At 66.5% G+C, this 229964-nt stretch carries 220 protein-coding genes, 3 tRNA genes and 1 other RNA gene (2 of these 224 running past the window's edge); 145 read left to right on the top strand and 79 right to left on the bottom strand.

What is annotated here, in order from left to right; all coding sequences use genetic code 11:
- Positions 1–582: the 3' portion of an ATP-dependent Clp protease proteolytic subunit gene (locus tag M5J20_RS01650; RefSeq protein WP_253575703.1), read on the top strand. 9 nt of this gene lie to the left of the window's left edge; 582 of the gene's 591 nt are visible here — the last part of the coding sequence; the start codon falls outside the window, past its left edge; its stop codon occupies positions 580–582.
- 23 nt (positions 583–605) lie between these two features.
- Positions 606–1226 (top strand): ATP-dependent Clp protease proteolytic subunit, encoded by a 621-nt coding sequence (locus M5J20_RS01645; RefSeq protein WP_253575702.1) that lies wholly within the window; start codon positions 606–608, stop codon positions 1224–1226.
- A 3-nt stretch (positions 1227–1229) separates the two neighbouring features.
- On the opposite strand, the gene M5J20_RS01640 is transcribed toward M5J20_RS01645, so the two are convergent.
- Together M5J20_RS01640 and M5J20_RS01635 are read right to left on the bottom strand one after the other, a co-directional pair.
- Positions 1230–1817, bottom strand: coding sequence for a hypothetical protein (locus M5J20_RS01640; RefSeq protein ID WP_253575701.1), 588 nt, complete (start codon positions 1815–1817; stop codon positions 1230–1232).
- A gap of 56 nt (positions 1818–1873) precedes the next feature.
- Positions 1874–2644, bottom strand: coding sequence for an alpha/beta fold hydrolase (locus M5J20_RS01635; RefSeq protein ID WP_253575700.1), 771 nt, complete (start codon positions 2642–2644; stop codon positions 1874–1876).
- 130 nt (positions 2645–2774) lie between these two features.
- On the opposite strand from M5J20_RS01635, the gene clpX reads away from it, so the two are divergent.
- On the top strand, positions 2775–4049 hold the full coding sequence (gene clpX, locus M5J20_RS01630; protein ID WP_253575699.1) for an ATP-dependent Clp protease ATP-binding subunit ClpX: 1275 nt from the start codon (positions 2775–2777) through the stop codon (positions 4047–4049).
- Positions 4050–4058: 9 nt separating this feature from the next.
- Here clpX and M5J20_RS01625 read toward each other — a convergent pair whose 3' ends face one another.
- Positions 4059–4736, bottom strand: a complete 678-nt coding sequence (locus tag M5J20_RS01625; protein WP_253575698.1) for a TetR/AcrR family transcriptional regulator — start codon at positions 4734–4736, stop codon at positions 4059–4061.
- A gap of 165 nt (positions 4737–4901) precedes the next feature.
- Here M5J20_RS01625 and M5J20_RS01620 point away from each other — a divergent pair, with 165 nt between their 5' ends.
- From M5J20_RS01620 to holA, 21 genes are all read left to right on the top strand, one after another.
- The gene (locus tag M5J20_RS01620) at positions 4902–5909 is read left to right on the top strand and encodes a malate dehydrogenase (RefSeq protein WP_253575697.1); all 1008 of its coding nucleotides are present in this window, start codon (positions 4902–4904) and stop codon (positions 5907–5909) included.
- Between the two features lie 46 nt (positions 5910–5955).
- Entirely contained in the window at positions 5956–8670 is a 2715-nt protein-coding gene (locus M5J20_RS01615) for a valine--tRNA ligase (RefSeq protein WP_253575695.1), read from the top strand.
- Entirely contained in the window at positions 8671–10140 is a 1470-nt protein-coding gene (gene folC / locus M5J20_RS01610; protein ID WP_367614837.1) for a bifunctional tetrahydrofolate synthase/dihydrofolate synthase, read from the top strand.
- Positions 10137–10577: a DUF4233 domain-containing protein gene (locus M5J20_RS01605; protein WP_253575693.1), complete on the top strand. Its 441-nt coding sequence runs from the start codon at positions 10137–10139 to the stop codon at positions 10575–10577. The genes folC and M5J20_RS01605 overlap by 4 nt, the downstream gene beginning before the upstream one ends.
- Before the next feature lie 16 nt (positions 10578–10593).
- On the top strand, positions 10594–10899 hold the full coding sequence (locus tag M5J20_RS01600) for a hypothetical protein (protein ID WP_253575691.1): 306 nt from the start codon (positions 10594–10596) through the stop codon (positions 10897–10899).
- A 14-nt stretch (positions 10900–10913) separates the two neighbouring features.
- Positions 10914–11324, top strand: coding sequence for a nucleoside-diphosphate kinase (gene ndk, locus M5J20_RS01595; protein WP_253575689.1), 411 nt, complete (start codon positions 10914–10916; stop codon positions 11322–11324).
- Between the two features lie 281 nt (positions 11325–11605).
- Entirely contained in the window at positions 11606–14242 is a 2637-nt protein-coding gene (locus M5J20_RS01590; protein WP_253575875.1) for a translation initiation factor IF-2 N-terminal domain-containing protein, read from the top strand.
- Positions 14243–14436: 194 nt separating this feature from the next.
- Positions 14437–14742 (top strand): 50S ribosomal protein L21, encoded by a 306-nt coding sequence (gene rplU / locus M5J20_RS01585; RefSeq protein ID WP_253575688.1) that lies wholly within the window; start codon positions 14437–14439, stop codon positions 14740–14742.
- Between the two features lie 28 nt (positions 14743–14770).
- Positions 14771–15115, top strand: coding sequence for a 50S ribosomal protein L27 (gene rpmA / locus M5J20_RS01580; RefSeq protein WP_253575686.1), 345 nt, complete (start codon positions 14771–14773; stop codon positions 15113–15115).
- 103 nt (positions 15116–15218) lie between these two features.
- On the top strand, positions 15219–16721 hold the full coding sequence (gene obgE, locus M5J20_RS01575; RefSeq protein WP_253575684.1) for a GTPase ObgE: 1503 nt from the start codon (positions 15219–15221) through the stop codon (positions 16719–16721).
- A 2-nt stretch (positions 16722–16723) separates the two neighbouring features.
- A complete protein-coding gene (gene proB / locus M5J20_RS01570; protein WP_253575683.1) occupies positions 16724–17851 on the top strand; it encodes a glutamate 5-kinase in 1128 nt (375 codons plus the stop codon).
- 11 nt (positions 17852–17862) lie between these two features.
- A complete protein-coding gene (locus M5J20_RS01565) occupies positions 17863–18774 on the top strand; it encodes a D-isomer specific 2-hydroxyacid dehydrogenase family protein (RefSeq protein WP_253575681.1) in 912 nt (303 codons plus the stop codon).
- A 10-nt stretch (positions 18775–18784) separates the two neighbouring features.
- Positions 18785–20071, top strand: coding sequence for a glutamate-5-semialdehyde dehydrogenase (locus M5J20_RS01560; protein WP_253575679.1), 1287 nt, complete (start codon positions 18785–18787; stop codon positions 20069–20071).
- Positions 20072–20085: 14 nt separating this feature from the next.
- Positions 20086–20655 (top strand): nicotinate-nucleotide adenylyltransferase, encoded by a 570-nt coding sequence (gene nadD, locus M5J20_RS01555; RefSeq protein WP_253575873.1) that lies wholly within the window; start codon positions 20086–20088, stop codon positions 20653–20655.
- A gap of 60 nt (positions 20656–20715) precedes the next feature.
- A complete protein-coding gene (rsfS, locus tag M5J20_RS01550) occupies positions 20716–21177 on the top strand; it encodes a ribosome silencing factor (protein ID WP_253575677.1) in 462 nt (153 codons plus the stop codon).
- Positions 21178–21180: 3 nt separating this feature from the next.
- Positions 21181–21849, top strand: coding sequence for a histidine phosphatase family protein (locus M5J20_RS01545; protein WP_253575675.1), 669 nt, complete (start codon positions 21181–21183; stop codon positions 21847–21849).
- Positions 21849–22652, top strand: a complete 804-nt coding sequence (locus M5J20_RS01540) for a DegV family protein (protein WP_253575673.1) — start codon at positions 21849–21851, stop codon at positions 22650–22652. Before M5J20_RS01545 ends, M5J20_RS01540 begins: the two co-directional genes overlap by 1 nt.
- Positions 22653–22694: 42 nt before the next feature.
- Positions 22695–23630: a hypothetical protein gene (locus M5J20_RS01535; RefSeq protein WP_253575671.1), complete on the top strand. Its 936-nt coding sequence runs from the start codon at positions 22695–22697 to the stop codon at positions 23628–23630.
- Positions 23631–23739: 109 nt separating this feature from the next.
- Positions 23740–24372: a ComEA family DNA-binding protein gene (locus M5J20_RS01530; RefSeq protein WP_253575670.1), complete on the top strand. Its 633-nt coding sequence runs from the start codon at positions 23740–23742 to the stop codon at positions 24370–24372.
- A gap of 2 nt (positions 24373–24374) precedes the next feature.
- A complete protein-coding gene (locus tag M5J20_RS01525; protein ID WP_253575669.1) occupies positions 24375–25958 on the top strand; it encodes a ComEC/Rec2 family competence protein in 1584 nt (527 codons plus the stop codon).
- 1 nt (position 25959) lies between these two features.
- Positions 25960–26895 carry a DNA polymerase III subunit delta gene (gene holA, locus M5J20_RS01520; RefSeq protein ID WP_253575667.1) on the top strand — a complete coding sequence of 312 codons (936 nt, stop codon included), beginning with the start codon at positions 25960–25962 and terminating at the stop codon, positions 26893–26895.
- A 36-nt stretch (positions 26896–26931) separates the two neighbouring features.
- Here the strand turns inward: holA and rpsT are convergent, their stop codons facing one another.
- Entirely contained in the window at positions 26932–27195 is a 264-nt protein-coding gene (rpsT, locus tag M5J20_RS01515; RefSeq protein ID WP_253575665.1) for a 30S ribosomal protein S20, read from the bottom strand.
- Positions 27196–27342: 147 nt separating this feature from the next.
- Complete coding sequence (locus M5J20_RS01510) at positions 27343–27840, bottom strand: type II toxin-antitoxin system PemK/MazF family toxin (RefSeq protein ID WP_253575663.1); 498 nt, start codon at positions 27838–27840, stop codon at positions 27343–27345.
- Between the two features lie 66 nt (positions 27841–27906).
- Here M5J20_RS01510 and lepA point away from each other — a divergent pair, with 66 nt between their 5' ends.
- Positions 27907–29766 carry a translation elongation factor 4 gene (gene lepA, locus M5J20_RS01505; protein ID WP_253575661.1) on the top strand — a complete coding sequence of 620 codons (1860 nt, stop codon included), beginning with the start codon at positions 27907–27909 and terminating at the stop codon, positions 29764–29766.
- On the opposite strand, the gene M5J20_RS01500 is transcribed toward lepA, so the two are convergent.
- On the bottom strand, positions 29747–31636 hold the full coding sequence (locus M5J20_RS01500) for a hypothetical protein (protein WP_253575659.1): 1890 nt from the start codon (positions 31634–31636) through the stop codon (positions 29747–29749). The two genes, lepA and M5J20_RS01500, sit on opposite strands and share 20 nt — an antisense overlap.
- A gap of 15 nt (positions 31637–31651) precedes the next feature.
- Between M5J20_RS01500 and M5J20_RS01495 the strand changes: the two genes are divergently transcribed.
- Both M5J20_RS01495 and M5J20_RS01490 read left to right on the top strand, forming a co-directional pair.
- The gene (locus M5J20_RS01495; RefSeq protein WP_253575658.1) at positions 31652–32878 is read left to right on the top strand and encodes an alpha/beta fold hydrolase; all 1227 of its coding nucleotides are present in this window, start codon (positions 31652–31654) and stop codon (positions 32876–32878) included.
- 24 nt (positions 32879–32902) lie between these two features.
- A complete protein-coding gene (locus tag M5J20_RS01490; protein ID WP_253575657.1) occupies positions 32903–34138 on the top strand; it encodes an acid phosphatase in 1236 nt (411 codons plus the stop codon).
- Here the strand turns inward: M5J20_RS01490 and M5J20_RS01485 are convergent.
- A complete protein-coding gene (locus M5J20_RS01485) occupies positions 34077–34778 on the bottom strand; it encodes a CPBP family intramembrane glutamic endopeptidase (protein ID WP_253575656.1) in 702 nt (233 codons plus the stop codon). The two genes, M5J20_RS01490 and M5J20_RS01485, sit on opposite strands and share 62 nt — an antisense overlap.
- An 87-nt stretch (positions 34779–34865) precedes the next feature.
- Positions 34866–36335: an HNH endonuclease signature motif containing protein gene (locus M5J20_RS01480; protein WP_253575655.1), complete on the bottom strand. Its 1470-nt coding sequence runs from the start codon at positions 36333–36335 to the stop codon at positions 34866–34868.
- 195 nt (positions 36336–36530) lie between these two features.
- Between M5J20_RS01480 and M5J20_RS01475 the strand changes: the two genes are divergently transcribed.
- Entirely contained in the window at positions 36531–36668 is a 138-nt protein-coding gene (locus M5J20_RS01475) for a hypothetical protein (RefSeq protein WP_253575654.1), read from the top strand.
- On the opposite strand, the gene M5J20_RS01470 is transcribed toward M5J20_RS01475, so the two are convergent.
- The 10 genes from M5J20_RS01470 to M5J20_RS01425 all read right to left on the bottom strand — a co-directional run bounded on the left by M5J20_RS01470 (position 36645) and on the right by M5J20_RS01425 (position 48330).
- Positions 36645–37541 carry a ribokinase gene (locus M5J20_RS01470; protein ID WP_253575653.1) on the bottom strand — a complete coding sequence of 299 codons (897 nt, stop codon included), beginning with the start codon at positions 37539–37541 and terminating at the stop codon, positions 36645–36647. The genes M5J20_RS01475 and M5J20_RS01470 overlap by 24 nt on opposite strands.
- A complete protein-coding gene (locus M5J20_RS01465) occupies positions 37538–38869 on the bottom strand; it encodes an ATP-binding cassette domain-containing protein (RefSeq protein ID WP_253575652.1) in 1332 nt (443 codons plus the stop codon). The genes M5J20_RS01470 and M5J20_RS01465 overlap by 4 nt, the downstream gene beginning before the upstream one ends.
- Positions 38853–39626 (bottom strand): ABC transporter permease, encoded by a 774-nt coding sequence (locus tag M5J20_RS01460; RefSeq protein WP_253575651.1) that lies wholly within the window; start codon positions 39624–39626, stop codon positions 38853–38855. The genes M5J20_RS01465 and M5J20_RS01460 overlap by 17 nt, the downstream gene beginning before the upstream one ends.
- Complete coding sequence (locus M5J20_RS01455) at positions 39623–40525, bottom strand: ABC transporter permease (protein ID WP_253575649.1); 903 nt, start codon at positions 40523–40525, stop codon at positions 39623–39625. The genes M5J20_RS01460 and M5J20_RS01455 overlap by 4 nt, the downstream gene beginning before the upstream one ends.
- Positions 40522–41952 (bottom strand): ABC transporter substrate-binding protein, encoded by a 1431-nt coding sequence (locus M5J20_RS01450; protein ID WP_253575647.1) that lies wholly within the window; start codon positions 41950–41952, stop codon positions 40522–40524. The genes M5J20_RS01455 and M5J20_RS01450 overlap by 4 nt, the downstream gene beginning before the upstream one ends.
- A gap of 10 nt (positions 41953–41962) precedes the next feature.
- The gene (locus M5J20_RS01445; RefSeq protein WP_253575645.1) at positions 41963–42940 is read right to left on the bottom strand and encodes an LLM class flavin-dependent oxidoreductase; all 978 of its coding nucleotides are present in this window, start codon (positions 42938–42940) and stop codon (positions 41963–41965) included.
- Positions 42941–42959: 19 nt separating this feature from the next.
- Positions 42960–44327: a branched-chain amino acid transport system II carrier protein gene (gene brnQ / locus M5J20_RS01440; protein WP_253575644.1), complete on the bottom strand. Its 1368-nt coding sequence runs from the start codon at positions 44325–44327 to the stop codon at positions 42960–42962.
- Positions 44328–44429: 102 nt separating this feature from the next.
- Positions 44430–45497 (bottom strand): trehalose synthase, encoded by a 1068-nt coding sequence (locus M5J20_RS01435; protein WP_253575643.1) that lies wholly within the window; start codon positions 45495–45497, stop codon positions 44430–44432.
- 10 nt (positions 45498–45507) lie between these two features.
- Positions 45508–47202, bottom strand: coding sequence for a maltose alpha-D-glucosyltransferase (gene treS / locus M5J20_RS01430; protein ID WP_253575642.1), 1695 nt, complete (start codon positions 47200–47202; stop codon positions 45508–45510).
- A 6-nt stretch (positions 47203–47208) separates the two neighbouring features.
- Entirely contained in the window at positions 47209–48330 is a 1122-nt protein-coding gene (locus tag M5J20_RS01425) for a MalY/PatB family protein (RefSeq protein WP_253575641.1), read from the bottom strand.
- Positions 48331–48366: 36 nt separating this feature from the next.
- Here M5J20_RS01425 and M5J20_RS01420 point away from each other — a divergent pair, with 36 nt between their 5' ends.
- Both M5J20_RS01420 and idi read left to right on the top strand, forming a co-directional pair.
- A complete protein-coding gene (locus M5J20_RS01420; RefSeq protein ID WP_253575640.1) occupies positions 48367–48924 on the top strand; it encodes a hypothetical protein in 558 nt (185 codons plus the stop codon).
- Entirely contained in the window at positions 48924–49475 is a 552-nt protein-coding gene (idi, locus tag M5J20_RS01415; protein WP_253575639.1) for an isopentenyl-diphosphate Delta-isomerase, read from the top strand. The genes M5J20_RS01420 and idi overlap by 1 nt, the downstream gene beginning before the upstream one ends.
- Here the strand turns inward: idi and M5J20_RS01410 are convergent.
- Both M5J20_RS01410 and M5J20_RS01405 read right to left on the bottom strand, forming a co-directional pair.
- Positions 49453–51267, bottom strand: coding sequence for an ABC transporter ATP-binding protein (locus M5J20_RS01410; protein ID WP_253575638.1), 1815 nt, complete (start codon positions 51265–51267; stop codon positions 49453–49455). The two genes, idi and M5J20_RS01410, sit on opposite strands and share 23 nt — an antisense overlap.
- 21 nt (positions 51268–51288) lie before the next feature.
- Positions 51289–52512 carry a carboxylesterase family protein gene (locus M5J20_RS01405; RefSeq protein ID WP_253575637.1) on the bottom strand — a complete coding sequence of 408 codons (1224 nt, stop codon included), beginning with the start codon at positions 52510–52512 and terminating at the stop codon, positions 51289–51291.
- Positions 52513–52537: 25 nt separating this feature from the next.
- Between M5J20_RS01405 and M5J20_RS01400 the strand changes: the two genes are divergently transcribed.
- From M5J20_RS01400 to M5J20_RS01390, 3 genes are read left to right on the top strand one after another with little or no spacing between them, the layout of a single operon-like run.
- Positions 52538–54499 carry a M3 family metallopeptidase gene (locus M5J20_RS01400; RefSeq protein WP_253575635.1) on the top strand — a complete coding sequence of 654 codons (1962 nt, stop codon included), beginning with the start codon at positions 52538–52540 and terminating at the stop codon, positions 54497–54499.
- A 10-nt stretch (positions 54500–54509) separates the two neighbouring features.
- On the top strand, positions 54510–55451 hold the full coding sequence (locus M5J20_RS01395) for a trypsin-like serine protease (protein WP_253575633.1): 942 nt from the start codon (positions 54510–54512) through the stop codon (positions 55449–55451).
- 6 nt (positions 55452–55457) lie between these two features.
- Positions 55458–55598 (top strand): hypothetical protein, encoded by a 141-nt coding sequence (locus M5J20_RS01390; protein WP_253575631.1) that lies wholly within the window; start codon positions 55458–55460, stop codon positions 55596–55598.
- Between the two features lie 2 nt (positions 55599–55600).
- On the opposite strand, the gene malQ is transcribed toward M5J20_RS01390, so the two are convergent.
- The gene (malQ, locus tag M5J20_RS01385; RefSeq protein WP_253575629.1) at positions 55601–57730 is read right to left on the bottom strand and encodes a 4-alpha-glucanotransferase; all 2130 of its coding nucleotides are present in this window, start codon (positions 57728–57730) and stop codon (positions 55601–55603) included.
- Between the two features lie 66 nt (positions 57731–57796).
- Here malQ and M5J20_RS01380 point away from each other — a divergent pair, with 66 nt between their 5' ends.
- From M5J20_RS01380 to pdxY (M5J20_RS01330), 11 genes are all read left to right on the top strand, one after another.
- On the top strand, positions 57797–59635 hold the full coding sequence (locus tag M5J20_RS01380) for an AMP-dependent synthetase/ligase (protein WP_253575627.1): 1839 nt from the start codon (positions 57797–57799) through the stop codon (positions 59633–59635).
- Positions 59636–59718: 83 nt separating this feature from the next.
- Positions 59719–60387, top strand: a complete 669-nt coding sequence (locus M5J20_RS01375; protein WP_253575625.1) for a hypothetical protein — start codon at positions 59719–59721, stop codon at positions 60385–60387.
- A 10-nt stretch (positions 60388–60397) separates the two neighbouring features.
- Positions 60398–61516, top strand: a complete 1119-nt coding sequence (hemW, locus tag M5J20_RS01370; protein ID WP_253575623.1) for a radical SAM family heme chaperone HemW — start codon at positions 60398–60400, stop codon at positions 61514–61516.
- Positions 61517–61548: 32 nt separating this feature from the next.
- Positions 61549–62565 (top strand): heat-inducible transcriptional repressor HrcA, encoded by a 1017-nt coding sequence (gene hrcA, locus M5J20_RS01365; RefSeq protein WP_253575621.1) that lies wholly within the window; start codon positions 61549–61551, stop codon positions 62563–62565.
- Between the two features lie 48 nt (positions 62566–62613).
- Positions 62614–63750 carry a molecular chaperone DnaJ gene (gene dnaJ, locus M5J20_RS01360; protein WP_253575619.1) on the top strand — a complete coding sequence of 379 codons (1137 nt, stop codon included), beginning with the start codon at positions 62614–62616 and terminating at the stop codon, positions 63748–63750.
- Entirely contained in the window at positions 63750–64448 is a 699-nt protein-coding gene (locus M5J20_RS01355; protein WP_253575617.1) for a 16S rRNA (uracil(1498)-N(3))-methyltransferase, read from the top strand. The genes dnaJ and M5J20_RS01355 overlap by 1 nt, the downstream gene beginning before the upstream one ends.
- An 11-nt stretch (positions 64449–64459) precedes the next feature.
- Positions 64460–65482: a PhoH family protein gene (locus M5J20_RS01350; protein ID WP_253575615.1), complete on the top strand. Its 1023-nt coding sequence runs from the start codon at positions 64460–64462 to the stop codon at positions 65480–65482.
- Positions 65479–66069: an rRNA maturation RNase YbeY gene (gene ybeY / locus M5J20_RS01345; RefSeq protein ID WP_253575613.1), complete on the top strand. Its 591-nt coding sequence runs from the start codon at positions 65479–65481 to the stop codon at positions 66067–66069. The genes M5J20_RS01350 and ybeY overlap by 4 nt, the downstream gene beginning before the upstream one ends.
- Positions 66070–67392 (top strand): hemolysin family protein, encoded by a 1323-nt coding sequence (locus M5J20_RS01340; RefSeq protein WP_253575611.1) that lies wholly within the window; start codon positions 66070–66072, stop codon positions 67390–67392. It begins immediately after the preceding gene.
- Between the two features lie 23 nt (positions 67393–67415).
- Entirely contained in the window at positions 67416–68267 is an 852-nt protein-coding gene (pdxY, locus tag M5J20_RS01335) for a pyridoxal kinase PdxY (protein ID WP_253575609.1), read from the top strand.
- Between the two features lie 197 nt (positions 68268–68464).
- A complete protein-coding gene (gene pdxY / locus M5J20_RS01330; protein ID WP_253575607.1) occupies positions 68465–69283 on the top strand; it encodes a pyridoxal kinase in 819 nt (272 codons plus the stop codon).
- On the opposite strand, the gene M5J20_RS01325 is transcribed toward pdxY (M5J20_RS01330), so the two are convergent.
- Positions 69280–70458, bottom strand: a complete 1179-nt coding sequence (locus tag M5J20_RS01325; protein ID WP_253575605.1) for a glycoside hydrolase family 3 protein — start codon at positions 70456–70458, stop codon at positions 69280–69282. The genes pdxY (M5J20_RS01330) and M5J20_RS01325 overlap by 4 nt on opposite strands.
- Before the next feature lie 120 nt (positions 70459–70578).
- Between M5J20_RS01325 and era the strand changes: the two genes are divergently transcribed.
- The 3 genes from era to M5J20_RS01310 are packed head-to-tail and all read left to right on the top strand — an operon-like array spanning position 70579 to position 73052.
- Entirely contained in the window at positions 70579–71568 is a 990-nt protein-coding gene (era, locus tag M5J20_RS01320) for a GTPase Era (RefSeq protein ID WP_253575603.1), read from the top strand.
- A complete protein-coding gene (gene recO, locus M5J20_RS01315; RefSeq protein ID WP_253575601.1) occupies positions 71558–72283 on the top strand; it encodes a DNA repair protein RecO in 726 nt (241 codons plus the stop codon). The genes era and recO overlap by 11 nt, the downstream gene beginning before the upstream one ends.
- Positions 72284–72290: 7 nt before the next feature.
- On the top strand, positions 72291–73052 hold the full coding sequence (locus tag M5J20_RS01310; RefSeq protein WP_253575599.1) for an isoprenyl transferase: 762 nt from the start codon (positions 72291–72293) through the stop codon (positions 73050–73052).
- A gap of 9 nt (positions 73053–73061) precedes the next feature.
- On the opposite strand, the gene M5J20_RS01305 is transcribed toward M5J20_RS01310, so the two are convergent.
- Both M5J20_RS01305 and M5J20_RS01300 read right to left on the bottom strand, forming a co-directional pair.
- Positions 73062–73505: a Fur family transcriptional regulator gene (locus M5J20_RS01305; RefSeq protein ID WP_253575597.1), complete on the bottom strand. Its 444-nt coding sequence runs from the start codon at positions 73503–73505 to the stop codon at positions 73062–73064.
- Positions 73506–73531: 26 nt separating this feature from the next.
- Positions 73532–73984, bottom strand: a complete 453-nt coding sequence (locus M5J20_RS01300) for an ArsR/SmtB family transcription factor (RefSeq protein ID WP_253575595.1) — start codon at positions 73982–73984, stop codon at positions 73532–73534.
- Positions 73985–74132: 148 nt separating this feature from the next.
- On the opposite strand from M5J20_RS01300, the gene M5J20_RS01295 reads away from it, so the two are divergent.
- Genes M5J20_RS01295 through M5J20_RS01285 form a run of 3 tightly spaced genes read left to right on the top strand, consistent with a single transcriptional unit; the run spans position 74133 to position 76448 of the window.
- Complete coding sequence (locus M5J20_RS01295) at positions 74133–75515, top strand: glycine--tRNA ligase (RefSeq protein ID WP_253575593.1); 1383 nt, start codon at positions 74133–74135, stop codon at positions 75513–75515.
- Positions 75516–75528: 13 nt separating this feature from the next.
- Positions 75529–76035, top strand: coding sequence for a hypothetical protein (locus tag M5J20_RS01290; RefSeq protein ID WP_253575591.1), 507 nt, complete (start codon positions 75529–75531; stop codon positions 76033–76035).
- A complete protein-coding gene (locus M5J20_RS01285; RefSeq protein ID WP_253575589.1) occupies positions 76032–76448 on the top strand; it encodes a hypothetical protein in 417 nt (138 codons plus the stop codon). The genes M5J20_RS01290 and M5J20_RS01285 overlap by 4 nt, the downstream gene beginning before the upstream one ends.
- A 3-nt stretch (positions 76449–76451) precedes the next feature.
- On the opposite strand, the gene M5J20_RS11410 is transcribed toward M5J20_RS01285, so the two are convergent.
- Positions 76452–78479: a TPM domain-containing protein gene (locus tag M5J20_RS11410; protein WP_302467791.1), complete on the bottom strand. Its 2028-nt coding sequence runs from the start codon at positions 78477–78479 to the stop codon at positions 76452–76454.
- 58 nt (positions 78480–78537) lie between these two features.
- Here M5J20_RS11410 and M5J20_RS01275 point away from each other — a divergent pair, with 58 nt between their 5' ends.
- Positions 78538–79800, top strand: a complete 1263-nt coding sequence (locus tag M5J20_RS01275) for a deoxyguanosinetriphosphate triphosphohydrolase (RefSeq protein ID WP_253575587.1) — start codon at positions 78538–78540, stop codon at positions 79798–79800.
- A gap of 293 nt (positions 79801–80093) precedes the next feature.
- On the opposite strand, the gene M5J20_RS01270 is transcribed toward M5J20_RS01275, so the two are convergent.
- From M5J20_RS01270 to M5J20_RS01250, 5 genes are all read right to left on the bottom strand, one after another.
- Positions 80094–81053 (bottom strand): ArsA family ATPase, encoded by a 960-nt coding sequence (locus M5J20_RS01270; RefSeq protein WP_253575585.1) that lies wholly within the window; start codon positions 81051–81053, stop codon positions 80094–80096.
- Positions 81044–81301, bottom strand: a complete 258-nt coding sequence (locus tag M5J20_RS01265; protein WP_253575583.1) for a cory-CC-star protein — start codon at positions 81299–81301, stop codon at positions 81044–81046. Before M5J20_RS01265 ends, M5J20_RS01270 begins: the two co-directional genes overlap by 10 nt.
- Before the next feature lie 10 nt (positions 81302–81311).
- A complete protein-coding gene (locus M5J20_RS01260; RefSeq protein WP_253575581.1) occupies positions 81312–83135 on the bottom strand; it encodes a carbon starvation CstA family protein in 1824 nt (607 codons plus the stop codon).
- A gap of 264 nt (positions 83136–83399) precedes the next feature.
- Positions 83400–83645, bottom strand: coding sequence for a hypothetical protein (locus M5J20_RS01255; RefSeq protein ID WP_253575580.1), 246 nt, complete (start codon positions 83643–83645; stop codon positions 83400–83402).
- Positions 83638–84006 (bottom strand): guanyl-specific ribonuclease, encoded by a 369-nt coding sequence (locus M5J20_RS01250; protein ID WP_437177607.1) that lies wholly within the window; start codon positions 84004–84006, stop codon positions 83638–83640. The genes M5J20_RS01255 and M5J20_RS01250 overlap by 8 nt, the downstream gene beginning before the upstream one ends.
- A gap of 53 nt (positions 84007–84059) precedes the next feature.
- On the opposite strand from M5J20_RS01250, the gene dnaG reads away from it, so the two are divergent.
- Positions 84060–85973 (top strand): DNA primase, encoded by a 1914-nt coding sequence (gene dnaG, locus M5J20_RS01245; RefSeq protein ID WP_253575578.1) that lies wholly within the window; start codon positions 84060–84062, stop codon positions 85971–85973.
- A gap of 10 nt (positions 85974–85983) precedes the next feature.
- Here the strand turns inward: dnaG and M5J20_RS01240 are convergent, their stop codons facing one another.
- On the bottom strand, positions 85984–86628 hold the full coding sequence (locus M5J20_RS01240; protein ID WP_253575576.1) for an 8-oxoguanine DNA glycosylase OGG fold protein: 645 nt from the start codon (positions 86626–86628) through the stop codon (positions 85984–85986).
- Between the two features lie 19 nt (positions 86629–86647).
- Between M5J20_RS01240 and M5J20_RS01235 the strand changes: the two genes are divergently transcribed.
- Positions 86648–87226: a MazG nucleotide pyrophosphohydrolase domain-containing protein gene (locus M5J20_RS01235; RefSeq protein WP_253575574.1), complete on the top strand. Its 579-nt coding sequence runs from the start codon at positions 86648–86650 to the stop codon at positions 87224–87226.
- Here M5J20_RS01235 and M5J20_RS01230 read toward each other — a convergent pair whose 3' ends face one another.
- A complete protein-coding gene (locus M5J20_RS01230; protein WP_253575572.1) occupies positions 87227–87649 on the bottom strand; it encodes a hypothetical protein in 423 nt (140 codons plus the stop codon).
- 187 nt (positions 87650–87836) lie between these two features.
- Between M5J20_RS01230 and M5J20_RS01225 the strand changes: the two genes are divergently transcribed.
- The 5 genes from M5J20_RS01225 to M5J20_RS01205 all read left to right on the top strand — a co-directional run bounded on the left by M5J20_RS01225 (position 87837) and on the right by M5J20_RS01205 (position 92885).
- Positions 87837–88622, top strand: coding sequence for a lytic transglycosylase domain-containing protein (locus tag M5J20_RS01225; protein WP_437177606.1), 786 nt, complete (start codon positions 87837–87839; stop codon positions 88620–88622).
- An 80-nt stretch (positions 88623–88702) separates the two neighbouring features.
- Entirely contained in the window at positions 88703–89977 is a 1275-nt protein-coding gene (gene eno, locus M5J20_RS01220; RefSeq protein WP_253575570.1) for a phosphopyruvate hydratase, read from the top strand.
- Between the two features lie 125 nt (positions 89978–90102).
- Positions 90103–90666 (top strand): FtsB family cell division protein, encoded by a 564-nt coding sequence (locus M5J20_RS01215; RefSeq protein ID WP_253575568.1) that lies wholly within the window; start codon positions 90103–90105, stop codon positions 90664–90666.
- Positions 90667–91395: 729 nt separating this feature from the next.
- Positions 91396–91941, top strand: a complete 546-nt coding sequence (locus M5J20_RS01210; protein WP_253575869.1) for a DUF501 domain-containing protein — start codon at positions 91396–91398, stop codon at positions 91939–91941.
- Positions 91938–92885: a Ppx/GppA phosphatase family protein gene (locus M5J20_RS01205; RefSeq protein WP_253575566.1), complete on the top strand. Its 948-nt coding sequence runs from the start codon at positions 91938–91940 to the stop codon at positions 92883–92885. The genes M5J20_RS01210 and M5J20_RS01205 overlap by 4 nt, the downstream gene beginning before the upstream one ends.
- A gap of 12 nt (positions 92886–92897) precedes the next feature.
- Here M5J20_RS01205 and M5J20_RS01200 read toward each other — a convergent pair whose 3' ends face one another.
- Positions 92898–93182, bottom strand: coding sequence for a hypothetical protein (locus tag M5J20_RS01200; RefSeq protein ID WP_253575564.1), 285 nt, complete (start codon positions 93180–93182; stop codon positions 92898–92900).
- A 76-nt stretch (positions 93183–93258) separates the two neighbouring features.
- Between M5J20_RS01200 and M5J20_RS01195 the strand changes: the two genes are divergently transcribed.
- Positions 93259–93332 (top strand) — tRNA-Ile (locus M5J20_RS01195).
- A gap of 314 nt (positions 93333–93646) precedes the next feature.
- On the opposite strand, the gene M5J20_RS01190 is transcribed toward M5J20_RS01195, so the two are convergent.
- Positions 93647–93719: transfer RNA gene (locus M5J20_RS01190), tRNA-Asn, on the bottom strand.
- 159 nt (positions 93720–93878) lie between these two features.
- On the opposite strand from M5J20_RS01190, the gene M5J20_RS01185 reads away from it, so the two are divergent.
- Positions 93879–94460, top strand: a complete 582-nt coding sequence (locus M5J20_RS01185) for a hypothetical protein (RefSeq protein ID WP_253575562.1) — start codon at positions 93879–93881, stop codon at positions 94458–94460.
- 11 nt (positions 94461–94471) lie between these two features.
- Here the strand turns inward: M5J20_RS01185 and M5J20_RS01180 are convergent, their stop codons facing one another.
- A complete protein-coding gene (locus M5J20_RS01180) occupies positions 94472–95677 on the bottom strand; it encodes a M20 family metallopeptidase (protein ID WP_253575560.1) in 1206 nt (401 codons plus the stop codon).
- Between the two features lie 154 nt (positions 95678–95831).
- Between M5J20_RS01180 and M5J20_RS01175 the strand changes: the two genes are divergently transcribed.
- The 9 genes from M5J20_RS01175 to M5J20_RS01135 all read left to right on the top strand — a co-directional run bounded on the left by M5J20_RS01175 (position 95832) and on the right by M5J20_RS01135 (position 103970).
- Complete coding sequence (locus M5J20_RS01175; RefSeq protein WP_253575892.1) at positions 95832–98258, top strand: hypothetical protein; 2427 nt, start codon at positions 95832–95834, stop codon at positions 98256–98258.
- Between the two features lie 27 nt (positions 98259–98285).
- Positions 98286–98498: a hypothetical protein gene (locus M5J20_RS01170; protein ID WP_437177604.1), complete on the top strand. Its 213-nt coding sequence runs from the start codon at positions 98286–98288 to the stop codon at positions 98496–98498.
- A gap of 10 nt (positions 98499–98508) precedes the next feature.
- A complete protein-coding gene (locus tag M5J20_RS01165) occupies positions 98509–98658 on the top strand; it encodes a hypothetical protein (protein ID WP_253575558.1) in 150 nt (49 codons plus the stop codon).
- A 40-nt stretch (positions 98659–98698) separates the two neighbouring features.
- Complete coding sequence (locus tag M5J20_RS01160) at positions 98699–99160, top strand: DUF4230 domain-containing protein (protein ID WP_253575556.1); 462 nt, start codon at positions 98699–98701, stop codon at positions 99158–99160.
- 22 nt (positions 99161–99182) lie between these two features.
- Positions 99183–99989, top strand: a complete 807-nt coding sequence (locus M5J20_RS01155; RefSeq protein ID WP_253575555.1) for a serine hydrolase domain-containing protein — start codon at positions 99183–99185, stop codon at positions 99987–99989.
- A gap of 13 nt (positions 99990–100002) precedes the next feature.
- Positions 100003–100917: a DMT family transporter gene (locus M5J20_RS01150; RefSeq protein ID WP_253575553.1), complete on the top strand. Its 915-nt coding sequence runs from the start codon at positions 100003–100005 to the stop codon at positions 100915–100917.
- 254 nt (positions 100918–101171) lie between these two features.
- Positions 101172–101510 (top strand): hypothetical protein, encoded by a 339-nt coding sequence (locus tag M5J20_RS01145; RefSeq protein ID WP_253575551.1) that lies wholly within the window; start codon positions 101172–101174, stop codon positions 101508–101510.
- On the top strand, positions 101503–102885 hold the full coding sequence (locus M5J20_RS01140; protein WP_253575549.1) for an NAD-dependent succinate-semialdehyde dehydrogenase: 1383 nt from the start codon (positions 101503–101505) through the stop codon (positions 102883–102885). Before M5J20_RS01145 ends, M5J20_RS01140 begins: the two co-directional genes overlap by 8 nt.
- A gap of 221 nt (positions 102886–103106) precedes the next feature.
- Positions 103107–103970: an alpha/beta fold hydrolase gene (locus M5J20_RS01135; RefSeq protein WP_253575547.1), complete on the top strand. Its 864-nt coding sequence runs from the start codon at positions 103107–103109 to the stop codon at positions 103968–103970.
- Here the strand turns inward: M5J20_RS01135 and M5J20_RS01130 are convergent.
- Both M5J20_RS01130 and M5J20_RS01125 read right to left on the bottom strand, forming a co-directional pair.
- Positions 103967–104761, bottom strand: coding sequence for an HAD-IIA family hydrolase (locus M5J20_RS01130; RefSeq protein WP_253575545.1), 795 nt, complete (start codon positions 104759–104761; stop codon positions 103967–103969). The genes M5J20_RS01135 and M5J20_RS01130 overlap by 4 nt on opposite strands.
- 2 nt (positions 104762–104763) lie before the next feature.
- Complete coding sequence (locus M5J20_RS01125; protein ID WP_253575543.1) at positions 104764–105036, bottom strand: acyl carrier protein; 273 nt, start codon at positions 105034–105036, stop codon at positions 104764–104766.
- Between the two features lie 25 nt (positions 105037–105061).
- Here M5J20_RS01125 and M5J20_RS01120 point away from each other — a divergent pair, with 25 nt between their 5' ends.
- Positions 105062–105961, top strand: a complete 900-nt coding sequence (locus tag M5J20_RS01120) for an alpha/beta fold hydrolase (RefSeq protein WP_253575541.1) — start codon at positions 105062–105064, stop codon at positions 105959–105961.
- Here M5J20_RS01120 and M5J20_RS01115 read toward each other — a convergent pair.
- The 7 genes from M5J20_RS01115 to aceE all read right to left on the bottom strand — a co-directional run bounded on the left by M5J20_RS01115 (position 105958) and on the right by aceE (position 115317).
- Positions 105958–107010, bottom strand: a complete 1053-nt coding sequence (locus M5J20_RS01115) for a LacI family DNA-binding transcriptional regulator (protein ID WP_253575539.1) — start codon at positions 107008–107010, stop codon at positions 105958–105960. The genes M5J20_RS01120 and M5J20_RS01115 overlap by 4 nt on opposite strands.
- 48 nt (positions 107011–107058) lie before the next feature.
- Entirely contained in the window at positions 107059–107922 is an 864-nt protein-coding gene (locus tag M5J20_RS01110; protein WP_253575537.1) for a glycerophosphodiester phosphodiesterase family protein, read from the bottom strand.
- Entirely contained in the window at positions 107919–109640 is a 1722-nt protein-coding gene (locus tag M5J20_RS01105; protein ID WP_253575535.1) for an ABC transporter permease, read from the bottom strand. The genes M5J20_RS01110 and M5J20_RS01105 overlap by 4 nt, the downstream gene beginning before the upstream one ends.
- Before the next feature lie 78 nt (positions 109641–109718).
- A complete protein-coding gene (locus M5J20_RS01100; RefSeq protein ID WP_253575533.1) occupies positions 109719–110762 on the bottom strand; it encodes an ABC transporter ATP-binding protein in 1044 nt (347 codons plus the stop codon).
- 80 nt (positions 110763–110842) lie between these two features.
- On the bottom strand, positions 110843–111889 hold the full coding sequence (locus M5J20_RS01095; RefSeq protein ID WP_253575531.1) for an extracellular solute-binding protein: 1047 nt from the start codon (positions 111887–111889) through the stop codon (positions 110843–110845).
- Positions 111890–112303: 414 nt separating this feature from the next.
- A complete protein-coding gene (locus tag M5J20_RS01090) occupies positions 112304–112504 on the bottom strand; it encodes a hypothetical protein (protein ID WP_253575529.1) in 201 nt (66 codons plus the stop codon).
- A 74-nt stretch (positions 112505–112578) separates the two neighbouring features.
- Positions 112579–115317 carry a pyruvate dehydrogenase (acetyl-transferring), homodimeric type gene (gene aceE, locus M5J20_RS01085; RefSeq protein ID WP_253575865.1) on the bottom strand — a complete coding sequence of 913 codons (2739 nt, stop codon included), beginning with the start codon at positions 115315–115317 and terminating at the stop codon, positions 112579–112581.
- Between the two features lie 251 nt (positions 115318–115568).
- On the opposite strand from aceE, the gene M5J20_RS01080 reads away from it, so the two are divergent.
- Both M5J20_RS01080 and M5J20_RS01075 read left to right on the top strand, forming a co-directional pair.
- Complete coding sequence (locus M5J20_RS01080; RefSeq protein WP_253575527.1) at positions 115569–115976, top strand: DUF3052 domain-containing protein; 408 nt, start codon at positions 115569–115571, stop codon at positions 115974–115976.
- Positions 115977–115995: 19 nt separating this feature from the next.
- The gene (locus tag M5J20_RS01075; protein ID WP_253575525.1) at positions 115996–116358 is read left to right on the top strand and encodes a VOC family protein; all 363 of its coding nucleotides are present in this window, start codon (positions 115996–115998) and stop codon (positions 116356–116358) included.
- Positions 116359–116406: 48 nt separating this feature from the next.
- Here the strand turns inward: M5J20_RS01075 and M5J20_RS01070 are convergent.
- Positions 116407–116479 (bottom strand) — tRNA-Val (locus M5J20_RS01070).
- Positions 116480–116609: 130 nt separating this feature from the next.
- Between M5J20_RS01070 and M5J20_RS01065 the strand changes: the two genes are divergently transcribed.
- On the top strand, positions 116610–116750 hold the full coding sequence (locus tag M5J20_RS01065) for a hypothetical protein (protein ID WP_253575523.1): 141 nt from the start codon (positions 116610–116612) through the stop codon (positions 116748–116750).
- Here M5J20_RS01065 and M5J20_RS01060 read toward each other — a convergent pair.
- From M5J20_RS01060 to M5J20_RS01045, 4 genes are read right to left on the bottom strand one after another with little or no spacing between them, the layout of a single operon-like run.
- The gene (locus M5J20_RS01060; protein ID WP_253575521.1) at positions 116747–117340 is read right to left on the bottom strand and encodes a hypothetical protein; all 594 of its coding nucleotides are present in this window, start codon (positions 117338–117340) and stop codon (positions 116747–116749) included. The genes M5J20_RS01065 and M5J20_RS01060 overlap by 4 nt on opposite strands.
- A gap of 14 nt (positions 117341–117354) precedes the next feature.
- Positions 117355–118293, bottom strand: a complete 939-nt coding sequence (locus M5J20_RS01055) for an SURF1 family cytochrome oxidase biogenesis protein (RefSeq protein ID WP_253575519.1) — start codon at positions 118291–118293, stop codon at positions 117355–117357.
- 6 nt (positions 118294–118299) lie between these two features.
- Positions 118300–118791, bottom strand: a complete 492-nt coding sequence (locus M5J20_RS01050; RefSeq protein WP_253575517.1) for a low molecular weight protein-tyrosine-phosphatase — start codon at positions 118789–118791, stop codon at positions 118300–118302.
- Positions 118775–119425, bottom strand: a complete 651-nt coding sequence (locus tag M5J20_RS01045) for an HAD hydrolase-like protein (protein WP_253575515.1) — start codon at positions 119423–119425, stop codon at positions 118775–118777. Before M5J20_RS01045 ends, M5J20_RS01050 begins: the two co-directional genes overlap by 17 nt.
- Before the next feature lie 35 nt (positions 119426–119460).
- Between M5J20_RS01045 and M5J20_RS01040 the strand changes: the two genes are divergently transcribed.
- The 5 genes from M5J20_RS01040 (at position 119461) to M5J20_RS01020 (ending at position 124391) form a co-directional block, all read left to right on the top strand.
- Positions 119461–120606, top strand: coding sequence for a Nif3-like dinuclear metal center hexameric protein (locus M5J20_RS01040; RefSeq protein ID WP_253575513.1), 1146 nt, complete (start codon positions 119461–119463; stop codon positions 120604–120606).
- A 15-nt stretch (positions 120607–120621) separates the two neighbouring features.
- The gene (locus tag M5J20_RS01035; protein WP_253575511.1) at positions 120622–121308 is read left to right on the top strand and encodes a zinc ribbon domain-containing protein; all 687 of its coding nucleotides are present in this window, start codon (positions 120622–120624) and stop codon (positions 121306–121308) included.
- Positions 121309–121319: 11 nt separating this feature from the next.
- Positions 121320–122522, top strand: a complete 1203-nt coding sequence (locus tag M5J20_RS01030; protein ID WP_253575509.1) for a bifunctional RNase H/acid phosphatase — start codon at positions 121320–121322, stop codon at positions 122520–122522.
- A 35-nt stretch (positions 122523–122557) separates the two neighbouring features.
- Positions 122558–122965, top strand: an RNA gene (rnpB, locus tag M5J20_RS01025) — RNase P RNA component class A.
- 28 nt (positions 122966–122993) lie between these two features.
- Complete coding sequence (locus M5J20_RS01020; protein ID WP_253575507.1) at positions 122994–124391, top strand: RNB domain-containing ribonuclease; 1398 nt, start codon at positions 122994–122996, stop codon at positions 124389–124391.
- Positions 124392–124398: 7 nt separating this feature from the next.
- Here the strand turns inward: M5J20_RS01020 and M5J20_RS01015 are convergent, their stop codons facing one another.
- Entirely contained in the window at positions 124399–125598 is a 1200-nt protein-coding gene (locus M5J20_RS01015) for a galactokinase family protein (RefSeq protein WP_253575505.1), read from the bottom strand.
- A 76-nt stretch (positions 125599–125674) separates the two neighbouring features.
- Here M5J20_RS01015 and M5J20_RS01010 point away from each other — a divergent pair, with 76 nt between their 5' ends.
- Positions 125675–125890 (top strand): hypothetical protein, encoded by a 216-nt coding sequence (locus M5J20_RS01010; protein WP_253575503.1) that lies wholly within the window; start codon positions 125675–125677, stop codon positions 125888–125890.
- A 163-nt stretch (positions 125891–126053) separates the two neighbouring features.
- On the opposite strand, the gene M5J20_RS01005 is transcribed toward M5J20_RS01010, so the two are convergent.
- Positions 126054–127730 carry a CYTH and CHAD domain-containing protein gene (locus M5J20_RS01005; RefSeq protein WP_253575501.1) on the bottom strand — a complete coding sequence of 559 codons (1677 nt, stop codon included), beginning with the start codon at positions 127728–127730 and terminating at the stop codon, positions 126054–126056.
- Between the two features lie 180 nt (positions 127731–127910).
- Here M5J20_RS01005 and M5J20_RS01000 point away from each other — a divergent pair, with 180 nt between their 5' ends.
- The 8 genes from M5J20_RS01000 to M5J20_RS00965 are packed head-to-tail and all read left to right on the top strand — an operon-like array spanning position 127911 to position 135868.
- Positions 127911–129242, top strand: a complete 1332-nt coding sequence (locus M5J20_RS01000; RefSeq protein WP_253575499.1) for a glutamine synthetase family protein — start codon at positions 127911–127913, stop codon at positions 129240–129242.
- Positions 129242–132316: a bifunctional [glutamine synthetase] adenylyltransferase/[glutamine synthetase]-adenylyl-L-tyrosine phosphorylase gene (locus tag M5J20_RS00995; RefSeq protein WP_253575497.1), complete on the top strand. Its 3075-nt coding sequence runs from the start codon at positions 129242–129244 to the stop codon at positions 132314–132316. Before M5J20_RS01000 ends, M5J20_RS00995 begins: the two co-directional genes overlap by 1 nt.
- 49 nt (positions 132317–132365) lie before the next feature.
- A complete protein-coding gene (relB, locus tag M5J20_RS00990; protein WP_253575495.1) occupies positions 132366–132602 on the top strand; it encodes a type II toxin-antitoxin system RelB family antitoxin in 237 nt (78 codons plus the stop codon).
- The gene (locus tag M5J20_RS00985) at positions 132586–132852 is read left to right on the top strand and encodes a type II toxin-antitoxin system RelE family toxin (protein ID WP_253575493.1); all 267 of its coding nucleotides are present in this window, start codon (positions 132586–132588) and stop codon (positions 132850–132852) included. The genes relB and M5J20_RS00985 overlap by 17 nt, the downstream gene beginning before the upstream one ends.
- Positions 132853–132882: 30 nt before the next feature.
- Positions 132883–133164 carry a Cgl2226 family protein gene (locus tag M5J20_RS00980; RefSeq protein ID WP_253575491.1) on the top strand — a complete coding sequence of 94 codons (282 nt, stop codon included), beginning with the start codon at positions 132883–132885 and terminating at the stop codon, positions 133162–133164.
- Between the two features lie 14 nt (positions 133165–133178).
- Complete coding sequence (thrC, locus tag M5J20_RS00975) at positions 133179–134642, top strand: threonine synthase (protein WP_253575489.1); 1464 nt, start codon at positions 133179–133181, stop codon at positions 134640–134642.
- Positions 134643–134661: 19 nt separating this feature from the next.
- On the top strand, positions 134662–134832 hold the full coding sequence (locus M5J20_RS00970) for a hypothetical protein (RefSeq protein WP_253575487.1): 171 nt from the start codon (positions 134662–134664) through the stop codon (positions 134830–134832).
- Between the two features lie 13 nt (positions 134833–134845).
- Positions 134846–135868: a trypsin-like serine protease gene (locus M5J20_RS00965; RefSeq protein WP_253575485.1), complete on the top strand. Its 1023-nt coding sequence runs from the start codon at positions 134846–134848 to the stop codon at positions 135866–135868.
- Positions 135869–135874: 6 nt separating this feature from the next.
- Here the strand turns inward: M5J20_RS00965 and M5J20_RS00960 are convergent, their stop codons facing one another.
- Positions 135875–136696 (bottom strand): hypothetical protein, encoded by an 822-nt coding sequence (locus M5J20_RS00960; RefSeq protein WP_253575484.1) that lies wholly within the window; start codon positions 136694–136696, stop codon positions 135875–135877.
- Between the two features lie 71 nt (positions 136697–136767).
- On the opposite strand from M5J20_RS00960, the gene M5J20_RS00955 reads away from it, so the two are divergent.
- From M5J20_RS00955 to M5J20_RS00945, 3 genes are read left to right on the top strand one after another with little or no spacing between them, the layout of a single operon-like run.
- Positions 136768–137292 carry an NUDIX hydrolase gene (locus M5J20_RS00955; protein ID WP_253575482.1) on the top strand — a complete coding sequence of 175 codons (525 nt, stop codon included), beginning with the start codon at positions 136768–136770 and terminating at the stop codon, positions 137290–137292.
- A complete protein-coding gene (locus M5J20_RS00950) occupies positions 137292–137882 on the top strand; it encodes a glycoside hydrolase family 25 protein (protein WP_253575481.1) in 591 nt (196 codons plus the stop codon). Before M5J20_RS00955 ends, M5J20_RS00950 begins: the two co-directional genes overlap by 1 nt.
- 19 nt (positions 137883–137901) lie before the next feature.
- Complete coding sequence (locus M5J20_RS00945) at positions 137902–138354, top strand: DUF3093 family protein (RefSeq protein ID WP_253575479.1); 453 nt, start codon at positions 137902–137904, stop codon at positions 138352–138354.
- Here M5J20_RS00945 and M5J20_RS00940 read toward each other — a convergent pair.
- Together M5J20_RS00940 and M5J20_RS00935 are read right to left on the bottom strand one after the other, a co-directional pair.
- Positions 138351–139565 carry a NupC/NupG family nucleoside CNT transporter gene (locus M5J20_RS00940; protein WP_253575477.1) on the bottom strand — a complete coding sequence of 405 codons (1215 nt, stop codon included), beginning with the start codon at positions 139563–139565 and terminating at the stop codon, positions 138351–138353. The genes M5J20_RS00945 and M5J20_RS00940 overlap by 4 nt on opposite strands.
- Before the next feature lie 5 nt (positions 139566–139570).
- On the bottom strand, positions 139571–139990 hold the full coding sequence (locus tag M5J20_RS00935) for a cytidine deaminase (RefSeq protein WP_253575864.1): 420 nt from the start codon (positions 139988–139990) through the stop codon (positions 139571–139573).
- Positions 139991–140155: 165 nt separating this feature from the next.
- On the opposite strand from M5J20_RS00935, the gene M5J20_RS00930 reads away from it, so the two are divergent.
- A complete protein-coding gene (locus M5J20_RS00930; RefSeq protein WP_253575475.1) occupies positions 140156–141451 on the top strand; it encodes a thymidine phosphorylase in 1296 nt (431 codons plus the stop codon).
- Here the strand turns inward: M5J20_RS00930 and M5J20_RS00925 are convergent.
- Together M5J20_RS00925 and glnA are read right to left on the bottom strand one after the other, a co-directional pair.
- Positions 141435–142379 (bottom strand): SLAC1 family transporter, encoded by a 945-nt coding sequence (locus M5J20_RS00925; RefSeq protein ID WP_367614832.1) that lies wholly within the window; start codon positions 142377–142379, stop codon positions 141435–141437. The genes M5J20_RS00930 and M5J20_RS00925 overlap by 17 nt on opposite strands.
- Positions 142380–142421: 42 nt before the next feature.
- The gene (glnA, locus tag M5J20_RS00920) at positions 142422–143858 is read right to left on the bottom strand and encodes a type I glutamate--ammonia ligase (RefSeq protein WP_253575860.1); all 1437 of its coding nucleotides are present in this window, start codon (positions 143856–143858) and stop codon (positions 142422–142424) included.
- 107 nt (positions 143859–143965) lie between these two features.
- On the opposite strand from glnA, the gene M5J20_RS00915 reads away from it, so the two are divergent.
- Positions 143966–144439, top strand: a complete 474-nt coding sequence (locus M5J20_RS00915) for an RDD family protein (protein WP_253575473.1) — start codon at positions 143966–143968, stop codon at positions 144437–144439.
- 27 nt (positions 144440–144466) lie between these two features.
- Here M5J20_RS00915 and M5J20_RS00910 read toward each other — a convergent pair whose 3' ends face one another.
- The 4 genes from M5J20_RS00910 to lipB all read right to left on the bottom strand — a co-directional run bounded on the left by M5J20_RS00910 (position 144467) and on the right by lipB (position 148615).
- Complete coding sequence (locus tag M5J20_RS00910; RefSeq protein WP_253575471.1) at positions 144467–145780, bottom strand: threonine/serine exporter family protein; 1314 nt, start codon at positions 145778–145780, stop codon at positions 144467–144469.
- Positions 145781–145865: 85 nt separating this feature from the next.
- Complete coding sequence (locus M5J20_RS00905; RefSeq protein WP_253575469.1) at positions 145866–146663, bottom strand: DUF4191 domain-containing protein; 798 nt, start codon at positions 146661–146663, stop codon at positions 145866–145868.
- 66 nt (positions 146664–146729) lie between these two features.
- Positions 146730–147773, bottom strand: coding sequence for a lipoyl synthase (gene lipA, locus M5J20_RS00900; RefSeq protein WP_253575466.1), 1044 nt, complete (start codon positions 147771–147773; stop codon positions 146730–146732).
- Between the two features lie 53 nt (positions 147774–147826).
- Positions 147827–148615 (bottom strand): lipoyl(octanoyl) transferase LipB, encoded by a 789-nt coding sequence (gene lipB, locus M5J20_RS00895; RefSeq protein WP_253575464.1) that lies wholly within the window; start codon positions 148613–148615, stop codon positions 147827–147829.
- Positions 148616–148655: 40 nt separating this feature from the next.
- Between lipB and M5J20_RS00890 the strand changes: the two genes are divergently transcribed.
- Positions 148656–149591, top strand: a complete 936-nt coding sequence (locus tag M5J20_RS00890; protein ID WP_253575462.1) for an ornithine cyclodeaminase family protein — start codon at positions 148656–148658, stop codon at positions 149589–149591.
- Positions 149592–149828: 237 nt separating this feature from the next.
- Here the strand turns inward: M5J20_RS00890 and gcvH are convergent, their stop codons facing one another.
- The 5 genes from gcvH to sucB all read right to left on the bottom strand — a co-directional run bounded on the left by gcvH (position 149829) and on the right by sucB (position 158340).
- Complete coding sequence (gene gcvH, locus M5J20_RS00885) at positions 149829–150215, bottom strand: glycine cleavage system protein GcvH (protein WP_253575460.1); 387 nt, start codon at positions 150213–150215, stop codon at positions 149829–149831.
- Between the two features lie 5 nt (positions 150216–150220).
- Entirely contained in the window at positions 150221–151300 is a 1080-nt protein-coding gene (gene gcvT, locus M5J20_RS00880) for a glycine cleavage system aminomethyltransferase GcvT (protein ID WP_253575458.1), read from the bottom strand.
- Between the two features lie 13 nt (positions 151301–151313).
- Positions 151314–154184: an aminomethyl-transferring glycine dehydrogenase gene (gcvP, locus tag M5J20_RS00875; RefSeq protein WP_253575859.1), complete on the bottom strand. Its 2871-nt coding sequence runs from the start codon at positions 154182–154184 to the stop codon at positions 151314–151316.
- A 77-nt stretch (positions 154185–154261) separates the two neighbouring features.
- Positions 154262–155983, bottom strand: coding sequence for a dihydroxyacetone kinase family protein (locus tag M5J20_RS00870; RefSeq protein WP_253575457.1), 1722 nt, complete (start codon positions 155981–155983; stop codon positions 154262–154264).
- Positions 155984–156075: 92 nt separating this feature from the next.
- The gene (gene sucB / locus M5J20_RS00865; RefSeq protein WP_253575455.1) at positions 156076–158340 is read right to left on the bottom strand and encodes a 2-oxoglutarate dehydrogenase, E2 component, dihydrolipoamide succinyltransferase; all 2265 of its coding nucleotides are present in this window, start codon (positions 158338–158340) and stop codon (positions 156076–156078) included.
- A 135-nt stretch (positions 158341–158475) separates the two neighbouring features.
- On the opposite strand from sucB, the gene M5J20_RS00860 reads away from it, so the two are divergent.
- A complete protein-coding gene (locus M5J20_RS00860) occupies positions 158476–158871 on the top strand; it encodes an oxidoreductase (RefSeq protein WP_253575453.1) in 396 nt (131 codons plus the stop codon).
- Between the two features lie 4 nt (positions 158872–158875).
- Here the strand turns inward: M5J20_RS00860 and M5J20_RS00855 are convergent, their stop codons facing one another.
- The gene (locus M5J20_RS00855) at positions 158876–160423 is read right to left on the bottom strand and encodes a leucyl aminopeptidase (protein WP_253575451.1); all 1548 of its coding nucleotides are present in this window, start codon (positions 160421–160423) and stop codon (positions 158876–158878) included.
- An 87-nt stretch (positions 160424–160510) separates the two neighbouring features.
- On the opposite strand from M5J20_RS00855, the gene M5J20_RS00850 reads away from it, so the two are divergent.
- Positions 160511–161611: a branched-chain amino acid aminotransferase gene (locus tag M5J20_RS00850; protein ID WP_253575450.1), complete on the top strand. Its 1101-nt coding sequence runs from the start codon at positions 160511–160513 to the stop codon at positions 161609–161611.
- A 15-nt stretch (positions 161612–161626) separates the two neighbouring features.
- Here the strand turns inward: M5J20_RS00850 and M5J20_RS00845 are convergent, their stop codons facing one another.
- Both M5J20_RS00845 and M5J20_RS00840 read right to left on the bottom strand, forming a co-directional pair.
- A complete protein-coding gene (locus M5J20_RS00845) occupies positions 161627–162610 on the bottom strand; it encodes a nicotinate-nucleotide--dimethylbenzimidazole phosphoribosyltransferase (protein ID WP_253575449.1) in 984 nt (327 codons plus the stop codon).
- Between the two features lie 9 nt (positions 162611–162619).
- The gene (locus M5J20_RS00840) at positions 162620–163339 is read right to left on the bottom strand and encodes a DUF3043 domain-containing protein (RefSeq protein ID WP_253575448.1); all 720 of its coding nucleotides are present in this window, start codon (positions 163337–163339) and stop codon (positions 162620–162622) included.
- 131 nt (positions 163340–163470) lie between these two features.
- Between M5J20_RS00840 and M5J20_RS00835 the strand changes: the two genes are divergently transcribed.
- Entirely contained in the window at positions 163471–163815 is a 345-nt protein-coding gene (locus M5J20_RS00835) for a HesB/IscA family protein (RefSeq protein ID WP_253575446.1), read from the top strand.
- Between the two features lie 25 nt (positions 163816–163840).
- On the opposite strand, the gene M5J20_RS00830 is transcribed toward M5J20_RS00835, so the two are convergent.
- Positions 163841–164842: a S41 family peptidase gene (locus M5J20_RS00830; RefSeq protein WP_253575445.1), complete on the bottom strand. Its 1002-nt coding sequence runs from the start codon at positions 164840–164842 to the stop codon at positions 163841–163843.
- Positions 164842–166764: an asparagine synthase (glutamine-hydrolyzing) gene (asnB, locus tag M5J20_RS00825; RefSeq protein WP_253575444.1), complete on the bottom strand. Its 1923-nt coding sequence runs from the start codon at positions 166762–166764 to the stop codon at positions 164842–164844. The genes M5J20_RS00830 and asnB overlap by 1 nt, the downstream gene beginning before the upstream one ends.
- A 461-nt stretch (positions 166765–167225) precedes the next feature.
- Between asnB and ctaC the strand changes: the two genes are divergently transcribed.
- The 14 genes from ctaC (at position 167226) to M5J20_RS00755 (ending at position 181118) form a co-directional block, all read left to right on the top strand.
- The gene (gene ctaC, locus M5J20_RS00820; RefSeq protein WP_253575442.1) at positions 167226–168320 is read left to right on the top strand and encodes an aa3-type cytochrome oxidase subunit II; all 1095 of its coding nucleotides are present in this window, start codon (positions 167226–167228) and stop codon (positions 168318–168320) included.
- Positions 168321–168337: 17 nt separating this feature from the next.
- Complete coding sequence (gene ctaF, locus M5J20_RS00815) at positions 168338–168769, top strand: aa3-type cytochrome oxidase subunit IV (RefSeq protein WP_253575441.1); 432 nt, start codon at positions 168338–168340, stop codon at positions 168767–168769.
- Between the two features lie 439 nt (positions 168770–169208).
- Entirely contained in the window at positions 169209–169829 is a 621-nt protein-coding gene (gene ctaE / locus M5J20_RS00810) for an aa3-type cytochrome oxidase subunit III (protein ID WP_253575440.1), read from the top strand.
- Positions 169830–169850: 21 nt separating this feature from the next.
- On the top strand, positions 169851–170699 hold the full coding sequence (qcrC, locus tag M5J20_RS00805; protein WP_253575438.1) for a cytochrome bc1 complex diheme cytochrome c subunit: 849 nt from the start codon (positions 169851–169853) through the stop codon (positions 170697–170699).
- The gene (gene qcrA / locus M5J20_RS00800; protein ID WP_253575436.1) at positions 170696–171916 is read left to right on the top strand and encodes a cytochrome bc1 complex Rieske iron-sulfur subunit; all 1221 of its coding nucleotides are present in this window, start codon (positions 170696–170698) and stop codon (positions 171914–171916) included. Before qcrC ends, qcrA begins: the two co-directional genes overlap by 4 nt.
- On the top strand, positions 171916–173553 hold the full coding sequence (qcrB, locus tag M5J20_RS00795) for a cytochrome bc1 complex cytochrome b subunit (RefSeq protein ID WP_253575434.1): 1638 nt from the start codon (positions 171916–171918) through the stop codon (positions 173551–173553). Before qcrA ends, qcrB begins: the two co-directional genes overlap by 1 nt.
- 546 nt (positions 173554–174099) lie before the next feature.
- Positions 174100–174843 (top strand): C40 family peptidase, encoded by a 744-nt coding sequence (locus M5J20_RS00790; protein WP_253575432.1) that lies wholly within the window; start codon positions 174100–174102, stop codon positions 174841–174843.
- A 168-nt stretch (positions 174844–175011) separates the two neighbouring features.
- Positions 175012–176037: a C40 family peptidase gene (locus tag M5J20_RS00785; RefSeq protein WP_253575430.1), complete on the top strand. Its 1026-nt coding sequence runs from the start codon at positions 175012–175014 to the stop codon at positions 176035–176037.
- A gap of 4 nt (positions 176038–176041) precedes the next feature.
- Positions 176042–177172, top strand: coding sequence for a glycosyltransferase family 4 protein (locus M5J20_RS00780; protein WP_253575428.1), 1131 nt, complete (start codon positions 176042–176044; stop codon positions 177170–177172).
- Between the two features lie 31 nt (positions 177173–177203).
- Entirely contained in the window at positions 177204–178172 is a 969-nt protein-coding gene (locus M5J20_RS00775) for an ROK family protein (RefSeq protein ID WP_253575425.1), read from the top strand.
- A 27-nt stretch (positions 178173–178199) separates the two neighbouring features.
- Positions 178200–178973, top strand: coding sequence for a lysophospholipid acyltransferase family protein (locus M5J20_RS00770; protein WP_253575424.1), 774 nt, complete (start codon positions 178200–178202; stop codon positions 178971–178973).
- Positions 178974–179129 carry a hypothetical protein gene (locus M5J20_RS00765; protein ID WP_253575422.1) on the top strand — a complete coding sequence of 52 codons (156 nt, stop codon included), beginning with the start codon at positions 178974–178976 and terminating at the stop codon, positions 179127–179129.
- Positions 179130–179138: 9 nt separating this feature from the next.
- Positions 179139–179672: a polyadenylate-specific 3'-exoribonuclease AS gene (locus M5J20_RS00760; protein WP_253575420.1), complete on the top strand. Its 534-nt coding sequence runs from the start codon at positions 179139–179141 to the stop codon at positions 179670–179672.
- A 57-nt stretch (positions 179673–179729) separates the two neighbouring features.
- A complete protein-coding gene (locus M5J20_RS00755; protein WP_253575418.1) occupies positions 179730–181118 on the top strand; it encodes a class II 3-deoxy-7-phosphoheptulonate synthase in 1389 nt (462 codons plus the stop codon).
- Between the two features lie 4 nt (positions 181119–181122).
- Here the strand turns inward: M5J20_RS00755 and M5J20_RS00750 are convergent, their stop codons facing one another.
- Positions 181123–182400: a protein kinase domain-containing protein gene (locus M5J20_RS00750; RefSeq protein WP_253575416.1), complete on the bottom strand. Its 1278-nt coding sequence runs from the start codon at positions 182398–182400 to the stop codon at positions 181123–181125.
- A 29-nt stretch (positions 182401–182429) separates the two neighbouring features.
- On the opposite strand from M5J20_RS00750, the gene M5J20_RS00745 reads away from it, so the two are divergent.
- Positions 182430–182840, top strand: coding sequence for an Rv2175c family DNA-binding protein (locus M5J20_RS00745; RefSeq protein WP_437177603.1), 411 nt, complete (start codon positions 182430–182432; stop codon positions 182838–182840).
- A 9-nt stretch (positions 182841–182849) separates the two neighbouring features.
- On the opposite strand, the gene M5J20_RS00740 is transcribed toward M5J20_RS00745, so the two are convergent.
- Together M5J20_RS00740 and M5J20_RS00735 are read right to left on the bottom strand one after the other, a co-directional pair.
- The gene (locus tag M5J20_RS00740) at positions 182850–183941 is read right to left on the bottom strand and encodes a polyprenyl synthetase family protein (RefSeq protein ID WP_437177602.1); all 1092 of its coding nucleotides are present in this window, start codon (positions 183939–183941) and stop codon (positions 182850–182852) included.
- 42 nt (positions 183942–183983) lie between these two features.
- On the bottom strand, positions 183984–184544 hold the full coding sequence (locus M5J20_RS00735) for a GNAT family N-acetyltransferase (RefSeq protein ID WP_253575413.1): 561 nt from the start codon (positions 184542–184544) through the stop codon (positions 183984–183986).
- Positions 184545–184666: 122 nt separating this feature from the next.
- Between M5J20_RS00735 and M5J20_RS00730 the strand changes: the two genes are divergently transcribed.
- The 21 genes from M5J20_RS00730 (at position 184667) to ileS (ending at position 209327) form a co-directional block, all read left to right on the top strand.
- Positions 184667–185101 carry an SAV_6107 family HEPN domain-containing protein gene (locus M5J20_RS00730; RefSeq protein WP_253575411.1) on the top strand — a complete coding sequence of 145 codons (435 nt, stop codon included), beginning with the start codon at positions 184667–184669 and terminating at the stop codon, positions 185099–185101.
- Between the two features lie 284 nt (positions 185102–185385).
- Positions 185386–185778 (top strand): DUF3040 domain-containing protein, encoded by a 393-nt coding sequence (locus M5J20_RS00725; RefSeq protein ID WP_253575409.1) that lies wholly within the window; start codon positions 185386–185388, stop codon positions 185776–185778.
- A gap of 430 nt (positions 185779–186208) precedes the next feature.
- Positions 186209–186643 carry a division/cell wall cluster transcriptional repressor MraZ gene (gene mraZ / locus M5J20_RS00720; RefSeq protein ID WP_253575407.1) on the top strand — a complete coding sequence of 145 codons (435 nt, stop codon included), beginning with the start codon at positions 186209–186211 and terminating at the stop codon, positions 186641–186643.
- A gap of 197 nt (positions 186644–186840) precedes the next feature.
- A complete protein-coding gene (rsmH, locus tag M5J20_RS00715; protein WP_253575855.1) occupies positions 186841–187845 on the top strand; it encodes a 16S rRNA (cytosine(1402)-N(4))-methyltransferase RsmH in 1005 nt (334 codons plus the stop codon).
- 14 nt (positions 187846–187859) lie between these two features.
- The gene (gene ftsL, locus M5J20_RS00710; protein ID WP_253575405.1) at positions 187860–188573 is read left to right on the top strand and encodes a cell division protein FtsL; all 714 of its coding nucleotides are present in this window, start codon (positions 187860–187862) and stop codon (positions 188571–188573) included.
- Between the two features lie 153 nt (positions 188574–188726).
- A complete protein-coding gene (locus tag M5J20_RS00705; RefSeq protein WP_437177601.1) occupies positions 188727–190616 on the top strand; it encodes a peptidoglycan D,D-transpeptidase FtsI family protein in 1890 nt (629 codons plus the stop codon).
- A 27-nt stretch (positions 190617–190643) separates the two neighbouring features.
- Positions 190644–192170 carry a UDP-N-acetylmuramoyl-L-alanyl-D-glutamate--2,6-diaminopimelate ligase gene (locus M5J20_RS00700; RefSeq protein ID WP_253575403.1) on the top strand — a complete coding sequence of 509 codons (1527 nt, stop codon included), beginning with the start codon at positions 190644–190646 and terminating at the stop codon, positions 192168–192170.
- Between the two features lie 3 nt (positions 192171–192173).
- The gene (locus M5J20_RS00695) at positions 192174–193700 is read left to right on the top strand and encodes a UDP-N-acetylmuramoyl-tripeptide--D-alanyl-D-alanine ligase (RefSeq protein WP_253575401.1); all 1527 of its coding nucleotides are present in this window, start codon (positions 192174–192176) and stop codon (positions 193698–193700) included.
- A gap of 21 nt (positions 193701–193721) precedes the next feature.
- Entirely contained in the window at positions 193722–194828 is a 1107-nt protein-coding gene (gene mraY / locus M5J20_RS00690) for a phospho-N-acetylmuramoyl-pentapeptide-transferase (protein WP_253575400.1), read from the top strand.
- Positions 194825–196225, top strand: coding sequence for a UDP-N-acetylmuramoyl-L-alanine--D-glutamate ligase (murD, locus tag M5J20_RS00685; RefSeq protein ID WP_367614827.1), 1401 nt, complete (start codon positions 194825–194827; stop codon positions 196223–196225). Before mraY ends, murD begins: the two co-directional genes overlap by 4 nt.
- 46 nt (positions 196226–196271) lie before the next feature.
- Complete coding sequence (locus M5J20_RS00680; RefSeq protein WP_253575398.1) at positions 196272–197807, top strand: FtsW/RodA/SpoVE family cell cycle protein; 1536 nt, start codon at positions 196272–196274, stop codon at positions 197805–197807.
- Between the two features lie 35 nt (positions 197808–197842).
- Positions 197843–198928 (top strand): UDP-N-acetylglucosamine--N-acetylmuramyl-(pentapeptide) pyrophosphoryl-undecaprenol N-acetylglucosamine transferase, encoded by a 1086-nt coding sequence (locus M5J20_RS00675; protein ID WP_253575396.1) that lies wholly within the window; start codon positions 197843–197845, stop codon positions 198926–198928.
- A 3-nt stretch (positions 198929–198931) separates the two neighbouring features.
- Positions 198932–200389 carry a UDP-N-acetylmuramate--L-alanine ligase gene (gene murC / locus M5J20_RS00670; protein ID WP_253575394.1) on the top strand — a complete coding sequence of 486 codons (1458 nt, stop codon included), beginning with the start codon at positions 198932–198934 and terminating at the stop codon, positions 200387–200389.
- 3 nt (positions 200390–200392) lie between these two features.
- Entirely contained in the window at positions 200393–201127 is a 735-nt protein-coding gene (locus M5J20_RS00665; protein ID WP_253575392.1) for a cell division protein FtsQ/DivIB, read from the top strand.
- 139 nt (positions 201128–201266) lie between these two features.
- Positions 201267–202499 (top strand): cell division protein FtsZ, encoded by a 1233-nt coding sequence (gene ftsZ / locus M5J20_RS00660; protein WP_253575390.1) that lies wholly within the window; start codon positions 201267–201269, stop codon positions 202497–202499.
- Positions 202499–203224: a peptidoglycan editing factor PgeF gene (gene pgeF / locus M5J20_RS00655; protein ID WP_253575388.1), complete on the top strand. Its 726-nt coding sequence runs from the start codon at positions 202499–202501 to the stop codon at positions 203222–203224. Before ftsZ ends, pgeF begins: the two co-directional genes overlap by 1 nt.
- Positions 203225–203227: 3 nt before the next feature.
- Positions 203228–203953, top strand: a complete 726-nt coding sequence (locus M5J20_RS00650) for a YggS family pyridoxal phosphate-dependent enzyme (protein ID WP_253575386.1) — start codon at positions 203228–203230, stop codon at positions 203951–203953.
- A 61-nt stretch (positions 203954–204014) separates the two neighbouring features.
- Entirely contained in the window at positions 204015–204449 is a 435-nt protein-coding gene (locus M5J20_RS00645) for a cell division protein SepF (protein ID WP_253575385.1), read from the top strand.
- 21 nt (positions 204450–204470) lie between these two features.
- Positions 204471–204782 (top strand): YggT family protein, encoded by a 312-nt coding sequence (locus tag M5J20_RS00640; RefSeq protein WP_253575383.1) that lies wholly within the window; start codon positions 204471–204473, stop codon positions 204780–204782.
- 71 nt (positions 204783–204853) lie between these two features.
- Complete coding sequence (locus M5J20_RS00635) at positions 204854–205891, top strand: DivIVA domain-containing protein (RefSeq protein WP_253575381.1); 1038 nt, start codon at positions 204854–204856, stop codon at positions 205889–205891.
- A 250-nt stretch (positions 205892–206141) separates the two neighbouring features.
- Positions 206142–209327 carry an isoleucine--tRNA ligase gene (gene ileS, locus M5J20_RS00630; RefSeq protein ID WP_253575850.1) on the top strand — a complete coding sequence of 1062 codons (3186 nt, stop codon included), beginning with the start codon at positions 206142–206144 and terminating at the stop codon, positions 209325–209327.
- An 8-nt stretch (positions 209328–209335) separates the two neighbouring features.
- On the opposite strand, the gene M5J20_RS00625 is transcribed toward ileS, so the two are convergent.
- Positions 209336–209812: a carboxymuconolactone decarboxylase family protein gene (locus M5J20_RS00625; protein WP_253575380.1), complete on the bottom strand. Its 477-nt coding sequence runs from the start codon at positions 209810–209812 to the stop codon at positions 209336–209338.
- A 112-nt stretch (positions 209813–209924) separates the two neighbouring features.
- On the opposite strand from M5J20_RS00625, the gene M5J20_RS00620 reads away from it, so the two are divergent.
- Positions 209925–211307, top strand: coding sequence for a DNA polymerase IV (locus tag M5J20_RS00620; protein ID WP_253575378.1), 1383 nt, complete (start codon positions 209925–209927; stop codon positions 211305–211307).
- A gap of 17 nt (positions 211308–211324) precedes the next feature.
- Here the strand turns inward: M5J20_RS00620 and M5J20_RS00615 are convergent, their stop codons facing one another.
- Entirely contained in the window at positions 211325–212236 is a 912-nt protein-coding gene (locus tag M5J20_RS00615) for an asparaginase (protein WP_253575376.1), read from the bottom strand.
- Between the two features lie 98 nt (positions 212237–212334).
- Here M5J20_RS00615 and M5J20_RS00610 point away from each other — a divergent pair, with 98 nt between their 5' ends.
- Complete coding sequence (locus M5J20_RS00610; RefSeq protein WP_253575374.1) at positions 212335–212931, top strand: WKL family lipoprotein; 597 nt, start codon at positions 212335–212337, stop codon at positions 212929–212931.
- A gap of 18 nt (positions 212932–212949) precedes the next feature.
- Here the strand turns inward: M5J20_RS00610 and M5J20_RS00605 are convergent, their stop codons facing one another.
- Positions 212950–214647 (bottom strand): ABC-F family ATP-binding cassette domain-containing protein, encoded by a 1698-nt coding sequence (locus M5J20_RS00605; RefSeq protein WP_253575372.1) that lies wholly within the window; start codon positions 214645–214647, stop codon positions 212950–212952.
- The gene (locus M5J20_RS11435; protein ID WP_253575370.1) at positions 214647–215642 is read right to left on the bottom strand and encodes a DUF6263 family protein; all 996 of its coding nucleotides are present in this window, start codon (positions 215640–215642) and stop codon (positions 214647–214649) included. The genes M5J20_RS00605 and M5J20_RS11435 overlap by 1 nt, the downstream gene beginning before the upstream one ends.
- A 43-nt stretch (positions 215643–215685) precedes the next feature.
- On the opposite strand from M5J20_RS11435, the gene lspA reads away from it, so the two are divergent.
- The 7 genes from lspA (at position 215686) to dnaE (ending at position 225348) form a co-directional block, all read left to right on the top strand.
- Entirely contained in the window at positions 215686–216204 is a 519-nt protein-coding gene (lspA, locus tag M5J20_RS00595) for a signal peptidase II (RefSeq protein ID WP_253575848.1), read from the top strand.
- Positions 216205–216248: 44 nt separating this feature from the next.
- Positions 216249–217130 (top strand): RluA family pseudouridine synthase, encoded by an 882-nt coding sequence (locus M5J20_RS00590; protein ID WP_253575846.1) that lies wholly within the window; start codon positions 216249–216251, stop codon positions 217128–217130.
- Between the two features lie 3 nt (positions 217131–217133).
- Positions 217134–217682, top strand: a complete 549-nt coding sequence (locus tag M5J20_RS00585; RefSeq protein ID WP_253575368.1) for a hypothetical protein — start codon at positions 217134–217136, stop codon at positions 217680–217682.
- Positions 217683–217809: 127 nt separating this feature from the next.
- Entirely contained in the window at positions 217810–219510 is a 1701-nt protein-coding gene (locus M5J20_RS00580) for an efflux RND transporter periplasmic adaptor subunit (RefSeq protein WP_253575366.1), read from the top strand.
- Positions 219511–219727: 217 nt separating this feature from the next.
- Entirely contained in the window at positions 219728–220426 is a 699-nt protein-coding gene (locus tag M5J20_RS00575; RefSeq protein ID WP_253575844.1) for an ABC transporter ATP-binding protein, read from the top strand.
- 6 nt (positions 220427–220432) lie between these two features.
- Positions 220433–221707: an ABC transporter permease gene (locus M5J20_RS00570; protein WP_253575364.1), complete on the top strand. Its 1275-nt coding sequence runs from the start codon at positions 220433–220435 to the stop codon at positions 221705–221707.
- 80 nt (positions 221708–221787) lie between these two features.
- Positions 221788–225348, top strand: coding sequence for a DNA polymerase III subunit alpha (gene dnaE, locus M5J20_RS00565; RefSeq protein ID WP_253575363.1), 3561 nt, complete (start codon positions 221788–221790; stop codon positions 225346–225348).
- Positions 225349–225377: 29 nt separating this feature from the next.
- Here the strand turns inward: dnaE and M5J20_RS00560 are convergent, their stop codons facing one another.
- Positions 225378–225788 (bottom strand): hypothetical protein, encoded by a 411-nt coding sequence (locus M5J20_RS00560; protein ID WP_253575361.1) that lies wholly within the window; start codon positions 225786–225788, stop codon positions 225378–225380.
- 67 nt (positions 225789–225855) lie between these two features.
- Between M5J20_RS00560 and ilvA the strand changes: the two genes are divergently transcribed.
- Positions 225856–227151 (top strand): threonine ammonia-lyase IlvA, encoded by a 1296-nt coding sequence (ilvA, locus tag M5J20_RS00555; RefSeq protein ID WP_253575359.1) that lies wholly within the window; start codon positions 225856–225858, stop codon positions 227149–227151.
- Between the two features lie 18 nt (positions 227152–227169).
- Here ilvA and treZ read toward each other — a convergent pair whose 3' ends face one another.
- A complete protein-coding gene (treZ, locus tag M5J20_RS00550) occupies positions 227170–228915 on the bottom strand; it encodes a malto-oligosyltrehalose trehalohydrolase (RefSeq protein WP_253575358.1) in 1746 nt (581 codons plus the stop codon).
- Between the two features lie 26 nt (positions 228916–228941).
- Between treZ and M5J20_RS00545 the strand changes: the two genes are divergently transcribed.
- The 3 genes in view from M5J20_RS00545 to M5J20_RS00535 are tightly spaced (at most 27 nt apart) and all read left to right on the top strand, a layout consistent with a single transcriptional unit that may run on beyond the window.
- Positions 228942–229583: a YigZ family protein gene (locus tag M5J20_RS00545; protein ID WP_253575357.1), complete on the top strand. Its 642-nt coding sequence runs from the start codon at positions 228942–228944 to the stop codon at positions 229581–229583.
- A gap of 27 nt (positions 229584–229610) precedes the next feature.
- Positions 229611–229844 carry a hypothetical protein gene (locus tag M5J20_RS00540; RefSeq protein ID WP_253575356.1) on the top strand — a complete coding sequence of 78 codons (234 nt, stop codon included), beginning with the start codon at positions 229611–229613 and terminating at the stop codon, positions 229842–229844.
- 4 nt (positions 229845–229848) lie between these two features.
- A protein-coding gene (locus M5J20_RS00535; RefSeq protein ID WP_253575355.1) for an RNA-binding S4 domain-containing protein crosses the window boundary here: on the top strand, positions 229849–229964 show its start. The gene runs 262 nt beyond the window's last position; only the first 116 of its 378 coding nucleotides appear in the window; its start codon is at positions 229849–229851; the stop codon falls past the right edge of the window.

Below are 229964 nucleotides of genomic sequence, written 5' to 3'. Positions count from 1 at the left end.
CCGAACGGCATGAACCTGGGCGACTCGGTGTACGAGCGCCTGCTGCGTGAGCGCATTATCTTCCTGGGCCAGGAGGTGGACGACGAGATTGCCAACAAGCTCTGCGCCCAGATCCTGCTGCTGAGCGCGGAGGACCCGAACCGGGACATCTCGCTCTACATCAACTCGCCGGGCGGCTCCGTGACCGCCGGCATGGCGATTTACGATACGATGCGGTACTCCCCGTGCGACATCGCCACCTACGGCATGGGCCTGGCCGCTTCCATGGGCCAGTTCCTGCTCTCCGGCGGTACGAAGGGCAAGCGCTACGCGCTGCCGCACGCGCGCATCATGATGCACCAGCCGTCGGCAGGCGTGGGCGGCACCGCAGCCGACATCGCCATCCAGGCGGAGCAGTTTGCGCAGACGAAACGCGAGATGGCGGAGCTGATCGCCGAGCACACCGGCCAGACCTTCGAGCAGATCACCAAGGACTCTGACCGCGACCGCTGGTTCACCGCCCAGGAGGCGAAGGAATACGGCATCGTCGACCACGTCATCGAGAGCGCTACCCAGGCCGTCGACGGCACTGTCGGCAACTAGGACACCTAAGGAGATTCAAGACTATGGCTTTTGAAATGCCCACTTCCCGCTACGTCCTGCCGCAGTTCCTGGAGGAGACGAGCTTCGGCACGAAGCAGATCGACCCGTACGGCAAGCTCTTCGAGGAGCGCATTGTCTTCCTGGGCACCCAGGTCGACGACACTTCCGCGAACGACATCATGGCGCAGCTGCTGGTGCTCGAGTCCCAGGACCCGGACCGCGACATCACCATGTACATCAACTCCCCGGGCGGTTCCTTCACCGCGCTGATGGCGATCTACGACACCATGCAGTACGTCCGCCCGGACGTGCAGACCGTGTGCCTGGGCCAGGCAGCCTCCGCCGCGGCAGTGATCCTCGCCGCAGGTGCTCCGGGCAAGCGCGCCGCGCTGCCGAACTCCCGCGTGCTGATCCACCAGCCGGCCACCGAGGGCTCCCGCGGCCAGGTTTCTGACCTGGAGATTCAGGCTGCGGAGATCGAGCGCATGCGCCGCCTCATGGAGGAGACCCTGGCGCACCACACCGGCCGCACCGCCGAGCAGGTCCGCATCGACACCGACCGCGACAAGATCCTGACCGCCGCCGATGCAGTCGAGTACGGCATCATCGACCAGGTCTTCGACTACCGCAAGCTCAACGGCTAGCGGTTACTCGCAGTAGACGACGGCGTTCCGGATTGCTTCCGGGGCGCCGTTAAAGCTGTCGCGGCTCCAGCACACCTGGTTGTCGCGCTCACCCGTCGGGTCCACGCTGACCCAGCCGTTGCCGCGGGCCTGCCAGAAGTACTGCTGGCCGTCCAGCACTGTGCGCGCCCACTCGCGGTTGCAGAAGGTGGAGAATTCGCCGCCGTTCGCTTCGGACTGGCTCGGCCACGCGCACGCCGCGCCCGGCGGCAGCGGCACGGGCTCCATGCGGGTGGACTTCTCCACCACGTCGCGGGTGGCCACACGGGTCGAGGTACGCGTCGTCGTGCTCTCGGAGGTCTCTTCCCCGCTGGTTTCGGACTCGGACTCGGACTCCGAGGTTTCCGTCTCGGTGTCCTCTTCATCTTCCTCGTCCTCATCGAGGAGCTCGTCGAGGTCCAGATCAAACGTCGGCGTCGGAGTTGCGCTGGTGTAGGGGAAGTCCAGCTCCGGCTCACCCAGGCGAACTTCCTCCTCGTTGGAGCAACCGGCCAGCAACGCCGCCGATGCGACACAGGCGACGAGAGCAGTAAAAACGCGGTTGCTGTTCACTTTCGCGCGACTTCCTTCCGGGGCAGAACGCTTGACGACGTTTCTAGGCTAGCCGATTAGCCGGCGAGAAACTGCGTCAGCACCCTGATGAATTCCTCCGGCCGCTCCACCGCCACCTGGTGCGAACCCGGGTCGATCACGTGCGACTCGACAGGCCCGGACACGCCCTCGGCGATCTTGGCCAGCTCCGCAGGCGGAGTACCCGGGTCCTGGGCGCCGGCAACGGTGAGGACAGGGCAGGTGATCTTCTCCAACTCATCGGCGAAGTCCCACCCGGCGAGCGCGTCGCCGCACTGCGCGTAGCCTTCCGCGTCGATCCCGGCGGCCATGTCGCGGATGCGGCGGACCTCTTCCGGCTGCTCCTCGCGGTAGCCCTCGGTGAACCAGTTCTCCACGAACCCGTCCGCCATCGCATCCATGCCCTTCTCCCGCGCGGTGGTGGTGCGTTCGGACCACTTCTCCTCGCCGCCCAGGTAGGTGGCGGTGCAGCAGAACGCGGCCTTTTCGACTCGTCCCGAGTTCGCCGCGAGGTACTGGGCGAGCGCGCCGCCGAGTGAGAGGCCGACGACGGTGAACCGGTTGACTCCGGCTGCGTCGAGGGCGTGCAGGATATCGTCGCAAAGATCCTTGACCGTCGCGGAGCCGGGCGCGATAGGCGCGACCTCCGATGCTCCGTGGCCGCGGTGGTCCACGGTGACAACGCGGTAGTCCTCTTCGAGCGCGGGGATGATCTTGTCCCACGCTTCGTGCGTAGTGGCGATGGAGCTGAGCAGGACGACAGTCTCGCCCTGCGGGTTGCCGAATTCGTGCACTGCTAGTGTGGTCATGCGCGCCAGGCTAGCGGAAACTCACCGCGGAAATAGCGGCGCTGCGAATGGGGTTGTGGAGGCTAGTGCCAGTATGCTGGGAAGACCAGCACGTAACCAGCAACAATGACGTGGGAGTAAGTGTAAGTAGATGGCAGTAACGCACGATGCCTCGGAACTTTTGAAGTGCTCGTTCTGCGGTAAAACCCAGAAGCAGGTGCGCAAACTCATCGCCGGAGGCGGTGTGTACATCTGCGACGAGTGCATCGAGCTGTGCAACGAGATCATCGAAGAGGAGCTCGCTGGTTCCCAGCAGGGCGCAGCTGAGGACGATCGTCTGCCGCGCCCGTCGGAAATCACGGCGTTCTTGGATGAGTACGTCATCGGGCAGGACACGGCGAAGCGCACGCTTGCCGTCGCCGTGTACAACCACTACAAGCGCATCCGCTCTGAGCAGACGGTGCTGTCGAGCCGCCGCCGCGAGGAGGATGTGGAGATTGCCAAGTCCAACATCCTCCTGCTCGGCCCCACCGGTTCCGGCAAGACCTACCTCGCGCAGACCCTCGCCCGCATGCTGAACGTGCCGTTCGCCATCGCTGACGCCACGAGCCTGACCGAGGCCGGCTACGTGGGCGAGGATGTGGAGAACATTCTGCTGAAGCTGCTGCAGGCAGCTGACTTCGACGTGAACCGCGCGCAGACCGGCATCATCTACGTCGACGAGGTGGACAAGATCTCCCGCAAGTCCGAGAACCCGTCCATCACCCGCGATGTCTCCGGCGAGGGCGTGCAGCAAGCGCTGCTGAAGATTCTTGAGGGCACCGTCGCCTCCGTGCCGCCGCAGGGCGGGCGCAAGCACCCGAACCAAGAGTTCATCCAGATCGACACTACGAACATCCTGTTCATCGTCGCGGGCGCGTTCGCGGGACTGGACAAGGTGATCGCGGAGCGCGTCGGTAAGAAGGGCATCGGTTTCGGTGCGGAGATCGATTCCAAGACAGAGCGCGACGAGGCAAACCTGCTTGCGCAGGTGCAGCCGGGTGACTTGGTGAAGTTCGGCCTGATCCCGGAGTTCATCGGACGTCTGCCGATCATCGCGCACGTGAACGACCTGGACCGCGACTCGATGGTCCGCGTCCTCACCGAACCAAAGAACTCTCTGGTAAAGCAGTACCAGCGGCTGTTCTCGATGGACGGCTCGGATCTCACTATTACCGACGAGGCACTGGGCGAGATCGCCGATAAGGCGGCTGAACGCAAGACTGGTGCGCGCGGCCTGCGAGCGATCATGGAGGAGATTCTGGTGCCGGTGATGTACGACCTGCCGGACCGCGAGGATGTCGCCGAAGTCGTGATCACCGACGCGGTGGTGCGCGGCGAGGCCGAGCCGGAGTACGTCGAAAAGAAAGAGAAGCGCTCGGCCTAGGTACCGGGCCTAGTAGATCTCGTCGGCTCCGACCTCGTAGTTGGACACGAGGTAGGAATCGTGCCCCGAGGGCGCGATGTTCGATGTGAGAAACGCCAGCACGGTGTCGACGACCATGCGCCGCATGCCGTCGACGTTGCGGGGGTCGGCAAAGTCGACGCGGCTAATCGCGTAGATCGTTGCCGCGTGCGCCACCTGGAACTCACACAGCGCCACGATGAGGGCCAGCAGATCGTCGGCGCCGATGCCGGGGCGGAATGCGCCCGCATCTTGGCCCACGAGGAGGAGCCGCTCAACATGCAGCGCAACATCGTTATCCCGGTCGCCGCTGGTCATTTCTTCGACGTCGAACACCGCGTCGAGGTTTTCGCGCAGGATCAGGCGCACGCAGTCAGGGTGCTCGACAAAGGTGTGGAACATGGCGTCGACGAAGCGGCGCATGCCCTCCACCGGGACCGCGTCGGAGCGGTTGAGGATGTCTTTGGCGGGGGAGAGGCAGACAGCTGCCCGTCGTAACGCGTGCTCGTAGAGCCCTTGCAGGTCACCGAACTCCGTGGCGACATCGCGCTTCGGCACTTCGGCCTCGCGGGCGATGGCCTCGAGTGTGGTGCCGGCGAAACCGTCGCGCGCGAACACGGTCAGCGCGGTGCGAAGCGCCCCTTCGCGGGCGGCGTCTGTGTCCGTCACCGGCAACTCCCTCTCTTACGTGTGACCACATGTAATCGTGCCCCAAAAGCGCCGGGGGCGGAGCCGGATTGCGGGCGGGGGCAAAAATCGTCGCCAAAATGGGGGGAGGAAAGCCGACCTATACTGGCAGTGTTAGTGCATTTTCGGGCGACGAAGGAGTTTTACATGGCACCCGCATCCGATTCCGCCATCACCAAGACCGTTGAGCCGATCAAGGTCACCGTCACCGGCGCCGCAGGCAACATCGCCTACGCGCTGCTGTGGCGCGTCGCGCACGGCGACGTGTTCGGCCCCGAGCAGCCGGTCGAGCTGACCCTGCTGGAGATTGAGCCGGCGGCCCGCGCCGCCGAAGGCACAGCGATGGAGCTCGGAGACTCCGCGCTTCCGCTGCTGCGCAACGTGAACGTCTCCACCGACCAGACCAAGGCGTTCGAGGGCGCGAACGCCGCCTTCCTCATCGGCGCGAAGCCGCGCGGCAAGGGCGAGTCCCGCGCCGACCTGCTGGAGGCCAACGGCCGCATCTTCATCGAGCAGGGCAGGGCGATCAACGACGGCGCTGCGGACGATGTCCGTGTCCTCGTCGTGGGCAACCCGGCGAACAACAACGCGTACATCGCGTCGAAGGCTGCCCCGGATGTGCCGGCGGAGCACTTCAACGCCCTGATGCGCCTGGACCACAACCGCACGCTGTCGAACCTGTCGCAGAAGTTCGGCATCAACTCGGAGGAGTTCTCCAAGGTTGTCGTGTGGGGCAACCACGCAGACACCCAGTTCCCGGACCTCACCTACGCCGAGGTGCACGGCAAGAAGCTCATCGACCGCATTGACCAGGACTGGTACACGGAAGAGCTGATCCCGCGCGTTGCGCACCGCGGCGCCGAGATCATCGACGTGCGCGGCAAGTCCTCCGCGGCCTCTGCTGCGTCTGCCGCCGTGGACCACATGCGCGACTGGGTCCAGGGCACGAAGGGTCGCTGGACTACCGCCGCGGTGCCGTCCACCGGCGAGTACGGCGTGGATGAGGGCCTGGTCTTCGGTTTCCCGGTCGTCGGCGTGGACGGCCGCTGGCAGGTCATCGACGATCTGGACATCAACGAGTTCCAGCGCCCGCGCATCGACGCGAACATTGAGGCGCTGCGCGCCGAGGCCAAGGTGGCCGACGGCCTGTTCTAGTTAGTTCCTCTCTGGCGCGGTTGGGCGCCTACTACAATGGTCAGACGTGAGTGACGCGAATGATCAACTGGTAGGCACCAACCGCGCAGACCTGCTGCCCAAGTCTTGGGAACCGCAGGAGCACGAGGAGACGCTGTACGAGTCCTGGGTGGAGGCGGGCTACTTCACCGCCGACCCGGAGTCGGATAAGCCGGCGTACTCCATCGTGCTGCCGCCGCCGAACGTGACCGGCCAGCTGCACATGGGTCACGCGCTCGACCACACCCTCATGGATTCCTTAATCCGCCGCAAGCGCATGCAGGGCTTCGAGGTGCTGTGGCTGCCGGGCATGGACCACGCCGGCATCGCCACCCAGACCAAGGTCGAGGCGAAACTGAAGGCCGAAGAGGGCAAGGACCGCTACGACTACGGCCGCGAAGAGTTCATCGACAAGGTCTGGGAGTGGAAGCAGGAGTACGGCGGCACCATCGCGAAGCAGATGCGCGCCATCGGCGACTCCGTTGACTGGTCGCGGGAGCGGTTCACGCTTGACGACGGTCTTTCACGGGCCGTCCAGACGATTTTCAAGCAGCTCTTCGACGCAGGTCTGATCTACCGCGATTACCGCTTGGTCAACTGGTCGCCGGTGCTGGAGACCGCAGTCTCCGACATCGAGGTGATGTACAAGGATGTCGACGGCGAGTTCGTCTCCATCCGCTACGGCTCCCTGAACGACGATGAGCCGCACCTCATTGTGGCCACCACTCGTGTGGAGACGATGCTGGGCGACGTGGCCATTGCCGTCCACCCGGAGGATGAGCGCTACGCGCACCTGGTGGGCACCGAGTTCGACCACCCGTTCCGCGACGACCTGAAACTTACGGTCATCGCCGACGACTACGTGGATATGGAGCTGGGCACCGGCGCGGTGAAGATCACCCCGGCCCACGACCCGAACGACTACGAGATGGGCCTGCGCCACGACCTGGACATGCCGATCATCATGGATGAGAAGGGCCGCATCGCGGACACCGGCACCCAGTTCGACGGGCTCGACCGCTTCGAGGCGCGCGTGCGAGTGCGTGAAGCACTCGCGGAGCAGGGCCGCATTGTCAAAGAGGTGCGCCCGTACGTGCACTCCGTGGGCCACTCGGAGCGTTCCGGCGAGCCGATCGAGCCGCGCCTGAGCCTGCAGTGGTTCGTGAAGGTTGACGAGCTGGCCCGCATGTCCGGCGACGCCGTGCGCAACGGCGACACGAAGATCCACCCGCAGTCCATGGAGAAGCGCTACTTCGACTGGGTGGACAACATGCACGATTGGACCATTTCACGCCAGCTGTGGTGGGGCCACCGCATCCCGATCTGGTATGGCCCGGAGGGCGAAGTAGTGTGCGTCGGCCCGGACGAGGAGCCGCCGGCCGGCTACGAGCAGGACCCGGACGTGCTGGACACCTGGTTCTCCTCCGCGCTGTGGCCGTTCTCCACCATGGGCTGGCCGGACAAGACGCCGGAGCTGGACAAGTTCTATCCGACGTCCGTACTGGTCACCGCGTACGACATCCTCTTCTTCTGGGTGGCGCGCATGATGATGTTCGGCACCTTCGCCGGCACCACCACCCCTGACGTGCTCGGCGAGGGCAAGGACGGCCGCCCGATGGTGCCGTTCACCGACCTCTACCTCCACGGCCTCGTCCGCGACGAGAAGGGCCGCAAGATGTCGAAGTCCCTGGGCAACGGCATCGACCCGATGGACTGGGTGAACCGCTTCGGCGCGGATGCGCTGCGCTTTGCGCTCGCCCGCGGCGCGAACCCGGGCATTGACCTGCCGATCGGCGAGGACAACGCGACTTCCGCCCGCAACTTTGCGACGAAGCTGTTCAACGCCACGAAGTTCGCGCTGATGAATGGGGCAGCCGTCGGCACGCTCCCTGCCCGCGAAGAACTCACGGACGCGGACCGCTGGATCCTCGACCGCCTCGAGGAGGTTCGCGCGCGTGTGGACGCCTACCTGGACGACTACCAGTTCGCCAAGGCGAACGAGGAGCTCTACCACTTCGCGTGGGATGAGCTGTGCGACTGGTACCTGGAGATTGCGAAGACGCAGATCCCGCGCGAGGGCGCGGATGAGCGCGGCCGCAACACCCAGATCGTGCTCGGCCGCGTGCTCGACGTGGTGCTGCGCCTGCTGCACCCGACGATGCCGTTCATCACCGAGGTGCTGTGGCGTGCGCTCACCGGCGGGGAGACGATCACGCTGGCCGCGTGGCCGACCGCCGAGGACACCAACGCGGGCGCGGCAACCGACGAGGCCGCCCGCCGCCGCATCGAGGACTCCGTGAAGCTCATCACCGAGCTGCGCCGCTTCCGCTCCGATCAGGGTGTGAAGCCGAGCCAGAAAGTGCCGGCGAAGCTGGACCTGGCGAAGGCGGATCTCGCGGAGCAGGAGGAGCTGATCCGCTCCATCGCGCGTGTGGAGGCTCCGGGTGAGGGGTTCCAGGCGTCGGCAAGCGTGGAAGTGCGCCTGAGCCAGGCCACGATCGATGTGGCGCTGGATACCTCGGGCACGGTGGACGTGGCCGCGGAGCGCAAGCGCCTGGACAAGGAGCTCGCGGCGGCGCAGAAGGAGCTGGACAACGCGGCCGCGAAGCTGGGCAACGAGCAGTTCCTGGCCAACGCGCCGGAGCACGTGGTGGCGAAGATCCGCGAGCGCCAGCAGGTCGCGCAGGAGGAGTTCGAGCGCGTCACTGCGCGTCTGGCGCAGCTGCCGGAGGCCGGGGCGTAAGTGGAAAACTACGAGGTTGTCCAGGACGAATCCGGCCTGACGCTGAACCTCGGCGTGCCGGGGCAGGACGTCGCGGACGACGAGCAGCAGGAGGCGGCACCGCGCGAGGTGAGCGAGGAGGACCTCGCCGCGCTCGCGCAGGTCGAGGGCGAGCTGCGGGCGCGCTGGCCGGAGACGATCATCGACCCGTCGCTGGAGCGCATCGAGCTGCTCATGGATCTGCTCGGCGAGCCGCAAAAATCCTGCAAGGTCATCCACGTCGCGGGAACGAACGGCAAGACGTCGACGGTGCGGATGGTGGAGTCGCTGTTGCGCGCCTTCGGCCACCGGGTGGGGCGTACGACCAGCCCGCACCTGATCAGCGTCACCGAACGCATCGGCATCGACGGTGAGCCGATTCATCCGGCTGATTTCGTGCGCCTCTACCGCGAGATCGAGCCGTACATCCAGATGGTTGACGAGCGCACGGGCACCCCGATGAGCTACTTCGAGGTCATGGTCGCGCTCGCCTTCGCGGCGTTCGCCGACGCGCCAGTGGACGTGGCCGTCGTGGAAGTTGGCATGGGCGGACGCTGGGACGCCACCAACGTGGTGGATGCAGACGTGGACGTGATTATGCCGATCGGCCTGGACCACACGGATTACCTCGGCGACACGCTGGAGGCGATCGCGGGGGAGAAAGCCGGCATCATCCGCAACCCGGACGCGGTGGCGATTATCGCCGACCAGGAGCCGGAGGCAATGCGCGTGATTCTGGAGCAGAGCGTCGAGGTGGGCACCGCGGTGGCCCGCCTCGGCAGCGAGTTCGATGTGGCGGCCTCGGAGGTCGCCGTCGGCGGCCAGGTGCTTACGCTCAAGGGCCTGTCCGGCACGTTCGACGAGGTCTTCCTCCCGCTCGCCGGCCCCCACCAGGCCCGCAACGCCGCCGTGGCGCTTGCCGCGGTTGAGGCGTTCTACGGCGCGAACGCCGAGCGCCCGCTCGACGCGGACACGGTGCGCGCCGGGTTCGCCGCAGCGTCCTCGCCGGGGCGCCTAGAGCGCGTGCGCGCTACGCCGACGACGTTCATCGACGCCACCCACAACCCCCACGGCGCCCGCGCGCTGGCGAAGGCGCTGGAGCACGACTTCGACTTCACCCGGCTTATCGGCGTGCTGGGCATCCTGGGCGACAAGGATGCCCGCGGCGTGCTCGAGGCGCTCGAGCCGGTGCTCACCGAAGTGGTGATCACCCAGAATTCCTCCCCCCGCGCCACGGATGCCTATGATCTGGCGGAGATCGCGCGCGAGGTCTACGGCGATGAGCGCGTCCACGTGGAGGAGCACCTGCCGTCCGCATACACACTCGCGGTGGAGCTGGCGGAGGAAGAGCTCGACGAAGCTGGCGTTCAGGCTGGTTCCGGCGTGATCATCACCGGTTCCGTCGTCACCGCCGGCGAGGCCCGCGCACTGTTTGGAAAGGACCCGCAATGAGTTCGAAGATCCAGGTTTCCCCGCTCGGCCCCGGCCACGACCCGGTGAAGGACCCGCTCAAGGGCTTAAACGGCGTCCTCTCGGGCATTTTGATCTGCGAGGCCATCACCGTCCTTCTCATCCTGCTCGTGGTGCTCAAGGTGGACAACGGCGAGCTGTGGACCACCTTCAACTGGGCCTACATCACCGTGATCGGCGTGCTGCACCTCGTCATGGCGTTCGCGCAGCGCATCCCGGGGGCACTGTGGATTGACTTGGCCTTGCAGGTCCCGCTGATCTTCGGCTTCTTCATCCACTGGTCCGTCACGGCGGTGGGCATCATCTTCGGCATCGTGTGGTTCTACGTGGTGAAGATGCGCTCCGAGATGGTGCAGCGCATGCGCGGCGGCTACCTGGTCACCCAGCACATCGGCTCCTCCGCGGACCCTGCGCGCTAGCGGTATAAACGAGGGCATGCGCTACCTCGCCTTCATCCTCGCCGCCGTCTTCTCCTCCGCCGCCATCGCCGGTGTTTGGCTCGACTGGCCGCTCAGCATCAGGATGGTCTCCATCCTCGCGGCCGGCGCGTTCCTCATCTGGGGTTTCTACGACGTGTACTCGAAGCAGGAGCCGGAGCCGATCGTGCTTGACGACGAAAAGAAAGAGACCATCAAGCGCCTCAAGGGCGAGGGCAAGACGCACGTGGCCGTTCAGCAGGTGCAGCTGTGGTTCCGGAACTGTTCCCAGGACGAGGCCGCGCGCATCGTGCGCGAACTTTAGTAAGGTTGGCAACCATGACTGAACGCACTCTGATTCTGATCAAGCCGGACGGCGTCGCCAACGGCCACGTCGGCGAAATCATCACCCGCATCGAGCGCAAGGGCCTGAAGCTGGTGGAGATGGATCTGCGCACCGCAGACCGCGAGACCGCCGAGAAGCACTACGCCGAGCACGCCGACAAGCCGTTCTTCGGCGAGCTGGTGGACTTCATCACCTCCGCTCCGCTGGTTGCCGGCATCGTCGAGGGCGAGTCCGCCATCGCTGCATGGCGCCAGCTCGCCGGCGGCACCCACCCGGTTGAGAAGGCCACCCCGGGTACCATCCGCGGCGACTTCGCTCTGACCGTCGGGGAGAACGTCGTGCACGGCTCCGACTCTCCGGAGTCCGCTGAGCGCGAGATCGCCATCTGGTTCCCGAACAAGTAGGTTCCTCCTGCGCTAGCCCCGCCTCGTGCGGGGCTTTTTCGCGCTTATCGACGGCTTCGTCACACCTGTGCAAGAATGATGAACCAAGTGCTGCCTCACTCGGGGCGGCGCTGACGGACTTTTTCACATTGGTCCGCGCGGCCTGAGGCATCGTGCGGCGGCGGCGAGTGTTCCTCGCCAGCGCCCGGTGCGCATTGTGCTCGGCGCGGACGCTAACGACATAGGAGCATCACGTGGCAGGTAGCGTTTCCGAGTTCGACCGTTCGCGGCTGAAAGACAAGATGCGCGTCTTCCAGCTGGCCAAAGAACTGGATGTACCCTCCAAGGACCTGGTGGTGGCGCTGTCCGAGCTGGGCATCGTGAAGGTCGCCCAGTCCTCCCTGACGCTGGCGGAAAGCAACCAGCTCCTCGACGCGCTGGCGGAGACCCCGGCCGAGACCGAGCCGGAGGCGGAGGATGCGGCAGACGAGAAGATCCGCGCCCGCGTCCGCAAGGATGTGGCCAACGAGATTACGCAGATCGAGCGCAAAGTCGACGCCGAGCTAAGCGACAGGGCAGACGAGGGCGAGGACGAAGCGGACGGCGAAGACGACGAGGACGACGAGGACACCGATGCGTTGTCCGATCCGGAAGACCTGCTGACCTTCATCGAGCCGGAAGTCACCCCGGCACCAGCCGAGGACGCGGAAGATGCGCCGGCGTACGCGCCGATCTTCAAAGCGCCGTCGAGAAGCACTCGGCGCCGCGCGAGCCGCCCGAGTGCTGCGGCGGAGGTCGAGCAGGACGAGCCTGCCGAGACCCCGGAGAAGCCGAAGCGCGCGCCGCGCGTCGAGGTGATCGAAGAGCCGCGGGCGATCAAGGGATCCTCCCGCCTGGAGGCGCAGCGCCGCCGCCGCTCCGAGAAGCGCGAGGAGGACAAGAAGCGCTCCCGCATTGTCTCCCAGGCGGAATTCCTGGCGCGCCGCGAGTCGGTGACCCGCACGATGGTGGTGCGCGAGCGTGACCGCCACGACGGCGCCGGCCGCATCACGCAGGTCGGCGTGCTGGAAGACGGTTTGCTGGTCGAGCATTTCGTGACGTCGGATAGCCAGGCGTCGATGATCGGCAACATCTACCTCGGCCGCGTGCAGAACGTGCTGCCGAGCATGGAGGCCGCGTTCATCGACATCGGCCAGGGCCGCAACGGCGTGCTTTACGCCGGCGAGGTTGATTGGAAGGCCGCTGGCCTGGGTGGGCGTTCGCGCCGCATCGAGCACGCCCTGAAATCCGGCGACCAGGTTGTGGTGCAGGTGACGAAGGATCCAGTGGGCCACAAAGGTGCGCGCCTGACCACCCAGATCTCCCTGGCCGGCCGCTTTCTGGTGTACGTGCCGGGCGGCCGCAGCGCGGGCATCTCCCGCAAACTGCCCGCGCCGGAGCGCAAACGTCTGAAGGAAATCCTGAACAACGTGGTGCCGGGCAAGGGCGGCGCGATTATCCGCACCGCCGCCGAGGGCGTGTCCGAGGAAGCCATCGGTGCCGACGTGAACCGCCTGCACTCCCAGTGGGAAGCGATCCAGGAGCGCGCCGAGAAGGAAAAGAAGTCCAAGCACGCTAAGCCGGTCACGCTCTACGAGGAGCCGAATCTCTTGGTCAAGGTTGTGCGCGACCTGTTCAACGAGGATTTCTCCTCGCTGGTGGTGGACGGCGACAAGCCGTGGAACACGGTGCACGCCTACGTCTCCAGCGTGGCCCCGGATCTTGAGGACCGTCTTGTGCGCTTCAACCGCGGGGAGCACGACGGCAAGGATGCGTTCGAGGTCTACCGCGTCGACGAGCAGATCCAGAAGGCGCTGTCGCGCTCCGTGTGGCTGCCCTCCGGCGGCAGCCTGATCATCGACCGCACCGAGGCGATGACCGTCATCGACGTCAACACCGGCAAGTTCACCGGCTCCGGCGGCTCGCTGGAGGAGACGGTGACCTCGAACAACCTCGAGGCGGCCGAGGAGATTGTGCGTCAGATCCGCCTGCGCGACATCGGCGGCATCATCATCATCGACTTCATCGACATGATCCTGCCGGAGAACCAGGACCTGGTCCTGCGCCGCCTCAAGGAAGCGCTGGGCCGCGACCGCACCAAGCACCAGGTCTCCGAAGTGACCTCGCTCGGCCTGGTGCAGATGACGCGCAAGCGCCTGGGCACGGGCCTGCTCGAGATCTTCTCCGAACCGTGCGAGACGTGCGCCGGCCGCGGCATCATCGTTACTGAGGACCCGGTCGACCACGAGGAGTACGCGGCTGCCGCGCAGGAGCGTTCCCGCAAGTCGCGCGAACGCAACCGACCCGTCGGCGAGCATCCGGCGGCGCGGGCGATGCGCACCCACGCAAACGACGACGAGCTCGACGAGATTGCGGCCTCGATCATCGTCGCTGCCGAGGAGGACGTCGAGACCGAGGCCGAGGCACCGGCGGAGGAGCGCGAGGAGAAGCGCTCCGCTTCCCGACGCCGCGGACGACGCGGCGGTTCCCGCGGACGCGGCAAGCGCGGGGAGCAGCAGCCGGAGGTCATCGAACCGGAGGAGCCGAGGGAAGAGGAGGCGCCGGCGCAGACTTTCGAGGAGGCCGTGGCCGAGTTCGAGGCGTCTCCGCGACGCAAGCGCCGCACCCGCGGCAACTCGCGTTCGGATCACCGTCCGCGCGAGGAGGATTTCGTCGTCAAGCAGGAGCCCGAAGTCGAAGCCGAGCCGGAGGTTGCCGCCGAGCCCGAGCTCGAGCCCGAGCTGAAGCCCCGCAAGGGCCGCCGCCGTGCGAGCCGCAAGTCGCAGCCTGCGGAGGAGCAGCAGCGCGAGCCTAAGCGGGAACCGAAGCGGGAGCAGCAACCGGCGGACGCCGCGCGGCGCGGCCGCAGGCGGGCGACGCGGCGGACCTCCGCAAACTAGCGGGTGAGCGGTTTGGAGTTCCGCGACGGCGCGGTGTAGTCTTTGACAGTCGCTGTTTCGGGGCTCCCGCCTCGCTGCCCTGCATGCGGGCACGGCGGGTGAAGGTTATCGCCGCCGAGACATTGAAAAGCACTGTTCCAACGCCATCCGAAGCATGCCGGGGGCGTGCGAGTTGAGATAAGGGGTAACCCTCTATGTACGCGATCGTCAAGACCGGCGGCAAGCAGTACAAGGTTGCCGAAGGTGACCTGGTCAAGGTCGAGAAGCTTGAGGGTGAAGCAGGCGACAAGGTCGAACTCACCCCGGTCCTTCTCGTTGATGGCGCAGATGTCACCTCCGGCGCTGACGCGCTGGCCAAGGTTTCTGTTGAGGGCGAGATCGTCGAGCACGGCAAGGGCAAGAAGGTCGACATCCTCAAGTACAAGAACAAGACCGGCTACAAGAAGCGCCAGGGTCACCGCCAGCCGCTGACCACGGTCAAGATCACCGGCATCAAGTAAAACGACTTCATTCAAGGAGATTTGAACAATGGCACACAAGAAAGGTGCATCCAGCTCCTCGAACGGCCGTGACTCTGAGTCGAAGCGCCTCGGCGTGAAGCGCTTCGGCGGCCAGCAGGTCAAGGCCGGCGAGATCCTCGTTCGCCAGCGCGGCACCAAGTTCCACCCGGGCGACAACGTCGGCCGCGGCGGCGACGACACGCTGTTCGCGCTGAAGTCCGGCGCTGTGCAGTTCGGCATCAAGCGCAACCGCCGCACCGTGAACATCGTTCCGGCTGACGGCGAGGGCGTGGCAGTTGAGGTCCTCGAGGCCGCCGAGGCAGCAGGCGCTGTCGAGGAGGGCACCGTCGAGGAAGCTACCGCCACTGCGTAAGCATTTTTCTGAAGAAAGCGCGCCATGGGTTCCGGCCCGTGGTGCGCTTTCGCGTTTCGCCAAGGTTAGGGCACGGCGCGTGCCGACGGTAGGATTCCAAACCATGACGCAATTCGTTGACCGCGCGGTCCTGCACCTGCAAGCCGGTGATGGCGGCCACGGCTGCGCCTCCGTGCACCGCGAGAAGTTCAAGCCGCTCGGCGGGCCCGACGGCGGCAACGGCGGCCACGGCGGGGACATTGTGCTCGAGGTGTCCACCCAGGTACACACCTTGCTTGATTTCCAGTTCCGCGCGCACGTGAAGGCGCAGCGCGGCGGCAACGGCGAGGGCGACCACCGCAATGGCGCCCGCGGCGAGGACCTCGTGCTCGAGGTGCCGGTGGGCACCGTGGTGCGTAACGAGGCGGGGGAGATCCTCGCCGACCTCACCGTCCCGGGCACCCGCTTCATCGCCGCTGAGGGCGGCTTCGGCGGCTTGGGCAACGCCGCGCTGGCCAATGCGAAGCGCAAGGCCCCGGGCTTTGCGCTGAAGGGCGAGCCGGGCGAGGCGCACGACCTGATCCTGGAACTGAAGTCCATGGCGGATGTGGGCTTGGTGGGCTTCCCGTCCGCCGGCAAGTCCTCGCTGATCTCGGTGCTCTCCGCCGCGAAGCCGAAGATCGCCGACTACCCGTTCACCACCCTCGCGCCCAACTTGGGCGTGGTCAACGTGGGCCACGACACGTTCACCATCGCAGACGTGCCGGGGTTGATCCCGGGCGCGAGCCAGGGCAAGGGCCTGGGCTTGGACTTCCTGCGCCACATCGAGCGCACGGCGGTGCTCGCCCACATCGTGGATGTGGCGACGATGGAGCCGGGCCGCGACCCGATCTCGGATATTGAGGCACTCGAACACGAGCTGGCCACGTACGCCGACGAGCTGGACATGGACACGGGCCTCGGCGATCTGCGGGAGCGCCCCCGCCTGGTGGTGCTGAACAAGATGGACGTGCCGGAGGCGCGCGAGCTCGCGGACTTCCTCCGCGCCGACATCGAGGCGCAGTTCGGCTGGCCGGTGTATGAAATCTCCACGGTCACCCACGAGGGCCTCGAGCCGCTGAAGTGGGCGATGTGGGAGATCGTGCAGGCGTCCCGCAAGGCCCGCCCGAAGCCGCAGCGCGAGCTGGCGGAGCCGCAGGTGATTCGCCTGCAGAGCCGCTCGAAGGACTCCGACATCAAGGTCGAGCGCGATCCGCTGTACCCGGAGGGCTGGATCGTCACCGGCGAGAAGGCGGAGCGCTGGATCCGCCAGACCGACTTTGAGAACGACGAAGCCGTGGGCTACCTCTCCGACCGCCTGGAGAGGGCGGGCGTGGAGGACGCGCTGCGCAAGATCGGCGCCAAGGAAGGCGACGTGGTCACCATCGGCGAGATCTCCTTCGACTGGGAGCCTTCGCGCGGCGGCGATCCGACACTGGCCGGCCGCGGCCAGGATGCCCGCCTCGGCGGCACCACCCGTGCGTCCGCCGAAGAGCGCAAGCGCGCCTCCCAGGCCCGCCGCGGCCTCATCGACGAGTACGACTACGGCACCGACGAGGCCGCCGACCGCGAGCGCTGGCAGGGCTAGGCGTGTCGGATTCCTCGCGCGCGCTGCGCGCCCAGATCGCTTCCGCGCGCCGCATCGTGGTCAAGCTGGGCACATCTTCGCTTGTCGACGCCACCGGGGCGGTCTCCCAAGAGAAGATCGACCGTATCGTCGACGCGATCGAGCGCCGGATCGCGCGCGGCACTGATGTGATCGTGGTGTCCTCGGGTGCGATCGCCGCCGGCATGGGTCCCCTCGGGCTGAAAACCCGGCCCCGTGATCTGGCGACGAAGCAGGCCGCCGCCGCTGTCGGCCAGATTCACCTGGCGCAGTCGTGGGGTCAGTCGTTCGCGCGTTACGGGCGCCCGATCGGCCAAGTGCTGCTCACGCAGTCCGATGCCGGCGTTCGTGAGCGTGCGCGCAACGCGCAGCGCACCATCGACAGGTTGCGGCAGATCGGTGTCGTGCCGATTGTCAACGAGAACGACACCGTGGCCACCTCCGAGATGCGCTTCGGCGACAACGACAGGCTGAGTGCGATCGTCGGCACGCTGATCAGCGCGGATGCGTTGGTGCTGCTCTCGGATGTCGAGGGCCTCTACGACCGGAACCCGGCCGAGCCGGGCGCGCAGTTGATCGACGAGGTGCGCTCCGGCAGCGATCTCGACGGCGTGCAGGCGGGGGACGGCGGACTCTTCGGCACCGGCGGCATGGCCGCGAAGGTCTCCGCCGCGCGTTTGGCCACCCGCGGGGGCGTGCCGGTGCTGCTCACCGCGACTGAGCGGATCGAGGAGGCGCTGGACACGGCCCAGGTTGGCACGGTGTTCCACACCCGTCTGGAGAAGCGTCTCAACGCGTGGAAGTTCTGGGCGCTGTACGCCGCTGACGCGGAGGGCGTGCTGCGGCTCGACGCGGGTGCGGTGAAGGCCGTGACCCGCGGCGGCACGAGCCTGCTCGCGGTCGGCATCACCGGCATCGAGGGCGATTTTCACGCCGGCGACATTGTGGAGATCCTCGGGCCCGAGTCCGAGGTCATCGGCCGCGGAGAGGTGGCGTACGACGCCGTTGAACTCGCCGGCATGTTGGGCAAGCACACCGCCGAACTGGCGGATCACCAGCGCCGACCCGTGGTGCACGCGGATTACTTGAGCAACTACGCGTCGCGTTTGTAGATAATGGGGGCATGAAGTTCGCATTTTTGCCTGAGCCCTGGGATGAGTCCGTTGCCGACCTCGAGGCGGCCGGCCACGAGCTTGTCTCCCTCGACGACAACCCGGACATGCTGGTCTTCCGCGGCACGCCGGACCAGTTCCCGGAGGAGCTGCCCAAAAGCGTCAAGGTTGTCCAGAACGCTTTCGCCGGCATGGACGCGCTGCGCGAGGCCGGCACCCTGGCCCAGCACGACGTGCGCTGGGCCAACGCTGGCGGGCTTTACGACGATACGGTGGCCGAATCCACCCTCGCACTCCTCCTCGCGGTGCTCCACCGCCACAAGGCAGTGTCCCGCGAGTGGAACCAGCAGCAGCTGGCGGAGGAGACCGACTTCCTCTTCGACGACAAGAAGCTGGCGCTGATCGGCGCGGGCGGCATCGGCAAGAAGCTCATCGAGTTCATCGCCCCATTCGGTGTAGAGGTCACCGCGGTGAACCGCTCCGGCAACCCGGTGGACGGCGCCGCACAGACCGTGAAGATGTCCGAGGCGGACGACGTGTGGGCAAGCCACGACGTGTTTGTGCTGCTCGCGCCGTTGACGGAAGAGACAAAGAGCATGGTCGACGCAGAGGTGCTGGCTAAGATGAAGCCGAGCGCAGTGGTGGTGAACGTCGGCCGCGGCCCGCTCGTCGACACCGGCGCGCTGGCGGATGCGCTCCAGCTCGGCACCATCGCCGGCGCGGGCCTCGATGTCACCGACCCCGAGCCGCTGCCGGCGGATCACCCGCTGTGGGATCTGGACAACTGCATCATCACCCCGCACACGGCGAACGTTCCGCGCTTCATGGCGCGCCGCCTGGGCAAGCTGGCCGCCGAGAACTGGGAGGACTTCGAGGCCGGGAAGGACATGCGAACCGAAGTGGACGTCGACGCGGGATACTAGACTCTCGCGCATGACTGAGCTCACCCCCCAGCGCCAGGCAGAGCGCGACGAGGTTTTGGCCAAGGCGCGCGCGGCGAAGCGCGTCGCACCGCTGCTGGCCACACTTCCCACCCCGCACAAGGACGAGCTGCTGGTCGCCGCGGCAGACCAGATCGAAGCCCGCGCGGGCGAGATCCTCGCGGCGAACGCCCGCGACCTCGAAGCGGGCCGCGAGTCCGGTATGGACGAGGCGCTGCTTGACCGCCTCGCGCTCAGCGAGGACCGCGTCCGCGGCATCGCCGGGGGCCTGCGCCAGGTTGCGGGCCTGAAGGACCCGGTGGGGGAGATCGTCCGCGGCGGCATGGGCCCGCAGGGCATGACGATGAAGCAGGTGCGTGTGCCGCTCGGCGTGATGGGCATGGTCTACGAGGCGCGCCCGAACGTCACCGTCGACGCTTTCGGCCTCGCACTCAAGTCGGGCAACGTCGCCCTCCTGCGCGGCTCGAAATCTGCCCGCAACTCCAACGAGCAGCTGGTGGCGGTACTCCAGGACGCTGCAGAAGCGCAACGCTTGCCCCGCGAGATCGTGCAGCTCCTGCCGTGCGACACCCACGATTCGGTGCAGGACCTCATCACGGCGCGCGGGCTTGTCGACGTCGTCATTCCGCGCGGCAGCGCCCGCCTTATCAACGCCGTGATTTCGGGCGCGACGGTGCCCACCCTCGAGACGGGCACCGGCAACTGCCACTTCTACATCGATGCCACGGCGGAGCTGGATTCGGCGATCGAGATGCTGCTCAACGGCAAGACCCGCCGCGTGTCAGTCTGCAACGCCACAGAGACCGCGCTGGTGGACTCCGCGCTTTCCGACGACAGCATCCTGCGCATCGTCCAGGCGCTGCAGGATGCCGGGGTGAGGGTGCACGGCAACGTCGACAAGCTCTCTGCCCTGGGCGCGCAGGACATTGTGGATGCGGGCGAGGCGGATTGGGCCGAGGAGTACCTGTCGATGGACATCGCGCTGGCGATTGTGGATGGCGTGGACGGCGCGATCGAGCACATCCGCACCTACTCCAGCGGGCACACCGAGGGCATCGCGGCGCGGGACGCATACGTGCTGCAGCAGTTCGCCAACCACGTCGACTCGGCTGCGGTGATGCTCAACGCGTCGACGGCGTTCACGGACGGCGAGCAGTACGGCATGGGCGCGGAGATCGGCATTTCCACCCAGAAGCTGCACGCCCGCGGCCCGATGGGCCTGCCGGAGCTGACGTCGACGAAGTGGATCCTCGAGGGCACCGGGCAGGTGCGGCCGTGACGCGCGTCGGCGTGATGGGCGGCACGTTCGACCCGATTCACCACGGCCACCTCGTGGCGGCGAGCGAGGCGGCCCACCGCTTCGACCTCGACGAGGTTGTGTTCGTGCCCACCGGCCAGCCGTGGCAGAAGGCGGGCCGGAAGATCTCGCCGGCGGAGGACCGCTACCTCATGACTGTCATCGCCACCGCGTCGAACCCGCAGTTCAACGTCTCGCGCGTGGACATTGACCGCGGGGGGCCGACGTACACCATCGACACGCTGCGCGACTTGCGCGAGGAGTACCCGGGCGCCGAGCTGTTCTTCATCACCGGCGCCGACGCGCTGAGCTCGATCATGAGCTGGCACGACTGGGAGAAGATGTTTGAGCTCGCCGAGTTCGTCGGCGTCACCCGCCCGGGCTACGAGCTGACCGAGGACATGCTGCCCGCCGACATCCAGGAGCGCGTCCACCTGCTGGACATCCCGGCGATGGCGATCTCCTCGACGGACTGCCGGGCGCGAGCCGCGTCCGGCCAGCCGGTCTGGTACTTGGTGCCGGACGGGGTGGTGCAGTACATCGGCAAGCACGAGCTGTACGTGTAGCGCGCCTGTGTGGGACAATGGCCTGAACAAACCCTCGGATACCCGTAAAGGACCGCTTTCTTGACTGCTTCGCAGACTTCCATCGACCAGGCACGCATCGCGGCGAAGGCCGCGGATGAGAAACTCGGCGCGAACATCGCCGTCATCGACGTCTCCAACGTCATGGCGATCACCGACATTTTCGTGATCGCCTCCGCCGAGACGGAGCGGCAGGTCGCCGCCATCGTCGAGGAGGTCGAAGCCGAGCTTTCCGACGCTGGGGCTGAGCCGAAGCGCCGCGAAGGCAACCGCGAGAACCGCTGGGTGCTGCTGGATTACGGCAACTTCGTGGTGCACGTCCAGCGCGAGGCGGAGCGGGACTTCTACGGTCTCGACCGCCTGTACGCGGATTGCCCAGTCATCGCTGTGGAGGGCCTCGAGGAGTACCAGCGCCCGGGCGCGTTCGCCGAGGGCACCCGCAGCGCCGAGAGCATCGAGGACCTGCCGCTGGCCGGCGAGGGCCCCGACGCCGACGAGTTCTAAGCCGTGGGCCGCCGACTCATCCTGCTGCGCCACGGGCAGACGGAGTACAACGCCACCCGCCGCATGCAAGGGCAGCTCGATACCGAGTTGTCCACGACGGGTGTGGAGCAAGCCCGCGCAGCCGGGTTGCTCATGCGCGAGTTCGGCGTGACCAAGATTGTCAGTTCCGATCTCGCCCGCGCCCGCCGTACTGCTGAGATTGTCGCTGCGGTGCTGGGGCTGGACCTTGCCGTCGACACGCGCCTGCGCGAAACCCACCTGGGGGACTGGCAGGGCAAGACCCACGCCGAAGTGGACACGATCGACACCGGTGCGCGGGCGCACTGGCGCAACAACGCAGCGTGGGCACCGCCGCAGGGGGAGAGCCGCTTGGACGTGGCGCGCCGGGCGCGGCCCGTGGTGGATGAGCTCATGGCGACGTACGACGGCTGGGATGACGGCGCGGTCCTGCTCGTCGCCCACGGCGGCACGATCTCTGCGCTGACGTCGAACTTGCTCGGACTCGAGGAGCACCAATACCCGCTGCTGAAGAGCTTGGGCAACACCAACATGTCCCGGCTGCGGGCCATGCCGCGCTACCGCGAGGGGGCTTCGAGCTCCCACTTCGATTCCACCGCGCCCGAGGACGTGCAGTGGTACCTAGAGGCGTGGAACCAGGGGCTGAGCCTGTAATGGCGGTGCGCGTTGTCGTCGATTCAGCCGCCGGCCTCCCGCGCGAGATCGCCGAGGAGCTGGACATCACCGTCATTCCCCTGCACGTCATGGACGGTGAGGGGGAAGAATCGACCTCCGGGCTGACCTCGCTCGAGCTCACTGCCTGCTACGCCCGCCAGCTGGAGCGCGGGGGCGACGACGGCGTGGTGGCGCTCCACCTGGCCAGATCGCTATCCTCCACATGGTCGGCGGCGGTGACCGCGTCGGCGGTCTTCCCCGGCACCGTGCGTGTGGTGGACACCGACACCGCAGGCATGGCGATCGGAGCTGCGGCGATGGCGGCGGCCACCGTCGCCCGCGAGGGCGGGGACCTCGACGAGTGCGAGGCCATGGCACGGTCCACCATGGAGCGCTCCGAGACGTGGGTGTACTTGCAGCAGCTTGAGGGGTTGCGCAAGTCCGGCCGCCTGTCCACGGGTACGGCGCTGTCCGCGACGCTATTGGCCACGAAGCCGATCCTGCGCATCAACGGCGGCAAGCTCGAGCTCGCCGCGAAGACGCGCACCCAGACCAAGGCGTTCGCCCGGCTCGCTGAGATGATCGTGGAACGCGCCGAGGGGCAGCCGGTGTTCGCGGCGGTGCAGCACGCTGATGCCGAGGACGCCGCGGAGCACATGGCCTCAACCCTCGATGAAGTGCTGCCGCAGGGCTCCCAAGTCCTCGTGGAACCGCTGGTTGACGTGCTGGCTGTGCACACCGGGCGCGGCGCAGTCGGCGTGTCGGTGGTGTTCACCACCCCGCCTGCTGACCATTCGCTGTGATCTTGTCCTGACAGGGCTGGGCGCAGCCGTTATGCTCGCCTGGTGCGCTCCTCTGTTTCGCTTCGCCCCCGCATTATGCTGCTCGCCGTGATCGCGGCGCTTTTGACTTCAATCGTCGTCACGTTCGCTGCTCCTCAGGAGGCGGAGGCCCAGCGCCGCTGCCCGGCAGTGGCGGTGGTCGCCGCCCGCGGATCCGGGCAGAACGATCAAATTTTCCGCACCAGCTACTCCCCGCAGGCGCCGTGGGTGTCCAACGGCTGGGAGGGGCAGACCATGCGTGCGTTCTTCCGCCACGCGGAGAACCGTTACCGCGCCACCCACGGCGGCAATTCGCTGATGAAGGACGTGGAGGTGCTGGGCCTCGAGCCCAAGTACTACCCGGCGATTTACCCGGAGTACAACGTGCCGGAGGTGGCGGTGCCGGCGACGATCGCCCAGGGCGTGCTCCTGGCGCTGGAGTACTCGGTGCCCGCGCTGCGGACGGCACGCCGCGCAGCGACGGAGTTCACCGACTCGGTAAAGCTGGGCCGCGTGGGCGTGATGCAGCAGATCAACGACTACGAGGCGGCCACCGGTTGCCGTCCGAGCTACATTCTGACCGGCTACTCGCAGGGCGCGATGATCCTGCTCGAACACGAGCGTGAGCTGGCCCGCCGCGGGCAGCTCGCCGGCGTGGTGTATTTCGGCAACCCGAACACCGCCCCGGACGACTGGTCCACCGTGGGTGTAGCCGGCGGCGGCGCGGGCGGCATCCTTGGCATCCTGCCGTTCAACACCCGCACCGCCGCGGGCACCTCGAACCGCGTGAACTACTGCCTGCCGCTGGACGGCGTGTGCGACCTCTCGGTGCAGACACTGCAGGGTGCTGCGCAGTTCAACGGCGGCAACCACGGCCGCTACTACCTGTGGCCGTCCCAGTGGGATAACCAGGTGTCCGACTCTTTCGGCCGCTTCGTGGACCAGGTACGTTACCGCTAGCCGCCGGAACCTGTGGATAACTCCGCGTTTGAGTGACGCGTCACCGGAGTTATCCACAGAAAAATGTTCACCTCTACCGGAGGCATTTTCTCTTTCGTAGTCTGCGGGCATGAGCGCCGCTGACCGCATTAAAGAACTCACCCGCCCGACCGGGGAGGAGGACCTCCTGCCCGTCCGCTACCCCGAACCCCGCCTCCGATTAGAGCTGAAGCAGGCAATGCTGGCCGCTGCCGCGGTGCTGGCGATCGTCTGCGGCTGGGCGGCCGCGCGGCTCGCCGCGGAGCAGCCGCCCACGCCGGAGTGGGGCCAAGTCGCCGCGGAAAGCCCCGTGCCCGAGAAAGTCGTCGTCGCCGTGGTGGGGGAGGTGGCGAACCCGGGCCTGGTCACGCTCGATCAGGGCTCCCGCGTCGCCGACGCCCTCGACATTGCCCAGCCACTGCCCGCCGCCGACCTGATCACGCTCAACATCGCGCAGATGCTTGTCGACGGCCAGCAGATCCATGTCCAAACCATCGGCGCCGCGCCCGTGGATGCTCCGCCCGCCGCCCCGGGCCTCATCTCGCTGAACCAGGCGAGCGCGGCTGAGCTGACCTCGCTGCCGGGGGTGGGGGAGGCGACCGCCGCCGCGATCGTGGCACACCGGGAAGCAAACGGCCCGTTCGGCTCCGTCGACGCGCTGCTGGATGTCAAAGGGATCGGCCCCGCCAAGCTCGACGCGATCCGCGACTTGGTGGCGCTCTAGCGATGAGTGAGCTGCGCCTCGTCCCCGCGGCTCTCGCCGTCTGGGCGGCGAGTATCGCGTGCGTGCTCGCGGGTACGCACGCAGCGGTTGTGGTCGTCGCTCTGTTTTGCGCCGGCAGTGCGCTGCTCCGCGAGTGGGGTCAAGCGCTGCTCACCGCCGGCCTCGGCGCGGCGTCGGTGCTCGCCGCGCACGTCCGCCTCCGCATAGCCGACGCCTGGGACTACGCCTCGCCGCTCATCGGCACCGTGAGCGGTCAACCGAAACTCACGGCCAGCGGCTCCTGGCTCACCCGCATCGCGCTGCCCGGCCACCCCTCCACCCTCACGGTATTCAGCGCCACGCTTGACGACGCCATCGTTCCCGGCGCGACCGTCGCCGCAACCGGAGCACTCGACGACAACAAGATTGCGGGTGTGACTCCGGTGGTGCTCAACGGGGAGGTGGAACTCGTTGCCCCGGCTACCGGGTACGCCGCGTTCGCCCAGCACGTGCGGGAAACCTTCCGAGCTGCGGCCACAGCCAGGGTCGGCGACGCGTCCCGCGGTCTCATTCCCGGCATGGTGCTTGGCGATACGTCCCTGCAAACCCCGGTGGAGCAGCAGACGTACATCGATACCGGGTTGTCGCACCTGTCGGCGGTGTCGGGGTCGAACGTCGCCATCGTGACTACGGCGGCGGTGGTGGTGGCAACCCTGCTCGGCCTCGGGCTGCGAGTCCGCTTGCTGGCCGCCGCGGTTGCGCTCGTTGCCTTCGCCGGCCTGGTGGGTCCGGAGCCGAGCGTGCTCAGAGCATCTGTCACCGGGTTGGTCGGCCTCGTTGCGGTCCTGGCGTCGACGCGCACCGAGCCGCTGCATGCGCTATGCCTGGCGGTCATCGGCTTGGTGCTGGTGGATACGGACCTGGCCGTGCACTACGGCTTCGCGCTCTCCGTCGCGGCGACGGCGGGCATCGTGGTGCTCCACCCGCTGCTGTACCGGGCGCTGGCGGCGACGGGCTGGCCCGACATCATCAACCGCGCGCTCGCGGTGGCGATCGCCGCTGACGTGGTCACAATGCCCATCGTCGCGCTCATGGCGGGGCAGGTGTCGCTGGTGGCGGTCGCCGCAAATGTCCTCGTCGCGCCCGCAGTAGCCCCGGTCACGGTGCTCGGTCTTATCGCGGTCATCCTCGCGCTCCTGCCGGGCGGGCTCGAGGCTCTCCCGCTATTTATCATCGAACCGCTGGCGTGGTGGGTGCACGCGGTGGCAACAACGGGTGCGGCACTCCCGCTGGCGACGGTTGCCGCTGGTCCAGTGGCAGCGTTGGTGGCGTACGGGTGGGTGATGGCAGGGATCGTCGGCAAGCGGCCGCGCGCAACGGCAGCGGCCGTGACCGCGGTGCTCTGCGCGACACAGCTGCACGCAGCGCCTCCCGCCCCGGATTACTCGGGCATGCGCGCGCATGTCGTGGCGACGAAGGCGGACGTTGATCCGGTCCCGCCCGGCACCGAGCTGGTCGTCGTCCTCGAGGAGGGCAAACCGTTGAAGCGTCCGGTGGTGACGCAGAGCGGGATTCCGGTGCTCTTCCCCAACCGCGCGGGCCCTTAAGATGGTGGCCATGCTCAACCCTGTGCACCTCGTCCTCGGGGACGACGAGTTCCTCGCGGAGCGGGCGACGAAGGAGATCATCGCCCAGGCTGGCCCGGAGGCCGAAGTGACTACACTGCGCGCCTCCGAGGTCACGGAGGGGGAGATTGCGATGGCGACCAGCCCGTCGCTGTTCGCCGAGGACCGGGTTGTGGTAGTCGAGCGCACCGAGCTCGCCGGCAAGGAACCGACGGAGACGCTGCTCGCAGCCTGCGTGGATCCCGCGCCGGGTATGACGCTGGTGATCAAGCATTCGGGCGGCGGGCGGCAGAAGTCGTACGTCGCAAAGTTTCAGAAGATCGCCGAGGTGCACCGCGTCGACGCGCTGAAGGATCGGGACCGGCACGCGTGGGTGAGCGCGGAGTTCCGCCGCCACGGGGCGCGTCCGACACCGGACGTGGTTGCGGCGCTGTTGGAATCCGTCGGCTCGGACCTGCGCGAGCTCGCCTCGGCAGTGAGCCAGCTCGTAGCGGACACCGAGGGCGAGATCACGGTCGCGGCGGTGCGCGACTACTACACGGGCGTGGCGGAGGTCGCCGGCTTCGATATCGCGGACCAAGCCGTGCTGGGCCGCGCGGACAGGGCGCTGGCGTCGTGCCGCCGGGCACTGCAGCTCGGGACGTCGCCGGTGGCTATCGCCGCAGCACTGGCGCACAAGGTCGGCGATATCGCCCGCCTCCAGGGGGTCCGGGGCAATCCGGATCAGCTCGCGCGCGAGCTGGGGATGCACCCGTTCGTCGCAAAGAAAACCATGCAGGTGGCGCGGCAGTGGACACCCGCGGCGGTCACGGAGGCTGTGATCATCGTCGCGGACCTCGACGCGGAAGTGAAGGGCCAAGGCGGCGACCCGGACTTCGCCGTGGAGGACGCAGTGCGCAGGATCGCCGAACTGGCATGAAAAAACCCGCCGAGGGCGGGTAATTTCGGAAGGCTCTTAGTCCATCTTGTTGAGGGCGTGAGCCATCTTGGACTTCTTGTTGGCCGCGTTGTTGCGGTGGTAAACGCCCTTGGTCACGGCCTTGTCCAGCTTGCGGGACGCAACGCGCAGCTGCTCTGCGGCAGCTTCCTTGTCGCCGGCCTCGACCAGCTCGCGGAACTTGCGGATCTCCGTGCGGGTCGCGGAACGGACAGCCTTGTTGCGCTGACGGCGCTTCTCGTTGGTGAGCACGCGCTTCTGCTGCTGCTTAATGTTTGCCATGGTGCACCTCTTAATTTCGGTATCGAATGGAACGTGCCCGGCGGGGACTTCTGTGCGGCGACTTTGGATATGGGACGCGAGCCCAAGGTCCTGCCCGCGTAGCGCCGCGCACCCTGCTGGACAACTCCTCTAACCTAGCAGCCTGCGTTATCCCCAATCAAAACGGTCGCGCAAGCGGTTCGCCACGCGCTCGAAACGCAGTGCCGGCACGGTGGTGCCGCGGCGGTGCACATCCGTCTCCGGCACGCACAGCGTCTTGTCCAGGCGGACCCAGCACGGCTCGCCGGAGGCATCCCACTCGCCGCAGCCGATGCCCAGCCAGTGCTGGTCGTCCGCGTGCTCCTTGCCGGGGGAGATGAGCAGGCCCAGCACCTCGTGCTGCTCGCGCCCGACAACGAGCATGGAACGCTCCGTCGGCGGCTGGGACGGCACCGTCACCCACACGACCTCGCCCGGCTCGGCGTTGCCGTCCATGTCCGGGGCGTAGTAGATGTTGCGCGGGATCTTGCCGGTGGGCTTCACGTTGACGCGGGCGGCGCGCTTCGCTCTCCGGTCCGAGGCGGGCGCGGCGAGGCGGGCGTTGAGCATGGCGAGGCCCTGATCGAGCGACGTGGTGCGTGTGCGCGACCACCACTTCTTCGCCATGGCCCTCTACCTCCTTAAGCCCTCTTGCGCTCACTCTAGGGGAGCGGCCGGTAGAATGCGCTAATTATGGCTGCTCAAAAGAAGAACTTTGCGGAGGAGACGTTCACCGATCCCGCTCGCATCCGCAACTTCTGCATCATCGCGCACATCGACCACGGTAAATCCACCCTGGCCGACCGCATCCTCCAGCTCTCCAACGTGGTGGACGCCCGCGACATGCGCGACCAGTACCTGGACAACATGGACATTGAGCGCGAGCGCGGCATCACCATCAAGGCGCAGAACGTGCGCCTGCCGTGGACGGTGACCTCGGGCGAGCATGCGGGCGAGGAGTTCGTCCTCCAGATGATTGACACCCCGGGCCACGTCGACTTCTCGTACGAGGTCTCCCGCTCCCTCGACGCGTGCGAGGGCGCCATTTTGCTTGTCGACGCAGCTCAAGGCATCGAGGCGCAGACCCTGGCCAACCTGTACATGGCCATGGAGAACGATCTCGAGATCATCCCGGTGCTGAACAAGATCGACCTGCCGGCCGCGGACCCGGAGAAGTACGCGCTGGAGATCGCCAACATCATCGGCTGCGAGACCGAGGATGTGCTGCGCGTGTCCGGCAAGACCGGCCAGGGCGTGCCGGAGCTTTTGGACAAGGTGGTCGAGCTGATTCCGGCGCCGAGCTCGGAGCACTCCGACGACGCGCCGGCCCGCGCGCTGATTTTCGACTCGGTCTACGACACCTACCGCGGCGTGGTCACCTACGTGCGCATGGTGGACGGCAAGCTGCTGCCGAATCAGCAGGTGCAGATGATGAATACGGGTACCCGCCACGAGATCCTCGAGATTGGCGTCGTCTCGCCGACGATGAAGAAGACGAAGGGCCTCGGCCCCGGCGAGGTGGGCTATCTGATCACCGGCGTGAAGGACGTGCGCGAGACCCGCGTGGGCGACACGGTCACGTGGGCGTCGAAAGGCGCGTCGGATCCGCTCGAGGGCTTCGAGGAAGTCAAGCCGATGGTGTACTCGGGCCTCTTCCCAGTCAGCCAGGAAGACTTCCCCGACCTGCGCGAGTCGCTGGAGAAGCTGCAGCTTAACGACGCTTCTTTGACCTGGGAGCCGGAAACCTCCGTGGCGCTGGGCTTCGGGTTCCGCTGCGGCTTCTTGGGCCTGCTGCACATGGAGATCACCCGCGATCGCCTGGAGCGCGAGTTCGACCTGGACCTCATCTCCACGGCGCCGTCGGTCACCTACCGCGTGATCCGGGAGGACGGCACCGAGCAGATCGTGCACAACCCCTCCGACTGGCCGGGCGGAAAAATCGAGGAAGTCTACGAGCCGATCGTCAACATGACCATCATCGTGCCCCAGGAGTTCGTGGGCACGACGATGGAGCTGTGCCAGTCCAAACGCGGCACCATGAAGAACATGGAGTACCTCTCCGAGGACCGCGTTGAGCTGCGCTACATCATGCCGCTCGGCGAGATCATCTTCGACTTCTTCGACATGCTGAAGTCCCGCACCAAGGGCTACGCCTCGCTGAACTACGAGGAGGCCGGCGAGCAGCTCGGCGACCTGGTAAAGGTGGACATCCTGCTGCAGGGTGAGCCGGTGGACGCGTTCTCCGCGATCGTGCACAAGGATTCGGCCCAGTGGTACGGCAACAAGATGACGAAGAAGCTCAAGGAGCTCATCCCGCGCCAGCAGTTTGAGGTGCCGGTGCAGGCGGCGATCGGTTCCAAGATCATCGCCCGCGAGAACATCCGCGCCCTGCGCAAGGACGTGCTGTCCAAGTGCTACGGCGGCGATATCTCTCGCAAGCGCAAGCTGCTGGAGAAGCAGAAGGCCGGTAAGAAGCGCATGAAGTCCATCGGCTCCGTGACGGTGCCGCAGGAAGCGTTCGTGGCTGCGCTGTCTACCGACGAAGCGCAGTAAACACCGCCCGGCCGATCCACACCACGGCGAACATCGCCACAAAGATGATCAGGCCGAGGCCGAGCATGCCCCCGAGGGTGGTCACGCCGGCCGCGTCCGCCCAGTCGGGCGCACCAATCGCGGCGGCGACGAAGCCGAGCACGAGGTTCATCGCCTCGGCGCGCTTGGATTCCTCCTCGGCGATCTCGCCGGAGAGCTGCTCGAACTGGTTGCGCATCACCTGCTGGCGCGACTTCATCTTCGAGTCGAAGTCCTCGCGCAGCTGGTTGAACCCGGTGGCGCGCTGCAGCCCCTTGAGCACGCGCGTGTCGATATCCCGGCCCGGGATGGTGCGGAACCACAACTTGTCGCGGATCTCGATGTGGTCGAGCTGGAGACGCTCCATCCGCTCGAGGTCGGCGCGCAGCTCGGCGTGGGACGCTTCGCCTATCGACGACGATTTTTCGCCCACAATCTGCAGCGTCTTGCGCAGGTGGTTCTCGCCCGCCTGGGCGCGCATCTGCAACATCACCACATCCACGAAGCGGGTGTTGGCCATGGACCAGTAGCGCATGCCCTCGCGGCTGGCCGACTTGGTGCGCACCATGCCCACGCCTTCGTCGGAAGTCATGATTGTCCAGGACGAAAGTTGCGCGGCGACGAGCTCCTGGAGTGCGTCCTGGGTTTGGTAGGGCACCAGCTCGGGGTAGGAGTCCGCGCCTTCGAGGATTTGCCACGCCCACTGCTCGTGCCATTTCCACTTGGTGTTGCGGGTTTGGAGCACGAGCGGGCCTTCGATGTCATCCGGCACGGAGCCGTTGTTCGCCTCGCTAAGGGTGAAACGGTCGGGGTCTTCCGGGCGGGCGGGGTTCGGAATCGCCATGGCCACGCGCTGCGGCGCGGGCAGAGCGAAGGTGCCGGCGGGTCCGGGCGCGCCAGCAGTAGACACCAAGCTGCCCGCCGCGGAGACCCGCATGGAGCATTCGCGCCCGAGCGCTTCGTCGATCTTCGCCACCGCGATGTTGACGAACCTGGTTAGCGCGTGGAGCTGCGGGGGCGACTCGGCATACTCCCCGTCGACTTTGTAGAACTGGGACGTGTTGCGCGGCCGGCGCAGCGTCGCGCTGAGGAAGCCCAGCGTCGCCGAGGAGATGTTCTCCGCGACCACGTTGAGGATGAGGAAGTTGCTGGTCACCTTCGACGGCGTGTTCAGGTTCAGGTCGTGGAACTGCATGATCTCGGCGGAGAGGAGCCGCAGCGTCGCGGTGCCGTGGCTGCCCCGCGCCCCGCGCATCTGGTCTTCCCAGGGCAGCTGCGCGTCGTAATTCACCAGCTCGTAGAACGTCCGGTTCCTCTCCGGCGGGAAGACGAAGTGGTGGGCGGTGACGTTTGGGTCCCAGCCTGCGTCGGCAAGCGAAAGCTCCCGCGGCGGTGTCTGGGACGGTGTCCTGCGGTGGCTGGTGCGGTCCTCATGCCCGAACTCTTCGACGCCCGCGAAGGCGACTTCCTGGAACACCACGTCGACGTCGATGCTGCGCGCGCCGACGGAGGCGTCGATCGGGTCCATGAAGCGCGAGCGGGCGTCGTTGTAGTGGGGGCGGCCACCCTCGACGATGGGGTCGCCGTAGTAGTTGTGCCGCACGTCGGGCTTGCGGAAAACCTCCCGCTTTGGATCCCACGCCGGGTTCTCCACGATGCGCACGCCCTTGTCCCGCCCGTACGCCCAGCCGTGCTCGCCGAAATCGAAGGGTGCGTCGCCGAACCCGGACGCATCGGGCACGGGGAGGACAAGTGAGAAGGTGGCCAGCCGCCACTCCGGTAGGCTTGGAGCCTCGAACGTATCGGGCACAAGGAAGTCGTGGCCGACATCTTTGTACGAGTGCAACTGCATACATGGGAGGCTACCGTGACCTACGCGAACTCCACCGTCTTTCTTCCGGGCGTGACGCAGCGGGAGCACGAGGTGCGCGTCCCCATCGACCGCGCCAACCCCGCGCTCGGCGAGATCACCGTCTTCGCGCGCGAGCTGTACACCGACGAGTCGTTGCCGTACCTCGTCTACTTCCAGGGCGGCCCCGGCAAACCCGGCCCGCGCATGCTCATGGAGTGGATTCCGGAGGCGCTGAAACGCTACCGCGTGCTGCTTATCGACGAACGGGGCACCGGCCGCTCCGCCAAAGTCGACCGGACCACGCCTGAGCGTATCGACGCTAACTTTCTAGCCCACCTGCGTCCGCCGGACGTGGCGGCTGATGCGGAGGCGCTGCGCGAGCACCTCGGGGTGGAGCAGTGGGACCTGTTGGGCAACTCCTTCGGCGCGGCGTGTGCCGGCTCCTACTTGTCCTACTTCCCGGAAGGGCTGCGCCGCGTGCACCTGGTGGGCACCGTGCCGGAGCCGCACATGGACGTGGACCTGTTCAACCGGAAAACGTTCGAGTTGCTTCGCGAGCGGCAGAATGAACTTTTCGCCGCAGTGCCGTGGATGCAGCAGCGCGTTGCGGAAGTGGCTGACCACCTGGAAAACCAGGACGTGCGGATGCCGACGGGGGAGCGGCTGTCCTCCACCCGCATGCGCATGGCGGGTGTGCTCTTGGGCGAGGAGGGCGATTTCGGCTTGCTGGCGAACCTCTTCGAGATGCCGTTCACCGAGTACCGCGGCGAAAAGCGCCTGCGGGGCGACTTCCTGGCGCAGCTCGGCGGCATCATCTCGCTGGAGACGATGCCGCTGTGGGGCGTGGTGCACGAGTCCGTCATGGCGCGACCGGGTCACCCAACCCGCTGGTCCGCGGAGCGGATCTACCGCGAAGAGTTCGCCGACCTCACGCTTTTGGGCAACCACTTCTTCACCACCCACTTCGAGGAAGACCCGGCGCTCACCCCGTTCTACGAGGCGGTCAACGAGGTGCAGCACATGGACACCCTGGCGGCCCAATCAGAAGACGTCTCCGGTAACAAGGTGCCGGTCGCGGCACTGCTATTCAAGCCGGACCTTTTCATCCCGTACGAGCTCACCGCGGAATCGGCGTCGAGAGTCGGGAACCTGCGCCTCTGGAGCCACGACGAGTGGTTCCACGACGGCATTTGGGCCCACGGGGAGGACGTGGTCACGGGCCTCTTCGAGATGCTGGACTGACAGGTTTCTTTTAGGCTTTGCGGCGTGAAAGCGAACGTCGTGAAGCTCAGTGCCCTCCTTACCGCCGCCTCCCTCGTCTGCGCGCCCGCCGCGAACGCGATCACGGTGCCGCAGCTGCGCAGCGAGGTGACCGGCAGCTCCATCGGCGCGCCGATTGTGCAGCACCCGGGTGCGCCGGTGCCGCGCCCGTTTTCGCCGCAGTACCTGACCGGCTACATCTCCGACATTTCGCCGTACAAGTACGGCATTTACGCCGAGGTGAACCGCCTATTCCCGCAGGTCCGCGACACGCAGCCGCAGACCATGGCGGCGAATCTGGACACGGTCGTACGGATCAACAACACGGCGAGCGCTGAACAGATCGCCACGGCGCAGGTGGACGCGGTGGCGTCCGCGGGCGGGCTGCTCGCGGCGCTGTCCCCGGCGCTCGGCGCGGAGTTCGGTGAGGCGTTCCGCGCAGCGCTGCGTGAGGGGCGCCTCCCGAAAACCTCGTACTTGCTGGATAACGGCTACCTCGCGCGCACCGGCGGCATCGCCAATTCGACGCTGATTGAGAAGCGCGTGTTCAACTACCCGCGCCCCCACATCGTGGCCCCGGAGCGTATCAAGCGCTACAACACGCCGGAGACTGGGGACCTGTACCTCACCTCGCCCGCGTTCCCGTCCGGCCACACCAACCAGGCGACGATGACGACGACGCTTTTGGCCTACATGGTGCCTGAGCTCGCCCCGCAGCTGCACTACCGCGGCGCGGAGGCCGGCAACTCGCGCATCGTGCTGGGCGTGCACTACCCGCTGGACGTGATCGGCGGGCGCATGTCCGGCTACGCGGCTGCGGCGGACCGCCTCAACGATCCGAAGATGCGGGATGCCCTGAACCAGGCAGGCGCCGAGCTGCGCGCGGAGATTGAATGGCGCACCGGAAAAACTATTGCCCAACTTGTGGCCACTGATGTTCCGTACGTGAGCACCGCCGAGGCTGTGCGCCGCATGGAGGGCTGGATGGGCTACGGCTTGCCGACGGTCTATTTCCCCGACGCCGCCATGGAAATCCCGCAGGCCGCGCCGGTGCTCCTGGCCGCCCGCTTCCCGGACCTGAGCTGGGAGCAGCGCGCCGAAGTGCTGCGCCGCACCGCCGCCCCGTCCGGCAACCCGCTGGACTGGCAGGGCCCGGGCGGTTCCTGGCAGCGCATCAACCTCACTGCGGCGACGGCAGCGACCGTGACTGTGGCCGCAGACGGAGCGCTAGTAGTGCGGTAACCGCGATCGTCACCGCGGAGGAGACCGCGGCAAGCTCCAACGGCACGTCGACGATGGGTGCGCGGCCGGGGTGGAGGGCCTCCCCGCCGAACACCATGATGTTGTTGGCCGCGTGGAGCACCACCGCGGCCTCGATGCCGCCGGTGCGCCACGTCAGGTACGACGCGCAGGTTGCGAACATCAGGATGTCTAGCAGGCCCATCCAGTTGTAGAGGTGCATGAATACGAACGGCAACATGGCGATGCCGTAAACCAGCCACGGCGAGCGCACCCGAGCGCCGACGAGTTGGGGGAGCGCCGCACGGAACATAACCTCCTCCGCGGCGGCCTGCAACGGGGTGATCAGGACGAACACTGCGAGCAGGCTCAGCGTGGCACGGGTGAATTGCGCCTCGCCGTCGGCAGCCGAGATCGCGAGCCAAACCGCGTACGGCGGCAGAGCGATGACGGCTGCTTTGCCGACGATATCCCACCGCACGCGCTTCACCACCGACACCAGCGCCGCCGGATCGCGGCCCATGATGCGCGCGGCGATGAACGGTGCCGGGATCGCGAACGCGAGGGCGTAGACATCGCCGAGGGTGCTCTCGGAGTCGACGATACCTATGCCGATAACGACAAGGATGAGAACGAGAAACATTGCCAAGCAAAGCTCCGCGATGAGTTTCCATATCGGTTGCTCGTGGGCGAGGCGGTGGAACTCCACCCGATCTCCTTCCTCCGGCGCTTACGCGGTGAGCATCGCGTTGCCGTCGTCGAACGTGTATCCCTCGGGGTTGACATCGTATAGGGGGTCCGGGCACGGGGCGTCGACCGGTTCTTCGGGCAGGGGCATTTCCCACCGCAGCTCCGCGGTGAAGGGGAACTCCATGTCGTACTCCTCCTCCAGCTCCTCTATCGAGCGGAGGTACTGTTCGAGGTTCTTGGTTGCATCGAATTCGTCGAGAAGCGTGTGCCCCTTCGCCAGAAATTCGCTCGCCCGGTCCTTCGCGCAGCGCCGCTGTTCCACCGAACTGCGCCAGCGCGGGTTCACCGGGGTGATTTCACTGCGCAGCAGGCCGGCGTTTTCCGCGATGGCGTAGGTGCCGTCCGAGAACAGCCAAATAATGTCCCCGGTGGCGGGGTCGGGTACATAAAACGCCCGGCGATCTGTCTTCAAATTGTGGTGGTGGGCGCAAAGGCAGAACAGATTGCTCGGGGTGGTCGGGCCGCCCTCGCCGAACGGAATGCGGTGGTCAAGCTGGCACTGCTCGGCTGGGCGATTGCACCCGGGATAAATGCACCCGCCGTCCCGCGCCTCGGCGTAGGTGCGCATCGCGGCCGTCGGCGCGTAACTTTGAGCAACTCGCTTGCCGACGTCCGTTAACTCAAACGTCCTCGTTTTACCTTGCGCAATGAGGTCTTCGAGCACCTCGGTGCTGAGATCGTCCGTCCAGCCAAAACCAGGGACGTACGCGGACGTGCCCTCCGGGCCTTCCGGCCTGAAGACGTTGATGGTGATCTTCGGCTCCGGCTCGACTTCGCCGGCGAGCAGTTTGAAAAATGCGTCCGATTCGCTGACCTGCAGGCGTCGAGCGGTGGCCTTGACCGACTCGCGGATCGTGGCCATGGCGATCTTGTCCGCGCTGTATTGCAGGCCGGACTGCACGTTGTCGCCGAGCATGATGTCGAAGTATTGGAGCTCGCGCTCAGAAGGGTCGACGGAACGCTCCTTGCGCTTCTTCCGGTTGAAGCCGACCTCTGGGCGGTGCGTGGCGATAATCCTGTGCAACCGCTCAGTAATCGCCCGCTGGCCAGGCAGCTCCTGCGCGATGCGCTTCGGGGTGAAGAGATCTACCAAATAATCGTCGATAAGCGCGAGAAGTTCCTCGTTCGGCTCGGCGCCGAGGATGGCTAGTGCAGCGTCCACCGCGCGCAGACGCGGGATGTCGAGGCGGGCTGTCGCCTCCTGCAACGCCCGCAGCCGGGGGAGCTGGCGGAGGCGGTAGTAGCCGAAGATGGCTCGATCGGCAGCCGACTTCGACCAACCGGTGGCATTCTGGATGCGCGCCAGAACAAGCTCGTAATCGAATGTTTCTGCGTCTTCCTTGGCGAGCCACCCGAAGATCAGTAGCTCGGATTGCCGGATTGTTTGTGTCGCTTGGCAGATTGCGTCACCGGGGCGCTCGGTGGCGAAGTATGCAGTGGTAGTTGACATGTAGCGCATCGTTCCTCTCGCTAGAACGGTGGGTGTCAAGATCGGATGTTGTAGTTGCTCACCATTATAACAGCCGTCCGAACGCCCGTGCTATCGAAAAGAATAACTGTTCGATAACAATGCGTGTCGCTGCCGTCGGAAAGCGATCGAGCGCGCTAAATCACGCGAATGTAAGTTGCGGGCTACAATGGCCGCATGCAGACACCCGTTCCCCGCGAGCAGGTCAAGCTCACCGATGCTGAAGTGCTCGTATTTGATGCTCTCACCAGCGCGTTTGAGCGCGTGGAGGAGCACCTGCTCGATCAGTCCCTAATGCTGTACGTCACCCGCTAGGGGGTACGAGGGCTGGGCGCCGCGGCGCGTCACCGAGTACGCGCCCACGCGCGCCGCGAACACGGCGGCGTCATCGAGCGTGTCGCCCTCAACGAGTCGCCAGCAGAACGCGCCTGCGAACGCGTCGCCGGCACCTACGGTGTCCACGGCCTCTACGCGCGGGGAAGGAACCGCGCGCACGCCGTCCGCATCCGCCACCAGCGCGCCCTCCGCGCCGAGCGTGAGCACGACGGAGGCAAAACCGGCGTCGACAAGCCGCGCAGCGAGCTCCGGCGGCGCACCCACCCCGTCGAGCCCCAGCTGCGCCAGAATCAGCCCGGCCTCGTGCTCGTTCGCCATCAGCGGGTCGGCCGCGAGCAGCGCCCCACGCGGCACCTCGACCACCGGCGCAAGGTTGACCACGACGCGCCCCCGCGCCAGCGCCACAGCCTGCGCGAAGCCGTCGGCGGGGATCTCGCCCTGGAGGAGCACCAGCTCAGCAGCCTCGACAGGAGCACGGTGCTTTGCGACGAACGCCCCGTCCACCTTCGCGTTCGCACCCGGCACCACAATGATCGTGTTCTCGCCGGCCGCATCCACGGTGATCACGGCGAGCCCGGTGACGTCGGCTACTTCCTCGACGTGCGTCATGTCCACGCCCGCTTCGTGCAGCAGCGCGGTCGCCGGTTCAGCGTTCGCGTCGGGGCCCACAGCGCCGACGAGCGCCACTTGAGCCCCCAGGCGGGCAGCGGCGCACGCCTGGTTCGCGCCCTTGCCGCCAGGCGTGACACCGCCGCCTGCGCCGAGCAGGGTCTCGCCCGGCAGCGGGTGGCGGTCGACTGTGACGGTCAGGTCCGCGTTAACGGAGCCGACGACGGTGATTTGCGGTGTCATAGCCGCGATTCTATGAGGGTGCGCGTGTACTCATGCTGGGGATCGCGCCAGATTTTCTCGGTGTTGCCGTGTTCGACGATGCGGCCGCGATGCATCACCGCGATCCGCGGGCACAGCTCGCGCACCACACCCAGGTCGTGCGACACGAAAAGCAACGTGCCGGCCCCGACGGTGTCGTCGAGAAGCGCGAGTACCTGGGCGCGGACGGTCACGTCGAGGGCGGACACTGGTTCGTCGGCAAGCAGAATGTCCGGGCGAGGTGCCGCAGCGCGCGCAATCGAGATGCGCTGGCGCTGCCCGCCGGAGAACTCGCGGGGCTTGCGGGACCCGGTGCCCTCCAGCCCGACCCCGGCGAGCACCTCCTCGGCGCGCTGCGTATCGACGCCCGCTTCCCGCACCGAATCGACCACAGCCATCCGCGGATTCAGCGATGAGTACGGGTCCTGGAACACCATCTGCATGGTGCCGCGCACGTCGACGGTGCCGGAGTCGGGAGTCAGCAGGCCAGCGACCGTGTGCAGCAGCGATGTCTTGCCGGAACCCGAGCCGCCGACGAGGCCGAGGCGCTCGCCCCGGCGGATGGTCAAGGAGACGTTGTCAAGCGCCTGCGTCTGCCCGCGGCGGAGCGACACGTTGTGCAGCGCGACAATGGGTTCGCCGAGCCGCGTCGGCGCGGCTGGTTCGCCCGGCCGGGAGGCGAGCTCGAGCTGCCGCGCGTACGCGGAATCGTTCGGCACAATGCGCCCGTCCTTGAACGTGAGCACCCGCGATGTCATGCGGCGCACCACGGCGAGGTCGTGCGAAATGAAGATCAGGCCCATGCCGCGTTCGGCGACCAACCGGTCGATGAGGTCCAGGATCTGGCGCTGCACCGTCACGTCGAGGGCCGTCGTCGGCTCGTCGCAGATGAGGTAATCGGGGTTTTGGCTGAGAGCAAGCGCAATGAGCACGCGCTGCCGCTGGCCGCCGGACAGCTGGTGCGGGTAGGCCTCTGGCCGGTCCACGCCGACTTCTTTCAGCAGCTCCCGCGGCACGAGCGCACCGACGCGCTTGAGCGGGTCCAGCGCCGTCATCGGCTCCTGGAACACCATGCCGGCGACCTTGCCCCGTACTTTCCGACGAATGCGATCAGGCGTGCCCACCATTTCCGTGCCGTCCACGGTGATCGAGCCGCTCACGGGCAGATCGGTCAGACCCATGATGGACAGGGCGGTGAGCGACTTGCCGGAACCGGACTCGCCGATGATGCCGAGGCGCTCGCCGGGAGCGAGGTCGAAAGAGATGCCTTCGAGGATGCCGGGGATGGCGAGGTTAGCGACCCGAATCACGGCGGCCTCCGATCAGGTTGAAGCCCAGCACAGTCAGCGCGATGGCGAGGCCGGGCCACAGGGCGAGGTGCGGCGCAGTGGCCAAGAACGGCTGGGACGCCTGAAGCATGCGGCCCCAGCTCGCATACGGGGCAGGGGCGCCGAGGCCCAGGAAGGACAGTCCCGCCTCCGCAAGGATCGCGAGGGCAATAGCCACCGACGCCTGTGTGACCAGCAAATGCGCGATATTCGGCAGCACGTGGCGGCGTGCGATCACCGGCCCCGGCACCCTGGCAATCCGCGCGGCGAGGATGTAGTCCTGGCTCATCACTTGCAGCGTGCCCACGCGTGCCACGCGGACGAAACCCGGGATGCCGGCCAGCCCGATCGCCAGCACCACGATCCAGATACTCGCCCCGAACACCGCGGTGAACACAATGGCCAGCAGCAGCGCGGGGAATGCCAGCAGCAGGTCGGCGCCGGCCATGACCACGCGGTCCGCGCGTTTTCGCATCCCCGCCCACACACCCAGCGGGATGCCGACCAGCGCAGAGAGGGCTACCGCGCTTAACGCAGTCGCCAGCGTGAGCCGCGCGCCAGCCATGACGCGGGAGAGCACGTCGCGGCCGAGCTGGTCCGTGCCCATCCAGTGCGCCGCGGACGTGCCTTGGAGGCGCGACGCGGGATCCGCCTGCAGCGGGTCGTAGGGCGTCCACACCAGGGAGATGGCGGCGAGCGCCAGCATCCCGGAAACCAGAATCCATCCGAGCTTTCTCATCGGCGCACTCTCGGATCGATCACGGCGTAGAGCAGGTCCACCGCGAGATTCACCAGCAGTGTGAACGCCACGAGCAGCATCATCACGGTCTGCACGGTGGTGAGGTCGCGGTTGCCCACTGCGTCGACAAGCAGCGAGCCCAGGCCGGGAATCGCAAACACCCGCTCGATCACCACCGCGCCCACGATCATCGTGGACAGCTGCAGGCCGGTCACCGTCAGCACCGGCAGCGCGGCGTTGCGCAGCACGTTGCCGTAGAGCACTTCGCTTATCGACGCTCCCTGCGCCCGGCCCGTTCGCACATAGTCCTTGCCCATCTCGTCCACCACCGCGCTGCGCACGTAGCGGGTGAGAATCGCGCCCTGGACAAGGGCGAGCGCCGCGACGGGCAGGATCGCGTGGCGCAGTGAGCCCCACCCGTTCGCCGGCAACCAGCCGAGCTTCACCGAGAAGAGTGCGACCGCCAGGATGCCGACCAGGAAGGACGGCACCGCGATACCGAGCTGGGTGAGCACCTCCAGCACGGGCCCGGGGCGGCGCGCCAGGCGGATGCCCAGAGGCACCGCGGTGGCCAGCGCGATGACGACGGCGGCGAGGGTGAGCGTGAGCGATATGCCGGCGCGCTCGAGGATGGTGTCCGTCATGTTCTGCCCGCTCGACATGGACACCCCGAAGTCGCCGGTGAGCAACCCTCCGACCCAGGAGAAGTACTGCTCGATGAGCGGGCGGTCCGTGCCAAGACGCTGTGCGAGCTCCGCGACGGCTTCCTCCGTCGCCGTCACGCCCAGCGCGATGCGCGCCGGGTCGCCCGGTACTGCCCGCAGCAGCAAGAAGATGAGGACGCTGGCCGCGGCCAGCAAGCCCACGAAACGCGCGATGCGCAGGCCAAACGTTTTCATGACGCACCTCGGATGGTGTGCAGCGGCAGGGCGTCAGTGACCACATTCGGGTTCACGCCGCTAATGCCGGGACGCAGCAGCACTATGTTCGGTGCGTTGACCAGCGTCAACGCGGCGGCATCAGCCATGATCTGCTCTACAGCATCGCCGAAGCGCTCTTCGTCGATGAGCGAGCGGGCGGCTTCAGAGTCGTAGCCCAGGTAGTAGTCCGGGTTACCGAAAAGGTTCGCCACGTCGCGCGGCTCCACATGCGCGATGATCGACGCCTGGTAGTCGTGCTGCTTCAGCACCTTGTTCAGCCACACTGCGGGGAACTCGACCGTCTCCAAGCGAGCGTCGAAGCCCACGTCGCGCAGCTGGGAAAAGATCAGCTCCGACGCCGTTTGCGCGTACGGCAAGTTCGGCACTGTGATGGTGACCTCGGGCGTGCGGCCGGCGAGCAGCTGCTTCGCGCGATCTGGATCAAACGGAAAGTAATCTTTCCCGGTGAACCACGGGTCGGTGGGCGGCACGGGGGCGCCGCCGGTGTCGGTGGCGAGGCCGTTGTACACCACGGCGTTAATCGCCTCGCGGTCGATCGCGTGGGCGACTGCCCGGCGCACATCCGGATCGTCGAACGGTGCGGCGTTGTTGTTCATGGACAGCAGCACCTCACCGTTTGTGGTGCCCACCTCGACATTGATCGTGTCCGGCAGCGCACCGATGAGCTGCGGCGCCTGCATGGCCCACACAACGTCCACGTCGCCGGCGCGCAGCGCGTTGACCGCGGACACCGCGTCTGTGAAGTAGCGGATCTGCGCGTCGTGCTCGACGGGCCCGCCCCAATAGTCATCGCGGGCGTTGAACGTCACCGCCGTACCCACGTCGAAACGCTCCAGTGTGTACGGGCCGGTCCCCAACGGGTCGTCGGCGAGGCGCGGGACGCTGTTGGGGCTCATCATCGCGCCGGTGAAGGTGCCCATCGACCAGAGCCAGCTTTCCGACGCCCGGTTGAGCACCACCTCGAGCATATGCGGGCCGAGCACGTTGACCGACTCGACCGGATCCATCTGCGCCTTCAGGCCGTTGGTCCAGGACTCCTTGACGTAGGTGATGGAGAAGGCGGCGTCCTCCGCGGTGAACGGGGTGCCGTCGGAAAAGGTCACGTCGTCGCGGAGATGGAAGGTGTAGACCTTCCCGTCGTCGCTCACGTCCCAGGAGGTTGCGAGGAAGGGCTGGGGTTGTCCGCTGTCGTCGATACGCACCAGCGTTTCGTAGACGTTGCCCATGAGCGCCTGCGGCGCCGCCGCGCCGCCGGTGGTGGTGAAATCCAGGCTCGCGGGCGGGGCGGAAGTTGCGACGGTGAGCTGGCCCTCACTCGGCGGCGGCGCGCACGCGGTGAGCGCGGCCGCAGCGAGGAGCGGGCCGGCGAGCCGGGTGTGTTTCATCCGGCAAAGGCTACCCCATGGCGTCTGCCAGAATCCCCATTGCATGCAACGTATCGTCGTGGGTAGCAGACTGCAGCGAGATCATCAATTCGTCCGCCTTCGCGTGGTCGGCGAACCACTCGAGGTATTCACGCACCTCGTCGCCGGTGCCCTTGGCGGTGTAGCGCAGCATGTCGATGATCTGCCGGCCCTGGTAGGAGTGGACCACGCTGTCCAGCTGCTCGTCGCTCAGCGGCGTGCCCCGGCGGCCGACGAAATTGCGCACGCGGTTGCGGTGCACGATCTCCTCCTGGCGATTCGCCTCCTCAGCAGTGTCCGCGGCGATGACGTTCACCGCCGCAATGCAGTACGGCTCCGGATAGCGCTCCGAAGGCTGGTAGTTCTCCCGGTAGTACGTCGTGGCCTGCTCCAGCGCCTGCGGCGCGAAGTGGGAGGCGAAGGAGTACGGCAGGCCCAGCTGCGCGGCGAGGGAGGCGCCGAACATGGAGGAGCCGAGGATGTAGAGCGGGACGTTCGTGCCGAAACCCGGGGTGGCCACTACGCCCGGCAGCGGCGACTCGGTGGAGAGCCACGCCTGCAGCTCCTGCACGTCCTGTGGGAAGTTCTCGGCGGCGCGGGGATCGCGGCGCAGCGCGCGGCCGAGCGTTTGCTGGTCGGTGCCCGGGGCGCGGCCGAGGCCGAGATCAATGCGGCCCGGGTAGAGCTCCTCGAGCATGCCGAACTGCTCGGCGATGACATACGGGGAGTGGTTCGGCAGCATCACGCCGCCGGCGCCCAGGCGAATCGAGCTGGTGCGGGCACCGATGTGGGAGATGAGGACCGACGGCACCGAGGAGACGATAGACGTCATGTTGTGGTGCTCGGAGTACCAAATGCGGTGGAACCCGAGCGCTTCGGCGGTTTGGGCGAAGGCGACGGAACGCTCCATCGCCTCGCCGACGGTCTCGCCGGGGTAGCGGGTGCAGAAATCAATCAGGGATAGCTTCATGCCCCCACGCTACGCCTTTTTAAACGAGCTGTTCCTCGTGCTCCACTTCGCCGATCACGCGGGCCGGCTTCGGGTTCATGAAGTCAATCACCAGGCCGATGATGAAAGCGACAGCAACCGGGACAACCCAGCCGAGGCCGGCGCCGGCGAGCGGGGCCCAGGAGACGACCGGATTCAGGGCGTCAGCTGCCCAGCCCAGGCCAACGAAGGTCTCAATCAGGGAGTAAATCACTGCCACCCACACCGGGAGAGCGAACGCCCAGGTGAAGCGGGTCTTCGCTCGGAACAGCGGCTCAATAAGGGTAACCAGGATCAGGGTGATCGCCGGCGGGTAGAGGAAGCCGATGACCGGCGCGGCGATGGTCATGATGAAGCTCAGGCCCTGGGTGGCGAACACCATGGACCACACGGTGAAGATCACGGCCCAGATGCGGTAGGAGCCGAAGAACTGCTCGGAGAAGTACTCCGACGTCGCGGTGATCAGGCCCACGGCGGTGGTGAGGCAGGCCAGCAGCACCACGAGGGAGAACACGATCTGGCCAGCGGTGCCCATGGTCATGTTCGAAGCCTCTGCCAAGAGGCCAGCGCCGTTCTCGAAGCTCGCGCCGTTCGGGATAACGCGGCCGATGCCGCCCAAGCCCAGGTAGATCAGTGCGAGCATCACACCAGCGCCGATACCGGCGATGATGGTGCCGTTCACCAGCTCGCGGCCGTGGTAACCCTTGTTGGACAGGGTCGAGATGACCACGATGGCGAACGCCAGCGCCGCGATCGAGTCCATGGTGAGGTAGCCCTCGAGCAGGCCGCCGGTGAAGGCGTTGTCCGCGTAGGCCTCAGCCGGGACGGCTGGTTGCGCCTCGAAACGGGTCAGGGACACAATGATCATGACCACGAGCAGGACGACCAGCGCGGGCACGAGGAACTTGCCCAGGGTGTCCATGATCTTGATCGGGTTCCAGCTCAGCGCGAGCGCCAAGCCGAAGAATACGATGTTGAAGATCGCGGAGGCCGTGGTGCCCTGGACACCGAGCAGCGGGGTGATGGCGGTTTCCATCGACACCGCGCCGGTACGCGGCAGAGCGTAGAACGCGCCGATGGACAGGTACGCCAGGATCGGGAAGATCAAGCCGAAGACGGTGCCGCCGCGCTGCGCCAGGTCGCGCACGTCCTCACCCGCGAGCGAAATAGCGATCACGGCCAGGACCGGCAGCAGAGCGCCAGTGGCCAGGAAGCCGAGGATTGCGGGCCAGAAGTTATCGCCGGCCTGGACGGCCAGCATGGGTGGGAAGATCAGGTTGCCCGCACCGAAGAACATGGAAAACAGTGCGAGCGAAGTGATCGCGATGGTCATGCCTGAGCGCTTGGGGCTGACAGCCGTAGAACCCATACAGAGACCTCCTTGGATACTTGTAGAAACCTTGAAACGGGACAGTTTCATTCACAGTAGTACCCAAGGCGGATCTTGGAAAGCTGATCCCACTAAGTGGAACTAGCTGAGCGCCTCGATGGCACGCAACGGGATGTCAATCCAATCCGGGCGGTTGTTCGCCTCATACGCGACCTCGTACGCGGCCTTGTCCGCAACATACGCGGCAAGCAGCACCTCGTCGGCATCCCCGTACCCCTCCAGGAGGGCGGCAGCCATCTCGTCGCCCCACTCGGGCCCATGCTTGCCGACGGCAGCAGCGTACCCGAAGGAGCGCACCATCCCCGCCACATCCCGCAGCGGGTGGTCCGGGCGGCGCCGCTCCTCCAGGGAACGTGCCGGCTCCCCCTCAAAATCGATGAGGTACCACGAAGCGCCCTTAATCGTCTGCCCGAGGTGCAGATCCCCGTGGACGCGCTGGACCGCAACGGGTTCGTCGGGGATGCGGTCAATGGCGGCTCTGATGAGGTGGGCGTGCTCGTCGAGGACGGCGGCTCTGGCGATGTTTTGGTCGAGGCGGCCGTGGAGCTCCTGCTTGATTTCATCTGCCGAGACGGTCCCCGTGCCGAAGGTGTCGGCGAGCGAGTCGTGCACGCTGCGGACTGCGGCGCCGAGGTCGCGGGCGTCGGCAAGCGAGAGCTCGCCCTGCGTGGCCGCGTCGAAGCCGTCGGTGCCGGTGAGCCGCGCTTGTTGCATCGCGAGCGTCTGGCCGCCCCGGACCACGTACGCGGTGACCGGCGCGACGTGCGGGTTGTCGATGCGGCTGAGTAGCTCGACATCGGGATTGAGCCCGTCCTCGAGGCGGCGGAAGACTTTGACGATGGTGTCGCCGACGTAGAGCGACGTGTTCGACTGCTCCGCGCCCATCGGGGTGGCGGGGGCGGGGCGCAGCTCGCCGTGCACCTCGCCGAGCGTGCCGACGTTCGCGACATACGCCGTGGCGCCGGCATCGGTGTGGAGGACGTCGTGGTCCCCGTCGACGAGCACTTGGTACGTCTCGGTGCCGCGGTCGGTGGTGACGTCGATGAGCTGCCAGGTGTACTCGCCCACGGGCTCCTGCGCCGCGACGCGGGTGGCTGTGACCGTCGCGGCCTTGGAACCGAAGAAACGGGTGCCGGTGATGTCGATCATGGTTTTGGCCTTAGGAGATGTCGAACCAGAAGAAGCCGTGCGGCGCGAGGGTGACCAGCCACGGCAGCTCGCCGATGGTTGGGAACTCCACGCCGCCGGAGAGCTCGCGCGGCGTGATGCCGGCGTACTGCGCGAGCTGCATCATCACTGGCTGCGGGCGCGAGCTCATGTTGTGTACGCAGAGGATGCGCTCGCCTTCGAACTCGCGGATGAACGCGAGCACCTGCTCGTTGCCGTGCTCCACCTCGATGTATGAGCCGCGGCCGAACGCCTTGTACTGCTTGCGGATGTGCACGAGCGTGCGCACCCAGTGCAGCAGGGAGTTATCCCGGTTCATCTGGGATTCGACGTTGACGATGTGGAAACCGTACTGGTCGTTGCGCACCGGCGGGAGGTAGAGGCGCTCTGGGTCGGCGGTGGAGAAGCCGCCGTTGCGGTCGTTGGACCACTGCATCGGGGTGCGCACGCCGTCGCGGTCCGGCAGCCAGATGTTGTCGCCCATGCCGATCTCGTCGCCGTAGTAGAGGAACGGCGAACCAGGCAGGGAGAGCAGCAGCGCGTGGGCCAGCTCGAGCCGGTCGCGGTGGCCGCCCAGCAGCGGGGCCAGGCGGCGGCGGATGCCCACATTGGCGCGCATGCGCGGATCGAACGCGTATGACTTGTACATGTAGTCGCGCTCTTCCTCGGTCACCATCTCGAGTGTCAGCTCGTCGTGGTTGCGCAGGAAGATGCCCCACTGCGCGGACTCCGGAATGGCGGGAGTCTGGCGCAGGATGTCGATGATCGGCTGCGCGGTTTCCTTGTGCAGGCCCATGAAGATGCGCGGCATGACGGGGAAGTGGAACGCCATCTGGCACTCGTCGCCGTCGCCCTCGCCGAAGTACTCCACAACCTCGTGCGGCATCTGGTTCGCCTCGGCCAAGAGGAAGCGGCCGGGGTACTCCTCGTCGAAAAGCTTCCGTACGCGCTTGATAAAGCCGTGGGTCTCCGGGAGGTTCTCGCTGCTCGTGCCCTCGCGCTCGAAGAGGTACGGGATGGCGTCGAGGCGGATGCCGTCCATGCCGAGGTCCAGCCAGAAGCGGATCACATCCAGCACTTCTTCCTGGACGTTGGGGTTGTCGTAATTCAGATCCGGCTGGTGGGAGAAGAAGCGGTGCCAGAAGTACTGCTTGCGCACCGGGTCCCACGTCCAGTTCGAGGTCTCCGTGTCGATGAAGATGATGCGGGTGCCGTCGTACTGGTTCTCATCGTCCGTCCACACGTAGTAGTCCCCGTACGGGCCTTCCGGGTCCTGGCGGGACTCCTGGAACCAGCGGTGCTGGTCCGAGGTGTGGTTGATCGGGAAGTCCGTGATGATGCGGATGCCGCGCTTGTGGGCGGCGTCGATGAGGGAGATGAAATCCTCCACCGTGCCGAACTCCGGCAGCACCTTGCGGAAATCGCGGATGTCGTAGCCGCCGTCGCGCAGCGGGGAGTCGTAGAACGGCGGCAGCCAGAGGCAGTCGACGCCGAGCCACTGCAGGTAATCGAGTTTCTCCTCCAAGCCCTTCAGGGTGCCGGAGCCGCTGCCGTCCGGGTCGTAGAAGGCGCGGACGAGGACTTCGTAGAAGACGGCGTCCTTGTACCATTCCGGGTCCGGGCGCTCCCACGGCTGTTCGACGGGTGCGGGGGGCGTGAAATCTGAGGCCTGGGGGGTGTGCTCCATAAAGGCCTAGCGTAGTTCGATTGCCTGCGCGATGCGCTCGACTGCCTCTTTGAGGATCTGTGGCGAGGTGGCGAAGTTCAGCCTCGCCTTGTGCTCGCCGCCCGGGCCGAAATCCACGCCCTCGCTCATGGCCACCCGGGCGTGCTCGCGCAGCCAGGCGGCGGGGCGTTCGTCGGTTAGCGCGGTGTCCCGGAAGTCGAGGAACATCAGGTACGTCGCCTGGGGGACCTCGAAGCGGATGCCGGGGATGCGCTTCGGCAGCTCTGCCACCAGCCAGTCGCGGTTGGCCTTGAGCAGGGCCACCTCCTCGTCGAGGAACTCGCGGCCGTCGCGGTAGCAGGCTTCAGCGGCCACGATGCCGAGCGTGCCGACGCCGTCCTTCGCAATCGGGCTGACCTTGTGCCAGCGCTTGACGTCCTCGTCGTTGGAGAAGATGATCTGTGCGCATTTCAGGCCCGCGATGTTCCACGCCTTCGAGGTCGCCGTTACGGTGATGCACACGTCCGGGTTGCGCTCCGCGGCGCAGACGTGGGTGCCTTCGTAGACGAGCGGGGCGTGGATCTCATCCACAATCACGCGGCCGTTGTGCTGGCGGGCGATCTCGCAGATCTGGTCGAGTTCTTGGGCAGAGAACATCCAGCCGCCCGGGTTGAACGGGTTCGTGACGATGATGCTGCCCGCGCCGTTCGCGAAAGCTGCTTCCACTTCGGCGAGGTCGAGGCCCTGCTCAGAGCCGACGTCGATACGCTTGCGCCCCGCGGTCTGCGCAATGTCGAGGAAGGGGAAGTAGGACGGGACCGGGACAATCACGTCGCCCTCGGTGAAGTACTGGATGGCCAGCAGCACGCCGCGCACCACGTCGGCGACGGGGAAGATGCGCTTCGGGTCGGGGCGCCATCCGTAGCGCCAGTCGTAAAAGTCCGCGACCGCCTCCGGCAGTGCGTGCGCGTGCGGGGCGGGGGTGTACCCGAACATCTCGCGCTCGCAGGCGTCGAGGATCGCCTGCTTCACCGCCGGCGCGGTGGGGAAATCGCTCTCCGCCACGAACATGGGGATGACGTCTTCGTCGAACTGGGTCCACTTTCGGGTGCCGCGGATGCGCAAGGTGTCAAGATCGGGGAACTGCATGAGCTCGAGGGTAACGCGGACTGTAGGATGGCACCCATGTCTCAACGCCTCAAAGTTGCCGCACTCGCGCTGATCTTCCCGTTGGCGGCGTGCACCGGGCCTGTCGACGACGACAATTCCGAGGGCATGGAGGCAACCCCCACCGAGGACGCGGAAGTGTCCCCGACCAGCACGCTCGGCCTCCCGGAGAAGGAGTTCGCGGTGGCAGAGGTTGAGCCGAGCACCACGAACGAGATCAAGGGCGAACGCGTCGAGGATCCGGCGATGGAGCTGTCATATAAATGGCAGGGCACGTCCTACGCGCCGGGCGGCGGGTCCGTTGTTGTCGTCGCCATCACAAACGAGTCGGACGCGCCGATGCCCGCCGACACGTTGAACCCGACCCTGACGTGGAACGCGGGCAACAAGGAGTACCGCACCGCGGAGCTGAAGACGGCCGAGGAGGCCGGCGTGGACATCGTCGGCCTCGATATGCCGCTCGGCCCGGGTGCGACCGTGAACGCGAAGTTCCCGTTCGACGTGTCCACCGGCAACCTGTGGGACGCCAAGTTCACCATCGGCAACGTCACGTTCGAGGGAAACCTGAACAACTAATGGAGCAGGTCGTGCTGCTCGACGCAGCTGGCAACCCGATCGGCACCGCCCCGAAGCGCGACGTCCACACCACAGACACCCCGCTCCACCTGGCGTTTTCCTGCTGGGTGCTCGGCCCGGAAGGCTTGTTGCTCACCCGCCGCGCCCTGAGCAAGCTCACATGGCCGGGCGTGTGGACGAACTCCTTTTGCGGCCACCCCGCGCCTGGCGAGGCAGTGGAGGGCGCAATCCTGCGCCGCGCGCACACAGAGCTCGGCTTGGGGCACGATTGCTTTTCGACGCTCGATTGCATCCTGCCCGAGTTCCAGTACCGCGCCGCCGATTCCTCGGGCGTGGTGGAGAACGAGATCTGCCCCGTCTACGTCGCCCGGCTACACCCAGACGCACAGCTCGCCCCGAACCCGGCCGAGGTGGACAGCGTCGCGTGGGTCGCTCCGGAAAAGCTCATCGCAGCAGCCGACGCAACCCCGTTCGCGTTCTCCCCGTGGCTGGTTGCGGAGCTTGCCGATCAGCGCCTGCGCGACGCGATCACCGGAAACCGTATGCCTTGAGCCGCTCCCGGTCCGCTGCGGACGAGGACGCGGTGAGGCGCAGTAGTTCCGCGTAAATGCCGTCGGTGGCGGCGAGCTCGGCAGGGGAACCAATCTCGTCGATGCGGCCGTCGCGCAGGGTGATGATGGTGTCCACATCCGCGATGGTGGACAGGCGGTGCGCGATCATGATGGTGGTGCGGTTCTTCATCAACTCGTCCAGCCCGGCCTGGACGGCGCGTTCGGCCTTGGTGTCCAGCGCGGAGGTGGCCTCGTCGAGGATGAGGATGGGAGCGTCCTTGAGCATCGCGCGGGCGACGGCGACGCGCTGGCGCTGCCCGCCGGAGAGGCGCAGGCCGCGCTCGCCGATGACGGTGTCGTAGCCGTCGGCGAACTGGGAGATGAACCCGTGGGCATTGGCGCGCTTCGCCACGTCGACGACTTCCTCCAACGTCGCGTCCGGTTTGCCGTAGGCGATGTTTTCGAAGATGCTGCCCGAGAACAGCGCGGGTTCCTGGAACACCACGCCCGTTGAGGCGCGGAGCTCCTCCACACCCAGCGTGGCCGCGTCCCGGCCGCAAATGATGAGGCTGCCTTCGGAGATCGGGTAGAGGCCCAGCAGCAGGTTGACGATGGTGGACTTGCCGCCGCCGGATTCGCCGACCAGCGCGATCTTCTCGCCCTCGCGGGCTGTGAACGAGACGTCGTGAAGCACTGGCTCCCCGGGGGTGTACGCGAAGCTGACGTCCTGCAGCGCAACCACCGGCTCGGCGACCGGCAGAGGGCGGTGCTGCACCGGGCGGAGGTCGGGCGTGCCGTTGGCGGCGGTGGCGGCGACGAGCTGGGCGTTCGCGGTGGGCTCTACCGGCTCGTCCATCACCTTGAAGTAGGAGCAGGAACCGGCGACGGCGCGCTGGGCGGAATCGACGATCCAGCTCATCATGGTTACCGGCTGGCGCACCATGGTGACCATCTGCAGGAGCATAACCATCTCGCCGATGGTGAACTCGCCGCTCAGCGTGCGGAGGAAAAGGATGAGATAGATGCCCAGGAAGATGAGGTTCATCACCACGCCGCGCAGCGTGTCCATCGAGTGCCACCAGCGCGATTGCGGGCGGGTGAGCTCGACGGTGGCCCGGTAGTGGGAACCGAAGGTGTCCAGCTCGCGGACCTCCGCGACATAGGACTTTGCGACCTTCGTCTGGCCGACGACCTCGGCGAAGCGGCCGTTGCCGGTGTCGATGTGCTCGTTCTTCTCCTGCTCCCAGCCTTGCCAGCGTTTGGAGGTCAGGGCGGTCAGCCACGTGTAGAGCGGGAAGAGGAGCGCGAGCAGGATCGCGAGCGGCCAGTAGTAATAGCCGGTGATGGCCAGAATGGCGACAACCTGCAGGATCATCGGCAGGAAACTGTTGGCAATAGACTGGATGAACTGCGTGACGTTGGCGATGGAACGGTCCAGCCGCGCGATGATCGTGCCCGTGACCTGATCGTCGAAGTAGCGCTGCGGCAGCGCCAGCAGTTTGGCGAAATACCTGGTGGACAGGATCTGGCGGATGCGCGCCACCATCACGTCGCCGAGGTAACCCGAGACGTTGCGCAGGATCGAGGCCAACGCCTCCGCCGCGAACAGCGCGACCGCGAGCCACACGACGCGGCTCGCGGCGCCGCCGGCCACGATGGTGTCGGTCGCCTCGCGCAACAGGAACGGCGAGACGAGACTGAGACCCGCCACCAGCGAAGACACCACCACGACGGCCAGGTAGTAGGGCCACAGCGTGGAGGCGCTGCGCAGGACGCGGATCACGGATTGCATGACGGGTCACCATACCGCCCGCTAGTCGATGAAGCACCCCCGCAGGTACCCGAACGGGTCGTGGGCGATGTCGAGCTTGCCGTCCATGGTTCGGCGGGCGGCGAGACGGCGATCGTCGTAACGCTCCCAGCCCACCTTGCCGGAGCGGATGAAGCCCAGCACCCACTCGTGAAGCGCGCCGCGGAACATCGGCGTGAGGTCCTCGGAATGGCGGGCGCCGACGTGCTCGGCAAGGTAGATCGGCCCCGGCGCGCCCTCGGCGACGCGGTCGACGAAGCGGCGGCACAGCGAGTCGCTGAAGAGCTGGCCGGCGGGGTGGCCCGGCGCGATGCGCTGCACGGCGGCGAAGTAGTCGCTGGCGGCTTCGCGTTTCAGATCCAGGCGGGGACCGAGGAGGCGGTAGAGCGCGGCGCGGTCGAAGGGCGCGCCGGAGTCGAAGAACTCCTGGTCGGTGGCGGAGAGCACGATGGGCACTTCGGCGAGCTCCGCGGCGTCGAGCGGGTAAGGGCCGAGCGCCATGTCGGTGATGTACTGGGTGCGGAAACGCTGGTAGGCGCGCTCGACGCGGGCGGGGTCGTGCTCGAAGAGCTCGTTGAGGCTGTCGCGGGTGAGCGGCTTGCCGATGGCCCCGCGCGCCGCCCACTTGCGGGACTCGAAACCGCGGCGGGGAAACGCGGGCGACATGGCCAGCGCGCGGCGGAATTCGCCGCGGTAGTGGTCGCGGCGGGCCAGCCACAGCACGATGGCGGCACCGGCGGACTGCCCCATCACGGTGACGTTGGTCGGGTCGCCGCCGAAGGCTTCGATGTTGCGCTGGATCCAGGTCAGGGCGGCGGCGCAGTCGGCCACGGCGCGGTAGTGCCCGGGCGGGTCGGTGGGGAAGGGGAGCAGCCCCGGGAACTTCAGCCGGTAGCCGACGCGGACATGGATGACGCCTTCCCGTGCGAACCCTTCAGGATTGGAGAAGGTCTCGGTGTGGTCGCCGCTTTCGAAGCGGCCGCCGTGGATCCACACGAGCACCGGCAGGTCGGCCAGGGTTTTCGCTCCGGCCGGCGCCGTGATGGAGAGGGCGGGGATGCCGGGGCGCTCGGAAGTGGCGTCGATAAGCACCCCCTGCTCCGCAGGACGCGGGTCGTCGAAGGCGCGGGGGATGCGCGAGTACTCGACGGAGTGGAAGTGGCGCACCCCGTCTTCGGTGGTGCCGACGATGGTGCCGGCGGCGCAGGTGACTTCGGTGTGCGGCATGAGGCGGATTCTATACAGTGGGCCCATGCTTAACCCCTTGCTTTCGCCCTCGACCCTGCCGTACCAGCTCCCGGATTTCGCCAACATCCGCCTGGAGCACGTGGAGCCCGCCTTCGATCAGGCGCTGCACACCCATGCCGCGGAGATCTCGGACATCCTCACCGAGGACACCCCGACCTGGGCGAACACGGTCGAGGCGTTCGAGCTCGCCGGCCAAGACCTGGACCGCGTGTTGTCCTGGTTCTTCAACCTGCAGGGCACCGACGCCACCGACGAGTTCGACGAGGTGGCGGACCGCATCGTGCCGAAGCTTTCCGCGCACACCGACTCGATCTACCAGAACGAGGAGCTGTACCGCCGCCTCACGCAGGTCACCCCGCCGGACGACGAGGAGTCCCGCCGCCTGCACGATTTACTGCTGCGCCGCTTCGAGCGCCGCGGCGCGAAGCTGGACGCGGCCGGCAAGACCCGCCTGCAGGAAATCAACCAGCGCCTGTCCGAGCTGTCGGAGCTGTTCGGCCGCAACCTGCTCGCCGACACGAAGGAGCTCGCGGTGACCTTCACGCGCGAGGAGCTGGACGGCTTGAGCGACGCCCAGCTCGAGGCCTTCGCGGAGGACGGCGCGTACAAGGTGCCGATCGAGCTGCCCACGACGCAGTCGCTGCAGGCCGAGCTCACCAACGCCGAGTCCCGCAAGAAGCTCTTCGACGCCTCCCGCGCCCGCGGCGTGGAATCCAACCGTGACGTGATTCTGGAGTCCGTCGCGCTGCGCCAAGAACGCGCGAAGCTGCTGGGTTTTACGACGCACGCCGATTACATCATCGCGGAGGAGACCGCCGGCACCGCCGACGCGGCCCGCGCGCTGGTGGCGGATCTGGCCCCCGCCGCAGCCGCGAACGCCGAGGCGGAGCGCAAGCTCGCCGCGGAGCTCGCCGGCCACGACATCGACGGCGCCGACTGGCCGTACTTTGAGGCCCGTCGCCGCGAGGCCGAGCTGGACTTCAACGAGGCCGAGCTGCGCAAGTATTTCCCCAGGGAGCAGGTGCTTGTCGACGGCGTCTTCCACGCCGCCAAGATCCTCTACGGCATCGACGTGATCCGCCGGGAGGACCTCGCAGGCTACCGCGACGACGTCGACGTGTGGGAGGTCAAGGAGGCGGACGGCACCGGCATCGGCCTGCTGCTGACGGATTACTCGGCGCGACCGTCGAAACGCGGCGGCGCCTGGATGAGCACCTTCATGGAGCAGTCCCGCCTGCGCGGCACGAAGCCGGTGGTGGTCAACGTCATGAGCATCAGCAGCGAGCTGCTCACCATCGACGACGTGACCACCATGTTCCACGAGTTCGGCCACGCGCTGCACGGCTTGCTTTCCGACGTCCGCTACCCATCCCTCTCCGGCACCAACGTGCCGCGCGACTGGGTGGAATTCCCCAGCCAGATCAACGAGAACTACGCGTTCGCGCCGGAGATCGTGCGCAACTACGCCCGCCACGTGGACACCGGCGAGGTGATCCCCGACGAGCTGCTCGACGCCGTGCGCGAGGCGCGCCAGTTCGGGCAAGGCTTTGCGACGGCTGAGTACCTCGCCGCCTCCGCCATCGACTTGGCCTGGCACTCGCTGGAAGACGAGGTGCCCCAGGACATCGAGGCGTTCGAGGCGGAAGCGCTGCGCGAGGTCGGCCTCGACGTGGAAGGCCTAGAGCCGCGCTACCGCTCCAGCTGGTTCAACCACATCTTCGGCGGCGGCTACTCCGCCGGCTACTACTCCTACCTGTGGGCCGAGGCGCTCGACGCCGACGGCTACACGCTGGTGGAGGAGCAGGGCATCACCCGCGAGACCGGCCAGAAGTTCCGCGACACGGTGCTGGCCGTCGGTGCGTCGCGCGATTACGCGGAGGCGTACCGCGACTTCCGCGGGCGCGACAAAGATACGCGCCCGCTGTTGGTGCGCCGAGGCCTCGCGGGCAGCGAACTTATGAATTAAGTTCTGCGGTATGCGCCCCCGCCTCGCCGCCGCAGCTGTCGCCTGCGCCCTTGCCGCCCCTGTCGTCGCCGTTGTTCCCGCCGATGCCGCCCCCGCCCCGCAGTACACCGCCAACCAGGGTTGGAAGATCTTCATCGAAGACCGCTACAAGGAGCGGGAAGGCTCCGAGTGCACCATCGGCTACAACGATCACGAGGACGGTGTGAGCTACACCGCCGCGCACTGCGGCCGGGACGGCGAGAAGGTGTTCCTCACGGATCGCGCCGGCAACGTCTACCCGCACGCCGCGGGTGTGCTGCGGCCATCCAAGAAGTTCGACGCAGACCAGTTTTCCAACGATTGGGCCGTGATCGAGTGGTACGACAACGTGCGCCTCGGCCCGAACGGTTACGGCGAGAACTTCATCAGGGTGGAGCAGGTCAACATCGGCGAGAAGATCTGCTACCACGGCTATGCCACCCACGGTGCCCAGGCGAAGGCCTCCTGCGGCAAGCTCGTGGGCAAGATCGGCAGCTCCTTCTTCTTCGACGCACCGGTCGCTTCCGATTTCGGCGACTCCGGCGGCCCGGTGTACGTGCCCGGCAAGGGCACGGTCGGCGTGCTCTCCGGCCTGAGCTGGATCCCGGACGCGAACGACAACCCGCTGGTGGGCCTCGAGCGCGCCACGACGTTGGGTGACGGTGCCCGTTTGCAGAACGAGCAGGTCGCCCGCATGCTCGAGCGCTACGGACGCTCGATGATCCCGAACCTCGTGGTCAACCCGGAGGACGTGGAGGCAGACGTCCCGGGTGCGGAATATGGGGACAGCGACCCGGTGCAGCCCCCCGTGAAGCAGCGCCTGCCGGAGGAAGCCGGCGATGCGGGGAAGATCGCGGGCATCATCGTCGGCATCGTGGCGGTCCTCGGCATTCTGGCCGCCGCGGCGGGTGCCGTGCTGGGTGGTCTACGATAGCGACCTATGGCTAACCCCGAAGAGCTGCGCCGCCGCGATCAAGAACTGCCGAAAGCGCAGCGCAAGTATCCCAGGTCGCGAGTCACCCAGGTCATGTGGGTGCTCATCGCCCTGGTGATCGTGGCCGCGATCGTCGGGGCGTTGTAGCTCTAGCGGCGGGACGCCTGCGCCACCTTGTGGAACAGGTCGGACTCGGCGAGGTGCTCGATGAGCACGGCGTTGCCGCGTGCGTCGGTCAGCGGAATGCACCAGTTCGAGTACTGCTCCGAATTTGTGCCCGGCTGGTTCTGAATCCGCTCGTCGCCCACCATGTCAACCAGGTTCGTGCAGGTCATCGCGGACGGGGTGGACGCGATGAAGCGGGTGAGCCCCACGAGCAGTGCCTCGGTGTCCTCGTACTCGCCCAGGTCGCGGTCGAGGAAGTCCACGTCCTCGAGCGTCGTGCCGCCGAACGCGCCCTCCGCCTGAGCGGCGCGCAGCACCTGGCTGATCCACACCGCGTCGTTCGCGTTGAGCTCATCCAGCGATTCCTGCACCAGCCCCAGGTCGTGGCGCAAAGCGTTGTGCGCACCCTTGAGGTAGCCGGCCGTGGGCGGCAGGTCATGCGTGCCGACGGCGGTGAGCGACAGGTTGCGGTATTGATCCGACGGCAACGGGGAGTTATCCCACGGGGTTGATTCGAACCAGAGCACGGTGGTGCCCAAGATGCCCTTGTCGCGCAGCACGTCCTGGACCCACGGCTCGAAGGTGCCCAGGTCCTCGCCCACGACGACCGCGCCGGCGCGCTCAGCCTCGAGCACGAGCACGCCGACCATCGCCTCGAAGTCGTAGTTCATATACGCGCCGTCGGCAGGCGTGTCCATGCGCGGCAGCCAGAAGAGGCGGAAGAGGCCGAGCACGTGGTCGACGCGGATGCCTCCGGAGTGACGCAGCACAGTGCGCAGCAGGTCGCGCCACGGGCCATACCCGGCCTCGGCGAGCGCTTGCGGGTCCCACGGCGGCTGGGACCAGTCCTGGCCCTGCTGGGAGTACTGGTCCGGCGGGGCGCCCACGGACGCGTCGGCGACGAGGACGTCGGCGAGCGTCGCGGCATCCGCGCCGTCCGGGTGGATGCCCACCGCGAGGTCGGTCATGATGCCGATCTGCATGCCCGCGGCCAGCGCCTTCTCCTGGGCGATGCGGCGCTGCTCATCCGCGATGAACTGCAGCCACATGTAGAAGCGGGTGGTCTCCTCCAAGTCCCCGTCGACACCGTGGCGGGAGGTTTCCGCGTCGGCGGCGCGCTCGGCGCACCAGCGGGCGAACTCCTCGAGGCCCTCGCCCTCATCCGCGATGAAGAGCTCGAAACCGTGGGAGCGTTCCTCGTCCTCGGCGGCGATGTAGAACAGCTCGCGCAGCACGTCGAGCTTGACGCCGAAGACCGTGTTGCGGTCGAGCGGCTCGTTCGTGGTGTTCATCACTTTCAGCGGTGCGACCAGCTCGGCGATCTCGGCGCGGGTCTCCTCGTCGAGGCGCTGGAATTCCGGCACCGCTTCGACGGAGATGTAGATCGGGTTCACGAAACGGCGCGAGGTGGGCAGGTAAGGAGAATCCTCCACCGGCGGGATCGGCTGCGCAGCGTGGACAGGGTTGATCAGCAGGTAATCTGCGCCCTCCGCGGCGACCACCTCTGCCAGGCGGCCGAGGTCCTCGAAGCCGCCCACACCCCAGGACTGCTCGGAGCGCACCGAGTACAGCTGGGCCATGACGCCCCACACCGGGTTGTGGATGTACTCCTGGTTGGAGCTCAACGTATCCGGCACAACGAGCAGCGTGCAGGAGGCCTCAAAGTTGTCCGATTCCAGGTGCAGCTCGTGCCAGCCGACGGGCAGATCGCCCGGGACGTGGAATGTCGCCTCGCCCCACACGGTGCCGTCCTCGGCCGTGACCGGGGCGGCCCAATTCTCGTCCTGGTAGGCGTCGCGCGACGAGCCGTCCTCCAGCTTGATCCAGCAGTGCGCCGGGTGGCCGTCGTGGACGTGGACGTTGAAGTGACGCTCCTCGCCCTCAGGGGCGACAACGCAGGCCGGCAGCGGCCGCGTCGCCTGCTCCAGGCGGCGGGCTTGGAGGTGGAACTGGAGTTCCTCGTCCGTCGGTTCGTCGGAAAGCGGAAGCCCCAAGGCGCGGAGCAGCTTGACGTAGGAGCGCTCGGGTGGGGCTGTGATCAGCCCGTTCGAGGCGCGGTAGCTGGTGCCGAAGCCGTAGGCCTCGGCGAGCTGGAGCAGAAGTTCCCCGTTCATCACAACAGGCGAGCTTAGCCAACTTCCGGGTGGCTGCGCGCGGGGCCAGGGGTAAAATAGCCGTTTATGCCGTCGAAGAGTTACTCCACAGAGTTAGGTTTTTCCCTCAGCGACACTGACAACTGCATGCGTCGCCTTGTCGACCTGTGCACGGAAAAGCCGCACATTGTGCTCTTCTCGCGTCCCCGCAACTACGAGTGGGTCAACGTCACCGCAGGCGAATTCCTCCAGGAGGTCTACGACGTAGCCAAGGGCCTCATTGCCGCCGGTGTGGAGCCGGGGGACCGCGTCGCCATCCTCTCCAACACCCGCTACGAGTGGCAGCTGGTGGACTTCGCCGTCTGGGCCGCGGGCGCCGCTTCCGTGCCGGTCTACCCGACGAGCTCCCTCCACCAGATCCAGTGGATCCTCGAAGACTCCGGCGCGAAAATCGCGTTCACCGAAACCCGCGACCACACGCAGCTCATGGGCCCGTTCCTGCGCGACGAGCACGGCAAGGCCCAGTTCCACGATTCCCCGTCGCAGCTGCAGCGCATCTACGAATTCAACTCGGCCGGGGTGGAGACGATTAAGTTCGAGGGCAGGGACGTGCCGCAGGCGCGTGTCGACGAACGCGTTGCGGCCATTCGCCAGGACCACCTCGCCTCCATCGTGTACACCTCCGGCACCACCGGCCGCCCGAAGGGTGTCGAGATCACCCACGGCAACTGGGCGTACCAGGCGTGGGCGCTGCTGGAGAACGAGATCGGCAAGGTGTCCTACCCGGGCCAGCGCATGGTGACGTTTTTGCCGCTGGCGCACGTGCTGCAGCGCGCCGTGGCCATCGCGTGGACGATCTCCGGCGCAATGCAAACGCACTGGTCCGACACCTCCACGCTGACGGTTGAGCTGCAGCGCGTGCGCCCGCACCTGGTGCTCGGTGTGCCGCGCGTGTTCGAGAAGGTGCGCGACGGGGCGTACAACAAGGCGGCGGACGGGAGTGCCGTCGGCAAGCGAATGTTCCTGGAAGCGGAAAAGGCCGCAATCGAGTACTCGAAGGCGCTGGATACGCCGGAGGGGCCGTCGCGCGTGCAGAAGGCCAAGCTGAAGATCTTCGACAAGCTGGTGTACTCCAAGATCAAGGAAGCCATCGGTGGGTCGGTGTGGTACGGCATCACCGGCGGCAGCGCGATGAGCACCGATCTGAGCCACTTCTTCCGCGGCATGGGTGTGCCGATCTACGAGGGCTACGGGCTGACCGAGACCGCCGCAGCGTGCTGCGTGAACAACAAGCACTCGCACAAGATCGGCACCGTCGGCCAGCCGGTCAACGGCTACTCGGTGCGCATCAACGACGACGGAGAGATCGAGTTCAAGGGCCCGGGCGTGTTCACCAAGTACTGGGGCAACCCGGAGGCGACCGAAGAGGCTTTCGACGACGGCTGGTTCAACACCGGCGACCTCGGCGAGGTTGATGAGGACGGTTTCGTGAGCATCACGGGCCGCAAGAAGGACCTCATTGTCACCGCCGGCGGCAAGAACGTCTCACCGGGGCCGATGGAGGAGATCATCCGCCAGGACCCGCTGATCTCCAACGCGCTCGTGGTCGGCGACGGCAAGCCGTTCATCGGCGTGCTGGTGACGCTGGACGAGGAGGAGCTGAAGCGCTGGAAGGCCAACCGCAACATCCCGGCAAATCGCAAGACCTCCGAGCTGGCCCAGGATCCGGCGCTGCGCGCGGAGGTGCAGGACGCGATCAACATGGCCAACGCCACCGTGTCGCGCGCAGAGGCCATCAAGAAGTTCCGCATCCTGGACCGCGACCTCTCCGAGCAGAACGACGAGATGACGCCGACGATGAAGGTCAAGCGCAACGTAGTGTTCCAGCGCTTCCAGGAGGACATCGACAAGCTGTACCAGCGCTAGCTCGGCGTGGCGGCGGGGCGGGCGCGGAGACGTCGCATAGCATTGCCCCGTAGCTAACGATCTCGACCTAGGGGGTGTCCCGCGTGCACAAGACTGCCGCCATGCTGCGTCACCGCGAGCTCACCCAGGAGATCTACAACATCGGCGACGAGGTCGCGGAATACACCGAGCACATCGCGGAGGCCATCGCGGATTACGACGGTGAGCTTGCGGACGACTGCCTCGCCGAATTTTCTGAGATCGTGGATGATGCCCGCCAGGACGCGCGCCGCGTCGTCGGCGAGCTGATCGGCCTGCGCCAGGCACTGACGTCCGGCATGCGCGCCGGCGTGCTGTCCGCCTCCGCCGGCCCCGAGGAGAAGATCCCGGAGCCGGAGCTGCTCGATGCCGAGGGCCTGGAGGACCTCTTCCCCCTGCAGGCGCCGTTCTCGGTGCAGACGATGCAGGATGCCCTGACCGGGCGCACCGACCTCGTGGTGCAGCACCTCGGCGAGCTGGTGGAGTACACGCTCGAGCAGACCGACATGGTCGCGCGCGAACTGGGTGCTGTGAGCCTGCCGCACCTCTATGCCCGCGTGGGCGAGCTGGTGGAAGCAGTTACCGAGGGCTGGATTGAAACGGTGTGCGAGGACCACCCGGCGTTCACCCGCACCATGCGCGGCGGCAACCCGCCGGAGTTCCTGAAGGAACGCGCCCGCATCGACGCGGTGGTTGCCAAGGTGGCTGCGAAGCGCCGCCGCCGGGGCGCGTAGCGTCTCCTGTATGGATTCCTTCGGCGTCTACGTCCACGTACCGTTCTGCGCCACCCGCTGCGGCTACTGCGACTTCAACACCTACACACCTACCGAGGTGGACACCTCCCACGCCGCCTACCTGGATGCGCTGGAGCGGGAACTGGCACTCGCGGCGCAGCAACATGAGCTCCCCGCCGCGGACACTGTATTTATTGGCGGCGGCACCCCGAGCCTGCTCGGCGCCGACGGGCTGGGCCGGATCCTAAGCGCCATCCGCGGCAGTTTCGGCATCGCGCCGGGCGCGGAGATCACCACCGAATCCAACCCGGAATCCACCAGCCCCGAGTACTTCGCGGGTCTGCTCGACCACGGCTTCACCCGCGTGAGCTTGGGCATGCAGTCCGCCTCCACGCCGGTGCTCAAGGTGCTGGACCGCCGCCACACCCCGGGCCGCGCCACCGCAGCCGCAAGGGAGGCACTCGCCGCCGGCTTCGAGCACGTCAACCTCGACATGATTTACGGCACGCCGACCGAGACCACCGACGACGTGCGCGCCACCCTCGACGCAGTGCTGTCCACCGGGGTGGACCACGTCAGCGCCTACTCGCTGATTGTCGAGGACGGCACCGCCATGGCGCGCAAGATCCGCCGCGGCGAATTGCCCCCGCCGGAGGAGGACACGTACGCGGAGCGCTACGAACTCATCGCGGACACCCTCGAGGCGGCCGGCTTCGACTGGTACGAAGTCTCCAACTGGGCGCGCCCGGGCGGCGAGTGCCGGCACAACCTCATCTACTGGCGCGGCGGGCGCTGGTGGGGCGCGGGCCCCGGCGCGCACAGCTACATCGGCGGGACCCGCTTCTTCAACGTCAAGCGCCCCGAGCGCTACAACGCGATGCTCGCTGAGGGGCAGTTGCCTATCGACGGCAACGAGACCATTACTCCCGATATGGACCACTTCGAGCAGGTCATGCTGGGCCTGAGGCTCAGAGAGGGGGTGCCGGCGGAGCTGCTGCGCGGGACGGAAGCGATCGTCGAGAAGCATGCGCGCGCGGGCCTGCTCACGGCGGGGGAGCGCGTCGCGCCGACGGAAAAGGGGCGTTTGCTTATCGACGGCATCATTACCGATCTCCTCGCCGCCGAGTAACATCGGTTAGCAGTCGACGGAAGGGAGTGCCAATGAGCGCGGCGGATGCCCGGCGCCGAGCGGTGTTGCGCGCGATTGTCGCGGACTACATTGCCAGCCAGGAGCCGGTCGGTTCGAAAGCACTCGTGGAGCGGCACGGGCTGAAGGTCAGCCCCGCAACCATCCGCAACGACATGGCCGTGCTGGAGCAGCAGGGCTACATCGAGCAGACCCACGCCAGCTCCGGGCGCATCCCCACGGAGGCCGGCTACCGCGCGTTCGTGGACGCGCTGCACGACGTGAAGCCGATTTCCGCGGCGGAGCGGCGCGCCATCCTCGACTTCCTCGAACACGGCGTGGACATGGAGGACGTGCTGCGGCGTTCGGTGCAGCTGCTCGCGCAGCTGACCAACCAGGCCGCGGTGGTGCAGCTGCCGACGCTGAACGTGAGCCGGGTGAAGCACTGTGAGGTGGTCTCGCTCTCCGCAACGCGCCTGCTTTTAGTGCTGATCACGGACGCGGGTCGCGTGGACCAGCGCAACGTGGAGCTGTCGGCGCCGATTGCGGCCGAAGGTGTGGCGCAGCTGCGCACTCTGCTCAACGACGTGCTGGTGGGCAAGACGATGCGGGAAGCGGCGGCGTCGTTAAGCACCTTGTCCTCCCGCGCCCCGGCAGACCTCGCCCCGGCGGTGGACCGCGCCACAGCCGTACTCATTGACACGCTGGTGGAGAATACCGCGGACCGGCTGCTCATCGCCGGTGCCGGCAACCTGACGCTGCACGGCGCGGGCGACCTGCAGTCCGTGATTGCGGCGCTGGAGGAGCAGGTGGTGGTGCTCAAGCTGCTGGCCAGCGCGCAGGAGCTCGAGCACGTGTCGGTGCGCATCGGCCGGGAGAACGAGGACGAGGAATTTTCCCGCGCCTCGATTGTTACTACGGCATATGGTGCCGGCGCGGAAGCGCTCGGCGGCCTCGGGGTTGTCGGGCCGACCCATATGGACTACCCGGGTACCATGCAAAAGGTTGCCACGGTGGCCAGATACATCAGCCGCATCCTCCGAGGCGAATAGCGGCGCGCGCCGCCTGGACAAAGATTGTGTGAAAGGTAAGTAGGAGACTTGGCTCGGGATTACTACGGCATCCTCGGTGTGGACCGGGAAGCCACCGAACAGGACATTAAGAAGGCGTACCGCCGTCTGGCGCGCAAGTACCACCCGGACGTGAACCCGTCCGAGGAGGCCGCGGAGAAGTTCGCGGAGATTTCCCTCGCGCAGGAGGTGCTGCTGGATCCGCAGAAGCGCAGCATCGTCGACCGCGGCGGCGACCCGATGGAGCAGGGCGGCATGGGGCCGGGCGCCGGGGGATTCGGCGGCGGCCTGGGCGACATTTTTGAGGCGTTCTTCGGCGGCGGCGGGGGAGCTGCCCGCGAGCCGCGCTCCCGTGTCCAGCAGGGCAACGACGCACTGCTCCGCACCACCATCTCGCTCGAAGAGGCGTACACGGGCGTGAAGAAGCACGTCACCGTGGACACCGCCGTGCTGTGCGAGAAGTGCCAGGGCACCGGCTCCGAGTCTAAGGCCGCGCCGGTGACGTGCGATTACTGCGACGGTGCCGGTGCCGTGCAGGAAGTGCAGCAGTCCTTCTTGGGCAACGTCATGATGTCGCGCGAGTGCCCGAAGTGCCGCGGCTACGGCGAAATCATCACCGACCCCTGCCGCCAGTGCGCCGGCGACGGCCGCGTGCGCGCCACCCGCGACCTGACGGTGAACATCCCGGCAGGCATTGCCACCGGCATGCGCATCCGCATGGCCGGCCAGGGCGAGGTCGGTCACGGCGGCGGCCCGGCCGGCGACCTGTATGTGGAAGTCACCACCGAACCGCACCCCTACTTCGTCCGCGACGGCTCCGACCTGCTGCTGCGTCTCAACGTGCCGATGTACGACGCCGCACTCGGCACCGAGATCACCGTGGAGAACCTCGCGGGCGGCGAGACCACCATCGAGATTCCTGCCGGCACCCAGCCGGGCGAGACCGTCCGCCTCGAAGGCGAGGGCATGCCGCTCATCCGCACCGACCGCTTCGGCGATCTGATCGCCCACGTCCAGGTCACGGTGCCCACTGAGTTGAGCAACCAGGAGCGCGCCGCGCTCGAGGACCTGCGCGACGGCTGCCCGGACAGCACCGAGGTGCACACCGAGGGCGGCGCCGCCAACGAGGGCTTTTTCTCCCGGATGCGCGACAGGTTCCGCCGCTAGTGTCGCTGCCGTACTTCCTCACCCCCGACCCGCTCTCCGGCGTCCTCACCGGGCCGGAGGCCGCGCACGCGCACGTTAAGCGCATCGCGCCCGGCGAGCGCATCATGCTTACCGACGGCACCGGGCTGGCCGTTGAGGTAGAGGTGACGCAGGCGTCGAAAAGCGAAGTCCGGGGCGGCGTGGTCGCACAGACCCGGGTGCCGGCGCCGAGCCCGCGCGTGACCGTGGTGCAGGCCATCCCGAAGTCCGAGCGCGCGGAACTCGCCGTCGACCTGGCGGTGCAGGGCGGGGCGGACGCGGTCGTGCCGTGGATCAGTCACCGCACCATCGCCCGCTGGCCCGAGAACAAGCAGGCCAAGCAGGTGGAGAAGTGGCGCAACCAGGCCGCGGCGAGCGCGAAGCAGGCGCGTCGTGCGTGGGTGCCCGAGGTGCGCGAGCCAGTGACCACGAACCAGCTCGCGGAGCTGACGCGCGGTGTGCAGGCCCTGGTGCTCCACGAGGACGCCGAGGTGTCTGTCCGCGACGTGGAGCTCGCGGAGGACATCTGGTTGATCGTCGGCCCGGAGGGCGGCATCGGCGAGGACGAGCTGGCGCTCATCGGCGGCACGCCGGTGCGGCTCGGGCCTGAGGTGCTGCGCACGGCGAGCGCCGCGTTCGCGGGTCTCGCCGCGATCGGCGCGCTGAGTGGGCGCTGGTAGCCTTGAGTGCCATGGAAGAACTGGTCACCCGCAAAATCGAGCTGGATTCGGCCTACGCCCAGTCCGTGCTCGGGATTAACGACGAGAACCTGCGGGTGCTCAACCAGCACCACCCCGCGGATATTCACGCCCGCGGCACCACGGTGACGGTGCGCGGCGCAGACCACGACGTGGCGTACGTGCTGCGCGTGCTCGACGAGCTGGAATCGATGGCGCGGCGCGGCGTGCCGATCACCGCGGACACCGTGGTGCACGCCACCCGCATCATGGAAACCGAGGCGCCCGAATCCGTGGCGGACATTCTCGGCGCCGAGATCGTGGCGCGCAAGGGGAAGGTGATCCGCCCGAAGACGGCAGGTCAGCGCCGTTACGTGGACGCGATCGACGAGAACACGATTACGTTCGGCATCGGCCCCGCCGGTTCCGGCAAGACCTACCTCGCCGTGGCTAAGGCGGTGCAGGCGCTGCAGAATAAAGAGGTCAAGCGCATCATTCTGACTCGCCCGGCCGTGGAGGCGGGGGAGAAGCTGGGTTTCCTTCCCGGCACCTTGAGCGACAAGATCGACCCGTACCTGCGCCCGCTCTACGACGCGCTGCGGGACATGCTGGACCCGGAGATGATCCCGAAACTCATCGAGGCCGGCATCATCGAGGTCGCGCCGCTGGCCTACATGCGCGGGCGCACGCTTTCCGACGCCTTTGTGATCCTCGATGAGGCGCAGAACACCACCGGCGCCCAAATGAAGATGTTCCTCACCCGCCTCGGCTTCGGCTCGAAGATGGTGGTCACGGGCGACGTGTCCCAGGTGGACCTGCCGCGCGGCACCGTGTCCGGCCTGCGCGTGGCCCGCCGCATCTTGGGCGAGATCGAGGGCATCCACTTCGAGGAGCTCAGCGGCAACGACGTGGTGCGCCACCACCTGATCTCCCGCATCGTCGCCGCCTACGACAAGCACGACGCGCAGAACGCGGCGCGCTACGAGAAGCGCCAGCGCGAACTGGAGCGCGAGCGCGAGGAGGAAGCAGCGCAGTGAGCATCGAAGTCCTGAACGAGTCCGGCGAGGGCGACGTCAACGAGGAAATGCTTGTCGACGTCTGCTCTTTCGCCCTCACAGCGATGGATGTCCACCCGGACACCGAGGCGACCATCACGCTCGTCGACGAGCCGACTATGGCGGACCTCCACGTGCGCTGGATGGACCTGGAGGGCCCGACGGACGTGATGAGCTTCCCGATGGATGAGCTCACACCCGGCGGCGGCCGCCCTGACGCATCCCCGTTCGGCGCCGCGATGCTCGGCGACATCATCCTGTGCCCGGCGTACGACCGCAAGCAGGCGGAGATGGCCGGCCACGATCTCGCACACGAGCTGGCGCTGCTCACCGTGCACGGGGTGCTGCACCTCCTCGGCTACGACCACATCGCGCCGGAGGATGAGCGCGAGATGTTCGCGCTGCAGAACGAAATCTTGGCGGACTGGTACGACTCGCTGGCCGCGCGCGGCGTGGAATACCAGCCGAAGCCGACCGGCGCGCACGCGTTTCCCTCCGCCGCTGACCGCGACGAGCTGGACAAGCTGATGCGAGCGCGCGAGGCATCCGAGCGCGAGGCGGAGGACTAGGTGGAATTCACCGCCGCATACGCGGTCACAACCGTCGTCGCACTGCTCCTTTCCGGCCTGCTCGGGTCGGTGGAGTCCGCGCTCACCCCGATCTCCCGGGCGCGCGTGGAGGGCATGGTCAAGGACGAGGTCGCCGGCGCCCGGGCACTGTTGCGCGTTGTCGACGCGCGCGCCAGCCACGTCAACACCCTGGTGATGCTGCGCACCATTCTGGACGTGGTCGCCGCTGTGTTCGCCGCGATGCTGGCCATGGATCTCATCGACTCGGATGCGTGGGCGATCACCGCCGCCGTCGCTTCGGTGACGCTCCTGCAGTTCGGCATCATCGGCGTCTTCGCCCGCACCGCGGGCAAGCGCAACCCGTACACGATCTCGCTGCGCGCCGCGCAGTGGCTGGCGGCGTTCCACACCATTCTCGGCCCGCTCTCCGGCCTGCTCATCCGGGTGGGCAACATCTTCCACCCGGGCGAGGACTTCCGCGACGGCCCGTACTCCACCGAGGTGGAGCTGCGCGAGATGGTGGACATCGCTCAGGAGCAGGGCGTGGTGGAGACCACCGAAGGCCGCATGATCCAGAACATTTTCGACCTCGCCTCCACGCACGCGCGCCAGGTGATGGTGCCGCGCCCAGAGATGATCTGGATCGAGGAGGACAAGTCCGCGGCCCAGGCGACGCGCCTCATGGTGCGCTCCGGCCACTCCCGCGTGCCCGTGATCGGCGAGACCGTCGACGAGATCCTCGGCGTTGCCTACCTGAAGGACATGTTCGGGGAGGACGGCGCGCCCATCGACCCGGCCAGCCCCGTGACCAAGACGATCCGCGAGCCGCTCTTCGTGCCCGACTCCAAGCCGCTCGACGTGCTGCTCAAGGAGATGCAGCGGTTGAACACCCACATCGCCATCGTCATCGACGAGTACGGCGGCGTCGCAGGCCTGCTCACCATGGAGGACCTGCTCGAAGAGATCGTCGGCGAGATCACCGACGAGTACGACGAGGACGAGGCCGCCCCGATCGAGCCGGTCGGGGAGCGCACCTTGCGCGTCCAGGCGCGCCTGCCGCTCGACGACCTGGTGGACCATCTCGCCGACTACCTCGACTTCGAGCTGGTCTACGACGATGAGGTGGTCGATTCCGTCGACACCGTCGCGGGCCTGCTCTCCTACGAACTCGGCCGCGTGCCCCTGCCGGGGGCCTCCATCACCATGAACGGCCTGACGTACACCGCCGAGGGCGGTCGCGACCGCCGCGGCCGCGTGAAAACCCGCTCGGTGCTCGTGACGGTGCCGGAGGCGCTCGAGCCCGCCCCGATTCCCGAGGCGTAAGCAGGCAGGGGCACAATGGCCCCATGAAACACATCCTCTCCATCCAATCCGCCGTCGCCTACGGCCACGTTGGCAACTCGGCCGCCGTCTTCCCGCTGCAGCGCATCGGCCACGAGGTCTGGCCGGTCTACACCGTGAACTTCTCCAACCACACCGGCTACGGTGCGTGGAAGGGCCCGATGATCCCGGCCGCCGACGTGGCCGAGGTCATCACGGGCATCGGGGAGCGCGGGGCTTTTTCGCGTATCGACGCAATTTTGTCCGGCTACCAGGGAGGAGACGACATCGCCGACGTGATCATCGACGCGGTTGCCAAGGTCAAGGCCGAAAACCCGCACGCCATCTACGCCTGCGACCCGGTGATGGGCAACGCCAAGTCCGGCTGCCACGTGGCGGACACCATCCCGCCCCTGCTGCGCGACCGTGTGGTGCCCGTGGCGGATCTGATCACCCCGAACCAGTTCGAGCTGGGCTACCTCACCGAGCGCGATGTGACCGACCTCGACTCCACCCTCGCAGCCGTCGACGCCGCCCGCGAGATGGGCCCGCGGACCGTGCTGGTTACCTCCGTGGAGCGCCCGGATGCACCGGTAGACACGATCGAGATGCTCGCCGTGGACGACAAGGGCGCATGGATCGTCCAGACCCCGCGCATCCCCTTCAAGCGCAACGGCTCCGGCGACGTGACCGCCGCCCTCTTCACCGGCCACTACATCGAGTCCGGCGATGCTGCCGACGCCCTGGCTCGCACAGCGTCCTCCGTCTACGACCTCCTGCGCATCACCCACGAGGCCGACTCCCCCGAGCTCAAGCTGGTCGAGGCCCAGGACTTCTACGCGAACCCGCAGCTCCAGTTCACCGTCGAGGCCCTCTAGGTCGCTCACAGCTTCCCTTCCTGCGCGCGCCCGACCCTGCCCCCACGCTGAGAGCTCCAAGTGCACGGCTGCAGGTGGAGCTCTCAGCGCAAAGGGGGGGCGCGGGCCGGGCACAAAGCAGTTGGCGTAGCAATTGGCAGTGCCTGGGCTGCGCACCAGTGGGCGGCGCGCCGGAACCCGGCTTGTATCGTCGAAGCGTGAACATCATCTCCCTCCAGTCTGCAGTGGCGTACGGCCACGTGGGCAACTCCGCCGCCGTGTTCGCCATGCAGCGCCTGGGCTGCGAGGTCTGGCCGGTCTACACTGTCAATTTCTCCAACCACACCGAATACCCGTCGTGGCGCGGGCCCGTGATGACTCCGGATCAGGTCGCGGATGTCCTCGACGGGATGTCCTTCGCGTTTGACCAGGTAGATGTGATTTTGACCGGCTATCTCGGCTCCGCAGAGCTCGCGGCGGTGGTGGAGGACGCGGTACGCCGCGTCAAGGAGGCGAACCCGGACGCGCTCTACGTCTGCGATCCGGTGATCGGCAACGCCCAGATCGGGTCTTTCGTCGCACCCGAAATCCCCGGCGTCTTCTGCGAGCGCCTCATTCCGCTTGCCGACGCCATCACCCCCAACCAGTGGGAGTTATCCCTGCTCACAGGCGCTGAGTTGAGCTCGCCGGAGGAGACAGCGGCGGCGGCACGCAGCCTCAGGAACCACGCGCTGGTTACCTCGATTGGATCCCACGCGGATGCGACACTCGGCATGCTGGACATCACGCCCGAAGAGGCGCTGCTGGTGGAGACACCGCGGCTCGGCGGCAACGTCGTCGGCGCGGGCGACTTGGCGACGGCACTGTACACCGCCCTCCAACGCAAGCCGCGGGCCGAGCGGCTCCGCCACGTGGCGGGGACGATGTTCGACATCGTGACCGAGGTGCGCGACCGCGGGCTGGAGGAGCTGCCGCTGGTCGAGAAGCAGGAGCTGCTCGTCGCGCCGCGGTCGAGATTCGAGCCGCGCGCGATCTAGAACCGCACGGTGGCGGTGTAGGGCAGGTCGGCGGCGGAGGTGCCAATGTGGAGGACGATGTCGCCCTCGGCTAGGACCCACTCGCGCGCCTCGTCGTCCCACCGGCTGAAGGGGTGGTTGGGCCACGCGGCGTCGATCTCGATGACGGCGACGGCGGTCTCGCTGGGGGCCGGCTCGACGCGTCGGAACCCGACGAGGCGGCGCTCCACCGCGCCACCCGCAGAAGAGGCGACGGGGATGTCGGCGTAGACCTGCGGCACTTCGCCTCCGGCGACGGAGCCCGTGTTGGTCACGGGCACATTCACGACGACGAAGCGGCCGGTCTGGGTGACTTCGGGGGTGTGGACATCGAACGTCGTGAAGCTGAGGCCGAAGCCGAAGGGGAACGCCGGGTACGCGGCGGGCAGCTTGCCGGAGGGGGTGACGGTGCCGAAGAGCACGTCGGCGAGCGCGCGGCCGCCCTGCTGGCCGGGGTGGTAGCACTCGAGGACGGCGGGAACGTCGTCGAGCCACGGGGTGTCCGCGGGATCGGCGCTGGTCAGGACCACGATGGCGCCGGGGACGGCATCGGAGCCGACCGCGATCACGGTGTCGGCCTCGGCGGAAGGATCGGTCACCACCGGATTCTCGGCACCGAGTTCCGCGAGCACTTCGCGCACACCCTCGGCGAACATCGGCGGCCCGAGGACGAGGATGCGACCGGCGATGTCGGGGGAGAGGGGGAGCAGGGCGCCGTCGTTCTTCAGGAGAGTGATGGTGCGCCCGGCCAGCATGCGGGCGACCTCGGCGTGCCCTTCCACTCGCGGAACCGGCGCGTTGGGAATGACCGAGCCGCGGAATCCCCAATCGTCGAGAAGCGGATGCTCGGCGGTGACGCACGCGACCTGGCCGTCCTTCACCGCCATCTCGTAGGGGATGAGGTTGCGCGGATCGCCGGCAGGAAGGCCCGTCGCCGCGCGCACGCCCGCGGCCTGGATGCCCATGATCAGGTGCTTGCCCATCACGCCTGTGAGGAACGGATCCTCCGAAAAGCCGCCGGGCAGGCGCATCGGCGGCGCCGCGGCCACGTCCTCGCCGCTCCGCTTGGCCTCGGCGGCGAGAACCTCGCCGTAGCGCTCGATCAGCTCGAAATCGAACGTCGCGGTCATGCCCCGCGTCGAGGGCAGTGCTTCCACGCTTGCCGACGCTCCCTGCAACACCTCATCGCCCACAACCAACGCTCCCGTCTGCCCGACCGTTTGCCACGAGTGTATGCGCGAGCCCGGCGCGGCCGGCGGACGGTACCATTGCCCTGTATGAGCGACAATTTCCCCGACTTTCCCGACTTCGAAGACCTGCCCGCCGAGGCCGACGCGAACGCGGATTACACGAACTTCACCGACACGCCCGAGGGCTTCCGTTCCGGGTTCGTCGGGTTCGTGGGGCGCCCGAACACGGGCAAGTCGACGCTCACGAACGCGCTGGTGGGGGAGAAGATTGCGATCATGGCGGACCAGCCGGAAACCACCCGCCACCCGATCCGGGGCATTATCAACCGCGAAGACGCGCAGGTGATTGTCGTCGACACGCCCGGTATCCACCGCCCGCGCACGCTGCTCGGCGAGCGGCTCAACGACGTGGTCAAAGACACCTACGCGGATGTGGATGTCATCGGGTTCACCGTGCCCGCCGACGAGAAAATCGGCCCCGGCGACAAGTTCATCTACGAGCAGATCCGCGCTGTGAAGCCGAACGCGCCGATCGTGGGCATTGTGACCAAGCTGGACAAGGTGCCGCGCGACGTGGTGGGGGAGCGCCTCATCGAACTCCACGAGCTGCTGGGCGAAGACAGCGAGGTCGTGCCCGTGTCCGCCACCGCGCAGGTGCAGCTCGACGTGCTGCTTGACGTGCTGGTGAGCCAGCTGCCGGAGGGCCCGCGCTTCTACCCGGAGGGCGACGTCACGGACGAGGACTTGGAAACCCGCATTGCGGAGCTGATCCGCGAGGAGGCACTCCAGGGCCTGCGCGAGGAGCTGCCGCACTCCGTGGCCGTGCAGATCGACGAGATGCACGAGGATCCGGACAACCCGGAGCGCCTCATGATCTACGCCGTGATCTACCTCGAGCGCCCCGGCCAGAAGCGCATCATCGAAGGCCCGGACGGGCGCCGCCTGAGCGGCATCACCCACCGCGCGCGCCGCCAGATTGTGGAGCTTCTGGGCCGCAACGTGTACCTGGATCTGCGCATCAAGGTGCTCAAGAACTGGCAGTCCGACCCGAAGGCGCTCGGCCGCCTTGGCTTCTAGGCCCTCCTGGCGCGACCGCGCGTTTGTGGTCCGCACCTACGATTTCGCCGAGGCGGACCGCGTGGTGGTGCTACTCACGCGCGAGCACGGGCTGGTCCGCGGCGTGGCCAAAGGCGTGCGCAAGGCCAAGTCCCGCTTCGGGTCGCGCCTCCAGCCCTTCGTGGATATCAACGTGCAGGTGTACCCGGGGCGGGACCACAGCAAACTCGCGACGATCACTGGCGCCGACACGGTCGCGTACTTCGGCCACCAGATTGTGGACGACTTCGACCGCTACACCGCCGCCTGCGCGGTGATGGAAACGGCGGAGAAGCTCGCGTTCGAGGAGGCGGATCCGGTGCTCTTCGACCTCGTCGCCGCCGCCCTGGAGCGCCTGCGCGCCGGCGAGCATCCGACCATGGTGCTCGACGCGTTCATCCTCCAAGCCACCGAGCACGCCGGGTGGGGCTTGAGCCTGTTCAACTGCGCCAATTGCGCGGCCCCAGGTCCCCACAAGGCGTTCAACCCGGCGGTCGGCGGCGCGGTGTGCACCAACTGCCGCCCGCCCGGTTCCTTCGACATCGACCCTGAGGCGCTGCACACCATGTGGCTGCTCCAGAACGGGCATGCGGCGCAAGCCGAGCACGTCGGCCAAGTGCACCGCGTGACTGCCGCCCACCTGCAGTTCAACCTGGAGTCCGGCGTGACCTCGCTGCGCATCATGGAACAGGCATAATGAGGCAATGACCGAGCCCACCCAGCCGAGCCCCCCGCAGATCGATCCGGAGTTCATCCCGCGCCACATCGCGCTGGTCATGGACGGCAACGGGCGGTGGGCGCAGGAACGCGGGCTGCCGCGCACCGAAGGCCACCGCCGCGGCGAATCGGTGCTCATGGACTGCGTGGACGCCTGCATCGCCCTTGGCGGGGTGGAGTGGCTCTCCGCCTACGCGTTCTCGACGGAGAATTGGCGGCGCTCCCACTCGGAGGTGCGCTTCCTCATGGGCTTCTCCCGCGACGTGCTGCGCCGCCACCGCGACGAGCTGCACGAGAAGAACGTGCGCATCGTGTGGGCCGGCCGCCGCCCCCGCCTGTGGCGCAGCGTGCTGCGCGAGCTCGAGGCCGCCGAGGAGCTGACGCGCGCCAACACCGGCGTCACCCTCGCGATGTGCATCAATTACGGTGGCAGGGCCGAGCTTGTCGACGCCTGCCGCGCCCTCGCCGCTGATGCCGCCGAAGGCCGCATCCGCCCCGACGAGGTCACCGAGCAAACCCTCACCCGCTACCTGTACCGCCCCGACATGCCGGACGTGGATCTGTTCCTGCGGCCGTCGGGTGAGAAGCGCACATCGAACTTCCTGCTCTGGCAGTCGGCCTACGCGGAGATGGTGTACCAGGACACACTGTTCCCGGACTTCACGCGCCAGCACATGTACGACGCCGTGCTGGAATACGCCAAGCGGGACCGCCGCTTCGGCGGTGCCGTGGACAAGTTCGCGAAATAGCTGCCGTCGTCACGCGGACGCGGCCTGGCACGCGCGGCAGATGCCGTACACCTCGGCATCGTGCGCGACCAGCTCGTAGCCGTAGCGCGCCGCCACCAGCTCGGCCCACTTCTCAATCGGGCCTCCCTCGACCTCCTCGCTGCGCCCGCACTTAGTGCACACGAGGTGGTGGTGATGGTGGTCGGTGAGGCAATAGCGGTACAGAGTTTCCCCGTCCGGCGTCTGCAGCACGTCCACGGCATCGATATCGGAGAGCGATTGCAACGTGCGGTACACCGTGGTCAGACCCACCTTCTCGCCGCGGTCCTCCAACGCCCGGTGGATCACCTTCGCGGACGCGAACTTGTCGATGTCGCGCAGCGTCTCCACCACGGCCGTACGCTGGCGGGTCATGCGGGGACCCAGCTTCGGAATCGGCTGGCGCTGAGGACGCTGCTGGGACTGGGGGGACATAGAGGTCAAGCGTACCGCCCCCGCGGCTAGTCCCTCCGCGGGCGGGGGGTGTGCGGCACGAGGCCCTGGTCCTCATCGGGGCGGATTTCCACGTTGGGCGAGACGATTGCCGCGCCCGAGCCTGAGCGGGGCTCAGTGCTTGCCGACGCCCGCTTCAGCCTGCGCCTCAGGGACAGCTCATCCTCGGCCGCGATCGCCGCGATGTCGTTGATCACGTCGACCACCGCGGGCTGCACGAGTGAGTAGATGACCTCGCGCCCGTCGCGCCGGGACACAACGAGACCAGCAGACTTGAGCACCCGGAGGTGCTGGGATATCAGCGGCTGGGATTTGTCGAGGCGCTTGACCATTTCGTGGACGACGAAATCCTTCTCGTCGAGCATGAGGAGAATCTGCAGCCGCAGTTCCGAGTCGAGGGCGCTCATCAGCTTCGCAGTGCGCGCGAGATCGCGGGGCGCCAGCGGGTTGGCGTCGCGCATGCGCTTCTCCCTTACTCATCCCTCGGGTACCTGCAGGTAGTCGGCGACTACTTTAGCGCAACCGGCCCCTGCCCGGGAGGAAACCGCGTTCGCTACACTAAAGCGTCGTTAGTGTTCTGCTCGCCGTTTTTAGGGAGGCTCCACCCACATGCCCGCCAATTCCATCGACACCGTCGTCAACCTGTGCAAGCGCCGCGGCCTTGTGTACCCCGCCGGCGAGATCTACGGCGGCACCCGCTCCGCATGGGATTACGGCCCGCTGGGTGTTGAGCTGAAGGAGAACCTCAAGCGCCAGTGGTGGCGCCACATGGTGCAGTCCCGGCGCGACACGGTTGGAGTTGACACCTCCATCATTCTGCCGCGCCAGGTGTGGGTTGCCTCCGGCCATGTCGAGGTCTTCACCGACCCGCTGGTGGAGTCCCTGCACACCCACAAGCGCTACCGCGCAGACCACCTGCTCGAGGCGTACGAGGAGAAGCACGGCCACCCGCCGGCAAACGGCCTGGCCGACATCCCGGACCCGGAGACCGGCCAGCCGGGTAGCTGGACCGAGCCGAAGGCGTTCTCCGGCCTGATGAAGACGTACCTGGGCCCGGTCGACGATGAGGAGGGCCTGCACTACCTGCGCCCGGAGACTGCGCAGGGCATCTTCGTCAACTTCAAGAATGTGATGACGTCGGCACGCATGAAGCCCCCGTTCGGCATCGCGAACATCGGCAAGTCCTTCCGCAACGAAATCACCCCGGGCAACTTCATCTTCCGCACCCGCGAGTTCGAGCAGATGGAGATGGAGTTCTTCGTCAAGCCGGGCACCGATGAAGAGTGGCACCAGTACTGGATCGACAACCGCTTCCAGTGGTACGTCGACTTGGGCATTGACCCGGAGAACCTGCGCCTCTACGAGCACCCGCAGGAGAAGCTGAGCCACTACTCCAAGCGCACCGTGGACATCGAGTACGCCTTCGGTTTCACCGGCTCCAAGTGGGGCGAGCTCGAGGGCGTTGCCAACCGCACCGATTACGACCTGAAGACGCACGCCGAGGCATCCGGCGAGGACCTCTCCTACTTCGACCAGGAGAACAACGAGCGCTGGATTCCCTACTGCATCGAGCCGGCTGCCGGCCTCGGCCGCGCGATGATGGCGTTCCTCATCGACGCGTACGACGAGGAAGAGGCACCGAACACCAAGGGCGGCACCGACACCCGCGTCGTGCTGCGTCTCGACCGCCGCCTGGCGCCGGTCAAGGTCGCGGTGCTGCCGCTGTCGAAGAAGCCGGAGCTCTCCGGCCCGGCGGAGGAGCTCGCAGATGCGTTGCGCCAGCACTGGAACGTCGATTACGACACGTCCGGCGCCATCGGCCGCCGCTACCGCCGCCAGGACGAGATTGGCACCCCGTTCTGTGTCACCTACGACTTCGACACGCTCGAGGACCAGGCCGTGACCGTGCGCGAGCGCGACACCATGGAGCAGGAACGCGTGCCGCTGGCAGAGCTCGAGTCCTACCTCGCCGCCCGCCTCATCGGCTGCTAGGAGGCCCGCCGCGATGCACTACGTGAGCTGGGACCGCTCCGACAAGCAGAACCTGAAGCTCCTCGCCGAGGCGGGGCCGGAGGTGCTGGGCGTATTCCAGCACGACCGCGCCAGCGTGAACGGGGAGATCTGGGACCTCACCACTTCCCCCGAGTCAGGCGCGGTGGCTTCGCGCGGCGGCGAGGAGATTGTGCGCGCCCACGACCCGCTGCGCCGCGGCGATCAGGTCCGCGTGGACATCGAGGGCCGCCAGTACATCATGGTGGGGGAGACCTCGAAGAACTGGATCATCGACGATGCCTACGGCAACAAGGTGGGCCAGTTCACCCGCGAGAACTCCGGCGTGCGCAAGGCCATTCTGGAGTTCGAGGGCGAGACCGATCTGCCGCCCACCGATGTCGCAGGCCTCGCGTGGATCTCGCGTGAGATCCTGGAGGCGCGCCAAGTCGCTTCCGCGACGCCGCTGATTGCGCTGCTGGTGCTGAGCTCCATCGTCGTCGTCGCGGTGTACCTGCTGTGATTTGGCAGGGCGCAACGCTTGCCGACGCTTCCCCGGCCACCTTCTTCGACGAGGAGACCGGGCAGCTGCACGTCGGCACGCATGTGCTGCGGTTTGTGTCCGACACACCGTCGGATGTGCGCGCAGTCGACGCTGACGGCACCGCCTACCGCCTGGTAAAGCGGAGCATCACCGTCACCCGCTACGAAGCGATCTGCGGCGGCCGCAGCTACCAGGCGCGCCGCACTGGGGCTGGCTTCCTGGAGAAGCGCCGCGCAATCACCGACGAGACCGGTGCGCTCGTGGCCAGCACGATCGGCCTGCCGAACGGCGATCTCGTAGTCGCCCCGGAAGGCGAGCTCACGCTGGATCTCGCCTTCATCTCCTGGGCGCTGACGTACGTTGATGCGCCAGTGCGGCGCACCTTGTACTAAACGCTAGAAGGTGCCGCCGCGGCCGATCGGGCCGCCGCCGGAGAAGCCACCACCGCCGCCGAAACCGCCGCCGCCCATGGAGCCGCCGCGGTAACCGCCGCCACCGCTGAGGATGGAGCCCCAGAGCACTGCCTGCGCCATCGAGTTGGCCGTCTGGCGGTTCTGCGCTGCGCGGTAGCGGTCGATGTCGTCGCTCGCAGCCTTGGCGGCGCGGCGCGCGGTGTCCGTCGCGGCGCGGGCGTAATCGATCGCCGCGCGGGTGTCGCGTACGCGCAGCTGGTGGGCCTGCGCGTACTGGCGCTTCGCCTGGGCGAGCAGCGTGCGCGCGTGGGAGCCAATGATGCGGCCGCGGGAGCGGATGAGATCCTCCGCACCCTGGATCTGCGCCGCTGCGACCTGCATCTGCTGGTCGAAGAGCTGCAGCGCGCGGGATTGGTCGCCGGCCGCGCCCTTCGCCAGGGCGAGCTGTTGGTCGATGCGGGCATCTACGTCGGAAAGGTCGGTGTATAGGGCGAGCGGGTCGCTGTCCTTGCGTGCGTCGACGCCAGCGAGCGCCTGGCGGGCGCCGGCTGCGATCTCGTCGAGGGCGCGGACGTCGATCCGCGCGCCCTGCTGGGTCGCTGCCTTGACCTGCTCGATCTCGCGGAGCTCGTCGTTGATCTCCTTGATCAGCGCCGGCAGGTTCGCCTGCGCGGTGCGGATGTTGTCCTCGGCGTGCTCGATGGCGGCGAGGTTCTTGTCGGAGATGTCCACGGCGCGTGCCGCGCTCGCGAGAATGTCGATGAGCGCGCCCTGGCGGCCAGCCGGCTGCTTGGCAATGGAGCTGGCCTCGTCGAGGTGCTTCTCGGCCTCGTTGAGGGACTCGGAGGCGATGTCCACGTTCTCGGCGATGGACTGCAGCATTTCCGCGGAGTAGCGGCTTTGCAGATCGGTGAGGGTCTGCTGCGCGGGCTCGAGGCGGGCGCGGATGTCGATGGTGCGCTGGCGCACCTTGTCCACCTCTTCAGGCGCGCGCATGAGTACGCCGCGCAGCTCGTTGAACTCGTTCGTCTTGTCGCGCAGCGCTTGCTCGGCCTGGCCGGAGGAGGAGATGATGTCCACCAGCATCGCGCGCTTCTCCGGCTCGGTCTCCGGAATCGCGTCGTACAGCTTCTGGTGCGTCGTGAACGCCCGCTGCAGCGTCGACGTCGCCGTGTTCATCGCGGAGGTGAAGGGGCGGACGCGATCGGGTCCGAACTCCGCCGTCGCCAAGCGGAGCTCCTCCTTGCCTTGCGTAATGGACTCGTCGGCGGAGACGAGTGCGTCGCGCGCAACCTGCTCGAGGGTGGGCGTGGGCAGGCGGCCGAGCGAATCGGTGTCGGCCGGGTCCAGCGCCTTTGCGCTCTCCAGCTGCTTCGCCTGCGTGGTCTTGGTGTTGCGGCGCGACGCGGCGTAGAGGCCGCCGCCCGCAAGCGCCGCAACACCGAGGCCGCCGGCCACCCAACCGGCGCCGGAGCCGTCGCCGCCGGCGCCACCCGCACCACCTGCACCGCCGCCGCTCAGGGACTCGGCCGCAGCGACTGCCGCACCGGCCCAATCCCGCTCTGTCAGGTGCCCGTACGCGGCATCATTCATGCGGTCAACCTGGGACTGCGTCCACTGGTCGCCCGCATCCACGTAGTAGGCGCTCTCATTCGGGGAGATGACCAGCACCGCCGTGTTCGCGCCGTTCGCGTCCACGGCCTGCTGCGCCCACGTCTCGGGCGAGATGCCGCCGAAGGAATCGATGAACACCACGCGCAGCGTCTTGCCCTGCTCGGCGCTGACCTGCTGCAGCGCGGACTCGATGCGGGAGACGTCGCCGGGGGAGAGCACGCCGGCGTCATCGGTCACGGGCTGGGTAAACAGGCGCGGGCCGGTCATGGTCGTCGCCTGGGCGTGCAGCTGCACGTCGGGGGCGGCAAACGCCATGGTCACGGGCGCTGCGGCGAGCGCGGCACTGCCCGCCAGCAGCGGGGCGGCTAGCACGACACGGAGGTAACGTTTTTTCATGCCCACAAGGGTAGTCGCAACCTCATCCTTTGGTCTCAAGCCTTTACGCTGGGAGGTTGTGTACCGCTACAGTCCCGACGACGCGCAGCGGCTCGCGTCCGAGCAGCCGAAGGGTGCCCAGATCGCGCCCGCGACCGACACCCGCGGCGCTTTCGGCCGTGACCGCGCCCGCGTTCTCCACTCAGCTGCGCTGCGCCGCCTCGCCGACAAAACCCAGGTCGTGCGCCCTCAGGACGGCGACACCCCGCGCACGCGCCTGACCCACTCGCTGGAGGTCGCGCAGATCGCGCGCGGCATCGGCGAGGGCCTCGGCCTAGACCCGGACCTCTGCGAGCTCGCGGGCCTCTCCCACGACATCGGCCACCCGCCCTACGGCCACAACGGCGAGCGCGCGCTCGATGCCGTGTCCGGCTGCGGCTTCGAAGGCAACGCGCAAACGCTGCGCATTCTGACGCGCCTGGAGCCGAAAGTGCTTATCGACGATCATTCTTTCGGCCTCAACCTCACCCGCGCCGCCCTGGATGCCGCGTGCAAGTACCCGCGCACCCGCACGAACCCGGACGGCAGCGTGAACAAGAAGTACTCCGCCTACGACGAGGACGCGGAACTTCTTGCGTGGATCCGCCGCGGGCACGACGACGCCCGACCGCCCATCGAGGCGCAGGTCATGGACTTCGCCGACGACATCGCCTATTCCGTGCACGACGTGGAAGACGGCATCATATCGGGCCGTATCAGCCTGCGCGTGCTGTGGGATCTGGTCGAGCTCGCCGCGCTCGCAGAGAAGGGCGCCGCGGCGTTCGGCGGCACGATCGAGTCGCTCCTGGATGCGGCGAATGAGCTGCGCTCCATGCGGTCGATCGGCGCAGCGAGCGAGTTCAACTACACGTTGGCTTCGTGGGCGCAGTTGAAGCAGCTCACCTCCGAGCTGGTGGGCCGCTACGTCGGTGCCGTGGTGGAAGCGACGCGGACCGCGCACCCGGACCAGGAGCTCGGCCGCATGCACGGCGATCTGATCATCCCCGCGGACATCGAGGCGGAGGTGCGCCTGCTGAAAACCATCGCGGTGCTCTACGTCATGGATTTGCCCAACCACATCGCCCGGCAGGACCGCCAGCGCGAACGCATCTACCGCGTCTACGACTACCTCGTCGCAGGTGCTCCGGGCACCTTGGACACCATTTTCCAGCAGTGGTGGATTGCGGCGGAGACAGATCGCGAGCGCGAGCGCGTCATTGTGGACCAGATCGCGTCGATGACGGAGTCGCGCCTCGAGCGCGCGGCGAAGAAAGCCGCGGGGCTATCCGGCTTCTTGGGCTAGCCGGCTGCTCTACCACCGGGCAACCCTCCGGGCGCATCGTGCACCCTTCCGAGCACACCGTGCTTTCAGAAACCGTAGGGATTTCTGCTCCCAGTTGCGTCGCCCGCTGCACTTAAGCGACCCGCGAAGCACACCTCTGACCAGCAAAAATGCCCCCCGCCAGGGCTTTTCCCGCCGACGCATCTACGAGCGCAAATCCCTACAATTCCCGGGAGCACACATGCCGCCCCAGGAGCTCTGCAGCCAACTAAGCAGCTCAGAGCCAGCCGAGGAACCGCGCCTTGCAGCGTTGCTTAGAGCAGAGCTGCGATCTCGCTGAGCGCCTCTCGCGTGCCAATCTCTCGGGGGAGCCAAGGCAATTCCACGCGTTCAACGCCCGGCAGCAGCTCATCCAGCTGAGCCATAGCCCCGCGCTCAACCTCACGGCGCGCAGCGGTGAACTCACCGCCGTCATCTGGGCTGCGGCGATTGACCACCAGTCCGGCGACGCGAATACCGGTGCTGGAGATGTCGCGATACAATTCGGCGGATTCCATCACCGGCAGGCGCTCCGGCGTGAGCACGATGTGGAACACGCATTCGCTGGGATCCGTGAGCACGCCGCGCAGCACCTCGAATTTCCGGCGGCGTTGGTACAACACGGAACGGATCTGCTGGTTACGGCGCTCCACAGGGTCGTCCTTGCCCTCCACCACGCCGCCGCCCATGCCGCGTGCAAGGCGGGAGAAGTTGTCGGATTTCTCCCGGCGCTCCAACAACCCGTCGGTGTACGCCGCCATGAGCTCCGGCAGCGCCAACAGCCTCGAGGTATGTCCGGACGGGGCGGTATCGAAGATGATGTGGTCGTAACCTCCGTCGTCCACACCAGCGCCCACAATCTCGGCGATGCGCTCCAGCATCGCGGCTTCATGCATGCCCGGGGAGTTGCGGGAAAGCTCGAGGTGCTTGTCCACCTCGCGGTGCATGCGCTCCGGCATCATCGCACGCATTGAGTCGCCAACCTGGAGTAGGTGCCGCTCCGTGGTCGCGGCCGGGTTAAGTTCCATGACGTCCAGGCCGGGCTCGAGTGGCGTGGCGGTATCGGAAAGCTTTACCGACCAAATGTGGCCCAGGTTGTGTGCCGGGTCCGTGGACACCAGCAGCACCCGAGCGCCACCTTCAGCAAGCCGGACCGCGGTCGCCGCGGAGACGGTGGTTTTGCCCACGCCGCCTTTGCCGCCGAAGAACATCACAGGGGCAGTGGTTAGCAACACGAGATACCGTCCAGCGGGGAGCGTTCCATGCCCATGCGCGTGTGCCACGCGTGGAAATCTTCGTACAGCAGTGGCATGAGCTCGAGCGTGTAAAAACTCGCCGGGTTGGGGATGCCCAGCATCTCCGAGGCGACGAGCAGGTGAAACAGGTCATCCTCCTCGCGCGACGCTCGCTGGAACGCCGCGCGGTACGGGGCTTGGTAGTACTCGTTCAGCCCCGCGCCGAAGGATTTGAGGAAATTGCGCACGACACCAACGCTACGCGCGCGGGCCGGCCGGGTCCTGCGGCTCCACAGTCTTCACAACCGTCGACCCACCAGCCGTACCAGCGTCAGCCGCGCCAGCAGAACCAGCACCAGCACCCGCCGACACCCCAGCCAGCTCGCGCTGGCGATCGCCCGGCCACATCTCATCGTCGGACCACTCCACCTGCGGCTCGCGGCGCGCCTTCTGGATGGCGGTGATTGCCTCGACGATGACCCAGATCGCGCAAAGGATGATGGCAACGTCGATGACAAGGAGCAGCCAGTTCTGCTTCTCCCACAGCGTGCGCAGCTGGATGAACGCTGCCCACATGGACATGACGGTGACAAAAAGCAGCGGGATCAGCACCGGCCACGTCGGGCGGCGCAGCTGCGCCAGGATGATTACCAGGATGGACATGGTCAGGCCGGCCATGAGCTGGTTGGTGGTGCCGAAAAGCGGCCAGATCAGCATGCCACCGGAGCCGTCCACACCCGTAGAGAAGGTCAGGCCCAGGCCGAACGCCACGGCGATGGTGGTTGCCACCAGTGCGGAGAGCTTCACGCCCATCAGCTCGGCGATCTCGCCGACCACCAGGCGCTGGAGGCGGACACCGGAGTCCATCGTCGTCGCGGCGAAGAGCACGGCCATGGTGGCCAGGACGGTTGCGGAAAGCGACGTCGGAAGCCCAAGGCCCTCGTTCATCAGCGCGCCGCCGCCCTTAACAAACGCGCCCACGCCGCCGGCGTTCCACTCTTTGTAGATCTCTTCCCAGTCGGCGACCGTCTTGAAACCGGCCGTCGTAGCCACAATCGTGCCCAGCGCCAAAAGGCCCTCGCCCACAGCGCCGAAGTAGCCGACGAAGCGCGCGTCCGTCTCCTTATCCAGCTGCTTCGAGCTGGTGCCGGAAGCGACGATGCCGTGGAAGCCGGACACCGCACCACACGCGATGGTGACAAAGAGCAGCGGGAAGATGCCCGGGGTACCGTCCGGCACGTTCTCGCGCAGCGCCGGGGCAACAACCTCCGGTCGCACGATGAGGAAGGAGCCGTACAGCAGCGCGAGGCCAATGAACAGCTGCAGGCCGTTGATGTAGTCGCGCGGCTGCAGCAGCACCCACACCGGCAGCAGGGACGCGACGAAGGCGTAGGTGAAGAGGATGATGATCCACCAGCCGCGCGCCGGGATGCCCAGCATCTCCTCCGGCAGCGCCACCGGGAATTTATCGCCCAGCACGATCAGGCTGTACAGCGCCACGACGCCGACGATGGAGACAATCGGGAGGTTCCAGTTCAGGCGGTAGATTGCCTGGCCCACCAGCAGCGCGACCAGGATCGCGCCCCAGGTCGGGATCACGGCGGTGGGGGTGGAGATCAGCAGGTTCGAGATCACGACGGCGAACGCCGCGTTGACCATGAGCAGCAGCAGGAAGATCACGACCAGGAACAGGTTTCGGCCTCGCGCGCCGATGTAGCGGCCGGACAGCGTGCCGATCGACTGGCCCTTGTGTCGCTGCGACGCCCACAGCGCACCAAAGTCGTGCATACCCGCGAAGAACACCGTGCCCAGCGTGACCCACAGGAACGCCGGGAACCAGCCCCAGATCACGGCCACAGCCGGTCCGACGATCGGCGCCGCACCCGCCACGGACGTGAAGTGGTGGCCCCACAGCACGTACTTGTTGGTGGGCACGTAGTCCACGCCGTCTTCCATCGTGTGCGCCGGCGTCGTGTACGCCTCAGACAGCTGGTACACCCGGCGGCCCAGGAACTTCGAATACAGCAAAAAGCCCAGCGCCATCATGGTCAGGCCGATTACAACGAGAACTACCGAGTTCACCGCTTCCTCCCTTGCGTGCTCTACATCACAGTACTTGGGATTATGACAGAACTCACATCCAATCGCTAGGGTTCCCTACACTTCTCCCCAGCATCCTCGGGGGTTTAGCTCCCAGTTGCGTCGCCCGCCGCACGTAAGCTTCCCCCGAAGCGCGCCTATGACCAGCAAAAACGCTCCCCTCCAAGGCTTTCCCGTGGACGCATCTAAGAGCACAAATCCCTACGGTTCCCGGGAGCACTGTGCTTATCGACGCCCAAATCCCACCTACCGGTACAACACCACGCCATTGTCCAGCAGCACCCGCTGCACGCGGCGCGTTTCCTCCGGATCCAGCTGCCAGTCGGACGCGACCACGTGGGTCACGCGGGCCTCTCTAAGCACGTCGGCCAGCCCGTCCAAATTCGTCGGCGCCGTGCGCTCCACCCCGAACACCGCGCGGGAAATCGCCGCCACAAACCCGGCGACGGAATCCACCGGCGCCGTGAGCAGCACCGGATTCCGCTTACCCACGTTGCTCCTCCCCAACAATCTCGCAGAACGATTCATAGTGGTCCGCCGTGTAGAACCAGCTGTCCACCACGCCGTCCGCACCGCCGCCCGTAATCACGCGCCGCGCCCCGCGGTGGCCTAGCCCCGGCGTTTCCACGGTGTATTCGCGGTAGTAGCCCAATTTCTCGTCCGGAAGCACGCCCTCGTAGTTGCCAAATCGCTTGTCATCGTTGTCCGGGTAGGGGAACGGCCCGCCGGCCTTCACCAGCGCGATGGTCTCCGAAGCTTCCTCTGGCAAGCGCCCGCATTCGGGGAGGCCGGACGGCGTCGGCCCGGACGCCTCCAGAACCCCGCACCCGCCCAGCAGCAGGCACGCCAGCAGGATGCCAATGCGCGCTTTCACGCCCCGGATTGTCCCACACTACGATTGCGGGCATGGCACGGGGAAGAATTCCGGATAGCGATATTGAGGCTATCCGCGAGCGCGCGGCAATCGAAGACATTGTCGGCGAATACGTGCAGCTCAGACCCGCTGGGCACGACTCCATGAAGGGCTTGAGCCCCTTCAAGGACGAGAAGACGCCGTCGTTCCACGTGCGCCCGGCGCGTGGGTACTTCCACTGCTTCTCCACGGGCAAGGGCGGGGACGTGTTCACGTTCCTCATGGAGATGGAGCAGCTGACGTTCCCGGAGGCGGTGGAGGCGGTCGCGGATCAGATCGGCTACCGCATCAATTACCAGGGCGGTACCACCGGCGCGCGCGACGTGAAGCCCGGCACCCGCGCGCGGCTCTTGGCCGCGAATAAGGCCGCGCACGAGTTTTACCGCGAGCAGCTGGAAACCCCGGAGGCGGAGCGGGGCCGCAACTTCCTGCTGGACCGCGGGTTCACCCGCGAGCACATCTACGAATTCGAATGCGGCTACGCGCCGGACGGTTGGGACACGCTGACGAAGCACCTGCTGCGCAAAGGCTTCGATGTGCAGGAGCTGCAGGATGCGGGCTTGAGCTCGATGGGCAAGCGCGGGCCCATCGACAAGTTCCGCCGGCGTCTCCTCTGGCCGATCAAAGACGCGGCGGGCAACGTCATTGGTTTCGGCGCGCGCAAGCTGTACGACGACGACCCGATGGGCAAGTACATCAACACCCAGGACACGCTGTTGTACCACAAGTCCAAGGTGCTTTTCGGCCTGGATGTGGCGAAGAAGCACATCGCCACGAACCACCAGGCGGTGATCGTCGAGGGCTACACCGACGTCATGGCCATGCACGCCGCCGGCGTAAAAACTGCGGTGGCGTCCTGTGGCACCGCCTTCGGCAAGGACCACCTGCAGACGATCCGCCGCCTCATGCTGGACGACAATTTCTTCCGCGGCGAGTTGATCTACACCTTCGACGGCGACGAGGCGGGCCAGAAGGCTGCGATGCGCGCCTTTGAGGGCGACCAGGAGTTCACGGGCCAGAGCTTCGTGGCGGTTGCGCCCGACGGCATGGATCCCTGCGATCTGCGCCTGGAGAAGGGCGATGCGGCGGTGCGGGAACTCGTCGCCAAGCGTGTGCCCATGCTGGAGTTTGTGCTGGAATCTCTGCTTGCGGATTACTCGCTCGACTCCACGGAGGGGCGCTTGCAGGCGTTGCGACGCACGGTGCCGATCATTGCCGAGGTGCAGGATCCCGTCCTGCGCACCGAGTACGCCCGCAGGCTGGCAGGCTGGGTGGGCTGGGCGAACCCGGACGAGGTGGTTCAGCAGGTCCGCGAAGAGGCGAAGAAACCGAAGAAGGGCCCGCGTGTGCCGACGCCGCGCACCAACCCCCAGGCACCGCAGCAGCCGGGCGGTGCGCCCGCGCTGGTGCCGCCGAACCGGAACGACCCAGTGCTGTGGCCGCAGCGCGAGGCCATCAAGGTGGCGCTGCAGTACCCGGCAAAGGCGGGCAGCTACTTCGACGGCATCCACCCGGACGCCTTCACCAACAACGCCTACCGGCAAGTCCGCGAGGCGATCACGGCTGCCGGCGGCGTGAGCGGGGCTGCAGGCCCGGAGTCGAACTGGATCGCAGCTGTCGCTGCCGAGATGCGCGACCTTGTCGGCCGGAACTTCGTTTCTGAGCTGGCGGTGGAGCCGGTGCACGCGGACAACATCGACGTCTACGTCGATTCAGTGCTCTCGCGGCTGCAGGAGGTGCGCGTGGGCGACCAGATCGCCCAGCTCAAGGCGCAGCTGCAGCGCATGCGCCCGTCTGACGACGAGCAGGCGTACAACGCCCTGTTCTCGGACTTGCTGGCGCTGGAGCAGGCGCGCCGGGAGCTGAACACCCGCGCGCTGCGCGCTTACCCGCCCGAGGCGCGCTAGCGGCGCCGAGCTAGTTGCCGGCGAATTCGCGGGCGGCGTACTCCACCGCGTCCAGCGGCAGGGAGGCGTCGTAGGCGTCGCGCGCCTCGCGCAGGCGGGCGAGGTAGTCGCCGTATTCCTCGGCGGTCCAGGTGCCGCTCGGCTCGAGGCCGGCGACCTCGGCGCGCTTGCGGCAGATGATGACGGGCTTGTCACCCTCGCCCTCCGCCTGCTCCCCGGCGAGGAAGTAGGCGATCGCGGAGGCGAACTTGGCCGGCAGGCCGGTCTCGGTGAGGGAGGCGTACGCCGCGACAGCGTCCTTGCCCTCAATCTGGCGGATGGCGTTGAGGAGCTGCGCGGCCTTGTTCTTGTTGCGCAGGAACTGCTGCATCTCCATAACCTGGTTGGTCTGGCCGGCACGGTACGCCAGTGCGGCACCGAGGAAGTCGATGATCTGGTCGCGGTTGTAGCCGGACGCGCGCACGTCGGCGGCAAAGTCGAAGACCTCGCTGCGGGTGATGGAGGCGCGGGCATCGTCGCGGAACGGCGGCACGCGGCGCAGGTGGTGCGGCCAGCCCGTCTTCCAGCGGATCGGGGAGAAGGTCACGGAGTGCTCCATCACGTCGCCCACAGTTGGCTTGACGGTGTTCAGCGCCTCAGCAAGTTGGTTCGTCATGGCCGCTATTGTCTCATGCATGACGGTTCTGGTGCTTGACCCCCGCTGGCCAGCCATGGTGCCGGTCGATATCGCGGCGCGCATCCGTGGCCCGGTGACGTTCACCGAGGAGGTGCCGCGCGAGGTGAGGGCGCTGTTTGCGGACACCCAGCCGGGTGAACCGTGGTGCATCACCACCGATCCCGAGCACGCCCGGGGCGCCGTCGAGGTGATCCGCGTGCCCTCCCTCGACGACCCGGTCCACCAGGCGGTCACGGTCATGCACGCGGCCCGCACCCGCGGCGAGTGGGAGCGCTCAATGACGCACGAGTCGCTCCTCCCGTACCTGCGCGAAGAGACGGCCGAGCTCGCCGAGGCCATCGAGCAGGGGGCGGGGGAGGGGGAGCTCAAGAAAGAGCTTTCCGACGTTCTCCTGCAGGTCCTCTTCCATGCCGAAATTGCCGCCGAGCGCGGGGCCTTCGATTTCGGGGAGGTGGCGGGGGCGTTCGTCGATAAGCTCAAAGCCCGGGCCCCGTACTTGTTTGACGGGTCGACCGGGCTTGTGGATATTGCCACCCAAGACCGCCTGTGGGCGGAAGGGAAAGCGCGCGAGCGCTAATTAGCTGGACAGCGCGGCCAGTTTGCGCAGCTCCGGCAGGCCGGACTGGCTGGAGAGGGTGGAGCTGAGCTCGACGAACTTGGTGGTCGGGGTGACCGGGTCCGGCTTCACAAGGTTGCAGGCCAGTGCGCGGTCCGCCACAGCGTCGGCGCGGCCGCCGACCAGCAGCTTGAGGGTGATGTCGTTGCCCGTGAACTCCTTGAGCTTCTTGGCCAGGCCGGAGCGGGTGGTCTCGCCGTCCACCATCTTGGTGCCGACCAGGGCGGTGCGCAGCAGGCCGCAGTCCATCTCGGCGATGTTGCCGTCGACAGCCTTGGTGATTTGGCCGAGCTGGGAGAGGGTCTGTGCCTGAGCGGTGACGGGGGAGAGGGCGGCGGTGCCGGCGATGAGGGCAGCTGCGAGGGTGGCGGTGATACGGCGCATGCGGAATTCCTTTACGGGTGGGAAACAGGATCAGAAGATGGAACAGCTTCGCATCATACTGTTACCAGAGTTATTTGTGTTGCAAAAGTGAAGATTGTTACTGGAGTGAATGTGTGTCCCGCCGATTCAGGGGCGGGGCTCGCGGTGGGTAGGATCTAGCGCCATGACAACCCGGCGCAGCAGGAACGTGGCCAGGGGCTGCGGCTGCGCCGGGGTCCTCATCGCCACACTGGCGTTTGTCATGGTGGTGTCCCTGGTTGCGTGGGTGTTGTCGCTGACGTCGGAACCCGCCCCCGGCCCCCAGCTGGAGCCCGTACCGGTGGAAATCCCCCCGGCGGCCGCGCCAGCACCGCCGCACATTGACGTGCACGCGCCGGGTCGCACAGCCGACGCGCTGACTGAATGGTCCATCCCGATCGCCGACAACACACGCATCTCCGGGCAAGCGCTGCGCGCCTACGCCAACGCGGCCCTCATCGCCGCGGAGGCATGGCCCGCCTGCAACCTGCACTGGAACACGCTCGCCGGCATCGGCTGGGTGGAAACCCGCCACGGCACCTACACGGGCCGCAGCTTCGACCCTGCGCGACTGAACGCCTTCGGCATCCCTGAGCCGAACATCGTCGGGCCCGCACTCGACGGCACGGGGAACTTCGCGCGTATCGACGACACCGATGGCGGCGCCCTCGACGGAGACACCGAATTCGATCGCGCCGTGGGTCCCATGCAATTCATCCCCGAATCCTGGGCGCGCTACGGCCGCGACGCGGACGGCGACGGGGTGCCCAACCCCCAGCAGATCGACGACGCTGCGCTCTCCGCCGCGAACCTACTGTGCTCTTACGGCAGAGACTTAGCGACGGAGGATGGCTGGCGCCAGGCGATCCTGAGCTACAACCACTCCGACGACTACGTGATGAAGGTGCGCGACGCTGCCGCGAACTACGCGATGCTGCAGCCGGCCCACCGCTAGCGCGCTTCGGACACTGTCGGGCAAAGTCTGCAACAATTGGGTCTAGGACAAGCCACCGTATCCAAAGGAGATGCAAATTAATGTCTGACATCATTCACGTCCACGCCCGTGAAATCCTGGATTCCCGCGGTAACCCCACCGTCGAGGCTGAGGTCTTCCTCGACGACGGCGCCCACGGCATCGCCGGCGTTCCTTCCGGTGCTTCTACCGGTGAGCACGAGGCGCACGAGCTGCGCGACGGCGACGAGCGCTACAACGGCAAGGGTGTGCGCAAGGCCGTCGAGAACGTCAACGAGGCGATCGCTGACGCAGTTGCCGGCCTTGAGGCTGATGACCAGCGCCTGGTGGACATGGCCATGATCGAGCTCGACGGCACCGACAACAAGAAGAACCTCGGCGCCAACGCCATCCTCGGCGTTTCCATGGCTACCGCCAAGGCTGCCGCCGAGTCTGCGGGCCTGCCGCTCTACCGCTACATCGGCGGCCCCAACGCCCACGTGCTGCCGGTGCCGATGATGAACATTCTCAACGGTGGCGCCCACGCCGACTCCGGCGTTGACGTGCAGGAGTTCATGATCGCCCCGATCGGCGCCGACTCCTTCCACGAGGCGCTGCGCATGGGCGCCGAGGTGTACCACGCGCTGAAGTCCGTGATCAAGGGCAAGAACCTCTCCACCGGCCTGGGCGACGAGGGCGGCTTTGCGCCGTCCGTCGAGTCCACCAAGGCTGCGCTGGACCTGATCGCAGAGGCGATCGAGAAGTCGGGTTACAAGCTGGGCGACGATGTCGCGCTCGCGCTCGATGTCGCTTCCTCCGAGTTCTTCAACGACGGCGTGTACAACTTCGAGGGCGGCCAGCACTCCGCCGAGGAGATGGCGAAGGTCTACGCCGACCTGGTTGAGCAGTACCCGATCGTCTCCATCGAGGACCCGCTGGATGAGAACGACTGGGAGGGCTACAAGACCCTGACCGCCAACCTGGGCCAGAAGGTGCAGATTGTCGGCGACGACTTCTTCGTGACCAACCCGCAGCGCCTCGCCCGCGGCATCGAGGAGAAGGCTGCCAACGCGCTGCTGGTGAAGGTGAACCAGATCGGCACCCTGACCGAGACCTTCGACGCGGTGGAGCTCGCACACCGCAACGGCTACCGCACCATGATGTCCCACCGCTCCGGCGAGACCGAGGACACCACCATCGCCGACCTCGCTGTGGCTCTCGGCTGCGGCCAGATCAAGACCGGTGCTCCGGCCCGCTCCGAGCGCGTGGCCAAGTACAACCAGCTGCTGCGCATCGAGCAGGAGCTGGGCGACGCTGCCGCCTACGCAGGCCGCGCAGCATTCCCGCGCTTCAAGTAAGCGCTGTATTTGCCGACGCCCTCTTCGCCGCCACCATGATGCCGGCGGCGCGGGGGCGTTGCCCATTTTCGGTGGCGCGCCCGCCGCGGTTTTAGGCGGCGGGCGGTCTACACTCAACAATCACTATGACCACTCCCGCCACACCCAAGGGTCCGCGCCGCGGCCGTGCGCCGCGCAGCGTTCCCGTCGCGTCCCGCGAACAGGCGAAGCGGGAGGAGAAAGAAGCCCGCTCGCAGCGCCGGAAGAAGAAGCCGGCGCTGCTGCAGCAGGACGTGGCCTCCACCGGCATCCTCATCGCTGTGGTGCTTATTGTGCTGGTTGCTATCGCGGTGCCGCTGCGCAACTACTACGAAGGCCGCGGGGAGATCGCCCGCGCCCAGGCATCCATTGAGGCGCTGGAAGCGCAGAAGCGGCAGTTGGAAAGCGATATCGCCCGCTACCAAGATCCCGAGTACGCAAAGCAGGAGGCGCGCCGCCGCCTCGGTGTACTGGAAGAAGGCGAAACCGCGTGGCGCATCATTGATCCGCGCATGACGCAAGGGCCCAACATCACCACCGATCAAGTGCCGGACACCCGCGCCTGGCACGAGGTGCTCTGGGACTCGCTTCGCGAGGCGCCGGAGCTTGATGTTGCTGAAGCGCCGGCGCCCGAGGAAGCGCCAGCTCCGGAACCAGCACCCGAGGGATAGTCCGTGGCGCAGGATCCTGAGGAGGGCGCGATCCGTTTCCTCAAACAGATCATCCGCCTTGGGCCCGCCCAGATCGACAGGGAGCACTTCCTGCGCAGCGAACTCGCCAAGCGCGGCATTGAGCCCGCGCAGATCCAGCGCGCGGTAGACACCGACGTACTCCAGGCGAACATCCCCCGAGCAGTGCTGGACGACATCGCCCGTACGTGCATCGACGAGGAAACCCGCAGGTCCTCGACCGCCTCCTTCGCTACCAGCTTCGGCGGCTTCGCCGTCATGCTGGTCTCGGTGCCAGGGGATCTCATTCAGTACTACGTGCACGCCTTCCGCATCATGCAGAAGCTCGCGTACCTCAACGGCTGGCCGGCGCTCGTTACCTCGAAGACCGACATCACGGATGAGACGGTCAGCCAGTTCGCCATCCTGCTCGGCACCATGCTGGGCACGAAAGGCTCCCAGCACGTGCTGCGCAGCTACCTCACCCAAACCGCGGCGACGGATATCGGTGAGCGAGCGGCGCAGCGTGTGGTCACGGGGGCGCTGGGGACTGGCGTCGTCAAGCAAACGCTCCGGAAGGTGGGGGTGAACCTGTCGCTGCGCACCGCAACCCGCACTTTGGCGAAGGCCGTGCCCGTGCTTGGCGGGATTGTGACGGGGGCGCTGACGTATTCGTCGCTGCGCAGCCAGGCGAAACGCCTCGATGCGGCGCTGCGTGACACAATCGAGTCCATGACCGTGTCGGAAAAAGACATCGAAATTATGACGGAGCAGCTGGGCCGCGAGCCCCGCGGCGTGCTCGCCGTGGCCTACCGCACGCCGGACGGGCAGCCTGCTGTGGTGAAAACGGCGCCGCGCCTGGAGGACGGCACGCCGTTTCCCACGCTGTATTACCTGACGGACCCGCGGCTGACTGCCGAGGCATCGCGCCTTGAAGTGGCGCAGGTGATGAAGCGCATGGAGGCGCGCCTCGCCGAGTCCGAGGAACTGCAGGCCGAGTACCGCGCCGCGCACGAGCATTACCTTGCGCAGCGCAACGCCATCGAGGACCTCGGCACGGATTTCTCCGGCGGCGGCATGCCGGACCGCGTGAAGTGCCTGCACGTGCTCATCGCCTACGCGCTGGCGGAGGGGCCGGGCCGCGTGCGCTTCGGCGACGAGGCCGTGGCGCTCGCAGCCGAGCACGCCGGGCTGCGCGGCACGGCGATCCCGGAGGATTGGCCGACGCTCGACGAGCTGGGACTTTCGCTTGCCGACGCCGGGGAGGAGCTCGCGTGAGTACCTCCGGCCCCGTCGCTGCCGTGGACTGCGGCACGAACTCGATCCGCCTGTTGATTCATGACCCGGGTGGTCCGCGCGAAATCTGCCGGCGCAACACCATCGTGCGCCTCGGCCAGGGCGTGGACGAGACCGGCCGGCTGAACCCGGAGGCGATTGAGCGCACCCGCGAGGCGCTCGAAGCGTACGTCGACGAGATGGAGCGCGAGGGCGTCACCCGCGTGCGCATGGTGGCCACGTCCGCGACCCGCGACGCCGCCAACCGCGAGGATTTTTTCGCCATGACCCGCGAGCTGCTCGGCCGCATCGAACCCGGTGCCGAAGCCGAGGTGATCACGGGTGAGGAGGAGGCGGCGCTGTCGTTCACCGGCGCGACCGTGGACTTGCCCGTGGGCAGCGAGCCCGCGTGCGTGATTGATCTGGGCGGCGGCTCGACGGAGTTCGTCATGCGTAACGACGGCGGTTTGCAGGCGCTGTCCACTCAGATGGGGTGCGTGCGCGTCACGGAACGGTTCATGCGCTCCGATCCGCCGACGGAGGAGGAAACTGAGGCGGCCCGCGAGTACATCCGGCAGCGCATCGCCGAGGCGCGGGCTGCGGTGCCACTGGAAGACGCCCGCACCGTGGTGGGCTGCGCCGGCACCTTTACGACGCTGTCCGCGCTTGCCCAAGAGCTGGGGGAGTACGACCCGGCCGCAATCCACATGTCGGAGATCAACTTCGACCGGATGCGTGACGTCACGGCTGCGCTGCGGGCTCAAACGTCCGCGCAGCGCGCCGAGAACCCCGTCGTGCACCCGGGGCGCGCCGACGTGATCGGATCCGGTTCTGCGATCGTCGAGGAGCTCATGGCCGAGTTCGAGGAGGCAGCTGGGGCCACCAGCTTCGTCATCAGCGAGAAGGACATCCTCGACGGCATCGTCGCCGGGCTTCTCGAGCGCTAGGTAGCTCTCTGCTTAGCTCTCGTCCGGCTCGAAGATCTGGTCCTCGGTCGTGTGGGCATCGCGCTTGCGCTTGCTCCCGCGCAGGGAGCGGCGGCTGCTGACATCCTTGACCTCCCGCAGACGCGGCTCCGGGTCGATCTTGTTGGCGATGGCCTTGCGCGCCGAGTTCGTGACCTGCTTCGTCACCGGCGAGTTGATGACGTTTTGGGTGGCGTTGACGATCTGGTGGTACCGCTTCCGGCCCGCCTTCGTGCCAAGTACGTACCCTGCAGCTGCGCCCGCGACGAATTGAATCATGCGTTCAACCTTACATTTCTAGGTGTGGGGGTGTGCCGCGATATAGTGACCGGAGGCGCTGTGCGCCACGCGAAAAGGGGCTATAGCTCAGTCGGTTAGAGCCGCGGACTCATAATCCGCTGGTCGCGGGTTCGAGCCCCGCTGGCCCCACAACAGGTCGCCGCACGTGCCCGAAGCCTGGGCGCCTGCAGTGTTTTACCGCACTCCTGCACACCCCCACTTTAAAAGGGGTCTGTGCAGCAACTTGCCACTTCTCTACAGCACCTACAGCACGCCTGAAGCGCCTGAAGCGCCTCGGCCAGAAAGATTTTGCAGAATCTTTCTGGGCCGCCCCTATTTCCCCAGGTGGCTACATTTCTCGACAATCTGCCGGAAACCGGCATGGATGGGGAAGACGGGGCTGCGACGCCACGACAGCAAAAACCCGCCGTCCAGCAGAATGCCGGTGGCGGGTAGTGTCAATGCTCCTCCAACTGGGCTCGAACCAGTGACCCTTCGATTAACAGTCGAATGCTCTGCCAACTGAGCTATGGAGGAATATGGAGTTCGTTGCTCTCGGCTTTCGCTCTGTGCAACGTGAAGTAAGAGTAATGCGTACCCGGGTAAATCCAAAATCGCCGCTATGAGCTGCAACTTCGCCCGACTTCGAGTGAGACTTCCGGAAACGGGACGCGACGCAGGTCTATGGTGGCTTATATGAAGAAACCAGCGCTCGCCCTCAGCGCCGCCGCGGCGCTGACCGTATCTGCCATTGCCGCCCCGCCCGCTCTCGCCGAGGACACTGCCGCTCCGGCAGGGGCCTCCGAGCAGTCGTCGTCCGAAACGGAGCTCGGCGCGGGTGAGATCATCGGCATCACGTTCGGTGTGCTCGCCCTGGTAGCTGGCGGCGCATTCTTCGCGGTGCAGCAGGGCATTCTGCCACTGCCCGTACAGTTCCCGCCGGAAGTGGCCAAGCGCCTCGGACTTCCGGTTGCTCAAGCGCAGCGCGGTTCCTGCGACCCGCGAGACTTCGACACGATTGTCCCGGGTTGGCCAAGCCCGCTCGGCACCACCGTCATGTACTGCGATGGTCAGTGGGCCAAGGTGGGTGCCGCGCAGTCGGACTGGGTTGAGCATTTCCGCTACGCCAACGGCCAGTGGACCCGCCTGAGCGCCGACGGAAAGAAACAGCCTGCTGATTACGTGTGCTTCAACGGCTACAAGTTGCGCGACATGGGCGCTCCGGAGGAGTTCATCCGTGTCGCCACCATCTGCACGCCGGACGAGATCGGGCGGTAACTTCCGAGTCGCTACCCCTTCCACTCCTGCCCGACGGCCGCGATGCCGTTGGCGAGCAGGGCGGTGAAGAAGGGCACTGAGTCGGGGTAGATGAACTCGTGGCGCGCGTGCGCGCCGCCGCCGTCGGCGCCCAACCCGCAGATGACGGGGGTGCCTTCGGCGGCGACGAAGTTCGCGTCGGAGCCGCCGCCCACGGCCACGCCCTCTAGGTCGGTGCCCATCGCGCTCGCCTGTTCCTTGAGCAGGGCGAACAGCCGCTCGATGCCGTCGGTGGTGGGCATGGGCGGGCGGTTCCACGTGCGTTCCTGCGTAATTTTCACGCGGTTGTCGGTCCAGGTGATGGCATCAAAAGCGGCGTCGAGAAGCGCGGGCTCCGCCGGATCCCAGTGGCGGATGTCGAGCACTGCCTGTGCGCGGCCGGGGATGACGTTCGCGCCGGTGCCGCCCTCGATGAGGCCGACGTTGATGGTGGTGCCGCGCTCGGGATCCGCGAGTTTCGATGCCGCGAGGCACCACTCCATGAGCGCGGTAATCGCGGAGGCGCCCTTCTCCGGCTCGACACCCGCGTGCGCCTCGATGCCTTCGGCGGTGACCACCACGTTGCCGATGCCCTTGCGGCCGATCTTCACCGCGCCGTTGAGCGGGGCTTCGAGGACGAAGCCGACGTCGGCGGCACGCGCGAGCTCGCGGATGGTCGGGCTGGAGGCGGGGGAGCCGATCTCCTCGTCACCGTTGAAGACGAAGGTGACGGTGGGGCGGGCAACGGAAGCGTCGTCAAGCAGTTTGACCGCCCAGATCGCCTGCGCGAGGCCGACCTTCATATCGAAGAGGCCGGGGCCGGAGAGGCGCTCGCGGGGATCGTCGTGTGCGGGCGGGTTCCACGCTTCAAGGGTTCCCACCGGCCACACCGTGTCGTAATGCCCGGCGATGAGCACTTGCTTTTCGACGCTTCCTTCGTACCTGCACACCACAACATCGCCCAAGGTGGCGGGCTCGGCGGGGATGCGGGTGAACTCGTCCGGCTCGCCGAGACGTGCGGTGACAAGCTCGATGAGGGTCTGCAAGGTGTCGTCGAGACGCGTTTTGTCGTTCGAGGGGGATTCGTGGCTGACCAGCAGCTTGGCGTCGGCAAGGATGTCGTCGAGGTGCGCGGCGGCGGCAGACTCGCCGAATGCTGCGGGAGTTGCGGGGCTGGAAAAGTGTGCGTCAGGTGCCATACCTCCATTGTGCCCCTCGCGATGTCCACTGAAGTGCGCACGCGGACTCTAGCCACGGGCCGGGGGATCTGTGATGGTTAGGGGGTAGCAGCCGCGATGGCTGGGCAAACACGCATACAACACATTGGGGGGAACGCATTTTATGAGTGCTCGCATGCAAGTGGATTCGACATCGGTGGAACAGGCGATCGCCTCGTTGCGCGGGGAAGCGGGGCGGCTGAACACCGCCTCAAGTTGCCGCGGCACGTCGGCGCTCGGCGCATTCTCCATGGTCTCGGGCCTACGCGAGGTGGGGCAGAAGCTGGGCCACGTCTCCGGGTTCTACGCACCCGAGGCGGTCGGGGTGCTCGCGCGACACATGCTCGATGCCGCGCAGATCTCCGAAACCAACTTAGAAAACACCATGCGTGCCGACGGCTCTTTGGCGCGCGCCCTCGACGTGGTCAACGCACCTGGCACTGCGCGGTACCGCGCCGCGACCACCGATTTCCAGCCCAACATCAGCGCAGCGAACCCGAAGGCGTCCCGCTTCACCCCGCCGCAACCGATTGCAGGGCTGGAATCCAATCTTCTCGTGCTACACCACAAGCTGCTGGCCACCAATACCGCCGCAGCCGGGATGGACGCGATGGCGTGGCACGGTGTCATGGCGCAGGCAGCCGGGGCCACAGATGCGCTTTTCCGGACCAAGAGCGCGCTCGCCACCTCCAACGAGACGCATTGGGTGCAGCGTGGCCAGCAGCGCCTGAACCAGATTCAGCGCGCGGCGGCCACCCTCGGCGCGCGTTCCGGGGCGATGGCCGGGCACGTTGAAGCGCTCGGCACCATCGCGGCGGCTGAGCAAGTCACTGCGTCAGTTGTCGTGGCGAGCTACCTCGCGGCGCCGCTACCCGCGAAGCCGATCATCGAGCAGACGTACCTCGGCGTCTTCGGCCCACGCCTCAGTGCGGCGCTGACCGCGACGATCCCGATGTTCAACCAGCTCATCCCGGACCTCGCAACGATCTCCGGCGACCCGTTCCGCATCGGCGAGATCGCAGAGCCCACCGCCCCGTCCTTCGAGGCCACCCCGCTGCCGCAGGTGCTGCAAGACGCCCTCATCGCCCAAGGCCACGGCGACCTTGCCCGGGCGACCACGCCGGCCGAGGTCGTGAGTGCATACGGCCGCCCCAACCCCGACATGCTCGAGGCCATTGCCGCCGGTGCGACGCCGACGCAAGCGGCCGCAGTCGCCGCGCCCAACATGCCTCCCACACTGACCCCGGGCGCGAACCCCGCCGCGACTGCAGGTGCTCAGGCCGCGGGAGCCGGCGCGGCACCGGTCGGCACGATTCGCTCGATTGCCAAGGGCGCGCTCTCCGGCATAGGTGGTGCGCTGGCAACCCCCACGCACGCCGCCGGCGTTGCCAGCCCGCCGCGGCTCGGCGCTTCTGAGGCAGCGAAGCCGTCGATCGGTGCCGGGACGGTTGCCGGCACGGCAAAGCCTTCGGCGAGCGGGGCGGTGCCGGGCATTTCTGCGATCGGCGGCGCCGGAATCGGTGCTGGCGCTCTGAGCGCATCCGGCAGTGCCGGGTCGCGCCCGCGGTTCAGCATTCCGAAGGGAGTGTTCGGCTTGGGCTCCGGCAACGGCTTCTCTTTCGGCGGGGTCGGGCAGTCCGGCAACAATGGCTCGTCGCTCAAGCGCAGCCTCGGCGCCATGGATCCCAAGCGTGCAGGCGCGTCCGGTGTTGGCCCGGCGACCGCAGGCTTCCCGACGTCGGCAAGGGGCGCAAACGGTGCCAACATGCGCACCGACTCGAACGCAGGGGCAAACGGAATGCCAGGTGGGTTCGGCGCGCCGGGCTCGTTCAGTGGGGCTTCCCGGGGCGGTGCAGCCGGCCTGGCTAACCCTGGTCTCAGCGCTAACGCCGGGGCAATGCCGAACGGCGCGGGTGGGATCGGTCAGCCTGGTGCTGGCCCCGGCACACCGGGAGCTCCCGGTGCGGGGGGTATCCCACAAGTGCCGGGCGCTCTCGGCAAGCACGCACTGGCCGGCGGCACCCTCCCGGCCGGGATGCCCACCACCCCGATGGGGCTCGGCACCGGCGCTGTGCCAGCTGGCTTGGACGGGCTGGGCGGATTCGGCGGCGGCGCGGCCAGCGCCCGCGGCAAGACACCGGGAGGGATGTCTGCCGGCATGGGTGCCGGATCCGTGCCGGTTTCCGCTCCGAGCATCGGAGCGAATGTCGCGGGACTCGGCAACTTCGGCAACTTCGGCGGATTCGGCGGCGCGGGCGTGAACCCGGCACTGGGCGGCGTGCCGGGCGGGGCGCCAAGCAGCCAGCTCGGTTCGATGCCGACGGGTGGCTCCGGGTCCACCCCGAACGCGGCCGCTGGCAGTGCGGGCCAGCCTCGCGGCGCTGCGATTGGCGGCGTGCCCATGGCGGCGGGTGCGGGCGCAGGCAACCAGCAGCAGTCCAAGAAGTCGCGGAAGGTCAAGGCGGTCACCAGCGCGGTCGAGCGCGAAGGCAACCTCCAGGCGCTGCTCGGCGATGCGCCGCTGGTGCTGCCGAGCGTGATCGGTGACAACACCCGTCGGTAAGCATGCGCCCCGGTACACTTACGCCGCGTGGACCTGCGCAAAGATCTCGTGTGGCAGAGCATCATCGGCTTTATCGGCTTCTTCGCCGCGCTGGCGCTCATCCAGGCGGTGGTGAACGTGTTCCAGCCGGAGCCCGCCGTGTGGCCGGCGCTGCTCGCCGCCGCGCTCATCGCGCTCGAGGCGTACCTGATCACCCGCTGGCTGCGCTGGCGCCGGGGCGATGTGCCTGAACGCGACTAGGCTTTTCGGCATGACTACCGCAGCGCGTACGCCCCGCTCCCGCCGTCGATACCCGTGGAAGACGGTGACCGCGCTCGTCGCCGCGCTCCTCATCGCGCTGGCCGCGCTGTTCTTCCGCCCCTCGTTCTTCGGCTACGGGGGAGGAGCGCATCACGGCTGACACCATCGAGGCCTCGTTCGACCAGGTCGCGGAGCTGAGCGTGGAGGAGTACGTGTACTCCAACGTCGGGTCCTACGACAAGGAGGGGCTCACGCTGCGCGGTTTCGAGGTGCCGTTCACGGGGCGCAACTTCCTGGTCACTTACGACGGCACGGTCTCCGCGGGCGTGCGCGACGTGACCAGGATCGTGGTGGACATCGACGATCTCAGCCGCACGATCACGGTGCGCGTGCCCAAGGTGGAGGTGCTGAGCTCCACCATCGATTCGTCGAGTGTCACGGTCCACGACCAGTCCATGAACCCGCTCAACCAAGTCCGCGTCGACGATGTCACCCGCTTCATCTCGGAGCAGGAGCGTCTCGCCCAGGAGAAAGCGGTGGAGCGCGGGTTGCTCGACCGAGCGTCGGCACGCGTGGAGGAACTCCTGGCCAGCCATGCGCGGGCTGTCGCGGCGGGCACCTCGCTCGACGGTTACGACGTTCGCGTGCGCTGGACGTCCTAGCCCGCCACTAGGATCAGTGCCCATGAGCGGGAACATCCTGGAAGCACACCTCGCCGGGTGGCCGGCGGACAACGTCGCCGCTGCGATCGTCGGCACGCATGAGGCGACGTTCGGCGACACCAGCCGCGTCTTCGAACTCGCCAGCGTGACCAAGCTGCTGAGCGCGTACGGCGTGCTCATGGCCGTGGAGGAGGGAGCTTTCGAGCTTGACGATGCCTGCGGGCCCGCCGACTCGACCGTGCGCCACCTCCTCGCCCACGCGTCCGGCGTGGGGTTCGACACCCGCGAGCCGCAGAAACCCGTGGGGGAGCGGCGCATTTACTCCTCCGCCGGGTACGAGATCCTCGCCGACCACGTCGAGGAGACCACGGGCATCGCGTTCCCGGAGTACCTGCGCGAGGGTGTGTTTGAGCCGCTGGGCATGGATACTGCCGAGCTTGCGGGCAGTGCGGGGCACGGGGGACGGGCGTCAGTACGCGATCTGGCGCTGTTCGCTTCCGAGCTACTCTCCCCGACGCTGCTCGCCCCGGAAACGCTGGGTGAAGCCATGCGCAACCAATTCGGCGACCTGCGCGGTGTGGTACCCGGCTACGGCATGCAGAAACCGTGCCCGTGGGGTTTAGGTTTTGAGATCAAGGGCGAGAAGTCCCCGCACTGGACCGGCGACGGCATGCCCGAAACCACCTGCGGCCACTTCGGCATGAGCGGCAGCTACCTGTGGGTGGCCGGCGACGTGGCGATGGTGGCGCTGACCGACCGCGAGTTCGGCGACTGGGCCAAGCCGCTCTGGCAGGAGACCAACACCGCGATCTGGAACGAGCTGAGCTAAGGGTTTCGGCTCGATGCAGTACTTGCTTATCGCCCTGCTCATCGGGGCGATCATTCCGATCCAAACCGCCGCGAACTCCCGCCTGCGCATGGCGGTGGGCAACCGGCCGATCGTCTCGGCGCTGATCTCCTTTTCCATCGCGCTGGCGGTGTCGATCCTGATCACCGCTGTAGTGCGGGGCAACCCGGTGCCGCAGTTCGCAGTTGCCCCGCCGTGGTGGGCGTGGCTCGGCGGATGCTTCGGATGCCTGTTCATCATCGGCAACATCCTGCTCTTCCAGAAGCTCGGGCCTGTGCAGACAGTGGTGTTGACGATTCTGGGCCAGGTGACGATGGGCCTGGCCATCGACCAGTTCGGCCTGTTCCGGGCGAAGCAGGTGGACGTGACCGCGATGCGCCTTGTCGGTGCGCTGGTGGTGCTGCTCGGGATTGCGGTGGTGCTCGGCATCGGCATGCCGCAGACGCAGGGCAGCAAGGTCAGCGGCGCTGAAGAGTGGCTGTTCCGGGGGCTCGGCGTAGCCGTGGGTATGGGCTCGGCGATGCAGACGGCGATCAACGGCTACCTGGGCACCATCGCGGGTTCTTCCTACCACGCCGCCGAAATCAACCTGGCGGTGGGGATGGTGCTGCTCATGATCGCGGCGCTTGCCACCAGCCCGCGGCAACTGACGAGGCGGCCGGAGCCGGGCCCGTGGTGGATGTGGCTCGGCGGTGTCATCGGCGCAATCTTCGTGGCCGGCGGCGCGACGCTGGCACCGATCATCGGCACCGCGACGACGGTCATTGCCTTTAACGCGGGCACGATCGCGGGCGGCCAGCTCATGGAATCAGTCGGCGCCTTCGGGGCACCCAAGCGGCGCATGGACACGCGCCGCCTCACAGGTCTCGCCCTCATCCTGGCAGGCGTGATCGCGGTGCGCCTGCTCTAGCCGTTCCGCCTTAGCTAACCCTCTACCTCAGGTTGATCAAATAGGGGTGTCAACCAGCGGTTGAGGGTTGCTGCAGGGGCGTGTGTGACGCAAGATCGGCACAGCTTATTGCTGAGCATGAAGAGGCCGTTGGGGAAGACGAACCTCTCGTCTCGCACTCCACCGCGCCCGGCTAGTCACCGGGTGCGGCCCGTCTAGTCACCGGGGATCACCACAGGGAGTGCGCCGCCACGAATACACCGAAGGTCCCCACCATGACATCCACGCTGGTGCACGCCGCACCCCGCGCAGCCCGTTCGATCTGCCTGCCAGCAACCGCGCGGCGCGCGACGTTGATTATTGATGCGATGCCGCGCCGGGCGCGGGCGAGCGTCGAAAAGCTCTTGCTCCTGCTGCCGGAATCCGAAGAGGACGGTGAGGTGTGGTTCACCCGCTGGCAGCGACGCGCGGACGGCACCTACGCGTGCCGCGAACCGCTTAGCGCGCCGCCCGAGGCGCTCGCAGAATTCGCGCGTGAGCTGGAGACTTTGGCCGCTAGCTGGGGGTTCATGGCACAGCTGGTGACGCGTCCCTACCATGGGCTGCATGGCTAATCCTTACCGCGTACAGAACCCCGCAACCAACGAGGTCGTTGAGACCTTCGACTTCATCACTGCCGACGAGCTCGAGGATGCGCTCGCGACCGCGCACGAGACGTTCGAGGAGTGGCGCACGAGGAGCTACGAGGAGCGCGCCGAACTGCTGCACAAGGCAGCTTCGCTTTTCGACGATCGCCGGGACGAGCTCACCAAGATCATCGCCGAGGAAATGGGCAAGTCCATCGAAGAGGGCGACGGCGAAGTCGACGACGTCGTCGAGATTTTCACCTACTACGCCGACCACGGCGCCGAGTTTGGTGCGGACCAGGAGATTCCGACCGAGCAGGACGGCACCGCGATCCTGCGCAAGGTGCCCCTCGGCGTGATTGTCGGCGTGATGCCGTGGAACTTCCCGTACTACCAGGTCGCCCGCTTCGCGGCGCCGGCGATCATGGCCGGCAACGTGGTGATGGTCAAGCACGCCGAGATTTGCCCGCGCTCCTCGCAGGTAATTCAGGACATTCTCGAAGAGGCCGGCCTGCCCAAGGGCGTGTTCACTAACATTTACGCCTCCCACGACGACATCACCACCCTGATCGCCGACAAGCGCGTCCAGGGTGTCTCGCTCACCGGTTCCGAGCGCGCCGGGCGCTCCATTGCGAAGCAGGCTGGCGAGAACCTGAAGAAGTGCGTACTGGAGCTCGGCGGCACCGACGCCTACGTGGTGCTCGATGCCGAGGACGCGAAGGAAGCTGCGCAGACCGCGTGGAAGAAGCGCATCAGCAACGTCGGCCAGGCGTGCACCTCCAACAAGCGCATGATCGTGATGGAGGATGTGTTCGACGAGTTCGTCGAGGAGCTCGTGCGGATCGCCGGCGAGTACGTGAAGGGAGACCCGCTGAAGCCGGGCGAGGCCGAGCGCGAGTACTTCCCGCTCTCCTCCCGCGACGCGGCCGAAAAGCTGGTGCAGCAGCTGAAGCTCGCGGAGGATGCGGGCGCGACCGTCCACGTCGGCGGCACCCTCGACGGCGAGGGTGCCTACTTCGCCCCCGCCGTGGTCACCGGCATCCCGGTCGGCTCGGACATCTACTACGAGGAGCTCTTCGGCCCCGTCGCTACCGTGTACAAAGTCTCCTCCGAGGAGGAGGCGATCGAGGTGGCCAACAACTCCAACTACGGCCTCGGCGGCGCCGTGATGTCCACCGATGAGGAGCGCGCCAAGCGCGTTGCCGAGCGCATCGTCACCGGCATGATCCACGTAAACATCCCGCAGGCTCGCGGCGCCGAGCTGCCCTTCGGCGGCGTGAAGAGCTCCGGTCTCGGCCGTGAGCTCGGCCCGCTGGGCATGGACGAGTTCGTGAACATCCAGCGCTTCTTCGTGGCCAACTAATTTCGGCACTACCCCCTTGACTACTCTTCAAGGCTAGGCTAGCCTTACTTTACGAAGGGTGCCCTGTGAAGCCCCTTCGCGGTAATCGCAGCGATGCACCTCCATGGTTACCAGCGGTCAATGCACGAAAAATCCCGCGAATGCCTCTTGCCTGGGCATTCGCGGGATTTTTCACGTACTGATCGCTCAGGTGCCGCGGCTGGCGTGGGAGGATAGGGCGCATGAACGCAGACCCGATGGACACCCTGGAATACCGGGAATTCCCAACCGAGCACGGCAGCATCCGGTACTGGATCACCCCTGAACCCGACCCGGAGAAACCGTGGTTGGTGTTCCTGCACGGCATGCTGGTGGATCACCGCCTCTTCACCAAACAACTGGTCCACTTCAGCGGTCCTGACGGCAGCGCGAACGTGCTCGCGTGGGACAGCCCCGGGCACAACGAGTCCCGGCCCTTCGACCTGGATGCGATCACGCTTGGCGGCGTGGCGCAGTGGTTGATCGGCATCTTGGAGCAGGAGGGGGTTGTGCGCCCGGTGCTGGTCGGGCAATCTTTCGGAGGCATGGTATGCCAGGCCGCGCTGCAGCTGCGCCCCGATCTTGCGAGCGGGTTCGTCTGCATCGACTCAGTGCCGCTCGGTCGGCAGTATTGGAACGCCATCGAGCTGGCCGCCGCGCGGCGCATCGAACCGGTGCTGCGGATGCGACCGTGGAAGAAAATTCTCGAGGCCGCGCCGAAGGAGACGTCGGAAAGCGAGTACGGCCAGCGCCTCACGCGCGAAATGCTTGAGGTGTACGACAAGGAGGAGTACGTACGCCTCGCGGTGCGGACGATCAACGCTACCGCCGACGCCATACTGGCCGACCTCGATTACCAGCTGCCGTGCCCGACGATTCTGGTCTGCGGTGTCAACGACGCGACCGCGAACTCGAAGCGGCAGAACAAGCGCTGGGCGGAGGAAACGGGCAGGACCGTGAAGTGGATCCCACACGCCGCCCACAACGCGAACGCGGACAACCCCGCCGCCGTCAACGCCCACATCGAGCGGTTCCTCGGGGAGCTGGCCGCAGGGGAACGTCGTTAAGCGTAGAACCCGTCCCCGAAGGGGTCGTGAATGCGCCCGGCCAGCTCCGCTACGCTGTCGAGGACCGTGGTGGGGCGGTAGGGGAAGCGGGCGATCTCGGCGTCGTCCGCAATGCCGGTGCGCACCAGAATGGTGCGCATGCCCGCCTCGAGACCGGCCTTGACGTCGGTGTCCATGCGGTCGCCGATCATCACCGTGTTCTCCGAGTGCGCGCCGATGTGGTTCAGCGCCGTGCGCATCATCACCGGGTTCGGCTTGCCCACGTAGTACGGCTCGCGCCCGGTCACAGCCGTGATCATCGCGGCGACGGAACCGGTCGCGGGGATCACGCCGTGCGGCCCGGGGCCGGTCATGTCCGGGTTTGTGGCGATGAAGCGCGCACCATTGCGGATCAGGTTCGACGCCGTGGTCAGCGCCTCAAAGGAGTAAGTGCGCGTCTCGCCCAGCACCACGAAGTCCGGCTCAACGTCGGTGAGCACCCAGCCGATCTCGTGCAACGCGGTGGTGAGGCCGGCCTCGCCGATCACGTACGCGGACGCCTCGCCGGCCTGCTGGGAGAGGAACTTCGCCGTCGCGGTCGCGGACGTCCAGATCCGCTCAGCAGGGATGTGGAGGCCCATGCGCACCAGCTTCGCGGAGAGATCGCGCGGCGTCTGGATCGAGTTGTTGGTCAGCACCATGAACTCGATGCCCTCATCGTTGAGGGTGCGGATGAACTCGTCTGCGCCCGGGATGACATCGCCCTCGCGGTGGAGCACACCGTCCATGTCGGTCAGGTACGAAATGGTCATGATTACTCCTGTTCTGCCAGGTAGTCGGCGAGATCCCCGGCTGTCGTGTGCTCTTCGTAGGTTTCTTCCGTAATGGGCACGCCGAAGTGGTCTTCGATGCGAATCGCCAGCTCAATGCGGTCCAGCGAACTCAGCCCCGAATCGGCGAGTGTTGCCTCGGGGGTGATGATGAGGTTGAAGGAGTCGTCGATAAGCGAGCTCAACCGCGCGAACGCGTCCTGCGGCTGCTCAACCTCCACCGCCTCCCCGAGGTCTAGGCGTTGCGAAAGCTCCATGCCTCCCAATATTAGGGTGGAACGCATGGATACACTCGAGCTGCGCCCCGACCGCACCGGCACCGTCGACTCCGGCGGCGTGCGCGTGTGGTGGTACGAGGTCGGCTCCGACGATCTCGCCGTACCAACCGTGGTCTACCTGCACGGCTTCAACATCGCCGCGCCCGAGTTCGTCTACCAAGTGGACGCGTTGCGCGAGCACGATGTCAGGCAATTGCTTATCGACATCCGGGGCCACGGCAACACCGGCCATTGCCCACCCGAGCTGCTCACCATCGACAACGCCGCCGACGACGTCGCAGCCGTGCTGCGCGCGCGTCGCGTGACCGGGCCGGTGGTGGTGGTCGGCCACTCGCTCGGCGGGCCGGTGTCGCTGTCGCTGATGCGCCGGTACGCGGGCGAGTTCAATTGGGCCGGGTCGGTGCAGATCTCCTCTGCCGTGGAACCCTTCGCGATGCAGGGGATGCCGCAGGTGCTGGCAGGTCCGATCGGGCGCGTGCTGGAGTGGATTGTGGCGCGCACGCCGCACTTCGCCGAAGGCCTCCGCCGCGTGGTGACGCGCACGCTCGCCCCCATCCTCGCCTTGGGGTTCTACTTCCGGCCCATGCCATACGAAGTGATTCGCTTCCACGCGGACATGATCCAGCAAACCCCGCTGGCCACCTACGCCGGCTTCTTCGACGACCTCTTGCAGCACTCCGAGCTGGGCGCCGGGGAAGCGCTGGCGGGCCTGCCCGGCTACATCTTGGTCGGCGACCGCGACCACGTCACCCCCATCGGGCAGTCCGCGCTGCTGGCCGAGCTCTGGCCGGAGGCTTACGTGCAGGTCCTGCCTGATTCCGGGCACATGCCGCCGCTGGACGCGCCGGGCGCGGTGGCGGCTACGATTGAGCGGGTGCTTACGCTGGCGGGGTGTTCTGGTTAACCGACTCCGCCGGAGAAATCGTGCGCTGTGGCTAAGGTATGGCCGGGCATGAATGTTCCAACCAAGGTTTCGTGAGTCACGGGTTGGCGGGGGTTCTCGAGCCGGGAGCCCATCACCTGCGCTGCGCGGGCAGCGACTCCTTCGACTGGAAGTCGTAAGGTGGCAAGGCCCACGTTCTGCCACCGGGGAATTATGCCGTCAACGCCAGTAACGCTCACGGCTTCAGGAATCTTCAGCCCTGCCATAGTGCAGTAGTCGACAAACTGGAGTGCTCTGTAGTCGGCTGGGAACATCACGCATGTCACGCGCCCGTCCTTCAAGAGTTTGAGCACCGGCTGGATTGTGGACATCCGTTGGGCTGCTTCGGCTGCTTCAACGACCTCGACGACCACGCCGGCACTTTTAAGCGATCGGATCATCGCCTGCGCGCGGTGGGACTCTGATGATGAGACTTCCATCGGGGTGTTCACTACGCAGACAGCTTGGTGCCCGTGGTTGACAACGTTGGTTGCCATGATTTCGCCGTGAGTTTCTTCATCGTAGGAAATCGCGGTGATCTCATCGTGAAGTTCCGGACGACCCACAGAGATCATCGGAACTGTGTCCAAGAGGGATTCAACGTCGGACGGACGGATCGAACCCGTCGCTAGGAAAATCCCGTTGACACCGAGCCTCACGAGCCGCTCGAGTGCCGAAAGCTCGTCCACGAGATTGCCGCGAACGGTTGGTGCAGCTGCAACGAGCTGAAATCCGTGATCCTCAGATTGCCGCTGCATCTGTGAGTGGAAGTAGCCGTAGTACGCACTGGATGGGTCGCGGAGAAGCAATCCAACCATTGGAGTGTCGTGCCTCCGGCCTGCCAACGACTGAGCCGCTGCGTTCGGCACGTAACCCAGAGCAGTGATCGCTGCGTTCACCCGTTCGAAAGTTTCTTTGCTCACGGATGAGTTGCCAGTCATCACCCTGGAGACGGTGGCCCGAGATACGCCAGCGGCGCGCGCCACATCGTCCATTGTGACGCGCACGGTTCGGCTGCGTGGATTACTCATAGTTGAGCAAATTCTATCCACCCATCCTGCTGGCTGGATCTCACGACACTACTTCCGAGTGGAAAGGTACTGGTTTAGCAGCATTGGCCAATCTGTCTGGATGATGTCCACACCGTGGTCCACCAGCTTGCCCCAGCCTCTATCCGGATTGTCCAAGACCGAAACTTCGTCGTCCCATCCAAGGAACAAGGGCACCCGGTTCGGTAGGTTGAGTGCATTCGCTTGTACCAGAAGGTTCCTAGCGTGCATGCGTTGGACAAATTCGTTCGTTGCAAGCTCGGAGCCCGCATCATCGACCACGATCTCTACCGCGACAGTGTTCAACTCTGGCCATCCGAGAGTCAGCTCTATCTCCTCCGCAGTTCTCGCAATCGGCATAAACGGGTACTTCACTTTATGCGACGAGAGCACGGACAGCCACGCCTCTGACACCGGGGATTTGAGAAGGACCCGATCCGCGCAGTCGAATCTATCCAGGAATGGCAGTAGGTGGTCCCAGTAATCCCACGAGCGGTCAATGTTGAGGATCATGTCCGGGAACTGTTTGAGGACAGTCTCGAGTTTCTCGAGCCCGTACTTCTCAGCCTTGCCGGAAACGTATACCTCGTACTGCAGCTCTTCCAGTTCGGCGGTACGTAGAGTGAGGATGTCTCGGTCGAGACCGAAGTACGCACCTTCGTAGCCGTTATGGAAAATGAAGTAGTCTCCGTCAGTCGATTCGATGACATCGATCTCTACGATGTCAGCGCCGGAGACGGCCGCCGCTTTCAAGGCCTTAGCTGTGTTTTCTACAATGCTGCCCGAATTCTGGCCGCGATGCACCGCGACCAGCGGCGATCTCCTGCTCACCGCAGCGAGGAAGCGATGGTTGATCTCTGCGTAGGCAGGTTGGCCCACAATGTCGAACGTCATTTGCCAACCGCCTCCTTTGTCTGGGTCGGCATCCCGCGGCGGCGGAACAGTCGACGAATCCAACGAAGTCCCGGGTTGGCAGACTTGTCGTTACGTCCGTAGACCAAGTAGAGCACGATGCTCGAGATGATCATCAGCAGGACCGTGTAGACGAAGGTCAGCGCCGTAGTGTCGTTGAGCGTATCCGACTCAGTAGCCTCATAGATAAAGATGCCCAGCGGCTGGTAGAACGGATGGGCTAGGAAGATTGATGTGTCGTAGTTGTCCAGAAGCGAGTTGAAATTCAGCGCGGTAATCGCCGCAGCAACTGGCAGGACGATTGGAAGAAGGATCTTCCGGAAAATCATGAAGTCGCTCGCGCCGAGTAGGGAGGCGGCTTCCTCTAGGTTGGCAGGCACGCCTGTGTACGAGGCCTTCAACATCCGAAGCGTGAAAGGGATTTTCTCAATCACGTAACCGATCGCAAGTAGGGCGACAGTGCCGGACAGCACCTTGCCAAAAACGAGCGGCTGCGAGCTGCTGAAAGTCAGCAGCAAACCGAGCGCGATCATTGTGCCGGGGAGCAACCACGGAATATGGAGAAGGTACTCTAGCCAGACGGTAACGGTATTGCGGTGGCGCTGTACCAATCGCGCCACAAAGAGCATTGCAAAAACAACAATGACAGAAGCCAGAGCCGAATAGGCGATCGAGATGAGGAACGGCTTCACAGCAGCAGAATCAGTGAAGATCTTCATGTAGTTGCTCAGCGTGAAGTCGGACGGTGTGATCCGGCCACTGTTGATTGCCGAGGCGTTTGTGAAGGAGAAAATGAAGATCAGTACCGGCGGGATAACGTAAATCAGCCAAAGACCCCACGCCAGAATGTGAACAATCACGTTAGCTACCGGGTTTTCAATCTTCTGCTTCTGCAGAGCAACTGGAACCTTGGACACAGAAAAGTACGTGCCGCCCTTTTCCGCGCGGTTCAGCAAAGCAAGCATGATGATCGTCATTACGCCAAGAAACATCGCTAGGGTCGCCGCCAGGTCGCGGGAACTAACTGTCCTCGAGAATGTGAGGATCATCGGGGAGATTGTTTGGAAGTTTTCCCCTCCGAGAATCAGCGGAGCCGTGAGCGCGCCGAGACCGCCGAGGAAAGTGAGGATTGTGATGGCAAAGATCATCGGACGAAGCACCGGTAGAACCACTGTGCGGAAGGTCGTGAAGGTGGAGGCGCCCATCTGCTTCGAGGCCTCGATTGTCTGATAATCAATCTTGGAGATCGAGTCGCTGAGGAAGAGTAGATGGCTACCCGTTCCAGAAAACGTCATCACTAGCACCACAGCGAGTACGCCTTGGAACCAATGGGGGTCCATTCCGGGGAAGAACCGCGTGGCCACATTGGTCAGGTATCCGTTCGGTCCGTAGATCAGGTTGTATGCGGAAACCAGCACCACACCGCCGTATAGCAACGGGGTGGCGAAACCGAGGAACAAGATTCGGGAGCCCTTGATGTCGAAGTAACGGGTCACCAGCACGATGAAGATGCCGACGACATTGACTGTGATGCAAAGAATGAACGCCAGGATCACCGAGTTGCGCAGGGATTTCATTGCGCGCTCGGAGGCGAAGAGCTTGGGGAAGACGTCCAAGCTCCATGTGCCGTTTGGGCGGAACACGTTGAGCAAGAGTGAGATGTTCGGCCACAGCAGGAATGTGATCAGGAAGTATGCCATCAGTGCCAGAATTAGAATATTCAGTGGCGACTTCAGCATTGAGCGAATTGAAAGTCGGTTCTTGTTCATCGCTAAGACCTACCTTGTGGCTACTCGACGCCCGTTGGCGTCGTAACTGCTAATTGCAGAATCGTCGAGCACCAAGGTGTGGTCGCGGCCATTGAAAGCGACTCGATCGCGGCTCGGCACGTTCACACGCAGCGAGGTATCCATTGCATCTACCTCGAGTACAGTGTGGTCGCCCAGGTAGCTTTCGCCAATGATGGTGGCGGGGAGTCGTAGGTCGCCGCCCGCTGCCGGCATGCTGTCACTTTGCACTGTGAGTCGCTCGGGTCGGATGTAGTGGGAGTGCTCGGGCGAGAGGCGTGCGCCCTGGTTGTTTAACTCGTGGATTTGTGCATCGGAGAGCGGGTTTACTTCGCCGAGGAAGTTGCAGACGAACTCCGTCTCGGACTGCTCGTACAGTTCAGTCGGGGTCCCAACTTGTTCAATGCGCCCCTCGTTCAGCACCGCGATTCGGTCCGACATGGAAAGCGCTTCCTCTTGGTCGTGGGTGACATAGACCGTGGTGATTCCCACTTCGGACTGAATTTCCTTCAGCTGGACTCGCAGCTGCTTGCGCAACCGGGCGTCCAGGTTGGACAGCGGCTCGTCGAGAAGCAGAATGCTTGGTTCCATGACGAGGGCACGGGCAATTGCTACGCGCTGCTGCTGGCCGCCGGATAGCTCAGAAATCTGCTTGCCAAGTTGCTCGTCTGTGAGCGAAACCTGCCTCGCGGCTTTCAGGGCGCGCTCCGAAATCTCAGCCTTCGGCAGCTTCTGCATCTTCAAGCCGAACTCGATATTGTCGCGCACATTCATTGATGGGAAGAGCGCGTAGTTTTGGAACACCATGCCGATGCCGCGCTTAGAGGCATGCGCGTAGGTGACGTCTTTGCCGTCAATCCGGATGGACCCGGACGTGGGGGCGATGAAACCAGCAAGGGTTCGCAGGGCGGTGGACTTGCCACAGCCGGACGGACCGAGAAACGAGAAGAACTCGCCTTCATGGATCTCGAGATTGAAGTCAGGGATTGCAACGAATTCGTCGTAGACGACCTTAATGTTTTCGAAGGTAATCATGGAGTCTCCTGGGTGAGAGAAAGCAACGGCCCCGTCTACAGAGAAACGAGGCTCGGTCACTTGTGGGTTATCAGGGAGCGCTACATGTACTGCAGCTCGATCTTCTCAATCCAAGCGGGAAGGTACTTCGCGATGGTGGGCCAATCGATATCCTGCGGCTCGAAAGAATCGGTCTCTTCGACGGCGGTCTGGTCAGCGCCGGCGAGGGCATCTGCGTTCACCGGAGCGGTGAAAAACTCGCGTGACCATGCAGCCTGGACCTCGCCGGAACCGAACCAATCGATAAACTCTTCGCTCTTCGGGTTGTCGGTTCCGGCGACCTTCGCAACGTGCTGCGTAGCCATCGGCACACCGATGGCGGGGTGAACCGCAGTGGTTTGGATGTCGTACTCCTTCTCGCGGTTGGCCTTACCTGCAAGCCACATTTGGCCCGCGTCAACCTCATCAGACTTCATGCGGGCGTAAAGGTCGGTGCCCTTCACGGCCTTGTTGCCGTTCTTGAAGTAGGACTCAATAGCTGCCCACCCCTCGTCGGAGACACCGAGGTCGCCGCTCTCATCGAGGTAGCGAGCCAGAATGCCAGACAGAACCATTTGAGTGGTGGCGCCGCCCAAGCCGGTGGGAACCTCGTATCGGTTGTGGAAGCGCTCCTCCTCCCACAGGTCCGGCCAGTCCTGCGGGGCGTCAGCCGCAGAGAAAGCCGCATCGTTGTACACAAGCATGATCGGCTCGCGGACGATCGGCCAGTACTGCTCGTCATCACCGATGCCACTGTCAACCTTGTCCGACCAAGACGGCTTGTACGGCTCGAGTACACCATCGGCCTTCAGGTGCTCGAAGAAGACATTGTTCAAACCGAACACCACGTCCGCGATCGGGTTCGCTTTCTCAGCCACGAGACGGTCTTGGATATCGCCGCCGCCGAGGTTCACAAACTGGATCTCAAAGCCGGCTTCTGCAGCCTGCTCGGTCAGCCACTCGCCGCGGCCGTCGGAGGTGGAGTTGGAGTAGATAACAAGGGGTTCGTCGGAGCCGCTTTCGGAAGAGCCACAGGCGACAAGAGCCAGGGCGGTCACTGCGGAGGTGAAGAGCGCAGCTGCGGACTTGAACATGGAGGGGCGTTTCACAGAACTGCCTTTCGGTTGGGATCTGACCGGTTGTCGAAAGTGGTTTCACTGCGAAGACACCCGCCTCGCCATGCGTGAACGCGCTTTCATTGGTCATCATCACCCTCGCTTGTAAATTTTCGGTTACGGCAGTTTTAATCTAGGGGGAATAGTTGGAAGCGCTTTCATGTACGCGCTTTCATCGATCTAAAACAGTTTCTAAGCCCATTTAACATTGACCGCCGTCGCGGCGATTTCATCCAAGCGCTCGCCGTCGGGGTGGCCGCGGAGCAGGTCCAGAAGGTCACGAAGAGGCTGCGGATCATTCCCCGGATTCCGGTTCCAGTAGGTGACCGCGGCTTGTGCTGCAAGGTCGATCGAGTTTGGAATCCAGACGAGGGGGAGGATGTAGTTTTCGCAGAGGATGAAGAAGTCCTAGTGCGAGGTGCCCTCCGTCGGCAGGATCACGCTGAGGCGCTGGATGACCTCGCTGAACTCCTCGGCATGGTCGGACTTCCAGTCGTAACCGTCGCGCAGCCAGTCGAGTGCCGGGAAACTCGTGTACAGCGCGACGGTGTCGTCGTCGCGGCCGTCCTTGACGGCTGCGGTGATCGCGGCGAAATCGGTGTCCTCCACGGCTACCTCACCTCCAGAAACGGCGGCGGGGCCGCCCCGTGAGGGGAGGCCCCGCTTCGTCGCTAAGCAAGCACCTACTCGACGGCGTTCTCCTCGCCTTCGTCGTCAGTCGGCGAGTTCGGGGTGGCCGCGGTCGGGTCGTCGATCTTCAGGTCCTTCGCAGCCTGCGCGGCGACGGACATGTCGATCTTGCCCTCGTTTGCCAGGCCCATCAGCGCTGCCACAACCATGGACTCGGCGTCAATGTTGAAGTAGCGGCGGGCGGACTCGCGGGTGTCGGCGAAGCCGAAGCCGTCGGCGCCGAGGACGATGTACTGGCCCGGAACGTACGGGCGGATCTGCTCCTGCAGGTCCGTCGCGAAGTCGGAGGTGGCGATGTACGGGCCCTCGGTCTGCTTGAGCTGGGTGGTCACGAACGGGGTGCCCACGTCCTCGCCCGGGTGCAGGAGCTGCTCGTTGGCGAGGTGGGCGCCGTCGCGGGCGCACTCGACCCAGGAGGTCACCGAGTAGATGGACGCGCCGATGCCGTAGTCCTCCTGCAGCATGCGCTGGGCCTCGAGCGCCTGAACCATGCCGACGCCGGAGGCCAGGAGGGAGACGTTGTGCTCCTTCTGCTCGCCCTTGTCGTAGAGGTAGATGCCGCGGTGCAGGCCCTCCACGTCCAGGTTCTCCGGGCGGGCCGGCTGGTGAATCGGCTGGTTGTACACGGTGATGTAGTACATGACGTTCTCGCCCGGGTTGGAGCCGTACATGCGCTCAATACCCTTGGAGACGATGTACGGCATCTCGTACGCGAACGCCGGATCGTAGACCACCATCGCCGGGTTGGTGGAGGCCAGGATCGGGGAGTGGCCGTCCATGTGCTGCAGGCCCTCGCCGAACAGGGTGGTGCGGCCGGCGGTTGCGCCGATGATGAAGCCGCGGCCCATCTGGTCGCCAGCGGCCCAGAAGTTGTCGCCGGTGCGCTGGAAGCCGAACATCGAGTAGAAGATGTACATCGGGATCATCGGCTCGCCGTGGGTGGCGTAGGACGTCGCCGCCGCGATGAAGGATGCGGAGGAACCGTCCTCGTTGATGCCCTCGTGCAGGATCTGGCCGTCCTTCGCCTCGCGGTAGGACAGCTGCAGATCGTGGTCGACCGGCACGTAGTTCTGGCCGTTCGGGTTGTAGATCTTCAGCGTCGGGAACCAGGAGTCCAGGCCGAAGGTGCGGGCCTCATCCGGGATGATCGGCACGACGCGCTTGCCCACTTCCTTGTCGCGCATGAGCGCCTTGAAGGTGCGCACGAGCGCCATGGTGGAAGCGACTTCCTGGGAACCGGAATCCTTGAAGAGCGCCTTGTAGGTCTTCTCAAAGTCCGGCTGCTCCAGCGGGGTGAAGTTCACGCGGCGCTCCGGCAGTGCACCACCGAGCTCCTTGCGGCGCTCCTTGAGGTACTTGATCTCGTCTGCGTCCTCGCCCGGGTGGTAGTACGGCGGCAGGTACGGGTCCTTCTCCAGCTCCTCATCCGTGATCGGGATGCCCTGCTTATCGCGGAAGAGCTTCAGGTCCTCCAGCGTCAGCTTCTTCATCTGGTGGGTCGCGTTGCGGCCCTCGAAGTTGTGGCCGAGGCCGTAGCCCTTCACGGTGTGGGCGAGGATGACCGTCGGCTTGCCCTTGGTCTCCATGGCCTTCTTGTAGGCGGCGTAGACCTTGCGGTAGTCGTGGCCGCCGCGGCGCAGCGCCCAGATCTCCTCGTCGGTCATGTCCTCGACCAGCTTCAGGGTCCGCTCGTCGCGACCGAAGAAGTGCTCGCGCACGTAGGCGCCGTCGTTGGCCTTGAAGGTCTGGTAGTCACCGTCCTTGGTGGTGTTCATGATGTGCACCAGCGCGCCGTCCTTGTCGCGCTCGAGCAGCTCGTCCCACTCGCGGCCCCACACAACCTTGATCACGTTCCAGCCGGCGCCAATGAAGAAGGTCTCCAGCTCCTGGATGATCTGGCCGTTACCGCGCACCGGGCCATCGAGGCGCTGCAGGTTGCAGTTGATCACAAAGGTGAGGTTGTCCAGGCTGTACAGGGAGGCCATCTGCAGCAGGCCGCGGGACTCCGGCTCATCCATCTCACCGTCGCCCAAAAACGCCCACACGTGCTGCTGGTCGGTGTCCTTGATGCCGCGGTCCTGCAGGTACTTGTTGAAGCGGGCCTGGTAGATGGCGTTCATCGGGCCGAGGCCCATCGACACCGTCGGGAACTCCCAGAACTCCGGCATGCCGTACGGGTGCGGGTAGGAGGGGAGGCCGCCCTGCGGGCGGGAGTGCTCCTGGCGGAAACCGTCCAGGTCATCCTCGGTCAGGCGGCCCTCGAGGTACGCGCGTGCGTACATACCCGGGGAAGCGTGGCCCTGGAAGAAGATCTGGTCGCCGCCCTGCTCGGCATCTTTGCCGCGGAAGAAGTGGTTGAAGCCGACCTCGTAGAGCGCCGCTGCGGAAGCGTAGGTGGAGATGTGGCCGCCAACCTTGATGCCCGGGCGCTGGGCGCGGTGCACCATCACAGCCGCGTTCCAGCGCATCCAGCGGCGGTAGCGCTTCTCAATCTTCTCGTCGCCCGGGAACTCCGGCTCGAGGTTGGTCGGGATCGTGTTCACGAAGTCCGTCGACGCCAGCGCCGGCAGGTCCACGCGCTTGGCGTTCGCGCGCTCAATGAGGCGCAGCATGAGGTAGCGGGCGCGCTCCGGATCAGAAGCGTCCAGGAGGCCGTCCAGGGAGTCCATCCATTCCTGGGTCTCTTCCGGATCGCTATCGTGCAGGTACGACGCAACGCCGTCGCGCAGCATCGGGATGTTGGATTCCGGCGTGTTGCCGTAGACGTCGACGCCCTCGAGGTCGTTCGACTTGTTGTCAGCGTTGTCTGCCACGTGTCTCCTCCAGAATTTAGCCAGGCTTTCCGGCCCTGCGCCGGTGCCCGCTTTGAGAACAGGGTTCACCCCAGATTCTAGTTCCTTTCCGGTTGCTCGGATATGAGCCCGACCAAAAGTGTGATCTAGGGGTAGCGCGCGGGGGAGAACTCCTGGGTAAGGTGGTGCGTATGGCTGCCACCGATGAGACGTACGCCGCCCGCTTAGGAGTGACCGAAGGCGAGGTGGTCCAGGAGATCGGCTGGGATGACGATGCCGATGCCACCATTTCTGAAGCGATCGAGGACGCGATCGGCTCCCCGCTCTTGGACGAGGATTCGACCGAACTCTGCGACACCATTTTGCTCTGGCACCGCGACGAGGACGGGGACCTGGTGGATTCCCTGGTGGACGCGATCCGCAACCTCGGCGACGGCGGCCGCATCTGGCTGCTGACCCCGGGCACGGGCCAGCAGGGCGGCGTGCACGCCGGCGTGATCTCTGAGTCTGCGCAGCTCGCGGGCTTGGTGCAGACGAAGGCCGACCGCTTCGGCCAGTGGCAGGGCTCGCTGCTCACCGCTCCGGCGGGCCGCAAATAGGTAACGAAAGGAACCCGCTGTGATCCGATTTGACCACCTCACGATCTTGACAACCAATTTGCACGAGTCATGGGATTTTTATCGCGCTCTTCCGGAAGCCAAGGTGAGTTCACCAAGTGAGGGATACTTCGAGGTTTCTTTCCATGAAAGTGTCATCGGAGTATTCGATTTAGCAACGTTCGCCGAAGCGACGAAAACTAGCCCCACCAAATCCGGTGGTGCAGTCATTCAATTCCTGGTTGGCGATGTGGATGAGTACTGGAACACATTGCCAACCGAGTACCGGGACAATGGATCATCGCCTCGGGAGATGCCCTGGCAGTCCTACTCCGGATATATCTCAGATCCAGACGGCAACGTGTTGGAGTTCTACAAGTGGTAGATGCAAAGAGGCTACCGCCGCGGATGCGTGCGATAGCCTCTTTTTCTGTGCGCCATGACGGGCTCGAACCGCCGACCTACTGGGTGTAAACCAGTTGCTCTTCCAGCTGAGCTAACGGCGCGCGTCCGGCAATGGTAGCAAACCCCCTTGCCCGCGACCAAACCCCGCCGTGAATATCCCGTTGACACACCTGTCGTGCCGGGGTACAAAGAGCGAGTTCACCTAACACTTCCACCGAAAGGTCCCGTCCCATGTCTCAGCTTCTCCTCGGCCTCTCCGCAAACGCTGTCTGGTACTCCATCTCCAACCTGTTCAGCGGCATCTGGCGCGGCGTGCGCGACTTCGGCTACGAGCAGACCCAGGACTTCCTCAAGTCCATTTTCAAGCGCTAAGCGCTGAACTCATCCTCGATGACCGCGAACAGGTCATCGACAGCGTCCCGGTCGGCACCGGCCGGGATGAACAGGGTGACATCGCGGCCGTCCGGGGTGGGGAAGGTCGCAGCAGCCGCGTCGAGGGGGAGTGCGGCAGCCACAACATCGAGCTCGAAATCGCGGGGGTCCGCGCCATCCTCGAAGCTGTAGTCGATGTCGGCGATATCCCAGGTACCGAAGCGGATGCGCACGGATCCGGTCGCGCCACCGGTCTCGGGGTCGGGCACCACTGCAACGTCGTTCGCCTCTGCGCCGGCGGCGCCAGCGAAACGCTCGACGGTAGCAATAATCGACTCGATATCCCCCGGCACTTCGGCCACATCCGCACCGGAAATCACGGCGCCCGCGAGCAGCGGCGCGCCCTCCGGATCGTCGAGGCCCGCGACGGTGGTCAGCGGGTACGCGCGGAACGTCTCCAGCACGTCAGCCACTGCATCCTCAACGTCATCGGGCTCCACGTCCTGCGCCAGCGCGATCCCCGCGTTGCCCAGCAGTCCGAGGCAGGCTTCCAACACAAGGGTGTCGCGGTCAGTGAGTTCAGCGTGCATGGTGGCCTCTCTGGCTAGCGGGAACGTTCCTGCTCCTTATCGTAGGCCCCGGACCACGGGTTGCGCCGGGTCTGCCCGTAGCGCGAGCGCTGCGCAGGGCCTTGCGTGCCGACGTTCGCTTCCGCCGCCGCAGGTTCCGGAGCCGGTCCGGCGGGGGTGGGGGAAGCGTCGGCAAGCAGTAATTGCTCCTGCTCTTCGCGGTAGCGGCGGCGCTCGCGCGTCTCGGCGGCGATGAAGTAGATGAGACCGGCGGGGGCGAGGATGCCGAAGGCGATCCACTGCAGCCCGTAGGAGAGGTGGTTGCCTGTTTCCAGCTGGGGGAGCGGGATGGGTTCGAGCACGCCCGGTTCGCCGCCGAGGAGCTGCAGGTAGGGACTGAGCATGTCGGTGCCGGTGAGCTCGCCGATCTGGCCAGGGCTGATGGAGTAGACCATCTGGTAGCCCTGGTCCTGCATGGGGGCAGTGGGGTGGATGCCTTCGTCGAGACGCAGCATGCCGGTGAGCGTGACCACGGACCCCGGCGCCGCGGCGAAATCGGGCACCTTGGTGGAATCTCGCGCGGGCACCCAGCCGCGGTTGACCAGGAGGGTTTCGCCGTTGTCCAACGTGAACGGGGTGAGCACCTGGAACGCAGGCGTGCGGTCCACGGGGCGCAGGCGCAGGAGCACATCTGGGCCGGTGAAGCGGCCAGTCGCGGTGACGCGGGTCCATTCGTCGTCGGGGCTCAAGGAGCCGTCGGCACGCAGCACGCTCGACAGCGGCACAGGGTCCTGGTCGAAGGCTTCGACGATGTGCTCGTTGCGCTGCTCCAGACGCTCATTCTTGTCCAGCTGCCACGGCGCGAGCACGGTGAACGCGAAGTAGGAAAACGCGGCGATCAGCAGCGCCGCAATCACCCAGCCCGGGGTGAGAAAGGTGCGCCACCAGGGCTTTTCTGCAGGCTGGGTACTCACAGGTGCTTAGTCTAGTTGGCCGCGCACCCAGGCGATAATGCCGTCGGCGGCCGCCTCTATCTGTTCGCGCGTCGTGGTGAAGCCCTCCGGGCCGCCGTAGTAGGGATCGGCCACGCCGGCGCCTTCCTCGGCTGCCGGGTCGAAGGAACGCAGCAATCGGATGCGCTCCTCCGGAACGCCGCGGGCCACCAGCTCGGAGACGTGGTTGGTGTCCAGCGCCACGATGAGGTCCGCGTCCTGCTGCTCCACGCCGAACTGCTGGGCACGGTGGGCGGAACCGTCGTAGCCGTGTGCCGCGAGCTCCGCGACGGCACGGCCGTCGGCCGAGTGGCCCACGTGCCAGCCACCGATGCCGCTGGAGGTGACGCGGACAGCGTCGCCCAAGCCGGCGTCGGCAAGCTTGTCGCGCATGATCACCTCCGCCATGGGGGAGCGGCAAATGTTGCCGGTGCACACGAAGTCAATGTGTACGGGCTTAGGTTCACTGTGCTGCGACATGGTTCCTCACAATCTCGTCCAACTCGTCAGGGGTGTGCGCGATGTGCGTTGCCTCCGCCCACTCCTCGGGCGTGCCGTAACCCCAGGTCACCGCCACGGATGGGATGCCGAACTCGGCTGCGCCGTGGAAGTCGTGGATGCGGTCACCGACCATCAGCGGGCGCGCTGGATCCACTGAGTCCAGTACGTGGCGGATCACGTCGATCTTGGTGATGCGCCCGGCATCGTAATTCGCGGCGCCGAGGAAATCGAGGTGCGGCCACATGCCGGTTTCCTCGAGGGCGAGGCGGGCAAAGTGCTCGCTTTTCGACGTCGCCGTCACCACGCCCAAGCCGTCTGCCTTCCAGCCCTCGATGAGCTCTAACATCCCGTCGAAGACGGTGAAGCGCCGCCAGCCCTCGCCCGACATGTATTCCGAGTACACGAGCATGGCACGGGCAACCTCGTCGCCGTTCAAACCGGCGGCGTACATGGAGTCGCGCATGGGCGGACCCGGGATGCGGGCGATGAATTCGTCGTCGGGAAGCGGGTGCCCCACGGATTTGAGCGCGCGGACGAAACCCTCCCGGATTCCGGGGAACGAGTCGATCAAGGTGCCGTCGACATCGAGCAGCACGGTCGCAGAGGCGGTCACCTAACCCAGAGTGCCAAATTTGTAGGCTGGGTGCCATGACTGCCGTAACCGTTAGCGATGTCGTCGCCGCCCTCGAAGCCGCCTACCCGCCGCAGCTCGCGGAGAGCTGGGACCAGGTGGGGCTGATCTGCGGCGACCCCGACGCCGAGGTGACCAAGGTGGCCTTCGCGCTGGACTGCACGCAAGCGGTGGCGGAAGCGGCCGTCGCCGGTGGTGCGCAGCTCTTGGTAGTGCACCACCCGCTGCTCCTGCGCGGCGTGCACTCCGTGGCCGCGAACACGCCGAAGGGCAAGGTCATCCACACCCTCCTCACCGGCGGGTGCGCCCTGTTCGCCGCGCACACCAACGCGGACTCGGCGCGCCCCGGTGTCTCCGACCGCCTCGCTGAGCTGGTGGGTATCACGCCGGGCCGGCCGATCAAGCCGGTGTTCACCGACGGCATCGACATGTGGGGCGTGCACATCCCGCCTGCCGACGTCGACCGTGTCATGCGCGAGCTGTTCGATGCCGGTGCGGGCGAGATCGGCAACTACCGCGACTGCTCCTTCGCGTGGGAAGGCACCGGCGGCTTCACACCCGTCAAGGGCGCGGACCCCGCCGAAGGCACCGTCGGCGAGCACCACGCAAGCACCGAGGCGCGCGTAGAATTCGTCGCGCCCACCCGCCTGCGCCGCACGCTTATCGACGTCCTCAGAAGCGCCCACCCGTACGAGGAACCCGCCTTCGACGTAGTCCAGATGGCGGAGACCCGCGATTTGGCCACCGCCACCGGCCTGGGTCGCATCGGTGAGCTGCCGGAGGCGATGACCCTGCGCGAGTTCACCCAGCAGGTGGCGGACGCGCTCCCGGAGACTGTGTGGGGCGTGCGCGCGGCCGGCGACCCGGAGCAGATGGTGCAGAAGGTGGCCGTGTCCTCCGGCTCGGGCGACAGCTTCTTGGAGGACGTTGCCAAACTCGGCGTGGACGTGTACGTGACCTCGGATCTGCGCCACCACCCCGTGGACGAGCACCTGCGCGCCGGCGGCCCCGCCGTCATCGACACCGCGCACTGGGCCAGCGAGTTTCCGTGGACTGAGCAGGCCGAAGGTATCGTGGCACCGATGGGCGTGGACACCGAGATCCTCTCAATCCGGACCGATCCCTGGACCCTGTCCGCGCACCCGAACCACACCGCACGCTAGGAGGAGAATCCCACAATGCACCTTTCCAAAGACCTGCAGCCGGTGCTCCTCGAGCTCGCCCGCGCGGAGCACGCCGCTTCCCGCCCCGCGCAGCAGCGCCCGGAGGAGCAAGAGCTCGCCCGCCTCGTGGCAGAGCGCGAGCGCATCCAGTCCGCCGCGTCCGCCGCGCAGATGGCCGTGGACGACATGGAGCTGGAGATCCTGCGCATCCAGGAGGATGAGCGCAAGCTGAAGCGCCGCGAGCTGGACGACAAGCACCAGCTCACCGCCGAAACCGACCCGGAGCGCCGCAAGGACCTGGAGCACGACCGCTACGCCGCGAAGTCCCGCATCGCCGACCTGCTCTACGAGCTGAAAGAGGCGCACAACGAGATTGCTGCGCTGCGCAACAACCGCGACAACCACGGCGCGCGCCTCGACGAGGCAAACCGCAAGGTCGAGGCCGCGCAGCGCGCCGTCGACGCGCTGCCCGCAATTGAGGCTGTCGATCCCGCCGGGCTGCGCGCACAGTTGCCTGCCGACGTGCTGTCGCTTTACGACGATGTCTCCGCGGCCTCCTTCAACGGCCGCACCTGCAACGGCTGCTTCATCCAGCTGCCGCCGGCCGAGCGTGCGGAAGTCATGGCCGCCGACGAAGACGAGCTGCCGACCTGCCCGAACTGCGGCACCCTGCTGGTGCGCGTCTCCCCGGCCGCCGAGTAAGGCCCCGCCCGATGCACGTCCAGATGTTTTGCGACGGCGGCTCCCGCGGTAACCCGGGCGTCGCCGGCTCCGGCTCAGTGGTGTACGGCCCGGACGGGGAGACCCTGGCCGAGGTCGCCTACGTGGTGGGCAAGAAGTCCTCCAACAACGTCGCGGAGTACTACGGCCTGATTCGTGGCCTGGAGGCCGCCGCGGAACTCGGCGCCACCCGTGTCGACGTGTCGATGGATTCCAAGCTGGTCGTCGAGCAGATGACCGGCCGCTGGAAGATCAAGCACCCCGACATGCAAAAGCTCGCCCGTGAGGCCCGCGACCTGGCCAAGCAATTCGAGAAGGTCACCTACGCCTGGGTGCCGCGCGCGAAGAACAAGAAGGCCGACGAGCTGTCGAACGTCGCCATGGACGCCGCCGCCGAGGACGGCACCCCGCGGATCCTTGAGGCCTCCACCCCGTCTCGTAGGAATTCCGCCAGCGATCTCGCGACCAGCGCCGGAGCAAGCTCTGCCGAAGAAAAAGCGGAATTCTCACGAGGCAAGGGGACCCACCAGACCGCCAGCCCGTCGCACTGGGCGGGCCAGGACGCGCCGCGGACCCGATTCGTGCTGCTGCGCCACGGGCAGACGGCGCATTCGGCGGAGCGCCGGTACTCCGGCACGTCTGACCCTGAGCTCACGGAGGTCGGCCAGGCGCAGGCCCGACGGGCGGCAACGACGCTGGCCACCATGGGGAAAGTCGACGTGATTGTGACCTCGCCGCAGCGCCGTGCACGCCAGACGGCAGCCGCCTGCGCGGAAGCCCTCGGCGTTCCCGAGGACGCCATCGAGGTGGTCGAAGACTTCCGTGAGCTCGACTTCGGGGCGTTCGAGGGGCTCACGCGCCAGGAAGCACAGGAGCGGGATCCGGACGCATTCGGTGCGTGGGAGGCGTCGGCAAGCGAAAAGCCCCCGAGCGGCGAGTCGCTCGCCCAGCTGCACCGGCGCGTGACCCGGGCCAGGTTGATGGTGCAGAAGGCGCACGAGGGCAAAACGGTGCTGGTGGTTACGCACATGACGCCGATCAAATCCGTGATCCGGCAGGCGCTGGGCACGGGTGCGGAGACGTTCCGGCACATCTTCCTGGATCTGGCGAGCGTGTCCGTGGTGGAGTTCTACGGGGACTTCGGCGTGGTGCGCACGTTCAACGACGTGGCGCACCACCGGCAGCCGGCTTCCTAAATCCGCCCCGTCGGGCGTAGAATCGCCTGCGCGAATGAGTCGGCCGGGTGATCGCGGCGCGCCGTACCGCCACGCATGTGGGCTGGCGGCGGTCGAGGAAAGTCCGGACTCCGCAGGGCACGGTGGTTGCTAACGGCAACCCGGAGCGATCCGCGGGAAAGTGCAACAGAGAGTAGACCGCCCAGCGTGCTGGGTAAGGGTGAAAGGGTGCGGTAAGAGCGCACCGGCGCGGCTGGTGACAGCTGCGGCCAGGTAAACCCCACCGGGAGCAAGGCAAGAGCCGCTGCCAGTAGTTGGCAGAGGTCGTCGGACGCGATGAGGCTGCCCGCCCATGTCCGAAGGTAGCTGCTTGAGGCCCCCAGCGATGGGAGGTCCAGATGGATGATCGCCACCCGCAGCGCTCGCTACGGGAACAGAATCCGGCTCATAGGCCGGCTCATTCGCCCCACTTTTCTGGCACGATGGCACACCATGAAGCTGTACGCCGCGCCGCTGAACTTTCGCGCGATTGCCGATGAGTTCGACGTCCCCACCGACTTCGCGCCGGAAGTCGTCGAGGAGGCGGCGCGGCTGACTGACACCTTCGCGGGCACGCGCCGCGACGCTCGCGACATCCCGCTGGTGACCATCGATCCGCCCGGGTCGAAGGACTTGGACCAGGCGGTGTACATCGAGGCGCGCGGCGACGGCTACCGGGTCCTGTACGCGATCGCGGATGTCGCTGCATTTGTCGAGCCGGACACGCTGGTCAAGCAGGAGTCCCTCATCCGCGGGCAGACCGTTTACCTGCCGGATGAGCCGGCCCGCCTCCACCCGGCGCCGCTCTCGGAAGGTTCCGCGTCGCTCCTGCCCAATGTCGACCGCCCAGCGGTGCTGTGGACGTTCGACCTCGACGCGGCTGGCGAGGTGGAAGACGCGCACGTCGAGCGCGCGCTGGTGCACTCCGTCGCGCGGCTTGACTACGACGGGGTGCAGGATGCTTTCCGACGGGGCGAAGAACATCCGTCGATACGCTTGCTGCCCCAGGTGGGGTGGCTGCGGCAGCAGTCTTCGCTGCGGCGCGCGGCGATCAATCTGCGCTTGCCGTCGGTGCGCGTGGTGGAGGATGCCGGGGCGTTTGAGCTGGTCATCGAGCCGCGCCACCCGGTGATGGACTACAACTCCGAAATCTCCCTCCTCACCGGCATGGTGGCCGGGCGGATGATGGTCGCTGCTGGCGTGGGGTTCTTGCGCACGCTCGGGCCCGCGCCGGCGGAGGCGGAGGCCGAGTTCCGGCGCGAGGCCGCGAACCTGGGTTACGTGATCGCGGAGGACTGCGGAATCGGCGAATTCCTCGCCGGCGTCGACGCGGACACCCCGCGCGGCATGGCCGTGATGCGGGAGGCACAGAAGCTGCTGCGCGGCTCCGGCTACGTCGACCTGAGTGAGAAGGAGCCCGAAGTGCACGCCGGCATCGGCGGGTACTACAGCCACGTCACCGCGCCGCTGCGCAGATTGATCGACCGCTACGCCACCGAGGTGTGCCTGGCCATCTGCGGCGGCTACGAAGTGCCGGAGTGGGTGACCGAGTCCGCCCCGCAGGTAATCCAGTCCATGGCGCGCACCTCGCAGCTGGCTAACACGGTGGACCGCGCGGCGCAGCACCTCACGGAGGCGACCGTGCTGGCTCCGTGGGTGGGGCAGAATTTCACCGGCGTGGTGCTCAAACGCGGGGAGGACTCGGGCGACCGCGCCCGCATCTTCATCACCGACCCGCCGGTGCTCGCGCCCTCAATCGGCGCCCCGCCGGAGGGCACCGAGACAACATTCTCGCTGGTGCGGGCTGACCCGGAAGCGAGGGAGGTCGTGTTCGCCTGGCCGGCGGACTAGCCGCCCGTTAGCGCTCCACGCGGGCCGGCTCGCCCGGCGTGATTTCCACGAGCTCGAATTCCTCCGCGAAGCGCTCCACGAACGCGTCCGCGTCCTGGATCGGCACAAACGCGATCACTGCCTGCGACGTGCCCGCCGCCGCCGGGCGCGCCGCCACGGCGCCGCCTTCCAGCACTTGCGCCACCAGCGCATCCGGGGTCTCGATGTCGTGCGCCTCGGAGCGCGAATTCAGAAGCGTCAGCAGTTCGTTGCTGCGGCGGGAGCGCAGCGCCTTCGCAGTGGCCAGGCTGCGCAGCGTCTCCGTCTCGCAGAACTGCACCCACTGGCGAGCGGTCGCCGGATCCGGGGCAGATGCGTCGCCGGTGTCGCGCCGGGCCTCCACCCAGCCGACGACGCGGTCCACGTTATCCGGCAGCTCGCGCAGCGAGGACACGCCGAAGTTGCTCACAGCCTCGTCGATGAACCCGCGCCACTCGGCGATCCGCTCGGCCTGCTCGCCGTGGGGCTGGCCCAGCTCGGTGGCGACGGAGAAGATCCGCACGCCCAGCTTCGCCGGGTGGGGCGCTGCGGTAACCGAGCCGTCGGCGTAATCCACCACGTTCACCTGGTCGGGCGTGCCGCGCAGCGCTACGGTGTGGCGGGCGCGCAGCAGAGCAAGGGTGGAGTGAGCGGCGACCGCCTGCGAGCAGATCTCCGCGATCCGGGCGCGCATCGGCGGTTCGTCGACCTCGGGGTTCTCCGCGGCCAGCGCGAGTGCGAGCGCTGCATCCGCGGCGTACAGCGCGCCGAGGCCCGCGCCGAGCGGGAAATCCGACGTAATCGTCACATCCAGCCCCGCGGTGTCCCGCGAGATGATCTGGCGCTGAATCAGCCCCTGAATCAACCCCACGTAGCGGGTGGCTAGGGGGTGCTCAATGGTGCCGTCGGCAAGCGAGGCAAGGCTCCCGGTCGCGTCGATCGGCTCGGCGTAGGGCCCGTCGGCGTGGATGGCAATCACGTCGTCCTCGCGCGGACTCACCGCTACGGCGGCGCGATTGCCGGCCAGCCCCAGGATGGTTACGCCGCCGAAGTGGTCGACGTTCTCACCGATGAGCACCCAGGTGCCGGGCGCGGACGCCACATGCGCGGGCGCGCGGCCGGTGAGAGCTTCATGCTTTTCGACGGCGCGTTCAACCACCGCGTCGTGGGGGCCGGTGTAAAAAACCATGGCCCCACAGTACCAACGCCCCCGGGTAGGGTAGTGGGAACAATTTCCCCCGACGAAGCACATCAAGGAGCACCCCATGGCAGACGAGAAGTTCTACTACAACCCGGCAACCGGCGAGGTCACCCAGGGCAAGGTCGAATCCTGGGACAACCGCATGGGCCCCTACGACACCCGCGAAGAGGCCGAGCACGCCATCGCCATCGCGAAGGAGCGCACCCGCCGCGCCGACGCGCTCGACGAGGCGGACGACAACTGGGGTGCCACCCCGTCCTGGGAGAAGGACGAGAAGTAGGGGTTGCAGGGCTGCCGCGGACATCGGCTCTTTCCATACCCCCATGGTCACGCCCCCATGGTGGCCCAAAAACCCGTCACTATGGGGGCGTGGCTATGGGGGTACGTGATCGGTGGGGTGGAGGGGTGGGCATCGTGGCTAGCCCAGCCCTCCCCACTTGCGCCTAGGCCTTGACCTTTTTGAATGCCTTCTTCAGCTCGCGCATGGCTTCGTCGTAACCCGCGAAGGCCTTGTTGCCCCGGTCGAGTTCGCGCTGGTACAACACGCCGTACGCGAATGTGTCCTCGCCCCGCTCGCGAGCCTCGTTGGCCAGCCTCTGGATGCGGTCGCGCGACGTGACTGCGTCTTGGAAATCACCGAGCACGGTCTGCATTCCCTTCGCGGCTTTCGCCAGGCGGCCGGTCTTGATCCCCGCCTGCTGCGCTGCCGACGTGGCGTAGCGCAGCTTCTTGACCGCCTTGCGCACGTCGTGGACGTACTCCTCGCGGTCGTGCAGCGGCAGGTCCGTGTCGTGGTAGTACTCGTCCACGAGCTTGTCGCGCTTGTTCACCTTCTTGAACGCCTTCTCGAGGTGCTCAAGCATGATCTCCCGGGATTCCTTCTTGAGCTGCTTCGCGCTTTTCTCGGGCTTATCCTGCTCGCCCTCGCCGTCCTCGCCGTCCTCGCCGTCCTCAGCGGACGCCTCCTCGCCGAGCGTCACCGGCGGGTTAGCCAGCAACTCGTCGATGTCATCCAGCATGGTGAGGAAACGCTCGGAGTTCAGCATCTCCACGATGTCTGCGTGCGCGGCCTCGTAGTCCGCGCGCATGTCGTGTTCGATGTGGCCGCGTGCGGTGTCGTCGATAAGCCCGCTCTCGTCGGTGTCCAGGAGCTCCAAGAACCGCTCCTCGACGACCTCCGCATCGCGTGCGACACCGAGTACCGCGGCGGTCTCCTTGAGTTCCGCTTCGAGGTGCTCCAGCTCCTCGCCTTCGAGAATGCCCTCGAACGTCTCGAGCAGGGAGCGCATTTCGCGGGTGGCCACGCGCAGCTGGTGCACCGAATCGAACTCGTCGGCGCGGACCTTCGGGTCCCACTCCACGATCTGGTCGCGCTGCACGCGCAGCGCCTCGACCACGGCGGCTGCGGGGGAATCCTCGTCGATGCCCTCGGACTGCAAGTGGGGCGGCTGCGGGGCGGTGTGAATGCTGTCGCCGAGTGCGGTAGACAGCTTCGACGGGGAGGACGACTTCCGCGCACCGGCCGCAATCAGGAAGGAGGTTGCCTGGCGGATGATGCTTGCGCCGTCCTCGGTGCCGGCGACAGACTCGTCCAGCTCTACTTCCCATTCGCGCCAAGAGGTGCGCTGGCCGCCGGGCAAAAGGGACCACGCGGTGACGTGGTCATCGCAGAATTCCGCGACCGGCTCGCCGTTCTCGCCGGCCAGCTTGGACTCCACGCGGCGGTTATCCACCTGGGCAATCGGTTCGAGCGGCTCGGTGCGAACGATCGCGCGGACCTGCTCGACGAGCTGATCCGGGATCTGCGCCGGGTCCTCCAACGGGACGCGCAGCTCGCGACGGCCGCCGCCCTGGTCCGGGATCTTCATGTGCCAGCCGTCGTCCGCACCGCCCGTGCGCCGGCGCAGCGTGATCTTCTGGCGGGTGAGGCGCAGGTCCTTGGTGTCATAATAAATAGCGGAGAGGTTGTGCTGCTCGGTGCCCAGCATCGAGGCAACCCCCGGCAACTGGGTCAGGTCGGGGACGCCGGTGTGATCGTCGACGGCGAGCTTCAGCTCCACCTCGAGGTGCTTTTCCGGGGCCTTGGTGCTTGGGGCCTTGTTCTCAATGCTCTCAGCCATGGGAGGCCTCCTTCAGGTTTGGAAGGGAAAATTTCGTTGGTCTGCCTCAACCATAGCCGGTGAAGAGGAGGGCCCTTCCTCCCAACTATGTGTGAGACGCGCACATAATTCCGCCGAATCAAACATGTAGCGCATTGCAGAAAAAGCATCGCAGCCCTCGCGGGGAATAACATGAAGCCTATGAGCTCCTCCCAAACCGACAACGTCCTGCGGCTGGTTGAGCAGCAGGACATCGCTTTCCTCCGCCTCTGGTTCACCGACATCGCCGGAAGCCTGAAAACCGTCATGATGGCCCCCGCCGAGCTGGAGAGCGCGTTCGAGGAGGGCGTGGGGTTTGACGGCAGTTCCATCGAGGGTTTTAGCCGCATCTCCGAGTCGGACACGCTGTTGCGCCCAGACCCGAGCACCTACCAGCCGCTGCCGTTCGACGAGGACACCGGCATCCAGACAGCCCGGTTGTTCTGCGACATCACCATGCCGGACGGGGACCCGCTCTACGCCGACCCGCGACACGTGCTGCGCCGCCAAATGAACGCGGCCCGCGAAATGGGCTTCGAATTCTTCGCCAGCCCCGAGATCGAGTTTTACGTGGTCAAACCCGACGGGGACGGGATCAAGCCCTCGGACCGCGGCGGCTACTTCGACCAGGCGAAGCGCAATGAGGCACCGAAGTTGCGTCGTGAAGCGATCTCCGCCCTGGAGTACATGGGGATTACCACCGAGTTTTCCCACCACGAGGCGAGCCCCGGCCAGCAGGAGATCGACCTGCGGCACACGGATGCCCTGACGATGGCGGACAACGTGGTCACGTTCAAATACATCGTGAAAACGGTGGCGGAGGCGAACGGCGTGCACGCCACGTTCATGCCCAAACCGTTCCCCAACCTCGACGGGTCGGCGATGCACACGCACTTCTCCCTGTTCGAGGGCGAGACCAACGCGTTCCACGACCCGGATGACGAGATCAGCTTGTCCAAGGTGGGTCGGCAGTTCATCGCCGGCATCATCGAGCACGCCCGCGAGATCTCCGCGGTGACCAACCAATGGGTGAATTCCTACAAGCGCCTCCAGTTCGGCTCGGAGGCTCCGACGGCGGCGACCTGGGGCATTTCCAACCGCTCCGCCATGGTTCGCGTGCCCACGTACCGCCTGCACAAGGCGGATTCGCGCCGCATCGAGGTGCGCTCGCTGGATTCCGCGTGCAACCCCTACCTGGCCTTCGCAGCGGTGCTGGCCGCCGGCCTGAAGGGTATCGAGGGCGGCTACGAGCTGGACGACCCGGCGCGCGACGACGTCTTCTCGCTCACCCGCCGCGAGCGCCGCGCGATGGGCTACCGCGACCTGCCGAACTCCCTCGACCAGGCGCTGCGCCACCTCGAACAGTCCGAATTCATGGCGGAGGTGCTGGGTGAGCAGGTCTTCGAGTACTTCTTGCGCTCCAAGTGGGACGAGTGGCACGAGTACACCTCCCAGGTCACCCCGTGGGAGATTGAGACGGGGCTGGATCTGTAATGGCGGGGCGCGAGCTGCCGAGCCCCGCGAAACTGGGGTTGACCTCCCCGCGTGCCGCGGATGACCTGGCGGATCTGGGTTTCGACGACGAGGCGATTCTGTGGACGCTCGCCGGCGCGGGCGACCCGGACCTCGCGCTGAACAACGCGCACCGCTTCATGGAGGCGGCGGGTCCCTCTTGGCCCAAGGTCAGGGCATTGCTTGCCGACGATCCCGTTTTCCGCACCCGGTTCATCGCGCTCGCAGGCGGTTCAACGGCTCTGTCGGACCACCTGATCGCCCACCCGGAGCTGTGGGTTGAGCTGCACAAGGACATTCCTACGGCTGAGGAGGCGCTGGCCGAGATGCTCGGCGCAGTCGGTGCCCAACCCGTGGACGAGCACGCGACGCAGCATTTGCGGACCCCCGGCACCTACCGAGCCGCGGAGGAGTGCGCCGCCCCCACCGGCGGCAACGAGGCGCTGCGAGGTGCCCACCGCACCCTGGTGATGCGCGTGGCCGCGGCGGACCTGGCAGGTACGTTTGCGGCCGTCAAGGGCCACGGCGAGGGCCAGACGATGGGCTACCGGGCAGTCACGGAGGCGCTCACCGCGATCGCGGATGCGGCGCTGACCGCCGCCCTCGCCGTCGCGGTGCGCCGCGTCTACGGGGAGGCCGATCCTGATGCCCAACTCGCCGTCATGGCGATGGGCAAGTGCGGGGCGCGGGAGCTGAATTACATTTCCGACGTCGACGTCATCTTCGTCGCCGAGCCGGTCACGCCCAAGATCACCCGCACCGCCGCAGAGTTCATCAAGATCGGCTCCGCCTGCTTCTTCGATGTTGATGCGAACCTGCGCCCGGAGGGCAAATCCGGCGCGCTGGTGCGCACGCTGGACTCGCACAAGACTTATTACAAGCGCTGGGCCGAAACGTGGGAGTTCCAGGCGCTGCTCAAAGCCCGCCCGATGACGGGTGACATGGCGATGGGGCAAGCGTACGTCGATACGCTCGCGCCCCTGGTGTGGGAGGCGAGCCAGCGCGAGAGCTTCGTCGAGGACGTCCAGGCGATGCGCCGTAGGGTGCTGGACAACGTGCCGGAGGATCTGCGCGCCCGCGAGCTCAAGCTGGGTTACGGGGGTTTGCGCGATGTGGAGTTCGCCGTGCAGCTGCTGCAGCTCGTCCACGGGCGCATCGACGACACGCTGCGCACCCCCAACACCATCGGGGCGCTGGAGGCGCTCACCGACGGCGGCTACGTCGGCCGCGAGGACGCAAAACAGCTGGTGGAAGCTTACGAATTCCTGCGCCTGTTGGAGCACCGCCTGCAGCTGCAGCGCTTCCGCCGCACCCACCAGCTGCCGGAGAACGAGGACGAGAAGCGCACCCGCTGGCTCGCCCGAGCTTCCGGGTTCACGCTCGGGCGCACGACCGCGATCGAGCAGATGCAGGCGCGGCTCAAGCAGGTGCGCGACGCGGTGTCCACGCTGCACGAGCGCCTGTTCTACCGCCCGCTGCTGAATGCTGTAGTGGATCTTTCCGTCGGCGAGGCGACGCTGACCCCGGACGCGGCGAAGGCGCGCCTGGCAGCCCTCGGCTACCGCCACCCGGCGCGCGCCTACGACCACCTCACGGCACTTGCCACGGGCACCTCGCGCAAGGCGAAGCTGCAGGCCATTCTTTTGCCGACGCTCATGTACTGGCTCGCCGGCACCGCCGACCCAGGCGCGGGCCTGCTGAATTACCGCAAACTGTCGGAAGCGGCGGAGGACAAGAGCTGGTTCCTGCGCATGCTGCGCGACGAGGGCGTGGTGGGCCAGCGCCTCATGAAGATCCTGGGCAACTCCCCGTATATCTCGGACCTGATTATCGCCGCGCCCGAGGTGGTGAAACTGCTCGGCGACGGCTCCAACGGCCCGCGCCTGCTGGAAGCCGCACCGGACCAAGTGCACAAGGCAATTGTGGCGGCGTCGAAGCGCTACCAGGACGATGCCGACAAGGCGGTGAGCGTCGCCAGGTCGCTGCGCCGCGCGGAACTCGCCCGCATCGCCGCCGCGGATCTCCTGGGATTCATGGAGGTGCGCCAGGTGTGCGAGGAGCTCACCATCGTGTGGGAAGCGGTGCTCCAGGCAGCGCTGCTCGCCGAGATCCGCACCGACCTCGCAGCCCGCGGGGAAGAGCACGCACCTGCCCGCATCGCCATCATCGGCATGGGCCGCCTCGGCGGCTCCGAGCTCGGCTACGGCTCCGACGCGGACGTGATGGTGGTCGCCGAGCCCGTCCGCAGCGGGGATGACGCGCAAGATGTAGCGGACGAGGCGCTCGCGTGGGCATCGCGCATCATTGACCAGATGCGCTCGCGCCTCTCCAAACCCTCCGGCGACCCGCCGCTGGAAGTCGACCTCGGCTTGCGCCCCGAGGGCCGCTCCGGCGCGGTTGTGCGCACCATCGCCTCCTACGAGCGCTACTACCGCGAGTGGGGCGAGGTGTGGGAGAAGCAGGCGCTGCAGCGCGCCACCACCGTCGCCGGCGACGAAATCGTCGGCGAAGCCTTCCTCCGCATGATCGACGCCTTCCGCTACCCGGAGAACGGGGCCACGCTTGCCGGCGTTCGGGAGATCCGCCGCATCAAAGCCCGCGTGGACACTGAGCGCCTGCCCCGCGGCGCCGACAGGAGCGTGCACACCAAACTCGGCCGCGGCGCACTCGCGGACGTGGAATGGACCGTGCAGCTGCTCACGATGATGCACGCCCACACCCAGGAAGGCCTTCACACTACCTCCACCCTGGAGGCGCTTGACTTCCTGTACGAGCTGAACGACCCTGCCATCCTCCCCGCCGCCCAGGCGCACATCCTGCGCGAGGCGTGGCTCACCGCAACCCGCGCCCGCAACGCGCTCGTGCTGGTGTCGGGCAAGCGCACGGACCAGCTGCCCGCGCCGGGCCCGCACCTGGCGCAGGTGGCGGGCTCCGCCGGCTACGACCCGGAGAACCAGCAGGAGTTTCTGGAGGAGTACCTGCGCGTGACCCGCCGCGCCCACCGCGTGGTGGAGGAGGTGTTCTGGGGCGAGGTGCCGTCACTGGAGTTTGAGTAGGGAAGCTGCTGTCTGGTTTTTCAGCTCAACCTGATGTAAACATGTTTACATGAGTGGCGCAGTAATTAGTCTCAGAGTTGACGGTGCACAGATGGAGCGGCTTAAAACGCTGGCAGAACGCACTGGCCGACCCATGTCGTTCTATGTTCGTGAAGCTCTCGATGCGCATCTGGAAGAGATTGAGTACGTCTACCAGCTTGAAGCTGAAGCAGAGGCTGTTCGCCGCGGTGAACTGCAAACGATCGGCCTAAGCGAGCTGAGGTCTCGACTTGGCCTGGAAGATTGAGTTCACGCCTCGCGCGCAGCGCGCAGTAACGAAGCTGGATAGGGGCCATCAACGCCGCATTCTGGATTATCTGCAGGAGGTTTCTCAACTAGATGATCCCAGAAGCCGGGGCAAGGCACTCGCTTCCAGCCTTTCGGGTCTTTGGAGGTGGCGTGTGGGGGACTACCGCGTCGTTGCAGAGATCAACGACGGAACCTTGATTGTGGTCATTGTCGATGTGGGTCACCGTTCGGACATCTATCGCAAATGAGAACGCACTACGGCTACTAGGCTCTGCTGCATGGCTGTGCACATGACTATCGACCTCAACGATGCCACCTTCGCCGATCTGGTCGCCCTCGTGGATGCCGCCCGCGTGGCCGGTATTGATCCCACCACGCCGGTGACGCTCGAGGAGGCCGCGCTGACCGTCGCCGTGGAACCGGCGCCGAAGGCTCCCCACCCGGAGCCCCGCCCGGGCGAGCAGGACCCGGCACCTCGCCCGCTGCCGCAGTTGGGCGATGCCGCGATCCGTTCGGTGGTTGATATTCTCACCGGCCGTCAAGAGCCGCCGCGGCGCTAGTAGACTTCCCGTTTGTGGATTACATCTCGACGCGCGACCCGCACGCGACCCCGCAGGCATTCACCGACATCCTCCTCGGGGGCCTGAGCCCCGACGGCGGCCTCTACATGCCCGCGGTGTACCCGACGATTTCGCCGGAGCTTCTCGATGAATGGCGGGCACTGCTCGCAGCTGAGGGCTACGCGGCGCTCGCGGCCGAGGTGGTGAAGCTGTTTGTCGACGACATTCCTCCTGCGATCGTCGAAAAGCTCACTGCTCAGGCGTACACCACGGAAAAGTTCGCCTCCGAGGAGATCGTGCCCGTCACCGAGCTGGAGGACGGCCTGTGGCTGGCGCACCTGTCCGAGGGCCCCACCGCGGCGTTCAAGGACATGGCGATGCAGCTGCTCGGCGAGCTGTTCGAGTTCGAGCTCACGCGCCGCGGCGAGGAGATCAACATCCTCGGCGCGACTTCGGGCGACACCGGCTCCTCCGCGGAGTACGCGATGCGCGGCCGCGACAACATCCGGGTGTTCATGCTCACCCCGGGCGGGCGCATGACCCCGTTCCAGCAGGCGCAGATGTTCGGTCTCGACGATCCGAACATCTTCAACATCGCCCTCGACGGCGTTTTCGACGACTGCCAGGACGTGGTCAAGGAAGTCAACGGCGATGCCCCGTTCAAGGCGAAGTACCGCATCGGTGCCGTGAACTCGATCAACTGGGCGCGCCTGCTCGCGCAGACGGTGTACTACATCTCCTCCTACATCAAGGTCACTGAGACCAACGATGAACAGGTGAGCTTCTGCGTGCCGACGGGCAACTTCGGCGACATTTGCGCAGGCCACATTGCCAAGCAGATGGGGCTGCCGATTGACCGCCTGATTGTGGCAACGAACGAGAACGACGTGCTGCACGAGTTCTTCACCACCGGCGAGTACCGCCCGCGCTCCGCCGCGGAAACGCACGCGACCTCCTCGCCGTCGATGGACATTTCCAAGGCCTCCAACTTCGAGCGCTTCATTTTCGACGTCACCGGCCGCGACGCAAAGGTCACCGGCAAGCTGTTCGGCGCCAAGGTGAAAGAGGGCGGTTTCAACCTGGACGACTTCGGCGGCACCGTCGGCGGCGACGATGTCCGCGCACGAATCAGCGAGGAGTTCGGCTTCCTCTCCGGCAAGTCCACCCACGCCGACCGCGTGGCCACGATCAAGGACACCCACGAGCGCAACGGCGTGCTCATTGACCCGCACACCGCCGACGGCGTATTCGTGGCCCGCGGGGTTGCGGACCAGGTCACGACACCGATCGTGGTGCTGGAGACCGCCCTGCCGGTGAAGTTCGCCGACACCATCGTGGAGGCTATCGGCGAAGCCCCGGCGATCCCGGAGCGCTTCGCGGGCATCATGGACGCGGAGCGCCACGTGGCCGACCTGCCGAACGACGCGAAGGCAGTGCAGGCGTTTATCGTGGACGCCATCGAGAACACCGACGTCTAACCCCGGAGAGGAGACCACTATGGCACAGGAGCAGTTTGCGGGCCCGGATTACTACACCGAGTTCGATCCGGAGAAGTTCATCCGCGACATGAAGATTCAAGCCGACGAGGCCGCCAAGATGGATGCCCACCTCGCGGAGGAGCACGGCGAGACCGCGGTCGAGGACGCCGAGGATAAGGCGGGCGAGTAAGGCGGAGCACCCCGTGCCCGAATACCGCGAGAACGAAGCGCGGAAGTACCAGCCTGCCGAGGGGCAATACTGGACCTTTCCGGAACCCGTGCCCGCAGCTGCGCAGCAGCCCGCCCCGCACCGCGCGAACACCGCGGGCTGGGTGGTCGCCATTATCGCCGTGGCCGCGCTGGTGGCCACGGTTGTGTGGCTAGGCCTGACTGCGTCCCAGGTGCCCACACGCACCGCCGAGGAGCAGCGGGCGCACGAGGCCGTGCAGACCCCGCCGGATGCCCCCGGTGGCGGGGAGGCGGCGCACGGGCCGGCGAATGAGATTCTGGTGCCCGAGTTCGCGCTGTGGGCGCCCGGCACCAAAATCCAGAGCACCGACCATTTCCCGCAGCCGGGCGAGAGTTTCACAGCGCAGTCGTGCACAGTGGCGTTCTCGTTCTCTAACAGCCAGGGCCGCAACTTCGCCGTCACCGCGGGCCACTGCGGCAAAGAGGGCGACTTGGTGTGGCCGACAAACGCCACCTTCGCCGCGGATTATCTGCGCGAAGCCGGCCGCGTTGTCTACTCCGGGCTCTACAGCCCGGGCAACGAGGGCGTGGACGTGGGCATTGTGGAGATCACGGACCCGGACCGCACCATGGAAGTCGTGGGCGATCCGATCCCCACCGGCATCGGCAAGTCAGTGCCCGGAATCGACCGCATTTGCAAAACTGGCGGCACCACGGGCTACACCTGCGGCACATTCGTGGAAACGCAGCGGGTCCAAATCGTCAACACCGATCTCGACACCGAGCGCCCCACCTTCGGCGACATCGGCGCGGTGTGCGCCGCCCCGGGTGACTCGGGCGGGCCGGTGTTCACCCACGTCAACGGCCGCGCCGTGATCATCGGCGTGGTCTCCGGCACCGAGGCCGGTCGCAGCGAGGAAGAATGCTGGGAGGGCATGGAAAACCCGAAGCGCATGAGCTACTCCAACGTTGAGCAGTTCATGGGCGTGGTGAACAAGGTCATCCCGGACGCGGCCTGGGTCACCCAAACCTGGTAAGGGGGGCTACTTTCGCCTCTCGACGGCTTCCCCCACCGGGTCGCGCCACATCTTGGTGCGCGTGCCGGCCCCGGCCTCGCGGAACAGGCCCTCCGTCTCGCCGTAGGCCGCGAGGCGGAGGCGGCCGATGGTTGCCGGCCGTGTCATGTCCCGCCAGGTGTGCTCGAGGCGCGTGAGGTCCGAGTCTTTCACATTCAGCCAGTTCAGGTCCGCTTCGATGCCGGTTGGGGAGTGGGTGTCGGTGAAGATCAGCGCCTCGGCGTTTTCCTCGTCCGCCATAGCCGCGAACTCCGCGATGGCTGCCTGCGGCACCGTGGTGTAGCAGAAGTTGTAGAAGCTCAGGCGGAGGTTGTCCGGTGTCGTGAGCGTGAGCGAGCGCACGCAATTCTGCTCCAGCAGGCGGGAGAGGTGGCCGCTGAGCTCGGGCAACACGGTCTCAAGTTCGCCGCTAATCTCGCCGCGCACCACGATGCCGGTCTCGGTCGTCGCGGACTCGACGTTGGAAATCAGGTGGGGGCGGATGCTTGCGCGGAGGTTCGCCTCATCCACCGGCGGTGGGTTCCACGGCTGCACTGGTTCCGGCAGCTCCGGCTCGGCGGAGGTGGCGGTCGCTGCAGTCCCGGTGGCGGTACTGGGCTGCCGGGCCGGGGTGCCGTCGGCGCGGTAGCTCGCCAGCATGGCGACGAGCACCACCAGCGCGACGACGATGGCCCCGTAGGTGGTCACAAACACTGCCGTCGGCACGCGTTGCACGAGGCTGCGCTTTTCCGGCGTGGGCTCTTGGGGGGCCTGCGGCGCGGGTTCAGCGGGCGTGATTGCGGTGCTCATGATGGTTGGAAAGTGTAGCGGAACTAGACTCGGAACCCGTCGAAGCGCTCACACCCAGGAAAGGACGCGCCGTGCCCATCCCCGAGTTCATCGTGGAGACCCGAAAGAAGATCGGCACCGATTTGATGTGGCTGCCATCTGTCTGCGCGGTAGTGCTGCGCGATTCCACCGACAACTCCGCGTGGGCCGTGCCGGAGGTGCTCTTGGTCAAGCGCGCGGACAACGGACAGTGGACGCCGGTGACGGGCATCGCCGACCCAGGCGAGGAGGCGCACGACGCAGCGGTGCGCGAGGTGCTCGAGGAGACGGGCATTCGCGCCACCCCGGCCGCGATCCTGGGCGTCGGCGCTGTCGGGCCCGTCACGCACGGCAACGGGGATCTGGCGAGCTACATGTCGATTCAGCTGCGCCTCGAGCCGGAAGACCCCGCCGCTGTGCCGCACGTCGGCGACGACGAGTCCAGCGACGTCGGCTGGTTCCCGATTTCCCAGATGCCGGTGACGGACCCGAAGTGGCGCCTTGTCATCGGCGACGCCGCCGCGCAGCGCAAGCACCCGGCCGGGTTCAGCCCGCGCATGGGGTTCACCAAGCGCTGATGCGCCTCGGCGTCGACCTGTCCGAGCACCAGGCCGGTTTCACCGCTTTCGACGGCCTCGACTTCGCCGTCCTGCGCACCACCGACGGCACCTACCGCGACCACGCGTTTTCGCAGTTTCTTGCCGACGCCTCAGCTGCCGGCCTCGACGTTGCCGCCTACCACTTCCTCCGCGCCCCCTCCGAGGGCACCACTCTGCAGCAGCAGGTTGACGCCGCGCTCGAGGTGCTTGCCGGCGCACGCATCCCGATGTGGCTGGACGTCGAGACACCCGCGGGGCTTTCGCTTGCCGACGTCCGCTCAGCCGCCGCCGCATTCACCGCAGCCGGCGTCGAGGTTGCCGGCGTCTACACCGCCGCCTCCTACTGGCGCCGCCAAATGCTGTTCGCCGACCCAGGCGAGTTCGGCGCGCTGTGGCTCGCTGCGTGGGGCAACAACCCGGAGGTGGGGATCGGTGGGGGAGGGACACTGCCTTTGGCAAGCGAATGCCCGAAACCCTTCGGCATGTCGGCGCCGGTGATGTGGCAGTTCACGTCGCGCGGGCGGGTGCCGGGGTGGGAGGGCGACGTGGACCTCAACGTTGCGCTGTGAGCGACATACACTGAGCCGCATGGAAGCAACCCTGTACAGGCAGAGCCTCAACGGGCCGGTGCGTTGGGTGGCCACCGCCGCCGCGCTGGGCACACTGGCCGCGCTTTTGCCCAGCGCGGTGCAGCCGGGGTGGGTCGGCACCGCAGTGTTCCTGGCCGTTGGGTTGCTCTGGGCGGCGCTGCTCAGCATGCACGCATCCATCCTGGTGGCGCCGGAGGAGGTGACGGTGGGTGTCATGGGCATGTCCGACACCATCCCGTACGCGCACGTGGAGGCGGTTGAAGTGGGCCCGTCGACTGGGGTGCGCGAAGGCGTGGGGGTGCGGTTTCTCAAGGGCGCCAACTCCACCGGCTACGTGGTGGGCGGGCCCACGGTGCGCATCACGACGCGCACCACTGATTACCTCGTCTCAGCGCGCAACCCCGAAGCCGCGGTTGCGGACATTCGGGGTCGGATGGGGGCGCGGCGCTAGGACGCGATGATGCCGACGATCGCAGCGTTGAGCATGTTCGTGGCAAAACCGGTGAGCAGCGCAAGCGGCGCAAGCTTGGCAACGTCGCTGCGGCGCTCCGGGGACACGCCGCCGAGGGCGCCGATCTGAATCGCGATCGAGCTGATGTTGGCGAAGCCAGCCAGCGCGAACGTGGAGATCATGATGGACTTCGGCGACAGGTTGTCCAGGTTCTCGCCCATGGAGGTGAAGCCGACGAACTCGTTGATGATGGTCTTCTCTCCGATGAAGGAGCCGACGAGCTGCGCGTCTTCCCACGGCACGCCGATGAGCCAGGCGAGTGGCGCGAAGAGGGCGCCGAAGAGGCCCTCGAGCGACCAGCCCTCGTAGCCGAAGATGGTGCCCACGCCGCCGATAATGGCGGAAAGCATGGCGATGATGGCGATGAACGCGATGAGCAGGCAGCCCACGGCCACGGCGATCTGGCCGCCGCTCATGGCGCCGCGGCCGATCGCGTCGATGATGTTCTTGGATTCGGTATCGCGGACGTCACGCACGTTCGCATCGAGGGTGGACTCTTCCGTCTCCGGGATGAGGGCCTTGGCGACCAGGATGGAGCCCGGCGCGTTCATGATCGACGCGGCGAGCAGGTATTCCAGCGGTGCACCGAGCAGGGAGTAGCCGATGATGGTGGAGCCGGCGACGGACGCGAAACCACCCGTCATGCAGGTGAACAGCTCGGACTTGGTAAGGCGCTTGACGTACGGGGCGATGACCAGCGGGGCCTCGGATTGGCCGAGGAAGATCACGGTGGTTGCCCACACCGATTCCACCTTCGAGGTGCCGAGCAGTTTTCCCAGCGCGCCGCCGACGATGTCCACGAAGAACTGGATCACGCGCAGGTAGTACAGCGCGCCGATGAGCGCGCCGAGCACGATGATCACGGGCAGCACGTTGAGCGCGAAGACGAAGGAGTTCTCCGGGTCGAAGAGTCCGCCGAAGACGAAGCTCGTGCCCTCGTTGGTGAACTCGGTGAGTTTGCCCAACCCCTCGGCCACGCCCTTCATGGCGTTGAAGCCGACGGACCATTTCAAAACGAGCAGGGAGAGCACGATCTGCAGCAGGAAGCCCACGCCGAGAGTGCGCCAGTTGATCTTGCCGCGGGCGCGCGACAGCCCGATCAACAGGCTGAAGATGAGGATGATGCCAAGCAGGCCTTGAAAACGTTCCATGGTGGTTACAGCGCTTCCGGTCCGAAGGAGTGGGGGAGGATCTCCGTGTTGAAATCGTAGGTGCGGGTTGTGTCGCCGTCTTCCAGAATCACCCGCTCGCAGCCGAACTCGCGCAGCACCTGGCGGCAGGCACCGCAGGGGAAGCAGGGCTCACCCTGCTTGCCGACGACAGCAACCGCCGCAATGCTGAACCCCGCCTCACCCACATCGTGGGCCTCGCCGCCGGCGAGCGCGCCGCCGACGGCGTTGCGCTCAGCGCAGATGGCCAGGCCGTAGGAGGCGTTTTCGAAGTTGCAGCCCTCGAGAATTCTGCCGTCGGAAAGCAAGAGCGCAGCGCCGACGCGGAACTGCGAGTACGGCGCGTAGGAACGCTGCTGGGCGTGGCGGGCGCGCTCGATGAGCTCCGTATCGGCGGGCTGAGACAATGTCACTGGGATCACCTCTACAAATGTTCTGGAAACGATTGACACTTGCTACACGACGAATCATAATCGGCATTGACGGCCAAGACAATGGCGAAACCCACGAAGCGCATGGGCTGTAACCTGGGCCACAAACGGAAACGTAGAGAGCAGCAAAGGAGAAAACCCATGGCAGAGAAATTCGACGCAGTGGATGTCATCCGCACCAAGCGCGACGGGCAGAAGCTGAGCCGCGGCCAGATCGATTGGGTGATTGACGCCTACACCCGCGGCACGGTGGCCGACGAACAGATGGCGGCGCTCGCAATGGCGATCTTCCTCAACGGCATGGACCGCGAGGAGATTGCGCAGTGGACACAGGCGATGATCGATTCCGGCGAGACGATGAGCTTCGACAGCCTCTCCCGCACCACCTCCGACAAGCACTCCACGGGCGGCGTGGGCGACAAGATCACCCTCCCGCTCGCACCGCTGGTTGCCACCTTCGGTGTGGCTGTGCCGCAGCTCTCCGGCCGCGGTCTCGGCCACACCGGCGGCACCCTGGACAAGCTGGAGGCCATCCCGGGCTGGGAAGCCAACATCTCCAACGAGCGCATGATGGAAATCCTGGAGGATCCGGGCTGCGTCATCTGCGCCGCCGGCAGCGGCCTCGCGCCGGCCGACAAGAAACTCTACGCGCTGCGCGACATCACCTCCACCGTCGACTGCATCCCGTTGATCGCCAGCTCCATCATGAGCAAGAAGATCGCAGAGGGTACTGCCAACCTCGTCCTCGACGTGAAGGTGGGCTCCGGCGCCTTCATGAAGGACATCGACCAGGCCCGCGCGCTGGCGCAGACCATGGTTGATCTGGGCACCGACGCAGGCACCAACACCGTTGCGTTACTCACCGACATGTCCACGCCGCTGGGCCGCAAGGTGGGCAACGCGCTCGAGGTGGAGGAGTCTGTCGAGGTGCTGGCCGGCGGCGGCCCGGAGGACGTGGTTGAGCTCACCGTGGCCCTGGCGAACGAGATGCTGGAAGCAGCTGGCGTGACCGACGCCGACACGGAAGCCGCGCTCAAAGACGGCCGTGCGATGGACACCTGGAAGAAGATGATCCGCGCCCAGGGCGGTGACCCGGACGCGGAACTGCCGAAGGCCGCGCACACCCACACCGTGACCGCCGACGCGGACGGCTACCTCTCCGAGCTCGACGCGCTTGCCGTGGGCGTGGCCAGCTGGCGCCTCGGCGCGGGCCGCGCGCGGAAGGAAGATGCGGTGCAGTTTGGCGCCGGCATTGAACTGCACGCCGTGCGAGGCGACAAGGTGGCCGCGGGCCAGCCGCTGTTCACCCTGCACTCCGACGAGGAGGACCGCTTCGCGCGTGCTCTCGAGTCGCTCGACGGTGGCTACACGATTGCCGCAGAGGCTCCGGAGCGCCGCGAGTCCGTGGTGCTGGACCGCATTACTGCGGGGAACTAGGCGCCTGCCGCTCCTTGCAGAACCAGGTGAGGAACCGGCTCGAGCACAGCGCCCAGTGCGCCACAAGGAGCACTGGGATGCTGAGCGCCACCATGTCGAGCCACTCCGACCCGTTGACAAGGGCCACCTGGTGCCCGCCCATGCTCACCGTGCCGGGCGGGAAGGTGCAGGCCCACCAGGCCGGCGCATAGTCGACCCAGCGCGCGACGTTGGGGTAGAAGGTGACCATTGCGTACAGCGCCAACGGAATCGCGATGATCAAGGCCGCGAGGCCGTAATAGACCGAGAACGCGCCGGGGTAAAGCACCTGCAGAGCAGTGGTGGATTGGCCGACGACACCGAGCGGCACCCACGCGGTGGCGGATTTCGCCCCAGCGAGATCCACCTTGCCCCGCCAGGCGGCCCAATACACGCGGATGAACACCGGCACCGCCGTGAGCAGGGACATGAGGAACAACGCTGTGCCAAGCGCGTGGTATGGCTGGCCGAAATCCCGCGCGAGCCATCCGGCGAGCGAGGCGGAGATCATCGGGCCGACCAAGGGTAGACCCCAGGTGAACGCCGGATCCCCCTCGAACTTGCTGAGCTGCACCGCCCACGTGACTACCGTGGCCGGCGCGGCGATCCAGAACGCGACGAGGCGGAAGACGCTCAGGTCCGTCAGCCCGGACAACGCGGCGCCAAGGGCGAGAATGCCGATGAAGAACATCGACCACTCCGCCATGTTGGCTCGCTCGAAGCGGGGGTGACGGTGCCTGGCGAGGCCGACGAGCAGCACGATGAGAATTGCAGTTGCGAGCGCGGTGAACACGCTCGCGGCGATCGGCATCTCTTCCTCCACCAGAAGGCGCGCCACGATGGAGGTGCCCATGAGGCTGCCGCCCCACGCGGGGCCGGCCGGAGGGAGCTTGTTCTCGGTCTCAGTCACGGGACTATGGTAGTCCCTTTTTGCTGGGGGCTCAGGAAAGCCCTAGCAGTCGTAGTACAGCTCGAACTCGAGCGGCGTCGGGCGCAGGCGCGCCGGTGCGATCTCGCCCTCGACCTTCAGGCGGACGTAGGCCTCCAGCAGGTCTTCGGTGAATACGTCGCCTTCGGTGAGGAAGTCGTGGTCCTCCTCCAGCGCGGCGAGGGATGCGTCGAGCGAGGTCGGTGCCTGCGGGATCTCCTTGGCCTCCTCCGGCGGCAGCTCGTAGAGGTCCTTATCCACCGGGGCGTGCGGCTCGATGCGGTTCTTCACACCGTCGAGGCCAGCCATCATCATGGCGGCGAAGCCGAAGTACGGGTTCCCCGACGGGTCCGGCGCGCGGAACTCAATGCGCTTGGCCTTCGGGTTTGCACCCGTGATCGGGATGCGGATCGCGGCGGAGCGGTTGCGCTGCGAGTAGACGAGGTTGATCGGGGCCTCGAAGCCCGGCACCAAGCGGTGGTAGGAGTTCAGCGTCGGGTTGGTGAACGCCAGCACAGCTCCAGCGTGCTCGAGGATGCCGCCGATGTACCAGCGCGCAATATCGGACAGGCCACCGTAGCCGGACTCGTCGTAGAACAGCGGCTCGCCGTCCTTCCACAGGGACTGGTGGGCGTGCATGCCGGAGCCGTTGTCGCCCGCGAGCGGCTTCGGCATGAAGGTCACGGTCTTGCCGAACTGGGTGGCCGTGTTCTTCACGATGTACTTGAAATCCTGCAGATCATCCGCCGCGTGGAGCAGCGTGTTGAAGCGGTAGTTGATCTCCTGCTGTCCGCCGTTGCCCACCTCGCGGTGGAACCGCTCGATGTCGAAGCCGGACGCCGCGAGGTTGCGGACCATCGCATCGCGCACCTCGACGGTCTTGTCGTGCGGCGGGACGGGGAAGTAACCACCCTTCCAACGGTTCTTGTAGCCGAGGTTCGGGCCGCCGTTCGGCTCAACCTCGTTGCCGCGGTTCCACCAGCCCTCTTCCGCGTCGATCTCGTAGAAAGCGTGGTTGCCTTCCGCCTCGTAGCGGATGGAGTCGAAGAGGTAGAACTCTGCCTCGGCGCCGAAGAAGCAGGTGTCAGCGATGCCGGTGGAGGCGAGGTACTCCTCGGCCTTGCGGGCGACGTTGCGCGGGTCGCGCGAGAACGCCTCGTGGGTGAACGGGTCGTTGACGAAGAACTTGACGTTCAGCGTCTTGGAGGAGCGGAACAGATCCACCTTCGCCGTGGCCAGGTCCGGCATGAGGGTCATGTCGGACTCCTCAATCGTCGTAAAGCCGCGGATCGAAGATCCGTCGAACGCGAGACCCTCCTCCATGACATCCTCGTCGAAAAGGGATGCCGGGACGGAGAAGTGGTGCTCGTTGCCCGGCACGTCGGTGAAACGTACGTCGATGAACTCCACCCCCTCATCGGCGATGAACTTCTGTACTTCCTCAATGTTGGCGAATGCCATGAGGTACTCCTTCGTAGCGGTGACAATGCGTTGCGGCAATGCGGTCCAGCTTAATAGATCTCCGTCCCATCACTGTTAACGTTTCCCCGCCAGCTACGCTGTAAGGCATGGCTAATACCGGAGGAAGCTGGCGCGACGGGCCCGAACTGCCCAACCAATTCACGGGAGAAGACGCGATTCCCGCGTACCCGGGTCAGTTCCTCGGCATGCCGCAGGAGGGCCCCGGTTCGCAAGCCTCGGTGGCGCGCCGCATGGGTGCGGTCGCCATCGACTGGCTGATCTGCCTCGCCGCCGCCACCATGATCACGCTCAACACCGACGCGTTCGGGGACCGCGCCACGCTGACCTACCTGCTGTGGCTCGCCCTCGGCATTCTCTCCGGCTGGCTGTTCGCCCGCACACCCGGCATGGCGGTGCTGGGCATGGGCGTTGCGCGTATCGATGCGGAAGCGCCGGTCGGCTTCTGGCGCGCCGCCGTGCGCACACTGCTCACGGGCTTTATCCTGCCGGCCGCACTGGTGGATGCGGACGGCCGCGGCATGCACGACCGCGCCACCAACACCACCGTGATCAGGGCTTAGGCGCTTTCCGACGAAAGCTTTTCGACGTCAGCGATTAATTGGCAGGATTTCCCCGCGCAGCTCCTTGCCGAAGTTGATGTGGTGGGAGAACGCCCAGTCTGGATCAGTGATGAGGCGGGCGATGATGAGGCCGCCAGCAATGAACAGCACCGCAAGGGTCACGTCGGCCACGGCGAACAGGGCATCCGGGGTGTTGCCCTCGGCGAAATTGTGCACCGCGCGGTAGATCGCGGTGCCCGGAATCATCACGACGGACGCCGGAACGGTCACAGTCACCCGCGGGACCGACACGACGTTGCCCATCTGGCTGCCGAAGAGGCCGATTACGAAGGCGGCCGCGAAGGCCGCTAGGAACGGGCGGGCGTCCATCGTGAGCAGCCAGAGGCGGAGCAGGTTGGCGAGCGCGCCGATCAGCGCAGCGACGAGCGCCATGCGCCGCGACGAGTTGAACAGGATCGAGAAGCCGCCGACTGCGACGAAGGACGCGATGCCGCCCGCGAGGAAGTACTCGAGGCTCGCCTCATGGGTCGCCGGACTGGCCTGCGGAGTGCCAGACAGCGTGGTCACCACCGTCACAGTGAGCATGATGACGGTGATGCATTCCAGCGCGAAAAAGAGGCGCGGGATGCCCGCGGTGAAGTCGAAGCGGGAGAGATCGAGAAACGCCGTGAACAGCGGGAAGCCGGGGATCAAGAACAGCACGGCTGCGATGAAGCCGGGGGAGAGGTCCGTTGTGGTTGGCAGAAGGTACACCGTGGTGAGGTAGAGGGCGCTGGCGACCCAGGCAGCGACCGTCGTCACGCCGAGCACGTTGAAGTGCTTGCGGTGCAGCTTCACTCGGACGAACTGGCCGACGGCAGCGCTGAGGAACACGTAGAGCGCGGCTTCATAGCCGAACTGGTTGAGCACCGCGAAGCCCGCACAGGCGAGGCCGGCGGCTAGCGAGGCGATCCAGATGCTCCAGCGCGGGGTGGGGATTCGCTCAATCTCGTCGAGGGCTGCGTTGACCTCTTCCGCGGTGCAGTAATCCTGCAGCAGTGTGTGCGCGGTGTCCTCGAGCGCTTCGATGCGGCTGGAGTTCACGCCCGGCAGCGGCACATCCGCGACCACTGTGCGGAACTCCTCGCCGTGGTGGAATGTGCAGCTGATGGTGTTGAAGCCAACCAGCACGTCGGCGTTGTCGAAGCCGAGCGAGCGGGCGCAGCGCTTGACCGCGCGGATGACGCGGTAGCTCGAGGCGCCGGCGGAAAGCAGCATCATGCCGAAGCGCAGGGCGGTGTTCGCCTCGGCGGCGAACTCTACGTGACCAGCTTCAATCGCTGGCGAGATGTTGTCAGCCACGTGAGCTGAGTCTATGGCGGCAACGAAAGACCCGCAGCCTGAGCGGTTGGGGCTCGGGGTGCGGGTTGTACGTCAATACGCGGGGCTACTTGCCCTGGCGCTCCTGCATGCGGCGCATGCGGCGGTTCATGCCCGCCATGTTCTGGGCCTGCTTCGGAATCGGGCCGCCCGGCATGCCAGGGATCTGGCCCTGGCGGGTGCGGGCATCCATCGCGTCGAGCTTGGCGGAGAGGGCGTAGACCTCGTCCTTCTTGTAGTTCTTCGGCAGCTTGAGCAGGTGCTTCTGCAGGTCGCGGACGCGCACCTGGCCCTCGCCTTCACCGGCGTAGACCTCGTAGATCGGCACACCGGCCAGCAGGCGGTCGACGCGCTTGTGCTCCTTGGCCATCAGGGACTTCAGGCGGTTCGGGTTGCCCTCGCCGACCAGCACCACGCCAGGGTTGCCCACCACGCGGTGGACGGTATCCATGTGAGTATTCGCCTGGACGCCGTTCTTGGTCAGCCACACGATGCCCATCGTGTTGCGCATGTTCTCCAGGGTCCAGCCGGCAGCGCCCGGGGTGTCGCCGACCTCGTCGTACATCGAGCCTTCAAGGCGGCGGGAGAAGATGAACATCGCCAGCACGGCACCGAGCAGCAGGCCCATGACAAGCATGAACCATTCGCCGCTCCAGAGCAGACCAATGAGGAAGAACAGCAGGCCCATGCCGAGCACGGCCAGGAGCATGAAGGGGATCAGCTTGTTGTCGCGCTTGCGCTGGATGTTGAACGCTTGCCACACCTGCGTGCGCGTCTGCTTGCCCTTTGCACGCTTCGCCGCGCGCTGTTCCTTCTTCGCGGCCTTTTGGGCCGCCTTCTGTGCGCTGGAGTCCTGCTTCGCCATGTGGCCTACTCTAGGTCACCGTCCTTAAGCGGTCCAAAGGCGGCTCGGACTCGGCGCCGTAGGGCTCTAGCGGGTGGTAACCGGGGTGTCCTGGCTCTCGCCGTACTTGGCCAGCAGGGTAGAGGCCTCTTGGGCGGTGTCGCCCTGGGACGTCTCGGCGAGGTGCTTCAGGTTCTCCGGCAACTCGAGGCCGCGGTGGCGCATCGCCTCGACGTAGAGCTTGCCGGCGCGGTAGGAGGAACGCACCAGCGGGCCGGACATGACGGCGCCGAAGCCCATCTCGTAGGCGGCGTCGCGATACTCGATGAACTCTTCCGGCTTCACCCAGCGCTCGATCGGGTGGTACATCGGGCCCGGGCGCAGGTACTGGGTGATGGTGATGATGTCGGTGCCGGCATCCACCAAGTCGTGCAGCGCCTGCATGACCTCCTCCGGCGTCTCGCCCATGCCGAGGATGAGGTTGGACTTGGTGATCAAGCCGAAGTCGCGCGCCTGGCGGATCACGTCGAGGGAGCGCTCGTAGCGGAACGCCGGGCGGATGCGCTTGAAAATGCGCGGCACCGTCTCCACGTTGTGGGCGAATACCTCGGGGCGTGCCTCGAAAACTTCCTGCAGCAGGTCGGCCTTGCCGGAGAAGTCCGGGGTGAGGTTCTCCACGCCCGTGTGCGGGTTCAGCTCGTGGATCTTGCGCACCACCTCGGCGTAGAGCCACGCGCCCTCATCTTCGAGGTCGTCGCGGGTCACACCGGTGATGGTGGAGTAGTTGAGGTTCATTTCGCGGACCGACTCGGCCACACGCTGCGGCTCCTCGCGGTCCAGCGGCTCCGGCTTCGCGGAGTTGATCTGGCAGAAGTCGCACCGGCGTGAGCAGTTCGCGCCGCCGATCAGGAAGGTTGCCTCGCGGGATTCCCAGCACTCGTGAATGTTGGGGCAGCCCGCCTCCTGGCAAACGGTGTGCAGGGAGGCACCCTTGACCTTCTTCTTCATGTCCTCATACTCGGGACCGGTCTTCACCGCGTTGCGGATCCACCGCGGCTTCGTCTCGATGGGAGTTTCAGCGTTGCGCTTCTCGATGCGCAGTAGCTTGCGGCCTTCAGGTGCGATAGTCACGCCTCTTACCGTAACAACGCTGTCAAGAACGGTGCTTTCGGCTAAAAGCGTACTTAAGCCTTAGGGCGTTTGCGCAGGCCTTTCGACGGATCCGGCGCAGATCCGAAGGAGTGGTTCGCAACCACGAGTTCGCCGGCGAGCGCACGCTCCAGCGCGTCGATCAGCGGCGGCACCATGTCCGCCGGGGTCACCTCGCGGCCGAGCTCCAGGCTCATGGTGGTCACGTCGGCATCGTCGATGCCGCAGGCCACGATGTGGCCGTAGTGCTCGAGCGTGTTGTTGCAGTTCAGACTCAGCCCGTGCATGGTCACGCCGCGGGTGATGCGGATGCCCAGCGCCGCCACCTTGCGGTCCCGCGTCGGCGCGGCCGGATCGGCCGCCTTAGTCGTCGCCGGCACCCAGACTCCGGAGCGGCCGTCGATACGTCCAGCAGTCTCGACACCGGCCATGCGCACGGCCTCGATGATTGCCTCTTCCAAGCGGCGCACGTAGTCGACCACGTCCACCGGCTCGGCGAGTTTGATGATGGGGTAGACCACCAGCTGGCCCTCGCCGTGCCAGGTGATGCGGCCGCCGCGATCAACGCCGACTACGGGCACCGGGTTCGACGGATCCGGCATATCCTCCGGCTGGGTGCGCTTGCCCGCCGTATAGGTGGAGGGGTGCTCCAGCACCAGAATCGTGTCGCCGACCTCGTCCGTTGCGCGCTTCGCAGCCAGCTCAGCCTGGATATCCCACGCTTCCTGGTAGTCCACGAGGCCCAGCTCGCGGACGTCGATAGGCGCGGCGGAAGCCCGGATGGATTTGTCGGCGGGGAAGAACGGGTCGCGCGGTGCAGTCATACTTGGAAGTGTAACCGTGCGGATTGAAAGGACTATCACCATGTCTTCGCTGGAAATCATTGGCCAGGACGATCTGTTTAGCCGGGTGCGTCCCGCCGAGGCCGTGGAGGCGTTGCTCGCCGCGCTCGCCGACGGCTTCGATCCCGCAGACGACTTGCCCCGCACCCGCTACGACGTTGCCGGGGGCGAGCTCATGCTCATGCCCGCCACCACCTCACGGTTCTTCGGGGTCAAGGTGCTCTCGCTTGCCGACGATGCCGCCGAGCGGAACATCCCCCTCATTCAGGGCTCCTACCTGTTGTTCGACGCGCAGTCAATGGCACCGGTGGCCGTCATTGACGGTGCTGCGTTGACTGCGCTGCGCACGCCGGCCGTGTCACTCGCCGGCGTGAAGCACCTGCTGATGGGCTCGAACGAGCCACTCGCAGCGGTGATCTTGGGCACCGGGCTGCAGGCGCGGCACCACGAGGCGACGTTGCGTGATGTGCTCGACGGGGTGCGCGGTGTGGAGGTGACGTACGTCGGTCGCAGCAACCCCGGAGAGCTCGGAAGCTGGGCAGAGTCTGGCAGCGAAGCGGCTGATGCCGCCCTCAAGGCCGCGGACCTGGTGATCACCGCGACGTCAGCGACAGCACCGATCGTGTCGGCGAAACAGCTGCGCGAAGACGCGATTGTGGTTGCCATGGGTGCCCACACAGCTGACACCCGCGAACTCGCAGGCGACGTGTTCGAGGGCGCGACCGTGATCGTGGAGGACATCGCCGTAGCGCTGCGCGAGGCTGGCGACGTCATCCAGGCGATCGACGAGGGATTCATCTGCCGCACGGACCTGGTGGGCCTGAAAGATGCCGTCCGCATGCAGACGGATCGCCAGGAAGCCGAGCGCACCGGCCGGGTGGTGTTCAAGACCACCGGCATGCCCTGGGAAGACGTCGTGGTGGCGGGCTCGGCGCTGGCCAAGCCCGCCACCACGTAGCGTTCGCTCGCGTACTACACGCCGCCTGCCTCCACAGGCCTATCGCCTCGTAAGAATTCCACATTTTCTGCAGTTTGGCCTGCTCCGGCGCTGGTCGCGCGATTGCTGGTGGCATTCTTACGAGCGGGCAGTGGAGCTGTCAGCGCTGTAGGGGTCAGCAGGGGCAGAGACGCGAAAACCCCAGGTCGCGGGGGTGGCGAACCTGGGGTTTTGAAGCAGAAGCTAGACAGCTATCACTTAGACGCCGTTTGCGGTGGCGTACTCGTCCGCAGTCATCAGCGGGCCGACCTCCTCGACCTCAACCTCGAACAGCCAGCCTGCGCCGAACGGGTCGTTGTTGATGGCCTCGTAAGCGCCGTCGATGTCCTCGTTCACAGCGGTCACGGTGCCGGTGACCGGGGAGTAGAGGTCTGAGACGCTCTTGGTGGACTCGATCTCGCCGCAGGTCTCGCCGGCGGTCACGGTGTCGCCCACGGCCGGGAGCTCAGCGAAGACGACCTCGCCGAGGCGGTCAGCCGCGACGTTGGTGATGCCCACGCGCACGGTGGTGCCCACCGCGGTGTCCGGGGTGGCGTTGATCCACTCGTGGTCCTCGGAGTAGTAGAAATCAGGCTGCAGTGCCATCGGTTTTACGCTTCCTTTCGGGAGTAGAACGGTGTTGCACTGATAGTAAACGGATAGCGGCGCCCGCGGATGTCAATCTCCACTTCGGTGCCGATTTCGGCGTGCGCCGGGTCGATGTGCGCCAGCGCAACCGGGTGGCCCAGGGTGGGCGACGGCTGGCCGGAGGTCACCACACCAATCTTCTCGTCGCCCAAGAAAACCTCGGCGCCCTCGCGGGCCGCGCGGCGTTCGGTGGAGGTCAGGCCCGCGATGACCACGCTCGGCTCGCGGCCCGAAAGTGCCTCCTTGCCTACGAAGGCTGCTTCCTTCTTGGCGAAGGCGCGGCTCATGCCAGCCTCCACCGGGGTGATCTCGGTGGTCAGCTCGTGGCCGTAGAGCGGCATGGAGGCCTCGAGGCGCAGGGAGTCGCGGGCGGCGAGGCCGCACGGGGTGCCGTGCGGGATGACAGCGTCCCACACCGCTTGGGCATCCTCGAACATGCAGAACAGCTCGAAGCCGTCCTCACCGGTGTAGCCGGTGCGTGCAACGAAGACCTCGATGTCCTTGTCGCCGGACTTCAAGGTGTTCCAGGCACCGGAGTAGTAGGCCAGCGGCGCGGGATCGTCGGCAAGCAGCGGCGTGAGCGCGTCGAGTGCACCCGGGCCCTGCACCGCGACGAGGGCGACGGTCTGGGAGTCGTTGCGCAGCTCGACGTCGAAGTCGCCCTTGCGGGCCTGGAAGGCCTCCCAGACAACGTCGGTGTTGGCGGCGTTGGGTACGACCATGAAGTGGTAGTCGCTGAAGCGGTAGGCGATCAGGTCGTCGAGGATGCCGCCGTTCTCGTCGACGATCATGGAGTACTTCGCCTTGCCGTTCTTCACGTTGGACAGCGAGCTGATCAGGGCGTAGTCCAAGAACGCGGCCGCGTCGGGGCCCATGACGTCGATTTCGCCCATGTGCGAGAGGTCGAACACGCCGACGGCGTTGCGCACGGCGCGGTGTTCCTCGAGCTCGGAGCCGTACTTCAGCGGCATGGTCCAGCCGCCGAAGTCGGTGAACGAGGCACCGAGCGCCTCGTGGGTGGCGTGCAGCGGGGTCTGTGGCATCGAATGTGCTCCTTTACTTGCTGTTCTCTTCGGTGACGGTGATGTCGATTTCCTCGACGACCTCGGGCTCGATGTCGAAGGCCTCCGGCGGCGGGCAGGCGCAGATGAGGTTGCGGTCGCCGTAGGCTTCGTCGATGCGGCGCACCGGCGGGAAGTACTTTCCGTGCACCAGGGAGGCGACCGGGTACGCGGCCTGCTCGCGGGTGAACTCGTACGGCCACTCGTCGCGCACCACCGAGTGGGCGGTGTACGGCGCGTTGTGGATCACGGACTTCTCGTACTCCACCTGCCCGTCCATGATCTCCTGGATCTCGGCGCGGATAGAGCGCATCGCCTCGATGAAGCGGTTGAGCTCGCCCAGGTCCTCGGACTCGGTCGGCTCGACCATGAGCGTGCCGGCGACCGGGAACGCCAGAGTGGGGGCGTGGAAACCGTAGTCCACCAGGCGCTTCGCCACGTCAGCCGCGGTGACACCGGACTGCGCGGTGATGTCGCGCAGATCCAGGATGCACTCGTGGCCGACCAGGCCGTTGTCGCCCGTGTAGAGCACCGGGAAAGCGTCGTTAAGCTCGTGCGCCACATAGTTCGCGGTGAGCACGGCGTGCGCGGTGGCGGAGCGCAAGCCCTCGGCACCGCTCATCGCGATGTATGCCCACGGAATCTGCATGACACCGGCGGAACCGTAGTACGTGCCGGCCACCGGCACGCCGTGCGCGGCGGTGTCGCCGGAGGTGTTCGGCTCGGTGTTCGGGTTCGACGGCAAGAACGGGATCAGGTGCTTGCCGACGCCGATCGGGCCCACGCCCGGGCCGCCGCCGCCGTGCGGAATGGTGAAGGTTTTGTGCAGGTTCAGGTGGCTGACATCGCCGCCGAAGTCGCCCGGGCGGGCGATGCCGGTCAGCGCGTTCATGTTCGCACCGTCGATGTACACCTGGCCGCCGACGGCGTGGATCTTCTCGCAGACCTCGCGCACCGTGTCCTCGTACACGCCGTGGGTGGACGGGTAGGTGATCATGATCGCGGCGATCTTGTCCGCATGCTTGGCAATCTTCTCGTCCAGGTCAGCCAGGTCGATAGAGCCGTCATCCGCGGTCTTGACCACCACGACGCGCAGGTTCGCCATCATCGCGGAAGCCGCGTTGGTGCCGTGCGCTGAGGCCGGGATGATGCAGATGTCGCGCGCCTCGTCGCCGCGGGAGAGGTGGTACTGGCGGATTGCCAAAAGGCCCGCGAGCTCACCGGTCGCGCCGGAGTTCGGCTGCATGCTCACAGCGTCGTAGCCCGTGATCTCCACCAGCCAGGAAGCCAGCTCCTCGATCAGCTCGCGCCAGCCGGCGGTGTACTCGTCCGGCGTGAACGGGTGCACGTTGGCGAAGCCCGGCCAGGTGATCGTCTCCACACCGGCGGTGGGGTTGAGCTTCATGGTGCAGGAGCCCAGCGGGATCATGGTGCGGTCCAGCGCCAAGTCCTTGTCGCCCAGCTTGCGGATGTAGCGCATCATCTGGGTCTCGGAGTTGACGGTGTTGAACACCTCGTGGGTGAGGTACTCGGTCTTGCGCGCCAGGCCGGCAGGGATGCGGTTCGCGCCCTCGGCCACGGCCTCGGCGACGCCGAAGCCCTCGAGCAGCGCGGCGAGGTCTTCCTCGTCGCAGTCCTCACCGAAGTTCACGGACACGGCGTCCCCGAGGTCGCGCACCAGGTATCCGGCCTGGGCGAGCTTTTCGACGGCACCTTCCGCACCCTCAACGACGACAGTGTCGAAGAACTCGGCGTGGCGCACGGTCTTGCCTGCGGCCTCCAGGCTCGCGGCGAAACGGGTGGCGTAGCTGTGGATCGTCTCCGCGATGGCCTTCAGACCGGCCGGGCCGTGGTAGACGGCGTACATGGAGGCGGTCACAGCAAGGAGCGCCTGGGCAGTACAGATGTTGGATGTGGCCTTCTCGCGGCGGATGTGCTGCTCGCGGGTCTGCAGCGCCAGGCGGTACGCCGGGTAGCCCTCGGCGTCCTTGGACACGCCCACCAGGCGGCCCGGCAGCTGGCGGCGCAGCTTGTCCTGCACGGCCATGTAGGCGGCGTGCGGGCCGCCGTAGAACAGCGGGACACCCAGGCGCTGGGTGGTGCCGATCGCAATGTCGGCGCCGAGCTCGCCCGGGGACTCGATGAGCGTCAACGCCAGGATGTCGGCATCGACGCAGACGAGGCCGCCGCGCTCGTGGATCGCCTCGATCACGCCGCGTGGATCAGCGATATCGCCTTCAGTGCCCGGGTACGCGATCACGGCGCCGACGATGTCCTCGCCGACGATGCCCTCAGTGAGGTCGAGCACCTCAACCTCGAGGTCGAATGCGCGGGCGCGTTCGGCGGCGACGTTGATCACCTGCGGGTGCAGGCGGGCGTCGAGCAGCACGCGGCGGCCCTTCTTCACCACACGCGACATCAGCGCGACAGCTTCCGCGGCAGCAGAGGCCTCGTCCAGCAGCGACGCGTTGGCGATGTCCAGGCCGGTGAGATCCTGCACCAGGGTCTGGAAGTTCAGAAGCGCCTCGAGGCGGCCCTGCGAAATCTCCGGCTGGTACGGGGTGTAGGCGGTGTACCAGCCAGCATCCTCCACCACGCCGCGGCGGATCACCGGCGGGGTGAGGGTGGAGTTGAAGCCCTGGCCGTAGAACGCCTTGAGCACCGTGTTCTTCGCGGCGAGCTCGCGCAGGCGCTCCTGTGCCTCGTACTCAGTCAGCGGCGCGGGCAGCTCGAACGGGCCGTCTTTGACAATCCCTGCGGGGATTGCGGCGTCGACGAGAGCATCGAGCGACTCATACCCGAGGGCATCCAGCATCTGCTGGTCCTCGTCCTGGGTGGGGCCGATGTGGCGGGCGATGTACTCCAAGGAGAACTCCTTACTCAGGGCGGCAAGAATAGACACGCCCAAGTATAGGAGGCCCAGCCACCCTTCCCCGCCACCCGCTAAAACTCGTCGACGGCAGCCTCACCGAACAGCCACGACACGGCGATCGCGCCGGGATCCGGGACCTCCGCGGCGGATTCGCCGATGTAGGACGCGCGACCCTTCTTGGCCTGCATGCCGCGGGTGGACTTAGCACCCTCAACCGCGGGCTCGAAGACCTCCGCGAGCACGTCCTCGACGGAGCCGGACGCGCTGTCCGCGAGTTCTTCGGCCTTGCGGGCAGCGGGTGCCAGTGCGTCGACGACGGTGTTGTCGCCCTCCTCGGCGCCGCCGAGCTCGGTGATCGCGTCCACACCAGCGCGCAGGCCCTTTGCCAGGGCGGCCGCGAACTCGCCGGCATCTGCGCTCCGGGAATCCACTTCGGCCTCGGCGAACGCCTCACCCATTTCGCGGAAGAAGGTGCCCAGCACCGCACCTGACGTGCCGCCGGCGCGCACCAGCATGCGGTGGGCGAAGAACTTCAGCAGCTCCGCGTCGGAGCCCTTCAGTGGAGTCTCGACGTCGCCGAACGCGGCCTCCATGTTGTGGCCGAAGTCGCCGTCGCCAGCCGTGCGGTCGAGCTCGGTGAGGTCATCGAACGCGCCGGTGAGCCTGTCGACGAACGCACTCAGCCACGCGTTTTCGTCCCCGTTCTCCGGCTGCTCCTTATCGTCGACGGCCTCCGCGCGCGAGAAGGCCGGGTCGGCGACAACGGCCGGCCACGCCGGGGCATCGGTGGGGGCGTCGAGGAGCTCGACCAAATCGTCGTCAAGCACTGTGAGCGTGAGCGAGACACCGGCCATGTTCAGGGAAGTCACCAGGGACCCGCGGAGGCCGCGGCGCACCGTGATGCCGCGCTCGTCGAGCTGGCGCACCGCTTCGCCGAACACCAGGTCGAGCTCGAGTTCGCTGGTGCCGCCGAGCCCGTTGACTAGCAGCACCACATCCGCGCCATCCGGGTCGGCATCTGCATCTGCCAGGGACTGGACAATCGCGTCAAGCAGTTCGGCGACAAGGTCACGGGCGCTCGGTTGGCTGTCGGATTCATCGCGGCGCTCCACGCCGGGCTCGCCGTGAATACCCACGCCGAACTCGATTTCCTGCTCTTCAAGGTCGAAGGTCTTCGTGTCGTTCGTTGGCAGGTGGCCCGGCTGGAGGGCGACGGCCATGGAGCGGGAGCGGTCCGCCGCGCGCTGGGCGATCTCCGCCACCGCGTCGAGGTCGTCGCCGCGGGCGGCGGCTGCGCCAGCGATCTTCTCCACAATGATGGTTGCGCCCGTGCCGCGGCGGCCGGGGGAATCGTCGTCGCCGATCTCGGTGGCCACGTCATCCGCGACGAGCACCTGCTTGACCTTGCACTCGACCGTGTTCGCCGCGACCGTGAAGTTCATGACGTCGCCGGTGTAGTTCTTCACCACGTGCACCACGCCGGCACCCTGATCCGCCCACTCCGTCGCGGCGGTCACCTGCACCGCGTTGGGGGAAGTGAACAGGAGGCCGGGGCAGGCGGCGTCGAGCATGCCCCGGCCCACGAATCCGGCGTGCATTGGCTCGTGGCCGGAGCCGCCGCCTGAGATGACGGCCACGCGATCCCCGTCACGCTCGGTCAGCGCAATGAAACCCTCGTCGTGCCACTCGGCGTAGGGGTGCGCGGCGACGAGGCCGCCGAGTGCCTCCGCCATGAAATCGGACTTGTCGTTACGGAACGATTTGAATGTCTTTTGCTCGGTGTCCTGTGCCATGCCTCTCCAGTGTAGGCAGTTCTCAAGACCTGGAAATGCCGAAACCCGGCCGCCGCAGGGAAGCGGGGCCGGGTAAGCAGGCAGGTCGGACGCTACAGGCCGAGGTCGCCCTCGAAGTCTGCGGTCTCGATCCGGTCCTTGATGGTGGACACGAAGCGGCCAGCGTCTGCGCCGTCGACCAGCTGGTGGTCGTAGGTGAACGGCAGGTAGCACATCTGGCGAATCGCGATGGAGTCGATGCCGTCCTCGGTGACAATCACCGGGCGCTTCTCAATCGCAGCGGTGCCCAGGATGCCGGCCTGCGGCGGGGTGAGCACCGGGGTATCCAGGAGGGCACCTTCGGAACCGATGTTGGTCACCGTGAAGGTTGCGCCGGAGAGGTCGTCCGGGCGCAGCTTCTTGTTGCGCGCGCGCTCAGCTAGGTCCGAGATCGCCTTGGCGATCTCGGCGATGTTCATCTCCTGCGCCTTCTTGATCACCGGCACCAGCAGGCCCTGCGGCGTGTCCACGGCGATGCCGATGTTCACGTCCGGGTGGTAGGTGATGGTCTTCTCGTCGGCGTTGTAGGACGCGTTGACGTTCGGGTGCAGCACCAGCGCCTCGGCAGCGGCCTTGACGAAGAACGCCAGGTAGGTGATGTTCGCGCCGTGCTTCTCGACGAATGCCGGCTTGACCTTCTTGCGCAGGTCGGCGACGCGGGTGACATCGACTTCCTGGACGTGGGTGAGCTGTGCGGTGGTCTGCAGGGACTCGACCATCTTGGCGGCGGTGATCTCGCGGATGCGGTTGACCTTCTGGGTCGTGCCGATGAGTTCCTGCTTGGCCGGGTCCACGGACTTGGTGGACCAGTTTGCGCGCTCGCCCTGCGGCGCAGCTGCCTGCTCCTTGGACTCGGCAGCCTCAGCGCCGGACTCAGCCTTCGCGCCACCCTCGGCAGCCGCGATGACGTCCTGCTTGCGAATGCGGCCGCCCACACCGGTGCCCTCGATGGAGGAGAGGTCGACGCCGTGCTTCTCAGCCAGCTTGCGCACCAGCGGGGTCACGTACGGCACCTTGTCGCCGCGGCCCTCGACCTTGGCGGAAGCGTTCGTAGCGGCCTCGGACTCGTCGTCCTTCTTTGCGTCCTGCTCGGAACGCTCGTTAGCGGCGGAACCCTTCTCAGCCTTGTCGGCCTTCTCAGCTGCCTTCGCCTCGGCACGTTCCTCTTCCTTCGCGTCGTTCTGCTCCAGCTCCTCGGAGTCGTCGGCCGGTGCTTCCTCAGCCTCCGGCTCGTCGGTGCCGTCGGAGTCGTCGGACGCGGCAGCCTCGGCATCGCCGATGATGGCGATGACATCGCCGACCTCGACGGTGTCGTCCTCCTCGGCGAGGATCTCCAGGATGGTGCCCTCGACCGGGGACGGGATCTCGGTGTCGACCTTGTCGGTGGAGACCTCGAGCAGCGGCTCGTCGACCTCGACCATGTCGCCAACAGACTTCAGCCAGGTGGTGATCGTGCCCTCGGTGACGGACTCGCCCAGCTCCGGCATCTCAACCTTGGTGGAGTTACCGGAACCCTTGAGGTTCTTGGAGGAAGACTTCTCCTCGGACTTCTTCGGAGCGTCGGCCGGGTTGTCGCCCTCGCCCTCGGCGGAGTTGGACTCCTTGACCTCTTCGTCCTCGTCGGCGACGTTGTCCTCGCCGCGGTTCTCCTCGTCGTCCTCATCGTCAGCGTCGTCGGAGCCGCCTGCAGCGGACTCGTCGCCGATGCGGGCAATCACGTCGCCCACCTCAACCGTGTCGTCCTCCTCAGCGAGGATCTCGATCAGGGTGCCGGCAACGGGGGAGGGGATTTCGGTGTCGACCTTGTCGGTGGAGACCTCGAGCAGCGGCTCGTCGACCTCGACGGTGTCGCCGACTTCCTTCAGCCAGGTGGTGATGGTGCCCTCGGTGACGGACTCGCCCAGCTCCGGCATTTCAACATCGGTCGCGGACCCGGAGGAGGAGCCCTTCGCGGACTTCTCTACATCCTTCTTGGTGTCCTCATCCGCGTCCTCGACCTTTGCCTCGGGCTTCTCAGCCTCCACGGCGTCGTCTGCCTCTTCGGCCTCATCAGCATCGTCGGAAGAGCCTGCGTCTTCGCCCTCCTCGCCGATGATGACAATCACGTCGCCCACCTCAACGGTGTCATCTTCCTCAGCCTTGATCTCGAGGATGACACCGGCAACCGGGGACGGGATCTCGGTGTCGACCTTGTCGGTAGAGACCTCGAGCAGCGGCTCGTCGACCTCAACGGTGTCGCCGACTTCCTTCAGCCACGTCGTAATCGTGCCTTCGGTTACCGACTCGCCCAGCTCGGGCATCTCTACTGAGTGCGCCATGTTTCAAGTCTCCTCATAGAAAATTGTAGGAAGGTATACGGCTTCAAAGCGTACCCGGATTCTCGCCCGCTCGTGGCCTGCGGGGGGATGCACTTTTGGGCTGCGCAAGAATCGCCGTGCCGTACACTGCCTGACGTGTTCAACCTCTTCGGTAAAGGCAAGCGAACGTCCAATTTCGCCCCGCCCCGCGCACCTGGCGAGACGATCCGGGATGAGGACGCCGCGTACCTGCGCCAGTGGGTGCAGGGCCGGGCGTTCGTGGAGGGATTCGTCGAGCCGGAGACGCTGGTCAACGAAATGTCTGTCGTCCTCGTCGACGAGGCGGGCAACTACACCCGCCGCCGCATCGGCGGGCCGAAGGGCATCGACGCGGTAGGGAAGCTGTTGGGCATTCCGCTTTTCGACGTCGAGGACACCGGCTACCCCGACCGCATGCGCAAAAAGATTGAGCAGGAGCGCATCCTGCGCAAACGGGCCGAGCAAAGGGAACGCCGCGCCAAGTTCGAGCGCGGCGAGAACCCTTACGAATAGCCGGCTAGGCCGTCTCCACTGCTGCTTCCGCAGCGTCCTGGTCCACGTCGAGCCCGCAGTCGATCTGCAGGAGCGTTTCGACGATCGTCCTAACCGGCGCACCCGTTGCACGCTTCGGGGTGTAGCCGTAGGCGGATCCGCCGTTCCAAGCCGGGCCCGCAATGTCCAGGTGCACCCACTCGGTGGCATCCGGCACGAACTTCGACAGGTAGAGGCCCGCGAAGCAGGTGCCGCCCGTGCGGGCGTTGTGCACGTTGCGGATGTCCGCCACCGGGGACTTCAGCTGCTCTTCCTGCTCCTCCAGCAACGGCAGCGGCCAGGCCGGCTCGCCGACAAGCTGGCCGATCTCGGCGACGGTGTCGCGGAACTCATCCGAGCCGAGTACTGCAGTGGTGCGGGTGCCCAGCGCAACGAGCTGCGCACCGGTCAGGGTGGCCGCCTCAATCAGGTAGTCCGGGTTGGACTCGCAGGCTTTGGCAATGGCGTCGGCAAGCACCAGGCGCCCCTCGGCGTCGGTGTTGAGGATTTCGGACGTGGTGCCGCCGTAGTGCGTAATCACGTCGCCGGGGCGGGTCGCGCTTCCCGACGGCATGTTTTCCGCCAGTGGCAGCCAGGCGTCCACGCGGATGTCCACACCAATGCGTGCGGCTGCGACGATCGCGGCGAACTGGGCCGCAGAGCCGCCCATGTCTGAAATCATGTCCTCCATGTTCGCGGCCGGCTTCAGCGAGATGCCGCCGGTGTCGAAGGTGATGCCCTTGCCCACGAGGGCGACGGACGTCGTCGCGCCCTCAGGGTTCCAGGTGAGGTGGACCAGGCGCGGCGGGCGCTGGGAGCCGCCGCCGACAGCGAGGATGCCGCCGAAGCCCTGCTCGCGCAGCGCCTCCTCGTCGAGCACCTCGACTGCGAGATCAGCCTGCTCGGCCACCTCGCGGATGATCCGGGCGTAGGAATCCGGGTACAGGAAGTTGGCCGGGGTGTTCACCAAGTCGCGGGCGAGGTTCACGGACTCGGCGATGGTCTCGTAGAACGCCGCCTCGTCGCGCAGATCCTCGGCGTCTTCATCCTTGCGGTTGCCGGTGACAAGCGTGACCGTGGTCTCCTTGTCGTTTGCCTCCTCGGTTTCCTCGTCTCCGGACTTGGATTTGAGGCCGGAGTAGGCGTAACCGCCCAGGATCAGGCCCTCGACAACCGGGCCGACACCGAACTCGGCGGAGACCGCCACGCGGTCGACGCCCGTCAGAGAGCGGGCACCGGCACCGTACGCGCGGCGCACTGCCTCATCGTCGATCTCATCGGCGTCGCCGAGGCCGACAGCGATGTACAACGTGCCGTCGTGAAACACGCGCACCGTCTCCCCAGCCTTGCCAGTGGCGCCGACGGTGGTGAGAGTGTCGAGCAAACCCTCGGCAGCGAATGCGGTGACCGGCAACTCGAGGCCATCCGCACCCTTGGCGACGGCGACCATGCGGGCCGCCCCCTCGGGAGCCTGGTCGGCGATGTCCAAGGACACAGTCGTTCCGCGGGAGGGCAGGGAGATATCAAACGCCATAATCGTGGCAAACCTTTCCGAATCGACGGCAGATACTGCCTCCCGAGGGTACCCGCGACCGAATATGCCCAGAGGTAAGGTTGAGACATGACAGCCATCGAGTTCACCACCACGAAGAGCGACAACCTCCTCAGCGACAACGAGCGCGGCGCGATTCTCTCCAGCCCCGCATTCGGGCAGAAGTTCACCGACCACATGGTCTCCATTGATTGGACCGAGGACGAGGGCTGGCACAACGCCCAGGTGCGCCCGTACGGGCCGATCGAGCTCGACCCGTCCACGAACGTGCTGCACTACGGCCAGGCGATCTTCGAGGGCTTGAAGGCGTACCGCCACACCGACGGCACGATTACCACCTTCCGCCCGGAGGAGAACGCCGCTCGCTTCCAGCATTCCGCACGCCGCATCGCGATGCCGGAGCTTCCGGAAGAGCTTTTCATCGAGTCCATCAAGCAGCTGGTCACCATCGACCAGGACTGGGTGCCGGAAGCCGGCGGCGAGGCGAGCCTCTACCTGCGCCCGTTCATGATCGGCACCGAGGAGACGCTGGGTGTCAAGCCCTCGCACTCCTACACCTACTACGTCATCGCTTCCCCGGCGGGTGCCTACTTCAAGGGCGGCATCAAGCCGGTCAGCGTGTGGATCTCCGAGGAGTACGTCCGTGCCGCGCCGGGCGGCACCGGCGACGCCAAGTTTGGCGGCAACTACGCCGCGTCGCTGCTCGCGCAAGCGCAGGCGGAGGAGAAGGGCTGCGACCAGGTGGTGTGGCTCGATGCCATCGAGCGCAAGTACATCGAGGAGATGGGCGGCATGAACCTCATGTTCGTGGAAGGTGAGGGCAAGGACGCAAAGGTGATCACGCCGGCGTTGTCCGGCTCGCTGCTGGCCGGCATCACCCGCAAGTCCATCCTGCAGGTGGCGGAGGACTTAGGCTACGCCACGGAGGAGCGCCGCATCACTGTCGACGAATGGCGGGACGGCGTCGCCTCCGGGAAGATCACCGAGACGCTCGCGTGCGGCACTGCGGCGGTGATCACCCCGGTCGGTCGCGTCCTCTCCGCACACGGCGAGTTCGTGATCAACAACAACGAAGCGGGCCCGATCACCATGGAGCTGCGCGAGCACCTGCGCGCTATCCAGAACGGCACCGAGGAAGACCGCCACGGCTGGAACCACCGGCTGGTCTAAGCCGGCAGAGCAGCGTTACGCGGAGCGGCCGCCCAGCTGGTCCGCGACGAGCTCGGCTGCCAAGTTAATGGTCGGCAAGGCGGCGAGCGCACCGGCCCCCTGCCCTGTAACCATGTCCAGCGCCAGCACCGGGGTGAGGTCGAGCGCCTGTACACAGATCAGGTGCGCCGGCTCGGGGGAGAGCTGGCCGGCGATCAGCCACCGCTTGGTGCCCGGGGCAAGCCGCTCGGCGATGTAGGCGGCGAGGGCTGGGTATGCGCCGTCGATAAGCACTGGTGTCCTGCGCACTGCGGATTGCGCGACGAGGCCGACGAGGCACGCGAAGTCGGGACCGGAAATCTCGGTGAGCACGTGCTCGATATCGTCGCGGCGGTCGCGGACACGGAACATTGCATCGCGCACCGCGGCGACTTTCACCTTCCACACATCGTCGTTGATGCCGGAACCGCGGCCGATCGCCTTCACGGGCTCGGTGCGGGTGCACACGCCGAAGACGGCGGCAGCCACGGTAGTATTGCCCACGCCGATATCGCCGGGCACGACAAGATCGGTGCCCGCGTCAATTTCCTGATCAGCGATTGAGACACCGAGCGCAACGGCCTCCGCGAACGCCTCTGCGCTCATGGCAGGCTCAACATCGATGGCGCCGGTGGGGGTGGGCAGAAAATCCTCGACAAGCCGCACACTTGCCCCCGCGAGGCGGGCAGCCGCGTTGACGGGCCCGCCCCCAGCGGCGATGGCGGCGCACTGCGCCTCGGCTGCATCCGCCGACCACGCCGAAACACCCCGCGTGGCAATGCCATGGTTACCTGCTACAACGACAGCCCGTGGACGGGTGAACGGCTGCGGCAAGGCCTCGCCCTGCACCGCTGCGACCCATGCGCCGATCGCCCCGAGGCGGCCGAGGGAACGCCCGGCAACCGAACGCTGCAACGTGGCGAGCGCTGCCCGCGAGAGCGTGCCGTCAGGCGAATCGACGGCGGGAAACTGCAGAGACACGGTGTGTCCTTAGATCTTGGTACCGACCGGAACCTGCGGCTTGGGGGAACGCCACTGGCGCGGCTGCGATGCACGAGAGAACGCGTACATGCCGAGGCCGAAACCGGTGTCGGTGGTCTCGGGGAACTTCGCCTTGACCGCGTTGTTGGCGCGGATGCCGATGAAAACGGCCTCAATGAAGATAGTGAGCATGAACACCAGCGTCACCATCGACAGCACAGAGGCTACCTGCGGTAGCCAGGTGCCGATGAGCAGGATGAACAGCAGCACAAGCGCCAGCGGCATGACGTAGTTGTTGAAGAAGCGGCGGGCATCAACCCAGTCGCGCACGTACTTGCGCACCTCGCCCTTATCGCGATCCATGAGGTAGCGCTCGTCGCCCGCGTCAATCTTCGCCTGCAACTCGCGGCTGGCAGCGCGATTCTGCTCCCGCTGCTCCTTCTTGTACGCCTTCCACTCCTCCTTGGACATGGACTTTTTCAGTTCCTTGTTGCGCTGCCCCTGCTGCGCCGGTGTGAGTGCATTCGGGTCGCGGACCACGCCGCGCTTTACCTCCTGGTCGTGGCGCTTCGGGGTGGGGCGGCCCTTGGGCGGGGTGTAGCCCTTCGGAAGCTTCGGCGCGGCCTGCGCAGCGTCGCCTGCAGCTGCGGCATCGGTGTTGGTCTCAGGCAGCTCGACCTTTGTCGACCCACCGGTGGTCTGCTCGGATTTCTGCCAAGGGAGTTTCACGCCCTCTAGGCTACAAGCCCGCCTAGCGCGGGGAATAGCCGGTGCGTGGAATATCAGGCACCGGCGTGTGGTTGCACTGCCTAGTTGGAGTACCCTGGGGCCACGCTCCAGAACTAGCTAAGGAGAACCTAATGTCTGCACCCACCTCCACCACCGGCGTGAACCTGACTGAGGCCGCCGCCGCGAAGGCAAAGGCCCTGCTGGATCAGGAAGGCCGCAACGACCTGTCCCTCCGCATCGCTGTGCAGCCCGGCGGCTGCGCTGGCCTGCGTTACCAGCTCTACTTCGATGATCGCGACCTGGACGGCGACAAGGCCGATGAGGTTGGCGGCGTGCGCCTCGTCGTGGACAAGATGAGCGTGCCGTACCTCACCGGCGCCACCATCGATTTCGCCGACACGATCGAGCAGCAGGGCTTCACCATCGACAACCCCAACGCCGGCGGCGCCTGCGCCTGCGGCGACTCCTTCAACTAAGGAGCGTTTGCTTGCCGACGGCTGCTTAGCTGCACCCGTACTCGGCTCGCAGCCAGTCTTTGGCGGCGGGCACCGTCCCGCTTAAGCGGACATCGGTATCCGGCGGCACCGGATCCTCGCCGAAGACCTCTCCGGTACGAGCTTTATCCCAGGCTTGCGTGATTAAGAGGGCGCTGCCGTCCGGAAAATCGAATACGGAATTGGACGATGCGTAGCCGGCGGTGGGGGAGCCGAAGCTGCGTGAACGGTCCAAGCCGCGGAAGGCGAGCATCACTGCTTCCCCGGATGATGCCGTGTGGTCGTCAACCAGCACCGCTAGCGGCACCTCCCACTTGCCCACGGGCTGGCTTAGGGCAGTGCCGGCCGGGGTGACCGAATTTCCGTCGATCTCAATCGGCATTTCTCCTGCCTGAAATTGGAAGAAGAAGGCCGGGCCGTCCGGCAGGAGCGGCGATACGCCCGCAAGCATGGGATACATGTTGCCGCCGGTATTGCCCCGCAGGTCCACGATGGCCCCGCACGCGCCACCGTCGCGCGCCCGCGTCAGCCCTTCGCCGAGGGTATCGGCGTAGCGCTGACCGTCTTCGTGGCGCGAAATCTCCGGAACAGCGGCAAATGCCACGTTCCCGTCCATTTCGACGCCCGCAAAACGGGTGGAGTCCGTGCCCTCGCTTCCCGCCGTTTCATCGCCCGCGCGCAGCAGCGCGGAATGTTTACCTCCTGCGGCTGCCACTGCGGCATCGAGCAGGGGGTAGAGCTCCTCGCGGCTCGAAGCTGTCCGTGCCGCATCCAGCGCTGCCTCCCTTGCTTCGACATATTCTGGGGAGCCCGCATAGACGCCCAGATCGGTGAGCTGGAGGACGGTCTCGGTGTAGCGCTTGGGGGTATCGGTGCCCAGGAATCGCGCTTGGCCGGTCAGCTTCGCGCTCAGTACCGGGCCGTAAACGTAGAGACCCGCTCCGGCGAGCACGAGCAAGACAAGCGCAACCGCGCCGAGGGCGCGCCGGAGCTTACGAGCATTTCCCATTAGAGCTTGACCGGGTAGTCCTTGTGCTCGATCTGCGGGTCGATGCGCTCCTCGACGAAGATGCCGTGCCACACCATGAAGGCCAGCACCGTCCACAGGCGGCGGGAGTGGTCGGAGACGCCGTCGCGGTGCTCTTTGAGCATCTCCAAAACCTCGCGCTTGTTGAAGATGTCGTCAGTAAGCGATTGCTCGATGGTGTCCTGCGCCCAGCTGTAGAGCTCATCACCGGCGAGCCAATGGCGCATCGGCACCGGAAAGCCGAGCTTCTTGCGGTGCAGCACGTGGCCCGGAACGATCTGCTCCATCGCCTTGCGCAGTGCGTATTTGGTGGTGCCGTGGGCGATCTTCTGGTCGTAGGGGACCGTCTGGGCGACCTCGAACACTTCCTTGTCCAGGAACGGCACGCGCAACTCCAGCGAGTTGGCCATGTTCATCTTGTCGGCCTTGACCAAGATGTCGCCGCGCATCCAAGTGAACAGATCGAGGTTCTGCATGCGCGCGACTGGATCCATCTCGGTGGAGGCGGCGTAGATCGGGGCAGTGACCTCGCGGTGATCCCACTCCGGCTTCGCCCACGGCAGTACGCGCTGGAGCTGGGCAAAGTTGAAGGAGCGAGCATTGCCGTAGTAGCGGTCCTCGATCGGCGTGGTGCCACGCTCGAGGAGGCTCTTGCCCTTCACGCCGTCGGGAAGCACCTTGCTTAAGCGGTTCAGCCCGCGGTTGAGGGCGCTCGGCAGCTTCTCAAACGGCGCGAGCGACAGCGGCTCCTTGTAAATGGTGTAGCCGCCGAAGAGTTCGTCCGCGCCCTCGCCGGAAAGCACCACCTTCACGTGCTTGCGCGCTTCCTGGGCAACAAAGAAGAGCGGCACGAGCGACGGGTCCGCCACCGGATCGTCGAGGAACCACATGATCTTCGGGATAGCGTCGGCGTATTCCTCGGGGGACACAATCTTCACGATGTGCTCCACACCGATTGCCGCCGCCGACTCCGCGGCGACGTCGACCTCGGAGTAGCCCTCGCGCTCGAAGCCCGTGGTGAAGGTCAGCAGGTTTGGGTTGTGGCGCTTCGCCAGCGCAGCGATTGCGGTGGAGTCGATGCCGCCGGACAGGAAGGAACCGACAGTGACATCGGCACGCATGTGCTTCTCGACGGAATCCTCCAACGCCCGCGCAATACGGTCGTACAGGTCCTGCTCTTTACCCTTGGGCACCGGCTGGGATGCAAACGAGGGCTTGAAGTAGCGCTCGGACACGACCTCGCCGCTGGGCTTGAGCGTCACGGTGCAACCGGACTCGACGCGGCGGATCTGCTCGTGCAAGCTCTCCGGTTCAGGAACATACTGCAGGTCAACGTAGTGCTCGATAGCGCGGCGATCGAGCTCGAGGCCCAAACCGAGCTCCTCCGCCATCTCCAAGATGGACTTCTTCTCGGAGGCAAACACGGTGCCGCGGCCAGTGGTGGCATAGTAGAGCGGCTTGATGCCGAACTGGTCGCGTGCCGCGAACATCGTGTTCTCCTGGGTATCCCAGATGACGAACGCGAACATGCCGCGCAGGTGGTTGACCACGTCGGCGCCCCAGTGGTGGTAGCCCACCACAATCGGCTCACCATCGCCGGACGTGTTGAAGGTGTAGCCCGCGGCAGAGAGCTCCTCGCGCAGCTCGAGGTAGTTGTAGATCTCCCCGTTGAATGTCATCGCGTAACGCTCGGGGGCGTCTTCCGGGCCCCAGCGCAGCGGCTGGTGGGAGTGCTCGATGTCAATGATGGCGAGGCGGTTGAAACCGAACACCGCGTGCTCGTCGTGCCACGTGCCGGCGGCATCCGGGCCCCGGTGGTACATGCACTGCAAAGCGCGATCGACTGCGTCCACGTAGTTGCCGGCGTTGCCGTCGGCGGACAGCATTGCAAGAAGGCCACACATCGTTGTTCCACAAACCTCTCTGAGCGTGAAGCGTCCTTATTAATACAGAGCGGAAAAAGTAGGCTGCCCCGGCGAGGGCGCCGCGCGTATTGGTACGGACTCGGTATCCCTCCACAATAGAGACCGCGAAGGCAGTGGCACGAACCGGACGCACCTGCGCGCCGCGCCCCGAGCGTCCACCTTTTGCCGTGCCCCAATCGGGGGCCAACTTTCGGTGTAACTTCTTTGCCCCCGCACGGGTAGAGAGCCCCCATGCGGCGCGGGTCGCGGACTTCGCGCAGCTTCGGGGCCTGTGCGGAGCCATTTCAGCACCAACCGCGGGGGAGCGGGAGTGGCGCGACGAGGCCCACAGCCGGAATTCCAACGAAGAAATGCTGATCAACTATTCTGTCTGGGTAGGAATGTTCTGGCATTTTCATGAACGTTCGTGGTTATCAGTGTGGACAGGAAGGCAGACACACGTGGAAAAGCAAAAGAACCGCAGCTTTGCCAAGAAGGCTGGCGTCGCGGGTTCGCTCCTGCTGGGTGGCTTCACCCTGGCCGGTTGTGAGGTAGCGCCGCCGGCTGCGATCGCTAACGTGCTCGACATGGGTTGGCCTGACCCGGTCACCCCCGAGGGTGCTCAGATGTACAACTTCTGGGTGTGGACCTGGGTTGCGGCCTGGATCATCGGCATCATCATGTGGGGCCTGTTCCTCGTCGCCATCTTCGCTTGGGGCAACAAGAAGCGCGAGAAGCAGGGTGCCGCAGAGTTCCCGAAGCAGCTGCAGTACAACGTGCCGCTGGAGCTCGTCCTCACCCTTGTGCCGATCGTCATCGTCATGGTCCTGTTCTTCTTCACGGTCCAGGCGCAGACCCGCACCACGGCGCTGAACAAGGATCCGGAGGTTACCGTCGATGTGACCGCGTACCAGTGGAACTGGAAGTTCGGCTACGCCAAGATCGGCGGCGAGTTCACGGAGAACGGCCAGGAGTACGACGGTCTGGACGCAGAGCGCCAGGCACTTGCCGATGCCACCAAGCACGATCCGGAGGACATGCACAACGCGAACCCGATCCACGGCGCTTCCGAGGGTGACCTCTCCTACCTGAACTTCAACGAGATCGAGACCGTCGGTACGACCGAGGAGGTCCCGGTGCTGGTGCTCCCGACGGACACCGCCATCGAGTTCCGCCTCGCTTCGGGCGACGTGAACCACGCGTTCTGGGTTCCGGAGTTCCTGTTCAAGCGCGACGTTTACGCTCACCCGGAGAATAACCAGCAGCAGCGCGCGTTCCAGATCGAGCGCATCGAGAAGACCGGCGCCTTCGTCGGCCGCTGTGCCGAGATGTGCGGTACCTACCACTCGATGATGAACTTCGAGGTTCGCGCCGTGACCCCAGATCAGTTCCGCGACTACGTTGCCTTCCGCACCGCCAACCCGGCCGCCCCGAACTCCGAGGCGCTGAAGGCGATTGGTGAGGCACCGTACGCAACCTCCACCCGCCCGTTCGTGACCGACCGCACCGGTTCCCGCGACGGCGTCAACTCCACCGACCCGAACGCTAACGTCTAAGGAAAGAGGACAGAACAATGGGAACTGGCGCAAGAGTCTTCTACGCAATCGGCACCTTCCTCGCCCTGATGGCCGTCTTCTACATCATCGCCACCTCCTGGGTTGGTGAGGATGCGTGGCTGTTCGGCCTCGAGTGGATCGGCGCTGTGGCACTGGTGCTCGCCACCGCAATGTCCTTCATGCTCGGTGTCTACCTCGACTTCACCGAGCGCCGCATGGATGTCGTCCCGGAGGACTGGGAAGAGGCAGAGATCGAGGACGGCGCTGGCGTGCTCGGCTTCTTCTCCCCGCACTCCATCTGGCCGTTCGCAATGGCCGGTGCCGTGTTGTTCCTCGGCCTCGGCATCGCCTTCTACCAGCTGTGGCTGGTGGCCTTCGGCGCAGTGTTCCTGGTCTGGACCACCACTCAGCTGAACCTGCAGTACGGCATCCCGCGCGAGAAGCACTAAACACTTCGGCATCCGCACGCCTTCGCGGACGCTTGCTCCCCACCCTGAACAGGTGGGGAGCTTTTTCGTCCCCGTGGAGGCCGGTCTAGGTGGGTGATGGGTGAGGGGGTCAACCGAAAGTTGGTGGTTTCCCGGGGGATCTCCGGCTCCACGCTGTGATGTCGGACACAAGTGGGAACTTTGCTTGCCGACGACGGGAGTAAACAAGCTTCCCGGAGGGAGGGGAGCGGTGCGGGCCTGAGACGGATGCCGCGAATGGGTGAACTCTGACCTGCGATGATGCTCGTCGGATTAACGCCCTAGATAGTTCCCGATGCCGCAAGAAATTTTTCGTTACCAGATAAGTGCCGAAAAAAGAGCTGGTGGTGGCCCTGTACACAGAAAATTTTCGGGGGTAATCGAGGTGACTTTAGGGTGCGGACGGGGGATAATCACATCCGTGACGACCGCAATTTCTAACCAAGGTATGGCGACTCCGCAGGATCGCGTATCGGTGCTGAACCGACCAAACATCGTCAGCGTCGGTACGATCGCGTTCCTTGCCCAGGAGTTGATGTTCTTCGCCGGCTTGTTCGCGATGTACTTCACGTCGCGCGCAAACGGCCTGGCCGCAGGTGACTGGGACAACCAGACCGCACACCTGAACGTGATGTTCGGCCTGATCATCACGATCGTGCTGCTTTCTTCGTCCGTAACGTCGCAGCTCGGCGTGTTCGCTGCTGAGAGGGGTGACGTCTACGGTCTGCGCAAGTGGTTCGGTGTCACCATCGCTCTCGGCGTGATCTTCCTCGGCCTCGTTGCTTTCGAGTGGGCGGAGATGATCTCGGCCGGTGTGACGATCCAGTCCTCCGTGTACGGCTCGGTGTTCTACATCATCACCGGCTTCCACATGGCGCACGTGACCGCGGGCATCCTCGCGTTCATCGTCGTCATGCTGCGCGTGGCCAAGTCGAAGTTCACCCCGGCTCAGGCAACCGCGGCGATGGCAACGTCGTACTACTGGCACTTTGTTGACGTCATCTGGGTCGGCGTGTTCATCACGCTGTACATCGTCCAGTAGACGCCGCTGAAAGGGAACAAGATGGAAAAGACACCTCACAAGGCGCGCAGCCGCCGCAAGACGCAGCGCACCGTCGCTGGTGCTGCTGCCCTTACCTTGGGCCTGACCGGCGCGGGCTTCCTTGCCTCCGCGCTTGCTCCGAACGCGCAGGTCGCCACCGCGCAGCGCGACGAGCAGGCAATGATCCAGGAGGGCAAGGATCTTTACGACGTCGCATGTATTACCTGCCACGGTGCAAACCTGCAGGGCGTCGCCGACCGTGGCCCGTCCCTGATCGGTACTGGCGAGGGCGCCGTGTACTTCCAGGTGAACTCCGGCCGTATGCCGATGATGTCCAACGATGCGCAGGCTGAGCGCAAGCGCCCGCGCTACACCGAGTCCCAGGCACTTGCCCTGGCTGCATACGTTGCGGCCAACGGCGGCGGCCCGGAGCTCGTGTACAACCCGGACGGCTCCCTCGCTATGGAGGAGCTGCGCGGTAAGAACTACAACGGTCAGATCCAGGCAGCAGACGTCGCCCGCGGCGGCGAGCTGTTCCGCCTGAACTGCGCATCCTGCCACAGCTTCACCGGCCGCGGCGGCGCACTTTCCTCCGGTAAGTACGCGCCTGAGCTGGACCCGGCGAACGAGCAGGAGATTTACCAGGCAATGCTCACCGGCCCGCAGAACATGCCGAAGTTCTCGGACCGCCAGCTCAGCACCGACGAGAAGCGCGACATCATCGCCTTCATCAAGTCCTCCAAGGAAACCCCGAGCCCGGGCGGCTACGGCCTTGGCGGGCTCGGCCCGGTGTCTGAGGGCATGGCCATGTGGATGATCGGTGTGACCCTTGTGGCCGCCGCTGCTATTTGGATTGGATCCCGCTCATGAGTGAAGTGAAGAAGAATTACACGACTGAAGAGCTCGACCGCATGAGCAATGCGGAGCTCGCTGCTCTCGGCACCCAGCTCGACGACGTCACGGTCGCGTACCGCAAGGAGCGCTACCCGGTCGAGGGTGATCCGCGTGAGAAGGCGGCAGCTGCCGGCATCAACACCTGGCTGGTTATCTCCGTCCTTTCCGCCATCGCTTTCCTGGGCGTCTACCTCTTCTGGCCGTGGGAGCCGAAGTTCCACGGCGACGAGGGCCTGTGGGTGTACACCTGGTACACCCCGCTGCTCGGCCTGACCGCTGCGCTTTCCTTCGTCTCGCTGGGCATCGCGATGATCCAGTTCGTGAAGAAGTTCATCCCGGAAGAGGTTTCGGTGCAGCGCCGCCACGACGGCCGCTCCTCCGAACTCGACCGCCGCACCACCACCGCACTGCTGAACGACGCTTGGGAGACTTCCACTCTCGGCCGTCGTAAGGCAATGAAGGGTCTGCTCGGCACCGCCGGCGTGCTGGCCGGTCTCGTGGTCATCGCTCCGCTCGGCGGCATGATCAAGAACCCGTGGCGCGAGCGCCACGCACTGGGCTACCACGGCGACGGCACCCTGTGGACCCACGGCTGGACCATTCAGGACCAGGGCGTCAAGGTCTACCTCGGCCGCGACACCGGTGCGATCGCCGAGCTGCACTCCGGTGTTGCCGGCGACCACTACACCACCGCGGGCGTGTCCCGCCTGGTGCGTATGCGCCCGGAGGACCTGGCTGCAGCGTCGATGGAGACCATCTTCCCGCTCTACGAGGAAGATGTGAACGACGGCAACCTCTACGACCCGAAGCGCGATGTGTACGAGAACCACATGCACTCAATCCACGGTCCGCGCAACGCCGTCATGCTGATCCGCCTGCGTTCGCAGGACGCTGCCCGCGTTATCGAGCGCCAGGGTCAGGAAGACTTCCACTACGGCGACTACTACGCCTACTCGAAGATCTGCACCCACATTGGCTGCCCGACCTCGCTGTACGAGGCTCAGACCAACCGCATTCTGTGCCCGTGCCACCAGTCGCAGTTCGACGCCCTGCAGTACGGCAAGCCGATCTTCGGCCCGGCCGCCCGCGCTCTGCCGCAGCTGCCGGTCACGATCGACGAAGAAGGTTACCTCATCGCCAACGGCAACTTCATTGAGCCTGTTGGCCCGGCATTCTGGGAGCGTCAGTCCTAATGAGCACGAAACTCGCAAAAGCCGCGGATAACGCTGATTCGCGCATCACGATTGCCGGCTTCCTCCGGCCGCAGCTGAACAAGGTCTTCCCGAGCCACTGGTCCTTCATGCTCGGCGAGATGGCGCTGTACAGCTTCATCATTCTGCTGCTGACCGGTATCTATCTGGCACTGTTCTTCGACCCGTCGATCACCAAGGTGATCTATGACGGTGCGTACCTGCCGCTGAACGGCGTGGAAATGTCCCGCGCCTACGCAACAGCGCTGGACATCTCCTTCGATGTTCGTGGCGGCCTCTTCGTCCGCCAGATGCACCACTGGGCTGCGCTGATGTTCATGATGTCCATGTTCGCGCACATGATGCGCATCTTCTTCACCGGTGCGTTCCGACGCCCGCGTGAGGCGAACTGGGTCATCGGTGTCACCCTGGTGCTGCTCGGCATGATCGAGGGCTTCATGGGCTACTCCCTGCCGGACGACCTGCTCTCCGGCGTCGGCCTGCGAATCATGTCCGCGATCATCCTGTCCATCCCGATCATCGGTACCTGGACCCACTGGGCCATCTTCGGCGGCGACTTCCCGTCCGACCTGATGCTGGACCGCTTCTACATCCTCCACGTCCTCGTGCTGCCGGGTATCATTCTCGCCCTCATCGGCGCCCACCTGCTCTTGGTCTGGTTCCAGAAGCACACCCAGTTCCCGGGTCCGGGCCGTACCGAGAACAACGTGATCGGTATCCGCATCCTGCCGGTCTTCGCCGTGAAGGCAGTCGGCTTCATGATGATCGTGTTCGGTGTCCTGGCTGGTATGGCTGGTCTGACCACCATCAACGCGATCTGGAACCTGGGTCCGTACAACCCGTCGCAGGTGTCCGCTGGTTCCCAGCCGGACGTGTACATGCTGTGGACTGACGGCGCTGCACGTGTCATGCCGGCGTGGGAGCTCTACCTCGGCAACTACACCATCCCGGGCGCCTTCTGGGTTGCCTTGATGTGTGGTGTCATGGTTGTCCTGCTCATCTCGTACCCGTTCATTGAGAAGAAGGTGACCGGCGACGACGCCCACCACAACCTGCTGCAGCGTCCGCGCGACGTGCCGGTCCGCACCGGCATCGGCGTCATGGGCCTGACCTTCTTCCTGCTGCTGACCATCTCCGGTGGTAACGACCACGTGGCGCACTTCTTCCAGATCTCGCTGAACGCTATGACTTGGTTCGGCCGCATCGGCCTGATCGTGCTGCCGCCGCTGGCGTACTTCATCACCTACCGCCTGTGCATCGGTCTGCAGCGCTCCGACCGCGAGGTGCTGGAGCACGGTATCGAGACCGGTGTGATCAAGAAGCTGCCGAACGGCGCATTCGTCGAAATCCACCAGCCGCTTGGCCCGGTGGACGAGCACGGCCACCCGATCCCGCTGGAGTACGGCGGCGGCCGCGTGCCGAAGCAGATGAACCAGCTTGGCTTCGCGGACTCCGAGACCATCGGTGCCTTCAGCCCGGCAGAACTCGGTGTTACCGAACGCGTCCGCGACATGCAGCAGCAGTTCCACCACGAAGAGATTGAGACGCTGCGTCGCCTCGAGCAGACCAAGCACCTCACCGACCGCGATGCCACCGTCACGGACTCCGCTTCCCACTAAGGAACTGAGAGTTCTCAGCTGACGATCGTCACACGTAGATAAGGGCCCTTCCCGATCGGGGAGGGTCCTTTCTCTTTGTCACGATCAGGTAACTGGGCCATTGAGACCAAGGTCACCGGACGCCCGCAGGTTGGCGGAAATGACTCGCAGAGCAAAATTAAAATTGTGCCTCCAAATCCCGAAATCCCCTGGTGAGGCGGGTTTCGGGAGGTTTCTGGGGCGTGCGGGGGTCGTGTGACGCGGGTGAATTTCCCCCCGAATGAGGGAAATATGACTGTGTAACAGAACTGTAACGGCGGGGCGGGTGGACATCGTTGTTGCCGTTTCGTAATCTGTCCGAGACATTGCGATAACGAACGTTGCCGCAAAGTACGAAGACACTACGTATAGCGCCGCTTCCTGGAACGCCGCCTCACCCGAGGATGGTCGCACAGGAGCCGGGGAACTTGCAGAGGCCAACGAGAGCCTGAGTACCCCGAGGGAACAAGGCAGAAGCCTGACCCTCCTACTTCTCCGGTAGGCGTTGAGAGATATGGAGCACAATTCGTGGCTAAGCACCGTCGTCAGGACACCAGCACCGTAACCCGTACCGTGGCCGCCGCTTCCGCTGTGGTCGCAGGTGCCACCTTGCTGGCTCCGACCGCACAGGCTGCTGAAGTTCGTATCCCCAACACCCCGATTGCCGCTGAGATCCCGGGCATTGAGAACGTGCCGGGCATCGCCGCAATCCCGGGCATCGAGCAGTGGGTTCCGTCGCTGGCGGGCCAGGCATCCCAGGCTGACGTCGCCGCGGCTATTGACGCCGCGAAGGCGCTGCCGGGTGTGACCAACATCCCGAGCTTCAACGCGTTCCTGAATGACGCGCAGGCGCGCTACGCCCCGGCGGCTCCGGCAGCCCCGGCCCAGCAGTACGCTGCTCCGGTTGCCGCTCCGGCACCGCAGGCGTCCCAGGGCCAGCGCATCGTGGATATCGCCCTGAGCAAGGTCGGCGCTCCGTACGTCTACGGCGCTGCAGGCCCGAATGCATTCGACTGCTCCGGCTTCACCTCTTGGGTGTACGCCCAGGCTGGCATCTCCATCCCGCGCACCTCCGGTGCTCAGGCTGCTGCCGGCACCCGCGTGCCGCTGGATCAGCTGCAGCCGGGTGACATCGTCGCCTACTATGGTGGCGCTTCTCACGTTGCTATTTACATCGGTAATGGCATGATGGTTGATGCGCTGAATTCCGGCACCCCGGTGGGCGTTCGCCCGCTGAACATGATGCCGATTCACTCTGCAGTGCGCTTCTAAGCTCACTGCGTGCGACGGACTTCCCCGCCGCCTTTCCTGCCGGTACCCCGGAACAGCCTGCAGGAAGGTGGCGGGGTTTTACGTTTGCCTGGCACGCTTGGCGCGGCTGTGGGGCCCCGCTATAGTGATAACGGTTTTATAAAGATCTGGGGTCGTAAAGGAACACACGTGGAATTGCATTCCAAGCGCTCGGGGGAGAGGCGTTCTCCGGCACTGGCGTCGGCAGTCGTCGCCCTGCTCGCGTTCGGCGCGCAGCCGGCGGCAGCCGACGAGGTGGACGACATGATCACGCAGATGGACGCCATCTCCCATGACGCCTCCGCCAAGGTGGAGGAGATCAAGGGCCTCGAGGATGAGATCGCGGCGGCGCAGCAGCGGATCACCGAGCTTACCGCGCAGGCTGAGGCAGCCCGCGGCGACGCGGAACGCGCCACCGGCGCACGCGTGGGTTTCCAGCACCACGTGAACGGCATTGCGCAGTCGCGCTACCGCAACACCCAGTCGGAGCTGCTGCTCAACACGCTCGACTCCGGCAGTCCGCAGGCTGCGATCGACCGCGCCGCGTACCTTGGTGCACTTTCCCGCAACGCCGAGCGCACGATTCTCGGTCTGAATGCGGCATCGCGGGACGCCGACGACCGCTCGCAGGCCGTCGCCAAGGCGGTGAAGGAAGCGGAAGCGAAGCGAGAGGAGCTTGACCGGAAGCTTGCAGAGCTCGAGCGCGAACGCGCTGAGCTCGATGCGCAGGTGCGCGACATTGAAGCGCGAGTGAACTCGCTGAGCGCGGACGCGCTGACTCGTTGGATCAACAAGGACAACCCCGTCGATGTCAGCGGCATGGACCTTCCCGGTGCCGGCTCCGGCGTTGTCTCGGCCGCGATGGCGCAGCTGGGCAAGCCGTACGGGTGGGGTGCAACGGGCCCGTACGCGTTCGACTGCTCCGGATTGATGGTGTGGGCGTACGCACAGAACGGCAAGGCGATTCCGCGCACGTCGCAGGCTCAGCTGGCCGGCGGTATGCCGGTGCCGCTCAGCAACCTGCAGCCGGGCGACATCATCGGCTACTACCCGGGTACCACCCACGTGGGCATGTACATCGGCGACGGCATGATCGTGCACGCCTCCGACTACGGCATTCCGATCCAGGTCGTGCCGTACAACTCGATGCCGATCACGGGCGCCGTGCGCTACTAATTCCATGTCGGTGCTGCTGGTCACCAACGATTTCCCGCCGACAGTGGGCGGCATCCAGTCCTACCTGCGCGATTATGTCGACGAGTTTGTGCGTCGCAAGGGCCCGCAGGCCATCACCGTCTTCGCGTCGACTCAAGACACAGCAGCGGCAGCGGCGTGGGACGCGACCCAGCCATACGAGATCGTGCGCTGGCCGCGCGCCATTATGGTGCCCACGCCGGCCACAGCGCGGCGCATGGCGGAGCTCATCCGCGAGCGCGGCATCGAGACCGTGTGGTTCGGCGCCGCAGCGCCGCTCGCGCTCATGGGGGCGAGCGCGAAGCGGGCAGGGGTGAAGCGCGTCGTCGCCACCACCCACGGCCACGAGGTCGGCTGGTCCATGCTCCCGGGGGCGCGGCAGGCGCTGCGCACCATAGGCCGCAACGCGGATACCGTCACGTACATTTCCGAGTACACCCTCGCCCGCATCCGTCCAGCATTCGGATCCAGACCGCAGTACGTTGCGCTGCCCTCAGGCGTCGACACGGCGTACTTCCGCCCCGCGTCGGCTGAGACCGTTCGCGCTACTCGCGCAACCCTCGGGGTGGGGGAGGCACCGCTGATCGTCTGCGCGTCCCGGCTCGTGGCGAGAAAGGGCCAAGATCAACTCATCAAGGCGCTCCCAGAAGTACGTCGGCAAGCACCTGGCGCTCGTCTGGTCATCGTCGGGGACGGCGCGTACCGACGCTCCCTTGAGCGCCTCGCCCGCTCCACCGCAGGCGTGCGGTTCACCGGCGCCGTCGAACGGGATGCGCTGCGCGACATCGTCGCAGCCGCGGACGCGTTCGCGATGCCGGCGCGCACACGCGGGGGAGGGCTGGACGTGGAAGGGCTCGGCATTGTCTACCTCGAAGCGCAGGCGTGCGAGGTGCCTGTCGTCGCGGGAGATTCCGGCGGCGCGCCCGAGACCGTGACTCCCGAGACCGGGTTCGTCGTCGACGGGCGCGACGCGCGAGCCATCGCCGCCCGGATCAGCTCCCTGCTTAACGACGCCGACTTGCGCCGCCGCATGGGTGAAGCTGGCCGCCGCCACGTTGCCGAGGCCTATTCGTGGGAGGTGCTCGGCAGCCGCCTCGCGGCGACGCTGATGCCCTAACGCGATAGGCGGCGGTCTAGCATTGACTCCTATGTCTGACGCTTCTCGCCCGCTCACCGTTGGTTTCGACATCGGTGGCACCAACACCCGTGCCGCCGTTGTCGATGCGGACGGTGAGATCCTGGATGTTCGTTCGCGGCCGACTCCGCACGGCTCCGAGGAACTCGAAGAAGCTGTGGTCGGCATGGTTGCGGACCTTCGTCGGGATTACGATGTCGCTGCCGTCGGAATGGCGATCGCCGGCTTCTTGGACCCGGAGTGCGAAATCGTGCGTTTCGCTCCGCACCTGCCGTGGCGCGCTGACCGGCCCGTGCGCCGGGAGCTGGAGGACGCGATCGGGCTTCCGGTGCGCCTCGAGCACGACGCGAACGCCGCTGCCTGGGGCGAGTACAAGTTCGGTGTGGCCAAGGATGCGGAGACATGGGTGTTCTTCGCCGTCGGCACCGGTATCGGCGCCACGCTGATGCACCGCGGCGAGATCTACCGCGGTTCCTTCGGCACCGCGCCGGAGTTCGGCCACATCACGGTCGTGCAGGGCGGGCGGGTCTGCTCCTGCGGCAAAAAGGGCTGTCTGGAGCGCTACGCCTCGGGCACGTCGCTTTTGGATTGCGCCGTGGAGAAGGCCACCATGGGCAAGTACCAGGAATGCGGGCTGTACCGGAAGGTCGTCGATAAGCGGGCCACCGGGCGCGACGTGATGGTGGCGGCGCGTGAGGGCGACGAGCTGGGTCTTGCTGCGCTGTCCAGCTTTGCTACCTGGCTCGGGCGGGGCCTGTCCATCGTCGCCGACGTGTTGGACCCGGCGCTGATTGTGCTTGGCGGCGGCGTGAGCGAAGACGCGGATCTCTTCATCGACGAGGCGCGGGAATCCCTGGCCGCCAACATTGTGGGCGCGGGCTACCGCCCTGTACCGGAGGTGCTGCAGGCGGAGCTGGGCCCCCAGGCAGGTATGATCGGTGTGGCCGATTTGGCGCGTGAGCGCATCCGCGACCACGCCTGAAGCAGTATCCGTAGGGAGTCTTCGACGATGCAGAACCGCTGGTATTCGCTGTTCAAAGCGATTCTGGGCCCGCCACTTCTGGTGTGGAACCGTCCGACGATTGACGGCGCGGAGCACATCCCCGAATCCGGTCCGGTGATCCTGGTGTCCAACCACCAGGCGGTGATGGACTCGTTCTACCTCCCCCTCATGGTGCGCCGCCACATTCAGTTCCCGGCGAAGCAGGAATATTTCACTGCGCCGGGGCTGAAGGGCCGCATCCAGAAATTCTTCTTCACCTCCGTCGGCCAGATTCCGGTGGATCGCTCAAGCTCCGACGCCGGCGAGGCAGTGCAGCGGGCCGCGGAGGAAGTGCTGGGCCGCGGCGATGTATTCGGCATCTACCCGGAGGGCACGCGCTCTCCGGACGGACGTCTCTACAAGGGCCGCACCGGCATGGCGCGCGTTGCCATGGCAACTGGCGCGCCGGTAGTGCTGGTCGGCATGATCGGCTCCCGCGACGCGAACCCGATCGGCACGTCCATCCCGCGTCCGGCGAAGGTCCGCATCAAGATCTCGGAGCCGATTGATCCGCACACATGGGCGGCAGAGCACAGTCTGGATCCGGCAACGCGCGACGTGATGCGCCCGTTCACGGACTTCATTATGAGTGAGCTTTCCGAACTCACCGGCTACCCGTACGTCGACGTGTACGCCTCTGACGTGAAAAAGTCGCTGGAGGCCACCGGCGAGTTCCCGGAGGGTGCGGAGCCGGGCGGCGAGCTGGAGACCTGGCCGGAGAATGCTGGGGGTCGCGCTTAGGTGGATAAGGATCTGATCATCCGCGTCGTCCTCGTCGTCGCCATCGTCGCGGGGTACCTCGTTGCTTCCCGGGCGGAGTTCTACAACTCCGTCATCGCGCCGCTCGCAGTGGTGGCCGTCGCCGTCGTCATGTTCTGGCCGCGGCGCCAGCAGTAGGCGGGGGTTGTGCGCTACTTCTACGACACGGAATTCATCGAGGACGGCGAAACCATCGAGCTGGTGTCCATCGGCATCGTTGGCGAGGACGGGCGCGAATACTACGCCATTTCCAGCGAATTCGACCCAGAGCGCGCCAACGACTGGGTGCGCGCCAACGTGCTGAATAAGCTGCCCCCGCGCACGGCGCCGGTATGGAAGCCGCTAAAAACCATCCGCGACGAGGTGCTCGCGTTTCTCACCGCCCGCCACACGCAGCCGGAGCTGTGGGCGTGGGTCGGGGCGTACGACCACGTGGTGCTGGCCCAGCTGTGGGGGGACATGCGCGGCCTGCCGCGCGAACTTCCGAGATTTACCCGCGAGCTCAAGCAGTACTGGATCATGGCGGGGAGGCCGCGCCTGCCGGAGATTCCGGACGGCAACCACGACGCCCTCGTGGATGCGCGCCACAACTTGCGGAAGTACCGAGCGTGCGCCGCCGCGTTGCCGATGGACCGCAACGGCCGGGTGTCCACGATATGGAATTCTCCTTCCATCCGATGACATATTGCAGGTGGTTTAGGTCGCGGCTGCGGAACGCTCCGTGCTACAACTAGACACGTGAGTTGGACAGTTGACATTCCCAAAGAAGTGCTGCCGGATCTGCCCCCGATGCCGGGTGATCTGAACGAGAAGTGGCTCGACGTACTTTCCCGAGACGCGAAGCAGCAGCCGTCGTGGGACGCGGAGCAGGCGAACCAGGTCCGCAAGATCCTCGAATCTGTGCCGCCGGTCGTCCTCGCGCCCGAGGTGGAGGACCTCAAGGCGCGCCTCGCTGAGGTTGCTTTGGGCAACGCCTTCCTCCTGCAGGGCGGCGACTGCGCCGAGACCTTCGAGTCCAGCACTGAGCCCCACATCCGCGCCAACATCCGCACCCTGCTGCAAATGGCTGCGGTGCTCACGTACGGCGCGTCCATGCCGGTAGTGAAGATCGGCCGCATCGCCGGCCAGTACGCCAAGCCGCGCTCTTCCGACCGCGACGAGAACGGCCTGCTGAACTACCGCGGCGACATTGTCAACGGCGTGGAGCCGACCGAAGAGGCGCGCCGCCACGACCCGGCCCGCATGGTCCGCGCCTACGCGAACTCTGCCGCGACGATGAACCTGGTCCGCGCGCTGGTCACCTCCGGCACGGCTGACCTGCACCACATCAACGACTGGAACAAGGAGTTCGTGCGCCGCTCGCCGGCTGGTGCGCGCTACGAGGCGCTCGGCCGCGAGATCACCCGCTCGCTCGCTTTCATGGACGCCTGCGGCGTGAACGACGACAACCTGCGCACCTCCGCGTTCTACGCCTCCCACGAGGCGCTCCTCGTGGACTACGAGCGCGCGATGCTGCGCCTGCACACCAACAGCCGCGGCGAGACCAAGATCTACGACTTGTCCGCGCACCAGCTGTGGATCGGCGAGCGCACCCGCGGCCTGGACGATTTCCACGTCAACTTCGCGGCGTTCATCGACAACCCGGTGGGCATCAAGCTCGGCCCGACCACCACACCGGAAGAGGCCGTGGCGTACGCCCAGAAGATCGACCCGAACCGCGAGCCGGGCCGCCTCACCATGATCGCCCGCATGGGCCACGACAAGGTCCGCAGCGTGCTGCCGGGCATCATTAAGGCTGTCGAGGCTTCGGGCCACAAGGTGGTCTGGCAGTCCGACCCGATGCACGGCAACACCTTCACCGCATCCAACGGCTACAAGACCCGCCACTTCGACAAGATCATCGACGAGGTGCAGGGCTTCTTCGAGGTGCACCGCGAGCTGGGCACCCACCCGGGCGGCATCCATGTCGAGGCGACCGGCGAGAACGTCACCGAGTGCCTCGGCGGCGCGCAGGACATCACAGACGTTGATCTGCCGGGCCGTTACGAGTCCGCCGTCGACCCGCGCCTGAACACCGAGCAGGCTCTCGAGCTTGCCTTCCTGGTCGCGGAGATGCTGCGCTACTAGCGCACTAGCCGGCGATCAGCTGCGGGAGCTCCCCGTACATTCCGGAGCCGAACCACCAGCCGCCGATCGCCACCGCGGCCGTCGCCGCGACAGCGAGCGCCAGAAATACCGCGAGTCCCACGCCGCCCCGGTTGGTCACGAGCTTGACCTCCGGGGCGTCGCCCTTCTCGCCCTCCTCCAGTTCCGGGGGCAAGTGCGTATCGACGTTCGCAGGCACCCGCGCCGCCTCCGGATAGGGGCGTGGCTGCGCGTCGTAGCGCGGGGGTTCCTCGTAGCGCGTCTGCTGGGGGAAGAGGCGCTGCTCGGCGGGGCGCACCTCGGTGGGGCGGGCGTCGGCAGGCAGTGCCGCACGCGTCGCTCCGGTCGCGGAGGGCAGCACGCCGAAGTTGGTGGGGTGCGCCGCCGCACGGTTCGCAGCGGAGTTCCGCGGCACCGGCACCGTGTACTCGGGCAGCGCGAGGGCGTCGGCGACATCGTCGAGCGCGTGGAGGAACTCAGTCGCGTCACGGAAGCGGTCTTCAGGCCTGCGGGACGTGGCGGTGGCAACGAGTTCGTCGAAAAGCTTGGGCACGCCCGCAATCAGCGAGCTCGGCGCGGGCACGTCGGAGTGCAGCCGCGCGTAGGCCCGCGCGAGCTGCGTCTCCCCGCTGAACGGCGTGCGGCCGGTAAGCAGCTCGAAAAGCACGATGCCGGCGGAGTACACGTCGGAGGCGTGGGTCATGGGGGAGCCGTCGACCTGCTCGGGGGAGAGGTAGGAGACGGTGCCCACAATCTGATCGGTGGAATGCGTCGCCTCGGCGGCGGCGCGTACGAGGCCGAAATCGGCGAGTTTCACGCGGTGGTCGGCGTTGATCAGCACGTTGTCCGGCTTGATGTCGCGGTGGATCAGCCCCCGCGCGTGCGCCGCGGCGAGCCCGGTGAGCATGCCCCGCATCACGGCGGCGGCTGCGTGCGGCGGCATCGGGCCCCGTTCGTCGAGAAGCTCGCGGAGCGTGCCCCCGACGATCAGCTCCATGATGAGGTACATCGTCTCGCCCTGGGCAGAAAAGTCGTAGACGTTGACCAGGTTGGGGTGGGAGAGCTGCGCCATCGCGCGTGCTTCGCGACGGAAGCGGTCGCGGAACACGGGGTCGTGCACGAACTGCTCGTGCATCACCTTCGCGGCGACTTCGCGCCCGAGGCGGGTGTCAACGCAGCGGTAGACCGTCGCCATGCCGCCGCGCGCGATGGGGCGGTCGATGACGTAGCGGCCCTCGAGGGTGTCTCCCACTGCCAAGTGCATGCAAACCAGTATGGCCACCGCACTTCGCAATGGCCAACACGGGTGCGGGCGCTAGACTACTGCGCGTGACTACCCCGCAGCAGCCTCAGCAGTCCCTGGACCAACTCCTTGAAGGCGAAGCACTTCTCACGTTCCCCGAGGTCGCCGAGATGCTCGGCGTGCCGGTGACCAAGGTGCACGACATCGTAGGCAGCGGCAAGCTCGTGGTGTACCGCCACAACGGCACGAAGACCATTCCGGCGCTGCTCCTCAACGACGGGGAGCTGTCCAAGTTCGTGGGCGGAGCCATCACCGTGCTTGCCGACGGCGGCTTTGAACCCGACGAGATCCTCACCTTCCTGTTCACCCCGGACGAATCGCTGCCGGGGCGCCCAATTGACGCCCTGCACGGCCACGGCGCGCGCGAGGTCATCCGCCGCGCGCAGGCGATGGCGTTCTAGCCGCGCAACTTACTTTCGCCGCGCTGTGGCTTTCACGGCCAGCTGGCGCAGCGTCTCGGCGACATCCTCGCTGATGTCGGCACCGTCGAGGTGCGCCAAGCCGGCGGCGGTGAGTTCGGTGATCCGGGCTTCGACAGCGTCGACGGCGCCGCTGCGCTCAATGATGCCGGCAAGCCGCTGCAGGTCGGCCGGGTCGGCGGCGGTGCCGATGCCCGCGCGGAGTTCTGTAGCGGCGGAAGGATCGCTGACGTCGAGAAGCTCCAGCGCCGAGGCGTAGAGCACCGTGCGCTTGCCTTCGCGGATGTCGTCGCCGGCGGGCTTGCCGGTCACGCTGGAATCGCCGAACACGCCGAGGATGTCGTCGCGCAGCTGGAACGCCATGCCGATGTCGCGCCCGTAACCGCGGAACGCCTCGATAGTGTCCTCGCTCGCCCCGGCCAGTGACGCGCCGAGGTGCAGCGGGCGCTCGATGGTGTACGCGGCCGTTTTGAAGCGGTTCACCCGGTCGGCCATCTCAGCTGACTCGCTGCCCTGGGCTTCCAGCATGATGTCGAGGAGCTGCCCGCCGATGACTTCGGTGCGCATGCCCCGCCAGGCATCTTCTGCGCGCGCGAGCGCTTCCTGCGTCACGCCGGAGCCGCGCCACATGTCCTCGGCCCACACCAGGGCGAGATCACCGATCAGGATCGCGGCGTGCTCGCCGAACACGGCTGCGTCGCCGCGCAGGCGGCGGTCGCGGTGGTCCGCCTCCACCGCGCGGTGGACGGTGGGGGAGCCGCGGCGGGTGTCCGACGCATCAATAATGTCGTCGTGGATCAACGCGCACGCCTGGATGAACTCCAGCGAACTGACCGCCCGCAGCACCGCGGTCGGGTCCTCCGTGCCGCGCTCGACCCCGCCGCCGCCGACGAATCCCGCCCAGCCGTACAGCGGGCGGATGCGCTTGCCGCCGCCCAGGACGAAGTGCCTGAGGTGGCCCACCGCCTCCTCCACAGGTGCGCCGAGTGCGCTGATGGCAACCGCGCGGTCAGCAAAGAACGCCTCGAGATGGGTCGCGACGGCTGCCGGCACCTCGGCGATGTCAATAGCGCGCTGCTGCACGTAGGGCTCCTTGCTGGTTGCGGGTAAAGCTAGGCCCCAACACTACAGTTCAAGCGGCAGCGGCCGGCCGAGGATGGCAAAGGGCCGTTGGTCGCCCGGGTAGAGAAAGCGCCGGGCCACGTCCACGAATCCGAAGCGGCGGTAGAGGCTGAATGCGTGGTTCGCCTCGTCTTTCACCTCGGGTGTGGAGAGCAGCGCCCACGCCGCCGGCGCCTGGCGAAGCAGCTCGGCGAGCATCGCGGCACCGATCCCTCGCCCCTGCTGGCCGGGAGCGACATGAATCTCGGCGACCTCGAAGTAACTGTCCAGAATCTGCTGGCGCTCATGGGTGATACCGCCGGATTCCTCCATGCTGCGCACCAGCTGTCGGTCCCACCAGCGGTCCCGGCTTCCCAAAAAGCCGTACGCGACCCCCACCACATCGTCGCCATCCACCGCCGCGATAGCGGTGAAGCCTGGCCATGCGACCTCGCCGCGCCAGACACGAATGCGCTGGTCCCGGATCGCCGGGTTGTACTCCATCGCCGCGATATAGATATCCACCAAAGTGGGCACAAGCAGGGAGTATTCGCCGGCAGTCAGCCTGCGGATTTCAACAGTCACCCCACCACCTAACCACGCCTAGCGCGAGCTTTGCGCGGTTTTCGGGGCACTGCTTTTCGACGTTCGAACACATGATCTAAACGTCCGTCAGTGGTGCCGAACGCGTGTTTTACCTTGAGCTCATGAACAGCATCATTTCCGCCACCACTAATTCCACCTACGGCACCGCCGCTCGTCCGTCGCGCCGCGATGTTTTCCTCGCCTCGGCCGAAGATCTCCTTGCTGCGGCGCGCGCCGACCTGCTTGCCGGGCAGCTCGACCTCGCCATGGAAAACGCTTACCGCGCCGCGTTACGCGTGGCCGGGGCGGTGAACGCGGGCTCGCCAGTAATACGGAAGCGCAAGCGGCTCCCCACTAGCGCCTGGGACAAGCTCGCCCTCACGGGAGACGATGGCAAAGAATGGGCCAACCGTTTCCGCCGTTACTCGCGAGAGCGGGGGAGGGTCGCATCCGGCATCCAGCGCCAGCCGGACGGGGAGACTGTGCGCCGCTTGCTTGCGGATGCCGAGGCGTTTTATCTCTCCGCGGTTCCGGGGCAGAGCCCGGCCGCCGCGTAGGTTGGGCTGGGGGGTTGGGTGCTGGAGCTGTCAGCGTGTGGAGCTCTCAGCGGGAGCGCTCTGACCTGCGGGTTTCAATTGGACACTTGTCGGCAAGTGCGTTGAGAGCTCCACCTGCAGTTGCACTTGCGCGGTGCCGCTGGAGCTCTCAGCGATGCGGGCCCCTGTGCAGGCACCGCCGGGCGGCTCCGATTGTTCAAGCATTGTTTTTGCCGGGAACAAACCGGCTACGATGACCGTTAGTACTAAGACAATGTCCCCCTCGGAGCTGTGGAGAAAAGCAAGTGTCTCTTTCTGAGCAAGAACAGCGCACGCTCCGCGAGATTGAGCAGTCTCTCCTCGCGGAAGACCCCAAATTCGGGAGCAGCGTCGCCCACGAAGCCGGTTTCGGCGCCGCCGCGCCGACCGGCACCCTCACCATGCGCAGTGTTGCGCTCATGGTGCTCGGGCTCGTCCTGCTGATCGGCGGCGTTGCGCTGGCCTCGCTCAGCATGTGGGCGATCATCCTCAGTGTTATCGGCTTTGTCGTCATGCTTGGTGGCGGTGTCATGGCCCTGCGTACCCCGGCGCCGACCGCGGCTCGTGCTCAAGCAGCTCCTCGCGCGCAGCGTGCCCGCTCCGCCCGCAGTGTGGCGATGGAGGAGAATTTCCGCCGTCGTTTTGAGGATCGTCAGTAGCGTCGCCCCTGAAGCACCCTGAAAAGCGCCCCCTCGCGGGGCGCTTTTTCTATGCGCCTATGCGCCCCACTTCCGCCCACCCGCAGCCCCCACTTCGCCCCACGCCACGACAACCCCCAAGATGGGGCCGGTGTTGCTGCCTAGTTGCTCCTGCGTGCCGTCGTTACGCATGTGCTTCTAGCGCACTATTGTGGCCAGAGTGGACTGCCCGGCGGGATAGTGCCCCACGCCAATTCAAGCCTCCGACCTGCGCTTTTAGCAACCATTACAAGCAACTTTCCGCGGAGTGTGGCGTTTGTGGGGGAAAGTGGGTTAAAGTGGGGCACAGCGGAGAGCCGTGGTGTCCATGCTGACTACATGGGGGCGTACGGGTCGAAGCGAAGAAAATTCCATGAGCTCGGTCGGACGGTGAAGGAAGGTAGGTCGCCGGATGTTTCTGGGAACCTACACTCCCAAGCTCGATGACAAGGGGCGCCTGACGCTGCCCGCCAAGTTCCGCGAGGAGTTGGGGGACGGGTTGATGGTGACCAAGGGGCAGGACCACTCTCTGGCGGTCTATCCCCGCGAGGAGTTCGCCGCACGCGCCCGCAAGGCAGCGGCGGCTTCCCGCACGAACCCGAAGGCGCGAGCCTTCATCCGCAACCTGGCTGCCAGTGCGGATGAGCAGACGCTGGACGGTTCCGGCCGCATCACGCTGTCGCCGGCGCACCGCGAGTACGCAAACCTGAGCAAGGAGTGCGTAGTCATCGGGTCCGTGGATTTTCTGGAGATCTGGGACGCAACGTCCTGGGCGCAATACCAACAAGAGACGGAAGCCGCCTTCTCGGCGGCGGACGACGACGACATTCTCTCCGGTCTGCTGTAGGACTGACTACCCTGCGGCGGGCACTGACTACTGACGGAGAGCGTGTACGGACTCTGTCCGGGGTGCGAAGCTCCTCTGGTGTACTTCCCCGACATCAGAGCGGCCGCCCCGGGCAGGGCTCTACGCGCTCCCCACACCTGGTGGGATTCTCTTAAAAGGGGGTGGACCCGAAGATGGCACGCGGCAACGTCAGCGACATGGACTTTGACCCGGCGGCCAACCACGGCCACGTCCCCGTCATGCGCGACCGCATGGCAGAACTGCTCGCTCCCGCCGTCGAGGCGTATGGCGACGCTGCGGTGATCGTCGACGGCACCCTCGGCGCCGGCGGGCACACTGAGCACTTCCTCACTGTCTTCCCCCGCGCCCGGGTCATCGGTGTGGACCGCGACCCGAACGCGCTCGCCCAAGCTGGCGAGCGCCTTGCGCGCTTCGAGGACCGCTTCGCGCCGGTACAGGCGCGTTTCGACGCCATTTCCCAACCCATCCTCGAAGGGGAGGGCCCGGCGTTCGATGCAGTGCGCGAGCGCGGCGTGGCGGGTGCGCTGTTCGACTTGGGTGTGTCCTCGATGCAGCTCGATCAGCCAGAGCGCGGCTTCGCCTACAAGGTGGACGCACCGCTGGACATGCGGATGGATCCTTCGGCCGGTATCACCGCGGCCGACGTGCTGAACACCTACAGCCACGGCGACATCGCGCGCATTCTTAAGACGTACGGCGACGAGCGTTTCGCCGGCAAGATCGCCTCCGCAATTGTGAAAGAGCGAGAGCGCGAGCCGTTCACCACCTCCGGCCGCCTCGTGGAGCTGCTCTACGACACTATCCCCGCAGCGTCGCGGCGCACCGGCGGCCACCCCGCAAAGCGCACGTTCCAGGCGCTGCGCGTCGAGGTCAACGGCGAACTTGAGGCCGTTGAGCAGGTTGTCCCCGTGATCACTGAGCTGCTCGGCCCGGGTGGGCGAGTGGTGTTCATGAGCTACCAGTCGCTGGAAGACAAGATCATCAAATCCGCCTTCGCCGAACTCACTGCGTCGAAGACGCCGCCGGGTCTGCCGATAGACCTGCCTGGCACCGCTCCAGAATTTGCGTCTATCACCAACGGCGCGGAGAAGGCTCCGGCAGAAGAAATCGACCTCAACCCGCGTGCCGCGCCAGTTCGCGTGCGCGGAATAGAGAAAATAGACCTACCTAACTCACACTAAAGGAACCCGAGACCATGGCCGTTCGAGACATCGCCTCCGCGTCCCGCACCGCGACGCTGCCGCGCACCAGCCGGTCCCGACCAACCGCGTACGCCCCGGCGCCGAAGCCGGGCGTGAAGCCGCACGTGCCGCACAGCGGCTCGCGCGGCCGTCTCGGTTCCCAGCAAGTGGTGTCCGTGCGCGGGCGTCGGGTGGCTGCGCCGGTGCAGGCGAAGAGCCGCTTCTCCGCGGTCAGCGGCCTGATTGTCGCGCTGATCGTCGTAGGCATCGCCATCGCCATGGTGCTTTCCGGCCTGTCCACCACCCAGACCTTCACCATTCAGCGTCTCCAGTCCCAGGAGCGCCAGCTGGAAAACGAGGTGGAGTCGCTCAACCGCGACCTGGAAGATCTCCGCTCCTCCGCCGAGATCGCGCAGCGCGCCGCAGACGCGGGCATGTTGGTAGCCACCCAGCCCGGCATCGTCGAGGTTGCACCGGACGGCCACATCGAGGAGCGCCGCCCGTTCAACCCGGAGTCCGTCGCCCCGGTCATGGATGTCAACGGCGCACCGACCCGCGCCGACCGCGCCACCAGCGACCGCGGCGCGACGCAGGAGCTCGGAGATTCTCTGACGCAGCTGCCCGGCGGCAACGTGTTGGGCGATATCCCGCCGGCACCGGAAGGGGTACCGGCTCCGCTGTTCGACAACGTCGCCCCGTACCAGCCGAACGTTCCCGCCTCCTTCTAGCGTGTGGCGCACGCTGCAAGCGTGCATCAGCATGCAAGATTGGGGCCGACACGTTTTCTTCATGTCTAAACCGCGAGCAGTCCGAGGCAGGTGAGCATCCAAGTGGCGGAATCCCAAGCCACAATTACAAACCGGCGTGCCTCCTGGCTCGCCGTGGCTTTTTTGGTTGTCGCCGCAATCCTCATCGGCCGCCTCTTCTGGGTGCAGGTCGTGTGGGGCCCGGACCTGCGCGAACAAGCCCAGGCGCAGCGCGCCCGCCTCTACACCGACCCAGCCCGCCGCGGAGAGATCGTGGACCGCGAAGGCAACCGCCTCGCCTACACTATGCAGGCCCGCTCGCTGACGGTGTCCCCGATCACGCTGCGCAAGGAGTTGCGCGAGCAGCAGGAGCTGCAGATGCGTATCGACGGTCTTTCGAAGGAATCCATCGAGGCCCAAATCGACGCCCGCGTCGAAGACGTGCTCCGCACCATGGCGAACGAGATCCCCGTGATGATCGGCGACGGGGTCGTGGAGCGCGAGGAGACGGAGAAAGAATCGTCGCGAAGCAAGGCAGCGAGCGACGCGCCGCGCACCGTCGGCAACGTCAGCGCCCGCGAGATCCTGGACAAGCTGCACGCGGAGACCAATTACGAGGTGCTGGTGCGCAACGTGGACCCGGACGTCGCTGCGCAGGTGGCGAAGGCCTTCCACGGCGTCGCCGCCGACCATCAGGACATTCGCCAGTACCCCAACGGCGCGATCGGGGAGAACATCCTCGGCAAGGTCTCAATGGACGGCCACGGCCAATTTGGCCTCGAGGCGAGCTCGGACGCGATCCTGACCGGCATCAACGGCCGCTCCACCGAGGATGTCTCGGCGGACGGGCAGGCAATCCCCGGCACCCTGCGCGACGTGGTGCCGGCCGTCGACGGTTCCCGGATCGAGCTGACCATCGACCTCGACCTGCAGACATTCGTGCAGCAGACCCTCGAACAGGCGAAGGCCAACTCGCTCGCTCTGGATGCGCAGGCCGTGGTGCTCGACGCCCGCACCGGCGAGGTCCTCGCGATGGCCAACACCGGCACCATCGACCCGAACGGGGACGTGCAGAAGCAGCTCAACGAGGGCCGCGACTTCGACAACGACTCCATTTCCCACCCCTTCGAGCCCGGCTCGGTGGCCAAAGTGATCACCGCCGCCGCGGCGATCGAGGAGGGCCTGACCGACCCGTTCGAAGTGCACCAGGTGCCTGGCAGCATCGACATGGCCGGCGTCACGGTACGCGACGCGTGGGCGCACGACGTCGCCCCGTACACCACGGCAGGCATCTTCGGTAAGTCTTCGAACGTCGGCACGCTGCAGCTCGCGCAGCGCCTGGGAGAGGAGCGCTACTGGGAGTACCTGCAGCGCTTCGGCATCGGGCGCACCACGGGAGTCGAGCTGCCGAACGAATCCGCGGGTCTGCTGCCGGCGCTCGAGCAGTGGTCCGGCGGCACCTTCGCCAACCTGCCGATCGGCCAGGGCATGAGCTGGTCCGCGCTGCAGATGGCGGGCGTGTACCAGTCGCTGGCGAACGGCGGCGAGCGCATCGAGCCGCGCATCATCTCAAAGGTCATCGGGCCGGATGGTGAAGAGATCGAACAGCCGGAGCCGGCTCGCACGCGAGTGGTCAGCGAGGAGACTGCCCGCACGACGGTGGACATGTTCCGCTCGGCATTCCAATCGGACCCGATGGGCCTGCAAAGCGGCACCGCTGGCGGCAACGAGCTGGAGGGGTACCAGCTGGCCGGCAAGACGGGCACCGCGCAGAAGGTGAACCCGGAGACGGGCGCGTACTCGCAGAGCCAGTTCTGGATTACGTTCGCGGGCATCGCCCCGGCGAATGACCCTCGCTTCGTCGTCGCGATCATGCTGGATGAGCCGCAGCGCGGGCCCCTGAGAGGCGGCATGGGCGGGCAATCCGCGGCACCGGTGTTCACCGAGATTGCCAGCTGGCTGCTCAACCGGGAGAACGTCCCGCCGAGCCCGCCCGCGGAACCGTACATCTTGCAGGCAGAATAAACACTCGAGGCAGAAAGGATTCGCACTATGGCTCAGCATGCAACACCCACGCTCCGCAGGATCGCGGACATCGCCGGCGCGGACGTGGTCAACGAGCCCGGTGCAGATCTTCCCGTCGCGTCGGTGAGCCTCGATTCCTCCGCAGTTGAACCGGGCGGGCTTTTCGCCGCCCTGCCGGGCACCCGCGTACACGGCGCACGTTACGCCTTCGACTCGGCCGCCGGGGCGATCATCACTGACCACGCTGGCCTGGCAATCATCCAGGAGACTTCGGACCGCCGCCCCGTCCTCGTGGTCGAGGACGTGCGCGCCGTGCTCGGGGACATCGCCGCCAAAATTTACGGCCGCCCTTCCGAGCACATGACGCTCATCGGCGTTACCGGCACCTCCGGCAAGACCACCACGACGTACATGCTGGAGCGCGGTCTGGCCGCGGCGGGTTGCCGCGTCGGGCTGATCGGCACCACCGGCACCCGCATCAACGGCGAGCCCGTGCCCACCTCACTCACCACCCCCGAAGCGCCGACCCTCCAGGCACTGTTCGCCCGCATGCTCGCTGCCGGGGTGACGCACGTGGTCATGGAGGTCTCTTCTCACGCGCTCATGCTGGGACGCACGGGCGGCGCGCGTTTCGACGTCGCCGGCTTCACCAACTTGAGCCAGGACCACCTCGACTTCCACTCGACGATGGAGGAATACTTCGCCGCCAAGGCCCAATTCTTCGACCCGGCCTCGCCGCTCGCCGCCGCGCGCAGCGTCATCTGCGTCGACGACGAATGGGGCGTTCGCTTGACGACGATTGCGTCCGAGCCCGTGACCGTCGGCACGCGCGGCCAAGCGGATGTAGACGTGGCGGCTGAACAGCTCAGTGTGGATGCCACCGGCGCCCAAGAAGTGCAGGTGCGCATCGGCGGCGATGCGAGAACGTTCACGCTGCCGTTGCCGGGAGCCTTCAACGTAGCCAACGCGGCGCTCGCAATCGCGCTGGCCGACGCGGTGGGCGCGGATGTCGACGCCTTCATCGGCGGCCTGAGCGGCGCGACAGTGCCCGGACGCATGGAGCCCGTCGACTGCGGGCAGGACTTCGTCGCCGTCGTTGATTACGCCCACAAACCGGCTGCCGTCGCTGCTGTGCTTCAGACGCTGCGCGGCCAGGTCCCAGGACGTATCGGGGTCGCCGTGGGCGCTGGCGGCGACCGGGATGCGTCGAAACGCCCGCTCATGGGTGCGGAGGCAGCACGGCGCGCGGACCTGGTGATTGTCACCGACGACAACCCGCGCACCGAGGACCCGGCCGCGATCCGCGCGGCGGTGATCGAAGGCGCTCGCGAGGCAGCGGGTGCCGCCACTGAGGTGCGCGAGGAGGGCGACCGCGCCCGCGCCATCGACGCGCTTGTGGGGTGGGCGACACCCGGCGACGCGATCATCGTCGTCGGCAAGGGCCACGAGGTGGGTCAGATTGTCGGCGCGGAGACGCTGCACTTCGACGACAGGGAAGAGATGCGCCGCGCCCTGCGCGAGCACGGCTACGGATCAGAAACCGGCGAGGAGTAGACCATGATTTCGCTTTCGCTGCGCCAGATCGCAGACATCACCGGCGGCACGCTGAGCCCCGAAGCCGACCCTGAGGCGTTGGTGACCAGCTTCGTCGAGTTCGACTCCCGCAAGATCACCCCGGGCGGGCTTTTCGTGGCGCTGCCGGGCGCGCGCGTCGACGGCCACGATTTCGTTGCCAAGGCCGTGCAGCAGGGCGCGACCGCCGCGCTGACCACCCGCGAAGTTGGCGCGCCGGCGATCATCGTGCCGAAGCGCCCGCCCGCCCCCGGCGACAACTCCGACCTCGCAGCGAACGATCCCGACGGCTCCGCGGCCGGCGTGGTCGACGCCATGTCGCGCCTCGCCGCGCACGTGGCGCGCGAGCTGGTGGCCAGCCACGGCCTGGCCATCGCCGGCGTGACCGGCTCGGCGGGCAAGACCTCCACAAAGGACCTCATTGCCGCGGTGCTCTCAAGCGCGGGCGAGACCGTCGCGCCCCCGGGATCCTTCAATAACGAGATCGGCCACCCTTACACCGTGCTGCGCTGCAGCGAGGACACGGATTTCCTCGTTGCGGAGATGTCCGCGCGCGGCATCGGCCACGTCGCCAACCTGGCTCGCATCGCCCCGCCGAAGGTGGGTGTGGTGCTCAACGTCGGCTCCGCACACCTGGGCGAGTTCGGCTCGCGGGAGAACATCGCGCTGGCAAAGGGCGAGCTCGTTGAAGCGCTGCCCGCCGCCGACGACGGGGGAGTGGCCGTTCTCAACGCCGACGACGACCTCGTCGCCGGCATGGCGTCCCGCACCGCAGCGCGCGTGGTCACCTTCTCCGCCGACGGCAACGAGGCAGACTACTTCGCTACCGATGTCGAGCTCGACGAGCTGGCCCGCGCCACCTTCACCATGCACAGCCCGCACGGCGCGCCACAGCGCGTGCGCCTCAACGTCTTCGGCGCCCACCAGGTCTCCAACGCGCTCGCGGCGGCCGCCGTGGGCATGGAATGCTGCATGACACCGGAAGCCGTCGCCGAGGCGCTGAGCAACGCGCACTCGGTGTCCTCCCACCGCATGGACGTGAACACCCGCGCCGACGGCGTCACCGTGATCAACGACGCCTACAACGCCAACCCGGAATCCATGCGCGCCGCCATCGCCGCGCTCGGTTTCACCGCCGCCGCGCGCCCGGGTGTCCGCTCCGTCGCCGTGCTCGGCGAGATGGGGGAGTTGGGCCACGACTCGGTGCAGGCCCACGCCGCGCTCGCGGATGATCTGGCCCGCTACCGGGTCACCCACTTGGTCACCGTCGGCACCAGCGATGCGATGGCTGAGCTCGCGGAGCGCGCCCGGGAGCGCGGCATAGACACCGTGGAGGTGGGGGACGCTGAGGCGGCTGGAACGTACGTCGATAAGCTGCTTGCATCAGCTCCCCCGGGTGCGGAGGGCTGGCACACGCGCGAACACCGCGATGTTGTGCTGGTGAAAGCGTCCAACGCGTACGGGCTGTGGGTGGTGGCTGAGCAGATACTGCGCGGCCGCAAGACAATCTAGAAGAGGGTTTGGAAGAAGATAATGGTTCAGCTCATCATCGCGGGAATAGTCAGCTTCCTGGTCACCATTTTCACCACCCCGATGCTCATCCGGTACTTCCACCGGCGCGAGATGGGCCAGGAGATCCGCGAGGACGGACCGCAGTGGCACGAGAAGAAGCGCGGCACCCCGACGATGGGCGGCCTGGCTATCCTCCTCGGCATCACGCTCGGCTACGTCGTGAGCGCGCTCGTCGCCATCGCCGGCGGCCACGCAGGTTTCACCGCCTCCGGCTTGATCGTGCTCTTCCTCACCCTTTCGCTCGGCTTGGTGGGCTTCGCGGACGACGGCATCAAGCTCTTCCTCAAGCGCAACCTCGGCCTGAACAAGACGGCCAAGCTCGTCGCGCAGCTGGCGATCGCCATGATCTTCGGCTTCCTGATCACCCGCTTCCCCAACGCGAACGGGCTCACCCCCGGCTCGACGTTTCTGAGCTTCACCCGCGACATCGAGACCATCAACATCGCGGTCGGCGGCGGGATCGTCGGCATGATCCTCTTCCTCATTTTCATCTACCTGCTGCTCGCCGCATGGTCGAACGCGGTGAACCTCACCGACGGCCTCGACGGCCTCGCCGCCGGCAGCACCGCGCTGGTGATGATGTCCTACACCTTCATCACCTTCTGGCAGTTCCGGAATTCCTGCGAGGTGGGCGCCGCGCCGGGCTGCTACTCCGTGCGCGACCCGCTCGAGCTCGCCGTACTCGCCGCCTCCGGCTTCGGCGCCTGCATGGGCTTCCTCTGGTGGAATGCGGCACCGGCGAAGATCTTCATGGGCGACACCGGCTCGCTCGCCCTCGGCGGCCTCGTCGCGGGCCTGTCCGTCTGCTCCCGCACGGAGCTGTTGATGGTGATCATCGGCGCGCTCTTCGTCATCGAGGCCGCCTCCGTGGTCATCCAGGTCGCCTCCTTCAAGACAACCGGCAAGCGCGTGTTCAAGATGGCCCCCTTCCACCACCACTTCGAGCGCAGCGGCTGGCCGGAGACCACGGTGGTGATCCGCTTCTGGCTCATCGCAGGCATGGCCTGCGCGTTCGGCCTCGCCGCGTTCTACGGTGAGTGGCTCGGCCAGATCGGCACCCAGCTGTGAGCCCGCGCATTCCCGACGTCTTCTCCCGCGGCGTGATCGTCGCGGGCGCGGGCGTGTCCGGCACCGGCATGGCCAAGCTGTTCACGCAGATCGGCGTGCCCGTCATCCTCGCCGACGACAACGAGTCCGGCCGCGAACGCGCCACCGCCGCAACTGGTGTCGAGGCGGTGTCTACTGCCACCGCCCGCGAGCGTTTCAGCGAGGTGGGCGCCGTGGTGACGTCCCCGGGTTGGCGCCCAGATTCGCCCTTGCTTTCCGACGCCGCTTTGCACGGCCTCGAGGTCCTCGGCGACGTGGAGGCCTGCTACCGCCTGGACCGCGCCGGCGTTTTCGGCGACCCGCGCGACTGGCTGGTGGTCACCGGCACCAACGGCAAGACCACCACCACCGGCATGCTCGCCGCGATGATGGCGGAGCTCGGCGCCGACACAGGGAAGCGCGCCCAGGCCTGCGGCAACATCGGCCTCGCTGTTGCGGACGCACTGACGGCCGAGCCTCGCGTAGACGTGCTGGTGGCGGAGCTCTCTAGCTTCCAGCTCTACTGGTCCTCCGAGCTCACCCCGGATGCCGGCGTGCTGCTCAACCTCGCCGACGACCACATCGACTGGCACGGCTCCTTCGACCACTACGCCGCGGCGAAGGCCCGCGTGCTCACCGCGGGCCATGCCGTGGCCGGCATCGACGACGCACACGTGCGCGCACTCGTCGCCGCGACCGGTCGCGAGGACGTCGTCGGGTTCACGCTCGGCACCCCCGCGGACGGCGACGTCGGCCTGGAGGGCGGCCGCCTCGTCTCCCGCATCGGCGGGGAAGCACTCGATTTGGCCTCGGCCGACGGCATCGAGCCCGCCGGCGCCGCCGGCATCCTCGACGCGCTCGCCGCGGCCGCAGTGGCGCTCACCCAGGGCGCGCAGCCCAAGCACATCCAGGCGGCGCTCGACGCCTACCGCGTCGAGGGGCACCGCGGCGCTGTCGTGCATTCCGCCGGCGGCGTCGACTGGGTGGACAACTCGAAGGCCACCAACCCCCATGCCGCCGATTCCGCCCTCACCGGCGCGGGCACCGTCGTGTGGGTGGCCGGCGGCCAGCTCAAGGGTGCGGCGGTGGACGAGCTCATCGCGGCCCACGCACACCAGTTCCGCGCCGTGGCGCTGCTCGGCGTCGACCGCGAAATCCTCCGCGAGGCCGTCGCACGCCTGGCGCCCGGCGTGCCCGTCTACGTGGCCGACTCGACCGACCCCGTCGCGGCGATGGACGACGTCTGCGCGTTCGCAGCCGCCCACGCCCAGCCCGGGGACACCGTGCTGCTCGCGCCCGCCGCCGCGAGCCTGGATATGTATTCCGGAATGTCGGCGCGTGGCGACGAGTTTGCGGCCGCCGCAATGAGACACTGCTAGGGAGTAACCTCTACTAGAGCTTTACCCTCCGAGCGAAAGGTCACCTATGACGGTCCGTGAGTCCCGCAAGGCAACACGCGCCACATCCGCACCATCGCGCCCGGTCCGTCCCCCGGAATCGGGCATCGCTCGGGCGACCCGCAAGCTGCACGCCGCCATGGAGGCGCGCCCGCAGCTGGACTACACGATGATCCGCACCATCGTGCTCATCCTCGCCGGCCTCGGCGTGGTCATGGTGATGAGCTCCTCGATGGCGACATCCTTCGCCGTCTCTTCCTCCGTGTGGTCCCAGGCGCTGCGCCAGACCGTCATGGTCGCCGTCGGCCTCTTCGCTTTTTGGGTCGCGCTGAAGACACCGCCCGAGCAGCTGCGCCGCTTCTCAGGTCTCATCATGATCCTCTCCGTGCTGCTGCTCATCGCCGTGCTCATTCCGGGCATCGGCACAGGTAAAGAAGAGGTGGGCTCGCAGTCCTGGATCGTCGTCGGCCCGCTGCGCCTCCAGCCCTCCGAGGTGGCCCGCGTCGCCATCGCCATCTGGGGCGCGCAGGTGCTCGCCGGCCGCGATCCGAAGCGCCTCTTCACCGCCAACAACGGGTTCCCGCTCTTCCTCACCGTCGCGGCGATCTGCATCGCGCTCATCGCCATGCAGGGCGACCTCGGCATGGCCGTGTCCTTCTCTATCGTCGTCGCGTTCATCCTGCTCTTCGCCGGCGTCTCGCTGCGCGCCATCGGCCTCGCCGCGTTCGGCGGCGCGCTGGTGATGCTCTTCGAGTTCCTCTCCGGCGGCTTCCGCTCGAACCGCTTCCACGTCTACTTCGACGCGCTTTTCGGCAAGTTCGAGGACACCCGCGGCGTCGCGTTCCAGTCCCACCAGGGCTTCCTTTCGCTTGCCGACGGCTCCTTGTTCGGCGTCGGCCTCGGCCAGTCCCGCGCCAAGTGGTTCTACCTCCCGGAAGCCCGCAACGACTTCATCTTCGCCGTCATCGGTGAGGAGCTCGGCCTGTGGGGCGGCGCGCTGGTGATCATCCTCTTCGCCCTGCTCGGCTACTTCGGCCTCCGCACCGCCCGCCGCGCGCAGAACCAGTTCCAGTCGCTGATGGCAGCGGCGCTGACCGCCGGCGTGGTCTCCCAGGCGTTCATCAACATCGGCTACGTCGTCGGCTTGCTGCCGGTGACCGGCATCCAGCTGCCGATGCTGTCCGCCGGCGGCACCTCCGCCATCATCACCCTGGCCGGCATGGGCGTGCTCGCCTCCGTCGCCCGCCACGAGCCGGACGCCATCTCCTCCATGCAGAACCACGGCCGCCCCGCCTTCGACCGCATGCTCGGCATCGGCGAGCCGAAGACCCCGGCGCAGACCCGCGCCCGCCGCGACGCAGCCGCCGCAGCCCCTTCACGCGCCCCGCGCCCGCCGCGCCGCTCCCAGCCCCGCAACACCAAGGACCGCGAGGCGCGCTACGGCACGCCGGTGACGGCCACGAAGCGGGCGTCGGCAAGCGGAAGCCCCAGCCGAGTCCAGCGCGCCCCGCGTTACGATGGCGGGCGACGCACCACCCCGAGCGACATGCGTCGCGCGGGCTAGAAGCTAGAACTTGTAACTAAGGGGCGAGAAGACGTATGACCCGACAGCCGCTGAACGTTGTTGTCGCAGGTGGCGGCACCGCTGGCCACATTGAACCCGCGCTGGCAGTGGGGGAGGTGCTGCGCGATGCGCACGGCGCGAACGTCGTGGCGCTCGGCACCGAGCGGGGCCTGGAAACTTCGATCGTGCCCGCCCGCGGCTTCGAGCTCAAGCTCATCGATCCGGTACCGATCCCGCGCGGCAAGCCGCTGAAGCTGCTCACCGTGCCCGGCAAACTTGCCAAGAGCGTGAACCAGACGCGCAAGGTGCTCAAAGAGACCGGCGCGCAGGCCGTGTTCGGCACCGGCGGCTATGTCGCGGCCTCGGCGTACCTTGCGGCGGCCTCCCTGCGGATCCCGTTCTTCGTGCTGGAGACGAACGCTCTGGCTGGCATGGCCAACAAGCTGGGCGAGCGCCTCGGCGGGGTGGGACTGAACGCGGTGACCGGCTCCGGCATGGCGGGCGATGTGGTGGGCATCCCCGTGCGCCCCGGTGTCGGCGTCGACCCGGACGGCGCGAAGGCCACCCGCGGCTACAAGTGCTGGAACCTCGACCCGGAGCGCAAGACGCTGCTGGTCACCGGCGGTTCCCAGGGCGCGGTGCGGATCAATGAGGCGCTGGCCGGTGCCGTCGAGACGCTCACGGCCCAGGGCTTCCAAATCCTGCACGCCTACGGCCGCAAGAACGACGCGCCGCCGGCGCACGAGCACTACACCGCGCTGCCGTACATCGACGACATGGAGGCCGCGCTCGCGGTCGCGGATATGGTGGTGTGCCGCTCGGGTGCCATGACGGTCGCGGAGAACTCGGCCGCCGGCGTGCCCGCCATCTACGTCCCGCTCCCGCACGGCAACGGCGAACAGGGGCTGAACTCGGCGCACCTCGTCTCGGCCGGGGCCGCAGTGCGTATCGACGACAGCGAGCTCACCCCCGAGACCCTCTCCGCGGCGGTCACCGAAATTCTCGGCGACGACGACCGCCTGCGCGGCATGCGCGAGGCCCTCGCCGCCTCCGGCGCGGGAGACGTGGCGGAGCAGATTGCTCAGCGCATTGTGGAAGCCGCCGCGGCGGCGGGAAGGTAATCCATGACCAACTTCGACCTTTCGCGCGTCCACCTCATCGGCATCGGCGGCGCCGGCATGTCCGGCATCGCCCACATTCTTCTCGACCGCGGCGCGGTGGTGACCGGCTCCGACGTGAAGGATTCCCGCCCGGTGCGCACGCTGCGCAGCCAGGGCGCGACCATCGCGGTCGGCCACGCCCCGGAGAATCTGGAGCTGGCCGGCGACCTGCCGACTGTCGTGGTCACCAGCTTCGCCGCGATCCCCAAGGACAACCCTGAGTTGGTCCGCGCGGCGGAGGAGGGCATCCCGGTGCTGCGCCGCTCCGACCTGCTCGCCGAGCTGATGGACGGCTACACCCAGGTCCTCCTCGCCGGCACCCACGGCAAGACTTCGACCACGTCGATGTCCGTGGTGGCCCTGCAGGCGGCCGGCGCGGACCCGAGCTTCGCCATCGGCGGCCAGCTCAACCGCGCCGGCACGAACGCACACCACGGCACGGGCGAGGTCTTCGTCGCCGAGGCCGACGAGTCCGACGCCTCACTGTTGCGGTACGCCCCCGATGTCGCCGTGATCACCAACATCGAGCCGGACCACCTCGACTTCTTCGGTACCGCAGAGGCATACTTCCAGGTCTTCGACGATTTCGCCGGCCGCGTCACCGAGCACGGCCACCTCGTGGTGTGCCTCGACGACGACCACGCCGCCGCGTGCGGCCGACGGGCACTCGAGCGCGGCATCGCGGTATTGGGCTACGGCACGGCGGAAGCGGCCGCGGCGAACCCAGACATTCCCGCTGGTGCCGTGATTACGCAGGAGCGCCTCGATGGCGCGAACGTCGCCGTGAGCGTGCAGCTGCACACCGGCGACACGGTGGATTACTCGCTGGCCGTGCCGGGCCGCCACATGGTGCTCAACTCCGCCGCCGCGCTCCTCGCAGGCACACTCGTCGGCGCCGCGCCTGCCGAGCTCGCCGCGGGCCTGAGCGACTTCACCGGCGTGCGCCGCCGCTTCGAGCTCAAGGGCGAACTCACCGCGGGCCCCTACGCAGGCGCGCGGGTCTACGACGATTACGCCCACCACCCGACCGAGGTCGCCGCCGTGCTCGCCGCCGCCCGCGACAAGGTGGCCGCCGAGGGCGCCGGCGCCCGCGTGGTGGTCTGCTTCCAGCCGCACCTCTATTCCCGCACCCAGGAGTTCGCGGCGGAATTCGCCGACGCGCTCTCGCTTGCCGACGCCTGCGTTGTCCTCGACATCTTCGGCGCCCGCGAAGCCCCCGTGGAGGGCGTGACCTCGCGCGTCATCACCGACCGCATCGCAGCTGGCACCGAGGTGCGCTACGAGCCGAACTTCTCCGCCGCCCCTCGCACCGTCGCCGCGCTCACCCGCCCCGGCGACCTCGTGTTCACCATGGGCGCGGGCAACGTCACCCTGCTTGCCGACGAGATCCTGGCCGCCCTCGCCGCCGAAACGGACGTGTAAGCCGTGTCCACCGTCATCACCCCGCCGCCGGAGCCCGAGCAGCCTGCGCAGCAGGCTGCGCCCGAGGCGCCCGCCGAGCGCCCGGGGCGCCGCCGCACCGTGTACTCGCTCATCGCGGCCGCCGGCGTGCTCGCAGCGCTTGCGGCAGCCGCGCCGTTCACCCCGGTGATGCCGGTGCGCGGGATTACCGTCGAAGGCAACAACGTGCTGGCTGCGGACCATGTGCAGGCGCTCACCGGCATTGAGCCGGAGACCCCGATGGGCCGAGTCAACGTGAGCGACGCCGCGCACCGGGTCGCTTCGGACCCGTGGGTGAAAACGGTGACGGTGTCGCGCGACTGGCCGAGCGCCATCAAGGTCGACATCCAGGAGCACCGAGCGGTGGCTTTCATCGTGGAATCCGAGGGCGCGCACCTCATCGACAGCGAGGGCAAGGACTTCTTAGTTGCGGACCCGCCGCCGGGCACGATCGAGATCGTCGGCACGCACGCGGGCGACGAGGCGGGTTTGGCTCGTGCGGTGGACATCGCTTCGTCGATAAGCGACCGCTCCCGAGGGCAGATCGCCGCGATCGAAGCGGGCACCTACGACCACGTGCTGCGCACCGTCGACGGGCGCACCGTGCACTGGGGCGCGTCGGAGGATAACGCGAACAAGGCGCTGGCGCTGGAAACGGTGCTCCAGATGGAGGGCCAAGAATTCAACATCGCTAACCCCCAATTGGTCACGAGCCGCTAAAAGCCCAGGTCACAACCCTAAAGTCGAGGTTGAGGGTTGTGACACGCCGACCGAAAGCACCGATTTTCCCGCCGCGTCCTTAAAGATGGGGGCAATCCCTTCACCCGTCTCCTTAGAACCGAAAGGCGAGATCCACCTCATGACCTCTCCCGCTAACTACCTCGCCATGATCCGCGTCGTCGGTGTCGGCGGCGGCGGCGTCAACGCCGTCAACCGCATGATCGAGGAGGGCCTCAAGGGCGTCGAGTTCGTCGCCATCAACACCGACTCCCAGGCGCTGCTGTTCACCGACGCAGACACCAAGCTGGACATCGGCCGCGAGGCCACCCGCGGCCTGGGTGCCGGCGCGAACCCGGAGGTGGGCCGCACCAGCGCTGAGGACCACAAGCAGGAGATCGAGGAATCGCTGAAGGGCTCCGACATGGTCTTCGTCACCGCCGGCGAGGGCGGCGGCACCGGCACGGGCGCGGCTCCGGTCGTGGCCGGCATCGCGAAAAAGATGGGCGCGCTGACCATCGGTGTGGTGACCCGCCCCTTCACCTTCGAAGGTAAGCGCCGCACCCGCCAGGCGCTCGAGGGCATCGAGAACCTCAAGGAAGTCTGCGACACCGTCATCGTCATCCCGAACGACCGCCTCCTGCAGCTGGGCGACGCTGAGCTGTCCATGATGGACGCGTTCCGCGCGGCGGATGAGGTGCTCTTCAACGGTGTCCAGGGCATCACCAACCTGATCACCATCCCGGGCATGATCAACGTTGACTTCGCGGACGTCCGCTCCGTCATGGCGGATGCCGGCTCCGCGCTCATGGGCGTCGGTTCCGCACGCGGCGAGAACCGCGTCATGACGGCCACTGAGCAGGCCATCAACTCCCCGCTGCTCGAGTCCACCATGGAGGGCGCGAAGGGCGTGCTCCTCTCCATCGCCGGCGGTTCCGACCTGGGCCTCCAGGAAGTCCACGCTGCCGCCTCCATCGTCGAGGAAAAGGCCGACGACGACGCCAACATCATCTTCGGCACCATCATCGACGACAACCTGGGCGACGAGGTTCGCGTGACCATCATCGCCACCGGCTTCGACGAGCAGGCGAACAAGCTGCCCGAGCCCTCCGCCACCGGCGAGACCCCGGCCGGCTCCACCTCCATCCAGGTCGAGCAGGCTCCGGCCTCCGAGACTGCAACCCCGGCCCCGGCGCGCGGTTCGCTTTTCGACGATCGTTCCTCCGACCGCGACCGCTTCAGCGACGACTACCAGGCCCGCCACCGCTACGAGCCGCAGCGCGGCGGCCTGTTCACCAGCGACGAGCGCCGCGATGACCGCCGCGGCGGCCACGACGACGACTTCGACGTCGACGTTCCGGATTTCCTGCGCTAATGACCGACACATCCACACGCCCCGTCCGCATGGCGTTCACCACCCGTGCGGGCGGGGCGTCCGCGTCCCCGTACGACTCCTTCAACCTGGGCGACCACGTCGGCGACAACCCCGAGCACGTCGCGGCGAACCGCGCCCGCCTCGCCCGCGTCCTGGGCCTCGACCCGGCGCAGTTCGTGTGGATGGAGCAGCTGCACACCAACACCGTCACCGTCGTCGACGGACCGCAGGCGGAGCCGGTGGAAGCGACCGACGCGGTGGTGACCACCCAGGTCGGTCTCGCGCTCACCGTCCTCGTCGCCGACTGTGTGCCGGTGCTCCTGGCGGACCACTCCGCCGGGGTCATCGCCGCCGCCCACGCCGGCCGTCTCGGCGCGCGCAACGGCATCGTGCGACGCACCGTCGAGACCATGCGGGAGCTTGGCGCATCTCCCGCGAACATCCAGGTGCTCCTCGGGCCGGCGGCAGCCGGAGCATCCTATGAAGTGCCTGCGGAGATGGCTGCTGACGTCGAAAAGCACCTGCCCGGATCGCGCACCCGCACCGCGAAGGGCACCACCGGCCTGGATATCCGCGCCGGGCTCGTGCGGCAGCTGCTGTCGCTGGGCGTGACGCATGTCGAGGCGGACCCGCGCGACACCATCACGGACACCGACTTTTTCTCGTACCGCCGCGAGGGCACCACCGGACGCCAGGCGGGCGTGATCTGGCTGACGGGGGCGTAAGAGATGACCGTAGATACCGCGCAGCTCGCCGCGAACCTCGACGCCGTTCGCGCACGCATCCGCGCCGCCGAGCGCGCCGCCGGACGCCCGGCAGGCAGCGTGACGCTGCTGCCAGTGAGCAAGTTCCACCCTGTCGAGGCCATTGCGGCAGTGGCTGAGCTGGGCATCGAGTTGGTGGGGGAGAACCGCGAGCAGGAAGCGCGCGACAAGGTGCAGGCGTTGACCGAGCTGGGTGCTCCCTGCGGCATCGCCATGATCGGGCAGATCCAGTCGAAGAAGGCGAATGCCGTGGCGCGCTGGGCCCGCGAGGTCCACTCCCTGGACAGCGTGAAGCTAGCGAACGGCCTGGACCGCGGCATGGCGCTCGCGCTCGAACGGGGCGATCGCCCGGAAGCGTCGCGCGTCCTGCCGTGCCTGATCCAAATTTCCGCCGACGGCGACACCTCGCGCGGGGGCACCCCCGAGGAGGACGTGCCCGAGCTCGTCGACACCGTGGAGGCTGCCGAGCACCTCGCGCTCGCCGGCTTCATGGTGGTCCCGCCCCTCGACGCGGATCCGCGCGCGGTGTTCGAGAACGTTCGCTCGCTTACCGACGATTACTCCCAGCGCCTCGGCCGGCAGCTGGCGTTCTCGGCGGGCATGTCGGGCGACTTCGAGGACGCGATTTTGTGTGGTTCCGACATCGTGCGTGTCGGAACCGCAGTGTTCGGCCCCCGCCCCGTAATCTGAGCAAAACCCCAGTACAACCGGCATATCTAAGCCTCAAGTAGAGCTTCAAGGAGCGACCCTCATGTCCTTTATCGGCAGCGCCAAGGAATTCTTCGGTTTCGGCCCGTACGAAGCAGCGGATGACACCTACTACGACGACCAGCAGTACCGCGAGCCGCGCGAGACCGAGCACGCCCCGCGCACCCGCGAGGTGCACCGCGAGCCGCGTTCCTACACCCCGGAGATCGTCTCCACCGCACCGCGCTCCTACAACGACGCAAAGGACATCGGAGAGCCGTTCCGCGACGGCGACGCTGTCATCATGGACTTGACCGACCTGGATGCAGCCGATGCAAAGCGCGTGGTCGACTTCGCCGCGGGTCTGTGCTTCGCCTTGCGCGGCAGCATGCAGAACCTGACCAAAAACTCGGGTTCCCGCCGCCGCGTGTTCGCTATCATCCCGGAGAACGCGCGCATCACCACCTCCGAGCTGAAGCACGCGGCACGCCTGGACTAGGCCATCCGCTAGCCTGTCCCCGTGGCATATTTCGGAGCAACTCTCTACGCCCTCGTCGGCCTGTACATGCTCGTGGTGATCATCCGCATCATCATCGAGATGATCCAGTCCTTCTCCAAGCGGTTCGAGCCGCCGCACTGGTTCATCATGGCCGCCGAGCCGATGTTCGTGGTCACCGATCCGCCGGTGAAGGCCCTGCGGCGCCTCATTCCGCCGCTGCGTCTCGGCGGCGGCGTGGGCCTCGACGTGAGCGTCATCGTCCTGTTTTTCGGCCTCGCAATTGTTCAGGCGCTGATTCAGGGCCTGCTCATTCGCCCCGCCCTGGGTGTCTAAAGTTCAACGTGCGGTCTACGGTGAGGGTATAACTGTTAGAAAGTGCAAGACATGTATCGAAGGGAACGCCAATGCCGCTGACACCAGCAGACGTGCACAATGTCGCTTTCAGCAAGCCACCGATTGGTAAGCGGGGCTACAACGAGGATGAGGTCGACCAGTTCCTCGACCTCGTCGAAGACACGCTTGCTCAGCTGCAGGACGAGAACGACGACCTGCGTGCGCGCGTAGAGGAGCTCAACGCCGCCGGCACCAAGCCGGCTGCAGCCCCGGCGCCGGCCGCTGGCGGTTCCAACGTCGACGAGGCTGCGATTCGCCGCTCCGTCGAGGAGCAGCTCCGCAAGGACTACGAGGAGCGCCTGGCGAAGGCGAAGCAGGCGCAGGAGCAGGCCCAGTCCGAGCTCGCTGCTGCTAAGGACGAGGCGAAGAAGGCTCGCCAGCAGGCGGATGAGGCTGTGCGCAATGCCGACAAGCGCGTCGCCGAGGCCAAGAAGGCCGCTTCGGCACCGGCGGCCCAACCGGCCGCCGCGAAGGCTGCCCCGTCCGGTGCCGCGAATGCGGACACCCACGTCCAGGCCGCCAAGGTGCTCGGCCTCGCGCAGGAGATGGCGGAGCGCCTGACTTCCGACGCACAGGCGGAGGCCCAGACCATGCTCGAGGAGGCCCGCACCGCCGCCGAGCGCCAGCTGGGTGACGCTGAGACCACCGCCAAGAAGCAGCTGGCAGACGCGCAGCGCAAGGCAGAGGAGACCACCACCAACGCCGAGCAGCGCGCGGGCAAGCTGGTCTCTGACGCTGAGCAGCGCGCCACCCAGCTGGTCTCCGACGCGGAGAAGAAGGCTGAGGAGACCACCTCCGAGGCGAACTCCCGCTCCGAGGCGCAGATTCGCCAGGCGGAGGAGCAGGCGAAGCAGCTCCAGGCTGAGGCCGAGCGCAAGCACACCGAGATCATGAACACGGTGAAGCAGCAGCAGACCGCCCTGGAGAACCGCATTGCGGAGCTGCGCACCTTCGAGCGCGAGTACCGCACCCGCCTGAAGACGCTGCTGACCTCCCAGCTCGAAGAGCTGGAGTCCCGCGGCAGCTTCGCTCCCAACGGCGAAAAGTAATACCGAGTGCGCTATAGTGAGCGCACATACGCAGTGATCCGGCCATCACCGGGGAGCGTTCCGGAAGAACGGCGGCCGCAGCCCTTGCCCAGGGTTGGAGCCGCTCAGTAGAACCGGACGTACGCACGGAAGACGTCACTTCCTTCACATAAATGAAGCGGGGCCCGAGCACGCGGGCCCAAGCAGGGTGGTACCGCGTGGCCGAATGGCTGCGTCCCTGCACGATGCGCACTATGTGGAGGAATTTGCAATGGTTGGCGGCGTTTACCCCAAGGCCGATCTCACTGCCGGCAGCTCGGCGTTCCCCGAGATGGAACAGGCCGTGCTCAAATACTGGAACGAGGACGGCACGTTCCAGGCTTCGCTGGAGAACCGCGAGGGCTGCGAAGAGTACGTGTTCAACGACGGCCCGCCGTTCGCCAACGGCCTGCCGCACTACGGTCACCTGCTCACCGGCTACGTCAAGGACATCGTTCCGCGTTACCGCACCCAGGCCGGCTACCACGTCCCCCGCGTGTTCGGCTGGGACTGCCACGGCCTGCCCGCCGAGCTTGAGGCGGAGAAGCAGCTGAACATCACCGACAAGGCCCAGATCGAAGACATGGGCCTGGAGAAGTTCAACGAGTATTGCGCTAAGTCCGTGATGCACTACGCCGACGAGTGGGAGGACTACGTCACCCGCCAGGCGCGCTGGGTTGACTTCGAGAACGGCTACAAGACCATGGACCTCGAGTACATGGAGTCCGTCATGTGGGCGTTCAAGGAGCTCTACGACAAGGGCCTGATCTACCAGGGCTTCCGCGTCCTGCCGTACTCCTGGGCCGAGCACACACCGCTGTCCAACCAGGAGACGCGCCTCGACGATTCTTACCGCGAGCGCCAGGATCCGACCGTCACCGTCACGCTGCCGTTCACCGGCGCGCGCGAGGGCTTCCCGGCCGCCGCAACCTGGGCCTCGGAGCCCTTGCTTCACGACGCCTGCGCCATCGCCTGGACGACCACGCCCTGGACCCTGCCGTCCAACCTCGCGCTGGCTGTGCACCCCGAGGTCGAGTACTCGCTGGTAGTTGTGGGCGAGGGCGGCGCGGAAGCGTTCGTCGGCAAGCGTCTGCTCCTCGCAACCGACCTGATCGACGCCTACGCGAAGGAACTCGGCGAGAACCCCGAGGTGGTTGCAACCTTCACCGGCGCGCAGCTGGAGGGCCTGGAGTATGAGCCGGTCTTCGACTACTTCCGCGACACCGAGAACGCGTTCATGGTGCTCACGGCGGATTACGTGACCACCGAAGACGGCACTGGCATCGTCCACCAGGCACCTGCCTTCGGTGAGGACGATATGACCACCTGCGAGGGCTACAACATCCCGCTGGTCATCCCCGTCGATGCCGACGGCAAGTTCACGTCGCTGGTGCCGGATTACCAGGGCAAGCTGGTGTTCGACGCGAACCGCGACATCATCCGCGACCTTCGGGAGCGCGGCCGCGTGCTGCGCGACCAGACGATCGTGCACTCCTACCCGCACTCCTGGCGCTCCGGTGAGCCGCTGATCTACATGGCGCTTCCGGCGTGGTTTGTGAAGGTCACCGACATCCGCGACCGCATGGTCGAGCTGAACCAGGAGATCGATTGGATCCCGTCCCACATGCGCGACGGCCAGTTCGGCAAGTGGCTCGAAGGCGCCCGCGACTGGAACATCTCCCGTACCCGTTACTGGGGCTCCCCGGTGCCGGCGTGGGTGTCCGACAACCCGGAGTACCCGCGCGTGGACGTGTACGGCTCCCTCGATGAGCTGGAGCGCGATTTCGGCGTGCGCCCGACGTCGCTGCACCGCCCGTACATCGACGAGCTGACCCGACCGAATCCGGACGACCCGACGGGCCAGTCCACCATGCGCCGCGTGCCGGACGTGCTCGACTGCTGGTTCGAGTCAGGCTCCATGCCGTTCGCCCAGTACCACTACCCGTTCGAGAACGTCCAGGAGCACGACGTACGCCAGCCGGCGGACTTCATCGTGGAGTACTCCGGCCAGTCCCGCGGCTGGTTCTACGTGCAGCACGTGCTGTCGACGGCGCTGTTCGACCGTGTCGCGTTCAAGAAGGTCGTCGCCCACGGCATCGTGCTGGGCAACGACGGGTTGAAGATGTCCAAGTCCAAGGGCAACTACCCGAACGTCAACGAGGTTTTCGACCGCGACGGCTCCGACGCGATGCGCTGGTTCCTCATGGCCTCGCCGATCCTGCGCGGAGGCAACCTGATCGTCACCGAGCAGGGCATCCGCGAGGGAGTTCGCCAGGCGATCCTGCCGATCTGGAACGCCTACACCTTCCTGCAGCTGTACTCCTCCGAGGACGCGCAGTGGTCCGTGGATTCCACCGACGTGCTCGACCGCTACATCCTTGCTAAGACGCACGACATGGTCGCCAGCGTGGGCGCCGCCCTCGACGAGGTCCGCATTGCCGACGCCTGCGATCAGCTCCGCCAGTTCGCCGACACCCTGACCAACTGGTACGTGCGCCGCTCCCGCGACCGCTTCTGGGAGGGTCAGGAGGCGCACCCGGAGGCCTTCAACACGCTCTACACGGTGCTCGAGGTCACCTGCCGCGCCGCCGCGCCGCTGCTGCCGTACATCACCGAGGTGATTTGGCGCGGCCTGACGGGGGAGCGTTCCGTGCACCTCACCGACTACCCGACCGCGGATCAGCTGCCTGCCGACGACGCACTCGTGGCCACCATGGACGCCACCCGCGCCGTCTGCTCCGCAGCGTCGTCTGTGCGCAAGGCCCGCAAGCTGCGCAACCGCCTGCCGCTGCCGAAGCTCACCGTGGCGCTCCCGCAGGCTCACGAGCTCGCGGACTTCGCCGCCGTGATCCGCGACGAGGTCAACGTCAAGGAAGTCGAGCTCACCGACGACGTTGACTCCGCCGGCAGCTTCGAAGTTGTCGTCAACGCCAAGGTCGCGGGTCCGCAGCTGGGCAAGGACGTGCAGCGCGCCATCAAGAACGTCAAGGCCGGCAACTACGTTCGCGAGGGCGAGAACGTTGTCGTCGACGGCGATATCGTGCTCACCCCGGAGCTGTTCACCGAGCGCCTCGTCGCGGAGAACCCGGACAGCACCGCGCGCGTCGAGTCCGCCGACGGCACCGTGGGCCTCGTTGTCCTCGACACCGAGGTCACCGAGGAACTCGAGGCCGAGGGCTGGGCTGCCGACGTCATCCGCGGCCTCCAGGACGCCCGCAAGAACGCCGGTTTCGCCGTTTCTGACCGCATCGCTGTGCGCCTCGCCGTCCCCGCAGAGAAGCGCGACTGGGCCGAGCGCCACGCCGCACACATCGCCGCCGAGACGCTTGCGACCGACTTCACGGTCGTGTCCGAGCCACTCGATGGGGCAGTAGACGTCATCGACGGTGTCACCGCAACGGTCGAGAAGAACGGCTAGCTAAGCAGCTACTCCTCGCCGAGATCGAACGCGTCCACGCCCGCAAGGCTCTCAGGATCGAGTCGGGTAGTAATCCCGATTCGATTCCACGCGTTAATGGTCACGATCGCCATGAGCAGGTTGCGGGCGTCCTTCTCGCCGTGCTCAGCTTCAACGCGGTTCCAGAGTTCGTCCGGAACCGACTCCTCACCGCGGATGTGAGTCACCGCGTCTGTGAGCTCTAGTGCGGCGGTTTCAGCGGCATCGAATCTGTCGCGGTGGTCCGTCCACGATTCAACCTGGCGGATACGGTCTTTGGACCAGCCGTCCTTGCGCGCGTCCCGGCGGTGCATCGCAAGACAATACACGCACTGGTTCAGCGCAGAAGCGCGCAGCTGCACCAGGTGCGACATATCTTTGTTCACTCGTGCTCGAACGAACGTTTCCAACCCCAACATCGGCGCGTAGGCGACTTTTGGAATGGGTTTGCGGTTTCGATCAGTCATGCTGCCATGTTAATGAAGTCAGGTTCTCGACGGTTGCTTTGAACTTGCGGCCGAGGTGGATGTCGGCGAGCACGAGAATGGGTTCCATGGGGCTCACGGTAGCGTAAGGGACATGTCACGCTGGGTGCTGCACATCGACATGGATGCGTTCTACGCATCCTGCGAGCAGCTCACTCGGCCCACGCTCAAAGGCCGGCCGGTGCTGGTCGCGGGCGTGTCGGGCCGCGGGGTAGTGGCGGGCGCGAGCTACGAGGCCCGCAAGTACGGCGCGCGTTCCGCGATGCCCACGCACCGGGCGGCGCGGCTCGTCGGCACCCAGGCGGTGCTTGTGGCCCCGCGCCGGCCCGTGTACTCGGCGGCGTCGCAGCGGGTGTTCGAGGTCATCGCGCGCCACGTCGACATCATCGAGCAACTCTCGATCGACGAGGCGTTCATGGAGCCCGCAGAGCTTGTCGACGCTTCCCCAGCAGACGTCACCGCGTGGGCGAATATGTTGCGCGCCGCGATCAAGGAGGAAACCGGCCTGCCGAGCTCTATCGGCGCAGGCAGCGGCAAGCAGTACGCCAAGATCGGCTCGGGGTTGGCGAAGCCGGATGGAGTGTTCGTCATCCCGCACGCGACCCAGCTCGAGATTCTGCACCCGCTGCCGGTCGCCGAGCTGTGGGGTGTCGGCCCGGTGACGGGCGCGAAGCTCGCGGCCGCCGGCATCGAAACGATTGGGCAGCTCGCGGACCTGACGGAGAAGGAGGTGGAGATTGCGCTGGGCGGTGTCGTCGGCAAGCAATTGTGGCTCTTGGCGCGGGGCGTGGACGAGCGCCCGGTCGCGCCGCGGGCGGAGGCGAAGCAGATCTCCTCGGAGCACACCTACCCCCAGGACCTAACGACGGCGCCGGAAGTCGATGCGGCGCTGCGCCGCGCTGCGGAGGAGTCCCACCGGCGCCTGGTGAAGGACGGGCGCGGGGCCAGGACGGTGACGGTGAAGCTGAAGATGAGCGATTTCCACATCGAATCCCGCTCGGCGACGCTGCCGTACGCGACCGATGACGCGGAAACGTTGCTGGCCACTGCGTTCAAAATCGTCCGCTACCCGGATGAGGTGGGGCCGATCAGGCTGGTGGGCGTGTCCTATTCAGGGCTCGAGGAGTCACTGCAAGACGTGCTCTTCCCCGAGCTCGACCAGGCGATTGTGAAGCCCTCGCAGGTGAGCGCGGAGTACGAATCCGGGGTGAGCGACCACGCGGACGGGCCGCAGATCGAGGTGGTGTCCAGCGCCGCGCCCAAGGCCGGCCAGTGGCAGGCGACGCAGGACGTGCACCACCCCGATTTCGGCCACGGCTGGGTGCAGGGCGCAGGGAAGGGCTGGGTGACGGTGCGCTTTGAAACGCGCGCGACCGGCCCGGGCCGGATCCGCAGCTTGCGTGCCGACGATCCCTTGCTCCAGCCCGCCGATCCCCTGGACTCGCTCGATTGGCAGGACTGGTTGGCAAAGCGCTAGCCCGTGCCCGGCGTGCGTTAGAGCACGAGGTGCGGATCGACGCCCGCGGCCAGCGCGGCGAGCAGCGCGATGCGCGCCTGGCCGGCGCTGAGGAAGCCGGCGGGAAGCGCGCCAAGATCGCCGAGGGTGGAGCCGCCGCCCGCGCCGCCGTAGTCGAAGCTGACACCGCCGCGGGGAACGGAGGTGGCGATGACGACGGGGATGCGGGCATCGATCGCGCGGCCGATGGCTTCGCCCATGGCGGGGGACACGTTGCCGGAGCCGAGGGCCTCGACGACGATGCCGTCGGGACGCGAGGCGGCAACGGTGTCCACGAGCTCGCCGTCGGCACCCGGCCAGGCGCGCAGGATGGGGACGCGCAGCCCGTCAAGTTCGGCGCGCGGCACCGGTGCGGGGCGGGGCATCGGGCGTTCCGATGTCAGCGCGAAGGCGCCCAGATCTTCCGTCGAAGCCTTGTAGAGGCCGCGGGCGGGCCAGGTGTCGCCGGCGAAGTGGACCAGTACGCCGTTTCCGCGACGCAGGCGGTCGGCGGCCGCCTCGATGGCGCGGCGGAGGTTACCCGGCCCGTCTGGGTGCGGGTCGTCGGCGGGGCGCTGCGCACCTGTGAGGACGACCGGGCGTGGGTCGGTGTGGACGAGGTCGAGGGCTAGCGCGGTCTCGGCCATCGAATCGGTGCCGTGGGTGAGCACGACGCCCGAGATGCGATCGTCGGCAAGCGCCTTGTGCACAAGCCCGGAGAGCATGTCGAGGTCGGCGAGGGTGATGGCGGAGGAATCGAGGCTCGTGGCGTCGTAGACGCGGACATCGTGGTCCGTGCCGCAGGCCCGCACCAGCTCCTCGCCGGTGAGGGTGGGGACGCGGGCACCGGTGGCGTCGGCGGTGGCGGCGATGGTGCCGCCGGTGGCGATGACGAGAACGAACTGGTCCATGAGCACTAGCGTGCCAGATGTGACGTGGGTGTCGGTTGTGACGAGCCGAGAGCGTCGGGTTACGCTGGGAAAGGTTGACTAGTTTTTAAGGAGATCACGTGTACGCACGCAAGATTGCCGCCGCCACCGTCATGCTCGGCCTGGGTGTGGGCATCGCTGCCTGCTCGGGCGGCGAGGGAACGGAAACCACCACCTCCTCGGCCGCGACGTCCGAAGCCCCGGCAGCAACGGCCGCCGCGCCGGTGGCGGAGATGCCGTCCGCATCCGAGCTCAACGGCGTGATCCAGCGCGCCGCCGACCCGAACCTGCCGCTGGAGGAGCGCATGCTCACCGTGCAGGGCGGGCAGCAGGTACCCGAGCTTTTCGACGTCATGACCCAGTCCCAGCTCGAATCCGGCGCGACCTTCCAGGTTGTGGACCCGGTGCTGCCGGGCTTCGAGCCGTACCAGGTGCTCGCCGCGGTGAACCTGGTGCAGCCGGGTGCTGAGCCGACGCTGATCAACGACGTGACCTTCGTGCACGAAGAGGGCCACTGGAAGCTGTCGCAGCAGTGGGCCTGCAACCTGATCTCCTCGACGCTGCCGCCGGAGCAGGTTCCGGCGATGTGCAGCGCCAGCGCCCCGGTGGCGCCGCCGCCGGTTGATGCGCCTGCACCGGCTGAGGCACCCGCGCCGGCACCGGCTCCGGGGCTGTAAACGCCGGACTCCCTGAATCTAGTCGCGGTCCTCGCGCCACACCTCGTCGGTCCACATGGTGGCCAAGGTGAGGATGCGGGCGCGGGAATCCTGCTGCGCCATGCGGCGGCGCCACTGGCGGCGCACCCAGCGGTCGTGGCTGGTGATGATCACGGTGCCGCTGAAATCGACGAGCGCCTGCTCCAGCTCCTCGGCGAGGGCGAGGGAGAGGTGGTTCGTCGGCTCGTCGAGCAGTAGGAGATCCGGCGGGGATGCCAGGATGATGCCGAGTGAGACGCGGCGACGCTGACCCAGCGACAGGTCGCCGAGCTTCTTCGCGGCCTGCTCCGGGGTCATGAGACCCATCTCGACCAGGGTGGGGGAGCCAGAGGGGGTGTGGCGCTCGAAGACTTCGGCCGCGGTGGCCTCGAGGTCGTGCCAGGCGTCGTCCTGCTCCAGACGGGCGACGGTGAGCTCCTCGGGGATGATGAGCTCGCCCTCGTACTCGGTGATTTCGCCGTCGATGATCTTCAGCAGCGTGGACTTGCCGGAGCCGTTCGGGCCCTCGACGAGCAGCTGCTGGCCGGGCTGCACCTTGATGCTCAGCGGCATGAGGCGGTCCGGCACGCGCAGGTTAACGGCGGTTACAGCAGGCACGCCGATCGACGTCGCCTGGTGCGGCGGCACACCGGTGAAGCGCAGGCGCTCGGGTGGCGCGGGGATGGCGAGACGCTCCAGATTGTCCAGGCGCTGCTCTGCGGCGCGGCGCCGGGCGCCGACGGTCTTGGCGGCGCGGTCAGCGAAGAACTTCGCGCTCGCCCGGGTCTCCGACTTCGATTCGTGGTGGTGGAACACGTCCTCCGCCGTCTGGTCGGCGGCCTTCTCCAACCGGGTGCGCTCGTGCTCCTGGGCCGCGTAATCCGTTTCCCAGCGGCGGCGGCGGTCCTCGCGGGCCTTCAAATAATCCGAGAATGCGCCCGTGAACTTTGCGCCCTGGCGGGTTTCCTCGCCGTAGCCGCCCTCCGCGCCGAGGCCGGGGTCCAAGTCGACGATGGCGTCGCAGGCGGAATCGAGGAAGTAGCGGTCGTGGGACGCTGCGAGCACCGGGCCCTTGAACGCCTCGAGCTCGCCGATGAGGAAGTCCACGGCCTCGTCGTCGAGGTGGTTCGTCGGTTCGTCGAGGACCATGGCGTCGACGGGGCGAAGCAGCAGCGTCGCCAGCGCGAAGCGGCGGCGCTGGCCGCCGGACATTTCGCCGAGCGGGGTGTCCAGCGGCACATTCGCCAGGCCCAGGCCGGCCAGGACGGTGGCGATGCGGGCGTCGAGTTCCCAGACACCGGAGTTCTCGGCGCGGGCGAGGGCTCGGTCGAATTCGTCGGCAAGCGAGGTGTTCTCCGGCTCCTCGGCCATGCGGCTGGAGAGCTCGGCGATGTCGGCTTCGACTTGGCGGAGTTCGGCGACGGCTTCGTCGATGAGCGATTGCGCAGGCTCGGTGAACGGCAGCGAGGTTTCCTGCGCGATGAAGCCGGTGATCGGGGGCGTGATCAGCGTGCCGACGTCGGCAGTGAGCTCGCCCGAAATGATGCCCAGCAGCGTCGACTTGCCGGCGCCGTTCTCGCCGATGAGGCCCGTGACGGAGCCGGAAGGCACCGCGAAGGAGATGTCGGTGAGGACGCGGTGGCCGCCCGGGTAGGAAAACGAGATGCCGTCGAGGCCGATGTGCAGTGGGGCGACCATTAGTGGCCCTTTCCGTAGGTGACCGCGGAGGTGATGTCTTGGACCACGCCGAACTCGCTGCCCTCGCCCGTGTAGATGAGGCGGGTCGTGGACGCGACCTGGCCGTCGACGGGCAGCGGGCGGGCGAGGTCGACGGTGACGTGGCCCTCCGAGGTGGTGTTGGAGCTTGCGACCTGCAATGTCCGACCGTCGAGGTCGCCGGCAGCCTGGTTGTCGATGCGCAGGGTGGTCTGCGCCGGGGAATCGTCGATACGCACGTCCAGCTCCACCGTGGTGCCGCTCATGCCGGTGACGGTGTAAGTGGTGGTTCGGCGCATGGCGGTGTCGCCGGTGACGCGGCCTTCGACGGTCCATGAGCCGCCGATGCCGACCGGGTCCTCGGGGAAGACCACGGTGGCGGACATGATGCTCAGCAGCGCGGACTCCACTGCCTGGCGGCCGGTCTCCGGCGACTCAACCGGAGCGAGGAGCTGCACGGTGGAGATCAGGCCGGTCTCGGCGGCGCGCCAGCGCATGAGGAAGCCCTCCGCGGCGGCGATCTCCTGGCCGAAGGCGAGGTCGGAGTGCTTGCCCGCGCCGGCCTCCACGAGCACGCTGCGCGCGGCGGGCTCTTCGCCGTCGCCGGGCTCGGCGGCGGGGGAGACAGTGACAGAAAGCGGCAATGTGGTAGCCATGACGTCGCCGCCGGCGGGTGCCTCCGGGTCAACCTCCCCGTTCTGCGGGGCGACTGCCTGCGTCACCCCCTCCGACACCTCGACGGTAATGGGCCACGGCTCTTCGGCCTGCGTGTCCGCGACTGCGTCGGTGTAGCGCAGCTGCTGCGGATTGCTGCCGGCATCGAGGAGCGTCACCTTCGGGGTATCCACGGCGAACGCGGGAATCCCCTCGAGCGGGTCGGGCTCGGTGCCGGAGCAGGCACCGAGCACCAGCGGCAGAGTCAGTGCCGCCGCGGCCGCGGCGCGGAGGTGGCGGGGCGGGACGAGCTTGGTAAACACGCTTTGAACCTACCCCACACCCACCGACTACAGTGAGGCGGTGATGAACCAGACTGAGACCGCGCCCACACGCAACTACCTAGCGCCCGTAGCAGCCGTCATGGTGTGCGTCGCCGTGGTGGACCAGTTGGTCAAGCAGCTCATGCTCGGCTGGCTGGAGCCCGGTGTGCCGCAGCCGGTGATCGGGGACTGGTTCCGCTTCTACCTGCTGTTCAACCCCGGTGCGTCCTTCTCCATGGGGCAGGACTTCACCTGGGTGTTCACCACTATCCAGCTGCTGTTTCCCATCGGCGCACTGTATTTTTCCCGCAACCTGCACAGCAGGTGGGAGGCGCTCGGGCTTGCGCTCATCGCCGGCGGCGCGCTGGGCAACCTCGTCGACCGCCTCTTCCGAGAGCCGGGGTTCTGGTTCGGCCACGTCGTGGACTACATCTCGGTGGGCAACTTCGCGGTGTTCAACATCGCGGACGCGTGCATCACCGTCGGCGTGGTCGTGTTCCTCATCGCGATGCTCTTCGGCGAGAATGCAACCGCCAGCAAGGCCGAGGGGGCCGAGCAGTGAGCGGGGAGTTTCGGTCCCTGCCGGTGCCGGAGGGGCTCGACGGCATGCGCGTCGATGCCGCGCTGGCGAAGCTCTTCGGTGTTTCCCGCGCCGCTGCGGCGGACATGATCGCGGCCGGCGACGTGCTGGTGGACGGCGCCGTGGTGCAGAAGTCCGAGCGCCTGAGCCCGGGCACCCTCCTCGAAGCCACGTTGCCGGAGCCGAAAGCCGCGCCTGAACCGGTGGTGGAGCACGTCGAAGGCTTGACCATTCTCTATCAGGACGAGGATGTCATCGCCGTCGATAAGCCAGTCGGCGTCGCCGCGCACCCTACGCTCGGCTGGGAGGGGCCGACGGTGGTCGGCGGGCTCCAGGCCATGGGCTTCACGCTTCCCGACGCCGGGCCCCCCGAGCGCAAAGGCATTGTCCAGCGCCTCGACGTGGGCACCTCCGGAGTGATGGTGGTGGCCGCGAGCATCCCCGGCTACTCCGTGCTCAAGCGGGCGTTCAAGGAACGCACCGTGGACAAGACCTACCACGCGGTGGTGCAGGGCCTGCCCGATCCGATCGTGGGCACCATCGACGCGCCGATCGGCCGCCACCCGTCGTCGGGGTGGAAGTTCGCCGTGACTGACGACGGCCGCCAGAGCGTCACCCACTACGAAGTCCTCGAAGCGTTCCGCCGCGCGAGCCTGCTGGAGGTGCACCTGGAAACGGGCCGCACGCACCAGATCCGCGTGCACATGTCCGCCATCGGCCACCCCTGCGTCGGCGATCCGATGTACGGCTCCGACCCGAACCTGTCCAAGCAGGTCGGGCTGATCCGCCAGTGGCTGCACGCGACAAAGCTGGGCTTCAACCACCCGCGCACCGGCGACTACATCGAGGTCGCCTCCCCGTACCCCGCCGACCTGCAGCACGCGCTCGACGTGCTGCGCCAGGGATAGATCGTGCAGCCGGCGAAGCTGGCCGCCGCAGTTTTCGGCGCCGCGCTGGTCGTCGGCGGGGTGTACGCGGTGGGCCTGAACACCAACGCGCACCCGTCCGTCCTCCAAGGCGACACACTCGGCCCCCAACCGGGCGAGACTGCCTATGACTATGCGGCTCGGGCGCAGGCGTCGTTACGCGATGCCGGCTCCGAGCGGGCCTTCGCCCTCGTGTCCTTCGCCGAGCCCCGCAACCCCGCGCACGCCGCCGCCGCGGTGACTGCAGCGCCGCGCGTCGGGGCGCTTGTGCTTGCCGACGCTCCTTCCAAGGCCATTCCGGAACCCGCCCCCGGCGAAAACCGGGCCGACGTCTTCGCGCGCGAGGCTGACCGCATGGTTGCAGTGGGCGAGGAGAACGGGGTTGCGCTGGACGCGGACGCGATCGTCGCCGTCGTGGTGCACGCGCCCGGGGATGTGCTGCGCGAGATCGCCAGAGCCCCGGACGTAGCCGCTGTGGAGGTTTTGCCGCCTGACGCGGTGTGGGGAGCCTTTGGTATCACACCTATAAGGTGAGCCCGCGCGGTGTATAGTCACCGTGAGTTACACGACCCTGGCGTGAGGAGAGGCATTGGCTTTTACGGCTCCCAAAAACGGAACGACCACCTCGGCAAGGCTGCGCAGAACCGCTGTCGCGGCGGTCATGTCGCTCAGCCTGACGCTGGCGGCCTGTGGCAACGACGCAGGCTCGAACGCGCACGAGGGGCTCGCGCCGGGAGACTACACCATCGCCTCCGCCGAGGGCGTGCGCGACAGTGTGCTGGTCAACGGCAAGATCGCGCCGGTGCGCGCCGTGAGCATCACCACCCCGCTGCAGACCGAGGTTGAGCGCATCGCCGTCGCGCCGGGCGACCGCGTCCAGCCGGAGCAGTTCCTCGCCGCCCTGAACACTGAACAGCTTCAGCGCCAGCTGGAGATCCAGGAGAAGCAGCAGGCCAACGCGCAGGCCGAAGCCATGGCGCAGGTGAACCAGGCGCAGGCGCAGCTCAACGCCATCAACAACGGCGCGAACCCGGCCTTGCGCGCGGCGCAGGCGCAGGTGAACCAGGCGCAGGCGATGTACAACGAGGCCGTGGCCGCCAATGGCGGCGGCTGGAAGGTCGCGCGCGTGGTGCGAGTCGCCGACGAGATGGCCGCCCGCTTCTCCTCCCAGATCACCCAAATGGTCGGCGGCCCAGGACCGGGCGTTCCGGCGCCGGGTGCGCCGGGCGCGCCGATTCCGCCGGCCCAGGAGGGCGCTCCGGCTCCGGCACCCGCACCGGCTCCCGCGCCCGCACCCGGACAGGCGCCGCTGATGGAGGGCGGCTACGTTGAGCCGGGCTCGCCGGCAGGCGGCGGCGAGATTGCGACGCTGAGCGTGAGCCAGGCGTACGCTGCGCTGGAAGAGGCGAAGGCCAACCTCGCGGCTGCGCAGGCGCAGGCGGAACAGGAGCGCCTGCAGGCGCAAGCGGCGGTAGATTCCGCCTGGCGCGCGGTGGAGAACACCCAGCTCGAAGCCGGCGACGGTTCCCTGGAGTACCAAGTTCAGGAAGCTACCATCTACGCGCCGATCGCGGGCATGGTCACCAGCGTCGACGTGCAGGAGGGTGACATCCCGCAGGGGCGCATCCTGAGCATCGCCGACGATTCCCGCCTGCTCATCCGCGCCGACGTTCGTGAGGCGGACGTGCCGAAGATCGCGGTGGGCAACCGCGTCGTGTTCACATCGACCGCGACCGGCAAGAAGGAATACACCGGCCGCGTGCTGCGCATCTCCCCGGCTGCGGATCCGGGCGCGGATGCCCAGGCTCTGCCGGGCGGCTTCGCCGGCGGCGGCGGAGGCGCTGATGCCGGCACCGTGACCTTCCCGGTGGAGATCGAGGTCACCGGTGACACCGAGGGTCTGCTGCTGGGCGGCTCTGCACGCGCCGAGATCATCACCCAGGAATCCGACAAGGCGCTCAACGTCCCCCTCGACGCCGTGTACGACGACGAGGGCGTGAAGAAGGTCCTCGTCCTCGCCCGCGACAACGACGATGACCGCTCGGGCACGCTCGAGGAGCGCGAGGTGCAAACCGGCACCGAGAACGACATCGACGTGGCGATCACCGGCGGCGACCTGAAGGCCGGCGACATCGTGGTGAACTGGCCGGAGGAGTACCGCGACCGCCTCGGCGAGAAGATCGACATCACCGACGACGGTTTTGATCCCGCAGCCGTCGACAAGGCTCGCGACAGCTCGAAGCGCACCACCGCAACGGTGACGGTGACCAGCACCCGCAGGGCGTCGGAGGAAGCGCCCGATCCTGCGGAGGCCTCGGCGGAACCTGCCCCGCAGGAGCCGGCGGCCGGCGCCGCTAACTAGGGGAGGGCGTGTGAAAACCCCGTTCCGCAAGCGCCGCGACACGGCGCAGCTCAGCGACGCCTCCAGTGCGCAGGAAGTGCACGCCGATGACCCGTTCTTCTTCGGGGAAGAGGCGGACACCGGCGAGCAGCCGGTCGTTGAGGCGGTGCCGGCACAGGCCCCGCAGCCGGCGCAGTCCCAGGTTGGCGGGCTCTCGGACTCCGGCCTGCTCATCGACATGCGCAACATCGTCAAGACGTACAACGTGGGCGAGCCGAGCGAGCTCACCGTGCTGCACGGCGTGGATTTCCGGGCGGCGCACGGGGAGTTCGTCTCCATTGTCGGCCCCTCCGGCGGCGGCAAGTCGACCTTGATGAACATCATCGGCATGCTCGACCGCCCCACCGAGGGCGCGTACGCCTTCAACGGCGAGCCGGTCTACGCCAAGAGCGACCAGGAGCTGGCGGCGTACCGCAGCCACAACATCGGCTTCATCTTCCAGAACTTCAACCTCATCGGGCGCATGGACGCATTGCAAAACGTTGCCATGCCGATGATGTACGCGGGCGTCGACCGCAAGCAGCGCGAGGCCCGCGCTGAAGAGCTGCTCGGAATGATGGGGATGGGGGACCGCATCCACCACAACCCGAACGAGCTGTCCGGCGGCCAGAAGCAGCGCGTCGCCATCGCGCGCGCCCTGGCGAACGACCCGGACCTTTTGCTTGCCGACGAACCGACCGGCGCCCTCGACTCCAAGACCGGCCGGCTGGTCATGGACCTGTTCCACCAGCTGCACGACGAGTTGGGCAAAGCCATCGTCTTCATCACCCACAACCCGCTGCTCGCGGAAGAGACGCAGCGCATCGTGGAAATCATCGACGGACGCATCGACGCCGTGCGCACCCCGTCCGGGCAGCGCGCGACCGAGGAGGCATAGGCGCACGTGAACATCCGTGAATCACTCAGGTTGGCCGCATCCAGCCTGAACACCAACCGGCTGCGCTCCCTGCTTACCCTGCTGGGCATCATCATCGGCATCATGGCCGTGATCATCATCATGACGCTCGGCCGCGGCCTAGAAAACGATGTGATGAGCGACCTCGAGGGTGTCGGCACCACTTCGCACCCCGTGTACATCCACGCCCGCCCGGACGAGGCGGATCAAGATGACGACCCGTTTGCCGCCCTCTACTACGACGAGCCCTCCAGCGAGCGAGACGGCATGACCATCGAGCAGCTGGAACAGCTCCAGGCGTACTTCGGCGACCGGGTCCAAGCCGTCGACATCGCCGTCAGCGGCAGCGGCGACGTCGCGTACGGGGATACGACGTCGAGTAGCTCCATCGACGCTGTGCTGCCCGGCTCCCTCAAGGTCCGCGGCCGCGAAGTCGAATTCGGCCGCGCGATCTCGGAGGCGGACCTTTCCGGGCAGCGCCCCGTCGCGGTGGTTTCGCAGGAATTCGTGCAGGCGCTTTTCGGCGGCGATCCTTCCGCCGCGCTGGGCGAGCGCTTCGACGTGGATCTCGGCGGCCAGCCCGCAGCGTTTACTGTGGTCGGCGTGCTGAAGCCCCACACTGCCGGCGGGCAGATGTTCGGTGCCCAGGACTACGCGGAAATCTTCATCCCCGCCACCTCGGCGGACCGGGTAAACCTCCAGGCCGATTGGGTGACGAGCTTCACCGTGCAGGCCGCGGCGACGGAGGAAACCAGCGCGTTCCAGGCTGACCTGCAGGCCTATTTGGATCGCGTCTACGCAGGCAATGAGGACTTCGAGGCGGAAGTGATGGACCTCTCCTCTGCGCTGGAGGGGCTGTCGAAGACCTTCGGCATCATGTCCACAGTGCTTTCGGCGATCGGCGGCATCTCGTTGCTCGTCGGCGGCATCGGTGTCATGAACATCATGCTGATCACGGTCACCGAGCGCACCCGCGAGATCGGTGTGCGCAAGGCGCTCGGCGCAACGCAGGGTGACATCCGCATGCAGTTCATCATCGAGGCCATGCTCGTCTGCCTCCTCGGCGGCGTGATCGGCGTGATCCTCGGCGGCGCCATCGGCATGGTGGCCACCAGTTTGGCGTTCACCCAGATGGCCTGGCCGCCCATCGGAGCCGTCATATTCGCACTGTTGTTCTCGTTGGCTACGGGTGTGTTCTTCGGCTACTACCCGGCCTCGAAGGCCGCAAAGATGCAGCCCATCGACGCGCTGCGCTACGAGTAATTGGTTGCAGGCAGGCGTCGATAAGCGGGCGCTTCCTGCAGCGCTTTCGGCCCGTCGGAGGCCCAGCTAAGATCTGGCGCATGGCCAAGCACTCCTCCTTCGTCCACCTGCATAACCACACTGAATTCTCCATGCTGGACGGCATGGCGAAGGTGGACCTGCTGGCGGAAGAAGTGGTGCGGCAGGGGATGCCCGCGGTGGGCATGACCGATCACGGCAATATGTTCGGATCGAACGCGTTCTACCGCCGCATGGTAGATGCCGGCGTCAAGCCGATTATCGGCATTGAGGCGTACATGGCACCGGGCAGCCGCTTCGACAAGAAGCGCCAGCTGTGGGGCACGCCGGACCAGAAGTCGGACGATGTGTCCGCTTCCGGCGCCTATCTGCACCAGACGCTGCTCGCGGAGAACGCGACCGGCTTGCGCAACCTGTTCAAGCTCTCGTCGCTGGCCAGCTACGAGGGCCAGCTGGGCAAGTGGCCGCGCATGGACGCGGAGCTGATCGCGGAGCACGCCGACGGCATCATCGCCACCACCGGCTGTCCGTCGGGCGATGTGCAGACCCGTCTGCGCCTCGGGCAGTACGACCAGGCACTCGAGGCCGCCGCGATGTGGCAGGACATCTACGGCAAGGACAACTACTTCCTCGAGCTGATGGATCACGGCCTGCACATCGAGCGGCGCGTGCGCGACGATCTGCTGCGCATCGGCGAGACGCTGGGTTTGCCGCCGCTGGTGACCAACGACTGCCACTACGTGCTCGAATCCCAGGCGCCGGCGCACGAGGCGATGCTGTGTGTGCAGACCGGCAAGACGCTCATGGACCCGGACCGCTTCAAGTTCGACGGCACCGGCTACTACATCAAGTCCGCCGAGCAGATGCGCGAGCTGTGGGATTCCACGGTGCCGGACGGCTGCGACAACACGCTGTGGATCGCGGAGCGCGTCGGCGACTACGGGGAGCTCTGGGAGGAGCACCCGCACGACCGCATGCCGATCGCGGACGTGCCGGAGGGGGAGACCCCAACGACGTGGTTGCGCAAAGAGGTGATGAAGGGGCTCGAGGAGCGTTTCGACGGAGCCGAGGTGCCCAAGGAATACGTCGACCGCGCGATGTACGAGATCGACGTCATCGACATGAAGGGCTACCCGTCCTACTTCCTCATCGTCGCCGAGATCATCAAGCACGCACGCGAGATTGGCATCCGTGTTGGCCCGGGCCGCGGCTCCGCGGCGGGCTCCCTGGTGGCGTACGCGCTGACCATCACCAACATCGACCCGATGGAGCACGGCCTCCTCTTCGAGCGATTCCTGAACCCGGAGCGCCCGAGTGCGCCGGATATCGATATCGACTTCGACGATCGCCGCCGCGGCGAGATGATCACCTACGCCGCGCAGCGTTGGGGCGAGGACAAGATTGCCCAGGTGATCACCTTCGGCACGGTGAAGACGAAGCAGGCGATCAAGGACGCGGCGAAGGTGAACTTCGGCCAGCCCGGGTTCCAGATGGCGGACCGGATCAACGCCGCGCTGCCGCCGGCGATCATGGCGAAGGACATTCCGCTGGCCGGCATCACCGACCCGGAGCACGCCCGCTACACCGAAGCCGCCGAGGTTCGCTCGCTGATCGAGACCGACCCGGACGTGGCGAAAATCTACGAGACCGCCCGCGGCCTCGAAGGCGTCGTCCGCCAGGCCGGTGTCCACGCGTGCGCGGTGATCATGGCGTCGGTCCCGCTCATGGACCACATCCCGATGTGGAAGCGCCCGGCCGACGGTGCGCTGATCACCGGCTGGGACTACCCGGCGTGCGAGGCCATCGGCCTGCTGAAGATGGACTTCCTGGGCCTGCGCAACCTCACCGTGCTCGGCGACGCGCTGGAGAACGTGCAGAAGAACCGCGGGGAAACGATCGACCTCGAGGCCCTAGACACCGACAATCAGGCGGTCTACGAGCTGCTCTCGCGCGGCGACACGCTCGGCGTCTTCCAGCTCGACTCCGGCGGCATGCAGGAGCTGCTGAAACGCATGAAGCCGACCGGCTTCAACGATATTGTCGCGTCGCTGGCGCTCTACCGCCCAGGCCCGATGGGCGTGAACGCGCACTGGGATTACGCGGACCGCAAGAACGGCCGCAAGCCGATCACCCCAATCCATCCGGAGCTGGAAGAGCCGCTCAAGGAGATTCTGGATGAGACGTACGGCCTCATCGTCTACCAAGAGCAGATCATGAACATCTCCCAGAAGGTGGCCAATTACACCGCGGGCCAAGCAGACGGCTTCCGCAAGGCGATGGGCAAGAAGAAGCCCGAGGTGCTGGCGAAGGAGTACGAGACCTTCTCCAAGGGCATGTTCTCCAACGGCTACTCCAAGGATGCGGTGGACGCGCTGTGGGGCACCATCGAGCCGTTCGCGTCCTACGCGTTCAACAAATCCCACGCCGCCGGCTACGCGCTGGTGAGTTACTGGACGGCGTACATGAAGGCGAACTACACCGCCGAGTACATGGCCGCCCTGCTCACCTCCGTGGGCGACAAGAAAGACAAGAGCGCGATCTACCTGTCGGACTGCCGCCACATGGGGGTCAGCGTCCTGCAGCCGGACATCAACGAGAGTGAGGAGAACTTCCTCGCGGTCGGCGAGGATGTCCGCTACGGCCTCGCGGCGGTGCGCAACGTGGGCACCGAAGTGGTGGAGTCCATCAAGGAAACCCGCCGCACCAAGGGCGAGTTCACCAGCTTCTCGGACTACCTGGACAAGATCGACTTGCTGGCCTGCAACAAGCGCATCACAGAATCGCTGATCAAGGCAGGCGCCTTCGACTCGCTCGGCCACCCGCGCAAGGGCCTCATGCTGATCCAGGAGGACGCGGTCGATTCGGTGCTTTCCACCAAGAAGGCGGCGGACAAGGGACAGTTCGACCTCTTCGCCGCGCTCGGCGGGGAGGATGAGAGTGCGTCGTCGATGTTCGCCGTCGAGGTGCCGGAGGATGAGTGGGACCGCAAGCACATGCTCGCCCTCGAACGCGAGATGCTGGGCCTGTACGTTTCCGGCCACCCACTCGACGGCTTCGAGGGCGCTATCGAGGCGCAGACCGACACGCAGCTCACCACTATCCTCGCGGGCGAATTGCGTCACGGTGCGGAGGTGACGATTGGCGGCTTGATCTCGTCCGTCGACAGGCGATTCTCCAAGAAGGACGGCTCGCCGTGGGCGATCGTGACACTGGAGGACCACCACGGCGCGCAGGTGGAGGTCCTGCTGTTCAACAAGGTCTACGCGCTGGTTGCGCCGCAGATCGTCGAGGACAACATCATCCTGGTCAAGGCGCACGTGTCCTGGCGCGATGACCGCATGAGCCTTTTCGGCGACGATGTGAAGGTGCCGGAGCTCGGCCCCGGCAACGGCGCTGGCCTGCCGCTGCGGCTGACCATGCGCACTGACCAGTGCACGGTGGATAACATCGCGCGGCTGAAGGGCGTGCTCACCAACAATCCGGGAGATACTGACGTGTACCTCAACCTGGTCAACGGCGAGCACAGCCAGCTGCTGGTGCTGGGCGACCATTTGCGGGTGGAGCGGTCCGCCAGCCTCATGGGCGACCTGAAGGCCACCATGGGGCCGGGGATTCTGGGCTAGCGAGCCCCGGGCATCAGCCTGGGCAGGGTTTAAACGAAGAAGCCCTGCAGGAACGCCTTGAAGTCAGGGTTGACGGTCACGAGCACGGCCAGGACCTGCATGAGGCCGCTGAGCACCACCATGATGCCGTTGATCACCGCGAACGCGGTGCGCGCCTCGTCGGACATTGAGCTGGCTGCCATGATCTTCGAGCTGGCGTCGTTGCCCGGGGTGGGGGTGACGGTGACCGGGGAGGCGGTCACCGTGACGGTGGTGGTCACTGGAGCTTCCTCGCTTGCCGACGGCGCATTTTCAGCCGTCGTCGTCGAAGCCGGCGCCGAGCTTGTGGTGGTCGCCGGGGTGCTCGTGGGGGTGGTGCTGGTCTCTGCGGTCGCGGTGGCGATGCCGGTGAGGCACAGGCCGGTGACGGTCAGGGCGGCGATGGCGTTGCGGGAGTTCATCGGTGGCCTTTCAGCTAAGCGGCACGGTCGGGATAAGAACCTAACAGGAGGGTTAGTATAAGGCACCATGAGTTCGCCTACGCCGACATCTGAAGCCTTCACTCCGGTGCACGCCGCCGACATTCAGGCGGCGCAGGCGCGCATTTCCTCCGTGATCGAGCCCACGCCGCTGCAGTACTGCCCCCGCCTCTCGGAGCAGTACGGGGCGCAGGTGTATCTGAAGCGCGAGGACCTGCAGGACGTGCGCTCGTACAAGATCCGCGGGGCGTACTACAACATCTCCGGCCTGTCCGAGGAAGCGCGGGCTGCCGGTGTCGTCGCCGCGAGCGCAGGCAACCACGCGCAGGGCGTGGCGTACGCGTGCCGTGCGCTGGATATTCAGGGCAAGATCTTTGTGCCTAAGCCGACGCCGAAGCAGAAGCGGGACCGCATCCGCGTGCACGGCGGGGACAACATCGAGCTGGTGGTCACCGGCAACACCTTCGACGAGGCTGCGCAGGCGGCGCGCGAGGACGCAGCCGCGCGCGGCGCCACGATTGTGGAGCCGTTCGATTCCCGCGACACCGTCATCGGCCAGGGCACCGTGGCGGCAGAGATTCTGGCGCAGCTCACGGGCCTGGGTCACGAGCTGGACACCATCTTGGTGCCGGTGGGCGGCGGCGGGCTGGTCGCCGGCATCGCGTCCTACTTTGCCGACATGTCGCCGCGCACCGGGATCGTCGGTGTGGAGCCGCGCGGCGCCGCGAGCCTGCACGCGGCGATGCAGGCGGGCAGTCCGGTCACACTCGAGGCCATCGACCCCTTCGTGGACGGCGCGGCGGTGAAGCGCATCGGCGCGTTCCCCTTCGAAGTGATCGAGCGCAACCAGGGCCGCACCCATCTCGTCTTGGCCGACGAGGGTGCGGTGTGCACCGAGATGCTCGGCCTGTACCAGAACGAGGGCATCATCGCCGAGCCCGCGGGCGCGTTGTCCGTGGCGGGTCTGAACCTGATGAACATCCAGCCGGACTCGACGGTGGTGTGCGTTATCTCCGGCGGCAACAACGACGTGCTGCGCTACGCCGAGATCATGGAGCGCTCCCTCGTGCACCGGGGCCTGCGCCACTACTTCCTGGTCAACTTCCCGCAGGAGCCTGGCCAGCTGCGCACCTTCCTCACGGACATCCTCGGCCCGGACGACGACATCGTCCTCTTCGAGTACCTGAAGAAGAACAACCGCGAAACCGGTGCGGCGCTGGTCGGCCTCGAGCTCAGCCGGGCGAGCGACTTAGACCCGTTGCTCGAGCGCATGGCGGACTCGCCAATCGAGTGCCGCCGCCTCGAGCCGGGCAGCCAGGAGTACGACTTCATCGTCTCCGGCTAGCCGGCGAGCGCGCCGGCGCTAGCCGGTAGTTCGGATCACCGCGAAACCCCACGGGTCGAGCTCAGTGGCATCCGCGCCGACGCGCGGCGAGGTGTAGGAATACATCAGCTCGCCGCCGACGGGTACCTCGACCCGCGCGTTGCTGAAGTTCGCGGCGAGAACCACCGGGTGGCCGTCCTCAGCCATGGTGAGCCAGGTGTCGCCGTGCTCCACCTTCAGGGTCCGCAGGTCGTCGCGGTTGAAGCCGTGCTCCCTCCGGATTGCGAGGAGGGTGGAGTAAGCGTCGTAAAGCTTGTGCCCCCGCTGCCCGAACTCCCAGTCCAGGCGCGCCGCGTGGAACGTCGCGGGTGCGGCTGGGTCCGGCACGTCCGTTGGGTTCCAGCCTTGGCGGGAGAATTCGTGCAGGCGGCCTTCGCGCGTCATGCGCGCCAGCTCCTCGTCGGAGTGCGAGATGAAGAACGGGAACGGCGTGCGTGCGCCGAATTCCTCGCCCATGAACAGCATTGGGGTGAAGGGGGAGAGCAGGATCACGGCCGCGCGCAGCGCGAGTTGCTTGGGGCTCAAGCTTGCCGACGGCCGGTCCCCGACCGCGCGGTTGCCAGTCTGGTCGTGGTTGGTGGTGAAGGTGATCATCTGCCAGGGGGCGACGTGGCTGAGATCTAAGGGGCGGCCGTGGGTGCGGGCGCGGTACTCCGACCAGGTGTCGCGGAAGCGGTACGCGTTGCGCAGGGTGTCGGCGAGGATCTCAATAGTGCCGTAGTCCACGTAGTAGCCCTGCTGCTCGCCGCTGATGAGGGTGTGCACGCTGTGGTGGACGTCGTCGAGCCACTGGGCGGAGAGCCCGTAGCCGCCGCGGGACTCGTCGTTGACAATGCGCGGGTCGTTCTGGTCGGTCTCGCCGATGATGGTGCGCGGCACGTTCGTCTCGCCGGCAACGGTGTCGGCCACGGCGCGGATCTCTTCCATGAGCGAGTAGGCGCGGCGGTCGTCGTAGGCGTGCACGGCATCCAGGCGCAGGCCGTCGACGTGAAACTCGCGCAGCCACTGGCCCACGGCGGCGAGGATGTAGGCGCGGACCTCGTCCGAGCCAGGGCCGGAGATGTTCACCACGTCGCCCCAGCCGGTGTGCCCCTGGGTGGTGTACGGCCCGAACATGCCGTTGTAGTTGCCCTCCGGGCCGAAATGGTTGTACACCACATCGAGAATCACCGCGATGCCGCGGGCGTGCGCGGCATCGACCAGGCGCTTCAGGCCCTCGGGGCCGCCGTAGGGGGCGTGGACCGCGAGCCAAGCAACGCCGTCGTAGCCCCAGTTGCGAGTGCCGGGGAAGGGCTGCACCGGCATGAGCTCAATCGCGTTGATGCCCAGCTTGGCTAGGTAGTCCAGCTTGGCGATGACACCGTCGAAGGTGCCGTCCTCAGTGAAGGTGCCCACGTGCAGCTCGTACAGCACCTGGTCTTTCAGGTGCAGGCCGCGCCACTGGCCATCCGTCCAGTCGAAGTCGGTACCCACGACCTGGGAGGGGCCGTGCACCCCGTCCGGCTGGCAGCGGGTGCGCGGGTCGGGGAGCGGTTTGGTCCACTCGGTGCCGTCGTGAAGCGAAAATGCGTATCGTGCACCAGGCTCGGGCCGCGCCACGGCGGGGTCGAGCACCCACCAGCCGGCGCGCGCGGGGTCGGGGTCCATGTCGTGGCGCTCGCCGTCGACGGTGACGCGAACCTGGCGCGGATGTGGCGCCCATACCTCGTACTGCTGGTTGGTCATACCCACGAGGGTAGACTGACCGCGATATGCGCACCGCCTATGACTTACCCGCCGACACCGTGGTCACCCACGAGATGGAGATCAAACGCTCCAAGTTCATCACCTGGGTGACACGGGTGAGCAGCGAAGACGAGGCGCGCGACTTCATCCAGGCGGCGCGCGACGCGTACCCGGATGCCCGCCACCACTGCAGCGCGTTTATCGTGCACGTGGACGGCGCGCAGCCCATCGAGCGCTCCTCCGACGACGGCGAGCCCTCCGGCACTGCAGGAAAACCCATGCTCGAGGTGCTGAAAGGCTCCGGCATGCTGGACATCTGCGCGGTGGTGATCCGCTACTTCGGCGGCGTGAAGTTGGGCACCGGCGGCCTCGTCAGCGCCTACACCGACGCGGTGAGCTCCGCAGTGGCGCAGGTGGAGCGCCGGCGCCGGGAGGTGGAGGAGCTCGCCACCGTGGGCTTCCCGCACGCCCAGGCTGGGCGCATCGAGGCCGATCTGCGCAACCACGGCGTGGAGGTGGTCGACGTGGAGTACGGCTCCCTGGCCACGTACACCTTGGCGTTCGATCCGGGGGAGCGGGAGCGTATCGACGCGTTACTGGCGGCCGCCACCCAAGGCACCGCCGAGGCGAAAGATGCCGGGCACCGCTGGGTGGAGCTGGGCGCGTAATTTTGCCCGGGCGCTACACTTTAACCCATGACGATGCAGCCGCGCCCCAACAACCCGATCGAGCAGCGCAAGCAGGCCATGCGCAAGTACATGAACAACGCCGCCATGTGGGCCGGCGGCGGCGTGGCTGGCGGTATCGCGCTGGCGCTGTTGACCCAGTCCTGGACCCTGCTGATCATCGGCTTCGTCATCGCCGTCGCCGGCGGCTGGACGAACTGGAATAAGGCCCAGCAAATCGTCAACCACAAGGACGAGTACTAAACCTGTGACGCAACCAGACGGGTCCGCAGTCCGCATCGACGCGTGGCTGTGGGCCGTACGCATTTTCAAGACCCGCAGCCAGGCCGCCGAGGCAGTGCGCGCCGGGCACGTGAAACTCAA

Source organism: Corynebacterium stercoris, assembly GCF_024160105.1.
In the GTDB taxonomy this organism is placed as follows: Bacteria; Actinomycetota; Actinomycetes; order Mycobacteriales; family Mycobacteriaceae; genus Corynebacterium; species Corynebacterium stercoris.
This window is presented reverse-complemented; position numbering and strand designations above follow the sequence as displayed.

Bases quoted from the DNA above. Each gene is read 5' to 3' on its own strand.
- M5J20_RS01100 (WP_253575533.1), bottom strand. From the start codon at position 110,762: ATGATTACCTTCGAAAACATTAAGGTCGTCTACGACGAATTCGTTGCA.
- M5J20_RS01145 (WP_253575551.1), top strand. From the start codon at position 101,172: ATGACATCCACGCTGGTGCACGCCGCACCCCGCGCAGCCCGTTCGATC.
- M5J20_RS00700 (WP_253575403.1), top strand. From the start codon at position 190,644: ATGGCTCAGCATGCAACACCCACGCTCCGCAGGATCGCGGACATCGCC.
- M5J20_RS00835 (WP_253575446.1), top strand. From the start codon at position 163,471: ATGTCTGCACCCACCTCCACCACCGGCGTGAACCTGACTGAGGCCGCC.
- M5J20_RS01120 (WP_253575541.1), top strand. From the start codon at position 105,062: ATGGATACACTCGAGCTGCGCCCCGACCGCACCGGCACCGTCGACTCC.
- M5J20_RS00780 (WP_253575428.1), top strand. From the start codon at position 176,042: ATGTCGGTGCTGCTGGTCACCAACGATTTCCCGCCGACAGTGGGCGGC.
- M5J20_RS00995 (WP_253575497.1), top strand. From the start codon at position 129,242: ATGGCGGGGCGCGAGCTGCCGAGCCCCGCGAAACTGGGGTTGACCTCC.
- M5J20_RS01235 (WP_253575574.1), top strand. From the start codon at position 86,648: ATGACGGTTCTGGTGCTTGACCCCCGCTGGCCAGCCATGGTGCCGGTC.
- M5J20_RS01560 (WP_253575679.1), top strand. From the start codon at position 18,785: ATGACTGAGCTCACCCCCCAGCGCCAGGCAGAGCGCGACGAGGTTTTG.
- M5J20_RS01040 (WP_253575513.1), top strand. From the start codon at position 119,461: ATGACTGCCGTAACCGTTAGCGATGTCGTCGCCGCCCTCGAAGCCGCC.
- nadD (WP_253575873.1), top strand. From the start codon at position 20,086: ATGGGCGGCACGTTCGACCCGATTCACCACGGCCACCTCGTGGCGGCG.
- M5J20_RS01030 (WP_253575509.1), top strand. From the start codon at position 121,320: ATGCACGTCCAGATGTTTTGCGACGGCGGCTCCCGCGGTAACCCGGGC.
- mraY (WP_253575400.1), top strand. From the start codon at position 193,722: ATGGTTCAGCTCATCATCGCGGGAATAGTCAGCTTCCTGGTCACCATT.
- M5J20_RS01445 (WP_253575645.1), bottom strand. From the start codon at position 42,940: ATGAAGCTATCCCTGATTGATTTCTGCACCCGCTACCCCGGCGAGACC.
- ileS (WP_253575850.1), top strand. From the start codon at position 206,142: ATGGTTGGCGGCGTTTACCCCAAGGCCGATCTCACTGCCGGCAGCTCG.
- M5J20_RS01635 (WP_253575700.1), bottom strand. From the start codon at position 2,644: ATGACCACACTAGCAGTGCACGAATTCGGCAACCCGCAGGGCGAGACT.
- M5J20_RS00540 (WP_253575356.1), top strand. From the start codon at position 229,611: ATGACGATGCAGCCGCGCCCCAACAACCCGATCGAGCAGCGCAAGCAG.
- eno (WP_253575570.1), top strand. From the start codon at position 88,703: ATGTCTGACATCATTCACGTCCACGCCCGTGAAATCCTGGATTCCCGC.
- M5J20_RS01605 (WP_253575693.1), top strand. From the start codon at position 10,137: ATGAGTTCGAAGATCCAGGTTTCCCCGCTCGGCCCCGGCCACGACCCG.
- aceE (WP_253575865.1), bottom strand. From the start codon at position 115,317: ATGCTGCGCGACGGCGTTGCGTCGTACCTGCACGATAGCGATCCGGAA.
- relB (WP_253575495.1), top strand. From the start codon at position 132,366: ATGAGTGGCGCAGTAATTAGTCTCAGAGTTGACGGTGCACAGATGGAG.
- M5J20_RS01500 (WP_253575659.1), bottom strand. From the start codon at position 31,636: ATGCAGTTGCACTCGTACAAAGATGTCGGCCACGACTTCCTTGTGCCC.
- M5J20_RS01060 (WP_253575521.1), bottom strand. From the start codon at position 117,340: ATGCACGCTGAACTCACTGACCGCGACACCCTTGTGTTGGAAGCCTGC.
- M5J20_RS01155 (WP_253575555.1), top strand. From the start codon at position 99,183: ATGAGCGGGAACATCCTGGAAGCACACCTCGCCGGGTGGCCGGCGGAC.
- dnaG (WP_253575578.1), top strand. From the start codon at position 84,060: ATGGCACGGGGAAGAATTCCGGATAGCGATATTGAGGCTATCCGCGAG.
- M5J20_RS01620 (WP_253575697.1), top strand. From the start codon at position 4,902: ATGGCACCCGCATCCGATTCCGCCATCACCAAGACCGTTGAGCCGATC.
- M5J20_RS01175 (WP_253575892.1), top strand. From the start codon at position 95,832: ATGCAAGTGGATTCGACATCGGTGGAACAGGCGATCGCCTCGTTGCGC.
- malQ (WP_253575629.1), bottom strand. From the start codon at position 57,730: ATGAACGGGGAACTTCTGCTCCAGCTCGCCGAGGCCTACGGCTTCGGC.
- M5J20_RS00645 (WP_253575385.1), top strand. From the start codon at position 204,015: ATGTCCTTTATCGGCAGCGCCAAGGAATTCTTCGGTTTCGGCCCGTAC.
- M5J20_RS01130 (WP_253575545.1), bottom strand. From the start codon at position 104,761: ATGACCATTTCGTACCTGACCGACATGGACGGTGTGCTCCACCGCGAG.
- M5J20_RS01290 (WP_253575591.1), top strand. From the start codon at position 75,529: ATGCACTACGTGAGCTGGGACCGCTCCGACAAGCAGAACCTGAAGCTC.
- M5J20_RS00850 (WP_253575450.1), top strand. From the start codon at position 160,511: ATGACAGCCATCGAGTTCACCACCACGAAGAGCGACAACCTCCTCAGC.
- M5J20_RS00580 (WP_253575366.1), top strand. From the start codon at position 217,810: ATGTCGCTCAGCCTGACGCTGGCGGCCTGTGGCAACGACGCAGGCTCG.
- M5J20_RS11410 (WP_302467791.1), bottom strand. From the start codon at position 78,479: ATGAAAAAACGTTACCTCCGTGTCGTGCTAGCCGCCCCGCTGCTGGCG.
- M5J20_RS00770 (WP_253575424.1), top strand. From the start codon at position 178,200: ATGCAGAACCGCTGGTATTCGCTGTTCAAAGCGATTCTGGGCCCGCCA.
- M5J20_RS01400 (WP_253575635.1), top strand. From the start codon at position 52,538: ATGCTTAACCCCTTGCTTTCGCCCTCGACCCTGCCGTACCAGCTCCCG.
- M5J20_RS01035 (WP_253575511.1), top strand. From the start codon at position 120,622: ATGCACCTTTCCAAAGACCTGCAGCCGGTGCTCCTCGAGCTCGCCCGC.
- M5J20_RS01140 (WP_253575549.1), top strand. From the start codon at position 101,503: ATGGCTAATCCTTACCGCGTACAGAACCCCGCAACCAACGAGGTCGTT.
- M5J20_RS00950 (WP_253575481.1), top strand. From the start codon at position 137,292: ATGCGCCTCGGCGTCGACCTGTCCGAGCACCAGGCCGGTTTCACCGCT.
- M5J20_RS01295 (WP_253575593.1), top strand. From the start codon at position 74,133: ATGCCCGCCAATTCCATCGACACCGTCGTCAACCTGTGCAAGCGCCGC.
- M5J20_RS01600 (WP_253575691.1), top strand. From the start codon at position 10,594: ATGCGCTACCTCGCCTTCATCCTCGCCGCCGTCTTCTCCTCCGCCGCC.
- clpX (WP_253575699.1), top strand. From the start codon at position 2,775: ATGGCAGTAACGCACGATGCCTCGGAACTTTTGAAGTGCTCGTTCTGC.
- M5J20_RS01455 (WP_253575649.1), bottom strand. From the start codon at position 40,525: ATGAAAACGTTTGGCCTGCGCATCGCGCGTTTCGTGGGCTTGCTGGCC.
- M5J20_RS00830 (WP_253575445.1), bottom strand. From the start codon at position 164,842: ATGGGAAATGCTCGTAAGCTCCGGCGCGCCCTCGGCGCGGTTGCGCTT.
- M5J20_RS00695 (WP_253575401.1), top strand. From the start codon at position 192,174: ATGATTTCGCTTTCGCTGCGCCAGATCGCAGACATCACCGGCGGCACG.
- glnA (WP_253575860.1), bottom strand. From the start codon at position 143,858: ATGGCATTCGCCAACATTGAGGAAGTACAGAAGTTCATCGCCGATGAG.
- M5J20_RS00940 (WP_253575477.1), bottom strand. From the start codon at position 139,565: ATGGAACGTTTTCAAGGCCTGCTTGGCATCATCCTCATCTTCAGCCTG.
- M5J20_RS00545 (WP_253575357.1), top strand. From the start codon at position 228,942: ATGCGCACCGCCTATGACTTACCCGCCGACACCGTGGTCACCCACGAG.
- qcrA (WP_253575436.1), top strand. From the start codon at position 170,696: ATGAGTGAAGTGAAGAAGAATTACACGACTGAAGAGCTCGACCGCATG.
- M5J20_RS01115 (WP_253575539.1), bottom strand. From the start codon at position 107,010: ATGAGTAATCCACGCAGCCGAACCGTGCGCGTCACAATGGACGATGTG.
- M5J20_RS01530 (WP_253575670.1), top strand. From the start codon at position 23,740: ATGAGCGCCGCTGACCGCATTAAAGAACTCACCCGCCCGACCGGGGAG.
- M5J20_RS00680 (WP_253575398.1), top strand. From the start codon at position 196,272: ATGACGGTCCGTGAGTCCCGCAAGGCAACACGCGCCACATCCGCACCA.
- hrcA (WP_253575621.1), top strand. From the start codon at position 61,549: ATGAGCGCGGCGGATGCCCGGCGCCGAGCGGTGTTGCGCGCGATTGTC.
- treZ (WP_253575358.1), bottom strand. From the start codon at position 228,915: ATGACCAACCAGCAGTACGAGGTATGGGCGCCACATCCGCGCCAGGTT.
- lipB (WP_253575464.1), bottom strand. From the start codon at position 148,615: ATGACTGCACCGCGCGACCCGTTCTTCCCCGCCGACAAATCCATCCGG.
- M5J20_RS00590 (WP_253575846.1), top strand. From the start codon at position 216,249: ATGCGCGTCGATGCCGCGCTGGCGAAGCTCTTCGGTGTTTCCCGCGCC.
- M5J20_RS01230 (WP_253575572.1), bottom strand. From the start codon at position 87,649: ATGCGCCGTATCACCGCCACCCTCGCAGCTGCCCTCATCGCCGGCACC.
- M5J20_RS00980 (WP_253575491.1), top strand. From the start codon at position 132,883: ATGGCTGTGCACATGACTATCGACCTCAACGATGCCACCTTCGCCGAT.
- M5J20_RS01165 (WP_253575558.1), top strand. From the start codon at position 98,509: ATGACTACCGCAGCGCGTACGCCCCGCTCCCGCCGTCGATACCCGTGG.
- M5J20_RS01395 (WP_253575633.1), top strand. From the start codon at position 54,510: ATGCGCCCCCGCCTCGCCGCCGCAGCTGTCGCCTGCGCCCTTGCCGCC.
- M5J20_RS01510 (WP_253575663.1), bottom strand. From the start codon at position 27,840: ATGGCGAAGAAGTGGTGGTCGCGCACACGCACCACGTCGCTCGATCAG.
- M5J20_RS01305 (WP_253575597.1), bottom strand. From the start codon at position 73,505: ATGTCCCCCCAGTCCCAGCAGCGTCCTCAGCGCCAGCCGATTCCGAAG.
- pdxY (WP_253575609.1), top strand. From the start codon at position 67,416: ATGAAACACATCCTCTCCATCCAATCCGCCGTCGCCTACGGCCACGTT.
- M5J20_RS00970 (WP_253575487.1), top strand. From the start codon at position 134,662: ATGGCACAGGAGCAGTTTGCGGGCCCGGATTACTACACCGAGTTCGAT.
- ilvA (WP_253575359.1), top strand. From the start codon at position 225,856: ATGAGTTCGCCTACGCCGACATCTGAAGCCTTCACTCCGGTGCACGCC.
- M5J20_RS01590 (WP_253575875.1), top strand. From the start codon at position 11,606: ATGCGCGTCTTCCAGCTGGCCAAAGAACTGGATGTACCCTCCAAGGAC.
- asnB (WP_253575444.1), bottom strand. From the start codon at position 166,764: ATGTGTGGCCTTCTTGCAATGCTGTCCGCCGACGGCAACGCCGGCAAC.
- M5J20_RS01540 (WP_253575673.1), top strand. From the start codon at position 21,849: ATGGCGGTGCGCGTTGTCGTCGATTCAGCCGCCGGCCTCCCGCGCGAG.
- M5J20_RS01470 (WP_253575653.1), bottom strand. From the start codon at position 37,541: ATGACACCGCAAATCACCGTCGTCGGCTCCGTTAACGCGGACCTGACC.
- M5J20_RS01380 (WP_253575627.1), top strand. From the start codon at position 57,797: ATGCCGTCGAAGAGTTACTCCACAGAGTTAGGTTTTTCCCTCAGCGAC.
- M5J20_RS00905 (WP_253575469.1), bottom strand. From the start codon at position 146,663: ATGGCGAAGCAGGACTCCAGCGCACAGAAGGCGGCCCAAAAGGCCGCG.
- M5J20_RS00945 (WP_253575479.1), top strand. From the start codon at position 137,902: ATGGAAGCAACCCTGTACAGGCAGAGCCTCAACGGGCCGGTGCGTTGG.
- M5J20_RS01150 (WP_253575553.1), top strand. From the start codon at position 100,003: ATGCAGTACTTGCTTATCGCCCTGCTCATCGGGGCGATCATTCCGATC.
- lspA (WP_253575848.1), top strand. From the start codon at position 215,686: ATGAACCAGACTGAGACCGCGCCCACACGCAACTACCTAGCGCCCGTA.
- M5J20_RS01015 (WP_253575505.1), bottom strand. From the start codon at position 125,598: ATGGTTTTTTACACCGGCCCCCACGACGCGGTGGTTGAACGCGCCGTC.
- M5J20_RS01405 (WP_253575637.1), bottom strand. From the start codon at position 52,512: ATGCCGCACACCGAAGTCACCTGCGCCGCCGGCACCATCGTCGGCACC.
- M5J20_RS01480 (WP_253575655.1), bottom strand. From the start codon at position 36,335: ATGTCAACTACCACTGCATACTTCGCCACCGAGCGCCCCGGTGACGCA.
- M5J20_RS00745 (WP_437177603.1), top strand. From the start codon at position 182,430: ATGGCCAACACGGGTGCGGGCGCTAGACTACTGCGCGTGACTACCCCG.
- treS (WP_253575642.1), bottom strand. From the start codon at position 47,202: ATGGAGCACACCCCCCAGGCCTCAGATTTCACGCCCCCCGCACCCGTC.
- dnaE (WP_253575363.1), top strand. From the start codon at position 221,788: ATGGCCAAGCACTCCTCCTTCGTCCACCTGCATAACCACACTGAATTC.
- M5J20_RS01210 (WP_253575869.1), top strand. From the start codon at position 91,396: ATGACCGTGTCGGAAAAAGACATCGAAATTATGACGGAGCAGCTGGGC.
- M5J20_RS01645 (WP_253575702.1), top strand. From the start codon at position 606: ATGGCTTTTGAAATGCCCACTTCCCGCTACGTCCTGCCGCAGTTCCTG.
- M5J20_RS00620 (WP_253575378.1), top strand. From the start codon at position 209,925: ATGTCACGCTGGGTGCTGCACATCGACATGGATGCGTTCTACGCATCC.
- M5J20_RS01215 (WP_253575568.1), top strand. From the start codon at position 90,103: ATGACCACTCCCGCCACACCCAAGGGTCCGCGCCGCGGCCGTGCGCCG.
- gcvT (WP_253575458.1), bottom strand. From the start codon at position 151,300: ATGCCACAGACCCCGCTGCACGCCACCCACGAGGCGCTCGGTGCCTCG.
- brnQ (WP_253575644.1), bottom strand. From the start codon at position 44,327: ATGGGTTCTACGGCTGTCAGCCCCAAGCGCTCAGGCATGACCATCGCG.
- M5J20_RS00960 (WP_253575484.1), bottom strand. From the start codon at position 136,696: ATGAGCACCGCAATCACGCCCGCTGAACCCGCGCCGCAGGCCCCCCAA.
- M5J20_RS01240 (WP_253575576.1), bottom strand. From the start codon at position 86,628: ATGACGAACCAACTTGCTGAGGCGCTGAACACCGTCAAGCCAACTGTG.
- M5J20_RS00575 (WP_253575844.1), top strand. From the start codon at position 219,728: ATGCGCAACATCGTCAAGACGTACAACGTGGGCGAGCCGAGCGAGCTC.
- M5J20_RS00930 (WP_253575475.1), top strand. From the start codon at position 140,156: ATGGCAGAGAAATTCGACGCAGTGGATGTCATCCGCACCAAGCGCGAC.
- ndk (WP_253575689.1), top strand. From the start codon at position 10,914: ATGACTGAACGCACTCTGATTCTGATCAAGCCGGACGGCGTCGCCAAC.
- qcrB (WP_253575434.1), top strand. From the start codon at position 171,916: ATGAGCACGAAACTCGCAAAAGCCGCGGATAACGCTGATTCGCGCATC.
- M5J20_RS01135 (WP_253575547.1), top strand. From the start codon at position 103,107: ATGAACGCAGACCCGATGGACACCCTGGAATACCGGGAATTCCCAACC.
- M5J20_RS01050 (WP_253575517.1), bottom strand. From the start codon at position 118,791: ATGTCGCAGCACAGTGAACCTAAGCCCGTACACATTGACTTCGTGTGC.
- M5J20_RS01000 (WP_253575499.1), top strand. From the start codon at position 127,911: ATGAGCTCCTCCCAAACCGACAACGTCCTGCGGCTGGTTGAGCAGCAG.
- M5J20_RS01185 (WP_253575562.1), top strand. From the start codon at position 93,879: ATGAAGAAACCAGCGCTCGCCCTCAGCGCCGCCGCGGCGCTGACCGTA.
- idi (WP_253575639.1), top strand. From the start codon at position 48,924: ATGGAGCAGGTCGTGCTGCTCGACGCAGCTGGCAACCCGATCGGCACC.
- M5J20_RS01435 (WP_253575643.1), bottom strand. From the start codon at position 45,497: ATGATCGACATCACCGGCACCCGTTTCTTCGGTTCCAAGGCCGCGACG.
- holA (WP_253575667.1), top strand. From the start codon at position 25,960: ATGGTGGCCATGCTCAACCCTGTGCACCTCGTCCTCGGGGACGACGAG.
- rsmH (WP_253575855.1), top strand. From the start codon at position 186,841: ATGGACTTTGACCCGGCGGCCAACCACGGCCACGTCCCCGTCATGCGC.
- M5J20_RS01390 (WP_253575631.1), top strand. From the start codon at position 55,458: ATGGCTAACCCCGAAGAGCTGCGCCGCCGCGATCAAGAACTGCCGAAA.
- murC (WP_253575394.1), top strand. From the start codon at position 198,932: ATGACCAACTTCGACCTTTCGCGCGTCCACCTCATCGGCATCGGCGGC.
- M5J20_RS01410 (WP_253575638.1), bottom strand. From the start codon at position 51,267: ATGCAATCCGTGATCCGCGTCCTGCGCAGCGCCTCCACGCTGTGGCCC.
- mraZ (WP_253575407.1), top strand. From the start codon at position 186,209: ATGTTTCTGGGAACCTACACTCCCAAGCTCGATGACAAGGGGCGCCTG.
- obgE (WP_253575684.1), top strand. From the start codon at position 15,219: ATGACGCAATTCGTTGACCGCGCGGTCCTGCACCTGCAAGCCGGTGAT.
- M5J20_RS01460 (WP_253575651.1), bottom strand. From the start codon at position 39,626: ATGAGAAAGCTCGGATGGATTCTGGTTTCCGGGATGCTGGCGCTCGCC.
- M5J20_RS00635 (WP_253575381.1), top strand. From the start codon at position 204,854: ATGCCGCTGACACCAGCAGACGTGCACAATGTCGCTTTCAGCAAGCCA.
- M5J20_RS01420 (WP_253575640.1), top strand. From the start codon at position 48,367: ATGTCTCAACGCCTCAAAGTTGCCGCACTCGCGCTGATCTTCCCGTTG.
- M5J20_RS01020 (WP_253575507.1), top strand. From the start codon at position 122,994: ATGAAGCTGTACGCCGCGCCGCTGAACTTTCGCGCGATTGCCGATGAG.
- ctaF (WP_253575441.1), top strand. From the start codon at position 168,338: ATGGGAACTGGCGCAAGAGTCTTCTACGCAATCGGCACCTTCCTCGCC.
- M5J20_RS01125 (WP_253575543.1), bottom strand. From the start codon at position 105,036: ATGGAGCTTTCGCAACGCCTAGACCTCGGGGAGGCGGTGGAGGTTGAG.
- M5J20_RS01475 (WP_253575654.1), top strand. From the start codon at position 36,531: ATGCAGACACCCGTTCCCCGCGAGCAGGTCAAGCTCACCGATGCTGAA.
- M5J20_RS01110 (WP_253575537.1), bottom strand. From the start codon at position 107,922: ATGACGTTCGACATTGTGGGCCAACCTGCCTACGCAGAGATCAACCAT.
- M5J20_RS00730 (WP_253575411.1), top strand. From the start codon at position 184,667: ATGAACAGCATCATTTCCGCCACCACTAATTCCACCTACGGCACCGCC.
- M5J20_RS01310 (WP_253575599.1), top strand. From the start codon at position 72,291: ATGACCGAGCCCACCCAGCCGAGCCCCCCGCAGATCGATCCGGAGTTC.
- hemW (WP_253575623.1), top strand. From the start codon at position 60,398: ATGGATTCCTTCGGCGTCTACGTCCACGTACCGTTCTGCGCCACCCGC.
- gcvH (WP_253575460.1), bottom strand. From the start codon at position 150,215: ATGGCACTGCAGCCTGATTTCTACTACTCCGAGGACCACGAGTGGATC.
- M5J20_RS01080 (WP_253575527.1), top strand. From the start codon at position 115,569: ATGGCTGCCACCGATGAGACGTACGCCGCCCGCTTAGGAGTGACCGAA.
- qcrC (WP_253575438.1), top strand. From the start codon at position 169,851: ATGGAAAAGACACCTCACAAGGCGCGCAGCCGCCGCAAGACGCAGCGC.
- M5J20_RS01565 (WP_253575681.1), top strand. From the start codon at position 17,863: ATGAAGTTCGCATTTTTGCCTGAGCCCTGGGATGAGTCCGTTGCCGAC.
- M5J20_RS00560 (WP_253575361.1), bottom strand. From the start codon at position 225,788: ATGAACTCCCGCAACGCCATCGCCGCCCTGACCGTCACCGGCCTGTGC.
- M5J20_RS00625 (WP_253575380.1), bottom strand. From the start codon at position 209,812: ATGACTGATCGAAACCGCAAACCCATTCCAAAAGTCGCCTACGCGCCG.
- M5J20_RS00615 (WP_253575376.1), bottom strand. From the start codon at position 212,236: ATGGACCAGTTCGTTCTCGTCATCGCCACCGGCGGCACCATCGCCGCC.
- M5J20_RS01485 (WP_253575656.1), bottom strand. From the start codon at position 34,778: ATGTTTCTCGTTCTCATCCTTGTCGTTATCGGCATAGGTATCGTCGAC.
- era (WP_253575603.1), top strand. From the start codon at position 70,579: ATGAGCGACAATTTCCCCGACTTTCCCGACTTCGAAGACCTGCCCGCC.
- rpsT (WP_253575665.1), bottom strand. From the start codon at position 27,195: ATGGCAAACATTAAGCAGCAGCAGAAGCGCGTGCTCACCAACGAGAAG.
- M5J20_RS01105 (WP_253575535.1), bottom strand. From the start codon at position 109,640: ATGGCATACTTCCTGATCACATTCCTGCTGTGGCCGAACATCTCACTC.
- M5J20_RS01200 (WP_253575564.1), bottom strand. From the start codon at position 93,182: ATGATTCAATTCGTCGCGGGCGCAGCTGCAGGGTACGTACTTGGCACG.
- M5J20_RS01010 (WP_253575503.1), top strand. From the start codon at position 125,675: ATGGCAGACGAGAAGTTCTACTACAACCCGGCAACCGGCGAGGTCACC.
- M5J20_RS01350 (WP_253575615.1), top strand. From the start codon at position 64,460: ATGGAAGAACTGGTCACCCGCAAAATCGAGCTGGATTCGGCCTACGCC.
- M5J20_RS01065 (WP_253575523.1), top strand. From the start codon at position 116,610: ATGTCTCAGCTTCTCCTCGGCCTCTCCGCAAACGCTGTCTGGTACTCC.
- M5J20_RS00855 (WP_253575451.1), bottom strand. From the start codon at position 160,423: ATGGCGTTTGATATCTCCCTGCCCTCCCGCGGAACGACTGTGTCCTTG.
- M5J20_RS00750 (WP_253575416.1), bottom strand. From the start codon at position 182,400: ATGCACTTGGCAGTGGGAGACACCCTCGAGGGCCGCTACGTCATCGAC.
- ftsL (WP_253575405.1), top strand. From the start codon at position 187,860: ATGGCCGTTCGAGACATCGCCTCCGCGTCCCGCACCGCGACGCTGCCG.
- M5J20_RS00650 (WP_253575386.1), top strand. From the start codon at position 203,228: ATGACCGTAGATACCGCGCAGCTCGCCGCGAACCTCGACGCCGTTCGC.
- lepA (WP_253575661.1), top strand. From the start codon at position 27,907: ATGGCTGCTCAAAAGAAGAACTTTGCGGAGGAGACGTTCACCGATCCC.
- M5J20_RS00915 (WP_253575473.1), top strand. From the start codon at position 143,966: ATGGCTAATACCGGAGGAAGCTGGCGCGACGGGCCCGAACTGCCCAAC.
- pgeF (WP_253575388.1), top strand. From the start codon at position 202,499: ATGACCGACACATCCACACGCCCCGTCCGCATGGCGTTCACCACCCGT.
- M5J20_RS01300 (WP_253575595.1), bottom strand. From the start codon at position 73,984: ATGCGCGACGCCAACCCGCTGGCGCCCCGCGATCTCGCGCGCACTGCG.
- M5J20_RS00605 (WP_253575372.1), bottom strand. From the start codon at position 214,647: ATGGTCGCCCCACTGCACATCGGCCTCGACGGCATCTCGTTTTCCTAC.
- M5J20_RS00890 (WP_253575462.1), top strand. From the start codon at position 148,656: ATGTCTTCGCTGGAAATCATTGGCCAGGACGATCTGTTTAGCCGGGTG.
- M5J20_RS01425 (WP_253575641.1), bottom strand. From the start codon at position 48,330: ATGCAGTTCCCCGATCTTGACACCTTGCGCATCCGCGGCACCCGAAAG.
- M5J20_RS00675 (WP_253575396.1), top strand. From the start codon at position 197,843: ATGACCCGACAGCCGCTGAACGTTGTTGTCGCAGGTGGCGGCACCGCT.
- rplU (WP_253575688.1), top strand. From the start codon at position 14,437: ATGTACGCGATCGTCAAGACCGGCGGCAAGCAGTACAAGGTTGCCGAA.
- ftsZ (WP_253575390.1), top strand. From the start codon at position 201,267: ATGACCTCTCCCGCTAACTACCTCGCCATGATCCGCGTCGTCGGTGTC.
- M5J20_RS00775 (WP_253575425.1), top strand. From the start codon at position 177,204: ATGTCTGACGCTTCTCGCCCGCTCACCGTTGGTTTCGACATCGGTGGC.
- M5J20_RS01180 (WP_253575560.1), bottom strand. From the start codon at position 95,677: ATGGCACCTGACGCACACTTTTCCAGCCCCGCAACTCCCGCAGCATTC.
- M5J20_RS01450 (WP_253575647.1), bottom strand. From the start codon at position 41,952: ATGAAACACACCCGGCTCGCCGGCCCGCTCCTCGCTGCGGCCGCGCTC.
- M5J20_RS00870 (WP_253575457.1), bottom strand. From the start codon at position 155,983: ATGGCACAGGACACCGAGCAAAAGACATTCAAATCGTTCCGTAACGAC.
- sucB (WP_253575455.1), bottom strand. From the start codon at position 158,340: ATGGCGCACTCAGTAGAGATGCCCGAGCTGGGCGAGTCGGTAACCGAA.
- rpmA (WP_253575686.1), top strand. From the start codon at position 14,771: ATGGCACACAAGAAAGGTGCATCCAGCTCCTCGAACGGCCGTGACTCT.
- M5J20_RS01005 (WP_253575501.1), bottom strand. From the start codon at position 127,730: ATGGCTGAGAGCATTGAGAACAAGGCCCCAAGCACCAAGGCCCCGGAA.
- M5J20_RS01525 (WP_253575669.1), top strand. From the start codon at position 24,375: ATGAGTGAGCTGCGCCTCGTCCCCGCGGCTCTCGCCGTCTGGGCGGCG.